Origin of the sequence: Micromonospora sp. NPDC005205 (genome assembly GCF_040608275.1) — a bacterium.
Classification (GTDB): Bacteria; Actinomycetota; Actinomycetes; order Mycobacteriales; family Micromonosporaceae; genus Micromonospora.
In genome coordinates, this window is sequence record NZ_JBEXHV010000007.1 from 1 (window position 1) to 228,644 (window position 228,644).

A 228,644-nucleotide genomic window follows, 5' to 3' on the forward strand; every position below is an offset into this window, starting at 1 on the left:
TGTGGCGCGACTCGTCGCTCTGCGGATCGGATACGACACCGGTATCCGGACGCAACCGCGCCTTGCCGGATCGCCGCCCGGACTCCGCCTCGGCTCGACCGCCCTTTTGAAACAGGCCTCAGGGCCTGTTTGCTTTCTTGAGGACGCGGCGACCAGTCCCGGCGATCGGTGCTTGTGGATGGGGCGGTGAGGACGGTAGAACCGTCCTCACCGCGCCAGGGTCCCCCGTGGAGAAGGTACGGTGGGGCCGGTACAACCGCCGCACAACTAACGCATAGATCATTTACTCGCCCGCGTTGTCCGGGTGTTGTTCGCGTTGCGGTACACGGCTGTGCCCACATGTGAGGTGCCTGGTTGCGTTTCGAACTCCTTGGCCCGTTCCGGGTGTACCGCGACGACCGATCGGTTCCACTGGGCTCGGTGAAGCAGCGTCTCCTGCTGGCGACCCTGCTGCTGCGCCCGAATGAGGTCGTCGGCACCAACGAGTTGGCCGCGATGCTGTGGGGCGACGACGAGCCGGCGTCGGCCGCCGCGAATCTGCGTACCTATGTGCGCGGGTTGCGGCGGTCGCTGGGTGATGGAGCGAACTGGGATGGGATAACCGCTGCGGCAGGCGGCTACCTGCTGCGTGTGGGCCCAGGCGAACGGGACCTGGACCTGTTCGACGATGCGGCGGCGCGGGGCCGCGAGGCGCTCGCCGCGTCCGATCTGGACCGGGCTGAGGCCGAACTCTCGGCCGCAATGCGCCTGTGGCGTGGTGTTCCGCTGTCCGACCTGCCGCTGCGCTCGGCGCTGGCTCGGCGGGTGGCGCAGTTGGAGGAGCGTCGGCTGCTCGTCGAGGAGGACTACGCCGAGGCCATGCTGGCCCGCGGCGCGTCGGCCGACGTCGTGCACCGGTTGCGCGGCCTGCTCGACCGGCATCCGTTGCGGCAGCGGGCATGGGGTCAGCTGATGGTGGGCCTGTACCGCAGCGGAGACGTAGCCGGCGCACTTGATGCTTTCCGGCAGGCAAGACAGAGGCTCGCGGAGGAGACCGGCCTCGACCCCGCGCCCGAGCTCGTCAGGCTGTACGACGACATCCTGCATCACCGCCCGAGCCTGACGGCGCAACCGCAAACGGGGCCGGACCGGCCGGCGCCGGAGACGACAGGGGGGCCGCTCATTCAGCGCCCCGAGCAACTGCCGCGTGCGGTGCCGGAGTTCGTCGGACGCAGCGTCGAGTTGGCGGGCCTCGACGGGCTTCTGCACGGCGGGGCTGAGGGGCCGACGAGCGTGGCCATCTCCGTGGTGTCCGGCATGGCCGGAGTCGGCAAGACGGCCCTGGCGTTGCACTGGGCGCACCGGGTTGCCGACCGCTTTCCGGACGGTCAGCTCTATGTGAACCTTCGCGGCTACGACGAAGCCGGCGCGGTGTCCCCATCCGACGCTCTGTCCGGCTTCCTCGAAGCGCTCGGCGTGCAGCCCGCCCGGATACCTTCCGACATGGAGGCTCGGACCGGTCTCTACCGCAGCCTTCTGGCTTCGCGTCGGATGCTCCTGGTGCTGGACAACGCTCGCGACTCCGCCCAGGTGCACGCCCTGCTGCCCGGTGCGGGCAGCTGTATGGTCGTGGTCACCAGCCGTGATCGTCTCGGCGGCCTGATCGCCGCCGAGTGTGCCACGCCGTTGACACTGGACGTGCTCACGGCGGAGGAGTCGAGGAGCCTGCTCGCCAGACGTCTCGGGGTCAGCCGGCTCGCCTCCGAGTCGGTGGCGGTGGCCGACATCATCGAGGCCGCGGGCCGGCTTCCGCTGGCACTGTCGATCGTGGCGGCGCGTGTCGCGACCCATCCCACGTTCCCGCTCGGTGCGATCGCCGCCGAACTGCACTCGGCCGAGGCGACGCTTGACGCGTTGGCCGACGGTGACGTCCGGCGCGTCTTCTCGTGGTCGTTCCTGGCCCTGGGGGCGGACGCGGCGCGGCTGTTCACCCTGCTGGGGCTGCATCCGGGCCCGGACCTGACCACCGCCGCGGCCTCGGCGCTCGCCGGTGTTTCGGCTGCTGCGATCACACCGATCCTGCGGGAACTGACCCGGCTCCATCTGCTGGCTGAGCACGCGCCCGGCCGGTTCGCCTTCCATGATCTTCTGCGCGCCTATGCGGCCGAGCTCGCACAGTCGTCGGAGCGCGGGGACGAACACGTCGCGGCCCGACAGCGCCTGTACGACCACTACCTGCACGCCGCCTATCCAGCCGCCCTGCTGCTCCAGCCGCAGTGGCCCCCGATCCAGCCGGTGGCACCGCTGCCGGTACCCGCCCGGCAGCCGGTGACCGACCACGACGGCGCTCTCGCCTGGTTCACGGCGGAGCATCGGGTGCTGCTCCGCGTGGTCCGGCAGGCCGCCGAGAACGGCTTCGAGGCGTACGCCTGGCAGATCGCCTGGGCGCTGACCACCTTCGCGGCGCCGCGCGGCCTCTGGCAGGACCAACTCGACAGCCAGAGTGTCGCCCTGAGGGCCGCCGAGAAGATCGACGACCTCGCCGGTCAGGCCGTCGCCAACCGGCTGCTCTCCCGCGCGCTGACCCGACTGGGCGACCGCACCATGGCCGAGTACCGGCTCAAGCGTGCGCTCGACCTGCACGAACGTCTCGGCGACCCGATCGGCCAGGCCCAGACGCTGCACAACTACTGCGAACTCTGCTACCTGGACGGCCGGCTCGACGAGGCGCTCGCACACGGTCGCGAGGCGCTGCGGCTCTACCGGCTGGTCGGCAATCACGCGGGCGAAGCCCGGACGCTCAACGCGCTCGGTTGGCTGCTCGCCAGCACAGGCGATTACGTCCAGGCCATCGCCAGCTGCACCGAGGCCCTCGACCAGCAACGACGGACCGACGACCGCAATGGTCAGGCTGCGACGCTCGACAGCCTCGGCTTCGCCTACGACCGCCTGGGTGAACGCGACCGCGCGGCCAACTGCTACGAGCAGGCGATCGAACTCTTTCGCGACTCCGCGGACCGGTATCACGAGGCGGAGACCCTCATCCGGCTCGGCGACACCCGCGAAGGGATGGGCGATCGCGACGCCGCCGCTGCCGCTTGGCGGCTGGCCGCGCGGATCTACGAGGACGTGGGCGACCCCGCAGCCGAGGAGGTCCGCAGCCGTCTTGAACGTCTGGTTCCGTCCTTGAGGCCTGTTTCATAAGAACTGGCCGGCCTCGGCTCGACCGCCCTTATGAAACAGGCCTTAGTGCGCTCCGAGGTCAGGCGACGTTGTGGGGGCGGAACTGGACGCTCACCCGGGGGCCCACCGGGCGGGTGGTTTTGGGGATGGCGTGTTCCCAGGTGCGTTGGCAGGAGCCACCCATGACGATCAGGTCGCCGTGGCCCACCGGGAAGCGCAGGCTCTCGCCGCCGCCGCGTGGGCGTAAGAGCAGCGGTCGGGGTGATCCGAAGGAGACGATCGCGACGACGGTGTCGGTATGCGCCGAGCGACCGATGGTGTCGCCGTGCCAGGCCACGCTGTCGCGCCCGGACCGGTAGAGGCACATGCCGGCGGTGACGAAGGGCTCGCCCAGCTCGGGCGCGTAGTGCTCGGTGAGTGCGGCCCGTGCGGAGGTGAGGACGCGGTGGGGGAGCTGCCTCGCACCGTCGTACCAGCAGAGCAGGCGGGGCACGTCGACCTCGGCGTCATACATGGTGCGCCGTTCGGCACGCCAGGGCACCTCGGTGAGCAGGGTGTCGAGGACGGTGTCGGAGCCGCGCACCCAACCGGGGAGGTGGTCGACCCAGGCACCCCGGCTGAGCTGGTGCCGACGGATCTGGCCGGGCAGTGGCCCCAGGGCCGGCCCGGCGTCGGCCAGGTCGAGCATCGACGGCTGGTAGGCGGCCTGCGTCATACGGCCACCCTAGCAGCACTTTCGTACACCCGTGCTAGTAGCGTCTGGCGTCGACGCGTACGGCGTCGAACACCGCGTCCACCACCCGCGCCCGGCCCTGGCCGTCGACGGTGGACCAGGCGCGCGCGGCGAGCGTCGCGCGCCGCTGCGGCGAGCTGAGCAGCCCGTGCAGGGTCCGCGCCGCCGTCGCGCGAGCGGCTCGTCCGGCGACGCCACTCGCGGTCAGTTCCGGCAGCTCGCCGAGGCCGGCGGCCAGGCCGTGACGGACCACCCGGGTGTACGACTCACGTTGGTTGTCGACCACGCAGACCAGTGCGCTGGGTGCGCCGAGGCAGCAGAGTTCCCAGGTGGACGTGCCGGCGGCGCTCACCACCAGGTCGGCTTCGGTGATCAGTGCCGGCAGCGAGGTGGTGGGCGGGACCGCTCGGATGGTCTGCCCCCGGCCGGGGGCGACATCGTCGACCTCCGCCTCGATCTCGGGTCGGCCGACGATGACAGTGAGGTCCATCGGGTGACCGGTGGCCGCCAGCACCCGGGTCAGGACCGGTGCCGCGCCGACCGCGTCGGTGCCGCCGAAGAAGGCCAGCACCCGGGGGCGGCTGACCGCCCTGGCGGGCGGGGCGACCGGCGGCCGGGCGCTGATCACGGTGTCCCGCAGCAGGGCGTATCCGCTCCCGGCGAGCAGCCGGCCGGGCAGCGCCGCGGTGGACCCCAGCACGGGCAGCTCCGCCCCGGAACTCAAGCGGGGCAGCTCCGCCCCGAAGTTCTGGTCGAGGTAGAGGTCCGCGACCTGGCCCCGGCTGTCGCCGTCGATGATGGCGAGGGTGTGGACGCCGGCGGCGCGCACGGCGCCGGCTCCGGCCGGGTCCAGTTCGTAGGAGTCGAGGACCAGCACGTCCAGGTGGTGTCGGCGGGCCGCCTCGACCAGGTCGGCCGCCGACTCCGGGCCGGGGAGTAGCGGGATGCCCCGCGCGGCCAGCTCCGCGGTTGCCCAGTCGAGCCGTTCGACGGTGCCGAACACGCTGACGTCGGCGCCCCGGGCGAGGAACTCCTCGGCGAGCGCCAGGCAGCGGACGAGGTGGCCGACGCCGCGTCGTGGCCCGGCGTCGCAGCGCAACCCGACCCTCAGGGTGCTCAGGATTCCTCCAGGTGCTTCTGTCGTACGTCGGCGTTGAGCGCGCGCAGCCGGGGCTGGCCGTCGAGCCAGTCGGCGAGCTTGGCCAGCGGCACGCTGACGTCACCGAAGTGGTCGATGATCGCGCTGACCAGCGTCCAGTCCTGCTCGGTGTCGAGGGTGAGCCGCAGCGCGGAGCGGTCCGGGGTGAGCGTCACCCCGAGCACCCGGAACAGCTCCGGATGGGTGTACGCGTACGAGGTGACGTGCACCCGGTGGTGGTCGGTGGCGAGCCGGCCCAGGGTGCGCAGCGTCTCCGCTCGGATGATCTCGACGTCGAGCCCTCGGGGCAGGGTCCGGGCGATGGACGTGCTGGCGTAGTCCAGCCCGGGGACCGCCCGGTACACCGATGCGACCAGGGTGATGATCTCCGGGTCGAGCAGGGGGCAGTCGGCGGTGAACCGCATGACGGCGTCTCCCGGGTGCGCCGCGAGGGCGCCCACGAAGCGGTCGAGCACGTCGTCGACCGGCCCGCGGTGGCACGGCACGTCGAGCCGCGCGCACTCGGCGGCCACCGCGTCGTCGACCGCGTCGGTGCTGGTGGCAACGACCAGGTCGGCCAGGACGCCGCTGTCGGAGGCGGCGCGTACGACCCGGCCCAGCACTGAGCGTCCGGCGAGCGGGCGGAGCACCTTGCCGGGCAGCCGGGACGAACCCATCCGAGCCTGCACGATGCCGACGATCCGCAGCCCCGCGTCGTCCGTGGAGGCCTCGGGCACCGGTACGCCGGTCACTGCTGCTCCTCCTGCTTGGGGGCGAGCACCGCGGTGGCCCGGCGTTTGGCGGCGCGGGCACCCCGTTTGGCCAGCCGGGCCGGGGTGATGGCGAGCCGGCCCACCCGGTAGCTGATCGACCCGCTGAGCAGGCTGATCGTCGTCTCGGCCCGGCGCAGCGCCCGTTCCCGCGAGGTGAGCAACTCCTCGGTCCACGCGGCCAGCGCCGCCAACCGGGTGAGTTCCTCGCGCTGGCGCAGCCACGCCTCGCGTAGCTGCTGGTAGCTGTGCCCGCCGACCGGCGCGTCGGTCGGCGTGACGGCGTGCAGTTCGGTGGCGAGGCCGACAGTGCCGTCGGCGTCCAGCCCGTGCAGCGCGGCGGCGATGGCCGCCTCGGCGTCGATCGCCTCGCTGACTGTCGCGCGGTCGAGGTCGTGGCCGGCGAGTCCGCCGAGCACCACGGTCAGGCCCGCGACGTCGAGAGTGGACGACCATGGGTGGGCGTACCCGCCGGTGAGCAGGCCCGCGGCGAAGCGCCACAGCCCGCGGGCGAGCACCACGTCGGCGGGCAACGCGGCGGTGGCCCGCCAGCTGGGGTCGAGCACCGCGTACCGCTCGCCGTCGACCACCACGTTGTCGGTGCCGGCCAGCGCCGCCGCTCCGGCGATCCGGCCGTCGGCGTCGGCCTGGCCGGCGAGCCAGCCCGCGTACCCGTGCAGCAGCGTGCGCAGGGTGGCCAGGTCGCGGCGCAGCGAGGCGTCGAGCAGCAGGGTACGCAGCAGCCGGCCGGACGGCACCGGTCCGGACAACGCGTCGGCGTCGCGGTAGGCGGCCTCGCGGCTGGCGAACGGCGCGGCGGCCGGCGTCGTCGCGTCGGTGGCCGGGATGAGCCCCCAGCGCCAACCGGACGGGCCGTGCAGCACCTCCAGCACGCCGATGCCGGGGCGACCGGTCTGCACGAGAGCCACCGGCAGGTCCGCCTCGACGACCGGCGTGGCCGGGTCCGTGGGTTCGGCGGGCCGGTGGGCGAGGGTCAGCCAGCCCGGTGCGAGGTCGGCGGCACGCCCGGCGTGCAGGGCGTCCACCGCGAGCCGGGCCGGGTCCTGCAGCACTGTGGCGCTGGTGAAACCGCCGGCGCAGGCGCCGTGCAGCACCGCGTCGAACAGGCCGGAGCCCGCGTCCCGGTCGAGGTGGTCGGCGTCCAGCAGCGCCGTCGGGGTGCTGACATCGGGGTACGCGGCCCAGCACGCGGCCGGCCGCAGCCCCGCCGCGCCCAGCCGCTCGCGCAGTTGGTCCCGGTTGGCCGGGTGGGCGCGGTCCAGCACGCCGCCGATGGTCCAGGCGGAGTCGTCGCGGCGGGCGTACCAGGGGCTGGTGTCGACCAGCCGGTGCAGGCCCAGCGGGTTGTCCAGGCGCAGCAGCAACGCGCCGCCCGGCCGGATCGCGGCGACGAGTCGTGCCAGCACGGCGTCCCAGCCGAGGCGGGTGCCCTCCACCGACTCCACCGGGTCCAGCCCGGCAGCCGCGATCACCACGTCGTACGTCTCGTCGTCGGGTAGCCCGGCCGGGCCACCCACCACCACGCGGGCGGCCCGGTCCGCCAGCGCCACCGCGTCCGGGTGGCTGCGCAGCAGGCAGGTGACCTCGGCGTGGGTGAGCTGGTCGAGCAGTGCCGGGTCGTGTGGACCGGCCACCAGGACCCGGGCGCCGGGCGGCACCAGCAGTGCGGCCAGCGCGGCGAGCGGCCCACCGTTGGCCAACCGTTCCTGCGGCAGGTCCGACCAGGCCAGCATCTCGCCGCCCGGCAGGGTGATCCGGTCCGCGGGTGCCGTCTCAGTCGTCACTGTCTTCCTCTTCCTCCTGGAGGTTCGCCCAACCGAGCAGCTCGCGAAGCTCGGCGGGGGTGCAGCGGTGGTCGGTGCCCAGCTCGGCGCGGGCGATCTCGACGGCGGTGGGGAGGTCGAGAGTGGTGCCGTGCAGCTGCGGCCACTGCCGTCGGATCCGAGCGGTGCCGCCGAAGGTGGGGTCCTCGTTGGACAGGATCATCGGGTCGCCGTAGACCGCCGGCTCGCATCCGGCCGCGATGCCGTAGAAGATCGCGCTGGTCAGCCGATTGGATGCGACCCGTCGGTGACGGCGCAGTTCGGTGAGCTGTCGGTCGAGGAACTCCGGATCGGTGTCCTTCCACCAGTGTCCCCGGTAGCCGTGGCAGATCACCCGGAACCCGGCACGCTCGTAGAGCCGGCGTACGTTGCGCATCCGGTACTCGTGCCAGTACAGGCAGACCGTGACCGGGCCGGGCTCGGTGTCCTGGATGAGGGCGATCAGTTTGCGGTGGTCGCCCTTGACGTGTTGACCCTCCCAGCCGTGGAACGGGTACCAGATGGTGCCCCGTCGCTCCTCGGCCGGTGGTTCCTCGGGTCGCATGGCCAACAGGTAGCTGAACGGCGCGCCGATGACCACCACGTTGCGTCGCCCCACCGACCAGGCCCGGCGGCGGGTCTGCTCCGACCAGAGCAGGCTGGGGGTGCCTTCGGCGTACGGGTGGCCGGGGGCCAGGCCGTCACCGATGTTCCAGCCGTGCTGCACGTACCCGTTGATCCGGGGTGGGTGCCGGTCGCCGAGACCGGCGTAGCGGGCGAGCACGTGCGCGTGGCCGTAGAAGTGGTTGGCGTGGTGCATCAGGTTCCCATCAGACGGCGAGACGCACCGGGCCGCCGCGCACCGCGGCGGTCAGCGCGTCGACGACGCGGTCCTGGTCGGCGTCGCTGAGCCCCGGGTACAGCGGCAGCGACAGCTGCTGGGAGTAGAACGACTCGGCCACCGGGCAGGATCCGCGCCGGTAACCCAGGTCGGCGAAGGCCGGGTGCAAGTGCACCGGGATGTAGTTGACCTGGACGCCGATGCCGGCGGCGCGCATCCGGTCGTACACCTCGCGGCGACGTCCGTCGAGCACCCGGATCGGGTAGAGGTGCCAGGCCGGCTCGGCCCACGACCGGCGGCTTGGCAGCAGCACGCCGTCCAGGTCGGCCAGCGCCTCGTCGTAGCGGGCGACCAGGGCGCTGCGGCGGGCCGTGAACTCGCCGAGCCGACGCAGTTGGCTGCGGCCCAGGGCGCAGAGCACGTCCGGCAGCCGGTAGTTCAGCCCGAACTCGTGCACCTCCTGGTGCCAGCCGCCCTCGTCCGGGAACCGCAGGTCGTCGCGGTCGCGGACCACGCCGACACCACGGAACCGGCGGGCCCGCTTCAGGATCTCCGGGTCCAGCGCCGCGACGGCGCCACCCTCGGCGGTGGTCAGGTTCTTCGTGGGAAAGAACGAGAACGTGGTGAGGTCGGCGAGCGAACCGACCGGCCGACCGTGGTACGTCCCGCCGATGGAGTGCGCCGCGTCGGCGAGCAGCAGCGCGTCGCTGCCCACGATCGACGTGCGCAGCGCGTCGTAGTCGGCGGGGTGGCCGGCGTAGTCGACGGCGGCGACGACCTTCGTGTGCGAGGTGACCGCGGCGGCGGCCGCCGCCGGGTCGAGGCAGAACGTCTCGTCGTCGACGTCGGCGAACACGATCTTCGCGCCGAGGGCGACCGCGCTGCTGGCGGTCGCCACGAACGTCATCGGCGGGACGACCACCTCGTCGCCCGGCCCCACCCCGGCCGCCGCGTACGCCACGTGCAGCGCCGCGGTGCCGTTGGAGACGGCGGCGACACCGACTCCGCCGGTCCACCGGGCGAGGTCGGCCTCGAAGGCGTCGACCTGCGGACCGGTGGTGAGCCAGTCGCCGCGCAGCACGTCGGCGACGGCTGCGACGTCGTCCTCGCTGATCGACTGCCGGCCGTACGGGAGCATCCCCGTCATCCGTTGATGCCGAGCATGTCGCGCAACTGCTCGACGGTGAGCCACTCGTCGTTGGTGTCCGACTGGTAGGCGAAGCCGTCCGGCACCGGGTCGCAGTCGATCGGCGCCTGGTAGCCCCACGTGGCGATGGTCGGTTGGACGATGAACCGGCCGTCGGCGCGCAGCGTCCGCCGGCTGTCGTCGGGCGCGATCATCTCCTCGTGCAGCTTCTCGCCCGGCCGGATCCCGATCTCGTGGGTGGTGGCGTCCGGAGCCACGGCCTCGACCAGGTCGAGGATGCGCATGCTCGGGATGCGCGGTACGAACAGCTCGCCGCCCTGCATCTGGTCGAACGAGTCCATGACGAACTGCACGGCCTGGTCCAGGGTGATCCAGAAGCGGGTCATCCGCTTGTCGGTGATCGGCAGGCTCTTGCCCTCGGCGGCCAGCCGGCGGAACAGCGGGACCACCGAGCCGCGGCTGCCCACCACGTTGCCGTAGCGCACAACCGAGAACCGGGTGGGGTGCTGGGCGGCGTAGTGGTTGGCCGAGACGAACAGCTTGTCGCCGACCAGCTTCGTCGCGCCGTACAGGTTGATCGGGCTGGACGCCTTGTCGGTGGAGAGCGCGATGACCTTCCTGACGCCGGCCTCGATCGCCGCGTCGACGACGTGCTGCGAGCCGGTGATGTTGGTGGCGATGTACTCCGAGGGGTTGTACTCCGCGGTGTCCACCTGCTTCAGCGCGGCGGCGTGCACCACGTGGTCGACGCCGTGCATGGCCCGGGTGAGGCGGTGCCGGTCCCGGATGTCGCCGATGAACCAGCGCAGCCGCGGGTCGTCGCCGAGCTGCTGGCGCAGCTCGTACTGCTTGAGCTCGTCGCGGGAGAACACCACCACGCGGGCGGGGTCGGCCTCGTTGAGGATGTGCCGGAGGAACGTCCTGCCGAAGGAACCAGTTCCCCCGGTGATCAGAATGGACGATCCATTCAACTCACTCAATGTGGTGCTCCCGTGTTCGTGGATGAACGAGCGGCCCTGGGCCGGCCGACCGGGGTGACACGCTAGCCATGGCGGGTTAACTCCCCGGCGCTCGCGGATGAACCGCAACCTCTGCTCCCGTGAATGCCGAACACCGCGCAGGCGAACACTTTCGACCGCCCGGAATGCGGGCTGACCTGGCCGGACCGGGCCGTTACAGTGACCGCGCGAACGACCCGGCGGCCCGGCGCGCAGCCGGGTCAGGCGTTCACCCGACATCCACACCGGCTCGGTGCGAGCGGGCCACCCCGATCGTCTCCGACGCCGGGCGGTGGGCCCGTCGAATCCGCGCGGGCCCGGTACGGCCGGCAATTCTGGAGGCGTCCATGGCACCCGGTAGTGACGTGATCGAAAGGCCGGTGGTGGCGGCCGGGACACCGAGCGGCCTGCCCGCCCGACGGTGGCTGGTGCCGCTGCTGCTGGTCGTCGGTTGGGTGCTCAGCGTGGCCTGGCGCATGTGGTGGTCCCGGCACACGGTGCTGCCCATCGCGCACACCGACGAGGACAGCTACCTGAACACCGCCCGCGCGTTGGCCGGCGGTCCGGGGGGCTTCAGCAGCGAGAACGACCTGCTGCGCCGGGTCGGCTACCCGATGCTGATCTCGCCGGCGTTCCTCGGGGACCGGGACTTCACCGACAGCTACCGGATCGTCCAGCTGATCAATGCGATGGTGAACTCGACGCTGCTGCCGCTGGCGTACCTGTTCGGTCGTCGTCTGTTTCAGCTGCGCCGCTCGTACGCGCTGCTCGGCGCGGTCGCGGCGGCGACCCTGCCGGCCACCGCCTTCTACGCGGGCGTCGCCATGATCGACGCGGTGATGGCGCCGCTCGTGGTCGCCTGGCTGCTCGCCGTGCACCGCTGGATCACCCGGCCCGGCCCGCTCGCCGCTGCCACAGTGGGCCTGCTCGTCGGCGGGTTCCACCTGCTGCACTCCCGCGGCCTGGTGATCGTGGCCGTGCACGCCGGGCTGGTCCTGCTGCTGTTCGTCCGTCGCCGGATCAGCCCGCCCGTCGTGCTCGCGGCGCTGCTGCCGGTGCTCGCCATGGCGCTCGTCAACGAGGCCGCCATCCGCTACCTCGGCGGCAAGGTCTACCTGCTCGGCAGCACTCCCGGCGGCAGCACGCTCGACGCGATCGCCTCCGCCCAGGGCGTGGTCCGGGTGAGCGCCGCGGTCACCACCCAGCTCTGGTACCTCGTGGTGATCACGTTCGGACTGGCCGGGGTGGCCTGGGCCGGGGCAGTCCGCGAGCTGTGGCGTCCGCGGCACGGCGACGCGGCCCGCTGGACGATGGGCGTGGCACTGGTGGTGACCGTCGGGGTGGCCGGCGGCGCGTCGGTGATCCTGTCCGGCATCACCGGCAAGCCGCTGGACGCGATCTACGGCCGGTACGTGCAGATGCTCGCGCCGTTCTGGCTGCTGGTCGGCGTGGGGGTGCTGTTCACCGCCGGCTGGCGGGTGGTGCTGCGCCGGGTCGCGGTCGCGGTGGCGCTGCTGGTTGGTGGCGGCGCGCTGATCGCGGCCCGACTCGCGTACGTGGCCAGCCAGGGCCACCAGCTGCGCTACGGCGGTTTCAGCGCGCCGGACCTGGTGGCGTTGACCGGGGGCTGGCGAGAGTTGCGACCGGTGGTCGGGTCGCTGGTCGGCATCGCCGGCTGTGTGCTGCTCGTCGCCGCGGCCCGGGTGCCCCGCCTGCGGCTGCCGATCCTCGGCGCCCTCGTGGTGGCCAACCTCGTCACGATGCAGGTGATCGACCAACGGATCGTCCGACCGGCCGCCGAGAGCACCGCCCCGACACCCCTGGTGGCCGACGTCGGCGTACGCCCCGGCGAGCGCGTGTGGGCCTCGACCGGTGTGCACTACGTCCTGCGGTTCAACCTCAGCCACCAGGTGACCTGGACCGACGTCCGGTGGTTCGGCGACAAGCAGCCGCCGGCGGCGGCGCAGGTCGTGTTCGCCCGCTGGGCACCCGGGCAGGCCGACGACTGGGACGGGGCGGCCTACGGCTTCGTTCGACTCGGCGGTAACCCGGCGCAGCACTGGGCCGCCTGGCGGCGCGTCTGACCCACCGCGCCCGGTGGAAACCGCTATTCGTGAACGGCGGATGTCCACCGGGAGCACTGTCGGTTAATGGTTCCCATCCATTTCGGAAAATGGTCCGCCAATCAGCGCTGGCGGCGGTCGGCCCGAGCGAGGGAAATCGGGACGACGGTGATTTCCCGGCCGTCGGACAATTCCTGTCGCGGCGTGCCCTCGACGAATCGAAAACGTCGGTTCATCTGCCGTACGACGGTATTGTGGCCGAGCACCTCGCCGTCGAGTCGATCCAGGTGCAGCCCGTCGAAGGCGTACTCGACGGCCTCCCGCATGACCCCCAGCCAGGCCGGCAGGGTCTCGCCCCTGGCGTCCAGGCCGTCGGCGTCGAGATAGAAGCCCCACGCGCCGGTCCGAGGGCCGTCCAACCGCAGGTCGAAGAAGGTGACCACACCGCAGGGCCGGTCGTCGCGGACGTACACCAGCACCCGCCGGGACGGGTCGTCGCGGACCGCCGACCACCAGCGGGCGTGCTCCGCGGCGGTGATCTCGTGGCTGGTCTTGCTGACCTGTCGATTGGTTTCCTGATTACGCCAGGACAACATCAGATGAACGTCGTCCGCCGTCGCTTCGCGCAGCACGTGCGTCTCGCTTTCCTAGCCGTTCACTTCGGGTCCCGGCACCTTACCCGGGCCTACCGGGAAATCAGATATGCATTCGTTGGGTTGTAGACTGCGGCGCATGAACGAATTGAGTCGCGCGCAGATCCGCGACCTCATGGCTCAGGTGCTGAAGAATCAGGACAAGGAGCTGCCCGCTGACGACGCGGCGCAGTTGCGGGAGATCGGCTTCCGGTCGCTCGACTTCTCCGAGCTGGCCCTGCGGGTGGAGGACGAGACGGGGGAGGAGCTCAACTTCGACGCCCCCGGGCTGCGTCGCATCGCCACCGTCGGGGATGTCCTCGACTTCCTCGTCGAGCTTCAACACCAGTGACCGTCGCGACGTCGCGCCACCCGACCCCCGCCAGCCCGGAGCCAGCCGGTGCCGACAACCGGCTCGTCGTCGGTGGCGCCACGCTGGCCTGGCGTTCGCTGCCGACGCCCACACTGCCCGACCCGGCGGCGGTGCTCGCCCGCTCGGCCGTGCACGCGCTCACCGCGGCGCGGCAGCACGCCGTGCACGGCACCGAGTTGCTGCTCAGCACCGCGAGTCGGGTCGACGCGGTGATGCGCACCGAGCTGCTGGAGGCCGGGTTCACCGTCGGCGTCCTCGACGACGACGGCGTGCACCCGAGCGCACCGGCCCGGCCGCGAGTCGCCGAGCCGGGCCGACTCTGGCTGCTCACCTCGGGCTCCACCGGGCGTCCGAAGCGGGTCGGGCACACCCTCGACACGTTGACCACAGTGCGTGCCGACCAGCCCGACCGGACCTGGCTCTGCCCGTACGCCCCGGGCACGTACGCCTGGTGGCAGGTCGTCACCCTGTCGCTGACCCAGCCCGGCCAGCACCTGGTGGTGGTCGAGCCCGACGAGTTGGACGACTGGCCCACCGTCGCGGCCACCCACGGGGTGGACGCGGCCTCCGGCACCCCGACCTTCTGGCGGCGCACCCTCTACCGCGACGCCGAGGCCCTCGCCCGGGTTCCGCTGCGCCAGATCACCCTCGGCGGGGAACCGGTGGACCAGGCGATCCTGGACCAGCTGCGGGAGGTCTTCCCGACGGCCCGGATCTCCTGGATCTACGCGTCCTCCGAGGTGGGGGCGTCCATTGTGGTGCACGACGGGCGGGCCGGGTTCCCGGTCGACTGGCTGGGCCGGGACATCCCGGGCCGGCCGACGCTCTCCGTCCACGACGACGAGCTCGTGGTCACCTCCCCGTACCACGGGGCCGGTCTCGCCGGCCCGATCCGCACCGGGGACCGCGTGCAGGTGCTCGACGGCCGGGTGCTGATCACCGGCCGACTCGACTCCGACGAGATCAACGTCGGTGGTAGCAAGGTCTCCGCCGGTGTGGTCCGCGGTGTGCTCGCCGATCATCCGGCGGTGGCCTGGGCCCGGGTGACCGGCCGCCGCGCCCCGGTGCTCGGGCGGATGGTGGTCGCCGAGGTGGTCCTCGGTCCGTCCTTCGTGGACACAGACGAGACCGCGCTGGTCCGCTGGTGCGCCGACCGGCTCCCCGAGCACGCGGTGCCGCGCCGCATCCGCGTCCTGACCGACATTCCCGTCAAGGAGACCCTGAAGAGCGATGTCTGAGCCAGCCGACAACCAGCTCGTCCCGCCCAGCTCCGTGGTCCTCGTCTCCGGCGGTTCCCGTGGCCTGGGCCTGGCCATCGTCACCGACCTGCTCGACGCGGGCGTACGCGTGGCCGCGTTCGCCCGCACCATCACCCCGGAGTTGGAGAAGCTCGCCGCCGAGCACCCCGACCGGGTGCACGTGGGCTCGGTGGACGTCACCGACCTGCGCGCCGCGCAGAGCTTCGTCCGCGAGGTGGAGCAGCACCTCGGCCCGATCGACGGCATCGTCAACAACGCCGCCATGGGACAGGACTCGCTGCACGCGCACACCGCCACCGACGACATCGCCCGGATCATCGAGACCAACCTGACGGCCCCGCTGCAGCTGACCCGACTGGTGATCCGCCGGATGCTCGCCAAGGGGTTGCGCGGGCGGATCGTCAACATCACCTCGATCTGCGGGCAGCGCGGTTTCCCGGGTCTCGTCGCGTACTCGGCCACCAAGGGCGGCATGGACGCCGCCACCCGCTCGCTCGCCCGCGAACTCGGCGGCCGGATGCTGGTCAACTCGGTCGCGCCCGGGTTCTTCGCCTCGGAGATGTCCGCCGTGCTCGGTCCGACCCAGCTCGACCAGATCGTGCGCCGCACCCCGACCGGTCACCTCACCGAGCCGGTCGAGGTCACCCCGGTCGTGCGGATGCTGCTCCGGGAGCACACCAACATCAACGGCCAGGTCATCGTGGTGGACGGTGCCGCCGCCATCTGACCTGCGGTCGGTTCCCCTGCCGGTGCAACCGGCGCGGCGGATCGGCCGTACCGGGCCGGCCCAGTCGTCGGGGACGGGCGGCGGGGCCACGCCGCGTCCGGTGCCCGGGCTGCTCGCCGCCGCCGAGCAGCATCTGCGCATCGGCGCCCCCGCCGACCTGGCCGACGCGGTGACCCGTAGCCACCTCGACGACGGCCGTTGCGTCGGCTGGTACGGCCCGCCGACGCCCGGTTGGCGGGTGGCCATCGACGCGGAGCGCACCGACGCCCCGGTGCCGCCGGCGCTGGCCCGCCGGTTCGGCGCCGGTGACTTCTGGGCCCGGTGGACCCGCGCCGAGTGCTGCTGCAAGCTGGCCGACGTGCCGGTGGCGGTCTGGTGGCGGCGTCACGGCCTGGGTGCGCCGGCCGACGGCTCGGCGGTCTGGCGGACCCTCCGGCTGGCCGACCTGGTGGTCACCGTCGGCTTCGCCTCCAACGGCCGAGGTGCCGCCACCAACAGCCCACCCCGGTAACCCAACCCGCCGCACCCCACCCCACCCCACCGCCCGCACCCCATCCCACCCCACCCCACCCCACCCCACCCCACCCCACCGCCCCACCCCACCCCACCCCACCCCGTCGATCATGGAGTTGTGGTGCCTCACAAAGCAGGCACCGGGGGTCTTACCGACCACCACAAGTCCATGATCGACACGGCCAGGCCAGGCCAGGCCGGGCCGGGCCGCGTACGGGTGCGGTGGGGTTGGGGGTTAGATCTGGTTCCAGCTCAGGGGGGTGCCGCGGGGGACGTCGGTGGTGAAGGTGCGGCCCAGGACCCTGTCGATCTCCACGGGGGCCAGTCCACCGGCCGGCCGGATCGAGCGGACGTTGTGCGCGGTCACCGGATCGCCGGCCCGGACATCCTCGACCACGAAGAGCGACCGGCGGAACCGGAGCCCCTCCCGCTCTGCGGGGGTCGGTCCGATCGCGGTGCCACCCAACGCCTCGAACGCGCGGCCGGACTCGGCGACCAGGGCCGTGAGCTCCGCCGGGTTCAGGGAGAAGTCCGAGTCCACACCGCCGTCGGCCCGGTCCAGCGTCACGTGCTTCTCGATGAAGCAGGCACCGAGCGCCACCGAGGCGACCGCCACTCCGATGCCGGGGGTGTGGTCGGAGAGCCCGACCGGCACGTCGAACGCGCCGGCCAGAACCGGCAATCGGCGCAGGTTGCTGTCGGCCGGCGGGGCCGGGTAGGACGCGGTGCAGGCCAGCAGGACGATGCCCGCCGCGCCGCCGGCCCGGGCGGTGCGCACGGCGGCGTCGATCTCGGCGACCGTCGCCATTCCGGTGGAGATCACCATCGGTTTGCCGGTGCTGGCCACCAGCCGGATCAGCGGCAGGTCGACAAGCTCCGACGAGGCGATCTTGTACGCGGGCGCGTCCAGCGACTCCAACAGCTCCACGGCGGTCGCGTCGAACGGCGACGAGAAGACGGTCAGGCCACGCTCGCGGGCCCTTTCGAAGATCGGGGCGTGCCACTCGTACGGGGTATGCGCGCGTTCGTAGAGGCGGTACAGCTTCTCCCCGCCCCACAGCTCGTGCCCGCTGGAGATTCGAAAGGCCGGGGTGTCGACGTCGATGGTGATGGTGTCCGGCCGGTACGTCTGGAGCTTGAGCGCGTGCGCCCCGCTCGCTGCCACCGCGTCGACGATGGCCAGCGCCCGGTTCAGATCGCCGTTGTGGTTGCCGGACATCTCGGCGACCACGAACGGTCGCTCCCCGGCACCGACCGCGTGCGGTCCGATCTTGATTGTCGCTGTCATTCCGACCTCTGCTCAGGTACGCCCGCACCGGGGTGCGGTGGTGCTGTCGTCGTCCACCCGGCGGGTGGACGACCTGGAAAATCAGGACGCCGGGAGTAACCCCGGCTCCCGGCGTGCTCAGCGGTGGGGGCGATCACGGCGGCCGGCCGCCGGCCAGCGCGTCGCGCCGCTCCGGCGTGAGCCCACCGTCGCGCGTCGACCCCGCGCTCGCCCCTCGCCCCGGGTCCTCGTCGGCGGCGAGCGAACCGCCCTCGGCGCCGCCCACCGGGCCGGATCGACGCAGGCGACAAGCGACCCGGTGGGCCTGGCGCAGCGCCGAGTACGCCACCCAGTCACCCCGCCCGACGAGGCGGTGCTTGAGCCCGTTCGCGCCCGGGGGCAGCGGATAGCCGCCGGTGGGCAGGTAGCGACGATAGTGCGCGGCGGCCCGGTGGAAGAAGCCGCGCCGCAGGTGTGGGTGCAGCCGGCCATCGTTGCCCACCACCACCAGGTAGTGGCTGATCATCAGCTCGAACAGCTCGGCCTGCAACCGCTCGTCCGGGTGCTTCCGGGCGACCCAGTCCATCAGTCGCTCGTACTGGGCGAAGGCGTCGAAGTGCCGGCCGCTGCGGGTGGAGGTGATCGCGCCCTGGCGGCCCTGGCGGTACAGGTAGCAGACCCGGTCCAGCACGGAGATCTTCTCGGCCCCGATCAGCAGGGGGTGGCTGAACGGGATGTCCTCGTACCAGCCGGGGAAGAACCGCAGCTCCAGCTCGTCCATGAAGTCCCGGCGGACCACCTTGTTCCAGGCGGTGTGCTGCACCCGCAGCAGTTGCGGCTGGTCGGCCAACCGGGTCACGCCGGTGATCCCGCGCAGCATCGGGCTGCTCGCGTCGACCTCCCGTCGGCCGTCCTCGTGCACCCGCAGGTGGTCGAGCATCAGCACGTCGGGCTGGTGCTGGCGCAGCCGGTCCAGCACCGCGGCGATCGTGCCCGGTGGCAACCAGTCGTCGCTGTCGACGAACCAGACGTACCGGCCGTTGGCCACGTCGAGCCCGGCGTTGCGGGCCAGCCCCAGACCCACGTTGCTGCTCAGGTGCACGACGCGCACGCCGTCGCGGCTGACCGCGTACGAGCGGAGCATGTCGCCGCAGCCGTCCGGGGAGGCGTCGTCGACGGCGATCAGCTCGACCGCGTCCGACTCGCTCGCCGGGATGTCGGCCCGAATCGACTCGAGGCACTGGTACAGGTACGCCTCGACGCCGTACACGGGCACGACGATGCTCAGCAGCGGTGCGTGCGTCGGCTCATTGACCACGTCCGCCACCTTCGACGACCCGGGTGGCCGGCCCCGGAACCCGACGTTGCCGCCGATGGTGGACTCTCTGAACTCCCGCCCAGCGGGAGGTTAACGCCGAGCCGGTGGGCGGTTTCCGGCCCGGGGAGCGCGGGCTCGTGGGGCGGGTGGGATGCGTCCGGTTCACCCGGGAGTGACCCGGTAGGGTGCCTCGGTGCGGCCCTGCCGGGTCGTCGTGGGCGTCGCCGTCGCGCCGTCCGACGCCGCGCCGAGGAGGCTACGACAGTGCTGGTGACCCTGCCGAGCGCCGGGATCCCGGCATGACGAGCGTCGCCGCGACGTCGGCCGCCCGGCCCGCACCGGCCCCGCCCCGGCTGCCCTCGCTGACCGGGCTGCGGTGGATCGCCGCTCTGCTGGTCTTCGGCTTCCACGCCGGCACCATGCGGATCATCGCCGAGCCGGACTACAAGGCAGTCATCGACGCGCTGTTCACCCTCGGTCTCTCCGGGGTGCAGTTCTTCTTCATCCTCAGCGGTTTCGTGCTGGTCTGGTCGGCCCGCGAGGGCGACTCGCGGCGTACGTTCTGGCGGCGACGGATCGCCAAGATCTACCCGAACCACCTGGTGCTGTTCGTGGCGACGCTGGTGGTCGCCTGGTGGTTCGCCGACCCGGTCCTGCCGGCGGCGGCGTTGGAGAACCTGCTGCTGTTGCAGGCGTGGGATCCCCGGCCGGGCTGGTTCTACAGCATCAACACCGTCAGCTGGTCGCTGTCCTGCGAGTTCTTCTTCTACCTCTGCCTGCCGCTGGCGCTGCCGCTGCTGCGCCGGGCCCGGCCGAAGCTGCTCTGGGCGCTGATCGTCGCGCTGCCCCTGCTGATCCTCGCGCTCTGGCCGGCGCAGGAGTTGGTGCCGGAGGTGAGCCGTTGGTGGTTCACCCAGATCTTCCCGCCGGTGCGGTCGCTGGAGTTCTGGTTGGGCGCGGTGGCGGCCGAGTTGATGCGCCGGGGGCTCTGGCGCGGTCCCAGACTGACAGTGGCCAGCGGAATCTTCCTGGTCACCTGGGTGGTGGCCGCGCAGTGGATCCGCGCCGAGCTGTGGACCACGCTGCTCGCGGTCGCGTACCTGTTGGTGATCACCGCTGCCGCGGACGCGGACGTGCGGGGTCGGCGCTCGCCGTGGCGCTCCCGGCCGTTGGTCTGGCTCGGTGAGGTCTCGTTCGCCTTCTACCTGGTGCACGTGCTGGTGATGACGAGCGTGCTGCGGTGGAGCGGAACCTGGGGGATCGGCTTCGGAGGCTGGCGTGGCCCGGCCGTGGTGCTCGGTTTCCTGGCGGTGAACCTGATCCTCGCCGGGTTGCTGCACCGCTTCGTCGAAACTCCGATGATGCGCCGGCTCGCGCCGCGCCGCGCGGCCCGTCCAGCGCCCGTCCCGCGACAACGCCCGGCCGGCGACGACGACGCGCGAGACCCCGCGAGCACCGCCCGCGGCGAGGTCGACGGACCCGCCGACGAGGCCGGTCAGGCTGGCGGTCGATCAGCCTACGTCGACCTGCGCTGACGGCGTCCACCCTGGTCAAAGGGGGTCGGCGCGGCGTGATCCGACACGCCCGTGGTCGATGCGCACGGGTTGGCGCGACGGTAGCGTGGGGACGTGCTTCCGGTCGCGTTCACCTGTCCGCTGTGGTGGGTGGCGCGCTGGGCGACTCGGGTGCTGACCAGCCTCGCCGTCGTCGCGGCCCTGGCGCTCGGCGCAGGCCCGGCCACGGCCGCCACGTCGACGCCTGGCACGGGGCCCACGTCGAGCGTGGTGCCGACCACTGTCGCCGGCTCGCTGGCGGCCTCCTGCCGACACGCCGCGCCAACGGAGTCAACCGTCATCTACGCCGGCCGTGCGCCGGGCGACGCTGGTGCCGACGCCACCGGCTCGGGGGCACTTGGCGCGGCCCGTCCGGCCGCAGCGAAGGCCACCGAGGAGTCGGTCCCGACCTGGTCGGTCGACGCGCCGGTGGCGCTCCCCGGCGATCAGGGCACCATCGCGGCCGGCGTGCTGCCGGCCAGGGCGGCCGAATCTGACCGGCTGCCCCTCGTCGCCAGTGCGAGCGGTCGGGCTTCCCGGGCCCCACCCGGGCGCTGAGCCACCGGGACGACCGTCCCGCCGCCGCGCCCTGTCGACCCACCCGCTCCCTGACCCGCCGACCCGTGGCCCGCCGTGGCCCGCTGGTCGGCGCGGCTTTCCATCGCACTGCTCTCTCCCCGAGGTGCCGACCATGGAGACCGTCGTCTTCTACCAGTTCGTGACCGAGGTGCCGCGGGCCGCCGCCATCTGGTCGACGCTGTTCCTGCTGACGCTGGGCCTGCTCACCGTGCTGGCCGCCCGCCCCGAACGGGCCCGGCCGACCGGCGATCCGGTCCCGGCCGGGCTCACCGCTCAGGAGCTGGCCGACGCCGAGGCCGTCGACAGGCGCCGCTACGCCGAGGAGGTGGCCGTTGCCGCGGCCCGCGCGGCCACCACCGCCCAGCGGCGGCGTGCCGCCTGGCTGGCCGCTCAGGAACAGCTGGAGCAGGCCTGGATCGGGTACGACGAGGCGGACGCCGCCGCGCGTCGCTTCGCTGGCGCGGGGGCACTGCCCACCCCGCAGACCCCACACACCCCCGCCGAGTACGCCGCCCGGGAACGCTATCTGCACCGGGCGGCGATGGCGGCGTACTGGCGGGGCGACCTGACCATGGCGCAGCTCGGCGACGTGTTCGGGCACCGGCGCGGTTGGGATCCCCGGCGACACCCGGTCGAGCAGGAGGTGCTGATCAGCCGGGTGATCCGGGATGCGCGGTCGACCGACTACCAGGTGGCCGCCGACCGTGAGCGGGTCGCCTGGCGCGACGCGGAGTTGGCCGCCGAGTCGGCTCGTGCCCTCGCCGAGGAGGCGTACGCGGCGGCGGCCCGGCTCCGCCCGAGCGTGGTCCCCGCGCGCCGCACGGTCGCCGGGACGTTGCGTCCCGCCGTCGTGGCACTGTGGCGCCCGGCCCGGGTGGGTTGAGCCCAATCCGTTATGTGAGGCCGGTCACCCATTCGGGAAATCGGACGTCCGACGCGATCGACGGGATTGTTCCCGCGATTGTGGCCGCGTTCTTTACGGCCTGTCCGGTTGTCGCCCCTAGGCGTCGCCGTAACTGGTTGTCCCATCGAGTCACATCATCGGCATTACGCGCAGAAATTGTGGCGCCAATTGGGGTTTACGCAGGTGAACCTGGCTTGGCAGGGCGTTGAGACGCCAGTAGTGTCGTCCCGTCCGGTGCGGTAACCGATCGCAAGACGCGACGCCGCATCGACCCGCTTAATCGTGATCTACGAACCGGGGACCCACCAGTAAGTCCGGGGTGAATCCGCGAGCCACGGCCCGCGGTAGGGCGTCTTCCCGCCCGAATCCGTCAGCTAACCCGGTAGGCGGTGTCGGAAGGAGTCCCATCCTCGTGCAGCACCTTTCCACCCCTCGGTTGTTCCCTCGCCTCCACGGCGCGGCGGTGCACCCGCTCAATCGTCGCGTGACGGTGAGCTGACCCCCCGGGTCATCGCCTTTCCCGCCCGGCCGATCCGGGCGTTCCCCTGAGCGGTTCACACCCGCGGACCACGGTCCGCGCGCTGGCGCCTGCCCGGATGCCGGTCCGGCCCCGGTGTGCCGCTCTCCCCCCGATCCGTGGAGGACCCCGTGAAGCACACCCTGCAGCGTCAGCTCCGTCGCCTCGCCACCGAGCGCCCGTACCAGATCGTCGCCGCCTCCGCCGCAGCCCTCGCTATCGCCACCACCACCGGCGCCCTGCTCACCACTGCTGACGACGCCCCGGCCGGCCAGCGCACCGCGACCACCGTCGCCGAGATGCGCAGCGACGTCGCCGCCTCCCGCAGTGAGGCCCGGGACGCGTCCCCCTCTGCCAGCGCCGCGCCGACCACGGCCGCCCCGGCCACCAGCGCCGCGTCGCCCGCTGCCAAGGCCAAGAGCAACCCCGACCTCACCCGTAAGCCGACGCCGCCGAAGCCTCCCGCGACGAAGGTGCTCGACTACGACTACGAGGCGCAGAACACCTACTACAACTGCGGCCCGGCGGCCACCCGGAACGCGCTCAGCGCCGCGGGCATCGACCGCACGCAGGAGGAGCTCGGCGCCGAACTGGGCACCACCGAGATGGGCACCAACTCGGCCGAGGACACCACCCGGGTGCTCAACGCCGAGGTGAAGGGCTCCCCGTACCGGACCCGGATGTTCCCCGGCACGCCCAGCCCGGCCCAGATGGACCGGCTCCAGGCTGACGTGGTGAAGGCCGTCACCGACGGCCGGGGCGTGGTGGCCAACGTCGTCGGGGACGCCGTCGACACCGACGGCGGGTGGCACTCCTACGGCGGTGGGCACTACATCGCCGTGGTGGGCTACAAGGACAACGGTCGCACCGTGCGGATCGCCGACTCGGCGAACCCGGCCGACCCGTCGTACTGGATCACCACGATCGACCTGGCCAACTGGATCACCAGCCGGGGCTACTCCGCCTGACCCGGGCACCCTGACCGCCGCGGGCGCCGTCTCCCACAAGGAGCCGGCGTCCGCGGCGTTTGTCCGCCCGGCCCGCCATCGACGGCCCTCGTACCCGACCGTGAACCGTGGGAGACTGCGGCCGTGGTGGATGAAACGGGTGGTCACACCGGCCGCGGGCCGGTCCTGCTGCTGCTGCACGGGATGGGAACGACCGGGGACGTGTGGTTGCCCTGGGCCCCGTACCTTGAGCAGCACTGGCCCGGGCGGTGGCTGGCACCGGACCTCGCCGGCCACGGCTGGGCGTCGCCGCTGCCGTCGTACTCCTTCGCGGGCTTCGCTCAGCAGATCGCGCGGGCCCTCGTCCCCGACGACCGGCTGGTCGTGCTCGGGCACTCGCTGGGTGGGGTGGTCGGCCTGGCGCTGGCCGCCCGCGACGCCGGAACGCCGGTGGATGCCGTGGTCGGGCTGGGCATCAAGGCACTCTGGTCACCCGCCGAGCTGAGCCGCGCCGCCGAGCTCGCCGCCCGACCGGTGAGCTGGTTCGCCACCCGCACCGAGGCGGCTCGCCGCTACCTGCGGGTCGCCGGGCTCACCGGTCTGGTCCCGCCGGACCACCCGGTGGTGGAAGCCGGGCTGCGCCAGGTCGACGGCCGGTGGCGCCTCGCCATGGACCCCGCGGCCTTCGCCGTCGGCGAGCCCGATCTGGCCGCGCTGCTGGCGGCGACCGACGTGCCGGTGGTGCTGGCGCGCGGGGAGAGCGACCCGATGGTCACCGACGAACAGCTCAAGGAGTACGGCGTACCGGTCGCCACGCTGCCCGGTCTCGGACACAACGCGCACGTGGAGGACCCGGCGGCGGTACTGGCGCTGCTGGACCCGTACCGCTGAGGTGCGGTGAATACCGGTCGTGTGACAGCACCCTGCGACGTACGCTTCCGCGTCGATGCCTATCACTGAATCGACACTGCTCGTCAGCGTGAGCCTCAACGTCGTCGACACCCGCCTCGACGACGCGGTGCGTCGCTGCCAACCACTCGCCGCGACGCTCGACGCGCACAACCTTGAGGTGGCTCGGACCGACCCCGACGGTGCCCGCACGGGGGTGAACGTGGAGCTGACGCTCCTACCGCCCCCGCCCCCGCCCGCCGCCGCCGACGGCCAGAAGGCTGCGCACCAACTGGCTGCGCCCCTGCTGAGCCGCTTCGGGTGGGTGAACGTCGATCTGGAGGTGGGGGAGTCGGGGCGCGGCCATCCGACGCTCTTCGCGTCCGGTTCGGAGCGGACCAGGGACGGAATGACGCCGCTCAGCGTGTCCGTCCTCGCCGTGGCCGACAACGCCGACGACGCTCTGGGCCTGCCGGGAGGTGCGCCCGCCGCAGAGGCCACCGCTGCTGTCCGGCGGCTGCCCGTGGTGGCCGCCGAGGACGATGTCGTGGTGCGGGTGCGCGCCTGCCTGGAGGCCCCGAATCTCGATGCGGCGCTGACCAGCTGCCTTCCGCTGCTCGGACGGCCCGACGTGTGGTCCGCCGTCGTCCAGCCGCGGGCGGCCGAGATCGACGGGGTTTGGGAGCTGACCCTGCTCCTCGTGCTGCGGCCGGTCGGTGTGTCGCCGCGCGCACCTTTCGGACGGGCGGTGGCCGCTCTGGCGACGGAGTTCGGGCTGTCGGCGACGGAGTTGCGCATGCACCCGGTCAGGTCGTGGTCGATGGGCGTGCTGGAGGCGAGCCGCCCGCCCACGGCAGCGCCGACGGTCCAGGCTCTGTATCTGCGCGCGGGCGCTGACCCGTGCGACCCGCTCCCGGTGGACCACCCGGTGGAGACCCGGGAGATGGTGCTCCGGGGCCAGGACGGGAACGAAGTGGACGCTGTCGAGTTGTTGAACGCGATCGAGGAAGCATTGCGAGACGAGGTGCAGCTCGGGCTGGTGGTCGACGTCGTCGGTCCGGTTACGGACGCCGCAGCCGTCGTGCAGCGGCTGTTCTGGCTTGACGGCGAGGACATCGATTCGATCACAAGCGAAGTCCTCGCCGACGGACGACAGCGGATCGTGGCGAGCCTCGGGTCGACGTTCACCGCTGCGGAGGAAGCGGTGCGGGTCACCGTCGCGTCAACGGAGCTGCACCCGTGGGAGCGATCGGTGCCCGGGTCGCTCGACGGTCCCGCGACAGCCGAGTGGAAAGCGCCGGCTGGCACGTCCGGAGTCGTACGGGTGGAGGTGACCGCCGGGCGCCGGTCGGGCTGAGCTGGCCTCCTGCCTGACCCGACAGCCCGGCTCAGGCGAGGGGGGAGAGCTGTGGCGTGTGCTCGGCCGCCGGGTCGTCCGTCGCCGCCAGCTCCCGGCGGGCGGCGGCCAGGAACGCCTCGGCGTACGACTCGGCCGGGAAGTCACCCAGGTAGCGGCGGCGGGTGGCCCAGCGGGCCTCGGCCAGCGGGTCGGTGTCCAGCAGGGCGGTCAGCACGTCGTCCACGTTGGACATGTCCCGACGTAGCACGTAACCCGACCCGGCCAGCGGGAACCGCTCCACGAACCGGTCGCCCTCGTCGCCCATGTCGGTGACCGCGTACGGCTTGCCGGAGTAGAGGAAGTCCGAGATCACTCCGGACACGTCGGAGACCAGCGCGTCGGCGGAGTTGACGCACTCGGTCAGGCTCAGCTCCCGAGCCGCCGCGCCGACCACGTGCTGGCGGCCGGTGCGGGCCCGGTCGGCGACGAGCAGCTCGGTCAGGCGGCCCAGTTGCCGGGCCGAGGCCGGGTTCTGCGTGGTGTACGGGTGGGCTCGCAGGATCACCGTCGCGCCGCGTTCCAACAGTCGGCGCAGCAGGCTTTCGGCCACCGGTAGCGAGCAGTAGTCGGCGTCGGCGTGGTGCCCGGTCCAGGTCGGCGTGTAGAGCACCGTCGGGTGCGCCAATCCTCTTGCGGGCTCCGGGCGTACCTCGATCGACTCGACCTGTGGACGACCCACCACCACGAACTTGTCGGCCGGGATCTGCACTCCGGCGCGGGCGTACCTGTCGATCGCCGCCTGCCCGGCCACGAAGATCCGGTCGAAGATCCCCGACACCGGGTTGGCGCTCGGCGCCTTGTCGCTGTCGCCGTGGTGCAGCTGAATGTGGGTGAGCTGGGTGAAGCGGACGCAGTGGCTGTTCTTCGCACCGTGGTTGACGTAGAACGCCGCCCGCAGGCTCGGCACCAATGCCTGGTCCATCGCCCCCAGGGTGGGGCAGTAGACCACCGGCGCGTCGGTGGCCGCCGCGATCGGGGCCAGGAACTCCGGCTCACGCAGCACGACCAGGAACGGTCGGCCGATCCGTTCCAGGTACGGCAGCCACATGGTGACCTGGTATTCCGAGCCCGGAGGCGCGGAGAAGTAGAGCAGGAACTCCGGCTGGTGCCGGCGCAGCGCGGCGGCCACCGACCCGCCACCGGCGCGTGGCCTGAACCGTCGCCGGGCCAGGTCCAGCGCGACCGCACCGGCGCCCGCTCCGACCAGCAGGCTGGCGGCCAGTGCCACACCGGCCGGCAGGGCGAGCGCGGCGGCGAGCGCCAGGGCGGCGAGCAGCCCGAGCAGGGCCGTGCCGAGCCGATCGGCGATCAGCGCCGTCCAGGCGCGTACCGGCAGGTTGGCCGTCCGGATCTCCAGACCGCCGGCGGTGCGCAGCGGCCCCACCAGCAGCACCAGACCCAGCAGTACCAGCCCGGTGGCGACCAGCGCGAGGTCGAGCCCGTCGTCCAGCCGCCGGGAGTAACCGACCAGGATCGCCGCGGCGATCAACGCCGTCTCCGCCACCAGGTCGGCGCCGGGCCGGATCCGCTGCTCGGCGGCCGAGGCGGCCAGCGCGGCGACTGCCAACGCCAGCCCCCAGCCGGTGGCGCCGGTCAAAGCCAGCACGACGAAGGCCAGCACGGCCAACCCGGTGGTCAGGCACCGGGCGGCCAGCTTTCGGACCAGGTCGCCGCGCATGTCGCTCCGTTCGTGGTTCCGCAGCCGTCGGCGTCAGTTGGCGGACGTCGCGCCGGCCGGTGCCTCGACCCGACCCGGCCCGGACTGCGCCGGCACGCTCGGCGTGGGCCCGTCACCGGGTGCCCGGCGTACGTCGATCACCTGACCGGTCAGGTCGGAGATCAGCACGTCCAGCGACGACTGGGCGACGGCCTCAGCGGCGAGCAGGGTGTGCTCCGGCTCCTCGCCGAAGGCCCGCGTCCGCATCGGGGTGGCGGTGCGCTCCGGGTTGATGCAGTTGACGCGGACGCCCACGTCGGCCCACTCGTCGGCGAGCGCCTGGGTGAGGTTGACCAGGGCGGCCTTGGTGGCCGAGTAGAGCGCGTAGCGGGCCCGGCCTCGGGTGTAGGAGCTGGAGGTGTAGAGCAGCAACTGGCCCTTGGTCTGCTGGAGGTACGGGAGGGCCTGGCGCGCGATGGTCACCGGGCCGACGAAGTTGACCTGGAGCAGCCTGTCCATGGTCTCCTCGTCCATCTCGGCGAGGGCGCCCTTCTCCAGGATGCCGGCGGTGACCACCACGTGGTCGATCCGGCCGGTGGCCTGGAAGGCGGTCGTCAGCGCGGCCTCGACGTCCTCGGCCCGCTCCACGTGGGTGCCCGTGCTGGAACGGCTGAACGGGAAGACCTGGGCGCCATAGCGACGGGCCAGCTCGGTCAACTCGTGACCGATGCCGTAACTGCCGCCGAACACCACGATGGTCCGGCCGGTCAGCTCCTCGCTGTAGCTGCGGTGGTCGGTCAGCCGGGGGGCCTGCGCGGCGGCGAGCTGGAAGAGCTTGTCCGCCAGGTGCACGTCGACCGGGTGGGTGACCTTGATGTTCTCGTCCGAACCGTCGATCACCTTGATCGGGGTGCCGGGAAGGTAGCGCAGCACCACGCCGCAGTCGTCGGTGGCGGCGAAGTCCCTGTCGTCCTCGGCGAGCTGGTACGCCGCCCGGATCGTGGGGGAGCGGAACGCCTGCGGGGTCTGACCACGGCGCAGCCGGGAGCGCACCGGGATGTCGGTGATGCAGTCGTTCTCGTCGACCTGGATGATCGTGTCTGCGGAGGGGATGGCCACGTCCACGGCGTCGTAGCTCCAGAGCGCGTTGACGCACTCGCGCACGATCCGGCCGCTGAGCAGCGGGCGTACCGCGTCGTGGAAGAGGATGTTGCAGTCTTCCGGGCCGACCGCGTCCAGGGCGATCCGGGTGGTGGCGTTGCGGGTGTCACCGCCCTCGATCACCTTGGTGACCTTGCGCAGGCCGGCCTTCTCGACGATCTGCTGGGCGTCCTCGACGTGGCCGGTGGCCATCAGCACGATGATCTCGTCGATCTCCGGTGCCGCCTCGAAGACCGTCAGGGTGTGCTCGATGATCGGCTTACCGGCGATCTTCAGCAGCTGCTTCGGGATGCCGAGGCCCAGCCGGGTCCCGGTGCCGCCGGCCAGAACCACCGCCACTGTCCGCGAGGGCCGCCACGGCGTCGGGGTTCCCGCTTCGGCGTCCGGGCCAGGGGTCTGGTCCTGCGTCATTGCCGGATCCTCACTCTCAGGGATGCGTTAAGGGAAGGTTCCGCCCGAGCGGCGACGGAATGAACCTTAACGCGCGGACCGCGTCGCCCCAACGCGGGCGACGCGGTCCTCAGGTGCCGTGTCGATGCCGGACGTTCGCCGGAACTCTACTTGCTGTTCGCGTACGCCTCGTACGCCCGGATGACCTCGTCGGTGGGGCCGTCCATCCGGATGACACCCGATTCCAGCCAGATCGTCCGTTCGCAGGTGTCCCGGACGGAGGAGAGCTGGTGGCTGACCAGGAACACCGTCCCTGCGCCCTCCCGCAGCTCCCGCACCCGCTGCTCGCTGCGCCTGCGGAAGCCCTTGTCGCCGGTGGCGAGCGCCTCGTCGATGAGCAGCACGTCGTGCTTCTTGGCGGCGGCGATGGAGAACCGCAGCCGGGCCGCCATGCCCGACGAGTACGTCCGCATCGGCAGGCTGGCGAAGTCACCCCGCTCGTTGATCCCGGAGAAGTCGATGATCCCCGCGGCCTGCTTGGCCACGTCGTCGGGGTGCATGCCCATGGCCAGGCACCCGAGGACGACGTTGCGCTCCCCGGAGAGGTCGTTGAGCAGGGCGGCGTTGACGCCCAGCAGCGACGGCTGACCCTGGGTGTGGATGGCGCCCCGGTTCACCGGCAGCAGACCGGCGATGGCCCGCAGGATGGTGGACTTGCCGGAGCCGTTGCTGCCGATCAGCCCGATCGCCTCACCCCGGTACGCGGTGAACGAGATGCCCTTGACCGCGTGCACCTCCCGGACGTTCGGCGCATGGGTGCGCTTGACCAGCCGGCGCAGCGCGGCAACCGGCGTGGTGCCACCGGCGGCCCCCTGGTGCACCCGGTAGATGATGTGCGCGTCGTCCACGACCACTGTCGGGATGCGCTCCTGGGTCCGGGTCATCGTCGCGCTCGCCTCGATGGGGGCGTCGAAGTGCTCAACCACGGCCGTACTCCTGTTCGCCGCGCCAGAAGTAGATGAAACCGCCGATGCCGGCCACCAGCGCCCAACCGGCGCCGACCAGCCAGAGCTGGGTCAGCGACTCGTTGAGCAGCGGTGCCTCCTCGAGCAGCGCGTAGCGCGCCAGCTCGATGTAGACGAGCAGCGGGTTGTACTGCACGAGGGTCGTCGCCCAGCCGGGCAGCCGGTCGAAGAGGGTGACGCTGTAGAGGACGCCGGAGCCGTACATCCAGGTCCGCATGATGAACGGCATGACCTGCTTCAGGTCGCTCGACTTGGAGCCCAGCCGGGCCACCAGCAGCACGACGCCGGCGTTGAACACCGCCTGCAGCAGCAGGGCCGGCACCAGCAGCAACCATTCCCAGGTGAGCGGTTCGCCGGTGGCGAGCACGATGCCGACCAGGACCACCATCGAGGCCAGCAGTTGCTGGAACTGGGTGATCGTCGTGGACAGCGGCAGGCTCGCCCGGGGGAAGTGCAGCGCCCGGATCAGCCCCAGGTTGCTGCTGATCGACTGGGTGCCGGCCAGGACCGCGCTCTGGGTGAAGTTGAAGATGAACAACCCGGTGGTCAGGTAGGCGATGAAGTTCGGGATGCTGTTCTGTGCGAGCACCACCCCGAAGATCAGGTAGTAGACCGCCGCGTTGGTCAGCGGGGTGAGCACCTGCCAGAGCTGACCCAGCTTGGCGTTGCTGTACGAGGCGACGAGCTTGGCATTGGCGTACGCGGCGATGAAGTGCCGGTAGGCCCAGAGTCGGCGGCTGTACTCGACGAGGCTGGGACGCTCACCGGCGACCCGTAGCCCGTGCCGAGCGGCCAGCTGCGCCTGGGTCAGGCCCGTGTCGGGGTCGACCAGCGCGGTGGTGGCCATGGAAATGGCGCTCCGATCTTTCGTGCAGACGGGGGTTGCTCGCGACGATCGAATCCTAGTGGGAAATTTGCGCGGGGCGCCGCCTCGTCGCTGCGTGGACAGTAGTCCGAAACACGTCGGGACGCAACCGTACCGTCGTTGCGCTACGCTGTCCGGCGTGACCTGCGATAAGAGCCCTCGATGACCACCGAGAAGAGGCGGGCGCCGGCCGGCGCGGCGGTGCTGCGCGACGAGATCACCACGGCGATCCGGCGGGCGCTGATGCAGGAGCTCGCCGCGGTCGGCTACGGCCGGCTCTCCATCGAGGCGGTGGCCCGGCGGGCCGGCGTCAGCAAGACGGCAATCTACCGACGGTGGAGCTCGAAGCTCGACCTGGTGCTGGAGGTCGTCGCCGCCGCGGCGCGTGGCAAGCTCCCCGCGCTCGACACCGGCACGCTGCGCGGTGACCTCGCGCTGCTGTTCCAGGCGGTGGCGCACGCGCTGCGCCACCCACTGGCGTCGCAGATCATTCCGGATCTCCTGGCGGAGGCCGCCCGCAACCCCAGCATCGACGCGACCCTGCGTCAGGTGCTGCACGCCCGGCAGCAGGAGATAGGCGGTCAGCTGGTCACCCGTGCCGTGCAGCGTGGCGAGCTGCCGGCCGACACCGAGTTGGACGCCGCGATCGACCTCATCGTCGGGCCGCTCTACTGGCGGCTCGCCATCGCCCGACTCCCACTCACCGACGACTACCTCGACAACCTCGTCGAATCCGTGGCGGCCGGGCTCGGCGCCGACAGCGTGCTGCCCCGTCCCCGAGCGGCCCCGATGGCGGGTTGACCGCCCTCCGACACCCGGTCGCCGGCAGCACCGGTCTCCCTGCCCGATTCCGCTACGCTGCCCCCTTGACACCCGGCCGTCACCGTGCCGATGCCCCTCATCCGCCTGACGAGTAAGGACGCCCGTGGCCAACGTCGACAGCATCGCCGTAGCGCCCGCCGAACCGGATCCGACGCCGCGGCCCGGGCAGGCATCCCGGCCCGCCGACGCCCAAGGCGGGCTGTCCCGGGTACGCGCGCTGGTGGCCGTCGCCCCGGCGGTGCTCACCGACGGCGCGGTGATCGCGTTCGCGCTCTTCACCGTGCTTTATCACCTGGCCTTCCTGGGTGACCTGCGTCCGTCGGTCACCTTCCGGATCTGGCTGGTGGCCTGTGTGGTGCTCGCGGTCGTGGCCGTGCTGCGCGCCCGCCGCCGTGCCCCGGCCGGCAGCACCCCGGCCGACAGCGCGCCGGAGGCACAGGAAGAGCCCGTCAGCGCGCGGCCCGCCGCCGACCGTCGCCTGCTCGTCGGTGTGCTGGTCGCCGCCGCCGTGGCCGCCGTCTCCGCTGGTCTGGCCAACACCAGCGTCAACGTGTCCTGGTGGATCCCGGCCGTGTCCGGCCTGCTCGCGGCCGTCGGCGGGCTGCTGCTGGTGCGCCAGGCCTGGCTGAGCGGCCCGACGCCCACCCCGGCCGCCCCGGCACCCACCCCGGCGCAGTCGGCGTACGCGCTGGTCGTCTCGGTCCTGGTCGGCATCTCGTCGTTCTTCTTGGCTCGCAACACCCCGGACGACGTCTACTACGTCGGCAAGTCGGTGTGGATCGCCGAGCGTGACCTGATCCCGCTCAACGACTTCCTGTTCTCCGAGAACGTGCTGCCGTCGATGGGCTCGCAGCCGCCCATCCCGTCGATCGAGGTGTTCGACGGCGCGTTCGCCAACGTCTTCGGCATCCACGCCAGCTCGGCTCTCTGGTTCGTCCTGCTGCCGATCATGGCGGTGCTCGCGGTGCTGGCGCTGTGGCGGCTGACGCACCGGTGGGCCCCGCGCCGTCCGGTGCTCGCCTTCACCGTGGCGATCGCGTACCTCTACCTCGTCGCGGGCGGGGACGCCGCACTGGGCACGTTCCACCTTCCCCGGCTGCACGAGGGCAAGGGCATGTTCGTCTCGGCGGTCATCCCGCTGATGTGGCTCTACCTGACCGAGTGGTTCGACAACCGGTCGCGGCGCAGCCTCCTGCTCATCGTGGCGCTCTCGATCACCGCGATCGGGCTCACCAACACCGCGGCGATCATCCTGCCGATGCTGGTCGGCGCCGCCGGGTTCGCCATGCTGCTGGTCGGCCGGTGGAAGGCGGCCGTGGTCGCGGCGGTCGCCGCCCTCGCGTACCCGATCGGCTCGCTGGTGGTCTCCCGCCTGGTGCTCGGCGGGATGAGCGCGACCGGCGCGGACGACGCCTTCTTCGACGCGGCGTACACCTACCGGCGAACCCTGCTGTTCGGCGTGGTCGGGGTCATCAGCGGTCTGGCGCTGTGGTGCGGCGCGTTGCTCGCCCGTCGACGTACGCCGGCCCTGCTCGCCGCCGGCGCCGCCCTCGCGCTGAGCGTGTTGTTCGTGCCCGGCGTGCTGGAGTTGCTGAGCGCGTTGAGCGGCATCTCGGTGGTGCTCTGGCGCGTGCCGTGGCTGCTCGCCCTGCCGACACTGATCGGTCTGCTCTGCACCGTGCGCGTGCCGGCACCGACTCCGGCGCTGCGCCGGGCGGCGTCCGGGGGGATCGCGGTGCTGCTGGTCGCCTCGTTCGCGTTGTTCGCCACCCCGATGTGGTCGCCGAAGAGTTGGGTCGACGTGCACGACCGCCCCACCTGGAAGCTTCCGCAGCAGCGTCAGGCGATCGCATTCTGGATCAAGGGCCTGGACCGTCCGCAGGGCCTGCTGCTCGCCCCGAAGACGATCATGCGCACCACGCCGATCGTCACCAGCGAGGTCCGGGTTGTCCTGCCCCGTGACTTCTACCTCGTCGAGTACGACCTCAACTCCCAGTTCGCGAAGGACCGACTGCTGCTCGCCGGCTTCGCGGACGGCGCCGAGAGCCCGACGCCGGCCGAGTTGACGCCGGCACTGGACCGCCTCGACGTGGGCACCATCTGCGTCTACAACGGCAACCGGTACGCCCGCGAAACCGCGCCGCAGCTGGGCTACCAGGAGTTCGCCAAGCGCAAGGCGCCCGGTGCGATGACCTGCTTCCGGCGGATCGGCTGAGCGCTTCACCCGCGCCGAGCGCCCGACCCCGTGAGGGGGTCGGGCGCGCCCCGGTGCGGAACTTTGCCCGAAATGGTGCCGGATACCCGAGCGACACCGAGCTGTCCCCTCGCGTTAAGGTCGCAGTCACGCGCAGCCGGCCGCGACTGAGCCGCTGCGCGACGGGGGAGTGACGTCGGTCCATCACGGGCACCGCCCGCAACGAAATCTCGTAGGGAGCGAACTCGTTTGTTCGGCACGTTGACAGCACGCCTCGGGGTGGCCGCCCAGAGTGCGCTACTGGTACTGGCCTACCTGGTCATGCTCGTCGGTGGCGTATTCGGTTGGATCGGCCTGTTCGCCGTCGCCGGGTTGGCCGCCATCATCGGCGAGTTCGCCGTCGCCCGCTGGTCACCGCCGTCGCAACTGCTGCTGGAGAAGGTGGGCCTGCACTGGTCGTACCGGCAGCTGACCCGCGACCTCGCCGCCGTGTTGCTGGTCGTCGCCGAGGTGCGGCTCAGCGGCGGCGAGCTGACCCTCCTGCTGGTGCTGCCGGCCGCGGTGTGGGTCGTGTCGGTCTTCGCGGGCGCGCTCTCCACCATGATCGAGCGGCGTAACCCGCTCTCCGCCATGGTGCGCAACATCGAGCTGGGTCCACTGTCCAGCGCCCCCCAGCCGCCCGCCTGGGCGGCGGCGGTCGCCGGTGACCGGATGCCTTTGCTCAACCTGCTGCTGGTGCCGGCCGGCGTGGCCGCCGCGGTGCAGCACGATCCCACGCCGTTCTTCGTGGCCGGCGCGGTGGCGGTCGTGGCGACGGGTCTGGTGGGCGCCATCATCGCGCTGACCTGGCTGCGCGGTCGGGGCAGCGGGCAGGGTCCGTTGCTGCCGGCTGTCCAGCGCTGGATGGACAACTACAAGCCGGAGGTGGCGCTCTACTTCGCCGGCCCCGCCAAGGACGTGTACCAGGCGAACATGTGGCTCGCCCCGACCGAGGCGCTCCAGCAGCGCGCGGTGGTGCTGATGCGCAGCCGGGAAGCGTTCCTCGAGCTGGCCGACACCCGGCTGCCGGTGATCTGCGTACCGGCCGGCGTCGACTTCATGAACCTCGACCTCGGCGGCGTCCGCGCGGCGCTCTACGCCGCGAACGTCGGAGCGAACATCCACATGCTCCGCGAGCCGGGTACGAAGCACGTCTTCGTCGGGCACGGTGACAGCGACAAGCAGGCCAGCGTCAACCCCTACAGCAAGGTGTACGACGAGGTCTGGGTCGCCGGCCTGGCCGGCCGGGAGCGCTACGCGCGGGCCGGCGTGGGAGTGCTCGACTCGGACATCGTCGAGATCGGCCGGCCGCAGCTCGCCGGGGTGCACACCTTCGGCGCCGAGTCGGTGGACCGGCCGTTCACAGTGCTCTACGCGCCCACCTGGGAGGGGTGGCTCGACGACGACCCGTACCACACCTCACTGGTGCTGATGGGTGAGCGGATCGTCAAGGGGCTGCTCGCCACGATCCCCCGGGTGCGCCTGATCTACAAGCCGCACCCGCTCACCGGGTCGCGGTCCAAGGCGGCGAAGGCCGTGCACGAGCGGATCGTCACGGCGATCCGCACGGCCGGCGGCAACCCGGACGCGTCCTCCCTGGACGGCACCGAGCACCTCGTGGTCACCGGCCGCACGCCGGCGTTGTTCGACTGCTTCAACCAGACCGACCTGCTGATCAGCGACGTGTCCAGTGTGGTGTCCGACTTCGTGCAGAGCCAGCGGCCGTACGTGGTGGCCAACCCGGCCGGCCTGTCCGAGGACGACTTCCGCCGTGAGTACCCGACGGCGCGGGCCGCGTACCTGCTCTCCAAGGACTGCGGCGAGCTGGAGAAGATCGTGTCGGTCACCCGGGCCGGTGACGACCCGATGACCGAGGCCCGCCGGGAGCTGAAGACCTACCTGCTCGGCCCGGCCGAGGCGAACCCGATGGACCGCTTCCAGCAGGAGATCGAGCGGCTCTGCCGCTGAGCCCCGCCGCTACGGCATCGCGCCCGGCCCGACACTGTCGGGTCGGGCGCGTCCGTGTCGGCCGGTGGGACGGCCACCGGGTCGGCCGCGTCCGTGTCGGCCGGTGGGGCGGGCCACCGGGTCAGCGCAACAGGGCGGCCACCGCGTCGGCGACCGGAACGTCCGCCGGCAACGCCCGCGCCGCCACCACCGCCGCGACCGGCAGCGGGCCGTACACGTGTGGGAAGAGCTGCCCGCCGCGCGACGGCTCCCACCGCAGCGCGTCGCCCAGTCGCTCCTCCTCGACGCTGAGCATTGTCAACCCGGTCGCCCCGGTGAAGTACCGTCGCGCGGTCTCGACCACCTGCTCGGCGCCGGAGAGATGAATGAACCCGTCCTGCCGGTCCACCGCGGAGCCGGTGAAGGCGCCGGCGGCGAGGGCGTCGTCCCACTCGGCGCTCGACAGCAGTTTGTAGATCACCACAGCAGCGTACGGGGCGGTGGTCGGCGCGCCCGCCCGGTTTTCGCCGGTACCGCCGCGCCCGTCGCCTCCCGCCGGGCATGCTCAGGTCAAGGGCCGCGGAGGGATGGGCGATGCAGAGCTACGACGACGACTGGACCGACAGCCAGCGCGCGCTGTACGACGAGTGCTACCGGGCCGGCGGTGAGTGGGCCGAGGACCCGGACACCCCGTCCGAGGACGTGCAGTACGTGATCAACCTGGCGGAGGCGGACGACGACGCCTTCCAGGACGCCGAGATCGACTACCCGCCCCTGGTCGACGCGGTCACCCAGGCCGGCGGGGTCAGCGTCACCAGCGTGCCGGCCAGCCACGAGGATCCGGGTTTCCGCGGCTTCACCGACGGCGTCCGGGACGCCACCGCCGACGACACCTTCGGCCTGTAGCGGCCGGTGGCCCGCCCGGCGCGGGTGGGCGGCCTCCCGGTTCGCGCGCACTTCTGCCACCATTCGCAGAACAGCGCTGCGAGGGACGGGGGCACGGGTGCGGATCCTGCTGGTGGAGGACGACCGCCGGGTGGCCGCCGCGCTGTCGTCCGCCCTCACCCGCCGGGGATACGAGGTCGAGCACGCGGCCACCGTCGCCGCCGCGCTCTCCGCCGCGCCCTGTGACCTGGTGCTGCTCGACCTGACCCTGCCCGACGGGGACGGCACGGACCTGTGCCGGGAGCTGCGTCGGCGCAGCAGCCAGCTGGGCATCATCGCGGTGACCGCCCGGGGCGAGGAACGTGACCGGGTGCTGGGTCTGCGCCTGGGCGCTGACGACTACGTGGTCAAGCCGTTCTCGATGGTGGAGTTGCAGGCCCGGATCGAGGCGGTGTTGCGCCGCGCTGCGAACGCCGCCCCCGAGCGGCACCTCATCGAGGCCGGACCGGTCCGGATCGACGTGGCCGCGCGGACGGTGACCGTCGACGGGCGTGCCGTCACGTTGACCCGCAAGGAGTTCGACGTGCTGCTCTCGCTGGCCCGCCAGCCCGGGGTGGCGGTGCCGCGCGATCGGATCCTGCTCGACGCCTGGGGCACCACCTGGGCCGACCGGCACACCGTCGAGGTGCATGTCGGGTCGCTGCGCGGCAAGCTCGGCGACGCCCGCCTGGTGGAGACCGTACGCGGCGTCGGCTACCGGCTGCGCGACTCGTGAGGAGCTGACGTGCGCCGTCGCCTGGTGATCAGCTATCTGCTGCTGATGGTCCTCGTCCTCATCGCGTTGGAGACACCACTGGCCGCCACCATGGCCAGCCGCGAGACCGAACGGGTCCGCGCCGACCGGCTCGCCGACGCGACCCGGTTCGCCTCGCTGGCCGGACCGGCGTTGCGTGATGGCGGGCCCGGCCCGATCGAGTCGGAGCTGACCAGCTACGACGACCTGTACGCGATCAGCGCCGCGATCGTCGACCGGGACCGGAACATCCCGGTCTCGTCGCCCGGTTGGCAGGCCAGCCCGGGGACCGCGACGGTGCTGGACGTCGCCCTGTCCGGGCAGCAGACCAGCGCCCCCGAGTCGGTCTGGCCCTGGACGACCGACCCCGTGGTGGTGGCGGTGCCGATCAACGACGGCGGTGAGGTGCTCGGGGCGGTGGTGATCGTGACCCCGGCCGGCTCGATCCGCCGAGCCGTCGTCTCGTGGTGGCTGCTGCTCGCCCTGGCCGGTCTGCTCGCCGTGCTGGCCTGCGTGCTCACCGCGTTCGGGCTGGCCGGTTGGGTGCTGCGCCCGGTCACCGAACTGGACGCGGTCACCCACGAGATCGCCGAGGGAGACCGGGGCGCCCGGGTGCAGCACCGGCTGGGCCCGCCGGAGCTGCGCCGCCTGGCGGCCAGCTTCAACCACATGGCCGACGTGGTCTCCGACGTGATGGACCGGCAGCGTGCCTTCGTCGCCCACGCCAGCCACCAGCTGCGCAACCCGCTCACCGCGCTGCGGCTGCGGGTGGAGGAGTTGGGGCCCAGTCTCACCGACCCCGACGGTCGGTCCGAGCACCGGCTGGCCCTGGAGGAGACCGACCGCCTCGCGCTGGTGCTCGACGCGTTGCTGACCCTCGCTCGGGCCGAACGGGAGGAGAACGAGCGCGTCACGGTGGACGCGGCCGCGGTGGCCGCCTCCCGGGTGGCCGCGTGGGCGCCGCTGGCCCGGCACCGGTCGGTCGCGCTGCGGCTGGCCACTACCGACGCCCCGGCGTACGCGCAGACCGTGCCGACCGCCGTCGACCAGGCGCTGGACGCCCTCATCGACAACGCGGTGAAGTTCAGCGGGGCGGGCGGGGCGGTGACGGTGACGGTGGCCCGTCGCGACGGCGGGGTGGCGCTGGAGGTCCGCGATTCCGGCCCCGGCATGACCGAGAGTCAGCTCGGCCAGGCGACCGAGCGGTTCTGGCGGGCCCCGGACGCGCAGAATGTGGACGGCGCGGGGCTCGGTCTGACCATCGCCGCCGTGCTGGTGGACGCCTCGGACGGGCGGCTCACCATGCGCCCGGGGGAGTCGCGGGGGCTGATCGCCGCCCTGTGGTTCCCGACGCCGGCCCTTCCGGTGGAGCCGGCGGTGGAGGAACCGGCCGCCGACCTGCGACCCTCGCCGGCGCGCTGAGGCGCGGCCGTCACGGTTTGGTGGCGCGGTACCAGGATGCGGCGCCGGGGTGCAGCGACAGCGGCGCGGTGACGATCGCCGAGCGGGGGCTCATCCGTCCCGCCGCCGGATGGGCGGCGGCCAGCTCGGCCCGGCGTTCCATCAGCAGCCGGGTCACCTCACGGACCAACGGCTCCGGCAGGTCGGCCCGGACGATCAGGTAGTTCGGGTCGGCCACGGTGGTCACCGCATCCACCCCGTACACCGAGCGGGGGATGTCCCGGGAGACGTAGACCTGGCCGTACCGTGAGCGCAGCGGCTCGGTCCACTCGCTGAGGTCCACGATCCGGATGGCGCTGGCCTCGGCCAACTCCTCGATTCCCCGGACCGGCAACCCACCGGAGAAGAAGAACGCGTCGATCCGCCCGGAGCGCAGCGCCGCCACCGAGTCGTCCAGTCCGAGCCGTTCCCGGCGCACCTCGTCACCACCGAGGCGGGCCACCTCCAGCAGCCGGGTCGCGGTGATCTCCGTGCCCGAGCCGGCCGCGCCGACGGAGACTCGCCGGCCGCGCAGGTCGGCGACGGTGCGGACCGGGCCGCCGCTCGTGGTGACCAGGTGCAGTTGGTCGTCGTACACCCGGGCGACGGCGTCGACAGCGGGGCTTCCCGCCGTGCTGGTGGGCAGCACATCGGCCTGGGTGAAGCCCAGCTCGGCCCCGCCGGAGCCGACGAGTTGGACGTTCTCCGCCGAGGCGGCGGTGATCACCACGCTGGCCCGTACGTCGGGGAGTTCCCGGTTGAGGATGGCTGCCAGGGACCGCCCGAACGCGTAGTAGACAGCGGTGGGGCTGCCGGTGGCGATCCGGATCGACGTCGGCTCGGGCGGGGCGTCCCGGCAGCTGGCGATGGCCAGGTTCGCGATCAGCAGCACCGTCGACAGGGCGGCCAAACCGGCGCGGCGGGACGAGGTACGACTCACGCGGTGCACTGTGCGCCGTCGGGCGGGTGCGCGCAAGCCCGGGTTGGCGATGCGCCGGACGGTCGGGACCCGATCAGCAGGCCGCGCGACCTGCCGGCGCCACGCCCACGCCCCGTGTCGACGCCGGGGTCATCCCGCGCGCCGTCGCCGTCCCGGGTTCCGCCATCGGGCCGCGCGCGGGCTCCAACGCCGCGCTGCGCAGGATCCGCTGCCGGTCCGGGCCGTCGGCCACGCTGACCAGGAAGCAACCGGTGCCGGGCCGGAGCCGGGCCGGTACGTCGAGCACGGCCGCTCCCCGGATCAGCACCGCGGCCAGCTCCCGGTCGGTGAGCCGGACACCGAGGATGTGCCGTCGGACGTGCCGCCCGGCGGCCAGCAACGCCGAGCGCCAGGCTGCCTCCGCCAGGCGGGTCACCAACCGTCGGCGGGCCGGTGAGGCGCCGGGCAGCGGCCCGCCGAGCAGCTCGCGTCGCCCCTGCCACCAGCCCGCGTCCAACATCCGGGTGTACGCGCCCTGGTGCTCCCGGGGCACCCACAGCCGGTGCAGCTCGTAGCGGCGACGCAGGCCGCCGACGGCCACCTCGTGGGTGACCGGGATGTCCAGCCGGTTGAGCAGTTGCCGCATCCGCTGCGCGGCGTCCTCTCGGTTGAACTCCACCCCGGCGGTGTGCTCGGCCCGGACCGCGCTGGGCCGGGTGGCGGTCGGTGGTGGTGTGCAGCGCAGCAGGCAGGCAGCCTCGAACGCGTCGCCCAGGGTCAGCCAGCCCAACGGGGATGGGGTGGTCGGGGTGTGCGGCCGGTCGAGCAGGGCGGGTTCGTGGGTCAACGAAGGCTCCCTTGTCGGAGTCTGGGTTGCCCTACCGTGGCCCCTGCCACGCCGTTACGGAACTCCTCCGGCCCAGCCTTGAGCAAATCTTGCGGCTGCGGTGCTCGCTAGAGGTCGGTGACCACCAGATCCACCTGCCGCATCCGTCCGGGAGCGGCGGACTGCTCCACCACTGTGTGCTTCAGCTCCCGCAGCGCGCCGACCAGCTCCGCGGCGGTGCGCGGCCGGGCGCCGGCGACGAGCAGGTCCCGGACCAGCCGCCCCTTGGTCGCCTTGTTGAAGTGGCTGACCACCGAGCGGATCGGCACGCCGTCGACCTCCCGCTCGTGCAGCACCCGCACTGTGACAGTGCGCTCGGCCAGCTCACCGCGCGGCGTCCAGGTGGCCGCGTACGCGCCGGAGCGTAGGTCCAGCACCGGGCCGCGCCCGGCGGCGCCGTCCACCGTCGGCGTCAGCTCCCTGCGCCAGTACGTCGACAGCGCCCCGACGTCGGGCAGGCGGGCGCCGATCGGGCAGCGGTACGGCGGAATCCGGTCGGCCAGTCGGACCGCGCCCCACAGCCCGGAGCTGATCAGGATCGACCGGCGGGCCGCCCGCTGCGCCGTGGCAGGCAACGAGGCCAGGTCCAACGCCTCGTAGAGCACCCCGGTGTAGAGTCGCTCGGCCGGCGCGGTGGCCGCCTCCCGCAGCCTTGCGTTGCGCCGCAGTTCGCCCCGCTGGCCCTCGCTGAGGCCGAGCGCCGCCCGCGCGGCCTCCTCGTCCGGCCCGGCGCTCAGCGCCACCAGGGCGTCCAGCACCCGCTCGCGGGCCGGGTTCAGCTCGGGCAGCGAGAGCCGGTCCGGGGCCCAACGCCGCCCGGTGCCGGCGTCAGCCTTTCCCTCCGAGGGCGGCAACAGGATGAGCATGGGTCTCCTCGACGGGCGAAACGGCGGCGCCCCACGCGCCGGCCCGGCCAGCGTACGACCAGCCCCTACCGCCAGGGCCGCACCGGGGTGTCGGGGTGGTACACGCGATAGCCGCCGACCTCCCGCACCGGCGCGGCGTCGGCTCGGTCGGCGAGCAGCCTCCGCAACCGCCGGTCCATCGGTGAGTCGATCTCCACCACGTAGCCCGGCCGCTCGGCCCGCCCCACCTGCCGCCAGTACGGTCGGTAGCGGTTCTGCCCCGGTGACAGGTTCCCGTCGAGCACCCCGCAGACCACGGACTCATCCGTGTTGAAGATCAACCGGTTGCAGGTCCAGTAGTCCCCGTACACCTCATGGGGTCCGTCGGCGCGCAGCGCGGCGGCCAGCTCCCGGGCCTGGCGTTCCTCGGTCCGCGACGCCGCGGTGCCGGTGGCCGCGAACAGCACGGTGATCACCAGGGTGGTCACTGTCAGCGCGGCCAGCACGGCGGCGGACAGCGCGCCGGTGAATCGCCCCAGCACGCTGCTGGTGCCCCGCCAGGCGGTCAACGCCGCCACCCAGAGCGGCCAGAGCACCGCCGGCAACGACAGTTGCAGCACCGACAGGTATCGGGCGTTGTCCAGCGGGCTGGTCGCGGCGAGCGGACTGCGCACGTACGACAGCAGTGTCAACGCCGCGCCGGCGACCAGCGCGAGCTGCACGACCGGCCCGACCCGCTCCCCACGTAGCCCGCCGGCCCCGCGTCCGACCCGCTCCGCACGCGGTGCCCCGGCGGCGCGCCGGTACGCGAGCACAGCGAGTGCCGCGCCGGCCAGCAGCAGCACCGGGTACAACACACCGAACCACTGCTGCCAGCGTCCGCAACCGTCCACCGGGCAGAGCCCGTGCGCCAGCGGCACGCCCTCCAGCAGGCCGCCCCGGATCCGGTCGGACCACGGCGGCTGCGGGCCGACCTTCGTGCTGACCTGCCGGAACACCGACAGCGAGTCATCACCGGGCCCGGCCCGCAGGTTGTCGACGATCATCGGGGCGACGCCGACGGCCACCCCCGCCGCCAGCAGCAGACCGGACCAGCCGAGCAGCTCCCGCCGTACCGCCCAGACCAGGGCCAACCCGGCGACAGCGAGGTACGGCAGGATCAGCCAGTCCGACCAGACGGCCAGCCCGACGAGCAGCCCGAACAGGCCGACCGCCAACCGTCGGCGGTGGACCGTGCCGGCGGCCAGCCCCACGGTGATCAGCAGCATCAGCAGCACCGCCGGCTTCACCTCCGGACGCCCGCCGACGACGGTGAGCTGGTCGCGCACCACCCGCTCCGGCCCGAGCGCGAGCAGACCCACCACGAAGGCGGCGAACCACGGGGTGCAGAGGCGGCGGGTCAACCGGTGGATCAGGTAGAGGAAGACCGCGTACAGCGCGAGCATCGGCAGGCGCAGCACCGGCCAGCTCGGCCCGGCCACCGCCACCAGGGGAGCGGCCAGGTATGACTCCAACATCCCCATGTAGTGCTGGCCGTAGAGGAAGACCGGGCGTTCCCGGCCCTGCCCGATGTGCAGCGCGGCGAGACCGAACGTCGCCTCGTCGCTGTTCGACACGGGCACGGTGAACAGCGTCAGGACCAGCCGGTAGACGACGCCGGCGAGCCCGAACAGCAGCGCGGCGAGCGCCGGTCGATCGAGTCGTGGGCGCCATCGCCCACGGTGCTGCTCTGGATGCGACACGACCAACGCCCCCGTCGTCGTCCCGACCGGAGTGTTTCACGTTCGGTCGGGCCGCCGAGGCCGATCGGCGCAGCCCGGTGGGGCCTGGGTCGACCACACGGCCGCCGGCCCGGATCGGCGCGGCCGGGGTCGGCTCGCGTGGCCGTGGCTGTCGACGTGTGGCAGGGTTGGCGCGTGCCACCCACTCCCGCCGGCCAACTGGCCGTTCCGAACCTGCACCGGGCCGCGCGGATCGAGGACGCCGTGCACCAGCTCGTCGAGCGCCGGCTGCGCCGCACCGGCTGGCGGGTCAACATCGTCGCGTACACCGGCTATGGCGCGCCGGGTTGGGTGCGGGTGATGTGTCGGGTGCTGCTGGGCCGTCCGGACACCCGTCAGCGGGGTCGGCTCGACAAGGTTCGCGGCTGGCGCAGCTTCACGACGTTGCCGAACAAGCACGTCACGGTGACCATCGAGGCCGGCGGGGTGCGACACGAGACGCGGGCCGACCGCAGCGGCTTCGTCGACACGCTGGTCGAGGCGGACCTGCCGCCCGGTTGGGGTACGGTCCGGCTCAGCGTCCCGGACGCCGAGCCGGTCGACGCCCCGGTGCGCATCCTCGACCCGGAGGTCAAGTTCGGCATCATCTCCGACATCGACGACACGGTGATGGTGACCGCGCTGCCCCGGCCGCTGCTCGCCGCATGGAACACGTTCGTGCTCGACGAGCACGCCCGCAACGCGGTGCCCGGCATGGCGGTGCTCTACGAGCGGCTGGTCACCGCGCACCCCGGCGCACCGGTCTTCTACCTCTCCACCGGCGCCTGGAACGTGGCCCCGACCCTGACCCGCTTCCTGTCCCGCCACCTCTACCCGGCCGGGCCGCTGCTGCTCACCGACTGGGGCCCGACCGCCGACCGCTGGTTCCGCAGCGGGATGGAACACAAGCGGTCCACCCTGGCCCGGCTGGCCAACGAGTTCCCCGACGTGCGCTGGCTGCTCGTCGGCGACGACGGCCAGCACGACCAGGAGATCTACCGGGAGTTCGCCGCCGCCCACCCGGAGAACGTCGCCGGGGTGGCGATCCGCCGTCTCTCCCCGACCCAGTCGGTGCTGGCCGGCACCCTGCCCGCCCCCGCCGGCCGCCCGTCGTCGGGGCCGGTGGGGCAGAAGTGGCTCTCCGCCCCGGACGGCGCCGGCCTGTGGCAACTGCTTCGCGACGCCAACCTGGTCTGATCCGCTGACGCCGACGGTGCCTCGCGCCAAGACCGGCCCGTGGGCGTCCCGTCCTGAACGGTCAGCGGCCGACTTCGCAGAGTGAAAACTGTGAAGAATACTTGCGTGGCAGTCCCGCAGCACTGAACATACTTTCGTGCGTGTCGACTTTCATCGATCCCTTCCCGGGCTGGCGCTGGTAGCGGCGCTGACGCTCGGCGCGGCCCTCCCCACGGCCGTACCTCCCTCCCCAACCACGCCGCCGGGCACCGTGCCGGTGGCCGCCCAGGCAGCCTGCGTGACAGATCCGGCCACCCCGAAACGGCAGTTCCGGGGGATGTGGATCGCCAGCGTGGCCAACATCGACTGGCCCAGCCGCACCGGCCTCACCGCCGCCGCCCAACAGGCGGAGTACCGGGGTTGGCTCGACCTGGCCAAGCAGCGTCGGATGAACGCCGTCGTCGTGCAGGTCCGTCCCGCCGCCGACGCCTTCTGGCCGTCGACGTACGAGCCGTGGTCGCAGTGGCTCACCGGAACCCAGGGAGGCAATCCCGGCTACGACCCGATGGCCTTCATGGTGGCCGAGGCGCACGCCCGCAACCTGGAGTTCCACGCCTGGTTCAACCCGTACCGGGTCGCGACCCACACCGACCTGACCAAGCTGGCCGCCAGCCACCCGGCCCGCAAGAACCCGGGCTGGGCGGTCGCCTACAACGGCCAGCTCTACTACAACCCCGGCATCCCCGCCGTCCGGGCCTTCGTGCAGACCGCGATGATGGACGCCGTCAGCCGCTACGACATCGACGCGGTGCACTGGGACGACTACTTCTACCCGTACCCGGGCAGCGGTGGGGGCTTCCCCGACCAGGCCACGTACGCCCAGTACGGCGCCGGCTTCAGCACCGTCGCCGACTGGCGGCGCAACAACGTCAACCTGCTGGTGCAGGAGATGAGTGCCAAGATCCGGGCGGCGAAGCCGTGGGTGAAGCTCGGCGTGAGCCCGTTCGGCATCTGGCGCAACGCCGGCACCGACCCGCTCGGCTCGCGCACCACCGGCCTCCAGTCGTACGACGCGATCTACGCCGACACCCGACGGTGGGTGAAGCAGGGGTGGATCGACTACATCGCCCCGCAGATCTACTGGCAGATCGGCCACCCCGCGGCCGACTACGCGGAATTGGTCCGCTGGTGGTCGGAGACCGTCAACGGCACCACAGTGCAGTTGCTCGTCGGGCAGGCCACCTACCGCGCCGGGGCCTCCGGGCAGGATGCCGCCTGGCAGGACCCGGCCGAACTCACCGACCACCTGACCCTCAACCGCGCCTACCCCCGGATCCTCGGCGACATCCACTTCAGCGCCAAGGACGTACGCGCCGACCGCATCGGTGCCGTCTCCCGGCTGACGACCGACCACTACCGCCGGCCCGCCCTGGCACCGGCCGGGGTGGGCGGTGCCGCGCCCGCCGCGCCGAACCTCACCTCGGCGGTACGCGGCACCGGCGGCGTGACGCTGAACTGGCAGCGTGGCACCGCCGGCAGTACGGCCTCGTACGCCGTGTACCGACTGCCCGGCGACGGCCCGGTCGACCCCTGCGCCCTGGCCGATGCCCGCAACCTGCTCGGCACGGTGCGTGCCTCAGGCAGCACCGGGACGTTCACCGACGCCACCGCCGCGGCCGGCTCGACCTACCGGTACCTGGTGACTGCCCTGGACCGGCTGCACCACGAGAGCCCGGCCAGCAACGCGCGGGTGGTCACCGGCACCGGCGGCACGTTCAGCGTGATCGTGGACAACACCACCACTGGTGGCTTCACCGCCGCGGCCACCTGGGGCACCTCGTCGTACCTCACCACGCGGTACGGCACGAACTACCGCTTCGCCGAGCCGCAGGCGGTCAGTGACCCGGCCTGGTTCAGCGCGACGCTGCCCGCCGCCGGCTCGTACCGGGTCGAGGTCTGGTACCCGGCCGATCCCGGCTACAACAGCGCCACGCCGCACCTGGTGGCCACCGCGAACGGGACCGTGACGGCCTCCGTCGACCAGCGCAGCGGCGGCGGCCAGTGGCGGGTGTTGGGCACCTACGACTTCGCCGCGGGGACGCGCCAGGTCGTCGGGGTCAGCCGGTGGACCAGCACGACGGGGTACGTCGTCGCCGACGCCGTCCGGATCACCCGGCTCTGAGCCCGCGCCGTTCCCCCGAGGCGTCTCGACGTCCCGGGGGAACGGTCCCGCTCACCCGTCAGTCGCGGCGGAGCCAGACGGCACCCAGCGGCGGGACCTGGAGGGCGGCCGAGGCGACCATCCCGTGCCACGGCACGTCCTCGGCCCGTACCTCGCCCAGGTTGCCCACCCCCGACCCGCCGTAGTGGTGCGCGTCGGTGTTGAGCACCTCGGTCCACGTCCCGCCGGCCGGCAGGCCGACCCGGTAGTCGTGCAGCGGCTGGGCGGAGAAGTTCGCCACGCACACCAGCGTCGAGCCGTCCGGGGCGATCCGGACGAACGACACGGTGTTGTTGGCGACGTCGTCACCGGCGATCCAGCGGAAGCCCGCCGGCTCGGTGTCCTGTGCCCAGAGCGCCGGAGTCTCCCGGTAGACCCGGTTGAGGTCACCGACGAGTCGTTGTACGCCGGCGCGGGCCGGGTCGTGGAGCAGGTACCAGTCGAGCCCGCGCTCCTCGCTCCACTCCCGGTCGTCGGCCATCTCGGAGCCCATGAAGAGTAGCTGCTTGCCGGGGTGCGCCCACATGTACGCCAGCAGCGCCCGCACGTTCGCCAGCCGCTGCCAGGTGTCGCCGGGCATCTTGCCGGCCAGTGAGCCCTTGCCGTGCACCACCTCGTCGTGGCTGATCGGCAGCACGTAGTTCTCGCTCCAGGCGTACGCCAGGGAGAAGGTGAGCTGGTGGTGGTGGTGCTGGCGGTAGATCGGGTCCTTCGAGGTGTAGAGCAGGGTGTCGTGCATCCAGCCCATGTTCCACTTGAACCCGAAGCCCAGCCCGCCCTCGGCGGTGGGGCGGGTGACCCCCGGCCAGGCGGTGGACTCTTCGGCGATCATGACGACGCCGGCGTGGTGCTTGTAGACGGTCGCGTTCACCTCCTGCATGAACGCGATGGCCTCCAGGTTCTCCCGGCCGCCGTACTTGTTGGGGGCCCACTCGCCGTGGTTGCGGGAGTAGTCCAGGTAGAGCATGGAGGCGACCGCGTCGACCCGCAGCCCGTCGACGTGGAACTGGTCGCACCAGTAGAGCGCGTTGGCGACCAGGAAGTTGCGGACCTCGTTGCGGCCGAAGTCGAAGACGTACGTGCCCCAGTCGGGGTGCTCGCCGCGCCGCGGGTCGGGGTGCTCGTAGAGAGGGGTGCCGTCGAACCGCGCGAGGGCCCACTCGTCCTTCGGGAAGTGCGCGGGCACCCAGTCCAGGAGTACGCCGATGCCGGCCTCGTGCAGCCGGTCCACCAGGTACCGGAACTCGTCCGGGTCGCCGAACCGGGAGGTCGGCGCGTAGTAGCCGGTCACCTGGTAGCCCCAGGAGCCGCCGAACGGGTGCTCCATCACGGGCAGGAACTCGACGTGCGTGAAGCCCAGCTCGGTGACGTACGCGGTGAGCTGCTCGGCCAACTCGCGGTAGCTAAGGCCGGGCCGCCACGAGCCGAGGTGCACCTCGTAGACGCTCATCGGTTCCTGGTGCGGCTGCCGTTCGGCCCGCCGGGCCAGCCAGTCCGCGTCGTTCCACCGGTAGGTCGAGTGGTGCACCACCGAGGCGGTGGCCGGCGGCACCTCGGCGTACGCCGCGAGCGGGTCGGCCTTGTCCCGCCACTGCCCGTCGGCGCCCAGCACCCGATACTTGTAGCGGGCCCCGACCCGGGCGTTGGGGACGAACAGCTCCCACACCCCGCTGGAGCCGAGCGACCGCATCGGCCAGCCGTCGTCGGGGCCCCAGCCGGTGAAGTCGCCGATCACCCGCACCCCATGGGCGTTGGGTGCCCAGACGCTGAACGCCACGCCCTCGTCGAAGACCCGGGCGCCGAGCGCCTCCCACAGTCGCTCGTGCCGGCCCTCGCGGATCAGGTGCAGGTCCAGCTCACCGAGGGTCGGCGGGTAGCGGTACGGGTCGTCGTGGGCGGTCCCGTCGACCTCCACCCGGTAGTCGAGCACCGTGCCGTCGACCTGTGCCTCGAAGACGCCCACGTCGTGCACCCGCTTCATCGGGTGCCGCTCGTCGCCGACGAGCAGCGCGACGTCGCCGGCGCCCCGGCGCATCGTGCGGATCGTCGTCGAGCCGTCGGCGGGGTGCGCGCCGAGCAGCGCGTGCGGGTCGTGCGTCGCGCCGGAGATCAGCTGGTCCATCGGTCGTCCTTCGGGGCGGCGTCGGTCGGTGCGGAGGCGGGCGGGCGGGCGGGCGACCGGCGCGGAGGGGTCGGAACAGGGCCTGACCGGCGGGGCGGAGTCGGCACGGGTGCGGTCGGCGCGGTGCCGCCGGACAGCTCCGCCGGGACGTCGGCGACGGTGAGATCCGCCGGTTCGACGCCGGCGGGATCCGGCGCGGCGGGTGCGACCGGGCGACGCACTGTCAACACGTGTGCGGGTTGCAGGTACGGGTCGAGGCGTACCGCGTTGCGCTGACCCCAGTCGTAACTCGTGCCGGTCAGCTCGTCGTGCACGGTGAACCGCTCGTGCCAGTCGAAGCCGAGCGCGGGCATGTCGAGCGTCGTGTTGCCCCACTGCACGGCGCGCGGGTCGAACGAGCAGATCACGATGACCGTGTTGCCGGTCTCCGGGTCGTGCTTCGACCAGCAGAGCAGCGCCGGGTTGTCGATCTCGTGGAAGCGCAGGTTGCGGAGCTGGTGCAGGGCCGGGTTGTCCCGGCGTACCCGGTTGAGGGTGGTCAGGAACGGTGCCAGCGAACGGCCCTGCGCCTCCGCTGCGGCCCAGTCCCGGGGCCGCAGCTCGTACTTCTCGTTGTCCAGGTACTCCTCGGCACCCGGCCGGGCCACGTGCTCGAACAGTTCGTAGCCCGCGTACAGGCCCCAGGACGGGGAGAGCAGCGCGGCCAGCACCGCCCGGATCTTGAACATCGGCGGGCCGCCGTGCTGCAACGACTCGTTCAGGATGTCCGGGGTGTTCGGCCAGAAGTTCGGCCGCATGTAGTCGGCCGCCTCGATCAACTCCTCGCAGTACGCCCGCATCTCGGCGGCCGTCGTGCGCCAGGTGAAATAGGTGTACGACTGAGTGAAGCCGACCTTGCCGAGGCCGTGCATGATCGCCGGCCGGGTGAACGCCTCGGCCAGGAACAGCACGTCCTCATCGACCGCCTTCACCTCGGCGATCAGCCAGTGCCAGAAGTCGAACGGCTTGGTGTGCGGGTTGTCCACCCGGAAGATCCGGATGCCCTCGCCGACCCAGTGCAGCACCACCCGCAGCACCTCGGCCCGGATGCCCTCCGGGTCGTTGTCGAAGTTGACCGGGTAGATGTCCTGGTACTTCTTCGGCGGGTTCTCCGCGTAGGCGATGCTGCCGTCGGCGCGGGTGGTGAACCACTCCGGGTGTTCGGTGACCCACGGGTGGTCCGGCGCGCACTGCAACGCCAGGTCCATCGCCACTTCCAGGCCCTGTGCCGCCGCCGCCTGGATGAAGGCCCGGAAGTCCGCCGGCGTACCCAGGTCGGGGTGGATCGTGTCGTGGCCGCCCTCGGCGGCGCCGATCGCCCACGGTGAGCCCACGTCGTTCGGCCCGGCGGTGAGCGCGTTGTTCGGGCCCTTGCGGTTGACCCGGCCGATCGGGTGGATCGGCGGCAGGTAGAGCACGTCGAAGCCCATCGCGGCCACCCCTGGCAGCCGCTCGGTGGCGGTCGCGAAGGTGCCGGACCGGCCGCCCACCGCTCCTTCGGAGCGGGGGAAGAACTCGTACCAGGCCGAGTAGAGCGCCCGCTTGCGGTCAACCCAGATCGAGTACGTGTCACCGGCGGTGACCAGCTCCCGCACCGGGTGCTCCCAGAGCAGGTCGGCCAGGGCCAGCGCCGGGCCGACCCGCTGGGCCAGCGGCAGGTCGGTGTCGACCAGCGCGGTGAGCGCATCGGCGACCCGGGGCCGGTCGGCGGCCGGCACGAGGCCCCGGGCGGCGGCGAGGACCCGAGCGCCCTCGGCCAGGTCGTTGGCCAGGTCCTCCGGCCCCTGCCCGGCGGCGATCTTCTTGGTCACCGCGTTCTGCCAGGTCAGGTACGGGTCCTGGAACGCCTCGACGGAGAAGGTCCACGAGCCGACGGCGTCCGGTGCGATGGTGGCGTGCCAGCGGTCCTGGCCGGGCTCGCCGGGGCGCATCCGGGTGAACGGCCTCGCCACGCCGTCCGGGCCCTGCCAGACCACGTTGCAGCCGAGCGCGTCGTGCCCCTCCCGGTAGGCGCGGGCCGACACCGGAACCGGTTCGTCGACCACCGCCTTGGCCGGGTACCGCCCGCACGAGACGACGGGGGAGACGTCTTCGATCGGGAACCGTCCAGTCACCCCGCCAACCTACTGCGCGAGATCCGTTCGCGCGCGGCCAAGCCTGCCGGTCCGCCCCACACCTGGGGGCGCACGGCAAGATCCGCGCACTTCCGGTGAAGTTGCTGCCTCAATGCCCCGTCCATGCAGCACATGCCCCGAAGTTGCGGATCTTCGCGGTTCCGGCGCGGTGCGATCAGGCGGGCTGCCCCCGGTCGGAGGAGAGCCCGGCGCCCCGGCCGGTGTTCGTCGCCCGCCAGGACGGCCAACCGTGCGGCCATGTGTCGGGCCAGTTGTCGATTCGGCCGACCGGCACGATCCCGGTGGGGCTGAGCGTGTCTCGGGCGACCCGGTCGGCGACCTCGCCGATCTCCACCGCGGTCAACGGTGCCCACCAGCCGAACCGCTCGAGCGCTCCGTCGACCACAATCTGCGCCTGATCCGGCGGTATGCCGGCGGCGGTGAGGAACCACCGCAGCGTGCGCTCGCAGTTCCCCTGCCAGCCGTCGTCGTCGACGACGGGGGTGGCGGCGAACGCCATCAGCTGTGCGACGGCGGCCTCCCAGGCGGCGACGACATCCGCCGCGTCAGCGGCCCGCGTCGGATCGAGCGACGGCAGAATGTGGTCGAAACGCTCAGCCAGGCTCTCCAACCAGTGCCGCCAGGCCAGCAGCGACTCGGCGACGAACGCCGGCGCATCAGCCGGCGTAGGGATGCGGTCGGTCACGAAGCCCACATGCTCCCGCTCCCAGGGCCCCCAGTGCCAGCGGTAGGCCCACGGACCGTACCTGTCGGACAGGATCACGCTGACGGACTCGACCCAGGCGGCGGCGTCTGAATACCCGGCCCACCCATCGTCGCCGGTCGGCTGGGGAGGCGGCGGAGGCACCAACGTCCGAGCCACCACTGACATCTCAACCGGGTCGAACGGGTACCGCGCCGGGTCGACGTCCGCCCATGTCTCGAGAAGATGCCTCAACCCGTCCGCCGCCATGGCTCAGCATCGTGGCAGCCGGCCATCCCAGCGTCGAGCGAATACCCGCGAGTCAGCCGGGCGGCGGACGCTGCTCGACGCGGAACGGGCCGCCCCCAGCGAGGTGCACGACCGCCCGCCGGTACGAAAGCGGGTCACGCCTGACCTCTGTCAACAGTCTCCGCGCCGTGGCCGAGTACGGAGCCGACAAGTGCGTCCAGTCCCGCGTGCCACCGAGCTTCGGGCCAGTCGCGCAGGTGCTCGACCAGGTCGCTGCGGACGGCGGCGAGCAGGGCATGAGCCAGGTAGTCCGCCGACTGCGGGCCGCGTGCCTCCGCGACGAGGTCGGCGAGCAGGGCGTGCCAGTGGTCGTACGCCTCATTGCGGTACGGACTGCCGCCCCCGGCACTCTCCAGCGCCAGCGTGAGCACCCGGTTGTCGAGCTTGAAGCGCAGCATGGCCCGTAGCAGCTCGACGGCCTGCTCCGCTGCCGGACGGGTGGGTGACACCGCGAGCGACTCCTGCAACCGCAGCCCCCGTTGCTCGTAGAGGGCGCGGATGAGCCCGATGCGGTCGCCGAAGCGTCGGAACAGGGTGCCCTTGCCGACGCCGGCTGCGGTGGCGATGTCGTCCATCGACACCTGATCGGGGTCGGCTGCCGCGTCGAAGAGACGCCCGGCGGCGGCCAGCACCGACTCCCTGTTGCGTAGCGCATCGGCCCGCACGGGCCCCCCTCTCGCCAAGCGGACTAGCGGTCCGTATAGTCGAAACGGACCGGCGGTCCGAATCTTATCGTGGCCGTCCCGGACGACGAAAGGATCGATCATGTCGGACACCCCCACCGCAGTGTTCCATCGCGGGATGGAGCTGCTGCTCGCCAGAGACATGGCCGGGTTCATCGCGCTGTTCGCCGAGGATGCGGTGCTGGAGCTCCCGTTCGCGCCGCCGGGCCAGCCGCGCCGGGTAGCCGGACGCGCCGAGCTGCACGACTACCTGATCAACTATCCCGACCTGCTCGACGTCCGCGAGATCCGCGACCGAACCGTGCACGAGACCACGAATCCAGAGGTCATCGTGGTCGAGTTCGTCGCCACCGGTCTTGTCGTCGCCACCGGTCGGCCGTACGAGGTGCGCTACATCGCCGTGCTGACCATCCGCGACGGGCAGCTGGTGCACTATCGCGACTACTGGGATCCGATCGCCGCACAGGAACTGCTCGGTGGCGGCCTGGTGCGCTCATGATTCTGGTCATCGGTGGCACCGGAACCACCGGCCGTATCGTCGCCGCCACGCTCGCCGAGCGTGGTCACCCCACCCGGATCGCCAGCCGACGCCCCTCCCCGGGAGGGTTCCGCTTCGACTGGTACGACCCGACCACCCACCCGGACGCTCTGAGTGGTGTGCGCGCGATCTACGCCATCCCACCGGTCGGCGAGGTCGACCCGGCACCGATCATGCTTCCCTTCCTTGACCGGGCACGCAGCGCCGGTGTCCGCCGGGTGGTTCTGCTCAGCTCCTCGGCCATCGGGCCCGCCGAACACGGACTGGGCCTGGTGCACGCACGGTTGGGTGAGCTGTTCCCGGAATGGGCGGTTCTGCGGCCGTCCTGGTTCATGGAGAACTTCGTCAGTGAGCAGCCGCACGCCGTGAGCGCCCGCGATCATGGCGAGATCGTCAGCGCCACCGGTGCCGGCAGGGTCGGCTTCGTCGACCCGGCCGACATCGCCGAGGTGGCGGTGCGGGCTCTCACGGACCCGACGCCGCACAACACCGACCACATCATCACCGGACCAGCGGCGCTGAGCTACGACGAGATCGCCGCCGTCCTCACCGAGGTCGGTGGTCGGCCGGTGCGACACCGGGCGGTCGACGCGGCGGAACTGGCCGGACGCCACAGCGTGAACGGCATACCGCCGGACTTCGCCCGCTTCCTCGCCAGCCTGGACACGGCGATCGCGGCCGGCGCGGAGGACCGGACGACGTCGACCGTCGCGGACGTGACGGGTCGCACGCCACGATCCTTCCGGGACTTCTGCCGGGACCGCCTACGCGGCGGCGGGTCGAGCTCTGGGGACGGACGTTGCGGTGAGCGTGATGACACAGGGGCATCATGATGACTCAGGGACATCACGCTCACCGGAGTGTTTCCTCGCGCGGAGGTCACTCTCCGTTGCGCACCGGCGCGACGCGCTGAGGTGACGTAGCCTCCCGCCATGATCGAACGGGTGCGGGTCGCGGTTGTCGGGGTCGGTAACAACACGTCGGCACTGGTGCAGGGGCTGGCTCTCTACCGTCAGACCGGCAGCCTGGTCGGAATCCGCAGACCGACCATCGACGGGCTCGGGGTGGAGGACATCGACATCGTCGCGGCCTTCGCCACCTCCGAGGAGAAGGTCGGTCGGGACCTGACCGAGGCGATCTTCCTGGCACCCAACAACTTCCCCCGGCTGGACTGCGACCTGCCCACAGCGGGCGTACCGGTCACGAAGGGCCTCGTCGACGCGACCGAGGTGCCGCGAGTGGCGGCGGCACTGGCGGGCGCGGAGGTGCTGCTCTACTCGGCGCCCAGCGGCCGGCCGGAGACCGCTCAGGCGTACGCCGAGGCGGCTCACACGGCGGGCGTCGCATTCATCAACACCACCGCCGACCCGGTCGCCCGCGATCCACGCCGGATGGAGAGGTTCGAGGCCGCCGGTCTGCCGCTGCTCGGCGATGACCTGGCCAGCCAGTTCGGCACCTCGGTGCTGCACAAGGCGCTGCTGCGGCTACTTGAGGAACGCGGCCTCACCCTGGTCAGCTCCTACCAGGTCAACCTGGGCGGCACCGAGGACTTCCGCAACCTGGTCGAGAACCCCGACACCAAGATGCGGTCCAAGCTCAACGCCCTGCCGAAAGGCCGGGCCGCCGACAGCGTCGAGGTCGCCCCGCTCGGCTACCTGCCGCACCTGCGCTCGCAGAAGGTGGCTCACCTCAACCTGGAGGCGCAGGGTTGGGGTGGGACAGCGGTGAGCCTCGACGTGAAGCTGAAGGTGCACGATCCGAGCGGTGCCGCCGGAGTCAACATCGACCTGATCCGCATCGCCGCGAGCGCGCTACGGGACGGACGTGGTGGTCATTGCGACGAGGCGACCTCGTTGTTCAAGTCGCCGCCCGGAACGGCGATCTGACGTCCGTCTCCCTCAGGCCGCGCCGACGGAGCGGTAGACCTCCAGGGTCTGCCGGGCGATGGCGTCCCAGGAGAAGTGCTCCACGGCACGCCGCCGGCCGGCCAGGCCGAACCGTTCGGTACGGGCCGGGTCGGCGAGCAGCGTGTTGATCGCCGCAGCGAGGTCGGCCACGAACGTCCCCGGCTTCAGCGGTGTCCCGGACCCGTCGGTGGCCTGCTCGATCGGCACCAGCAGGCCGGTCTCGTCGTCGGCCACGACCTCGGGGATACCACCGGTCGCGGTCGCCACCACGGCCGTCTCGCAGGCCATCGCCTCCAGGTTGACGATGCCCATCGGTTCGTAGACCGACGGGCAGACGAACACGGTGGCGTGCGTCAGCACCTGGATCACCTCGGGCTTCGGCAGCATCTCGGCCACCCAGACCACGCCGGAACGGTTGGCCCGCAGCTCGGCGACCAACTCCTCCACCTCGGCGGCGATCTCGGCGGTGTCCGGCGCGCCCGCGAGCAGGACGAGCTGGGTGTCCGCCGGCAACTCCCGGGCGGCCCGCAGCAGGTACGGCAGCCCCTTCTGCCGGGTGATCCTGCCCACATAGACCACGCTGGGGCGGGACGGGTCGACACCGAGCCGGTCGAGCACGTCGGTGCCCTGATCCGGGGCGTACTGAACTGTGTCGATGCCGTTGTAGACCACCCGGACCCGGTCGGGGTCGATCTGCGGGTACGCGGTGAGCACGTCGTTGCGCATCCCGCCACTGACCGCGATCACCGCGTCGGCGGCCTGCATCGCGGTGCGCTCGATCCAGGAGGAGAGCGCGTAACCGCCGCCGAGCTGCTCAGCCTTCCACGGCCGCAGCGGCTCCAGGCTGTGCGCGGTCACCACGTGCGGCACCCCGTGCAGCAGCTTCGCGGTGTGGCCGGCCAGGTTCGCGTACCACGTGTGGCTGTGCACCACGTCGGTGCCGGCCGCGCCGGCGGCCATCTCCAGGTCCACGCCCATCGTGCGCAGCGCGGCGTTCGCGCCGGTCAGGCCCGGCGGTTCGGCGTACGCGGTGACGCCCGGCTCGGTACGCGGCAGGCCGAAGCAGTGCACCCGTACGTCGGCGAGGCTGCGCAACTCCCGAGCCAGGTACTCGACGTGCACGCCCGCGCCGCCGTAGACCTCCGGCGGGTACTCGCGGGTGAGCAGATCGACGCGCAGCGGGGTGGGTTCGTTCATGACCCCGCACCCTAGTGCAGAAGACTCCCCGTACGAGTGGTGAAGTGGGACGCGGGTGGATAGCGTCGTGGCATGGCTGCCAAGGTGCTCGCGATCGTCCTGGCGGGTGGGGAGGGCAAGCGCCTGATGCCACTCACCACGGATCGGGCCAAGCCGGCCGTCCCGTTCGGCGGGATGTACCGCATGGTCGATTTCGTCCTCTCCAACCTGGCCAACGCCGGCTATCTCAAGATCGTCGTGCTGACCCAGTACAAGTCCCACTCTCTCGACCGACACATCACCAAGACCTGGCGGATGTCCACGCTGCTCGGCAACTACGTCACCCCGGTGCCCGCGCAGCAGCGTCGTGGCCCGTGGTGGTTCGCCGGCTCGGCCGACGCCATCTACCAGAGCTTCAACCTCATCAACGACGAGCAGCCCGACTACGTGATCGTCTTCGGCGCCGACCACATCTACCGGATGGACCCGCGGCAGATGGTGGAGGACCACATCGCGTCCGGCGCGGCGGTGACCGTCGCCGGCATCCGCCAGCCGCTGTCGATGGCCGACCAGTTCGGCGTCATCGAGGTCGGCGAGGACGGCAAGCGGATCCGGGCGTTCCGTGAGAAGCCCACCGACGCTGTCGGCCTGCCCGACGCGCCGGACGAGATCTACGCCTCGATGGGCAACTACGTCTTCACCACCCGGGCGCTCTGTGAGGCGGTCGAGCGCGACGCCGAAGACAAGTCCAGCAAGCACGACATGGGCGGCAGCATCATCCCGATGCTCGTGGAGCGCGGCGAGGCCAACGTCTACGACTTCCGCGACAACGAGGTGCCCGGCAGCACCGACCGCGATCGCGGCTACTGGCGGGACGTGGGGACGCTCGACTCGTTCTACGACGCGCACATGGATCTGATCAACGTGCACCCCGTCTTCAACATGTACAACTTCGACTGGCCGATCTACACCGAGCAGCCGCCGTGGCCGCCGGCGAAGTTCGTCCACCAGTGGGGTGAGCGGGTCGGCCGCGCGGTCGGCTCGATGGTTTCCCCGGGCGTGGTGATCTCCGGCTCGTTGGTGGAGAACTCGATCGTCTCGCCGAAGGTGCGGGTGCATTCCTGGGCGCACGTCGAGGGCTCGGTGCTGATGGAGGGTGTGGAGATCGGCCGGCACGCGGTGGTCCGGCGGGCCATCCTGGACAAGAACGTGTTCGTCCCGGAGGGCGTCGAGATCGGCGTCGACCTGGAGAAGGACCGGCAGCGTTACACCGTTTCCGACAACGGCATCGTGGTGATCGGCAAGGGCCAGAAGGTCGAGCCGTGACCGACAGGCACTCCCCGAGGAGGATCTCGCAGTGACCCACCCCCGTGCCGGCCAGCCCGCCGAGCCCGCCGACCTGGTCGACGTGCCGCGCCTGGTGACCGCCTACTACGCCGAGCATCCGGATCCCGCGGACCCGGCCCAGCAGGTCTCCTTCGGCACCTCCGGCCACCGCGGCTCCAGCCTGCGTAACGCGTTCAACTCCGACCACATCCTGGCGGTCACCCAGGCGCTCTGCGACTACCGGCGCGAGCAGGGGCTCGACGGGCCGCTCTTCCTCGCCCGGGACACCCACGCGCTCTCCGCGCCGGCCGCGGTGGACGCCCTGGAGGTGCTCGCCGCTAACGGGGTCACCGTGCTGGTGGACAGCCGCGACGGTTACACCCCGACCCCGGCGTTGTCGCACGCGATCCTCACGCACAACCGTGGGCGGACCAGCGGGCTCGCCGACGGCATCGTCATCACCCCGTCGCACAACCCGCCCGACGACGGCGGTTTCAAGTACAACCCCACAAACGGTGGGCCGGCCGACACCGACGTGACCAGGTGGATCCAGGACCGGGCCAACGCCATCCTGGCCGCCGGGCTCAAGGAGGTCCGCCGGATCACCTACGCGCGGGCGCGGGCCGCCGACACCACCGGGGAGTACGACTTCCTCGCCACCTACGTCGACGACCTGCCGGCGGCGATCGACATCGACGCGATCCGCGATGCGGGGATCCGCATCGGCGCGGACCCGTTGGGCGGGGCGAGCGTGGCGTACTGGGGTGAGATCGCCGAGCGGCACCGCCTGGACCTGACAGTGGTCAACCCGACTGTCGACCCGACCTGGCGGTTCATGACCCTGGACGGCGACGGCAAGATCCGGATGGACTGCTCCTCGCCGAATGCGATGGCGTCGCTGATCGCCGCGCGGGCCGACTACCAGATCTCCACGGGCAACGACGCCGACGCCGACCGGCACGGCATCGTCACCCCGGACGCCGGGCTGATGAACCCCAACCACTACCTGGCGGTGGCGATCGGTCACCTGTTCCGCACCCGCACCGAGTGGGGGCCGAACGCCGCGGTGGGCAAGACCCTGGTCTCCTCGTCGATGATCGACCGGGTCGCCGCCGACCTGGGTCGGCCGCTGCTGGAGGTGCCGGTCGGCTTCAAGTGGTTCGTGCCCGGCCTGCTCGACGGCGCTGTCGGTTTCGGTGGCGAGGAGAGCGCCGGGGCGTCGTTCCTGCGGCGTGACGGCTCGACCTGGACCACCGACAAGGACGGCCTGCTGCTCTGCCTGCTCGCTGCCGAGATCCAGGCCACCACCGGCCGCAGCCCGAGCGAGCACTGGGCGGAGTTGGCCGAGCGTTTCGGCGCGCCCTCGTACGCCCGGATCGACGCTCCGGCCACCCGGGAGCAGAAGGCGGTGCTCGGCAAGCTCTCCCCGGAGCAGGTCACCGCCACCGAGCTCGCCGGTGAGCCGATCACCGCGACGCTGACCACCGCCCCCGGTAACGGCGCGGCGATCGGCGGCCTCAAGGTCAGCACCGAGTCCGGCTGGTTCGCCGCCCGTCCGTCCGGCACCGAGGACGTCTACAAGATCTACGCCGAGTCCTTCCAGGGCCCCGACCACCTCAAGCAGATCCAGGAAGAAGCCAAGAACCTGGTAGACCAAGCCCTGACCCAGTCCTGACCCCACCCTCTCCCGCCCCGTCGCAGTTGATCATGAAGTTATTGCCATCCGGCACGGCGTGTCATGGCAATAACTTCATGATCAACGAGGTCGAAGGTGGGGGTGGGGTGGGTCAGCAGGGTGGGGGGTCGGCGGGTGGGGGTAGGTCCTGGCCGCGTCGGCGTAGCTCTTCGGGGAGCAGTTCGCGGAGCTGCTCGGGGAGGAACGGCAGGTCGAGCAGCGTCATCTTCAACTGGTTGCGCTCCTGGTAGCGCAGCGGGTCGAAGCGGACCACCAGACCGGCGTCGCGCCGGTACGAGATGTCCACCGTGCCGTCCGTCGCGGCGTCGCGGAACACCAACCCGTCCATCTCCACGACGACCGGCGACGAGTTGGGCTGCAACTCCAACCGGATCTTCTCGTCCGGGGAGAGCACCACCGCCCGGGAGATGCCGGCCATCGGCGCCGCTGGCGTGATCACCACCGAGTCCGCCGCCGGGGAGATCAGTGGACCGCCGGCCGCGTAGCTGTACGCCGTCGAGCCGGTCGGAGTGGCGACCACAACGGCGTCGCTGCGGTAGTAGCCGTACTGCTGGCCGTCGATGGCGAGCGTGACGCTGACGAAACCGGCGCCCGGCTGACGGACCAACGCGATGTCGTTGAACGCCACGACGTCGTCGCCGCACACGTCACAGGCGAGGCAGGCGTGCGACTCGATCGTGAAGTCCTTCGACAGCAGCCGGCTCAGCGCCTCGGGCAGTTCCGGCGGTTCGATCTCGACGAGAAACCCCAACCGACCCAGGTGTACGCCGAGCACCGGTTTCGGGTCGAGGACGGCGGATCGCAGCGCACCCAGCATGGTGCCGTCGCCGCCGATGCTGATCAGGGCGTCGGCACGGGACGCCACCTGGTCCGCCGGCACCGGTTCGACAGAGGACGGGACGCGGTGCTGGTCTTCCTCGCGCACGTACAACGTCTTGCGGTGACGCGTCGCCCACCGTTCGATGATCCCGACCACCTCGGTGACATCCCGGGTGGGGTGCAGCACAAGTCCCAGCCCCGACACCCGTACAGCTCACCACATCGGCGGCGACCGTACCCGGCGTACACCGAAGGTGCGCCGACGGCCCGCGGACCGTCGGCGCACCTCGCCGCCGTCAGGGGCGGGGCTGCCCGGTGAGGTGGGTCAGTGAGCGGGCGACCAGGTCGTCGCGGGCCGCCGGGGGGAGGCCCTCCAACCCGAAGCCCAGATAGACGGTGTCCCCGGTGACCACCACCGAACCCTCCTCGAACGCCTGCTGACTGCGCGACCAGTCGTTGGCGTTACCACCGGAGCCGGCCGGTGGCCCGGCCACCGTCCAGCCTCCCAGGTCGGCGGACTCGAACGAGGTCTCCGCCACCGTCGACCCGTCGACCACCACCCGGGCGTCGTCCAGGAAGACGCCAAGACCCTGGGTGCCCCAGTCCGAGGCGTACGTGATCGACACCTCGACCTGTTTGCCGGCGTACGCGGTCAGGTCGACGACGAACTCCTTCCAGCCGCTCGACGTCCCGGTCGCCGCGTTCCAGCTTCCGGTGCTGCCGGTGGGGGAGCAGCCCGCGCCCTGGTAGTGGGCGAGGAACGGGTGCAGTTGGCCCCAACCCGAGGCGCAGCTCTCCCCGGTGACCGTGCTGGTCTTGCCGTTGACGTCCGGCAGTGTCGTCCACTCGTCGCTGCCCACCTCGTGCGCCTCGACGAAGAGGAAGTCCCAGTCCTGCTCGATCTCGTACGAGGTGAAGAAGCGCAGTTCTCCGCTGCTCGCCCCGCTGAGGTCCACGGTGCGGGTGAGCCGCTTGTACGACTCGTCGGCCTGCCCGCTGTGCAGGTACCACTCACCCGTACGCGGGTCGAAGGGCGCACCACCCGGTCGGGTCCAGCCCACCGGCGCTGAGCTGGCGAACTGCGGGAACTCGTCCGGCGGCAGGAAACTCGACGTGGTCAGGAACGCCGCGGTGTGTCCCTGGTTCTCCGCCGACCCGGAGCCGTTGAGCTGGCCGGTGAAACCGGTGAACGCGCCGTCGCTTCCGGCGACCGGGAACGCCTCCCCCTCCGGAGAGGTACCGCCGTCGCTGACGTAGGTGTGCGCCCCCAACCAGTACTGCTGGAAGTCGTTCAGCAGCGGCAGGCAGACGGGATCGTCGGCGTTCGTGCACTCCGGCGGTGCGTCCGGGTGGTAGACGTACGAACCGTTGGCGCCTTGGGCGAACAACGCGTACTGGCCGCTGACGAGGAGCTTCCCGCCCTCGTTCAGGTAGTCCCGAACGGCCAGTTCGGTGTCCAGCGCAGCCCTGGCCGTGGTGCCGGCGACCTGGCCGGGGGAGCGCATGATCACGTCGTCACCGGTCTCCCACACCACGGCCTTGTAGTGCGACAGCACCCCGAGCGGGTGCGGCGCCTTACGGCCCATCACGTCGAAGTCGTACACGTCGCTGGTGCGCCCGGCGGCGCTCAGCGACGCAGCGACCTCGTCGGCGTACTTCGCTGTGGTGCCGGTCTGCGCCGGGCTGAGGCCGGTGACGTCCTCCGCGGCGAGGACCAGCACGTCCCCTCCGATGTCGGTGTGCACCCGGTAGGTGAAGTGAACGCTTGCGACCACCCCGGACCGGGGTTTGTTGCCGGTGAACCAGACCTCCACCCGGTCGCCCGGCTTCGTGCCGCCGACAGTGCCGCGAAGCTCGGCGTAGTAGTCGTCGTGCGTGTCGCCGTACCGCTCACCGCCGCGCCACTCGCGGACCGCGACTGTCTTCGGCCGCCCGCCGTTGACCGTGTAGTGCATCTTCACGTTCTTCAGCGCCCGCCGGGTGATCGCGGCGACCTGCTGGGTGCGCCCGTACGAGGTGTCGAAGGCGTCCACGACGAAGTCCGGGGTGCTCCGTCCGACGACCGAGACCGGCTCGTCCGGGTCCGCCGCCGACTTGGCCACGGCCAGCGCGAAGGGCAGGTTCTTGCTCACCTCCCCAGCGATCAACTCCTCGTCGTCGGGGAAGATGAAGCCGCTGACGCAGTCCTCCGGGCGCCACTCGTCGTCGGGGTCGACCGCCGAGGCGGCCTCACACGTGGACATCTCCGGGGTGAAGCCCAGCGTGCCGTACCGAACGGTGGCGTGGCTGTCGGTGTCACCGTTCGTGGTGTAAAGCTCGGCGGAGATGTCCGGGTCGTAGCCGGGCACCGCCGGGTGCGCGTCGTCACCGGCCATCGCCTTGTAGATCTCGTCGTCCGGGGTGGGAGTGCTCACCTGCCAACCGAGGCCGTAGAGCAGCAGTTCGGCCGCCGAGTGGTAGTTGACGAAGAACTCGAACCCGACCCGCTTGAAGAGGCGGTCCAGTGCCTTGGTCTCCGGCTCCGAGTTGGCACCCGGACCCCGGTAGGTCTCGCTGCTCGGCTCCGGCGACGAACCCTCGTTGTCGTACCCCCACTTGTAGCTGAAGTTGCGGTTGAGGTCGACGCCGTCGCCGGAGCCGACCTGCCCGTCGCCGTTGTTGTCCCGCAGGTTCTTGCGCCACAGGCGGTTGCCGGAGGTGAAGGTGTGGTCGTAGCCGTCCGGGTTGGCGACCGGTAGGAACCACAGCTCGGTCGTGTCCAGCAGTCGGGTGATCTCCCGGTCGGTGCCGTAGCTGTCCAGGACGTGGTGCATCAGTCGGCGGGTCATCTCCGGCGTGATCCACTCGCGGGCGTGCTGCGCGCCCGCGTAGAGCACGGCGGGCCGCTTCCCGTCCTCGACGGTCCGCGCGTTCTTGGTGACCTTCACGGCGACGATCGGCTGGCCCTGCTGCGTGCGGCCGATCGTCTCCACCTTGGTCAGCTTGGGATATCGAGCCGCTGTGGCGTTCAGCTCGTCCCGCAGGCCGCCCGGCTCCCCATAGGGTCGGAACGCCGTCCAACCCGCCGCCGCCTGCTCCCGCAGCGCCTGCGACGCGTCCTTGCCGCGCACCTTCTTCACCGCCAACGGGACGCCCTGGTCGGTCAACCGTTTCGCCTGCCGGCGGCTGAGCACCGTCTCGACAGTCGTGTTGCCGGTCGAGTCCGTCTTCGCGTCGTGGCCGAGGTCGACCCCCGCCGCGCGTAGCTGATCCCGCTGTTTCGCGTCGACAGTGCCGACGTACACCTCCAGGCCGTCGCGGACGCCCGGGTCGGACGGCGGCCGCGCGCTGGCCGGTGGGGTCAGTGCCAGTGCGCCGAGCAGGGTGACCACGCCGGCGATCGCCAGTCGTCTCGGTCTCATCGCGCCTCCTTGGGTGAAGGACCTGTAGGCGCGAGCCTTCGGTGTGGACTGATCTCTGTCAATCGGTCGATGGGCGGGTCGTTGCTGCCCGTGTCGATGCCGGAGCCGGCTGTGACAGGTGGCGGGTCGTATGGGGAGGCTCCGTCAGCTCGCGCCGGGGCCGACGCGGGGAGTGCGCCGGCCCCGGTTGCGGCGGCGTCAGCGTGCCAGCGGAATCCCGGCGCGTCGGTCGGGAAGCGGTCCGGGCAGGATGCCGCAGAGTCGGGCGAGCTGGTCGGTGACCTTGTCGGGTTCGTCGAACGGGTCCAGTCCACTCACCTCGAAGGGGTCCAGGACCGGTACCGTCACGTGCGAGATCAGCGGGTGCAGCGGTCGGTGGTCGGCCTCGCCCTGACCGAGCAGGTCCTCGTGCAGCTTCTCCCCGGGGCGGAGCCCGGTGTAGACGATCGGGACCGGGCTGGCCGCCTGCTCGACCATGCGGCGGGCCAGGTCGTCGATCCGGACCGGCTCGCCCATGTCGAGCACCAGTGCCTCTCCGTCGCGGCCGATGGCGGCTGCCTGGAGGACCAGGTGCACCGCCTCCTGCACCGTCATCAGGTAGCGGGTGACGTTGGGGTCGGTGACGGTCAGCGGCTGCCTTGCCTCGATCTGCCGTTGGAAGGCGGTCACCACCGATCCACGACTGCTCAGGACGTTGCCGAACCGGACGCTCAGGAAGGTGCCCGGGTAGGTCGCCGCTGCGTGCGCGGTAAGCATCTCGGTGATGCGCTTCGAGTAGCCGAGGACGCTGATCGGGTCGGCGGCCTTGTCGGTGGAGATGTTGACGAAACGGGCGACGTCCCGGCACGCGTCCAGCACTGTGAGCGTTCCCCAGACGTTCGTCTTGACCGCCTCGCCCGGGTGCCGTTCCAGCAGGGTCAGGTGCTTGAGCGCGGCGGCGTGGAAGACGATCTCGGGGCGGCGTTCCCGCATGATGCGCCGGACACCCTCATCGTCCCGCAGGTCGGCGAGGATGAGTTCGGGTCCGTCCAGCAGCGCCCGCCCGGTGAGTGACATCTGAAGGCTGTGCAGGGCCGACTCGTCCCGGTCCAGCATCATCAGCTCACCGGGGTTGGCGCGCATGATCTGCCGGCACAGCTCCGAGCCGATCGAGCCCCCGGCGCCGGTGACCAGAACGCGTCGACCGGTGAGCCCGTTGTCGTCCAGGGTCAGGTCGCCGACCACCTGGCGTCGGCCGAGCAGGTCACTGATCTGTACGTCCCGCACGTCGCTGACCGTGATCCGGTGATCCACCAGCTCCCGGACCGGTGGCAGGACCTTGAACGCCGTGCCGGTGCGCAGGGTCGCCTCCCGCACCTCGCGGATCAGCGTGGCGTCGGCGTTGGCCACCGCGAAGATCACCGTGGTGGCGCCGGTGCGGCGGATCACGTCGACGAGGTGCTGCCGGCCGCCCAGCACCGGGACACCGGCGATGCGCAGGTCGTGTTTGCCCGGGTCATCGTCGAGCGCGCCGACGGGTAGGTAGCGGCCCTTCGGGTCGCTGAGCATCGCGCGTACCAGCCCCTGCCCGGCCTCGCCGAAACCGAAGAGGAGCACCGGGGTCGCCGAGCGGGCGTCCGGTCGCATCGCACGGTCGCGCCGGTGGCGGTGCAGGAGACGGCAGCTGAGCATCAACAGCAGCGCCAGCGCGGCACCGATCACGGGGGTGCTGGCCGGCACCGGACGTTCGCCCAGCGCGAGAAGGGCGACGAGGACGATAGCCGCCGTGGTGGCGGTGGTGCCGGCGAGCCCCCGAACCTCCTCGACGGTGCCGAGGGGCTGACGACCGGACCGAATGCGACGCAGTGCGCTGACGCCGACGTGCAGCACGGCGGCTCCGCCGCCGAGCAGTATCGCGTTGACCGCCTGATCGATGGTGAGAGCGAGCTCGTACCTCGCCCAGCCTGCGACCGTGAACCCGCCGACCCAGCCGAGGGCGTCGGCGGCGAGGAAGATGGCGGTCCGACGACTGACCCTGGCCCGGCCGGTGGCTGTCGACGCCGTTGGCTCAACCCGTTGTATCTCCGGCGGCATCTACGACTCCCTGTCCTGTCCGTGGCCGAAGATGACCCAGGGCAGGTCAGGGGCCACGAACGTCCCCTAACTGCTTAGCGGAATATGCGCCGCCAAATCCGGTTTTCACATTTCTATGACCGGTTGTCTGATTCGACGTCGGGAATCCCGGGGTCGCCGACGGCCATCGGCAGCGCGCCCAGCATCGTGCCGTCACCCCCGATGGCGATCAACATGTGCGGCGCGTACGCGGGGGCGTTTCGCTCGGTCGGTTGGCTCGTTGGGTCAGGAGCGACCATCCACATCCCAAAGGGGGCCCGCGCGCAATGACCTGGCCCGGGGCTGCCCTCGACCCCGGCGGGGCGACCGGTGCGACCGAGGCGCGGATGGATCAGCCAACCGGAGACCAGGCGTCTGGCGGCCGGCGGGATCTCGTCGGTCGGGTGCTCCGCTGCTATCCGGTGACCGTCGTCGTGCTCGCCCCGTACGCGCTACTCATCCTGCCTATGGCGGCCTTCTACCGGAATCCGGAGACCGGTTTCATCGTCTCCCTGGTCGGGCTCGCGTTGCTGGGCAGCGTCGCCGTGGAGACGATCGGCTGGCTGTCCGCACGCCCCGGCCCGCGCTGGCGAGAGGGCTTCCGACGCGCCCACGCCCGCTATCCGTGGCTCTATCCGGTCGCTGTCGTGGTCACGCTGACCAGCGTCACCGCGAACGTGCTCGGGGCCCACCTTGGTCGGGGAACCATCGTCAACCAGGTCTCCGGCGACCTGTCCGGCGGGCCGCTCGCCATGGTGAGCACGCTCTTCTCGGGGTGGACGGCCCTGGGCTTCGCGTTGCTGGTGGCCAGCCACCTGAGTGGTCGGCTGTCACGGGCGAAGCTGTACGGCTGGCTGGCCGTCCTCGTCGGCGCGGAGGCCTACATCGCCGTGTTGACAGCCAGATCGGCACCGCTGGTCGCGCTGCTGTTCTTCGTGGCCTCCACCGGGGCGCTCTGTGGCGTCTTCCGGCTGCGCCACCTGGTGTTCTGTGCGGTGGTGCTCTTCCTCGCGTGGCCGGCTGTGTTCGAGCATCGCAACGCCATCCGGGAGGATCGCGGCGTCGCGGTGGACACCAAGGTCACCGCCACCGACCGACTGCGGCTGGACAGCCAGCTCAGCGTGGTGGCGGGCTTCGACGTCCCGGTCGACCTGGGCCAACCCGGGGTCAACGACTACCTGCGGTACGGGTTGGTGCCCCGGGTGCTGGATGCGGACCGGCCGCCGATCTCCACCGGGCAGCGGATCAACCAGTACATCGGCGGCGGGCCGACATCGGCCTACACCTTCCTGCTGCTGGGGAACATCTGGTTCTTCGACGGCGCGGTCGGCGTGGTCGCCGTGCATGCCTTCTGGGCCGCCGTGGCGGCGGTGCTACTGCGCTGGCGGGGGCCGCCCGGCCCGATCCGGCTGAGCCTCTTCTGCCTGGTGCTCTTCGATCCGCTGCTCTGGTCCAACACCTATCCGGACTCCACCATCGGCTTCCTGCAACACGTGGTGGCGGCGACGCCGGTCTTCGTCCTGCTGGGGCTCAGCCGCCGATCCCTGCACGGGGGCCGCAAACCGGACCATGGTCGGTTGCCCACGGTCCCGGGCGCGCCCCGGTGACCGTACGGGTAGGCCGGCACGCGGTCGGCCGGGCCGACGCGCCAGCCGGTCGACGCACCGGTCGCCGGGCGCTGCTCGCGTTGGTCGTCGGCGGGCTCTCCAGCGGCGGCAACCTGCTGCTGGCGATCACCGTGACCCGACTGGAGTCGGTCGGCGGGCTGGGTCAGTTCGCCCTCGCCTTCTCGTTCTACATCGTCGGCTCCGGGTTGGTGCGGAGCACCGTCACCGACACCGTGCTGGCCACCGGGGACGGGGTCGCGTCGGCCGCCCGGCGGGCGATCCTGCTCGGCCTCGTCGGTGGCACCCCGGTCTGCGCCGCCGGCGCGGCGTACGGCTCGCCCTACCTGCTGTTCGCGGGCCTCGCCCTGCCCGGGTTGGTCCTCTACGACTACACCAAGGCGGTCGCCGTCGGCATCGGCGCTCCCTCGGCGGCGATGGCCCAGGAGATCGCCTGGGCGGCGCTCACCGGGTGTGCCGCGCTGGCCGGCCTGCTCCGGGTGATCGACACGCCGCACGTCTTCGCGATGTGGGCCGTCGGCGGCGCCCTGATCGGCGTGGTCGTCGCGGCCCGGCGCCGGTACGCGCTGGTGCCCGGCTGGCGGGTCAGCCGGGCCGAGACCCGCGTCGCGGCGGGGTTCGGTGCGCAGTTCCTGCTGACCACCGGGTCGGCGCAGCTGGCGCTGACCGCTGTGGCGCTGGTCGCCGGCACGGCGGTGGTCGGCGCGTTGAGCGCCGGGCGCACGCTGCTGGGGCCGGTCAACCTGGTGCTGTCGACGGCGGCCACGCTGATCCTGCCGCAGTTGGCCCGCACCCGTGCCGAGTCCCGCGCGGTGCGGACGCGGGCGGCTGTCCGGCTGGCACTACTGGTGGCCGCCGCCGTCCTGCCGTTGACCGTCGCGGTCGCTTTGCTGCCGGACGCGGTCGGCAAGGAACTGCTCGGCGCCAACTGGACCGTCGCCCGGAGCCTGCTGGTGCTGCTCGCGCTGGAGAGCCTGCTCGCCGTGCCGGCCGCGATCGGCTTCGCCGGACTGCGGGTCGAGCGGGCGAGCCGGCGGGCGATCGTGCTCGGCATCCTGCTCGGCGGGCTCCGCGTACCGGCGGTCGTCGCCGGGGCGGTCCTGTTCGGCGCGCCTGGCGCGGCGGGTGCGCTGGTCCTGCTGGCCCTGTTCAGCGCGGTCGCCTGGGGCGGCAGCTACCTCCTGCTGCTGCGAGACCGCGCGGCGGACTGCGCACCAGCGGTCCAACCAGTCTGACCGCCTCCCAGGGGTCCAACCAGTCTGACCGCCGGACCCGCGCCGACACCGTCGACGCGGGTCCGGCGGCGGGTCAGGCGATGGTCGCCAGGGCGGCGCGGACCCGCTCCACCACGGCCTTGACCGCCGGTTCGGCCAGATCGGCGTACGTGGGCAGGTTGATGCCACGCCGACTCAGGTCCTCGGTCACCGGGCAGTCCGCGCCGGGATCACGATGCGCGGGTAGGTCCGGGATCGGCACGAAGAACGGGCGGGTCTCCACGCCGAGCCGGGCGAGCGCACGGGCCAGCGCGTCCCGGGACGTCGCGTCCCCCTCGGCCCCGACCAGGAAGGCCGCCATCCACGGCGCGCGGCGAACTCCGGCGGCCACCGGCTGCGCCGACAACGCCGGCTCGTCGGCCAACTGCTCCTCGTAACCGGCGATCACCCGGTCCCGCAGGGCGATGATCTCGTCCGCTCGTTCCAGTTGGGCGCAGAGCACAGCCGCGCAGAGGTTCGTCATCCGGTAGTTGTAGCCCAGCACCGGGAAGTAGTACCGCCGTTGCGGGTCCATGCCCTGGTTACGCAGCAGACGCATCCGATCGGCCAGGGCCGCGTCGGAGGTGGTCACGCAGCCGCCCTCGCCGGAGGTGAGCACCTTGTTGCCGAAGAACGAGAAGGTGGTGACGTCGGCGAGCGAGCCGGTGGGTCGCCCGTCGAGTGTGGCGCCGAACGACTCCGCCGCGTCGGCGACCAAGAGCAGACCGTGCCGGTCGCAGAGGTGGCGCAGGGCGGTGTAGTCGGCCGGGTGCCCGTACAGGTCGACGGCGATGACCGCCCGGGTACGCGGGCCGATCGCGGCGCGTACCGCTGCCGGGTCGACACACCAACTCTCCGGCAGGACGTCCACGCAGACGGCACGCGCGCCGCAGTACGCGACAGCGTTGGCCGTCGCCACGTAGGTCAACGCCGGGACGACCACCTCGTCCCCCGGCCCGATGCCGGCCGCAGCGAGGACCAGGTGCAGCGCGACGGTGCCGTTGCTGGTCGTCAGGGCGGCGTCCGCGGCGCAACGCCTGGCGAAACGGTCCTCGAAGTCACGCAGGTACGGGCCCTGTGAGGAGATCCACCCGCTGCGCAGCGCGTCGACCACGTACCGCTCCTCCAAGGTGGAGAGGCTCGGTCTCGCCACCGGATAGCTGTCGTCCGCGATGCTCATGTTCCGTCTCCTCCGCCGGCCACGGTGTCGTTCGCGGCGGCCGTGACGAAGGGAGACCGTGGCACCGGGCCCGATCCGCCCCGCGCCGCCCAGCCCAGGACGTCCAGGTAGTCGCGGCCGGTGGCCGCCCAGGTGCGACCGGCCAGTCGGTCGTTCGCCCGCCTGGAGGCGGCGGCGTAGCGCTCCCGCTCGTCGAGCAGGTGCCGCACCGCGTCGGCGAGGGACCGCGGATCCCGCGCCCGGAAGACCGCCGCCTCGGCGCGGTTGAACACCAACTGGTCGCGCAACGGCTCGACGTCGGCGCAGGCGACCGGGAGACCCCAGGTGAACGCTTCCAGCATCGCGCCGCTGGCCGCCTCCCAGAGCGAGGGTACGACCACCGCGTCCGCTCGGGCGTAGATGGCGTTCAGCTCGTCCAGGCTGACGAAGCCGGGGAAGGAGATCCGGCCGCGTAGGTCAGGTTGCGCGGCGCGGGCCAGCAGCCGGCTCGCCTCGGGCTCGACCAGCGGCCCCGGGCAGATGAGGCGGCAGTCCGGCAGCAGCGCCATCGCCTCCAGCAGGGTCGCGTGGTTCTTGTGTTCCGCTGTGGACGACGGGTAGACCAGCAGCCCCGGTTCGGGCCGCGCGTGCGCGCGCTCCGGCGCGGGTTGGAACGCCGGAGTCGGGATGAGCACGGTCCGCTCCGCGGCCTCCGGGAAGAGGCGCAGGGTCTCCCGGTACGGATGCGGCCAGGTGACCACGATCGCCGCCGCGCGGGCGACGTTCTCCCGGACCACCGCCGCGAAGCCGGGGGCGTGGAACTCGCCACCCAGGTGGCGCGTGTCGTGCAGGACGACGACCGAGGTGCCCGATCCGATCGGAGCGGAGTGGAACGGGGACAGGGTGACGTCGGTGTCGGCGTGCCGTACGACGGACCGTTGCCGGACCGCGTTGACGGCGGTGCGAACCGTGCGGGAGTTGCGCATCACCCTCGGCGTCCACCGGCGCAGCAGTTGGCCGGTGGGGTTGTCGGAGCGGAGCGGCTGCGCCACCTCGGTCCAGCCGATCCGCGCGTCGGGCACCTGCTGCCGCCACTGGGGCAGCGTGCCCCGCAGGACGTTCACCCGCAGCTCGCAGGAGTCGTCGGCGGCCATGCCGGTCAACAGGCCGTAGGTGAAGGCTTCGAGCCCTGCGGCGTGACCGGGACGGATGGGTGCGGCGTCGACCGCGACCCTCACCGGTCCACCCGGATCAGTCGACCCATCCGCTCGTCCTCGAGGAGCTGCCGGTCGGCGTCGACCATGACCCGGACCAGGTCGCTGAAGAGCGTCTTCGGCGCCCACCCCAGGGTGCGTCGGGCCTTCGAGTAGTCGCCGATGAGGGCGTCGACCTCCGCCGGGCGGAAGTAGGCCGGGTCCAGCTCCACGTACTGCTGCCACTCCAACCCGACCCGGTCGAACGCGGCTTCGACGAACTCGCGCACGGTGTGACCCTCGCCGGTGGCGATCACGTAGTCGTCCGGGGTGTCCTGTTGGAGGGCGAGCCACATCGCCTCGACGTACTCCGGCGCGTAGCCCCAGTCCCGAACGGCGTCAAGGTTGCCCAGGTAGAGCTTGTCCTGGATGCCGGCCTCGATCCTGGCCACCGCGCGGGTGATCTTGCGGGTCACGAAGTTCTCACCCCGGCGCGGGCTCTCGTGGTTGAACAGGATGCCGTTGGCGCAGAACATGTTCCAGGACTCGCGGTAGTTCACCGCCGACCAGAAGGCGTACACCTTGGCGCACGCGTACGGGCTGCGCGGGTGGAACGGGGTCTCCTCGCGTTGCGGGGGTGGGGTCGAGCCGAACATCTCCGACGAGGACGCCTGGTAGAACCGGCAGCCGACGTCGGCGGACCGGGCCGCCTCCATCATGCGCAGCGCCCCGAGCCCGGTGACGTCCGCCGTGTACCCGGGGATGTCGAAGGACACCCGGACGTGGCTCTGCGCGCCCAGGTTGTAGATCTCGTGGGGGCGGATGTCCCGAATCAGCGCGGTCAGTGAGGCCGGGTCGGACAGGTCGCTGTAGTGGAGGAAGAGGCGGGCGTCACCGCTGCGCGGATGGACGTCGACGTGGTCGATCCGCTCGGTGTTGAAAGAGGACGACCGCCGTTTGATGCCGTGCACCGTGTATCCCTTGTCGAGCAGGAACTCCGACAGGTAACTGCCGTCCTGACCGGTGATGCCGGATATGAGTGCCGTTCGTGACATGAAGTCCCTCTCCGCTGGGCCAATTTTCCCCGCGGTTCCTTATATCGCTCTCGGGCACGCCGCTTCTGAGGTTTCATGAATCTGGTGGAATTTATTCTGCGCCGTCCATTTGAGACGGTGACTCAGTCACGGATCGAGCATCCACTCGTTGAGTCAATCGATCCCGTGGCACGATCGAGGAGCGAGGATGGCCGGCGAACCCACCCCCGCGGCGGACACCCGAGAAACACTGGCGACTGTCGACAAGAACAAATTCCACGTCCTTGTCACGGCCGGCTATTTCTCTCCGGGTTGGCGTGCCGGAGGGCCTGTCCGGTCCATTTCCGAAGTGCTCGCCCTGGCCAGTGACGACATTGAGACGTCCATGCTGACCCGCGATCGTGATCTCGGATGCCGCGACCCCTATCCAGGACTCTCCGGCCGCTGGGCCCGGGTCGGCCGGACCAACGTCTTCTATCTCGGTGTACGTCGGCCGGGGCAGTGGCGGTCGCTCTGGCGCTCGCTGCGCGCCGGCCGTTTCGATCTGCTGTACGTCAACAGCGTCTGGTCGACGTTCTCCATCCTGCCCATGGCCGCGGCCCGACTCGGTCTGCTGCGGGTGGGCCGAATCCTGGTCGCGCCCAGGGGTGAGTTCGGCGAGGCCGCCCTTCGGGTGCACCGATTCCGTAAGCGGATCTTCCTGACCGCCTGGCGCTGGATGCTGCTCGACCGTCGGGTGCTGTGGCACGCCACCACACCTGTCGAGGCAGACGACATCCGGCGGGTGCTGCCGCGGGCGCGGATCGGCGTCGTCGCGGTCAGCCGGGGTCCCGAACCGCAGGAGACGCCGGTCGAGATACCCGCTACCCACCACGCGCGGCTGGTCTTCATCGGGCGGATCTCGCCCATGAAGAACCTCGACCTGGTGCTGGCCGCGCTCGCCTTCGTGCCGGTGCCGGTGCGGCTGGACATCTACGGCCCGGTCGAGGACCAGGCGTACTGGCGACGCTGCCGGGAGCGCCTGGCCGAGCTGCCCGACTCGGTCGCCGTCAGCTACCGGGGTGAACTGCTGCCCGAGCAGGTCCGGGCGACTTTCTCCCGCTACGACGCCTTCGTCATGCCGACACGGGGGGAGAACTACGGCAACGCCATCGCCGAGAGCCTCTCCGCGTGCTGCCCGGTGCTCTGCTCTGACCGGACACCGTGGACGGCGGTGCTGCGCGACGGCGGTGGGCTGGTCCTCACCGAGCTGACTGCGGCGGCACTGGGCGCCCTCGTCACTCAGGTGGCGACCAGCACCCCCAAACAGCGGCACGCGGCGCGGGTCGAGGCGGGAGCCGCGTACCGCCGTTGGCGGGCGAGCAGGGCTCCGATCAGCGTCCTCGACCAGGCGTGGCGGGTGATTCGCGATCCCGCGTACCGGGAGCCCTGCCAACTTCCCGCCCAGCGGGCCGAATCCGTACAACTGCCACCAGGAGGCGTCAAGTGACCCGCGTGATGACCGTCGTCGGGACCCGGCCGGAGATCATCCGGTTGGCCCGGGTGATCGACGCACTGGATCGGACCGTGGAGCACACGTTGGTGCACACGGGGCAGAACTGGGACCCCTCGCTCTCCGATGTCTTCTTCAGGGAGTTGGGGGTCCGCGCTCCGGATCTCTTTCTGCGGGCCGACACCCGGTCGCTCGGCAGCCTCCTCGGCGCCGTGCTGGTCGGTACGGAGAGGGCGATCACCGAGTTGCGCCCGGACGCGCTGCTGGTGCTCGGTGACACGAACAGCGCGATCTCGGCACTGATGGCCCGTCGGATGAACGTGCCGGTCTACCACATGGAGGCCGGCAACCGCTGCTTCGACCTGAACGTGCCGGAGGAGACGAACCGCTGCATGGTCGACCACATCGCCGACTTCAACCTGGTCTATTCGGAGCACGCCCGGCGCAACCTGCTCGCCGAGGGGCTACACCCGCGCCGCATCCTGCACACCGGCTCACCGATGCGCGAGGTGCTCGATCACTACCGGCGGCAGGTCGACGGTTCCACCGTGCTGGCCCAGCTCGAACTCGAACCGGGCGGCTACTTCGTCGTCAGCGCGCACCGGCAGGAGAACGTCGACCACCCCGACCGGCTCCGTCGGCTGCTGGACTGCCTGCGGGCGGTCCGCGACGAGTGGCGGCTACCGCTGCTGGTCTCCACGCATCCGCGTACCCGCAAGCGGTTGGAGGCGCTCGCGGGCGACGGCCTGCACCTCGACGGCGTGGCCTTCCACGAGCCGTTCGGCTTCTTCGACTACGTGACGCTGCAACGGCATGCGAGGTGCACCCTCTCCGACAGCGGCACCGTCAGCGAGGAGGCCGCGATTCTCGGGTTCCCGGCGGTGACCCTGCGCGAATCCATCGAGCGTCCCGAGGCGCTGGACAGCGGGGCGATCGTGATGACCGGCCTGGAACCCGACGGGGTCGTCGAGGCCATCCGGGTGGTGATCGCGCAGGTGGCCGACGGCTCGGTCGCCTGCCCGCTCGACTACCAGGTTCCCGACACGTCACGCCGGGTCGTCGACTTCATCCTGTCGACCGTGCGCCGCCATCACGACTGGGCGGGCATTCGCCGGTGACCGGTCCATGGGCCGGGCCGGCACACCCGTGACCACGACTTCCGGGGCGACATCGCGCGTCACGCAGGCACCTGCGCCCACAGTGGCGTCCCGGCCAACGGTCAGCTTCGGCAGGATCGCGGCCGTGGTGCCCACCAGGACGCCGTCCCCCAGCCGGCAGTACCCGGAAACCGCGGCAAGCGGATTGACCGAGACATAATCCCCGAGCACGGTGTCGTGCCCCACCGTGCAGTTCTGGTTGAGGTGCACGTGGCGCCCCAACAGCACGTTCGTCGTCACCCGGGCGCCGCCGGCGGCGAACAGTCCCTGCTGGTAGACGCAGTCAGGGCCGATCTCGGCGGCCGGGTGCAGCACCGTGGCCGCCGGTAGGCCGTACCCGGCGATGGCCTGGTCGGTCTCGCGGCGCAACCTCGGATGCCCGACGCCGAGCGCCACATGGGTGCTTGCCGGTTGGGCTGCCAGCCATCGGGTCGGGCCGAGGAAGGCAACGCCGAGACGGTGGACCGACTCGACGTGGAGTTCGGTGGGGTAGTCGTCGACGAAGCCCAGAACCCGCCAGGGTGGCGCATTGTCCGAAATGGTGTTCAACAGCCGAATGACCCCATAAACCTCACGGCCCATCCCACCCGCGCCTACGATCACTACGTCGGTCGTCAACCGCGGCTCCCTCGGCTACGGAGAACGCTGGCCGCTCTCCGTCATCTGAACCGGTTACCGGTGCCGATGGTGACGGGTGAGTGCGGGTGCCGACGCCGGGTCAGCAGTCTGGAAGGTGAGCCGAAGGTGAACGAGCTGGCAAGGACGCGTCTGCCCGGCAGCGCCGGGATAGCCAGGGGGGCGACGCGATCCGCGACCACGGCGGCTTACCGGGTGCTCGCCACCGCTCGCGTTTTCGAGCCGGGCTTTCGTGGCGGCGGCCCGATCCGCTCCCTGCGGTTCATCCTGGACACCCTGCCGGATGACCTCGACGTCACCCTGGTCACCGGAGACCGGGACCTCTGCTCGCCCAAACCCTACCCGGGCCTGTCCGGGCGGCTGGTGCGGCGCGACGAGCGCTGCGCCGTTTTCTACCTCGGCCCGTTCGCGCTGCGGCACTGGGTCCGACTGGCTCGGCACATCCGGTCCCGCCCGGTCGACCTGATCTATGTCAACAGCCTCTGGTCCCTCTTCTCGGTGCTGCCGATTCTGGCGGTGGCGCTGCGACTGGTGCGCGTCCGCGCGATCATGCTGGCCCCGCGCGGCGAGCTCTCGCCCGGCGCGCTCGCCATCAAGGCGCGCAAGAAGCGGCTCTTCCTGGCGGTCTGGGCCCCGCTGCTGCGTCAGCTCGACGTGCGCTGGCAGGCGTGCAGTGGGCTGGAGGAGAAGCAGATCCGCGCCGTCATGCCGTGGGCGCAGGTCATGGTGAACGGCAACGAGTGCCCGATCCCGGAACAACCGGCACCCCCGGCCGTCGCTCACGACGGGCCGTTGCGGTTGGTGTTCGTCGGCCGGATCTCCCCGATGAAGAACCTCACCAGGGCGTTGGAGGCGGTCGCCGGCGCGACCCGCCCGCTGGAGTTCGACATCTACGGTCCGCGGGAGGACGAGCAGTACTGGGCGGGCTGCCAACGCCTCATCGACGCGATGCCCGACCGCGTCCGGGTCCGCTACCTCGGGGAACTCAAGGCGGACGAGGTGATGGCGACGTTCAGCCGATACGACGCCTTCCTCTTCCCGACGCTTGGCGAGAACTACGGACACGTCATCCTGGAAAGTCTCGCGTCCGGTTGCCCGGTGGTCTGCTCGGACGCGACGCCATTCAGCGACCTGATCGCCACCGGTGGGGGAGCGGTGGTCCGACCCGCCACCGCTGCCGCGCTGAGTGAGACCCTCGACCGGCTGGCCAACCGGTCGGCCCGGGAGCGCGCCGAGGCGAAGGAGAGCGCCGGCCGGCGCTACCGACTCTGGCGACAACAGGTCCGGGAACTCAACGTGCTGGACCACGCCCGGCAGTTCTGCGCCTGATCCGGCTGGGCGCGACCGCGTCACTCGGGCTGGAGTTGCGTCGTTGCAATGGCTGGGCCCACGTTGGAGGGTCCGTCGCCCGCCACCCCGGTAGGCTCCGATGAGCGAGGACAGCACGTGCCCAAGCGCGTTCGTACGATGGTCCGACGAGTCCAGGACCACCTGGCCGCCACCCGTGACCCCGAGGCGTTCGCGCGGTCCCTGGGGGTGAACCTGACCGGGCGGGTCAGGTTCTACGGCATCAGCCGGGCGATGTTCGGCTCGGAGCCGTGGCTGATCACCATCGGAAACAACGTCTACATCACCTCCGAGGTTCAGTTCGTCACGCACGACGGCGGCACCCTGATCCTCCGCAAAGACCATCCCGACCTGGACTGGACCGCCCCGATCACGATCGGCGACGACGTCTACATCGGGATGCGGTCGATGATCCTGGCCGGTGTCACCATCGGAAACCGGTGTGTCATCGGGGCGGGCTCGATCGTCACGCGCGACATCCCGGACAACACGGTGGCGGCCGGTGTCCCGGCCCGACCGCTGCGGACCACCGACGAGTACCTCGAACGGTTGCAGGCCAGGTCGCTGGGCATCGGGCACCTTCCCGTCCCGGAGAAGCACGCGGCGATGAAGAAGATCTACGGCGTGACCACCGTCTGACCCGAGCGCCGGGTCAGGCCCTCCGGTATGCGACCCGTGGTGGCGGCAGCTGGTGGACACCGGCGATGGTGATCGCCCCCAACGCGCCGGTCGTGCCGGTCACCTCGTAACCGAACCGGTCCCCGGTCATCGCCGCCGAACTGGTGCCGAGGTTGAGGGTGGTGCCGGTGCCGGCGCTGCTGGCCCGCAGCGTGGGCGGGGTGACGCCGCTCGTCTGCCACACGTGCCCGTACCAGTGCCAGCCGGCGGGCAGCACCACGTAGCCACTCAACACCGACTCCTGGACTCCGGTGGACGTGATTCCGACGCTGCCGAAGTCGGCGATCGGGCCGAGACCGGCGGGCCGGCCAGTGGCCGGATCGTGGGCGTACACGCCGTGCCGTAGCACCCCGGAGCCCTCGGCGGTCACCTCGACGCACACCCGGTCGACCGGGGTCGGCTCCGCCAGGTACACCGGATGCAGCAGCAGCAACTGGTAGGTGCCGGCGTAGGTGACCTGCTGGGTCGGGCCGGCGAGGGCCAGGAACCAACTGCCACGCGGGCACGTCGCGCCGGGCAGCGGCCCCACCCGCGCCGGGCCGGGTTCCGCGCGCCACATCCCGTAACCGGTGGGGACGGCCATGCTGTACGAGATCCCGCCGACGGCGACCCGGTCCGGCACGGTGAGGTTCGTCGGGCCGGCCGGGACCAGCAGCCGGTGGAACAGCTGCGGCGCCGCCATCTGGGCCTGGGCGACCGCTTCGACCCGCTCGATCATCACGAAGTCGCCTGTGGAGTCCGACACGACGATCTGGGTGGCCGCCGAGGGCGGTGCCAGGTAGCGCCGGTAGGCGGTTCCGGTCACTGATTCGCCGGCCTCCAGGGTGCGGCCCCACACCAACTGCGGGTAGTTCTTCTTCAGGCTGGAGGTGATGAACCAGCCCTTGGCCGTGGTGTGCCGGGCCCGGATCTCGGGCACGCCGTCGGCGGCCGGCAGCAGCCCCACGGCGATGCCCCACTGCTGGATCTGGCCGCTGTTGAGCACCCACTGGGTCATGCTGCTCGCCGGCATCAGCCGGTTCGTCAGGGTCGCCGGGGTGAAGTCGGTGAGGGCCGCGAGCGTGTCGATGTTGGCCCACACCGACCAGTTCAGGCCGCCGGCCGCGCCCACGTTCGGCATGAACTGCCGGCGGGTGCCGCCGGCAACCGGGGTCAACGGACCGCACTGGGTCACCCCGGCGTTCAGCGTGAACCGCTCCAACGCGGCCACCGTCTGTCCGACCAGCAGGCCGCCCTGCGACCAGCGGTAGACGTTCGAGATGCGGCACAGGGACGGGATCCGCGACATGATCGTGGCGATGGGTGTGCCGATGTTCGCCCGTGCGGTGTCGATCATCCCTTGGTAGGACGGGATCAGATACGACTCGCGGATCGTCAGCTCCTGCCCCGTGAACCGGCCGTCCGGCACCGGTCGCCCGTCGAGTTCGACAGTCACCGTGTGGGAGTGGGTGGCCGGGCGGATCTGCACGTCGGGCGTCAGACCCGTGATCGGCACTGTCGCAGTGTGGGTCGCCCCCGAGAGGTGGGTGAGCGGCGCGCCCGGCTTGACCCGGGCACCCTGCGCGATGCCGTCGACGATCGTGTACGGGTTGCCGAACAGCAGGCTGTCCGCGTTGGTGATGGCCAGCAGGGTGAAGGTGCGCGTCCCGTCGGTCCACTGCGAGCCCACGTCGACGGACGTCTTGCCGTGGTTGGCGACGACGATCTGGTTGCCGATGTTGTAGCCGTGGTTGCCGCCGACGTACGACCAGCCGGTGTTGATCGGGCAGTTGTCGTCGGAAGTGTCGTGGATCTTCGTCCCGACGGCGGACATGACTGGCCACACCTGCGCGTCGGTAGCGGTGGAGGGCACCAGGGTGACCTGGGTGAGACCGGAGTGCCACATACCGACCATCGCCTCGGCGTACGCGAGGTTTGCCGGCATGACGAGGTCCCGGGTGCTGTCGAAGCGCGACCTCACGGACATCAGGGCGTTGGACCGGTAGACGATCAGCTCGGGCATGGTCGGAACCTCCACCTCGATTGCAGTGACGACGAAACCTCACTGTGCGCCGTCGGGGCGAAGCTGGTCGTTCTCGGTCAGCACCCGGACAGGGTGAAATTCCTGCTGTCGCCGTCACGCGGGCCGGGTTCACTCGATGAACAGGTGTTCTGCGTTCACGGGGGGTTTCATGCGCATTCTGATCACCGGCGGAGCCGGTTTCATCGGGTCCAATCTGGCCCGCGCGGCGATGGTCGAGCCCACAATCGGTGGGGTCACCGTCCTCGACGACTTCTCGGTCGGGCTGCGGGCCAACCTCGACGGTCTGGACGTCGAGCTGATCGAGGGCTCAATCCTGGACCCGGCCGCCCTCGACGAGGCGATGGCGGGCCGCGAGGCGGTGGTCCATCTGGCCGCGCTGCCCAGCGTCCCGCGCTCGCTGAGCGATCCGTTGGCCTCCCACCACGCCAACGCGACAGGCACCCTCATGGTGTTGGAGGCGGCGCGACGACAGGGCGTCGCGCACGTCCTCGTCGCGTCCTCCTCGTCGGTGTACGGCATGAATCCGGCCCTGCCCAAGGCCGAGCTGACCTGGACCCGCCCGATGAGCCCGTACGCGGCCAGCAAGCTCGCCACCGAGGCGTACGCCCTGGCCCACCAGGCGTCGTTCGGGCTGCCGACGATGGCCTTCCGCTTCTTCAACGTGTTCGGCCCGGGGCAGCGACACGACCACGCGTACGCGGCTGTCATCCCCCGCTTCGTGCACGCCGCCCTGCGCGACGAACCCGTGGTGGTGCACGGCGATGGGACACAGTCGCGCGACTTCACCTACGTCGGCACGGTCTGCGACGTCATCCTCGACGCACTCCGCCGCCGGGTACATCACCCCCATCCGGTGAACCTGGCCTTCGGCGCCCGGGCCAGCCTGCTGCGGGTCCTCGACGAGCTCGAGGGGTTGTGCGGCAGACCGATCGCCCGCGAGTACGCGCCTCCGCGTACCGGCGACGTCGCGCACTCCCTGGCCGACAACGCCACGCTGCGGCACCTGTTCCCGGACGTCGCGCCCGTCGCCCGTGCGGAGGGCCTACGCGCGACAGTCGAGTGGATGGCCGGTCGCTTGGACGCCGAGCGCGCCGTAGTCGCCGCACCTCGGTGACCCGGGCAGCGAGTCGGCCCGCACCGGAGCCGCTGGCTCCGGTGGCGGCGGTGCCAGCCGCCGCCACCACCGTCGCGCCCGCCGCGCCGACTTCGGCGGCGTCGAAGGACCGGGACCGCACGGTCACGGTGGGCATCGCCGCCGCGATGGTGGCGAAGGGTATCGGCCTGGCCGCCCCCCTGGTCATCACCCCGGCGTGCTTCCGGTTCCTCGGCGACCAACGGTACGGCCTGTGGATGGCGATCACCGCCCTCACCGGGATGGCGTGGTTCGCCGATCTGGGGCTGGGAAACGGGCTGCTCACCCGGCTCAGTCACCTGGCCGACGACCCCCGACAGCAGGCCCGGGAGATCTCCAGCGCAGTCGCCACCCTCGGTGTGGTCGCGGTCGCGCTGCTGGCGGGTCTCGTGCTCGTCGTACCCGTGGTGCCCTGGAACGCACTGTTCAACGTCAGCGACCCGGGTGTCGCCGCAGAGGCGTCCGCCCTGATCCTGCTCTGCTTCGGCGCCTTCGTGGTCAACATTCCGCTCTCGCTGATCCAGCGGATCCAGTACGCCCGTGGCCAGGTGGTGCAGAGCAACATCTGGCAGTCGGCCGGGGCTCTGGCGGCCATGGCTGCCGTGCTCGCCGCCATCGCCGCCGGGTGGCGACCACTGGCGGTCATCGCCTGCGCGGTGCTGGCCGTGCCGGTGACCAACCTGCTGAACTGCGTGACGTACTTCTGGTTGCAGGATCGCGGACCGCGACCGGGCCCGAAGCTCGTGCACCGGGCCACCGCTGTCGGTCTGCTCCGGTTGGGTCTGCGGTTCTTCGCGCTCACCACGATGTCGGCGATCGCGCTGAACGTCGACAGCCCGCTGGTCGCGAACGTCCTCGGGCCCACCGCGGCCGCGCACTACGCGGTGGTGGGGAAGCTGTTCGGCGTCCTCTCGATCTTCGTCGGTCTGGTCGGTATGACGGTCTGGCCGGTGAACGGCGCCGCTCTGGCGCGGGGCGAGGTGGCCTGGGTGCGTCGCAACACGCGGCGGATGGTGCTGCTCTACGGGGTGATCGTGGGGGCGGTCGGGATGGTGCTGGTCGGCTACGGCCACCGGCTGATCGACCTGTGGGTGGGCGGCATCGATCGCACCGAGATTCCGGTCACCGTGCTGATCGGGTTGGCGATCTGGTCCCTGCTGATCGCGGTCACCTCCCCGCTGATCCTGGTACAGAACAGCATCGGGCTGCTCCGGCCGCAGTTCGTCGGCTGGGCCACGTTCCTGCTACTGGCCACCGCACTCAAGATCTGGGCGCTGCGGGAGTTCGGGCTCGCCGGCCTGCCGGCGGCGGCCTGCGTCGCGTACGTGCTCACCATGGGGCCGGCCGCGCTGGTGGGATACCGCCGGGCGCTGAGCGGGGTAGAGCCGACGTGACCGGACAGTGCCGGGTGCTGCGGGTGGTCGGCGAGCTGAACTTCGGCGGCACCGAGATGCGGACCGCCGAGCTGCTACCTCGTCTCTCCGCGGCCGGCGTCGAGGTGCACCTGGTGACGCTCAGTGACCGGATCGGTCCCGGCCCGCTGGCCGGTGTGGTCAGCCGGCACGGCGGCACCGTCACCCCGATCCCGCTGGACCTGCGCTTCGTCACCCGCTTCCTGGGCCTGCTGCGTCGACTGCGACCGGACGTGGTGCACGTCGACTGCGCCAACTTCTCCGGGGTGTTGCTCGCGCTCGCCGCCCTGTGCGGTGCGCCCGTCCGCGTCGCCCACTTCCGGGGCGACGACAACCAGCACCGCAACCTGCGCCGACGCGTCTACCGCTGGATCTGTAAACGGCTGTTGCGGATCTCCGCCACCGACATTCTCGGCGTCTCGCCCAGCTCGCTCACCTTCGCCTACGATCCGCTCTGGCGCGACGACCCCCGGTGCCAGGTGGTCCTCAACGGACTCGACCTGGACCGGCTGCGCCACCCCAGCCGCGACGACCTACGCGAGTTGATCGGGGCAGGCCCGGCCGAACTGGTCTGCGTCAGCGTCGGCAGGGCTTCGCCGGAGAAGCGGCGCTGGCTCCTGCCGCCGATCCTCGCCGAGCTGCGGGCCCGGGGCGTGGAGGCCCACGCCGTCCTCATCGGGCCGGGCGACGACGCCGACGACGAGCGCGTCCGGGTGGCGGCGGTCGCCGCCGGTCTCGCCGACCGGGTGCACCTGCTGGGCCCGCGCGACGACGTGGGCGGGCTGCTGAGCCAGGCCGACGTCGTCATCCACCCGTCCTGCCTGGAAGGGCTGCCCGGGGGCGTGCTGGAGCCCATCGCGTTGGGCATCGGCACGGTGGCCGCCGACCTGCCCGGGGTGCGCTTCATCGACGAGCACCTGCCCGGCGTGACCATCGTCGACACCGACGCCCCGCCGGGGCGGTGGGCGAGCGCGGTGTGCGCGGCGGCGTCGTACACCGGGCAGACCTCGGCCTCGGCGGCGTCGGAGCGGTTCGGGGGCAGCGTCTTCGCCATCGACACGGCGGCCGCCACCCACCTGACGATCTACCGACGGTGGGCGTCGGGCCGCCCGCACCACCCGGCGCCACCCCGGCCGCCGGCCCTCTCGACACGGGGAGAGAAATGAACGATCAGACAACTGTGATCGGCCGGCAACCGCGCCGGGAGGTGGGTTCGACCGGGCGGGCCAACCGGCCCCGTCCGCTGCTGGTGGGCGCGTACGCCTTTCCGCACGGGGACGCCACCTCCAACCGCCTGTTGCAGCTCGCCCGTTCCGCCGCGCCCGACGGCGCGCACACGCTGGTGGTCAACGACTGGCCCTGCGAGGTGGCCTTCCCGGCCGGGCAGCCAAGGGTGGCCGGCATCGACCTGGTCACCATGCGGATCCACGGTCGGCACCACCTCACCCGCGCGTCGGCCCGGCTGGCCCGACCGCTGCGCGTGCTGCGGGCCGTGCGCCGGGTCGGCGTGGGTCGCGGCGACGTGAGTGTCGTGTTGTTGCCGATGGCCCTGCTGACCCTCGGTAACTGGGCGACGCTGCGCCTCGTGCTGCGGTGCCCGGTCGTGGTGGACGCCAGCGAACGCCACGACCGACGGCAGTTCCGCCGCGGCTGGCTCACCCCGTACTTCCTCCGGCATCGCTGGTCGACGTTCCTGGCCACCCGGCTCGTCGGCCGGGCCACGGCGGTCTCCACCACGCTGGCCGACTACCTGACCGGCCATGGCCTGGACGTGCTCGTGGTGCCGCCGCAGGTGGACTGCGACGAGTTCCGGGCGCCCCAACCACCCCCGATCAGTGACGGTCTGCGCCTGCTCTACGCCGGCACTCCCGGGCGCAAGGACATGCTCGACGTGATCCTCCGAGGGCTCAGCCGGCTCGCTCCGGAGCACCAGCGGCGGGTCAGCCTCACCATTGCCGGGGTCAGCGCGCAGGACGCCGCCGCCCATTCGGATCTGGACGTCGGGGTGCTGGACGCCGTCTCGGCGGACGTGCGGTTCCTCGGGCGCGTTCCGCGTGAGACCGTGCTGACCCTGCTGTCGGAGTCGCACTTCTCGATGCTGGTCCGCCCCACCGGGGGGTACGCGGCCAACGGGTTTCCGTCCAAGGTGCCGGAGAGTCTCGCCGCTGGGTGCCCGGTGCTGCTCAACCACACCAGTGACCTCGCCGCCTACGTCCACGACGGGGTCGAGGGGTTGGTGCTCGACGGCAACGGGCCGGACGATGTCCGGTCGGCGGTCGAGCGGGCGCTGCGGCTGCGCGACGAGGAGTGGACGGCGATGAGCGGGGCGGCCCGGTTGCGGGCCCGCGAGTCGTTCGACCACCGGGCCTGGCGGGACCGGGTGAGCGCCTTCATGACGGCGGGCCGGGGCAACTGAGCCCGACACCCACCGGCCGGGGTCGCGCAGTGCGTGGGCGCTAGCGCAGCAGGGCTGTGGGTCGGCGTGGCACGCCCTCGTCGAACACGCCGGCCCGCTGATGGCGTGCCTCGGCGTGGGGCAGGTTGGCGCGGGCCGTGGCCTCCCGGTCGGCGGGGTCCGGCTTCTTCGGCAGGTGCAGCAGCGCGGCGGCGACCACGGTCCAGAACACGTACGGGTAGGTCTGGCCCGTGCCGAACATGGCCGACTCGGTGACCTGGATCAGTAGTCCGGTGACGACGAGCCAGACCAGACCCGCGCCGGCCCGGCGCACCGGTGCCCGCAGGACGACCCGCCCCGCGGCCAGGAGCAGTAGCAGCAGCGGTATCACGGCGGCGAGCCCCAGCTCCAACAGCAGTTGCAGGTAGCTGTTGTGCACCACGCTGACGCCGGCGGTGCCGAAGAACTCGTCGGCGCCGGCTAGTTCGAACAGGTGGTTGCGCGACGCGTACCCGAAGCCCAGCGTGGGGCGGTTCTGCCACCACAGGTCGACGGTCGTCTGCCACATCTGGGTCCGCCCGTTGGACAGGTCGCCGCCGGTGGGGTCGGTGAAGCGCAGGACGAACTGGCGCATCCAGGGTGCGGCGAGGACGGTGGGCAGCATGTTGAACAGGTGTGCCACCAGCAGCAGGGCGGTCACCCCCGCGGCCAGCCGCACCATCCGGCCGAGCCCGTAGCGCAGCACCAGCCAGAGCGCACCGACGAGCACGGCGATCAGCGCGGTACGCGACTGGGACAGCAGCAGGCTGGCGGCGGCCGGCACCATGCCGAGCAGCACGACCTGCCGCCGGGACTGCCGGTAGACCGCCCAGCCCAACGGGATCGTCAGGGCGCAGACGATGCCGAGCATGTTCGGGTTGTTGTAGAGGCCCTGGAACCGCGTGACACTGGAGGTCGCCGCGACGAGCGTGCCGTCGGCGAACCCGATGCCGAGACTGACCACGATGGACGCGGTGAGGACCAGGTAGACCACGCGCAGATCGGCCATCATGACCGCAGCATCGGGCCACCTACGCCGGACGAGCACGTGCACCAAGGCGGCCAGCAGCAGCAGCGCGACGCCCCGCTGGAGGGTCTCCATCGGGACCACCGACCAGGCGGAACTCAGCGTGGCGAGGCCGCCCATCGTCCAGAGCGCGGCGACGAACACGCGGGTCCAGACATCGGTGCGCGCCGGCGTGCGGCCGGGTAGGCAGAGCCCCCAGAGGACCAGGCCCGCGACCGCCGCGTACCGGGGATAGAAGCTGGCCTCGACCACCGCCGGCACATTCGACGAGGCGCACACCAGAAGGCCGATGGTCAGGGCCAGCATCCACCGCCAGCCGTCCACCCGCCGACTGAAGGCGAGCAGCAGCACCAGCGCCACCAACCCGGTGGCGACCAGCGGGGCGGTGATGGCCGCGATGGTGGTGACCACCACGAGACACGTCGCGCCGACGAGCAGGCCCAGTTGGCCCATTCGGTTTCCCACGTGAAGTCCTTTGAAGTCCGGCCGCAGGCGTTGCCGGCGGTCGTCGGGTGGACCGCTCTCAGCGAGGCACGTCCTGTAGACCCGGTTGGGCCGGTTCGACAGCCCAGCGGGCCCTGGCGGCGTGCATCGCCCGGATCATGTCCGGCCAGTTCGGTGGCCGGTAGCCGGTGGCCTGGGCGAGGGCGTCCGCGTTCATCGACCTGTCGCAGGTGAACTCGTCGTCCGGCAGGATGTCGCCGGGCCACCCGTACACCTCGGCGATCAGGCGGAGCAGGTCGTACTTGGAGATCGGCTCGGCGGCCACGTGATAGAGCCCGGTCAGCCCCGCCTGGGGCAGGATCACCGTACGGAGCAGTCGGGCGAACTCGACTGTCGTCACGCCGCTGTAGATGGCCCGGGTGAAGCCGCGTACCTGCCCCCGCTGGGAGAGGAACCAGTCCACCAGCGAGCGGTTCGTGACCAGCTCGTGCCCGATGATCGACGTACGGAGGGTGAGCGCGGACACCCCGCGCGCCTCACCCAGCAGCTTGGACCGCCCGTACAGGTCGGGTGGGTCCGGCAGGTCGTCCTCGACGTAGCCGCCCCGCCGACCGGAGAAGACGCAGTCGGTGCTGACGTGGATCAGGCGGCTGCCGAGCTGCCCGCAGGCGTCGGCGAGCAGGTGGGGAAAGAGCGCGTTGAGGGTGACTGTCTGCACCGCGTCCTGCACGTCCGGTCGTTGTTTGATCACACCCACACAGTTGACCACGACGTCGGGTCGCAGGTCGTCGATGAGCTGCCTGACCTGGCCGAAGCGGGTCGCGTCGACGGCCGTGGTGATCCGGTCGAGCAGGCGCCGGGGGAACCACCCCGCGCGGTCCTCGATGCTCCGGGCGACACCGTGCACGTCGAGGTCCGGATCGTCACCGAGCTCGCGGATGACCGCGTGACCGAGCATGCCGGTGACGCCGACGACGAGAACCCGTCGCGCCGGGCGCGGTTCCTCCGCGCCGGGGCCGCCGCGGCGGCGGGGGACCAGTTCCGGTCGCCGGCCACCGGTATGGGTGCTCATGCCGTTACGACCGCCGCCGCCGCGGCCTCGACCTGTGCCCGCACCTCGGGCAGCGTCAGCAGCAGCGCCTCGATCTCCGGTACGGACAGTCGCCGGGCGTTGTGCGAGTGGAAGTCGGCCATGTTGCCGCTCTCGACGTCGCCCTCCTCGAAGTAGAGGGAGTAGTTGAGGTCACGGCTGTCCACCGGCACCCGGAGGAACTCGCCGAGATCCTCGACGTGGGCGAGCTCCTCGCGGCTGGCCAGGGTCTCGTACAGCTTCTCCCCGTGCCGGATGCCGAGCACGTTGAACTTCGCCGGGACCCGGAACAGGTTGCACAGCGCGGTGGCCAGATCGCCGATGGTGCAGGCGTCGGCCTTGCGAATGAAGACGTCACCCGGCTGGCCGTGCCGGAAGGCGTGCTCGACCAGGTCGACCGACTGGGGCAGGGACATCAGGAAGCGGGTCATCGATGGCTCGGTGACCGTCGGCAGCCCGCCCCGCAGGATCTGCTCGATGAACAGCGGGATCACCGATCCGCGCGAGTACATGACGTTGCCGTAGCGCACGCAGCAGACCCGGGTACGAGCTTCGGGATTGTTGCGGGAATGCGCCTGTGCGACCTTCTCCATGAGGGCCTTGGTCATGCCCATCGCGTTGACCGGATAGACGGCCTTGTCAGTGCTCAGCAGCACCAGCGCCTCGACGCCGACCCGCTCACAGGCGTCCACCACGTTCGCGCTGCCGAGCACATTGGTCCGCACGGCCTCCAGTGGAAAGAACTCGCACGAGGGGACCTGCTTGAGAGCCGCGGCGTGAAAGACGAACTCCATTCCCCGCGCGGCCTTGAGCACACTGTCGTAGTCCCGGACGTCACCGACGTAGTAGCGGACCCGGTCGTCGCCGAGGCGGTGCCGCATCGCGTCCTGTTTCGACTCGTCACGGCTGAGTACGCGCACCTCTGCCGCCCCGGCGTCGAGCAGTCGGGAGACCATCGTCTGGCCGAAGGACCCGGTGCCACCGGTGATCAGGAATCGCCGGTCCGAAAGCGAGGAAACCACATCTTCTCCTGCCTGTTTCCCGGGAGGCCATCCACGGGAATCGGATTCTCGTCGAACGCGACCCTACGCGCGGATAAGTGGCACCGTGACCTCTTCCGCTAAACGGAATTGGAGTCGCGTTCGACTGTCCATGGCGGTCGTCGGCAAATAAGCGAACAAGGCTCGGCGTTGCCGAAATAGCCGTTCGGCCCCGCGTTGTCGGCGCGACGAAGTCGTTAGCGCTGAAGACGGAGTTGGCCTTCTGGAAAGGTGGTATGCGTACTCCATGCCAAAAGTTGCTCTCCACGCGGCGCACCCGCGCCCCGGTGCTTCCGACCTGACGACCGGTCGGGAAACACGTCGGGAAGGCACTGCGACACGGCGACCCTATGATCGTTGGAAGCGGCTTCTCGACGTCCTCGGCGCTCTTCTCGTTCTGGTGCTCGGCGCTCCCGTGCTGGCGCTGGTAGCACTGGTCGTGCTGGTGACGCACGGGCGTCCGGTGCTGTTCCGGCACACCCGCCCCGGGCTGCACGGCAAGCTGTTCGAGGTGGTCAAGTTCCGGACGATGCGCCATCCCGACCCGGACCGGGGGCTGGTGAGCGACGCGGATCGCCTGACCCGGGTGGGCCGCTGGTTGCGGGCCAGCAGCCTCGACGAGCTGCCGGAGTTCTGGAACGTGCTGCGGGGCGAGATGAGCGTGGTCGGTCCCCGCCCGCACCTCGTCCGCTACCTCAGCCTCTACAACCCGGAACAGGCCCGCCGGCACGACGTGCGGCCGGGCATCACCGGGCTCGCCCAGGTGCGTGGCCGCAACGCGCTGGACTGGGACGCGAAGTTCACCTACGACGTCGAGTACGTCGACCGCCGCTCGTTCCTGCTGGACCTGCGGATCGTCCTGGCCACCATATGGGTGGTGCTCAGCCGCCAGGGAATCTCCGCGCCGGGCGCGGCCACCTGGCACGAGTTCACCGGCAACGCGCCCTCGCAGGCGACCGCCGAACACGACTCCGCCCACCGGCGATGAACCGGGTCCTGCTCCTGGGCGCCGGTGGATTCCTCGGCCGACACATCCGGACGGCGCTGGCCGCCCACACCACCGTCCGGTCGATCACCCGCGCGGAGTGTGACCTGGTCCGGGTCGAGCTGCGGGACCTGACCGCGCTGGTCGGCCGGGAACGACCGGACGTGGTGGTGACGGCGGCCGGGCGGATCGTCGGCTCCGGGTACGACTTCGTGCAGGCGCACGTCGTCGCGACCGCGAAACTGATCGAGGCGGTGGCCGCCGCCGCCCCCGGAGCCCGCCTGATCCGGATCGGCTCGGCCGCCGAGTACGGCACCGTGCCGCACGGTCTCGCCGTCGACGAGGACTACCCGGGCACACCCGTCAGCGAGTACGGGCTCAGCCACCTGGCCGCCACCCGGCTGGCGGAACTGGCCGGTGGGGCCGGCCGCCTCGACACGATGGTGTTGCGGATCTTCAACCCGGTCGGGCCGGGAATGCCGCCGGGGAACGTGCTCACTCGGGTGACCGCGATGGTGAGGTCGGCGGTCGCCACCGGAATGGAGGAGATCGCCGTGGGCCTGCACGACACGTACCGGGACTTCGTCGACGTGCGGGACGTCGCCACGGCGGTCCTCGCGGCGGCACGCTCCCGGCCGGGGCCCGCGCGGGTCTTCAACGTGGGCAGCGGAAAGGCGGTGGCGACCCGCGAGGTCGTCCAGCTGCTGGCCGAGGTGTCCGGCTTCACCGGCGAGATCCGCGACGGCAGCTTCGCGCCGGACGCCAGCCGCTCAGCCGCGGTGCCCTGGATGTGCGCCGACATCGAGCGCGCGAACCGGGTGCTCGGGTGGGCGCCCGCGTACGACCTCGGTGAGTCGCTGACCACGCTGTGGCAGGCCGATGGCGAGCAGTCCGCGCGCCCTGTCGCCGGCTCAGCGGCGAGGTGAGGCCGATGCGGATCGGTCTGCTCACCCAGTGGTTCGACCCGGAGCCGGGCGCCGCCGCGCTCCCCGGGATGCTCGCCCGGGCCCTCGCCCGCCGAGGGCACGAGGTCCAGGTCCTCACCGGCTTCCCCAACTACCCGACCGGCGAGTTGGCGCCCGGCTACCGGGTGACCCGCCGACTCGACGAGGTCGACGGCACGACCCGGATCCGCCGGGTGGCCCTCTATCCCAGCCATGACCGATCCGCGCTGCGACGGATGGCGAACTACGGCTCCTTCGCCGCCTCCGCGCTGCTCTCCGGCACGCCGGCGCTGCGCGGCCTGGACGCCCTCTGGGTCGGCAACTCACCGATCAGCGTCGCCCTGCCGATGTGGTTCACCCGGTACGTGCAGCGGGTGCCGGTGCTCCTGCACGTCCTGGACCTGTGGCCCGACAGCGCGGTGGCCAGCGGCTTCATCGGCACCGACCGGGTCTCGCGGATGATCGAGCGGGGAATGGCCAGCTGGTGCGGTGGGATGTACCGCAGCGCCGGCCGGGTCGCGTACGTCTCGCCCGGCGCCGCCGACCTGCTCGCCAGCCGAGGCGTGCCCCGGGAGAAGCTCGTCCACATTCCGGTGTGGGCCGACGAGACACCGCGTACCGGCGTCGCGGACCTACGCGCCGAGCTCGGGCTCCGTGAGGACCAGGTGGTGCTGGTGTACGCCGGCACGCTCGGCGAGGCGCAGGGGCTCGACTCGCTCATCGACGCCTGCGTCCGGATCCGCGACCCGCGGCTGGTCTGCCTGATCGCCGGCTCCGGCACCACGGAGGAGCGGCTACGCCGCCGGGCCGAGGAGGCGAACGCGACACACGTGCGTTTCCTCGGGCGGGTGCCCCGGGAGCGGATGCCCGCCCTCATGGCCACCGGCGACGCGCACTACGTGAGCCTGCGACCGGGCGGCATGTCCGCGTACACGATGCCGAGCAAGGTGCAGGCCACCCTCGCCGCCGGTCGGGCCCTGCTGGTCGCCGCGGAGGGGGACGCCGCCGCTGTCGCGCGGGACAGCGGTGCGGGTATCACCGCCCGACCGGGTGACCCCGACTCCATCGCCGACGCCCTGCGGGAACTCTGCGACCTGGGCCGGGAGAAGCTTGAGCTGCTCGGCCAGGCCGGACAGGCGCACTACGACCGGGTCTTCTCCGTCGCCGCCGGTGCCGAGCGGGTCGAGCGGGCGCTTTGCGAGGCGGTGGAGAGCCACCGGCGGCGCTGACCCCGGTGCAGCACGTTCCAGAGCGTGGGCAGCTCGTCCAGACTGGTGGCGCGTAGCCAGCGCCCGAGCGGGGTGAGTCGATCGCGATCTTCGACCAGGCCGAGGCTCACGTTGCGAACTCGGCCTCGTGCAGTTCCTGGCCTCGACGGGGCGAGCTGTAGAGTCGCGACGGCCGGTCGGCGAGGGAAGAACGGCCGGACCTGCGAGGGGATGGCGCGTGCTGCACCTGAGGGTGATCGCCCCGGAAAGCAGGTCGACGGAGGTCGTCGACCTGCTTTCCGCAGAGGCGGGGGTAACTCACCTCGCCGTGCTGCCTGGTGCCGCCCGGCAACCGCAGGGTGATCTCATCCTCTGCGACGTGGTGCGGGAGAGCGCTGACCGCGTACTGCGGCAGTTGCAGCGGATCGGCGTGGACACCGACGGCGGCATCGCGGCCGAGGACGTCGAGTTGACCATTTCCGCGGCGGCCGACCGGGCGGCGGACCGGGCACCGGGCAGTGGCGCGGACGCTGTGGTCTGGGACGAGATCGCCGCGAAGACCGGCGAGCAGACGGAACTGTCCGGCACGTACCTCGTGCTTATCGTGGTGGCCACCATGATCGCCGGCATCGGCGTGCTGCTGGACCAGCCGATCCTCATCGTCGGGGCGATGGTGGTCGGCCCGGAGTTCGGCCCTCTCGCCGCGCTGTGTGTGGCGCTGCTGCGCCGCCAACTCGGGGTGGTCGGCCGCTCCGTGCAGGCTCTCGCGGTCGGCTTCCTGGCGGCCATGGTGGCGACCGTGCTGAGCACCTGGGCGCTGACCGCCGTCGGTCTGGTCAGTCGGGAGATGCTGCTGGCCGACCGTCCGCTCACCGATTTCATCTGGCGGCCGGACGCGCTGTCCTGGGTGGTCGGTCTACTCGCCGGTGTCGCCGGCATGCTCTCGCTGACGTCGAAGAAGTCCGGCAGCCTGGTCGGCGTGCTCATCTCGGTCACCACGGTTCCGGCGGCGGCGAACGTGGCGGTAGCGGCCGCCTACGGAGTGTGGGACGAAGCGGGCGGCTCGGCGCTCCAACTGGTGATCAACCTGAGCGCGATCGTCCTTGCCGGCCTGCTCACCCTTGTGGTGCAGCAGGCCTGGTGGTGGAACCTGGCCCGGCGGGCCCGTCGTCCAGCAGCCGGGTGAGCAGCGTCCGCAGCGGGATCGACTCACCGTCGCGGCCACCGGCCCCGACCACCAACGGCGCCGGGCTCGGCTCCGGGTCAGCGCCGAACAGCCGGGCCCGCAGACCGCCCGGCACGGTCAGCAGGTGGAACCGACCGGCCACGTCCACCGCCCGGGTCTCGGCCCGGTCGACGTACCAGCCGGTCAGCCTGGTCCGGTAGCGCCCACGCCCGTCGTACCCCCGGGCGACCAGCCGGGTGGTGCGCAGCCCGCGCCGGGTCGCCTCGGCCACGAACCAGGCCACCAGCTTCGCTGCCTCGGCCTGCTCGGCGGCCCGCCGCCGCGCGTCCGCGTCGGCGTGCGCCCGCACCGCCTGCCGCTGCTGATCCCGCCACTCCCGGGCGTCTCGCTGACTCACGACGCCGACGGTACGCGAGCCGACTCGGTCGAGCACGGCGCGCAGCGTCTGCCGGGCGATGCCGACCATCACCGTGTTGGTCTCGACGTAGTACGGCAGCGCGTTGATCGCCTGCTCCAGGGCCCAGCCGCGCCCCCGCTGCCAGGTCGAGTCGTCCACGCCCAACGCCCGCCGGTACGTCTCCCGGGAACCCGCGGCGAGCATGTTCCACGCCGGCATCAGGTCCACCGCGGGGTCGCCCACGCCGACCGAGCCCGCCGCCCGCCGCCCGCGCCCGCCGCCCGCCGCCCGCGCCGATCTTGCGTTTTCGGTCGTCGATACACAGGGAATGACCGCTTATGTCGGGACAGTAAGTGCAAGATCGACGGAGCAGATCACCTCGGCTTCGTCGATCATGGAGTTGTGGTGCCTGGGTTGGCGCTGTGCGGGTGATTTGTCACCCACCACAACTCCATGATCGACGGGACGGCGCGGGGTTGACGTGCTGAGGGTCAGGCCAGTCCGGCGCGGCGCAGGGCCTCCGCCATCGCGTCATTGGCCGGCGCCGGTGCGCCCTGCCGCTGCCCGCCGCGACCGCCCTGTGAGCCGCCGCGACCGTCCTGTCCGCCGCGACCACCCTGCCCGCCACGACCGCCCTGTGAGCCGCCGCGACCGTCCTGTCCGCCGCGACCGTCCTGTCCGCCACGACCGCCCTGTCCGCCACGACCGCCCTGCTGTCCGGTGCCGCGGCCACCCTGCGGGCCAGCGGATGCGCCCTGCCCACCGCGGCCACCCTGCGGCGCGCGCTGCGCCGGCCCCCCACGCCCCTCTTGGCCCGCCCGACCACCACCGCCGCCACCACCGGCGGCGGGTTCGTCGTCCAGGCGCAGGGTCAGCGAGATCCGCTTGCGGGGTACGTCCACGTCGAGCACCCGGACCTTGACCACGTCGCCGGACTTCACCACCTCGCGGGGGTCCTTCACGAAGGTCCGGGACATCGCCGAGACGTGCACCAGACCGTCCTGGTGAACTCCGACGTCGACGAACGCGCCGAACGCGGCCACGTTGGTGACCACGCCTTCCAGCACCATCCCCGTCGTCAGGTCGCTGATCTTCTCCACCCCCTCGACGAAGGTGGCGGTGCGGAACTCCGGGCGGGGATCCCGGCCCGGCTTCTCCAACTCGGCGAGGATGTCGGTGACGGTGGGGAGGCCGAACCGGTCGTCGACGAAGTCGGTGGCCCGCAGCCCGCGCAGGATGCCGCTCTTGCCGATCACCGAGCGCAGGTCCTGGCCGGTGGTGGAGAGGATGCGGCGCACCACCGGGTACGCCTCGGGGTGCACGCTGGAGGAGTCCAACGGGTCGTCGCCACCGGGGATGCGCAGGAAGCCGGCGCACTGTTCGAACGCCTTCGGCCCGAGCCGGGCCACCTTCTTCAACTCGGTACGCGTACGGAACGGCCCGTTGGCGTCCCGGTGCAGCACGATGTTCTCGGCCAGCCCGGCGCCGATCCCGGAGACCCGGGTCAGCAGCGGCGCGGAGGCGGTGTTGACGTCCACCCCGACCGCGTTCACGCAGTCCTCCACTACCGCGTCCAGCGACCGGGACAGCTTCACCTCGGACAGGTCGTGCTGGTACTGGCCGACGCCGATCGAGCGCGGGTCGATCTTGACCAGCTCCGCGAGAGGGTCCTGGAGGCGGCGGGCGATGGAGACCGCGCCGCGCAGCGACACGTCCATCCCGGGCAGCTCCTGGGAGGCGTACGCGGAGGCGGAGTAGACCGACGCGCCGGCCTCGGAGACCATCACCTTGGTCAGGTTGAGCTGCGGGTGCCGGGCGATCAGATCACCGGCGAGCTTGTCGGTCTCGCGGGAGGCCGTGCCGTTGCCGATCGCGATGAGCTCCACCCCGTGCGCCCCGGCCAGCCGGGCGAGGGTCTCCACCGACGCGTCCCACTGCCGGCGAGGCTCGTGCGGATAGATCGTGTCGGTGGCGACCACCTTGCCGGTGGCATCCACGACGGCCACCTTCACGCCGGTCCGTAGGCCCGGGTCCAGGCCCATCGTGGGCCGGGTGCCGGCTGGCGCGGCGAGCAGCAGGTCCCGCAGGTTGGTGGCGAAGACCCGGACGGCCTCCTCCTCGGCCGCCTGCCACAGCCGCATCCGCAGGTCCGCGCCGAGGTGGATGAGGATCCGGGTACGCCACGCCCAGCGGACCGTGTCGGTCAGCCAACGGTCGGCCGGGCGGCCCGCGTCGGACACCCCGAACCGGCCGGCGATGGCCGCCTCGTACCGGGTCGGGCCGGCCGGTACGGCGTCCGCCTCGCCCGCCTGCTCCGACTCCATGGTCAGGTCGAGCACGCCCTCCTTCTCGCCCCGGAACATCGCCAGGATCCGGTGCGAGGGCAGCTTCGGGTACGGCTCGGAGAAGTCGAAGTAGTCGGCGAACTTGGCGCCGGCCGTCTCCTGACCCTCGCGTACCCGGGAAACCAGCCGGCCCCGCGACCACATCTGCTCGCGCAGCGTGCCGATCAGGTCGGCGTCCTCCGCGAAGGTCTCGATGAGGATGGCCCGGGCGCCCTCCAGCGCGGCGGCGGCGTCGGCGACGCCCTTGTCCGCGTCGACGAACCCGGCGGCGGTGGCCTTCGGGTCCTGACCCGGGTCGGCCAGCAGCGTCTCGGCCAACGGGGCCAACCCGGCCTCGCGGGCGATCTGCGCCCGGGTCCGCCGCTTCGGCTTGTACGGGAGGTAGATGTCCTCCAGCCGGGACTTCGAGTCGGCGGCCATGATCTGCGCTTCCAGGGCCTCGTCGAGCTTGCCCTGGGTGCGGATCGACTCCAGCACCGCGGCCCGCCGCTCGTCCAGCTCGCGCAGGTAGCGCAGCCGCTCCTCCAGGGTGCGCAGCTGGGTGTCGTCGAGCAGGCCGGTGGCCTCCTTGCGGTAGCGGGCGATGAACGGCACTGTCGAGCCGCCGTCGAGCAGCTCCACGGCCGCCCGTACCTGACGCTCGGCCACGCCGAGCTCGTCGGCGATCCGCTGATGAACAGACTGGGTCACGATCTCGATCCGCCTTCGGGAGTGGGTACCGGTTGCATTCTGCCGGGCGGCCCCGGTCGCTGTCGCCGCGCCCGGCCGGGGCGGCAGACCGAACCGCATCGCCCGGCCGGGGTGACCGGCGGCGGTCCCGTCGGGCCTGCGCTAGCGTTGCGATCATGGAATCTGCTGCGGAGCCGCGCGCCCGGCGGCTCTTCGGCGGCAGCGCCCGGGCCCTCGGCGACCTCACGGCCAACCCGTTCCGTGCCGACCGGGACCGGATCGTCGGCTCGCCGTTCTTCGCCCGCCTCGGTGGTGTCACCCAGGTGATCAGCCCCGTCGGCTCCGGGCTGCTGGTGCACAACCGGCTCACCCACAGCCTCAAGGTCGCTCAGGTGGCCCGGGCGGTCGCCGAGCGGTTGGGCGCCGACGAACGGTGGCGTGACCTGCTGGACAAGCTCGGCGGCTGCGACCCCGACGTGGTGGAGGCGGCGGCGCTCGCCCACGACCTCGGCCACCCACCGTTCGGGCACCTGGGGGAGCGGGTGCTCGACCGGCTGGCCCGCCAGCGCCTCGGCCTCTCCGACGGTTTCGAGGGCAACGCGCAGTCGTACCGCATCGTCACCAGCACCGAGATCCGTGGCGCGGCCACCACCGGGTTGGACCTGACCGCGGCGGTCCGCGCGGCGATGCTGAAGTACCCGTGGACCCGGCTGGACCACCCCGACCCGCACCCGCGCACGATGGACCCGCCGCCGCGGGGCGCCACCCCGCCGCCGGACGACCCGGAGAGCGGGTCGTCGAAGTTCGGCGCGTACCGGACCGAGCTGGACGACCTGCGGCAGGCCCGGGCCCCGTTCGCCGGCCGCATCCCGGACTGGCAGCAGACCGTCGAGGCGTCCGTGATGGACACCGCCGACGACATCGCGTACGCCATCCACGACGTGGAGGACTTCTACCGGGTCGGGGTGCTCCAGCAGGGTTCGGTCTCCGCGGAGTTGATGGCCTGGCAGCGCGAGAGTGGGCAGCTGCGGGCCATCACCGACGCGGCGCTGGCCACGGCTGCCCGGCGACCCGGGGCGGCGATCGAGCGGCTACGCCGGCAGCTGCACCGCAAGGACGCCTGGATCGCCGACGACGACGCGTTCGCGGCCGCCGTCGAGCACGTCCGCGAGGAGTTGGTGGACGGGCTGCTCGCGATGCCGTTCGACGGCTCGATCGAGGCCGAGCAGTACGTGGCCCGGTTCTCCGCGCGCTGGTCAACCCGCTTCGTCGAGGCGATCACGGTCACCGAACAGCCGTCGGTGCGCTCCGGGCACGTGCTGCTGGGCTGCGCCCAGTGGCACGAGGTGCAGGTGCTCAAGTTCGTCCACCACCGCTTCGTGCTGGCCCGCCCGGACCTCGCCCTGCACCAGCGCGGCCAGGCCCGGCTGCTGGGCACCCTGGTCGAGGCGCTGTGGGAGTGGCTGCTCGACCCGGAGGAGGAGTCCCGGCTGCCCCGCCGGTTGCACGACCTGGTCGAGCTGGCCGAGGCGGAGCTGCACCCGCGTACCACGGACCGGATCGGTCGCGCCCGGGGCCGGGCCATCGTCGACTTCGTCGCGCAGCTCACCGATGGTCAGGCGGTGGCCATGCTCGACGCGCTCTCCGGCCGGTCCGGCGCGCTCTGGACCGACGCGTTCGTGCTCTGACGACCCGACGGCCGCCTCAGGCGATGCCTGCGACGGCCGCCTCAGGCGATGCCTGCCGCGGATTCCCTCAGGGGACGGCCTGCTGTGGCCTGCCTCAGGCGACGGCCTGCCACCACCCGTCGACGGCGGGCGGCTCGTCGACGACGACCCGCTCGCCGGGGCGGGGCACGGCGAGGCGCACGTCGCGGGCCTTCGCCTCGGCCCACAGCCGGTCGACGGGCTCGGACCAGTCGTGCAGGGCCAGGTTGAACGTCGCCCAGTGCACCGGCACGAACAGCCCGCCGCGCAGGTCGAGGTGGGCGCTGACCGCCTCCTCCGGGAACATGTGGATCGTCGGCCAGGCCCGGTCGTACGCGCCGATCTGCATCAGCGTCACGTCGAACGGCCCGTGCTCGGCGCCGATCTCGGCGTACCCGTCGAAGTAACCGGAGTCGCCGGTGTAGAAGACCTTGCGGCGCGCCCCGGCCACCACCCACGAGCTCCACAGGGTGCCGTCGCGGCGCAGCCCGCGTCCGGAGAAGTGCTGGGCGGCGGTGGCGGTGATCTCCAGGCCGGCCACCCGGTGCGACTCGGACCAGTCCAGCTCGATGATCCGTTCGGCGGGTACGCCCCAGCGGTCCAGGTGCGCGCCCACTCCGAGCGGCACCAGGAACGGCGCGGACTGCCCGGCGAGCAGCGCCCGCACCGTGGCCATGTCGAGGTGGTCGTAGTGGTCGTGCGAGATCAGGATGGCGTCCAGCGGGGGCAGCTCGTCGATGCCCACCGGCGGCTCGTGCAGCCGGCGTGGGCCGACCAGACCCGAGGGGGAGCACCGCTCGCTCCAGACCGGGTCGAGCAGCACCCGCCGGCCCTCGATCTCGATCAGCGTCGAGGCGTGGCCGTACCAGACGATGTTGAGCTCGTCGGCGGCCTCCGGCCCGTCGGCGCTGGGGCGCAGCAGCGGGACTGCGGCGGTCGGACGCCGCTTCTGCTTGCCGAAGATCAGCTCGCGGACCAGGTTGCGCCCCGGCTCGGCGACCATCGTGCGGGTGCCGGCCCGGTTGTGGAAGGTGCCCTCGCGGAACTGCGGCGAGCGGGCCGCCCGTTCGGCCCGTGCCCCGCTGAGCCGGCCACCCAGGGCCGCCGGCACATCCCGGGCGACCCAGGCCAGGCCGGCCAGCGCGGCCAGGCCGGCGGCGCCTCGCATCCGCCGCCCGAGCGACCGTTCGACGTCCGTGTTCTGCGCTCGTGCCATTGCCGTCCCTCCGACGTGTCCGCCCTACACGGTAGTCACCCGGACCGAACCGTGCCTCGGTGGTCGCCACGCCGGGTCGGCCACCGGCAGCGGCGACCGACCCGGGACGAGGTTCAGAGCGTGCTCAGCCGCCGTTGCTGGGGCGCCGGGCGGTGATCCGGAACGTCTTGCCCACGCCCGCGATCCGGTCCACCGCCGCCAGGAACTTCGGGCCCATGGCGGCGCGGGCCTGCACCGCCGGGTGGGTCGCGCCGAAGTCCTCCGGGTTGGCCTGCCCGTCGGCGAAGAGGGCGTAGGTGAGCACCGCCGCGCCGGAGCGGTCGAAGATCACACCGGCCTCGTGCCGGGCGTCGGCGTACCAGCCGGCCTTGGTGGCGATCCGGGCCCGCTCGTCGGAGGACATGGTGCGCCGGATGCCGTCGGTGAACGCCACCGGGGAACGCAGGAGACCCAACAGGTACGTCGTGGAGGCGGGGGAGAGCAGCGTGCCGGCGACCAGGGCGCGCAGCAGGTCGTGCGTCTCCCGGGGGGTGCTGGTGCCGAGGAAGAACCGGTTCGGGTTGGCCACCGGCTGGACCTGGGTGTTCGGGAAGCCCTTGGCGACCAGGATGGAGTTGATCTCGGCGGCCGGGGCGACCAGCCCGCACAGCCGCACCGCCGTGTCGTCCGAGACGGTCAGCAGGTTGGCCAGCACGTGCCCGATGGTGACCAGGCTCGGGTACGCGCCGTCCAGGCTGAAGATGCCGTCGCCGCCCGGTACGACGATCGTCGAGCTCACCTCGACCTGCTGGTCCAGGGTGAGCAGCCCCCGGTCGACCTTGTCGAGCACCGCCGTGGCGACGGCGATCTTGTTGACGCTGTACGCCTCGATCCGCCGGTCCGCGTCAGCCTCGACCGCTACCACCGGCGCACCGGCCGGGTCGGCGACGCTGACGTACGCCTGCCAGTTGCCGCCGGCCTCGGCGCTGTGCTTGGCGAAGACGGAGGCGACCCGACGGGCGGCCCGAGCGGGGGTGGTCGGCGACGCCTCGGTGGTCTCGGCTGCGCTCGCCGGGGCGGCGGCGCCCAGCACGGTGCCGGCGGTGGCCACAGTGCCCAGTCCGAGTGCCGTTCTGCGGTTCAGTCGCATGGTGAATCGTCTCCCCGATCGTGGTGTGCCTGAGCGCTTGCTGGCCCACCACCCTAGGCGAGTTGATCGATGCACGACGCCCCCGAATGTGTCCCGAACAGTCCCGAACAGGTCAGCCGAACCGTCGGCGCAGCGCGGCGCCCACCGCGCCCACCGGCCCGGACACGAGTTGCCGCAGGTCGGGCAGGTGACCACCGCGTACCGCCTCGCCGGCCGGGTTCGCGGTGAAGACCGAGCCGTCGTGCGGGGCGACCGACCGTCCACTCAGGCCGGCCGCGCGCATCAACGGACCGACGAGGACGTCGTAGACCCCCGGCAGCACGGTGAAACCGGCCCGCAGCACCACGTTGAGCCTGCCCACCGACACCTCCCGGCGGGGCCGGTCCACAGAGTGCACGATGGCCCGGGCCACCCGCTGCGGCCCGGCCACCGGTGGCGGAGGTCGCCCGATGCGGCCCAGGTAGTTGGCCGCCTGTTGGTAAACCGGTGTGTCCACACTGCCCGGGTTGACCAGGCACAGCCGGATCTCCGGGCTGTCGCGCAACTCCTGCTGCACCGTCCGGGCCAGACCCTGCAACCCCCACTTGCTCGCCACGTACGCGCTCATGTACGGCGCGGTGATGTGTCCGAGCACCGAACCGGTGAGGATCACCGTGCCGGCCCCGACGGCCCGGAAGTGCCGCAGCGCCACCCGCACCGAGCCGGCAGCGCCGAGCAGATCGGTCCGTACCACCTGGTCGAAGACCCGTTGTGGCAACTCGTCGAAGCGACCGTAGGCCATCACCGCCGCCGTGTGCACCCACACGTCGACACGGCCGAAGCGGTCGATCGCGGCCTCCGCGAGCGCGTCCAGCGCGTCCGGCTCGGTCACGTCGGTCGGCACGGTCAGCACGTCGACGTCGGCGCACTCAGCGCGTACCTCGGCTAGGGTCGTGGTGGCGCGGGCGGCGAGGACCAGGCGGTCGCCGCGCTCGGCGAACGCCCGGGCCGTCGCCCGGCCTATGCCGCTGGTCGCGCCGACGATCACGACCACCCGGCTCACGGCACTCTCGCACTCATGGTTCGAGCACGACCTTGATGCAGCCGTCTTCCTTCTTCTGGAACATCTCGTACGCCTGCGGCGCCCGGGCCAGCGGCATCCGGTGGGTACGCAGGTCCTCCACGCCCAGTGGGTCGTCGTCGCCGGAGAGCAGCGGCAGGATCTCGTCGGTCCACCGGCGCACGTGACACTGCCCCATCCGCAGCTGGACACCCCGGTCGAACATCTCCATCAGCGGCATCGGGTCCGCCTCGCCGCCGTACACCCCGGAGACCGACACGGTGCCGCCGCGGCGAACTCCCTTGAGCGCGGCGTGCAGGACGGACAGCCGGTCCACGCCGGCCCGGTCGGTCATCGTCTGGGCCAGCTTGTCCGGCAGCAGGCCGACGGCGGTGTGGGCAAGCTTGCCCACCGGCGACCCGTGCGCCTCCATCCCGACCGCGTCGATCACGGCGTCCGGGCCCCGGCCGTCGACCAGGTCGATCAACGCGCCCGGCACGTCGGACAGTTGGCTCACGTCGATCACCTCGATGCCGTGCCGGCGGGCCAGCTCCAGCCGCTCCGGCACGAGGTCCAGCCCGATCACCCGGCCCGCGCCGAGGTGACGGCCGATCCGCGCGCAGAACTGCCCGACCGGACCCAGACCGAAGACGGCCAGGGTGCCGCCCGGCGGGGTGTCGGCGTACTTCACCGCCTGCCAGGCGGTGGGCAGGATGTCGGACAGGTAGAGGTAGCGCTCGTCGGCGCCGGTCTCCGGGATCTTGATCGGCCCGAAGTGGGCCTGCGGGACACGCAGGTACTCGGCCTGCCCGCCCGGCACCGAACCGTAGAGCGAGGTGTAGCCGAACAGGGACGCGCCCTTGCCCTCGCTGGTGACCTGGGTCGTCTCGCACTGCGCGTAGAGCTGGCGCGAGCACATCCAGCACCTGCCGCAGGCGATGTTGAACGGCACCACCACCCGATCGCCCGGCTTGAGCCCGGTCACCTCCGACCCGACCTCCTCGACGATGCCCATCGGCTCGTGGCCCAGGACGTCACCCGGCTTCAGGTACGGCCCGAGCACCTCGTACAGGTGCAGGTCGGAACCGCAGATCGCGGTCGAGGTGATCTTCACGATCGCGTCGGTCGGTTCCTCGATCCGGGGGTCCGGGACCTCCTCGACCCGTACGTCCCGCTTGCCCTGCCAGGTGAGCGCCTTCATGTCCCTCATCCCCTTCACGCTGCCGTCTCGAGAGACTGCTACCCGCGCTCGGGCACTTGAACCGGCTGCCTGTCCCCGGCGGGCTTTGTCGGTGGCGGGGTTGATCCACTCGGGTTCCTTGAAGTCGCGGCATCCGAGGCCCGCCAACAGGCCGATTTTCTGAAGCCCGAGTGGATCCTCCCGGAGCCGCGAGAAAGCAAGACCGCCGTACCCCCGAGGAAAGCGGGGTACGGCGGTCTGGTGTCGTGCGGCGGACCCTCAGGAGCCGGGGGTGTTGTTCGCGCCCTTGGCGGTGGCCGCGAGGTAGTCGCGGTTGAGCCGGCCGATCGTGTTCAGCGGGATGCCCTTCGGGCAGGCCGGGGTGCATTCGCCGGCGTTGGTGCAGCCGCCGAAGCCGGCCTCGTCGTGCGCGTCGACCATGCCGATCACCCGGGTGTAGCGCTCGGGCTGGCCCTGCGGCAGCAGGGAGAGCTGGGTGAGCTTGGCGGCGGTGAAGAGCATGCCGGAGCCGTTCGGGCAGGCTGCCACGCAGGCGCCGCAGCCGATGCAGGCCGCCGACTCGAAGGCGGCGTCGGCGTTGGCCTTGGCGACCGGGGTGGAGTGGGCCTCGGGCGCGCTGCCGGTCGGCGCGGTGACGTAGCCACCAGCCGCGATGATCGTGTCGAAGGCACTCCGGTTGACGACCAGGTCCTTGACCACCGGGAAGGCGCTGGCCCGCCACGGCTCGATGTCGATCGTCTCGCCGTCCTTGAACTGCCGCATGTGCAGCTGGCACGCGGTGGTGCCGCGCTGCGGCCCGTGCGCGTCGCCGTTGATCATCAGGCCGCACATGCCGCAGATGCCCTCGCGGCAGTCGTGGTCGAACGCCACCGGGTCATCGCCCGCGAGGATCAGCCGCTCGTTGAGCACGTCGAGCATCTCCAGGAACGACATGTCCGGGGACACGTCGTCGACCGGGTAGGTCACCATCCGACCCTTGTCCTCAGGGCCCTTCTGGCGCCAGATGCGCAGGGTCAGGTTCACTTGTAGCTCCGCTGCGTGGGGTGGACGTATTCGAACTTGAGGTCTTCCTTGTGCAGCACCGAGGGCTCGCCGTCGGCGGTGAACTCCCAGGCCGCCACGTACGCGAACCGGTCGTCGTCGCGCTGCGCCTCACCGTCGGGGGTCTGGTGCTCGGCCCGGAAGTGGCCGCCGCAGGACTCCTCGCGGTGCAGGGCGTCGATGCACATCAGCTCAGCCAGCTCGAAGAAGTCGGCCACCCGGCCGGCCTTCTCCAGCGACTGGTTGAGTTCCTCGCCGGTGCCGGACACCTTGACCCGCTGCCAGAACTGCTCGCGCAGGGCACGGATCTCGTCGATCGCCTTGCGCAGCCCGGCCTCGCTGCGCTCCATGCCGCAGTGTTCCCACATGATCTGGCCCAGCTCCCGGTGGAACGAGTCCACGGTCCGGTCGCCGTCGACAGCGAGTAGCCGCCGAATGCGGTCCTCGACGTCGGTGCGCGCCTCGATCGCCGCCGGGTGGGTGGCGTCGACAGTGTCCAGCCCGCCGGAGGCCAGGTAGTTGGCGATGGTGGTGGGCAGCACGAAGTAGCCGTCGGCGAGGCCCTGCATCAGCGCCGAGGCGCCGAGCCGGTTCGCGCCGTGGTCGGAGAAGTTCGCCTCGCCGATCACGAACAGGCCGGGGATGTTCGACTGGAGGTCGTAGTCGACCCACAGGCCGCCCATCGTGTAGTGCACGGCGGGGTAGATGCGCATCGGCACCTCGTACGGGTCCTCGCCGGTGATCCGCTCGTACATCTCGAAGAGGTTGCCGTACTTGGCCTCGATGGCCTTGCGGCCCAGCCGGCCGATCGCGTCGGCGAAGTCGAGGTAGACGCCGAGCTTGGTCGGCCCGACGCCCCGCCCCTCGTCGCACACGTTCTTCGCGGCGCGGGAGGCGATGTCGCGGGGGACCAGGTTTCCGAAGGAGGGGTAGATCCGCTCCAGGTAGTAGTCCCGCTCGTCCTCCGGAATGTCCTTCGGGCTGCGGTCGTCACCCTTGGTCTTCGGCACCCAGACCCGGCCGTCGTTGCGCAGCGACTCGCTCATCAGGGTCAGCTTCGACTGGTGGTCGCCGGAGACCGGGATACAGGTCGGGTGGATCTGCGTGTAGCACGGGTTGGCGAAGTACGCGCCCTTGCGGTGCGCGCGCCAGGTGGCGGTGACGTTGCAGCCCTTGGCGTTCGTGGAGAGGTAGAAGACGTTGCCGTAGCCGCCGGAGCCGAGCACCACGGCGTCGGCCATCTCGGTGCTGATCTCGCCGGTGACCATGTCCCGGACGACGATGCCGCGGGCCTTGCCGTCGACGAGGACCAGCTCCAGCATCTCGTGCCGGGTGTTCATCTCGACGTTGCCCAGGCCGATCTGCCGTTCGAGGGCCTGGTACGCGCCGAGCAGCAACTGCTGGCCTGTCTGGCCCCGGGCGTAGAAGGTGCGCTGCACCTGGGCGCCACCGAAGGAGCGGGTGTCCAGCAGGCCGCCGTACTCGCGGGCGAACGGCACCCCCTGGGCGACGCACTGGTCGATGATGTTGACCGACACCTCGGCGAGCCGGTGCACGTTCGACTCCCGGGAGCGGAAGTCGCCGCCCTTGACGGTGTCGTAGAAGAGCCGGTGGACGGAGTCGCCGTCGTTGCGGTAGTTCTTCGCCGCGTTGATGCCGCCCTGTGCCGCGATGGAGTGCGCCCGGCGCGGGCTGTCCTGGTAGCAGTAGGACTTGACGTGGTAGCCCTGCTCGGCCAGGGTCGCGGCGGCGGAGCCGCCGGCCAGGCCGGTGCCGACCACGATCACCGTCATCTTGCGGCGGTTGGCGGGGTTGACCAGCTTGGCCTCGAAGCGCCGGGTCTCCCAACGCTTCTCGACCGGGCCGGTGGGAGCCTTGGTGTCGGCGATCGGGTCGCCCTCGGTGAAGAGTTCCATGTCAGGACACCAATCCGGTGAGTACGGCGAACGGGACCACCAGGTACCCGGCGCAGAGCAGCACGGCGAAGACCAGAGCCGCGGTACGCGCCCTGCGCTCACCGCGTGGCGTCTGCTGGCCGAGGCTGCGGAACGCGCTGAACGCGCCGTGGCGCAGGTGGAAGCCGACCGCGAGGATGGCGAGGGTGTAGAAGAGCGTGACGTACCAGCGCTCGGGCGCGAAGTCGGCGACGACGTTGCCGTACGGCTTGCTCTCGTTGCCGACCGGGTTCAGCGTGCCGGTGGTCAGGTCCAGCAGGTGGTAGATCACGAAGAGCAGGATGATCACTCCACCCCAGCGCATCGTGCGGGCCGCGTAACTGCCGTTGACCTTCTTGCGGTGGGCGTACTTGACCGGGCGGGCGGCGCGGGCGCGCCGGGCCAGCACGGTGGCGGCCACGATGTGGGCGACGACCGCCACGACCAGCACGGTGCGCAGGATCCACAGGAACCAGACGCCGGGCAGCAGTGGCTTGCCGATGTCGCGCAGCCAGTGCGCGTAGTGGTCGAACGAGGTCTCCCCCGTGAACACCTTCAGGTTGCCGAGCATGTGGGCGATGAGGAACAGCGCCAGCAGGATGCCCGTCACCGCCATGACGGCCTTGAGGCCGACGTTCGAGCGGATGGGCGACCGAGTTTTCGTCATTACCACGCAACCGACGCTAGGAGCACTTCGATCAGTCGTCCAATGCATCAAACTCGCAGTGTTGATAGCCGTAGGCTATGTAGATGCAGCTCCATCAGCTCCGGTACTTCGTCGCGGTGGCCGAAGTACGACATTTCACCCAAGCGGCCGACCTCGTAGGCATCACTCAGCCTTCTCTCAGTAAGCAAATTCACGCTCTGGAGGCCGACCTCGGGGCACCCCTGTTCGAGCGGGTAAGGGGCAACATCACCCTCACCGCAGCCGGCGAGGTGCTGCTGCCGTTGGCCACCCGGATCCTCGCCGACGTGGAGACCGCGACCCGGGAGGTCCAGGAGTTGGTCGGGCTGCGCCGGGGCCGGGTCCGGCTCGGGGCCACCCCCAGTCTGGCGACCTCGCTCGCCCCGCCGGTGCTGCGCCGCTTCCGCGACGCGCACCCCACCGTCGACCTCAAGGTCGAGGAGGGTGGCTCCCAGGACCTGGTCCGCGACCTGCTCCGCGGTGACCTCGACCTGGCCCTCATCATCATGCCGGCGCAGGGGGCCGACCCCGGGCTGCGGGTCGACCCGATCCTGCGCGAGAGCCTGGTGGTGGCCTCGGTGGGGGAGGTGGCGACCGCGTCGCTGACCGGGGAGCTGCGGATCACCGACCTGCGGGACCAGCCGATGGTGATGTTCCGGGAGGGGTACGACCTGCGCGACGCGACCATCCAGGCGTGTCGGGAGGCGGGCTTCGAGCCCACCTTCGCGGTGGACGGCGGCGAGATGGACGCGGTGCTCAGCTTCGTCGAGGCGGGACTCGGCATCGCTCTCGTCCCCGGCATCGTGTTGGCCCGCCGACCGGGCGTGCGGATCACCCCGCTCGCCCCGCCCGGGGTGCGGAGGACCATCGCGGTGGCCCGTCGGCGCGACGTCGTACCCACCCACGCCGGTCGGGAGCTTCGGCGCATCCTGCTCGACTACATCCAGTCGGCGATCAACCTCGGCGAACTGCCCCCCGGCGTCGAGCCACTGACCTGAGCCGGGGACCGCCGCCGCGAGGAAGCCGGACGGGGCCGCCGCCGCGACCAGGTCGGCGGCGGCCCTGCGGTCCGGCTCAGCGGCCCTCGGCGTCGTCCATCGCCCGGTAGATCCGCTGCTCGGAGACGGGGTACGGGGTGCCCAGCGCCTGAGCGAAGACGTTCACCCGCAACTCCTCGATCATCCACCGGATCTGCCGGACGGCCGACTCCTGGCGGCGGGCCGGTGACAGGTTGGCGAGCAGGTCGGCGTACTCCTTCTGCACCACAGCGATCCGGTCCTGCTGCTGGCGGTCCCGCTGCGGGTTGCCGCCCAGCCGCTCCAGCCGACGCTCGATGGCGGTGAGGTAGCGCAGCAGGTCGGGCAGGCGCGCGTACCCGGTCTCGGTGATGAAACCGGCGTGCACCAGCCCGGCGAGCTGGTTGCGGATGTCGGCCAGCGCCGCCACCACGGCGAGGTTGCGGGTCGCGCCGAGCCGCTGCTCGACGGCGTACGCGGCGGCGAGGACCTTGCGGACCCGGTCCATCACCTCGACCACTGTGTCGACCAGGTCGGCGCGGACCTTCTCGCGCAGGGCCGCGAAACCGTCGGCGTCCCACGCCGGCCCACCGGCCACACCGATCAGCCGGTCGATGGCGGCGCCCGCCGCGTCCTCGATCAACTCCTGCACGCCGCCGTGCGGGTTGCGACTCAACGCCAGCTTGGCCTCGTTGTCCAGCCGCCCCTGTAGGAACCGCGCCGGGGACGGCACGGTGAGCCGCAGCAGCCGGCGGGTGCCGGCCCAGTGCGCCGCCTCCGCCTCGGCGGGGGAGTCGAACACCCTCACCCCGACCGTGGCGCCCTCGTCGACCAGCGCCGGGTACGCGGTGACCGCGTAACCCGCGCGGACCTGCTCGATGGTCCGGGGCAGTGTGCCGATGCTCCACTCGCGCAGCCCGGTGCGGGCCACCTCCGGCGCAGCGGCCGCCACCACCTGGCGTACCTCCTGGCGGAGTTGGCGTTGCAGGGCCGGCAGGTCCTTGCCCTCGGCGACCGGCTTCTCGTCGTCGCCGAGGACCCGGAACGTCACCCGCAGGTGCGCCGGGAGCTTGCCCGGCTCCCACGCGTCGCGGGGCACTGTCACTCCGGTCATCCGGCGCAGTTGCCGGGTGAGCGCGTCCAGCAGCGACTCCTCGCCGGGAGTGATCGCCGCCAGGGCCGCCCGTGCGTAGTCCGGCACCGGGACGAAGTTGCGGCGGATCGCCTTGGGCAGCGACCGCATCAGCGCGATCACCGTCTCCTCGCGCAGCCCCGGCACCTGCCAGTCGAAGGTCTCCGCCGGCACCTGGTTGAGCAGCGGCAGCGGGATGTCCACTGTGACGCCGTCGTCCGGCGTCCCGGGCTCGAACCGGTAGGTCAGTGGCAGGCTCACCCCGTCGGCCTGCCACTCGTCCGGGTAGTCGTCCTCGTCCACCCCCGGTCGGCCGTCGTTGATCAGCAGGTCGCGGGTGAAGGTGAGCAGGTCGGGTTGCTCGCGGCGGGTCTTCTTCCACCAGCTGTCAAAGTGCCGGCCGGAGGACACGTCGGCCGGGATCCGCTGGTCGTAGAAGCCGAAGATGGTCTCGTCGTCGACCAGGATGTCCCGGCGTCGGGCCCGGCTCTCCAACTCCTCGATCTCGGCGAGCAGCCGCTTGTTGTCCGCCCAGAACTGGTGGTGGGTCTGCCAGTCGCCCTCGACGAGGGCGTGCCTGATGAACAGTTCCCGGCTCAGCGTCGGGTCGATCCGCCCAAAGTTGACCTTGCGGGAGCTGACCAGCGGGACGCCGTACAGGGTGACCTTCTCGTAGGCCATCACCGCGGCCTGCTTCTTCTCCCAGTGCGGTTCGCTGTAGCTGCGCTTGACCAGGTGTTGCGCCAGCGGCTCGACCCACTCCGGCTCGACCCGGCCGGCGATGCGCCCCCACAGCCGGGAGGTTTCCACCAACTCCGCGGCCATCACCCAGCGCGGCGGCTTCTTGAACAACGCCGACCCGGGGAAGATCCCGAACTTCGCGCCTCGCGCCCCCAGGTACTCGTGTTTCTGGGCGTCCTTCAAGCCGATGTGCGACAACAGGCCGGGCAGCAGCGACTGGTGCACCTTCGGGGTGTCGATCTCCTCCGGCAGGTCCGCGCCGCCCCGGCGGCCCCGGCCGGCGTCCGCGTCGTCCGAGCTGTCGCGCGCCGGCCGCCCACCACGCCGGTCGCCGTCGGACGGGGTACGCAGCACCTGGCGCAGTTGGCTGACGATGTCCTGCCACTCGCGGATGCGCAGGTAGTTCAGGTACTCCGCCTTGCACATCCGGCGGAAGGCGCTGGAGGACAGCTCCCGCTGCTGCTCACGCAGGTAGCGCCACAGGTTGAGGTACGCGACGAAGTCCGACTCCTTGTCGGCGAACCGGGCGTGCGCCTGGTCCGCCTGGGCCTGCTTCTCCGCCGGCCGCTCCCGCGGGTCCTGGATGGAGAGCGCCGCGGCGATCACCAGCACCTCGGTGGCGCAGCCGTTGCGTTCGCCCTCGACCACCATCCGGGCCAGGCGCGGGTCGACAGGCAACTGGGCCAGCCGCCGGCCGAGCGCGGTGAGCCGCTTCTCCGGGTCGGCCTCGGTCGGGTTCAACGCGCCCAGCTCGTGCAGCAGGTTGACGCCGTCGGTGATGTTGCGCTTGTCCGGTGGGTCGATGAACGGGAACGCGGCGAGGTCGCCGAGCCCGATCGCGGTCATCTGGAGGATGACCGACGCCAGATTGGTCCGCAGGATCTCCGGGTCGGTGAACTCGGGCCGGGAGAGGAAGTCCTGCTCGTCGTAGAGGCGGATGCAGATGCCGTCCGAGGTACGGCCGCACCGGCCCTTGCGCTGGTTGGCCGACGCCTGGGAGACCGGCTCGATCGGCAGCCGCTGCACCTTGAGCCGACTGGAGTAGCGGGAGATGCGGGCGGTGCCCGGGTCCACCACGTACTTGATGCCGGGCACTGTCAGCGAGGTCTCCGCGACGTTGGTGGCGAGCACCACCCGGCGTGAGGAGTGCGCGGCGAAGACCCGGTGCTGCTCGGCGCTGGACAGCCGCGCGTACAACGGCAGGATCTCGGTGCCGAGGAGCGAGCGCTTCGTCTGCACCAGCTTGCCCAGCGCGTCGGCGGTGTCCCGGATCTCCCGCTCACCGCTGAGGAAGACCAGGATGTCGCCGGGGCCCTCGGCGGCCAACTCCTCGACGGCATCGCCGATCGCCTGAATCTGGTCGCGGACGGTCTCCTCGTCGCCGTCGCCGTCCTCCTCGCCCTCGGCGAGCTCGACGAGGGGCCGGTAGCGCACCTCCACCGGGTAGGTACGCCCCGAGACCTCGACCACCGGGGCGGGCACGCCGTCGGGCTCGTCGGCAGTGGGTGGCCCGGCGAAGTGCCGGGCGAACCGGTCGGTCTCGATGGTCGCCGAGGTGATGATCACCTTGAGGTCGGGTCGTCGGGGCAACAGCTCCCGCAGGTACCCGAGGATGAAGTCGATGTTGAGGCTGCGCTCGTGTGCCTCGTCGATGATCAGCGTGTCGTACTGGCGCAGCATCCGGTCGGTCTGCAACTCGGCCAGCAGGATGCCGTCTGTCATCAGCTTCACCAGGCTGCGCTCGCTGACCTGGTCGGTGAAGCGCACCTTGTAGCCGACCACGTCGCCCAACTCGGTGCCCAGCTCGTCGGCGATCCGGTCGGCCACCGTCCGGGCGGCCAACCGCCGGGGCTGGGTGTGCCCGATCAGGCCGTGCACCCCGCGCCCCAACTCCAGGCAGATCTTCGGAATCTGGGTGGTCTTGCCGGAGCCGGTCTCGCCCGCCACGATCACCACCTGGTGATCGCGGATCGCAGCGGCGATGTCGTCCTTGCGCTCACTGACCGGCAGACCCACCGGGTACGTGATCACGGGCACCGCCGCCTGCCGGGCGGCGAGCCGCTGCTCGGCCCGGACCAGGTCGGCGGTGATCTCGGTCAGCGCCGCCTCCCGACGCTGCGGGTCGCGCAGCTTGCGGGCACCGTCCAGTCGCCGCTGGAGCCGGCGCTGGTCGCGGAACATCAGAGGTGTGAGGCGGCGGTGCAGCTCGCGAACGGGGTCGGACGCGACGGAGGCGGTTGGATTCTGCATGTCGTGCCCAAGGATAGGCAGCCCGGCGGCGCAGCGCCCCTGGGTTACCGAGCGGCCGGCTCTCCGACGGCCACCTCCGGTCCCTTGACGGTCACGAGCGGGCCCTAGAGTTGGCGGCCGACGTCGAGCGCTGGGGGAGCCGGATGGAGATGCGCGACACCGACCGCGCGTTGGTGCAGGCCGCCACTGCGGTCTCCAAGCTGCGCTGCCGCAGCCCGCACCACACTGTCGCGTCGGCGGCCCGGACCGCGGACGGGCGGGTCTTCACCGGCGTGAACGTGCAGCACGCCACCGGAGGGGTCTGCGCCGAACTCGTCGTGATCGGCACGGCCGCCACGCAGGGCGTCACCGCGCTGGAGACGATGGTCACTGTCGCCGACCGTGGCCGCGAGGTCGTCGCGCCCTGTGACCGGTGTCGGCAGGTGCTGCGGGACCACTTCCCGGACCTGCGGGTGGTCGTCGGCCCGCTGGACGCCCCGCGGGTGGTCCCGATCGGGGAGTTGCCCGCGCAGGCCGGCAGCGGCTCGGCCGGCTGACCGGGCCCGGGTCAGTCCCCGGAGGCCGCCTCCAGCATCGACTGCGGCACCGGCACGCTCTCGAACCGCAGGGTGCCCTCCGGAAGCAGCCACGACGTGACCCGCGCGACCAGGCGACCGGCCCGCACGGCGGGGTCGTTGGCGAACAGCGCGCGTGCCTCGTCCGGGGCGATGGACAGCACCACGAAGCCCCGCAGCTGTTCGTCGTCGGGATGCAGGAACGGCCCGGCCGCGAGGACGAGGCCCTGCTGCACGAGGCCCGCCTGGTGGGCCAGGTGGGCGTCCCGCAACCTGTCGATCGCGTCCTGCGGCAGCTCCGGCGGATCCGACGGTCGGGTCAGCAGGACGACCGTGTGCTGGTCGAATCGCATGTCCACACCCTATGACGTGAATGTCCCTCTTATGGGTGTCATCTGCCATCTGTCCGCCCTGTGGTCGTCCGCGAATCTCATTCTCATATCGAGGTTCGAAGCGACTGGGAGGTGCGGCATGGTCACCAGACGTCGGCTGCTCGCGGCCGGTGCCACCGGCGGCGCGGCGGCGCTGATCCCAGCGGGCTGGGCGGCCTCGGGCCGGGCCCTCGCCGCGGTCGCGCCGCTGGACGTCCGGGACATCCCGAAGTACGTCACGCCGCTGCGGATCCCCCCGGCCATGCCGACGGTGGTCACCGATCCGGAGCGCGACACGTACGAGATCGCGGTGCGACAGTTCCGCCAGCAGATCCTGCCGCCGTCCTGGCCGCGCACCACGGTGTGGGGTTACGGCTCCACCGCCCACCCCGGCAGCTTCGGCTACCCGGCGCCCACCATCATGGCGCGGGTCGGCCGCCCGGTACGGGTGACCTGGGTCAACCAACTCGTCGACGACCGGGGCGACTACCTGCCGCACCTGCTGCCGGTGGACCCCACCCTGCACTGGGCGAACCCGGCCGGTGGCATCGAGCACCGGGACCACCACGGGCAGTGGGACGGCAGCCCGCGGGGCTATCGCGGCCCGGTGCCCCAGGTGGTGCATCTGCACGGCGGGCACAGCACGCAGGAGAGCGACGGACACTCCGAGGCGTGGTACCTGCCGGTGGCCCGTGACCTGCCGCCCGACTTCGCCGTGTCCGGCAGCGCGTACCGGGAGTTCCGGTCCCGGTTCGCCGAGCGGTCCGGCCTGCGCTGGGCGCCGGGCTCGGCCACCTTCGAGTACGCGAACGACCAGCGGTCGTGCACCCTCTGGTACCACGATCACGCGCTCGGGCTCACCCGGGAGAACGTCTACGCCGGGCCGGCCGGGTTCTACCTGCTCGGTGGTGGGGACGAGTTGCCGGAGGGAGTGCTGCCCGGCCCGGCGCCGACCCGCGACGATCCGCCGAACGCCTCCTACCACGACATTCCGCTGATGATCCAGGACCGCAGCTTCACCGCCGACGGTGAGCTGCGCTATCCGTCGAGGTACTCCGGCGGCGGCGACGGGCCACCGACCTGGGTGCCCGGGTTCTCCGGCTCCACGATCGTCGTCAACGGCCGCACCTGGCCCTCGTTGACGGTCCAGCGTCGGCGCTACCGTTTCCGGCTGCTCAACGGCTGCAACAGCCGGTTCCTGCTGCTCAGCGTTGCCGCCCACGCCACGGCGCGGCCGGCCCGGCCGGTGCTGCCGGTCTGGCAGATCGGCAGCGACGGCGGTCTCCTGCCCGAGCCGGTGCCGCACGAGCGGGTGATCCTCGGCCCGGCCCAGCGTGTCGACGCGATCGTCGACTTCACCGACGTGCCGGCCGGCACCGAGCTGTACCTGGTCAACGAGGGGCCGGACGGGATGTACGGCGGCGGTCGGCCCGGGGTGGACTTCGACCCCGCCGACCCGCACACCACCGGGCAGGTGCTGCGCTTCGTGGTCACCGAGGCGGCCGGCGCGGATTCGAGCGTGCCACCGGAGCAGTTACGGCTGCCGTCACACCCGCGCCTCGGCCAGGCCCAGCGGGTACGCCGACTGTCGCTCAACGAGCGGATGTCCGGCGGGTCGATGATCATGCTGCTCGGCGTCCTCGACGAGCGCGGCCGAGGGCTGCCGTTGCGCTGGAGCGACCCGGTGACCGAGCAGCCGTCGCTCGGCGACACCGAGGTGTGGGAGGTGCGCAACTTCACCCGGCACGTGCACCCGGTCCACCTGCACCAGGTCCAGTTCGAGCTGCTCGGCCGGGGACACTCGGGGCGGTCGCTGCCGGGCCCGGGGGACCGGGGGTGGTTGGACACGGTGCTCGCGTACCCGTGGGAGGTGACCCGCATCAAGGCGCGCTTCGACCTGCCGGGTCGCTTCGCCTGGCACTGCCACCTGCTGGAGCACGAGGACAACGAGATGATGCGGCCACTCAACGTCCTGCCGCGCGGCGGCGCGGCGACCGGGGACGGCGGCTCGCCTGACGTGCCGGAGTCGCCACGGGGCGTGCCGGAGGTGCCGGTTACGGCATCGACCGACGCCGGTTAGGCGCGTTTTCGCAGGTCGGCTAAGGTTAGGCGAACCTAAGCCCGATCGTGCAGGAGATTCGTGACCGCCCTCGCCAGCCGGCCGACCCGTAGTCGGGCCAGCACCCGCACCGGGCGTCGGGTGACAGTCACCGTCGGGGCCGCGCTGGTGCTGCTGCTCACCGTGCTGGCCAGCTTCGCGCTCGGCAGCCGACAACTCGGCGTCGACCAGGTCTGGCACGCGCTCGTCGCTCCGGACGGCAGCGATGCCAGCACCATCGTCCGGGAGCTGCGGATGCCCCGGACCGCGCTCGGTCTCGCTGTCGGGCTCGCGCTCGCCGTGGCCGGGGTGCTGTTCCAGGCGCTCACCCGCAACCCCCTCGCGGAGCCGCGCATCCTCGGCATCAGCGCGGGCGCGTCGTTCGGGGTGGTGCTCGCGATCTCCGTCTTCGGCGTCGGCACGCTCGCCGGGTACGTCTGGTTCGGTATCGCCGGGGCCCTGATCGCCGGGCTGCTGGTCTTCGCCATCGCCACCCGCGCCCGCGAGGGCGCCAGCCCGGTCACCCTCGCGCTGGTCGGCGCGGCGCTCGACGCCAGCCTGGCCTCCGGGGTGTACGCGCTGCTCAGCATCGACGCCCGCACCTTCGAGGAGTACCGCTTCTGGGTGGTCGGCGGGCTGGCCGGACGGGACCTGTCGGTCGCCGCGCAGGTGCTGCCGTTCGTCCTCGTCGGGTTGGTGCTCGCCGCCCTGGTGGCGCGGGGCCTGGACGCGCTGGCCCTCGGCGACGACGTGGCCCGTGGCCTCGGCCACCGGATCGGCCTGGTCCGCCTCGGTGGTGGCCTCGCCGCCGTGCTGCTGACCGGTGCCGCGGTGGCCGCCGCCGGACCTGTCGCGTTCGTCGGGCTGGCCGTGCCGCACCTGGCCCGCGCCCTGGTCGGCGCCGACCACCGCTGGACCCTCGCCGTCTCCGCCCTGCTCGGCCCGGCGCTGCTGCTCGCCGCCGACATCGCCGGTCGGCTCGTCGCTCCGCCCGGCGAAATCCCGGCCGGGATCGTCACCGCGCTGATCGGCGCGCCACTGCTGGCCGTGCTGGTCCGCCGCGCCCGGGTGGTGACAGCGTGACCACCACCCAGCGCCCCCCGGACCCCACCGACCCGCCCCGCCCGTCAAGCCCGGTCGGGCTCGCCGAGCCGGCCGGGCAGGCCCGGCTTGCGGGGCGGTCGCTGCTGCGGATCGGCCCGGTCAGCCTGCTGATCCGCCGACGCGCGGTGCTGGTGGCCGCCGTGCTGACCGTGCTGCTCCTGCTGGCCGTCGTGCTCAGTCTCTCGCTGGGCACCCCGTACGTCGCCCCGGCCGACGTGCTGCGTGCCCTCTCCGGAGCCGGCACCCCGTACGACCTCGTGGTCTTTGACCTGCGGCTGCCTCGGGTCGTGCTGGCGGCCGTGGCCGGCGCCGCCTTCGGCGTGGCCGGCACGCTGATCCAGAGCGTGGCCCGCAACCCGCTCGCCAGCCCGGACGTCATCGGCATCACCCAGGGCGCCGGCCTCGCCGCGACAGTGGCCCTGACCACCGGAATGGCCGCGGTGCTGGTGGCGCCCACCGCGCTGGTGGGCGGGCTGCTCGCGGCGGTGCTGCTGTTCGCCCTCGGTGCCCGGCACGGGCTGGCCGCGCAGCGTTTCGTGCTCGCCGGGGTGGCTGTCGCGTTCGGCTTCCGGGCGCTCACCGAGGTGGTCATGCTCACCGCCGACCCGATCGACGGGCTGCGCGCCCAGATCTGGCTGATCGGTACCCTGGCCGGCAAGGGCTGGACCGAGGCCGCCTGGATCGCCGGCACACTGCTGGTGCTGCTGCCGGTGCTGGCCTGGGCCGGCTGGGCGCTGAACAGCACCGCCCTGGACGACGACACCGCCCGGGGAGTCGGGCTGCGTCCGGTGGCCCGCCGGGTCGGCCTCGCCGGCACCGGCGTGGTCGTCGCCGCGATGGTCACCGCCCAGGTCGGCGCCGTCGACTTCGTTGCGCTGGTCGCCCCGCAGGTGGCCCGTCGCCTGGTACGCGCCGAACGACCACCGCTGGTCTGCGCGGCGCTGCTCGGCGCCCTTCTGCTGGTGCTGGCCGACCTGGCCGGCCGGCGCCTGTTCGCACCCACCCAGCTACCCGCCGGTGTGCTGACCGCCGCGATCGGCGGCCCGTACCTGATCTTCCTGCTGCTGCGCGGCCGGCGGCGGTCGTCGTGACGCCTCAAGGAGTCGTGTGATGCTCTCCACCCGCGACCTGGTCGCCGGCTACGACGATCGGACCGTGCTCGACGGGCTCGACCTCGACCTGCCCACCGACGCCTTCACCGTGATCGTCGGACCCAACGCGTGCGGCAAGTCCACCCTGCTGCGCACGATGGCCCGGCTGCTCACCCCCCGCCGAGGCACCGTGCTGCTGGACGGCACCGCCATCCGCGAACTGTCGACCCGGGAGGTCGCCCGCCGCCTCGGCGTCCTGCCGCAGAGCCCGCTGGTGCCCGAGGGCGTCACTGTGGCGGACCTGGTCGGGCGCGGCCGACAGCCCTACCAGCGGTGGTGGCGGCAGTGGTCGTCGGAGGACGGTGCCGCGGTGGACCAGGCGATGGCCCTCGCCGACATCACCGACCTGGCCGACCGACCGGTGGACAGCCTCTCCGGCGGTCAGCGGCAACGGGTGTGGATCGCCATGACACTGGCCCAGGACACCGACGCCCTGCTGCTGGACGAGCCGACCACATTCCTCGACCTGGCGCACCAGGTGGAGGTGCTGGATCTCCTGCACCGGCTGCGCTCCGAGCGTGGCCGCACCGTGGTGGCCGTGCTGCACGACCTGAACCAGGCCGCCCGCTACGCCGACCACCTGGTCGCCATGCGCGCCGGCGCAGTGGTCGCCGCCGGCCCGCCCCGGGAGATCCTCACCGCCGACCTGGTCCGCGACGTCTTCGGGCTGGCCTGCGTGGTCGTGCCCTGCCCGGTGACGGGCGCACCCCTGGTGGTGCCCGCCTACACCGGAGGCAACGCTCTGGTCCCGGGTGACCCGGTCGACGCGTCCGCCGGCGCGAAGGACCCCGATTCGTCGACGGCATCCGTACCGGACGCCCGACCCTCCACCGGCGACGCGGCCAACCCGCTCGCCGGCTCGCACCCCTCGAAAGGACACTGATGCGTCGTCTCGTCGCAGCTCTCGCCGCGGCCGTCGCCCTCGGCGCCGGCCTCACCGCCTGCGGTGAGAGCGACCCGGTCGCCGGCTCCACCACCGGGGAGACCCGGGAGATCACCCACGCCATGGGCACCACCAAGGTCCCGGCCGAGCCCAAGCGCGTCGTCGTGCTCGACACCGACAAGATCGACACGGCGCTCTCGCTGGGCATCACGCCCGTCGGCGCGGCCACCGCCGGTGAGGCGAAGAGCTGGCCCACGTACTTCGGCGCGGACAAGCTCGCCGGCATCAAGGAGGTCGGGGTGCTCACCGAGCCCGACCTGGAGGCGATCAACGCGCTGAAGCCGGACCTCATCCTCGGCAGCAAGTTCCGCCAGGAGAAGTTCTACGACGAGCTGGCCGCCATCGCGCCGACCGTGTTCACCGACAAGGTGGGCATCACCTGGAAGGACAACCTCCTCCTCGACGGCAGGGCGCTCGGCCGCGAGCAGCAGGCAAAGGATCTGCTCGCCACCTACGAGAAGCGGGCCAAGGACTTCGGCGCGACGCTCGGCGACGCCGCCGCGCGCAAGGTCTCCATCGTGCGCTTCCTGCCCGGCAACATCCGGGTGTACGGGCCGGACTCGTTCTCCGGCATCGTCATCGGCGACACCGGCCTGGGCCGCCCCGAGCGGCAGCTGCTCGCCAACAAGGCGGACAAGCGCTTCGACCTGGTCAGCCCCGAGCGGATCAACGAGGTCGACGGTGACGTCATCTTCGTGACCGCGTACGGCGACAAGGCCGCCGCCGAGCAGACCAAGGTCTCCGGCGGGACGCTGTGGAAGGGCCTCGGCGCGGTCAAGGCCGGCAAGGCGTACCCGGTCTCCGACGAGGTCTGGATGACCGGCATCGGCGTCGGCGCCGCCAACAAGATCCTCGACGACCTGACCAAGTACCTCCCCGCCGCCTGACCCCCGCGCACCCGCACACCCGCGCGAGGCGTGCGCTCGCGGGCGCTGGCTCATGATCGTGCTCGATCCAGGATGTAGTGGCCTCCCCGTCTAGGGAGGCCACTACATCCATGTTCGAGGGCGATCATCGTCACCGGGGGGAGTTCGAGCGTGCCCGTAGGGCGGCCCGGACCTCGGCGGGGAACCCGTCAAAGTCGTCTCGGAGGCGCTTGGCGGTCAGGTGCAGCACGATCCAGTCGCCGCGGAGCAGTCCGTTGAGGCGTTGGCGGTCCCGGTGGAACTGCTCAGGATCGTCGTGCCAGAGTCCGTCGTACTCCACCGCGACCTTGAACTGCGGCCAGGCCAGGTCCAGACGGGCCACGAATCGGCCCTGCTCGGCCACGACCCACTGCGTCTCCGGCCTCGGCAGGCCGGCGAGCACCAACCCGACCCGGGTGCGGGACTCCTGAGGGGACTCCGCGCCCGCGTCGGCCAGGTCGACCGCGCGTAGCAGCGATCGCCAGCCGCGTCGACCGGCCCGGCTCAGCGCGTACTCGCGCAGGGCTGGCGTGGTCGTCAGCCGGTTGGCCAGCATGGCGTCGATGACGACCACCGCCTCGATCACATCGAGCCAACGGGCCAGGTCCCAGCAGGTACGCGCTGGGCTGGTCACCCTGACCCCGGCCCGGTCCACGGTGTCGCCGGAGTCGATCTCTCCGTGGTGGACTCGGATGCCGGCGGTCGGGCCGATCCGGGTGGCGGTGGGAACGAGGACGTCGACCGGCTCGCTCGCGCTCGGCTTCGCGCATCCGTAAAGGCCGGCCGCAGCGCGCCCTGCGATGGCCGCACCGGGCGGGACCAGCCAACGTCCGACGGCGGTGCATCTGATCGTGTGGGTGACTGCGATCTGGGCATCGGCGTAGACGTCGCGGAAGAGCGGTCGCCACGCCGAGCTGCGTAGCTCGTTGCGGGTCAGGAGGCCTCGCGAGACGGCGGTCGAGCCACGGAAGACCCGGCCCCGCAACTGCGGCGGCCGACGAGGAGCTTTCGGCATGGGGCTCAGATTGGCCGAACCTCTTCGCGTCACGCTGCCCCTGTGGATAACCACAGTCAACAGACGAGCGCCGATGCGCGTCGTTATCCCCATGATCGCGCTCGAACATGGATGTAGTGGCCTCCCGAGAAGCGGAGGCCACTACATCCTGGATCGAGCGCGATCTTGCCAGGCTGGCGCACGGAGCGCGTCGGTCTCAGGCGGACGTGGGTCGCGGGAGCGGGTGGGGTGCGTGGGTGGGACGTGGAGGTCGGGGGTGGATCAGGCGGCGGTGGACCAGATGGCGCGGAAGGCGGCGGCTTCGCCGGAGAGCCATCGTTCGATCTGGTCGGGCTTGGCGTCGGTGGGCATGCGGTGGGCCAGGCCGCGGCGGACGTCGACCAGGACCGGCTCGGCGTGCGGGAGCACCGCGTCCATGTGTCGGGCCATCAGGTGCAGGGTGGCGAGCACCGATTCCTCACTCGGTGGGGCCTCGTCGAAGTGCAGGCGGACCGCTTCGGCGCGGCCGTCGGCGTGGCGTACCCCGAAGTGGGGGTTGATCTTGACGGGCAGGTCGCCCAGCATGGCCAGGGCGTCGCGGGTCTGGGCGAGATCGACGGCGGCCGGCTCGCCGAGGGAGCGCAGCCAGGTCGTGGCGCCGGGGACGAGCGCCTGGTAGAGCGGGCGCCATCGTGGCTTGACGATGTCGGCCACCCCGGCCAGGTGGGTGCCGCCGGTGTGGAAGGCGATGTCGGCCTTGAGTGCCTTGACGAACTGGCCGTGCGGGTTGAAGCCGGACCGGCTGGCGCGCTGCTTGCGCAGCCCTCCCACGAAGGTCGCCTTGGTGGGGCCGGTGCGGTCGACGTAGCGGGTGAAACCGAGCAGTGTCGCGTAGGGGGTGAGGGGCGTGGAGGCGGGCGCGGTCACGGGCGTCCTCCCAGGTCAGGATCTTGATTAGTACATACATTCTAATCGACAGGTCTGACATTGCCCAGCAAAGTTGAGGGCATCGCCGCCTCCTGCCAACCAGGCGATTTGCCCGTATCCGGTCCAGCCGAAGGTGACCAGTCCACGGGACGTTGGCCAACGGCGTGGCAGCGATCGCCGCCCAGCCGATGACAGCCGATCGGAGCGCCACGAGTCATCCGGACGGCGGGCGGACCCTCTTGTCAGCGTCGTGATCCGCCCAGGCGAATTGCCGTCTGTGAATCACAGCATCCATCCTTGCCGCAGCCGGCACGGAAGCGGTTGGGTCAGTGGCATGGCTCGCATCGCCTACAACAGCCACGACGCGGCAGCGTTCGAGGCCACCCGTCACTTGTCCGACCAGGCACTCGCCGGCTGGCGTGAAGCGGTGACCCGCCACCTCAACCCTCAGCCCGGCACCCGCCTGCTCGACCTCGGCGCGGGCACCGGCGCGTGGGCGCAGACCTTCACCGACTGGTACGACGGCATCGACGTTGTCGCCGTCGAGCCGGCCGAGGCCATGCGAGCCCGCTGCCTGCACCCTCAGGTCCTGGCCGGAGACGCCGCCAACGTTCCGCTGGCGGCCGGAAGCGTCGACGCGGCCTGGCTGTCCACCGTCATCCACCACGTGCCGGACCTGACCGCTGCCGCACGTGAGCTGCGCCGCGTGCTGCGTCCCGGCGGGCCGGTGCTGATCCGCTCCGCCTTCGCTGGCCGCCACCACGCAATCACGCTGTTCCGCTTCTTTCCCGAGGCCATCCGCGTGTTGAACACCTACCCCAGCGTGCACGACGTCGAAGCGGCTTTCGCCGCCGCTGGCTTCACGACGATCTCACTGGAACAGGTCCCGCAGACCACGGCCCCGTCGCTTCGCGACGTCGCGGCCACCATGCGCCGGGAAGCACACACGCCCCTACAGCTGATCACCTACAACGAGTACGCCGCCGGTCTGGCTCGACTCCACCTCGCCGCTCAAACCGAATCCGGCCCCGTCATCGACGCGCTCGACCTGCTCGTTCTTCGATAGAACGCCGTCCTCAGCGGCCAATCCAAGATCCTGCCGTCCGGCGGCTTGTCTTTCGGGGAAGCTGGCTGATCGGAGGGACAGCCCGCCCGCGGCCGGCCGCTCCCGTTACTCGCGTTCGCGATGGCGCGAACTTTGTCCTAGTTGTGGCGTTATTGTGCGTTGTGGTCATCGGTGAGGCGTCCAGGGTCGTCATCCCTGGTAGGGGTACGGCGGCGCGCGCCGCCCAGTCCGCCGACCCCGCAGACGGCCGGGACCGCTACCTGGACCTGCTGCGGACGCTCGCCCTGGTCCGCGTCGTGCTCTTCCACGTCACCGGTTGGATCTGGTTGAGCCTGCTGGTGCCGGCGATGGGTCTGATGTTCGGCATCGCCGGTTCGTTGATGGCGGCGTCACTCGACCGGCACGGTCCGACGGCCGTACGCCGGCGGCTGCGCCGGCTGCTGCTGCCGTACTGGGCGTTCGGCGCGATCGCACTGGTGGTGCTCTCCGTCGGGTGGCGTCCGCTGCCCAGTGGCGTGGCCGGCTGGGCTGAACTGCTCTGGTGGGTGCTACCCCTGCGGGTGCCACCGGTGGGTGGACAGTCCTGGGCCTGGGTGTTCCACATCGGGCTCTGGTACGTCGTCACCTATCTGTGGCTGGTGCTGCTCTCGCCGGTGCTGCTGTGGCTGTTCCGCCGCTGGCCGTGGCCCAGCATCGGCGTCGCCACCGCGCTGCCGGTCGGGATGCATCTCGGCGGTGTGCACGCCGGCTACTTCGTCGCCGCCTACCTGTCCTGCTGGCTGCTGGGCTTCGCCCATCATGATCGGCTGCTGCACCGCGTCCCGTGGCGCTGGTACGGCTGCCTCGTGGCCGGCCTCGCCGGGGTGGGCGGCACCTGGGTGGTGGCCGCCATGGTGACCGGCCGGGCCGTCGACCTCAACCACATCGCGGGTGGCACCACACTGTGGTCGATGGCGCTCGTCGCCGTGCTGCTCAGAGTGCAGCCCCGGCCGGTCGGCCGGGGGCCGCTGGGTGCCGTGCTCCGGGTGGTCAACGCCCGGGCGGTCACCATCTACCTGTGGCACATCCCGGCCAGCCTCGGGATGTTCCTGCTGCTCGCGCCGGTGCTCCCGTACAACTCGGTGGCCTCCATCGCGCTGCGACTGACCGGGGTGTGCCTACTGGCCGCCGGGGCGGTACTGCTGTTCGGCTGGATCGAGGACGTGGCCGCCCGGCGTACCCCGGCGCTGTTGGGCCCTCGGCCACGCACCGCCGGACGGCACCGCGCCGATCGACACCTCAGAGCTGGCCGACGTCGGTGATCCGCACGACCGCCGCGCCGACCTCGTCCGAGGCCACCAGGTCGATCTCGGCGCTGATGCCCCAGTCGTGGTCGCCGTCCGGGTCGTCGAAGATCTGCCGTACGGTCCACCGCTCCCGGCCCTGCTCGATCATGAGCAGTGCCGGACCGCGGGCGTCCGGACCGACCCCGATCGAGTCGTACGACTCGAAGTACGGCGCCAGGGCATCGGCCCACGCGTCGTAGTCCCAGCCGTCCTCGGCGTCCAACTCGGCCAGCAGGTCCCAGCGACGTAGCGCGGCCAACTCGACGCGCCGGAACAGCGCGTTGCGCACCAGCACCCGGAACGCCCGCGCGTTGCGGGTCACCGCCGGCGGCCGATCGGTCAGGGCGGCGTGCGCCTGAGCGACCTCGGCCACGTCGGACGGGTTGCGCAGCCGTTCCCACTCGTCGATGAGGCTGGAGTCGACCTGGCGGACCAGCTCGCCCAACCACTCGATGAGGTCGATCAGCTCCTCGGTCTTGGCGTCCTCGGGCACGGTCTGGCGCAGCGTCTTGTACGCGTCGGCCAGATAGCGCAGGACGAGACCTTCCGAGCGGGTCAGCCCGTAGAACTGCACGTACTCGGTGAAGGTCATGGCCCGCTCGTACATGTCGCGGACGACGGCCTTGGGGGAGAGCTGGTGGTCGGCGACCCACGGCTGGCTCTGCCGGTACATCTCGTACGCGGCTTCCAGCAGCTCGGCGAGGGGCTTCGGGTGGGTCACCTCGTCGAGCAGTTCGAGGCGGGCCTCGTACTCGATGCCCTCTGCCTTCATCGCGGCGACCGCCTCGCCGCGTGCCTTGAACTGCTGCGCGGAGAGGATCTGCCGCGGGTCGTCGAGGATCGACTCGATGACGCTCAGCACGTCGAGCGCGTACGACGGGGACTCGGCGTCGAGCAGCTCGATGGTGGCCAGCGCGAGGGGGGAGAGCGGCTGGTTGAGGGCGAAGTCGAGCTGGAGGTCGACGGTGAGCCGGACCCGGCGGCCGGTCTCGTCCGGCTCGGGCAGCTCCTCGACCACCTCGCCAGCGCGCAGCGCGCGGTAGATGGCGATCGCCCGGCGGATGTGCCGGCGCTGGGCGGCGGGCTCCTCGTGGTTGTCGGTGAGCAGGTGCCGCATCGCGGCGAACGCGTCCCCGGGGCGGCTGATCACGTTGAGCAGCATCGAGTGGCTGACCTGGAAGCTGGAGGTCAGCGGCTCCGGCTCGGCGTCGACCAGCCGGTCGAAGGTGGGCTGGCCCCAGCCGATCGAGCCCTCCGGCGGCTTCTTGCGGACCACCTTGCGTCGCTTCTTCGGGTCGTCGCCGGCCTTGGCGAGGGCCTTCTCGTTGTCGATGACGTGCTCGGGGGCCTGCACCACGACCCGGCCGATGGTGTCGTAGCCGGCTCGCCCGGCCCGCCCGGCGATCTGGTGGAACTCCCGGTTCTTCAACAGCCGGGTACGAACCCCGTCGTACTTGGACAGGCCGGTGAACAGCACGGTGCGGATCGGCACGTTGATGCCGACGCCGAGGGTGTCGGTGCCGCAGATGACCTTCAGCAGGCCGGCCTGGGCGAGGGTCTCCACCAGGCGGCGGTACTTGGGCAGCATGCCGGCGTGGTGCACGCCGATGCCGTGCCGGACCAGCCGGGACAGCGTCTTGCCGAAGCCGGCGGTGAACCGGAAACCGCCGATCGCCTCCGCGATCATGTCCTTCTCGGCGCGGGTGCAGACGTTGACGCTGGTCAGCGCCTGGGCGCGTTCCAGCGCGGCGGCCTGGGTGAAGTGCACGACGTACACCGGGGCCTGCTTGGTCTCCAGCAGTTCCTCGAGCGTCTCGTGCAGCGGCGTCATCGCGTACGAGAAGATGAGCGGGACCGGCCGCTCCGCCGTGCGCACGACGGCGGTGGGTCGCCCGGTGCGCCGGGTCAGGTCGTCGACGAAGCGGGTGGTGTCTCCGAGCGTGGCGGACATCAGGATGAACTGGGCCTGCGGCAGTTCGATGATCGGCACCTGCCACGCCCAGCCTCGGTCGGGCTCGGCGTAGAAGTGGAACTCATCCATGATCACCTGGCCGACGTCGGCCTTGGTGCCCTCGCGCAGCGCCAGGTTCGCCAGGATCTCCGCGGTGCAGCAGATGATCGGGGCGTCCGCGTTGACACTGGCGTCGCCGGTGAGCATGCCGACGTTCTCGGCGCCGAAGACCTCGCAGAGCGCGAAGAACTTCTCCGACACCAGTGCCTTGATCGGTGCGGTGTAGAAGGTCGTCCGGCTGTCGGCGAGGGCCGCGAAGTGCGCGGCGATCGCCACCAGGCTCTTACCCGAGCCGGTGGGCGTGTTCATGATCAGGTTGGCGCCGGAGACGATCTCGATGACCGCCTCTTCCTGATGCGGGTAGAGGTCGAGGCCGCGCTCCTTCGCCCAGCCGGCGAACGCGTCGAAGAGGGTGTCGGGGTCGGCGCTTGTCGGCAGCGCGGCGGTGAGCGTCATAGCCTGTCCATGGTGCCTGGATCATGCCCCGGTACGCCAACCCGGTCCGCACGGGACCCCCGTCCGGGCATCCCGAACGCCCCGCCGCGTGCCGGTTCGGGCGTTTCGTCAGTCACCGTCGGCGGTACAACAGGTCGGCGACCGGCCGACCGGCAGTGATCGCCCGACGTTCGAACTTCGTCACCGGTCGGTGCGCCGGCCTTGGCGCGAAGCCGCCGTACGCGTCGACCAGCTCCGGGTCCGCGTCGAGGGTCACCCGCATCGCCTCGGCGTACTCGGCCCAGTCGGTCGCGCAGTGCAGCATTCCGCCGGGGCGCAGCCGGGACCGCAGCAGCGCCACGTGCGTCGGCTGGATGATCCGCCGCTTGTGGTGGCGGGACTTCGGCCACGGGTCCGGGAAGAAGACGTGCACGGCGTCCAACACACCCTCGGGCAAGCCGTTGACCAGGGACAACGCGTCGCCCTCCGCCACCCGTACGTTGCGCAGGCCACCGCGCTCCACCAGGTGCAGCAGGTTGGCGATTCCCGGCGTGTGCACCTCGACCGCCAGATAATCTCGATCCGGGTCGGCGGCAGCCATCGCAGCGGTGGTGTCGCCCATGCCCGAGCCGATCTCCAGCACCACGGGCGCCCGGCGACCGAACAGGTCGGCCAGGTCGACGGGCAGCACAGGTCCGTCCGGCACATCCAGGCCGTACGCGGGCCAGAGCCGGCTCAGCGCGTCGGTCTGCCGGTCGCTCATCCGACCCCGGCGGGGGTGGAACGTGCGGATCGTCCGGCTCGCGGGCGGGACGGCGGGGTCATGGTCGATGGCGGTCACAGCGAAACGAGCGTACGCGACGCCGCCAGCGGATCGGATGTGATGTGCGACCGGAAATGAGAGGATCCAACTGTTACGGCAGGTCGGGTGCTCCGCTGCCCGACACGGCCGCACGGCGTCGAGAGGGGGCATCGTGACAGTGACCCGCGGCGTCGTGACGCTGTCGTTGGTGACCGTGCTGGCCGGCCCCCTGCTCGCCGCCGCGCCCGCCCTCGCCGCGCCCGAGCGGGCGGTTGCCGTCGCGCCAGCGCCGCAGCCCGGAGGGCCGCCTGGCGGAGCTCCCCAACCGACTCCGGCGGTGGACATCTTCGTCGAGGTGAGCCCCAGCACGGTGCAGCCCGGTTACCTGGTCGGCATCCGGGCCAGTTGTCGGGACAACTCGGTGGGCGCCACCGTGGTCTCCGACGCCTTCGGGGCGGTAGGCGTGCAGCCGCAGCGTGGGGTGCTCACCGCCGCGCCGATGGTCCGCGAGCGCACCCGCCCCGGCAACTACCGGGTCAAGCTGGAGTGCCGCGACGGCGAGACCGCCTCGACAATGCTCCAGGTGGTCAAGAAGGTCCCCGTCCAGCCGAGTCGGGGTCCGGCGACCGGGTTCGGTGGAAGCAGCGGCGGGATCACCGGCAAGCTGCTGCTGCCCGGCGGCGCGGCACTGATCATCACCGGGCTGGTCCTCGCCGTGATGGCGCTGCGTCGTCCCCGAGCCGCCGTGCGTCGCTGAGGCTGCCATGACGATTTTCCGCCCCACGCCGCCGCCGGCCGGTTCACGCCCGCCGTCGCCTGGCCGTCCCGCCTCGCCGCCGGCCGCTGCCCGCCAGCCGTTCGCCGGCCGCCCCGCCTCGCCACCCGATGACCTCCGGCTGCCATTGGACGACGGTTGGCCGGGCTCCGACCATCCGTCAGGTCCCGAGCGCTCGTCGCGGCCCCAGCGCCCGCCAGCCCCCGACCGCCCGTCGGTGGCCCCGCGTCCGCCGACCGCCGTCGCCCCCCGGCGTAGTCGGCCGTCCGGGCGCAGCCCCTGGTCGATACCGTTGGCCGTGGTGTTGGTGTTGGCCGGCGTCTTCGCCACCGGGGCGGGGCTGGGCCGTTCGGTCGGCCCGTTCGACCTGGCCCCGACCGGCGGTGACCGACCGGCCCGCAGCGAGTCGGTCGGTTTGTCGGCCAGTCGCCCGGTGCGGCTCTCGGTGCCGGCGATCAAGGTGGCCGCGCCGGTGGCGCCCGTCGGGCAGGCGCGGGACGGCTCGATCGCCGTACCGCCGTTGGAACGGCACAACGAGACCGGCTGGTACGACCGGGGGCCCACGCCCGGTGAGCCTGGCCCTGCGGTGATCGTCGGGCACGTGGACACGAAGAGCGGCCCGTCGGTCTTCTACGACCTGGGCAAGCTCAAGCCGGGCGACCTGATCGAGGTCGCCCGTGCGGACCGGTCGACGGTGATCTTCAAGGTCGACACCGTGGAGCACTTCCCGAAGGACCAGTTGCCCGCCGAGCGCATCTACGGCCACGACGGCCCCGCCGGGCTGCGGTTGATCACCTGCGGCGGCCAGTTCATCGGTGGACGCACCGGCTACGCCGACAACGTGATCGCCTTTGCCACCCTCCAGTCCTCCCGCAAGCCCTGAGACGCCCCGGACAGGCCGGCCAGGGCCGCACGCCCGTGGGCCCAGCCGTGCCGCGCGCCCGTGGCCGCTCCTTCTTGATCGACTCGAGGTCATTGAAGTCGGGGTGTCGGACCGGCCCGGACACCCCGGTTTCGCTGAACCCGAGTGGATCAAGCCGACGGCGGAGCCCACAGACCAGGCTGGCAGGGCGACTGGTGGCCGACTACCGCTCGGTCTGCCTCGACGCTATCAACGGCGACAGCCGGTCCGGCGCGGCTTGACTTCAACCAGCATTCAGGTCCTAGCGTCGCTGACACGAGGTACGGAAGCGGATCCGAAGCACTGGACCGCGGCTGATCGGAGACATACGTGCGGGCGATCCAGGTTTCTGAGTACGGGGGTCCAGAGGTTCTGAACCTGGTGGACCTGCCCGATCCGCAAGCCGAGGAGGGAGAGGTCATCGTTCGGGCAGAGGCCGTGGACACGATCTACCTTGAGACTCAGATCCGCGGTGGCTGGGGTGAGATGTTCGGTGTCACCCCGCCGTACGTACCGGGCGGCGCAGCGGCGGGAGCGGTGGTCTCCACCGGTCCGGGCGTCTCTGCGTCCTGGCTTGGCCGCCAGGTCGTTGCGGGTGCCGGCACGCGGGGTTCATACGCTGAACTGGTTCGGGCGAGCGTCGACCGGCTGGTGCCGGTCCCCGACGGACTGAGCCTGCGGGAAGCGGCTGCTCTCGCACACGACGGCGTGACCGCCATGGGCATCATCGACGGTGTCGCCGTCAAGCCGGGCGACCGGGTCCTGATTCTGGGGGCCGCGGGCGGCATGGGAACGTTGCTCGTCCAGCTCGCACACCGTCTCGGCGCGCAGGTCGTGGGAGCGGCCCGTGGCGCGGACAAGCTCACACTGGTACGGCGGCTCGGCGCCGACGCCGTCGTCGACTACACGGGTGACGGATGGACCGACGCGGTACGCGAAGCCCTTGGCGGTCTGTCCGTCGATGTGCTGCTGGACGGTGTCGGGGGAAAACTCGGCAGCGACGCCTTTCATCTGGTGGCCGACGGCGGGCGGGTCTCGGCCCATGGGGCGGCGAGTGGCGAGTTCGCCACGATGGATCTGTCGAGTTCGCGGGCGCGCGGCATCGATCTGTACGGCATTGCTGACGTTCAGTTCGAGGCGCCGGAGATGGTGCAGCTCGCGGGCAGGGCCCTGACCGAGGCGGCGGAGGGGCGGATACGCCCGGTGATCGCACGCGAGTATCCGCTATCTTCCGCGGCTGAAGCTCACCGCGCGATCGAGGCGCGCTCGATCCCGGGCAAGGCCCTCCTCATTCCGTGAGACGTGGCCGTCACTCAGGGCTGGGGGACGTGCAGCGCCACCTCGAACTCCAGCAGGCTGGCACCGGTGGAGACCGGGGGACGGGGCTTGTCGCCGGGTGCGGCGGCGTGTGCGGCGCGCGACGGGCCGGCGGCCCACGCCTGGAACGCTTCTTCGCTCTCCCACTTCGTGTAGACGAAGTAGCGGGTCTCGCCGGCCACCGGGCGGAGGAGTTCGAAGCCGAGGAAGCCGGGGGAGTTCTCCACAGCTCCGGCTCGCGCCGCGAACCGCTTCTCCAGCTCCTCGCCGCCACCGGGCGGGACGTCGATTGCGTTGATCTTCACGACTGCCATCTGCCCACCCTAGCCAAACTCAGAACGTCTCGACCGCTGGGACCAGGTCCACGTCGACCACGATCGGGGCGTGGTCGGAGGGGCCCTTGCCCTTGCGGGCCTCCCGGTCCACGTACGCGGAGCGGACCGCTCGGGCGAACGGCGCGGACGCGTACACCAGGTCGATTCTCATGCCCTTGTTCTGGTGGAACATGCCGGCCCGGTAGTCCCAGTAGGTGTAGGGGTGCGGGCCCTTCATCGGAGTGGGCACGACGTCGCTGAGGCCCAGGTCGCGCAGCGCCGCGAGGGCTGCCCGCTCGGCCGGGGTGACGTGCGTGGAGTGGGTGAAGACCGCCGGGTCCCAGACGTCGGCGTCGGTCGGGGCGACGTTGAAGTCGCCGCAGACCGCCAGCGGCAGCCCGCCGGCCAGCTCGGCGTCCAGCGCGTCGCGTAGCGCCGCGAACCAGGCCAACTTGTACGCGTAGTGCGGGTCTTCCGGCGTCCGGCCGTTGGGCACGTACACCGACCAGACCCGCACCCCGTCGCAGGTGGCCGAGATGGCCCGGGCCTCGGGCTCGGGGAAGCCGGGCTCGTCGGCGAACCCGACCCGGACGTCGTCCAGCCCGACCCGGGACAGGATGGCCACCCCGTTCCACCGGCCGTCGCTGTGGCTGGCCACGGTGTAGCCCAGCGCGCCGACCTCGGCGACCGGGAAGGCGCCGTCGGGGCATTTCGTCTCCTGGAGGCAGACGACGTCCGGCCCGGTGTCGGCCAGCCACTCCAGCAGCCGGGGTAGGCGGGCCTTCACCGAGTTGACGTTCCAGGTCGCCAGGCGCATGCCCCCAGCCTGCCGCATTCGCCGCCGCGACGCCGGGTCAGCCGGCCGGGGTGTCGCCGGGACGGGTCTGTTCGGCCAGGAACCGTTCCAGTTCGGCGCCGAGTTCGTCGGCGGTGGGCAGTGGGCCGGCATCGGGGGCGAGCAGGCTCTTCTCGCCCCGGCCTCGGGCGAACGCGTCGTACTGCTCCTCCAGGGCCTGGACCAGGGCCGCGGCGTCCTCGGTCTGTGCGACCTGCCTGTCGATCTCCACCCGGACCACCTCGGCGGCCGAGCGCAGCCCGTCGCCGGGCAGCAGCAGCCCGGTGCTGCGCGACACGGAGGTGAGCAGCACCTCGGCGGCCGCCGGGTATTCGGTCTGCGCCACGTAGTGCGGCACGTGGGCGGCGAAGCCCAGCGCGTCGCGGCCCTGTTCGCCGAGGCGGAACTCGAGTAGGTGACCGACGCTGCCGGGCACCTGGACGCGTTGCAACCACGGCTCGTAGCCGGCGATCAGCTCGGGGCGGGTGGCGTGCGCTGTCACCCCGGTCGGCCGGGTGTGCGGGACCGCCATCGGGATCGAGTTGAGCCCCACTGTGAGCCGGACGTCCAGCCGGGCGGCGAGCCCGGCCACGGCGGCCACGAAACGCTCCCACTGGAGGTCCGGTTCGGGGCCGGTGAGCAGCAGGAACGGGGTCTCGTCGTCGTCCTGCAGCAGGTGCAGCTCCAGCTTGGGCGCGTCGACGCTCTCCCAGTGGTCCTCGACGAAGGTCATCACCGGTCGTCGCGACCGGTAGTCGAAGAGCTGGTCGACGTCGAACGTGGCGATCGGCCGACCCTCCAGCGAGGTGAGCAGCTGCTCACGCGCCAGTCGGCTGGCGTTTCCGGCGTCCACGAACCCGGTGAGGGCCTGGATGAGGACCGGCTGCCCGAGGTCGGGCAGATCGTCGGTGAGCTGGTAGAGCTCGTGTGGGTCGAGCACCGGTGCGGACCTCCCTGAAATGTGCGTGCGGGGTGCCGTCGCGACGGAGGGCACCCGTTCGGGCAACGTACCCGCCATCCTGGCGCATTCCTTCGTCGGGCGATCCGTTGGCCGGGTGGTGGGCGTGACCGGACTAATCGTCTGTTTACGCCACCAGGCCGAGCCTCGTGGCCGATCGGCCGAGGGGTGGTTCGGCCCAAAGGCCGAGTTTGTCGATCATGTCGTTCTCAGGGGTGGAATGTTCGCTCCCGTCCTGGCCCGTGCCGGTCCGCGTGCGGCGCCAGCTTCATCCGGTACGCGAGGTCCGTTCCCCGGGCGGGTCACCCCGCCCGGGTCGTCCACCAGTACCGCTCCGATCTGTGTCGAGCGCCACGTGATCACCGTGCGTGATCGGGGTTTCCACCTGCCTAGCCTCGGTTGATGCGTGACGACGGCACCCTCGACGACCCGTACGCCCCGAGCAGCCCCACTGCCGATACGGAGGATGGCACCTCAACCGAACGGACAACCGCCGCGACCCGGCTCCGGGCGTACGCCCGGGACCTGACCGGTCGACGCCGGGCACAGCTGGCGCTGGCCACCGGTGTGGTGTGCTGCCTCGGTCTGACCGCCGTCGTCCAGGTTCGTAACGAGGACGCCGACGCGGCGACGCGGAGTGGATCGCTCTCCAGCTCCGAGCTGGCGCAGCGCGCCGAGCAGCAGCGCGCCTCCCGTTCCCTCGACCGCACGGTCGCCCCGAGCGCCTCCGCCGCCGCCCAGTCCGCCGCGGCGAGCCCCGCCGATCCGGACACCAGCGCGCCGGCCCGCAAGGTTGCCCCGGCTCGTCCGACCGACCCCGCGCCCGTCGCCGGGCTGGACGAGGACCAGATGGAGAACGCCGAGGCGATCGTCCGCACCGGCCGCAAGATGGGGGTGCCGCGCCGGGGTCTGGTGATCGCGGTGGCCACCGCCATGCAGGAGAGCAACCTCTACAACGTGGCCAGTGGCGTGCTGCCCGAGTCGCAGGACTACCCGCACCAGGGCGTCGGCTGGGACCACGACTCGGTCGGGTTGTTCCAGCAGCGTTCCAGCAGCGGCTGGGGCCCGGTGGGGCAGCTGATGGACCCCGAGTTCGCCACCCGGCAGTTCCTCAGCGCGCTGGAGCAGGTGCCCGGCTGGCAGCGGATGCGGCTCACCGACGCCGCCCAGGCGGTGCAGGTCTCCGCGTACCCCGAGCACTACCAGCAGCACGAATGGCGGGCCACCCGGGTCGTTGACGCCATCGTGCCGGCGGGACGGTAACCTACCGCCCACTATGGACGGTCAGGGTTGAGGCTGTCGCATCCCGGGTACATGTGTTGCAGGTTCGAGGTACACATGACTACGGGACCATCGACAGGAGGACGCCATGTCACTGATGCAGCGGATCACCACGTTCCTGAGATCGCCGAAGGGGCAGCAGTTGGTCGAGCGAGGTCGTCGGGAGATGGCCAAGCCGGGCAACCAGCAGAAGCTGAAGGGGTTGGCGGCCCGGCTGTCCAACCGCCGCCGCTGACCGTTCCATCGGCCGCCCTGTCCACCGTTTCCACCCCTGGGGAGACCTGGTGACCGACACCCCGCCCGTCGACGGTCAGCCCGTCGTCCCTACTCCGCAGCCGTCCGTCGACCTGCCGGCCGGGCCGGTGAACGCCCCCGAGGGTCCGCCGGCCCGGCTCTGGGACCGGATGCGTGACGACCCGCAGTACGCGCCGGAGCACCTTGCCCTGGAGGCAGTGCGCCGCCTGGGGCCGGAAGCCGCGCAGTGGGCGGCCCGGGCCCGGGCCGAGCAGCCCGGCGTCTCCGCCGACGCCCTGGCCGACCAGGCGGCCCGCAAGTTCGTCAACCTGGCCCGGCTGTCCGGCGCGGTCTCCGGCGCGGCCGGGCTGCCCGGCGCCGTGATCGACGTGGGCGTGCTGGCCTGGACCCAGGCGCGGATGGCCCTGCACATCGCCGCCGCGTACGGCGTCGACCCCCTGCACAGCGACCGCGCCACCGACCTGTTGGTTCTCCAGCGGGTGCACAAGGTCGCCGCGAGCGCCAGGCTGGCGCTCGGCGTGGCCGCCGGGCGGGAGCGCGCCGACGCGCTCTTCGGCCTGGGCGGCCAGCGTCCGCTGGGTCGGGTCATGCTGCAACTCGGCGTCCGGCTGGCCCAGATGGCCGGCGTCCGGGCCGCGAAACGGATGGTCGCCAAGATCGTTCCCGGTGCGGCGATCGTGCTCGGCACCTGGGCCAACTCGTCGGCCACAAAGGATCTCGCCCAGCGGTCCCGGGCTCTCTACGGCTCCCACGGCAACGGCGTCCCGGAGCCGCGCCAACCCTGACGGGCCGTCCGGGGTCGTCAGCTGGCCAGGCCGGAGGAGCGCCAGGTCACCTCGGCGATCCGGCCCTGGCCGGTGGCGTTGGGGTGGAACCAGTCCAGCGGGTTGAGCAGGTCCAGGGTGAACCGGACCTTGTGCAATGCGCCGCCGTCGTGCCGGCACCGTGATCCGTACGCCCGGCAGGCCGCCTTCAACTCGGCGTTGTAGGCGTCGATCCGGTCCCGGACGGCGGCCCGGCGCGCCCGGTCGGCGGGCGCGGTCGAGGTCGCCTCGGCGAGCAGGGCCGGGCAGATGCCCCGCCGCCACGCGCGGGTGGCCCGTTCGTCGTCGTGCCCGACCTCCCAGAGCCGGTACAGGTCGGGGATGCTCACCACCAGCACCCGGGCCTTGGGCCGGCCGGTCCGCAGGACCCGCAGCCCTTTGTCGACGTCGGCCCGGAACTGCGCCACCGGTGTCATCGCGTCCACCCCGCCCCGACAGACGTCGTTGGCGCCGATCAGCACTGTGACGTAGTCGGCGCGGTCGCGTACCGCCGCCTGGGCCTGACCGACGAGGGCGTCCGCGCGAGCACCGGGACGGGCATGGTTGTACGTCCGGTCGCGGATCGCCGAATTCTGTTCGAGCAGCCGCCGGTAGTGGCTCTGCACCCGCAGCCCGTCCCCGGTCGACCAGGAGTTGCGCTCGCAGGAAGTGAGCACCAGGCAGGAAGCGAAACCGGTGCTGATCGAGTCGCCGAGAGCGGCGATGCCGCCGGGCCCGGTCGACGGCCTGGCGCTCGTGGTGGGGCGGGGTTCCGCGGAGTTGCCGCCCTCGCAGGCCAGTGCGACCAGCGCCGCGAGACAGGCCAGTGCGGCGACCCAGCGTCGTGGCATGACGTCTCCCGTTCCCGCAGCACAGAGCGACAGCGCGGTAACTCTATGCGCAGGATGCGGTTGGCCGGGAAGTTGCTGTCGGGTATGCGGCAGAGTGCCGACGTGGAAGCCGTAGAGGTGCTATGCGTCCCGCCACGGTGCCCGTTGACCGTGCAGCCACCAGTGCAACGCCCGGGTGATCCGAGGCAGCACCAGATAGGTCATCAGCGGGGTCAGGCAGAGCGTCATCAGCAGCACCCGGGCCGCCAGCGGCACCGCGTCGAGGAAGCGGCTCGTCAGCAGGGTGGCGGTCAGGCTCAGGGGGAAGAACGCCAGCCAGATGGTCACCGCCTGCTTCCAGCGGGGCGGCGACGGGGGCGGGGCCAACTCCACCGGGTCCACCGAGTGCTCCAGCGGCCTGTCGAACCAGCCCTCGATCCCGGTACGCCGCTCCACCCGGGTGTGCTCGACGATGCCCTGCGCCGAGCTGAGCCACCAGTGCCGCTGCGGCGACTCCTCCCACCGACGCAGCGTCTCGGCGTCGGCGAAGCGGTAGAGCATGTGCCACTCCGGCGAACCGGGCCCGCTCTGCACCCAGCCGGCGCCGAGAAACCCGGGGAACGCCTCGGCCAGCGCCGTGCCGGCCCGCATCCAGGCCACCATCTCGCTGGCCCGGCCGGGATCGACGCGGCGGGCGATGGAGACGGTCACCGGCACGGCGAGGGTCATTGACATGCGCCCATCCTGCGGTCGACGAGGGCCGCGGCGCGAACGGATGTGCCGGAGCACACCGGCCGGTGCGGGTGTGCAGGCGCGCGGTAGCAGGTTAATCCGGCCGATCGGGGGTAGCTCCCTGAGCATGACGAGATCGCAGCCCCGGCGCGCCCGCGGCACGGTCGGCCATGCCAACAGCGCATTGAACCTTCGGCTCACCCTCGCCAGCTTCGGGTTGGTGATCATGGTGCTCTTCGCGGTGCTGGCGTTCTGGGCCGGCATCGCCTGGCTCGGCGTACTCTGCGCGATCTTCGCCGTGGTCGCCGTGGTCGACCTGGTCGTGATCCAGCGCCGCCGCGCCGCCCGCCGCCGCGAGGAGCCGGGCGTACGACACTCGTTGTTCGAGTGACAGGAGGACGGAATGCCCCACATCGCCACCACCAACCCCGCCACCGGACAGGTGCTCAAGACCTATGAGGCGATGTCCACCGAGCAACTCGACGACGCCATCGAGCGCACCGACCTCGCATTCCACCAGCTGCGGGCGACGACAGTCGACCAGCGCGCCCAGTGGATGAACGCCGCGGCCGACCTGCTGGACGCCGAGCGCGACGAGATCGCCCGGATCATGACCACGGAGATGGGCAAGACGTACGTCGCGGCGCAGGCCGAGGTGACCAAGTGCGCCACCGCCGCCCGCTTCTACGCCGACAAGGCCTCCGCGTTCCTCGCCGACGAGCCCGCCGACGCCGACGCCGTGAAGGCCACCCGGGCGTTCGTCCGCTACCAGCCGATCGGCGTGGTGCTCGCGGTGATGCCGTGGAACTTCCCGCTCTGGCAGGTGATGCGCTTCGCCGCCCCGGCGCTGATGGCCGGCAACACCGGCCTGCTCAAGCACGCCTCGAACGTGCCGCAGACCGCGCTGCTGCTGGAGGACGTGTTCCGGCGAGCAGGCTTTCCCGAGGGAGCCTTCACCGCAGTGCTGGTCGACTCGGAGGCCGTCGACCACATCCTCAGCGACCCGCGGGTACGCGCCGCGACGCTCACCGGCAGCGAGCCCGCCGGCCGGTCCATCGCGCAGATCGCCGGACGGGAGCTCAAGAAGACCGTCCTCGAACTCGGCGGCAGCGACCCCTTCGTGGTGATGCCCTCGGCCGACGTGGACCGGGCCGCCGAGGTCGCCACCACCGCCCGCTGCCAGAACAACGGCCAGTCCTGCATCGCCGCGAAGCGGTTCATCGTGCACACCGACGTGTTCGACGCCTTCGCCGAGAAGTTCGCCGCCAACATGGCCGCGCTGCGCGTCGGCGACCCGATGGACCCGAACACCGACGTCGGGCCGCTGGCCAGCGAGCGTGGCCGCGACGAGGTGCACGCCCAGGTCAGCGACGCGGTCGACAACGGGGCGACGGTGCTCTGCGGCGGCGAGCGGCCGAACGGCGACGGCTGGTTCTACCCGCCGACAGTGGTCACCGACCTCACCCCACAGATGCGGATGTGGTCCGAGGAGGTCTTCGGCCCGGTCGCCGGCCTGTTCCGGGTCTCGTCGTACGAGGAGGCGATCGAGGTCGCCAACGGCACCAGCTTCGGACTCGGCTCGAACGCCTGGACCCGGGACCCGGCCGAGCAGGAGCGCTTCGCCACCGACCTGGACGCCGGCAACGTCTTCATCAACGGGATGACCACCTCCTACCCCGAGTTGCCGTTCGGCGGTGTGAAGAACTCCGGGTACGGGCGGGAGCTCTCGGCGCTGGGCATGCGGGAGTTCTGCAACACCAAGACGGTCTGGGTCGGCGAGGGCGCCGCCTCGGCCGGCGCGGGGGCACACGCGGAATAGGGCACGCATCAGGCGACGCGGACGTGGGTAGGAGGTGTGCCCATGACGTCGTTCGGCTTTCACGCCTCGCATGAGCAGATCGGTCCGCGCGCCCTCCTGGAGGCGGTGATGCACGCCGAGCGGGCGGGCTTCGACGCCGCCATGTGCTCCGACCACTTCTCCCCGTGGAGCTCCCGGCAGGGCGAGTCCGGCTTCGCCTGGTCCTGGCTGGGCTCGGCGTTGCAGGCCACCGGCATGCCGTTCGGCGTGGTCAACGCGCCCGGCCAGCGGTACCACCCGGCGATCATTGCGCAGGCCATCGGCACCCTCGGCGCGATGTACCCGGGCCGGTTCTGGGCGGCCCTGGGCACCGGCGAGGCCAGCAACGAGCACATCACCGGTGACCCGTGGCCCCGCAAGGACGTGCGCGCCGCCCGGCTGCGGGAGTGCGTCGACGTGATCCGGGCCCTGCTGGCCGGCGAGGAGGTCAGCCACGACGGCCTGGTCCGGGTGGACCGCGCCAAGCTGTGGACCCGCCCCGAGCAGCCGCCCGCGCTGGTCGGCGCCGCCGTCAGCGTGGCCACCGCCCGCTGGTGCGCCGAATGGGCGGACGGGCTGATCACCGTGAACGCCCCGGTGGAGCACCTGCGCGAGATGATCGACGCGTACCGGGACGCGGGTGGGCGGGGGCCGCTGCACCTCCAGGTGCACGTCTCCTGGGCGCCCGAGCAGGCCCAGGCCGAGGCGCTCGCGTACGACCAGTGGCGCAGCAACGTCTTCGCCCCGCCGGTCTGCTGGGACCTGGAGACCGTCGAACACTTCGACGTGGTCTCCGCCGACGTGCCGGCGCAGCGGGTCGCTGAAGTGGTGAACGTGTCGGCGGACCTGGGTCGGCACGTCGGCTGGCTGGAGGAGTACGCGCAGCTCGGCTTCGACCAGATCGCCCTGCACCACGTCGGGCAGGAGCAGCGCGGCTTCATCGACGCGTTCGGCGCGGAGGTGCTGCCGAAGTTGCGCCCGGGCGGCTGATCGAGGCCGGAACCGGCGTACCCCTAGGCTCGTACCCCATGGAAAGCCTGTTTCCGGTCGTCGTCTTCCTGGCGATCGCCACCCTGGGCGCCGCGTTGGCCCGCCGGCTCGGCCTGCTCGCGCCGATCGTGCTGGTCGTCCTCGGCCTGGCGCTCTCGTTCGTGCCGGGCTTCCCGCAGGTGCACCTCGAGCCGGAGTTGGTGCTGGTCGGCATCCTGCCGCCGCTGCTCTACGTGGCCGCGCTGGAGACCTCGGTGCCGGCGTTCAAAAACAACATCCGGCCGATCCTGCTGCTCGCGGTCGGCCTGGTGTTGTTCACCGCGTTCGTGGTCGGGTTGGTGCTGCACCTGCTGTTGCCGCAGCTGCCGCTCGCGATCTGCCTCGCCCTCGGCGCGGTGGTCGCCCCACCGGACGCCGTGGCCGCCACGGCCGTCGCCCGTCGGGTCGGGCTGCCCCGCCAGGTCGTCACCATTCTGGAGGGCGAGAGCCTGGTCAACGACGCGACAGCGCTCGTGCTGCTGCGGGTCGCGACGATGGCCACCGTCGGCTCGGCCGTCGGCGCCGACAAGATCGCCATCGAGGTGCTGCGGTCCACCGGCGGCGGCATCCTGATCGGGGCGCTCGGGGCGCTGGTGTTCGGCTTCCTGCATCGGCGGATCACCGACCCGCTGCTGGACAACGCACTGTCGTTGATCATTCCGTTCGCTGTGGTGTTCACCGCCGAACACCTGCACGCCTCCGGTGTGGTCGCCGTTGTCGTCACCGGCCTGGTGCTCGGGCACAAGCTGCCCCAGCTGCTGTCGGCGGCGTCCCGGTTGCAGATCGGCGCGTTCTGGCGGCTGGTCCGTTTCCTGCTGGAGGGCCTGGTCTTCCTCCTGGTCGGGCTGCAACTGCGGGAGGTGTTGCACGACCTCGACGAGCCGATCGGCTCGCTCATCCTGATCACCCTCGCGGTGCTCGCCACCGTCTTCCTGACCCGGTTCGTCTGGCTCTTCCCGGCCACCTACCTGGCCCGGTTGGTCCCCCGGGTGCGCCGCCGTGACGCCCGGCCGTCACCGAAGTTCCCGATCATCATCGGCTGGGCCGGCATGCGGGGCGTGGTGACCCTGGCCGCCGCGCTGGCACTGCCGCTGACCCTGGCCGACGACAAGCCGTACCCCAGGGCGTTGTTGATCTGGTTGGCCTTCGCCGTGATCGTTTTCACCCTGGTCGGCCAGGGCGCCACCCTGCCGCTGGTCGCCCGCCGGTTGAAGCTGCCACCGGACGACGCGGTGCAGGACGCGCTATCCGCGGCCGCCGTGCAGCAGCAGGCCAGCAAGGCCGCTCAGGACCGCCTCGACGAGTTGGCCGACGGCGCACCGGATGCGGTGGTGGACCGGCTACGCCGAGCGGTGGCGGACCGCACCAACATGGCGTGGGAACGACTCGGCGGCAACGAGCGGGAGACCCCGTCGCAGGCGTACGGTCGGCTGCGGCAGGAGATGATCGACGCCGAGCGGGACGTGTTCCGGGCGGCCCGCGACTCCGGTCGGATTCCTGAGGAAGTGTTGGTGCAGGCCTACCGTGACCTGGACCTGGAAGAGTCGTTGCTGCGAGAGGTTGAGAAGTGAGCTGTCAGCACCTGACCGAGGCCGGTGCCGCCGAGCCGCGTACCCCCGACGAGTGCGCGGACTGCGTCGCCATCGGCGACACCTACTGGGTGCACCTGCGCACCTGCCTGAGCTGCGGGCAGGTCGGCTGCTGTGACTCGTCGCCGAACCAGCACGCGAGCAAGCACTTCGCGTCCACCGGCCACCCGGTGATCCGCTCGGCGCAGCCGGGCGAGGCCTGGCGCTGGTGCTTCGTCGACGAGGAGATCGGCTGACCGTCGGCCGTCGGCCGACGGCCGGCACGGTGGGCGGGGGGGTCGTCGTCAGGCCGGTCGTCGTCAGGCCGGGTTCAGCGGCTGATGACGTCGACGAGACGTTCGGTGGCGAGGCACGAGACGAGGCAGCGTTCCTTCGCGTCACCGCTCAGCCGGGCGGTCCAGTCGGTGAGGCCGCCGTCGCCGAGCTCCAGGCTGCCGTTCAGGACGGTGACCCGCAGGGCGCAGCCCGTGTAGTAGCCGCGACCGCGAGACCGCTCCGGTTCGTCCACGAGCGGCACCACACCTGCGTCGAGTGCCGGTCGGACCGTGTCGGCCAGCCGCTCCCGGACGGTCTCGTTGTCGAACGTGGTGATGTGCAGTTGAGGCGCGGCGGCCGGTGCCAGCTCGGCGAGGACGGTCTGCCAGTAGGTGAGGTGCCGGACCAGCAGCCGGGCCTGCGTGTCGCCCGAGCCGGTGTCCCGGGCGCTGGACACCAGGGCGAAGAGCCGGAAGTGCGCCGACGCGGCGCTGCCGAAATCCTGCGCCCGCAACACCCGGTGGGCGGCGGCCAGGTGCACCTCGCTCTGTCGACGGCGACGTACGGCCGCCTCGATGGCGAGGGCGTTTGTGGGATCGCTCAGCACCTCGCTGGCGCGCATCGTGGTGACGATCCTGTTCTGGCTGACCGGTGCGACAGCCGAGCAGGCGCCGACCGGTACGACCGGCGACAGTTCCACCCCGGCGACGTCGGCGGGCAGCAGTTGCCACATGCGGGCCTCCACCCGCGCGAGCGCGCGCGGGTCGGCGCGGGCCGGGCGGACGAAGCGGTCCTCGCGCCACCGTCGTACCACTTCGGACGGGCGCGCTGTCGCCGCCCGGTCGCGGGCCACGCTCAACAGCAGACTGCGCAGGTCCGCGCCGGAAAGCCCGGACAATGCGCTGCGGGACCCGGGCGGCATCGCCGCCCACACCCGACGCTCCGCGCCAGTCAGATCACCACCGGCCAGATCACCACCGGCCGCTCCACCGCCAGCCAGATCGTCGTCAACCAGACCGCTGCCATCCATGGCGTCACCATGGCTCACTCGGCGGCGTCCGATCCACCGGTTTTGCCGCGTGCCGTGATTCGTCCACGTCATCAGCTCGACAGCGCCGGCCGCAGACACCCTCCCGGCGTGCCCCGAACTGTCCTGCGGAGCGCCACACCGCCACCGCTGTGCAGGCCACACATCAAGTGATCATCCAAGCCCGCCGGCTGCGCGTACCCCCGCCTATGCTTCACCGACAATGTGAGCGTCGACGGGGGACGGACATGATTGACACTGTCATCTTCGATGTCGGTGGGACGATTCTCGACGAGTCCCACGAGTTCGCTGCATGGGCCGACTGGCTCGGCGTGCCCCGGCACACCTTCTCGGCGGTCTTCGGTGCGGTGATCGCCCGGGGTCTGGACTATCAGGAGACGTTCCGGGTCTTCCGGCCCGACTTCGATCTCGCCATCGAGCTGGAGCGTCGGGCGGCGGCCGGCCAGCCGGAGTCGTTCGTCGAGGAGGACCTCTACCCGGACGCGCGGGGATGCCTGAAGTCCCTGAAGGACCAGGGCCTGTTCGTGGGCCTGGCCGGTAACCAGCCGGCTCACGCGGAGGCGACCCTGCGCGATCTCGAGCTTCCGGTGGACGTGATCGGTACGTCGCACGGGTGGGGTGTGGCGAAGCCGTCACCGGTGTTCTTCGAGCGGGTCGTCGCCGCGGGCGGTGGTGTCGCGTCGTCGATCCTGTACGTCGGCGACCGGCCCGACAACGACGTGCGCCCGGCCCTGGAGGCGGGCATGAAGACGTGCCTGATCCGACGCGGTCCGTGGGGGCACATCCTCGACGCCTCCACGGTGGCCGAGCGGTGCCTGTTCCGGATCGACTCGCTCGACGAACTCCCGAGCCTGGTGGCCGAGCACAACGCCGCCGGCCATTGACCCGCCGGCCCTGAGCACAACGCGGCCGGCGGTTGACCCGCCGGCCCTGAGCACAACGCGGCCGGCGGTTGACCCGCCGGCCGCGCGAGACGTGCGGTCCTGGTGGCCGCCCTTCCCCGGGCGGCCACCAGGACGTCGGTCAGCTCAGCGAGCAGGCTGCCCCGTTGACGGTCACCAGGCCGGGGCTTGGGTTGGCGCCCCCGGTGGTCGTCGCGTTGAAGCCGAACATCACTGAGCCACCCGGTGCGATCTTGGCGTTGTGCGACTCGTTGCGCGCGGTCACGGTCGCGCCGGACTGAGTGACCTTCGCCAGCCACGCCTCGCGTACGCGCTGGTCGCCGGTGAACGCGAAGCGCACGCTCCAGCCGTTGACGGCGGTGGTGCCCGTGTTCTGGATGGTCAGCTGCCCGGTGAACCCGGTGCCGCCCTGCCAGGCGCCGTAGTTGGTGTAGCGCGCCGTGCAGGTGGTGGCCGGCACCGCGCCGGCGTCACCCTGGTCGGCCAGGAACGAGGCGATCCAGGTCAGCGCCGAGTTCCAGTTGATCGCCACCTCGTTCGTCGAGTACGAGTTGATGTCGTCGACGTAGCAGAACATCGGCTCGCAGCCGGCCAGCAACTGTGCCACGAACGGGTCCTGCAGGGCCGCGTTCGGGCCACCGGCGAGGGAGCCGGCGGGCGGTCGGGGAAGGCTCGGGTCGAGCTGGTGGCCGAAGATCCGGCTGTGCTGGTTCTCCGCGGCGTGCTCTCCCCACCCGGTGACGTAGGAGATGTTCAGGGCGTTGCGACCGAGGATGTAGTCCATCGCCTGCACGGCCCCGTCCCGGTAGGCGACGTTGCGGGTCAGGTCGAAGGCCGTGGCCAGCACCACCGCGTTGTTGATGACGTTGCTGTTGCCGCCCCAGAAGTAGCTGTTGGCGTCTCCGGGCATCGGCAGCCCGTACGCCTGCCGGCGCAGCTCGGCGAGGTACGTGTCGGCGGCGGCGGTGACCGAGGCGCGGACCCGGGCCAGATCGGCGGCGGGCAGTCCGTTCGGCACGGTGGCCAGGTCGAGGCGGCCCAGCGCGGCCACGCTCTGCCAGCCGAAGCCCCGGGCGTCGAACACGTTACCGGTGTGGTGCGGTGAGGCGGTCAGGTCGGCCAGGTAGTTCTGCGCCCCGGTGGTCAGGTACAGCTCGGCTGCCGCCCAGTAGAACTCGTCGGTGACGTTGCTGTCGTCGTACGCGCCGCCGCCGGTGCCGTCGGTCGGGCTGGCGTACACCGCCGGGTGGGCCTTGGCCGCGGCGTAGGCGGTCTTCGCGGCAGTGCCGCAGCGGGTCGCGAACGCCGCGTCGTAGGGGGCGAAGAGTCGGGCGCACTGGGCCGCGGTGGCGGCCATGTTGAGGGTGGCCGCGGTCGACGGCGGGTGCAGCTCGCGAGGCTGCGGGTCGTCCTGCGGCGACAGCGGCAGCCCGGTCCAGTTCTGATCGTGGATCTTGTGGTGGACCATGCCGGCGAGCGGCTTGCCGGCGGGCACCTGCATGCGCAGCAGGAACTCCAGCTCCCAGCGGGCCTCGTCGAGGATGTCCGGCACGGCGTTGCCGCGCTCCGGCACCCGCAGTGTGCTGTCGGCGAGTTCGGCGCCGCCGCTGGCGGTGGCCGCCGTCTTGGTCCGCTCGAAGGTGTTCAACAACTGGTAGGTGGCGATGCCGCCGTTGACCACGTACTTGCCGTGGTCGCCGGCGTCGTACCAGCCGCCGCGCACGTCCAGGGAGTAGTCGCAGACACCCGGCTGGCAGGGCACGTTGGTGTCGCCCTGGTTGGGTGCGACGCCGAGGTGGCCGGCGGGCCGGGCGTACTCGTCGCCGATCAGGTCACCGTCGATGGCGATGCCGCTGCGCTGGGCGTAGAAGAACTGCAACGAGTCGGAGCGCAGCTGGTCGTAGAGGGCGCCGGAGATGTCGAACGGGTGGCTGGTCTCCCCGTCGACGCTGAGCGTGAGCCCGGTGCCAGGGGTGCGGTAGCTGGAGAAGTCGACAGTCTGCACGTTCTGCCCGGAGGCGGCGTCGACGCCGCGAGCGGTGGTGGTGCCACTGGCCACGACGGTTCCGGTGGCGTTGCGCAGCTGCCAGGGCAGCGCCGTGGTGGCCTCGGTGACGACAGTGGCGTTCTTCGGGCCACCGGGCAGGTAGCCGACCTGGTTGACGCGCACCCGTGGCCCGGTGTCCGGCACGTACGGCTCGGGCGGCTCGCCGCCGCGCAGCGAGACGTCGTCCAGGCAGATGGTCTGCGCCTGGGCGGCGCCACCGACCTGGAAGATCAGTTGAGCGTTGGAGTTGTCGTCCGGGACGGTGAAGGTCTGCTCGACCCGCTGGAGGGTGCCGGTGGCGGCGGCGTCCACTGCCGCGTACGTGGTGTACGGGGCGCTGCCAAGTTGCAACACGGCCTTGACCGCGGCGCCGGGAGTGGCGGAGACCGCGAAGCCGAGGGTGTATTCGGCGCCGGCGATCAGCGGCACGCCGTCCTGGCCGATGCCGGCGTCCCACGGGTTGGCCAGCCCGCCCGCGACAGTGGTGCAGAGCTGGCCGTCGGTGACTGCCAGCGCGCCGGTGCCGAAGGAGAACCAGGGGCTCACGCCCTCGCTGAAGTCGCCGTTGTCGATCTGCTCGGGGGCGTCCGGTGGTGGGTCGGCGTGGGCCGCGCCGGCGCCCGCGCCGGTGAGGGCCAGGGTGGTCGCCGCAGCCAGTAGGAGGCGGCGTCGGGATGGCGTCACGGGAGTCCTTCCGGGACGGGAAGTGGGACAGTGGTGGTAGCAAGGAGCTGGGAAGACGCTGGGAGCGCTCCCAGGTGTCTGCTCGATGTTTCCAGTGCCAGCACGCCCTGTCAATTGATCTGGTTGGATGGGTTTCAGCATCCGACGTGGGCGGCCAGCCCGAGCGGCGCCCCCGACGCGCCGCCCTCCGGACGTGAGATTGGCCGCGCCACGCGCCGTCGTCCTGATCTCCTAGAGACAACTGCGCCCTTCGCCTGGCAGGCTGCCACCCATGACCCTGAAGCTGCGTTCCGTGGGAACGAGCGACCGTGGGCTGATCCGCAGCGGAAACCAGGACGCCCTGCACGCCGGCACCTGGCTCGTCGCCGTCGCCGACGGCATGGGCGGAATGGCCGCCGGCGACCTGGCCAGCGCCCTCACCATCGACGCGGTCGCCCCGCTGGACCTCGAGACACCCGAGGACGCCCTGGTGGCTGCGCTCGAGGGCGGCATCGCGCTGGCCACCTCGCGGATCCGACAGGCGGTCGCCGAGGATCCCGAGCGCCAGGGCATGGGCACCACGCTGACCGCCCTGCTCTTCGCCCGTACCGGCAGCTGTCTGGCGCTCGCGCACGTCGGCGACTCCCGGGCCTATCTGTTCCGCGAGGGCGTGCTCAAGCAGGTCACCCGGGACGACACCTTCGTCCAGATGCTTGTGGATCAGGGTGTGATCACCGCCGACCAGGCCAGCAGCCACCCGCGCCGGGCCGTGGTCACCCAGGCGTTGCAGGGTGAGGAGGTCTCCCCGTCGTACGCGACGATGGTGCCCCGGGCCGGCGACCGGTGGCTGCTGTGCAGCGACGGCCTCTCCAACGTGGTTCGCCCGGACACCCTCACCGAGGTGCTCAGCGGCTATCCGGACCGGGACGCCTGCGCCGCCAAGCTGATCGACCTCGCCCTGCACGCCGGCGCGCCGGACAACGTCACAGTCGTGGTGGCCGACGTCGTCGAGGAGTAGACCGCCGCTCAGCGCCGACGCGGCGTGGCGTGCCGGGTGGGTGTGGCCGTTCCCGGATCCTCCGGCCACGGGTGCCGGGGATAGCGCCCGCGCAGCTCGGAGCGGACCTGCGGATAGCCGGTACGCCAGAACGACGCCAGGTCGGCGGTGACCGCCACCGGCCGGCCGGCGGGGGAGAGCAGGTGCAGCAGCACCGGCACCCGACCGTCGGCGATGCGGGGGGCCGCCGGCCAGCCGAACGTCTCCTGGAGCTTCACGGCGAGCACCGGCGCGGCGGGGTCGCCGTAGTCCAGCCGGATTCGAGAACCACTCGGCACCTCGATCCGCTCCGGAGCCAGCTCGTCGAGGCGTGCGGCCTGCGCCCAGGGCAGCAGCCGACGCAGCGCCGACGGTACGTCCACTCGCGCCAGGTCGGTCCGGCGTCGCGCGGCGGCCAGCTCCGGGCCCAGCCAGGTCGGCGCGGCGTCGAGCAACGAGTCGTCGCCAACCTCCGGCCACGGCTCGCCCAGGTGGTGCCGGAGGAACGCGAGCCGCTCGCGCAGCGCCCGAGCCGCCGGCGTCCAGGGCAACAGCCCCAGCCCGTCCTGGCGCAGGCCGGTCAGCAGCGCGGCGGCCACCTCCGCCCGGTCCGGCCGGTCCAGGCGTCGCTGGACCAGCTCGATCGCGCCCAGCCGGGTCACCTCCCGGGCCACCACGTCCCCGTCCGACCAGCCGACCTCGCGGCCGGTGCGCAGCAGCGGACCAGCCGCCTCCCGGGCCGTCGCCTCGTCCACCGGGGAGGCCCGGCGGATGCGGGCCGACGGCGCGCCGGGCGTGCGGTCCGCGACCGCCACCGCCAGCCAGTCGGACCCGGCCAGCCCCGAGCCGGCGGCCAGCTCCGCGGCGGTCCCGCCGGTCATCAGGTACGCCGAGCCGCCCGGCCGCCGCACCCGGGCCAACCGTTCCGGGTACGCCAGACCGACGAGCAGCCCGGCGGCGAGATCGTCGCTCAGTCCACCCGGGCCGGTGCGGCCGGTGGCGTCGGCGCGGCCCTTCGGCGGGGCGTCGGCAGGCAGCGCGGCCCGCAGCCGGCGTACCTCGGTGCGCCAACGGGCGGTCGCGCCCGCGTCCACGCCGGTGCGCAGCCGACGCCAACCGGCGACCAGATCGTCACCGGGGCCGGCGGCGCCCTCATCGGCGAGCAGGGCGACCACCTCGGCGGCCCGGTCGGCGCCGACCCGGCCGGCGCCGTCGAGCAGCGCCCGGGCCAGTCGTGGGTGCGCCCCGGCCGCGGCGATCGACCGCCCCCGCGTCGTGATCCGACCGTCGACGTCGACAGCGCCCAGGGTTTCCAGGGTGTCCCGGGCCACCGTCATCGCGGCGGCCGGCGGCGCGTCGGGCAACGCGAGCCCTACACCGTCCGGTCGGCCCCAGGCGGCCAGCTCCAACGCGAAGCCGGTCAGGTCGGCGGTGGCGATCTCCGGCTCGGCGCGGGCGGGCAGCCGCTCGTGGGTCGCCGCCGACCAGCAGCGGTAGACGTACCCGGGGGCCTCCCGGCCGGCCCGGCCGGCGCGCTGCGTGGCGGCGGCGCGGGAGACCGGCACGGTGACCAGCGCGCCCAGCCCACGGGCCAGGTCGATCCGGGGCACCCGGGACAGCCCGGCGTCCACCACGATCCGCACACCCGGGACGGTCAGACTGGTCTCAGCCAGCGCGGTGGCCAGCACCACCCGCCGTCGGTCCCCGCGACGCAGCGCGGCGTCCTGCTCGGCGCCGCGTTGACGGCCGTGCAGCGGCAGCAGCGCGACAGCGTCCCGCAGGTCGGCCAGCCGGCCCGTGACCGCGGCGATCTCGCCGGCCCCGGGCAGGAAGACGAGCACGTCGCCGTCGTGCTCGCGCAGCGCCCGCCGGACGGTGGCGGCCACGTGGTCGAGCAGGGCCCGGTCCACCGGCCCAGCCCCGGGCGGGGCGATCGGGCGCGCCGGGGGCACCCAGATCCGTTCAACCGGGTGCAACGCCGAGTCGGCCCGCACCACAGGTGCCGGAGTGGGCCCGCCCAGCAGCGCGGCGAACCGGTCGGTGTCCGGCGTCGCCGACATCGCCAGCAGCCACAGGTCCGGCCGGAGGGTGGCGCGCGCCTCCACTGTGAAGGCCAGCGCGAGGTCGGCGTCGAGTTGGCGTTCGTGGCACTCGTCGAGCAGCACGGCACCCGTGCCGGGCAGCTCCGGGTCGTGGTGCAGCCGGCGGACCAGCAGGCCGGTGGTGACCACCTCGATCCGGGTGGCCGGGCTGACCCGGCGCTCGCCACGTACCGCGTAGCCGACCCGCTCACCGACCCGTTCGCCGAGCAGCTCGGCCATGCGCCGGGCAGCGGCACGGGCCGCCACCCGACGGGGTTGGGCGATCACCACCCGACCGGTCACCCGGTCGGCCACGGCCAGCGGCGCGAGGGTGGTCTTGCCGGTGCCCGGTGGAGCCACGAGCACACCGGCGCCGGCCGCGTCGAGTGCCGCGACCAGCGCCGGCAGCACCGGGCGGACCGGCAGGTCAAGGGTTACGTCGGAGAGCACGGCCCAGTCTCGCACCGGGACGGGTGCGTCAGGAGCGACGGACCTCGCCGACGCCGAGCACGAAGGCCCGCCAGGCCGTCGCGCCGAAGGCGAGCACCGGGCCGGAGCGGTCCTTGCTGTCCCGGACGGCGACCTGACCCGCGACTGTCGCGACCTCCACGCAGTTGCCGTTGCCGCTGCTGCGCGTGCTGGTGCGCCAGTCCGCTCGGGTCAGGTCGTACGCCGTCATCCGCGGTACCTCTCGTCTGCGTCGGCGTGCCGCAGAAGCGGTCACGCAAAGTTACGAGAAGCATGCTCAAGACGGGTCAACGACGCCGTCGGATCGAGCGCCATCCGGCACAGCTCCTCGTGCAGAAGGCTATACCCGAGCACATGATCGGCTTCTTCCAGAGCCAGCCCCATCGTGAGGTTATCCAGGTAAACCACTGACGCGTCGGCGGCATCGGCGAAGTTGAGGATCACGTACGGGGTGCTCATCGCGGGATGCCCGCCAGCGGTGAAGGGCAGTACCTGGATTGTCACGTTGGGTAGCTGCGCGATCCGGCTCATGTGGATCAGTTGCTCGGCCATCACCGCGGTGCCGCCGACCGGGCGCAGGAGCACCGCCTCGTTGAGGATCACCGAAAGAGCGACCGGGTCCTCGCGGCGCAGCACCTCCTGCCGGCGCAGCCGGGCGGCGACCTTGCGCTCCAGACCGTCCTCGCCGGCGGTGCGCCGGAAGATCTCCCGGGCGTACGCCTCGGTCTGCAGCAGTCCGGGCACCGACTCGGCCTCGTACGTGCGCAGCGCCGCCGCCTCGGCCTCCAGCCCGACGTAGAACTCGAACCACTCGGGGAGCACGTCGCTGTAGTTCTGCCACCAGCCGCGCTGCTGTGCCCCCCGGGCGATCTCGATCAGCGCCTCGGCATCCGAACCGGTCACCTGGTACAGCGCGAGAGCGGCCCGGACGTCGCGCGGTTTGATGCCGATCTGCGCGGTCTCGATCCGGGAGAGGTTGCTCTTCGACATGTCGAGCTGACGGGCGGCCACATCGAGGGTCATGCCCGCACGTTCCCGTAGCTGGCGGAGCTCCCGGGCGATGCGGCGACGCCGCACGGTCGGGCTGGCGGCGGGTCGGACGGTGGGGGTGGCGGTCACCGTCCGAGTCTGCCACGACAAGATCCGCAGGTCGCAGATGCACGGAGTGCAACTTTCAAATCTGGGAGTTGCGTTGCAGTAGCTGTCGGTGCATCCTTTCCCGGTTGCGAACACTGTGGACACGCCTGTCGGGAGGATCGTTGCTCATCGCCGACGAGTTTTTCCTGATCGCCCACAACGACAGTCGTGGTAAGGCGAAACTGCACCCTGCGGCGACCGGGCTCGGGCTGGCCGGCGGGCTCCTCGGCGAGCTGATCCTCTACGGACACATAACAGTCGTGGCCGGCCAGGTCACCGTCATCGACAGGCGTCCGCCGGCCGACGCCCTGGCGCACACGGTGCTGGACCAGTTGATCGGCGAGTCCCAACACCGGGAGCTGCGCACCTGGCTCAGTTTCCTGGCACAGAGCGCCACGGCGTCGGTGGGAGAACGGCTCGCCCGCGCCGGGGTGCTGCGCCGCCAGGAGAGCCGCCGACTGCTGCGTACCACGGTCAGCTACCTGCCGATCGACCTCAACGCGGTGGCCTGGCCGGCCACCCGCCTCCGGGCCCTGCTGGATCGGCCGGAACCACCGGGCGTGCCGGACGCCCTGCTGCTCGGCCTGGTCGTGGCCGCCGGGCTGACCCGCGAGGTGCTGTGGAGCGCCGGCCCTCGGGCGCACCACCGGCTGAACGTCCTCATCCCCGCGCTGCCGGCCCCGCTCAAGGAACTCGTCGGGCACACCGAGGCCGCCGTCGGCGCCGCCGTGCTGCGCGGCATCCCCTGATCCCCCTCCGGTAACCCCCAACCCTCCCCTCGACGATCGGAGTAGTCGTATGCCCCCGACATCGACAGTCGAACGACCCAGCAACGTCTCCGAAGCCCTGGCCCGAGGTCGCCTCGGCATCCCGTCGGTCATCTTCTTCGTCCTCTCCGCCGCCGCGCCGTTGACAGTGGTGGCAGGCGTCGTCACCACCGGCTACGGCGTCATCGGGGTGACCGGAATCCCGCTGGCCTTCCTGTTGATCGCCGCGGTCCTCGCCCTCTTCTCGGTGGGCTACGTGGCGATGTCCCGCCGGGTGGAGAACGCGGGCGCCTTCTACGCCTACATCTCCCGGGGGCTCGGCCGACCGGCCGGCGTCGGCGCGGCCTGGGTCGCGCTGATCGCGTACAACGCGCTCCAGGTCGGGCTGTACGGCACCATCGGTGCGGCGGCCGAGCCGGTGCTCGACCGGCTCTTCGGCGGGCACCCGCACTGGGCCGTCGTGGCCCTGGTGGCGTGGGCGTTGGTCGGCGTACTGGGCCTGCTCCGGGTCGACCTCAACGGCAAGGTCCTGGCCGCGTTGCTGGTCGCCGAGGTCGTGGTCGTCCTCGTCTTCGACCTGGGGCAGCTGGGCAACCCGGCCGACGGTCAGGTCAGCTTCGCCTCGTTCTCGCCGGACAACCTCTTCGTGTCGGGCCTCGGCGCGGTGCTGGTGCTGGCCGTCCTCGGCTTCGTCGGCTTCGAGTCGGCGGTGGTCTTCAGCGAGGAGAGCAAGGACCCGAAGCGGACGGTGCCGCTGGCCACCTACCTCTCGGTGGCGATCATCGCCGGGCTGTACGCGCTGTCCTCCTGGACCATGACGGTCGCCGTCGGGCAGGACAAGATCGTGGCCGAGGCCGGCGCGCAGGGCGTCGAGCTGATCTTCAACCTGGCCGGCGCGCAGCTCGGCGACACGATGGTCACCATCGGGCAGGTGCTCTTCCTGACCTCGGTGCTCGCCGCGATGATCTCGTTCCACAACACCACGGCCCGGTACACCTTCGCGCTCGGTCGGGAGCGGGTGCTGCCGGCGGTGTTCGGGAAGACCTCGGCCCGTACCGGGGCGCCGCGGGCAGCCTCGGTGGCGCAGAGCGTCCTCGGGCTGCTCGTCATCGCGCTGTACGCGGTCAACGGCTGGGAGCCGGTGGTGAAGCTGTTCTTCTGGGTCGGCACCACCGGTGGCTTCGGCGTCCTGCTGCTGATCGCCACCACCTCGGTGGCGGTGATCGCCTACTTCGCCCGCTCCGCCAGCGGCGAGAACCTCTGGCGACGGGCCATCGCCCCCGGCCTGGCCACCATCGCGCTCTTCGTGATCATCTGGTTGGCCGTGTCGAACTTCGCCAACCTGCTCGGCGTCGCGCCGGACTCGACGCTGCGCTGGGCGCTGCCGGCCGCGTACCCGGTGGCCGCTCTGCTGGGCGTCGGCTGGGCCCTGCTGCTGCGCAGCAGCCGCCCGGACACGTACGCCCGGATCGGCCTGGGCGCGGCGAGCGCCGCGGCCGCCGTCAAGCCAGAGGCTCCGGCCGTGGAGGTGACCCGATGAGCGTGGTCATCGAGCAACTCGGGCCGGAGGAGACCACCCTCGTGGCTGCTCGGATCGCCGAGGCGTTCACCGTCCTGGAGGTGACGTACTGGCTGGTCCCCGACGCGAGCAAGCGGGAGGCCGTGCTGGCCGGGGACTTCGAGATCCTGGTCGAGCACGCGATGCGGCACGGCATGGTCCACGCCACCGAGGACCGGGCCTCGGTGGCGGTCTGGTTTCCGTCCGTCGGTGAGCCGGCGCCGCCGCCGGCGGAGTACGACGCCCGACTGGCCGCCGCCTGCGGCGAGTGGACCGACCGGTTCCAGCACCTCGACGAGCTGTTCGCGGCGCACCACCCACACCCGGACCACCACCACCTCGCCTTCCTGGCGACCCGGCCCGACCGGCAGGGGCAGGGGTTGGGGAGCGCGCTGATGCGCCACCACCACGCCTGGCTGGACGCCAACGGGATGCCGGCGTACCTGGAAGCGAGCAGCCCGCGCGGCCGGGACCTGTACGCGAAGCACGGCTATCTGGCGGGCGAGCCGTTCCGGGTGCCCGACGGCACGCCGTTCTGGCCGATGTGGCGGGAGCCGGTCGGGCACTGAGCCGGTCGGGCACCGAGTTGGTCAGGTCGACTGACCAGCACGTCCTGTGGTCGCGCTGTCACGCTCACGTGACAGCGCGGACAGAGCGGAGGGCCGGGTCCTTGGGACCCGGCCCTCCACTCGTCAAAGGGTCAGTAGGTGCCGTCGAGCTGGCCGCGCAGCTTGGTCAGCGCCCGGGTCAGCAGCCGCGAGACGTGCATCTGCGAGACACCGATCTGGTCGGCGATCTGCGACTGGGTCAGGTTGCCGTAGAAGCGCAGCGTGAGGATCTTCTGCTCGCGCTCGTCGAGGGTGGCCAGCGCCGGGCCGAGGGCGACCCGCAGCTCCGCCAGCTCGAACTCGGTGTCCTCGCCGCCGAGCATGTCGCCAAGCTCGGTGGCGCGCTCGCCGTCACCGGTCGGGGTGGACAGCGACACCGCGTTGTACGCGCGGGCGCCTTCCAGGCCTTCCAGCACCTCTTCCTCGGTGAGCTTGAGGTGCGCGGCGATGTCGGCGACCGTCGGCGAGCGGCCGAGGGTCTGCAGGAGCGAGCTGTTGGCGTCGGAGATGGCCAGCCGCAGCTCCTGGAGCCGGCGGGGCACCCGGATGTCCCAGGTGCGGTCCCGGAAGTGCCGCTTGAGCTCGCCGATGATGGTGGGGATCGCGTAACCGGCGAAGTCGACACCGCGCTCGGGGTCGAACTTGTCGATGGCCTTGATCAGGCCGATCGCGGCGGTCTGCGCCAGGTCGTCGTTCGGCTCGCCGCGCCCGCTGTAGCGGTGGGCCAGGTGGTTGGCGAGCGGCAGCCAGGCCTCGATCGCCCGGTCCCGCAGGGCGGCGCGCGACGGGTGGTTGGCGGGCAGCGCCGCCATCGCGTTGAGCAGGTCGGCAGCGCTGTCGGTGAGAGCGCGCGGGTCGAGCTTGGTGGTGGTCTTGACGGCGGCGCTCGGCTGCTCGGTGATCGTTGGCGCGGTCATGGGTGGTCCTCCCTGCACCTCGTCCGCGGACAAAAAGGTGTGACGCTTTGGTTTAACTTCCAATAGGCCGTTCGGGAGTCACCTTAACCTGATCGGCTCCCGGAAATCTAGCCGAAAGGTTGATGTACTTAAGGTGTGTCCAGTGACAAAACGGGCAAACAGTGCGGAAGTTAGAGTGCTTGTGAGGATCCTTACCCGTTGTTCCGGCTGTGGACCGTTGACCGGTCGGTCGATCGGTCCGGCCGATCGGCCCACGGGTCGCGTCGGCTGGTCAACAGGAAACCCGACAAGTCGCCGGGAGTGTCGGCTATCCGTCCTTGTCCCGCTGGTGGGACCGGCCGTAGCGTCGCGTGTACACACCCGGTTCGGAGGCACCGTGCTCGATCCAGCCGCTCCCCAGCTTGTCGTGAACAGTCGCACCCTCTACTTCAGCTGGCTGCCGGCCGATCCTGACGCGGTCGCCGCGCTGGTCCCTCCGGGGCTCTGCCCCCGCCCCGACCGGCAGGTCTTCCTCAACCAGTACGTCGTCGACGACGAGACGCAGACCTCCGGCTTCGGCGCCTACTCGCTGACCTACCTCGGCGTCTCGCTGCTGGGCGTCGACGCGCCCGGCGGCCTCAACGCCGGCGGCTGGTGGACCCACTACGTGGCCTCCAGCCGGAGGGTCCGTGAGTACGCCGTCGCTCGCGGCGCCCCGGTGCTCGCCGGGCGCACCCACATCGACGTGACCGGCGAGGAACTGCTCTCCGAGACGGAGATCGACGGCACGCCGTTGATCCGGGCCCGGTGTCGGGTGGGGGAGACCGGGCACGCGATCAGCAGTGGGCACCACCGCTACTTCACCCGGCGCAACGGTCAGCTGGTCAGCTCGGCCTACCCGTTCGTCGCCGAGCCGGTCGCCCCGTTCGAGATCGAGTCGGTGGAGTTCCTCCAGCCCGGCCACCCGATGTACGCGCTGCGCCCGGACAACCCACTGACCATCGGCTTCGGCTACTACTCACCACGCTCGTCGTTCGCCTACCCGGGCGGGCTGCACGTGCACGCGGTGGCCGCGCCGGAGCCGGCCCGACCGTTTCACCAGGTGCCGGCCAGCCTCGCCCGCAGTGGCCTGCCGTCCGGGTCGTAGACCAGCCGGTACACCGGCAGCGCCCAGGCCCGCGTGTACCACGGCAGCCGCTCGGGGCGGTGCGGGCGCAGCCGCCCTGGTGGGCGTTCGCCGACCTGGCCGTCGTCGTACCACCCTTGTAGCGCGTCGGCGGCGGCCGTGACGGCCGCGACGGCGTCCGCCGGGTCGAGCAGGTCGGCGTCGTCCGCGCCGTCCGGGTCACGGTCCAGGTGCTCGCGCCACAACCGCAGTCGCAGGTCCCGGGCGAAGCTGCGCGCGCCGTCACCCCGCCCGGCCGGGTCGGTGGGCTCCCGCTGGTCCGGTGTCTCGTCGAGCACCGCGCAGGACAACTCGCTGTCGTGCGTCCAGGACCGCCGGTTGAAATTGTCGCTGCCCACGCTGGCCCAGACGTCGTCGATCACGCAGACCTTGGCGTGCACGTAGACCGGGTCACCGGCGTGGTTCTCCACGTCGAACACGTGCACCCGGTCCGGTGCGGCCCGCTCACACAGTGACAGCGCCTGCTCGCGCCCCACCATGTTCGGCGGCAACGCCAGCTTGCCGTCCACGTCCGGGTGGCGGGGGACGACGGCGACCAGGTGCAGGTCCGGATTGTCCCGCAGCGCGTGCGCGAACAGGTCCGCGACCTCGGCCGACCAGAGGTACTGATCCTCCAGGTAGATCAGCCGGCGGGCCCGGCGTACCGCCTTGGTGTAACCCCGGGCCACGGTCCGCTCCCCGTCCGGTGCGAACGAGTAGCGCGGACGGACGGCGGGGTAGGTGCGCAGCACCTGGATCTGGTGCGGACCACAGGCCGGCGGATCGGCCGGTTGCTCGGGCAGCGGGTCGGGGCGCAGATCCGAGCCGCGCAGCCGGTCCCGCAGGTAGGCCATCGGGTTCTCCGAGTCCAGCGGCATCGGGTCGGTCCAGCGTTCCCGGAACAGGGTGTCCAACGCGCCGACCACCGGACCGCGCACCGCGAGCTGTACGTCGTGCCAGGGCGGATTGGGTCCGTACCGGGGGGACATCTGCACCGGCTGCGGATCGCCGTGGTGCGCGGCGTCGTCGCGGCGGCTGTGGCACAGGTCGATCCCGCCGGCGAAGGCGACGTCCCGCTCGGGTGCGTCCAGGTGCCGCAGCACCACGAGCTTCTGGTGGTGCGAGCCGCCGCGCCGGACCCGTTGGTCCAGAAGTACCTCGCCACCGGCGGCCGAGATCGTCTCGCTGAGGTCGCGGTTCTCCGCCTCGCTGTACGCCAGCACGTCGAGGTGCGAGCGCCAGATCAACCCCTTGACCACCACACCGCGCTGCGCGGCCTGCGCGAAGAGCTGGGCCACTGTCGGACCGTCCGGTCGCAGCCGCTGGTCCGGGTCACCCCGCCAGTCGGTGAAGAACAGGTGGTCGCCGGCGCCCAGGGCCTCGACCTCGTCGACCAGTCGGTCGAAGTACGCCGCACCGTGAATCAACGGCTCGGCGAGGTTTCCCGTGGTCCACACGGGTATGCCAGACACCGGGTTGGCGCGTTCCTCAGCAGTGAGGAACCAGTCCTGCAACGGCACCGTCCAGCCCCCCTGGAGGTCGGCAACGTCCTCACCGTAGGACCCCCGACGCGGGTCCGCACGTCAGGCCGCCGTAGCGGTGACCTGGCCAACGCCATCGACAGCGACGCGACAACAGCCGAGGAGGCCACACCATGCCCCGCGACACGACGAATCCCGTGACCGAGAACCGCGAGCCGGCGGTGGAGAGCGAGCGGGGCGCGCTGGTAGCGGTGTTGGTGATGGTGATTCTGGGCGTTGCCGGGATATTTGCGGTCTCCTGAGGTGGCGCCGACGCCGCCGGGCTGAACCGGAGGCGTCGGCGCCGACCTCAGCGGTCGACGGTGGTCAGGGCCGGGTGCCCTGGCCGCCGGTGTGCGGGAGCCGCTCGGTGGGGATGACGCCGAGGCGGCCGGCCTGGAAGTCCTCGAACGCCTTTAGCAGTTCGTCCCGGGTGTTCATCACGAACGGGCCGTACTGTGCCACCGGCTCCCGGATCGGCTGACCACCCATGATGTAGAGGTCCAGTGCCGGCGTGTTGCTGTCCTGCGAGGTGTCGGCGCTGAACCGCAGCGCGTCACCCGGGCCGTGCACAGCGAGCTGGCCGGTACGCACCGGCCGCCGGTCGGTGCCGACCGTGCCGCGACCGCCCAGCACGTACACCAGGGCGTTGAAGTCGGGCCGCCAGGGCAGGTCGACCTGCGCGCCCGGCTGCACTGTGACGTGCGTGATGGTGATCGGGGTGAAGGTCGAACCCGGGCCGCGGTGCCCGGCGACCTCGCCGGCGATGACCCGGATCAGCGCGCCGCCGTCGGGCGTGGTGAGCAGCGCTGACTCTCGACCCCGGATGTCCTGGTAGCGGGGCGGGTTCATCTTGGCCGAGCGGGGCAGGTTGACCCACAGTTGGGTGCCGTGGAAGAGCCCGCCGCTCACCACCAGGTGCTCCGGCGGTGCCTCGATGTGCAGCAGGCCGCTGCCCGCCGTCATCCACTGGGTGTCGCCGTCGGTGATGGTGCCGCCACCGCCGTTGGAGTCCTGGTGGTCGAAGACGCCGTCGATGATGTACGTGACGGTCTCGAAGCCGCGGTGCGGGTGCCACGGGGTGCCCTTGGGCTCGCCCGGCGCGTAGTCGACCTCGCCCATCTGGTCGAGGTGGATGAACGGGTCCAGGTCGGTGGTCGACACCCCGGCGAAGGCGCGACGGACCGGGAAGCCCTCACCCTCGAAGCCGCTGGGCGCCGTGGTCACCGTGCGGACCGGACGGATCGTGGTGGCCTCGTCGAGCTGGGGCAGGCGGGGAAGGACGAGAACGTTGTCGACGGTGATCGCGGGCATGTCGAGGCTCCTAGCGTGAGGCGGGGGTGGTCGAGCTGGCCCGCGATGCCCGCAGGCGCTCGCCGAGCCGGTCGAAGACCCGGGTGAGGCAGGCGACCTCGGCATCGTCGAGGTCGTCCATGAGATGGGTACGCACCGACGCCAGATGGTGGGGTGCGGCTTCTCGCAGGGCGAGCAGCCCGGCGGCGGTGAGGACCGCCTCGCTGCCGCGCCGGTCGTCCGGGCAGGGCTCCTTGCTGACCAGGCCACGACGCTGCATGGAGGAGACCTGATAGGTGAGGCGGCTGGGCGAGAAGATCAGCCGGCTGGCCAGCTCGCCCATCCGTAGCCGCTGCCCGGGTGCCTCGGAGAGCAGGACCAGCACGTGGTAGTCGGCGAAGCTGAGATCGCTGGCGACCCGCAGATCCTCTTCCAACTGCGTGTAGAGACGCTGGCTGGCCTCGATGTAGGCGCGCCAGGCGGCCTCTCGGGTGCTGTCCAGGCTCTCGGTCATGCCCATGACGGTAGCACTCTTTCAAATTTGAATAACATCGTTTGAGCGTTACTTGGCTCACTTCCACGGGTGCTGACCGTCAGTTCATGCAGCTTTGAAATAAAGCCGCGTGAAACGAGCGGCGCCCAGGCCGTCGGTTGTGCCAGACTCCGGCCTCGTGGAACACGTGGAACTCTCCGCCGCCGACCTGTTGCTGCGCCCATGGCGGGACGAGGACGCCCCGGCGGTTCGCGACGCCCTCCGGGACCCGGCGATCGCCCAGTGGAACCCGCAGGCTGGCGGCCCGATCGACGACGAGGTCGCACTGCTCTGGGTGCGTCGCCGGGCCGACTGGTCCACCGGCGGCCACGCCTCGATGGCGGTCACCGCGGCGGCCGACGGCGAACTGCTCGGCTCGGTGTCGCTTCATCACATCCAGCACGACGAAGCGTCCATCGGCTACTGGACGGTGCCCGCGGCGCGGGGGCGTGGGGTGGCGGTGCGCGCCGTCGTCCGGCTCACCGAGTGGGCGTTCGCGGATCTCGGGCTGCACCGGGTGGAGTTGTGTCACGCGGCGGCCAATCCGGCGTCCTGCCGGGTCGCCGAGCGTGCCGGCTACCCGCCCGAGGGCACCCTGCGCGAGTCGTACCGCTACGGCGACGGCCGCCGCTACGACGAGCACCTGCACGCCCGCCTGGCCACCGACCGCTGACCGCAGGCGGGCCGGGTCCGAACTCGCTTCAGCCCCGGCCGCGCCGTTCGCCTCGACCCGTCACTCGGTGACCTTGCGGAGGAACGTCGCGAGGGCGCTCCTGACGCGGTCGATCCTCTCCGGCAGGGGCAGCGGCTCGGGCGCGGGAGGCCCGGCGTGCTTCCTGCCCCGCAGGTACAGCGAGCAGGCCAGGTCGGAGCAGAGGTAGGTGCCCACGGAGTCGCCCTGCCGCCCGCTCGGGCCGGCCTTGGGGGCGGTCATCAACGAGACGCTTCCGCCCAGGTGTGTGGTCAGGCAGAACGAGCACATGCTGTGCCGCACGCGCCCCGTCTGGTGCGTCGCGGCCCGCAGCACCACCCCGGCCAGCTTGCCGTCAATCTCGGCGACCAGGTAGGCCCGCTGCGGCGCGGACGGGTCCCGCCAGCCGAGGAAGTCGAGGTCGTCCCACGGACGCATTTCAAGATCGTTAGGTACGGTCAGCCGCTTCGCCTCGCCTCGACTGCAATTGACGAAGGACGCGCGGATGACGGATTCGGTCAGGACCAACATAGGTAGTAGCCTAGCTCTCCTAGGCAAGTGATTATTGGGGATAGGTTGGGAGTGCTGCATGGCACGTGCCGGGGTGACCGCCGAACGTCTGACGCTGGCCGCGGCCGAGCTGGCCGACGAGGTGGGCCTGGAGAACGTCACAGTCGCCGCCCTCGCACGCCACTTCGGGGTGAAGGACGCCAGCCTGTACTTCCACCTCAAGAACGCGCACGAACTACGGGTGAGAATGGCCCTGCTGGCGCTGGCGGAGCTGGCCGACCGGGTCGCCGCCGCGCTCGCCGGCCGGGCCAGCAAGGACGCGCTCGTCGCGTTCGCCAACGCGTACCGCGACTACGCGCGAGAGCACCCGGGCCGATACGCGGCCATGCAGATCGACCTCGACCCGGAGACGGCCGCCACGAGCGCGGGCGTCCGGCACGCCGAGATGACCCGGGCGATCCTGCGCGGCTACCAGCTCTCCGAGCCGGACCAGACCGACGCGGTGCGGATGATGCACAGCACGTTCCACGGGTTCGTCAGCCTGGAGAAGACCGGCGGCTTCCGGCACACCCCGCGCCCCACCGACGACTCCTGGTCGCGCACCCTGGACGCCCTCGACGCCGTCCTCACCAACTGGCCGTCGCGCTGACGGCCGAGCGGGCGGGCGGGTGCGTGACCCGGGCGGTCACCGCCCCGCGTCGGGGGTGACCGGGCGGCGCTGCGCGGTCCGCTGCCGGAGCAGGACGAATCCGAGGCCGGCCAGGAACCAGGTGGCGAGGATGGCGAGGGGTGCCACGGTGTGGGCGCCGTCGAAGTAGCCGAAGTTGTTGACGGCCCGTACGGCCGCGCCCGGTGGGAGCTTCGCCGAGATCGCCTGCGCCCAGTCCGGCAGCAGGTCGACCCCGATCGTCGCTCCGCTCGTCGCGTTGCCGATTGTCGTGAGAGTGAGGACGGCCAGGGCGATTCCGGCCGGGCCGAGCCAGGCGCCCAGGGCCTTCGTCGTGAAGGCGCTGGCGGCGGAGAGAAGGATGAGCGAGAGCGCGAGCAGCGGGAACGGGGCCGTGAGTGACCCGTAGATCGGGCCGGCGACGGTTGCCGCGATCACACCGATCGCGACGGCGAAGCCGCCCATCGCGTAGAGCCGGTGGCGCAGCCGCACCTTCGCGGTCGCCGCGGTGAGCCCCTGCGCGAGGACGAACGACGAGAGGGTGACGCCGAACACCACGTAGAAGGCGGACAGCCCGCGACTGTCGTAGGTCGCCAGCGGCACGATGTCGTTCTCCTGGACGGTCGCCCCAGCCTCGCTGGCGAGACCGGCCGCGAGCTGACGCGCGGCGCCGCTCTCGCTGAACCCGCTCGCGCCGGCGTAGTCGAGTGTCAGCGTGGTGGGGGAGGTCGCGCCGAGTACGGCGACCGCGTCGCCGTGTCGTACCAGGGCCTCGCCGTCCGCGACGCTCCCGACCTCGGTGACGGCCACGGAGTCGCCGAATCCGGCCTGTGCGGTGTTCGCCAGTTGCTGGCTGACCACGGCGATCGGCAGGTGGCTCGGCTGCGGGCTTCGTTGCAGTCCGACATAGACCGCGATGAACGCCGTGCCGATGATCAGCCCGGTGATCACGAGCGTTGTCCAGGCCCGGCGCTGGGCGACGACGGGTGGTGCCCCGTCGGTACGTGGTTCGGATGGCGATGTCATGGGCGCTTCCTCGGGTAGTGTGGTTTGAATGTCCAACCAAACGAACCGTAGCACCGACGGTTTGAAAACCAAACCAGAGCGGGACTCTCTCGCTGTGGCGCTCGACGCAGTCAACGACAGGTGGTCGCTGCACATCGTGCGGGCGCTCGCATTCGGCGCTTCCCGGTATACCGAGATCCTCCGGGCCGTCGGTGCACCACGGGACGTCCTCGCCGCCCGACTGCGCAAACTGACCGAGACCGGCATCCTTCGGGCTCGTGACGCCGAGAGCGGCAAGGTGGCGGGCTACGAACTCACCCAGAAGGGCAAGGACCTCGGGCAGGTGATCCTCGTGCTCAAGCGCTGGGGCGACACCTACAGCGAGGACGACGTGCCCAGGGTCGACTTCATCCACGACGTCTGCGGCCAGGTCTTCGTCGCTGACGTGCGCTGCCAGGCGTGTGGCAAACCCGCCCGGTCCGGCGAGTTCTCATTCGATCAGGAGTCCCCGGGATGCTGAGCGATCTGGAGTTGGCCGACTGGCGGGAGCGGGTGGCCCGGCTGTACCTGTCCGACGTCGACCTGGCCGGCTTCCGGGCCGGCCGCGACGCACTCTTCGCCAACCACCCGCAGAGCCCGATCCCGGTGGCGGAGCGACCCGACTTCGCCGGGGTGCGCTACTTCCCGCCCAACCCCGAGGCCGTTGTCGAAGCGCCCCTGCGCTCGGCCAGCGGTGAGCTGCGCATCGACACCGGGGGCCCGGACGGGGTGGTCGCGTACCGGCGGGTCGCGGTGGCCGAGACGCCGTGGGGGCCGCTGACCCTGTGGTGGATCGAGGCGTACGGGGGCGGGCTGTTCGTTCCGCTGCGCGACGGCACCTGCGGGCGGGACAGCTACGGGGGAGGGCGGTACCTCACCGACACGGTGAAGGGCACCTTCGGCCGGGGCGTCGAGTTGCTGCCCGGTGACCGGGTCCGGCTGGACGCCAACTACCTCTACAACCCGAGCTGCGCGTACGACGACCACTGGGCCTGCCCCCTCGCGCCGCCGGAGAACCGGGTCGACGTGCCGCTGCGGGCCGGCGAGCTGGCGTACCACGACTGAACGACGAAGCGGCCGTCCCGGTGTGTGCCGGGACGGCCGATCGAACGTCGCTCAACGGGCGTTCGTCGCCGAGTTGGGCATCTGCATCCGACCGAGGAGCTGTCGCGCCTGGTCGGCGAGCTGCGCGTCGACGGTCACGGCGTACTGCCCGGCGCGCAGCGAGCTGGCCGAGGTGAAGTCGCGCTGCCCGCCCGTCATGGCGTGCGCCACCGCGCCGAAGACGGCACCCCAGATCGCGCCGATGACCAGCCCGACCAGGATCACCGCCAGCCAGTTGCCGACCGTGAAGATGCCGAACAACAGGCCGATGAAGAGCCCGAACCAGGCCCCGGTTCCGGCGCCGAGCAGCCCGGCTCGACCGGTGGTCATTCGCCCGAGCACCGTCTCCACCAGGGTGAGGTTGGTGCCGACGATGGCGCTGTGCTCCACCGGAAAGCGGTTGTCGGCCAGGTAGTCGACGACCCGCTGCGCGGTCGGATAGTCCGGGTACGAGCCGATCGTCACGGTCGGCGGCCCGCCCTCGGGCCCGTTGCCGTTCCCGCTCGGTGTCGACAGCCGGCCGGCCGGTCCGGATGGAAGCAGGTCGCCACCCTGTGTGCCGGGCCGCCAGTTGCCGGTCGGCCCCGAAGCTGACGTCATGAGCATCCCCCCTCGTCAGCTCCCCGGGTTCCCGCCCAGGCCGACCGGTAACGCGGTGTCCATCGCCGGCAGGAGGGGAATGGGCGGCGACTGCCCGGGTAGCCAGCCAGGTGGAGAGCGGACAGATCAGCGACTACGGTTTCCTCGCCGACGGCCGCAGCGCGGCGCTGGTGGACGCCTCGGGCTCGGTCAACTGGTGGTGCCCGGGCCGCTTCGACGCCCCGTCGGTGTTCGGGCGGCTGCTCGACGACAACGCCGGGCACTGGTCCATCCAGCCCGAGGGCGACTACCGGGTCGAGCGCTCCTACCTTGAGGACACCCTGGTGCTGCGGACGGTCTTCCACACCGCGCACGGGGAGGTCGCGCTGACCGACGCGCTCGCCTTCGAGCCCGGCTCACGCGGTCACGACATCGGTCTGCACTCGCCGCAGGTGCTGGTCCGTTCGGTGGAGGGCCTGTCCGGTTCGGTGCCGATGCGCGTGCACTACCGGCCGCGTTTCGAGTACGGCCGCACCATCGCGTACCTGATCGAGCGGAAGGACATGCTGGAGGCCATCGCCGGAGCCGCCCGACTCACCCTGCGCTGCAGCGAGCGGTTGACCGCCCTGGACGGCGAGGCCGCCGGGACGTTCACCGTCCGAGCCGGCACGAGACACAACTTCACCCTCGGGTACGCCCCGACCTACGACGCCCCGCTGCCCGAGGTGCCGGACGCCGATCGGACCATCGCCGACACCGTCGCGGGTTGGCGTTCCTGGTCGACCGGACACCCCTACGACGGGCTCTACCCCGAGGAGGTGCGACGCAGCCGGCTGGTGGTGCAGGGCATGACGTACCGGCCCAGCGGAGCGGTGGTGGCCTCGGTGACCACCTCACTACCGGAGAAACTCGGCGGGGACCGCAACTACGACTACCGCTACGTCTGGGTGCGCGACTTCAGCCTGACCCTGCGGGCGCTGTGGCGGACGGCGTGCCTGGACGAGGTGCAGCGGCAGTTCGCCTGGTTGGGCCGGGCGATGGGCCGCATCGACGACAGGCCGGTGCCCATCATGTACGGGGTGCTGGGGGAGCGGGACCTCACCGAGCACCGCCTGGAACAGCTCGCCGGCTACCGCGACAGCCCACCCGTGGTGATCGGCAACGACGCGTGGCAGCAGCGGCAGACCGACATCTTCGGCGAGGCGATGGATGCCGCCTGGTTGATGCGCGACAAGCTGGAGCCGCTGGACCCGGAGGTGCAGCACGTGCTCCGCGTGCTCGCCGACCAGGCCGAGCGGGACTGGGAGTTGCCCGATGCGGGCATGTGGGAGGAGCGCGGCGTCCAGCACCACCACGTGTCCTCGAAGGTGCAGTGCTGGGTCGCCCTGGATCGGGCGGTCCGCTTCGGTGACAGGCTCGGCGAGCCGCAGGACGTGGCCCGCTGGGCGGCCGCCCGCGACGCGGTGCGCGCGGAGGTGTTCGAGCGGGGCTGGAACGAGCGGCTCCAGTCGTACACCGGAAGTTTCGAATCCGACGGCCTGGACGCCTCGGTGCTGGTGATGCCGCTGGTCGGGTTCCTGCGGGCCGACGACCCGCGAATGCGCTCGACGATCCGGGCGGTGGAGCAGCGGCTCTCCCACGACGGCCTGCTGCGGCGCTGGGACGGTGACCCGGCGGGTTTTGTGATCTGCTCGTTCTGGCTGGTGTGCTGCCTGGCGTTGGCCGGTGAGCGGGACCGGGCGCACGAGTTGTTCCGAGGGCTGGCGGAGCGGGTCAACGACCTCGGCCTGTTCGCCGAGCAGATCGACCCGCTGACCGGGGAGCAGTTGGGCAACTTCCCGCAGGCGTTCTCCCACATCGGCCTGATCAACGCCGCCGGTGTGCTGACCGACGTCGAGCGGGACCCGACGCTGCGTCAGTGCGGGATGCCCCCGGCGTACTTCTCTCCGGTGGACCGCTGAGCCGGACTTTCGCGGAGATCGTGACAACTTTCTATCTGGCGACGCGAAGTTCTATCGCTTTCCAGTGAAAGACGTTAATGTCCGGGACACCCTGCGGTGCTCCTCCAGTCGGCGGGAGCGGCACCGAGATCCCCCGGACAGCTGGAGGTCTCGTGTCCCGCACACCGCGCCGACGTCTCGTCAGCGCCACCACACTGCTCACCGTCCTGGTCACCCTCTGTCTCGTCCCGCAGGCAAGCGTTCTGCCGGCCGCCGCGTCCCCGGCCCAGGCCGCCGCCCTCGCTCCGCCCGCCACCGCCGGTTTCGAGAAGGTCGCCCTGGATGGCGGCCTGTCCATGGGCGAACCGATCGAACTGGCCGTGGCACCCGACGGCAAGGTCTTCTACATCAACCGGGGCACCAGCAGCGCCGGTGGTCAGGTCCGCCTCTACAACCCGGCGACCAGGTCCACCACAGTGGCCCTCACCCTGGCGCTGGACGCCCGCTTCGAGGACGGCCTGATCGGCATCACCCTGCACCCGAGCTTCGCGAGCAACCGCTGGGTCTACCTCTTCTACTCGCCGAAGGTCACCCCACTGGTCAACCGGATCAGCCGGTTCACCTTCAACCCGTCCACGCTGCTGCTCGATCCGAGCAGCGAGGACATGCTGATCGAGTGGCCCACCGAACGCGATCTCTGCTGCCACTCGGCCGGCTCGATGAGCTGGGACACCGCCGGCAACCTGTACTTCGCCGTCGGAGACAACACCAACTCCGGAGGCGACTCGGCCGGGATGGCCCCGATCGACGAGCGGACGAACCGCAACGCCCAGTACGACGCCCAGCGCACCTCCGGCAACACGAACGACCTGCGCGGCAAGATCAACCGGATCCACCCGGAGAACGACGGCAGCTACACCATTCCCGCCGGCAACCTCTTCGCCGCCGGCACCGCCCTGACGCGCCCCGAGATCTACGTGATGGGTGTGCGCAACCCGTACCGGATCTGGGTGGACCGCAAGGCGAACAACACCCTCTACTGGGGTGAGGTCGGCCCCGACGCCGGCACCGACCTCGCCAACCGTGGCCCGGCGGCCTACGACGAGTTCAACCGGGCCAACGGGCCCGGCAACTACGGCTGGCCGTACTGTGGCGGCCCCAACGTCGCCTACAACGACTGGGACTTCGCCACCGCCACACCGCGTGGTTGGTTCCCCTGCGGCGGCTCGACCGGACCAGTGAACAACTCACCCCGCAACACGGGCGTCCAGCAGCTACCGCCGACGAGACCGGCACTCGTCTGGGAGCAGCACGGCGGCAGTGAGGACTGGCCGGCGCTGGACAACCCGGGCGGATGCGGATCGCCCAACCACGTCGAGGTCTACCACTACGACCCGAACCTCGTCTCGGACGTCAAGTGGCCGGCCTACTACGACAACAAGTGGCTGATCTCCGAGTACTGCCGCAACTGGATCAAGGAGGTCCAGTTCGACAACGGCAACCCGTCCACCGGGGCACCGACAGTCATCGAGCCAGTGCTCGCCGGCATGCAACTCGTCCACCCCATCGACTGGCAGTTCGGCCCGGACGGCTCGCTCTACCTGCTGGAATACGGCAGCGGCTACTTCTCCGGCGCGGTCGACGCCGGTCTCTACAAAATCAACTACGTCCAGGGTGGCCGGTCGCCGGTGGCCAAGGCCACCGTCAACCGGGACAACGGCCTGGCACCCCTCGCGGTGACCTTCTCCAGCGCCGGCAGCTCGGACCCGGACGGCGACCCGCTGACGTACGCGTGGGACTTCACGAACAACGGCAGCACCGACTCGACCGCGGCGAACCCGTCCTTCACGTACTCCGCGAACGGCAGCTACAGCGCCCGGCTCACCGTCAACGACGGCACCGGCCGCAGCGCCACGACGGTGGTGTCGGTGGTGGTCGGCAACAACCGGCCTGTTGTCACGTTGACCGGACTGCCCGCCGGCGGACTCTTCGACTGGGAGCAGGACCTGACGGTGGGCGCCACGGCCAGTGACCCGCAGGACGGCACGCCGGCCTGCTCGGCGGTGGTCGTCCGGGCGGCGCTGGGCCACCAGGAGCACGCCCACGAGGAGGGGGAGGGGACCGGCTGCGGCGCGACCTTCAACACCGGCCCGGTGCACGCCGGCCCCGACTCCGTGCTGTTCTTCGTCCTGCGGGGCAGCTACACCGATCGCGGCGCGACCGGTTCGGTCGCACTCACCGGTGAGCAGGAGATCAGCCTCTACCCGAAACAGTGGCAGGCCGAGCACTTCGTCCAGCTCAACGGACCCAAGGTGATCGACCAGGCGGCGGCCGAGGGTGGCAAGCGGCTGGGTGACGTCCAGAGCGGCGAGAGCGTCCGGCACCACGCGGTGAGCCTCAAGGGGATCACCGGCGTCCGGGCCCGGGTCTCCTCCGGCGGCCCCGGCGGCACCCTCTCCTTCCGGTACGACTCACCGACCGGCACCGAGGTCGCCCGGATCGCGGTGCCGAACACCGGCGGCTGGGACAACTACACCGAACTGAGCGCCACCGTGACCAAACCGGACGACGGCACCCACGACCTGTACCTGGTCGTCACCGGCGGCAGCGGGGCGTTGCTGGACGTGGACAGCTACACCTTCACCGGCCCGGGCGTCGGCACCGGCGGGGCGCGCACCGGTGAGGTCAAGGCCCTCGGCAAGTGCGCGGACATCGCCTCCAGCCAGACCGCGAACGGCACCAAGGTGCAGACCTGGACCTGCAACGGCACCGCCGCCCAGCGCTGGACCCTGCCCGGCGACGGCACGGTGCGGGGGCTCGCCAAGTGCCTGGACGTGAAGGCAAGCGGCACCACCGACGGCACCCTCGTGCAGCTCTACGACTGCAACGGCACCGGGGCCCAGCAGTGGGCCACCCAGTCGGACGGCAGCCTGCGCAACCCCCAGTCCGGGCGTTGCCTGGACATCCCCAACTCGGATCTCACCGACGGACGGCAACTGCGGATCTGGACCTGCAACGGCACCGGGGCGCAACGCTGGACCCTGCCCTGACCGCCCCCTGACCGGCTCGGCACCCGTACCCGAGCGTCGATGACGCACGGGGCCGGGCGGCGGAGGCGGAGCCCGGCCGTCCACCCACGTCCCCCGGGTGGGCGGCCGGGACTCGGGGGACAATGCCGGTTATGCGGCTGGTGCTGACGGCGGACACCCACCTACCCAAGCGGGCCCGGGACCTACCCGGACCCCTCTGGGCGGCCATCGACGCGGCCGACGTGGTGGTGCACGCCGGCGACTGGGTGGACGAGGCCCTGCTCGACGCCATGACGGCGCGATCGCGCCGACTGATCGGGGTGTACGGCAACAACGACGGCCCGGCGCTGCGCGTCCGGCTGCCGGAGGTGGCCCGGGTCGAACTCGACGGCCTGCGGATCGCGGTGGTGCACGAGACGGGCCCCCGGACCGGCCGGGAGAAGCGGTGCGCGGCTCGCTTTCCCGACGTCGACCTGCTGGTGTTCGGGCATTCGCACATCCCCTGGGACACCGAGGCGCCCGGTGGGCTACGCCTGCTCAACCCCGGCTCACCCACCGACCGCCGCTCCCAACCCCACGCCACGTACCTCACCGCCGAGGTGCGCGAGGGCAGCCTGACCGAGGTGAAGCTGCACCCCCTGCCCCGCCCCTGACCGCCACCCCACCCTCGCGCCCGTCTCCCGCGCCTGCCCCGCCCCTGCTCCCTGCTCCCTGCTCCCGCGATCTTGCACTTGTTGTCGTTGTTCTGCGCCTTGCGCGCCTTTTGTCGCGACAGCAAGTGCAAGATCGCGTGGCGGGGTGCGAGCAACGCCGTTGCGGTTGGCGGGACGGGCAGTCCGGTCCGCCGATCATTGAGTTGTGGTGCCTGACTTAGGCGTTTTGCGGGCGGTTTGTCACCCACCACAACTCCATGATCGGCGAGGCAGTGCCGGCTGACGGGCGAGGTGCGGGGTTACTGGCCTCGGCCCGTTTTGGCCTGGAGTTCGTCGATTCGCTTGGACGCCTCGGCCTTGGTCAGGTCGTCCGGGAGGTCGGCGTGGGCCTCCCGGGCCAGCGTGCTCAGGTAGGACTCCTGGGCGGCGGTCGGCGGCTCGTCCCCCGTGACCCACTCGTCCGGGTCCTTGATCGCGGCGTTCTGGTCGGCCTGCTGGTCGGCCTGCTCGGTGCGGCGGTCCGTCATCATCATCACCCTTCCTTTCGAACAGGTGTGCCAGTACCCCGATCGTCGGTGGTTCATGCCCGAACGCCGCCACCTACGATCATCGGATGACGAAGGACCGGTCGAGCGTGGTGGTGGTCGGGGCGGGCATAGCCGGGGTGGCCTGTGCGGTCGAGCTGACCCGGGCCGGGGTGCCGGTGCAGGTCCGGGAGCGGGGGCACGTCTGCGGTGGCCGGATGGCCAGCAAACGCTTCCAGGGCCGCCCCGCGGACATCGGCGCCGCCTACTTCACCGCCACCGACCCGGACTTCGCCGCGCTGGTCGAGCAGTGGCGCGCCGCCGGGCTGGTCCACGAATGGACCGACACCTTCCAGGCGTACGACCGCAGTGGAGACCACGAGGTGGCCGGGCCGATGCGTTACGCCGCTCCCCGTGGGCTTCGCTCGTTGGTCGAGCACCTGGCCGGCGCGGTACCGGTGACCGTCGACCGGCTGGTGCTCACAGTGGAACCCGGCCCGGTCGTCGACGGGCAGTCGTGCGCGGCGGTCGCCCTGGCCATGCCGGGTCCGCAGGCCGCCCTGCTGCTCGACCCGGCCCTGACCGAGGCCACCCGGGTCGTACAGGAGCAACGCTGGTCGCCGTCGCTGGCCGCGGTGCTGCGCTTCCCGACCCGGCGGTGGCCGGACTTCCGGGGCGCGTTCGTCAACGAGCACCCGGTGCTCAACCTCGTCTGCGACGACGGCGACCGGCGCGGTGACGGCGCGCCGGTGCTGGTCGCGCACACCGTGCCGGAGTTCGCGGCCGGGCACCTGGCTCAACCCACCGGGGCCGGCCCGGCGATCGAACAGGCCGTCCGGGACCTGCTCGGGCTGCCCGAGCCGGCCGTCGACGTGCACGTGCACCGTTGGACGTACGCCAAGCCGACCAGCGACGCCGGCGGCGCCACCCACCACCTCGACGCCGACGGGATCGGCCTGGCCGGCGATGCGTTCGGCAAGCCCCGGGTGCAGAGCGCCTGGCGCTCCGGCCGGGACCTGGGCCGTGCGCTGGCCGCCCGCCTCGCCTGAGTCACCCCCTCAGGCGTGCCCGCTCGGCCTGAGTCACACCCTCGGGCGTGTCCGCTCGGCCCGGGTCGCCCGCTCAGGCGTGCCCGGCTGCCGCGACGGGGCGAGCGTCGGCGTCCCGCTCGGCCGGGTCGGAGGTTCGCTCTCCCTCCCGGTCCAGCAGTTGCATGACCGGGGTCGCCGTGATGCCGTGCACCACGACGGAGACGAGCACCACCAGCCCGACGGTCGCCCAGAGCAGTTCGGCCTGCGGGAAGTCGGCCTTGGTGGTGGCGTACGCGAGGTAGTAGAACGAGCCGACGCCGCGGATGCCGAACAACGAGATGACCCAGTGCTCGGCCGGGCGTCCGGGAGCGCCGCGCAACGACAGCCAGCCGATCAGCGGCCGCACCAGGAACACCAGCGCCAGCCCGACGGCGGCTGCCGGCCAGGTCAGCGGGCTCAGCAGACCACCCACTATCGCGCCGCCGAGCAGCAGCAACAGCACCAGGGTGAGCAGCCGTTCGACCTGCTCGGCGAAGTCGTGCAGCACCGAGTGGAACTCGTGGGTCCGTTCGGCGGCCCGAATGGCCCGGGCGGCCACGAACACCGCCAGGAAGCCGTACCCGCCGACCACCTCCACCAGCCCGTACGCCAGGAACGTGGCGGCCAGCGCCAGGAAGCCCTCGGCGTGCCGGGCCAGCCGCAGCTCGCTGGGTGCGCGGAAGAACAGCTTGCCGAGCAACCAGCCGATGAGCAGGCCACCGCCGACGCCGACGCTGATCTTCCACAGCACGTCCACTGTGAACCACTCGGCCAACCAGTCGCTCGGGGCGAGGCTGGTCGAGGCGATGGCGATGGCCGCGTAGACGAACGGGAACGCCAGCCCGTCGTTCAGGCCGGCTTCGGAGGTCAACGCGAAGCGGACCTCGTCCTCGGAATCCTCCACGTCGGTCGGCTCGCCGACCTGCACGTCGGCGGCGAGCACCGGGTCGGTGGGCGCCAGCGCGGCGCCCAACAGCAGCGCGGCGGCCGGCACCAGCCCCGCCCACCACCAGCCGAGCAGGGCCACCGCCGCGATGCACAGGGGCATCGCGATCGCCAGCAGCCGCCAGGTGGACGACCACCGCCGCCAACTCAACGGCCGGTCGATCTTCAGCCCGGCGCCCATCAGCGCGACGATCACCCCGATCTCGGTGAGGTGGGTGGCCAGCTCCGGGTGGGCCAGGGGGTCCGGCGACGGCAGCCCGACCGGCAGCAGGAACACCAGCATGCCGAGGGCGAGGAAGGCGATCGGCATGGACAGCGGGCGGCGATCCAGCACCCTCGGCAGGATGCCCGCGAGCAGGGCTCCCAGGCCCACCAGTGCGAACGCCACATCTACCGGCTCCACGGCACCACCTTTCCGCCCGCACCCGCAAGGTGCGGGCAGGTGGTGACAGTCCTTGCCCCGCAAGGGCTCCGGCTATGCGCGTCGGTGCCGGTGGACCCGAGTGATCCTCACCGGGGTCGGGTGAGCGGCGAGTCAGCCAACTCGTGCAGCAGCGCGGCCGGGTCGTCGTACACCGCCACGGCACCCGCGCCGGCGAGCTCGCCGCGGCTGGTGCCACCGCAGGTCAGGCCCACACACGGAATGCTCAACTTGCCGGCCGCGACGACGTCCCACACCGAGTCGCCGACGAAGACCACCCGCTCGGCGGTCAACCCGGACTGCTCCAACGCGGCGACCAGGATGTCCGGTGCCGGCTTGCTCTGCTCGGCGTCCGCGGAGGAGGTGATCGTGTCGATCACGTCTTCGGCGCCCAGCGCCCGACGAAGCGCGCCCACCTCGGGTTCCGAGGCGGAGGTGGCCAGCACGACACGCAAACCCCGCTCGGCGCAGGCGCGCAACAGGTCGGCCGCCCGGGGTAGCGGCGTGAGTCGTTCCCAGTACTCGGCGTAGAGGGTGTCGTGCGCGTCGCGCAGCTTGGAGTCGGCGTCGCGGTCCCGCTCCGGGCCGAGGAGATGGTCCAGGAGTTTGTCCGATCCCATCCCGATCGAGCGGTGCACCAACGCCATCGGCACCGGCTGATCGGTCTGGCGTAACGCCTCCCACCAGCTCACCGTGTGCAGGTAGGTGGTGTCGACCAGGGTGCCGTCGACATCGAAGAGGACCCCGGCGGGCCGGTTGGTGGCCATTGGCGTCCTCCTGCCATCGGGCGGCTCAGGGCTGCGCGGCCGGCGGCGTGAGGATCTCGAACCAGACCGTGGAGCCCCGGACCGACGGGTCGGTGCCCCAGGCGTCGCTGAGCTCCTCGATCAGGCCGAGGCCGCGCCCGCGACTGCTCAACGTGTCGGTACGGGCCCGGGTCACGGTCCCCCGGGTGCCGGAATCCGCTACCGAGACGAGCAGCCGCTCGGCGCTGAGGTCGATCTCCACCCGGGCAGCCGTGCCGGCGTGCAGCAACGCGTTGGTGGTCAGCTCGCTGGTGCAGAGCACCGCCGCTCCGATCACCGACTCGGGCACCTGCCACTCGGTGAGCTGGCCGGTCAGCCAGTGTCGGACCCGGCTGGGCGCGGTCGGCTCGGCGGGCACCTCCATGCTCGCCGAACGACTCGGCCTGAGCGCGTGCTCGACCGCCAGCACGGCCACGTCGTCCTCCGTGCCGCCCGGGACCGCCGCGGTGGCCACCGCGCAGAGCGCGCGGGGGTCGCCGCTGCCGGCCTTGGCAATGGCGTCGCTCAGGGTGGCCAGCCCGGCGCTCAGGCTCTGCCGGCGACGCTCCACCACCCCGTCGCTGAACAGCAGCAGGGTGTCACCGGGGCGGAACGGAACGGTCGTGGTGCCCGGCCGGCCGCCCAACCCCAGCGGCGGCCCGGCCGGGACGTCGACGTACTCGGCGTGGAACCGACCATCCGGGTCACCGCGGCGGATCAACGGCGCGGGGTGACCGGCGCTGGCCAGGGTCAGCTCCCGCCGCTCCGCGTCGATCACCCCGAACGCGACGGTGACGAACAGCTCGTGGGTGCTGGCCTCCGCGCCGAGGCTGGTCACCAGCCGATCCAGGCCGGCCAGAACAGCGTCGGGCGCCGGGTCGGCCAGGGCCAGAGCGCGCAGCGCGGCCCGGACCTGCCCCATCCGCGCGGCGGCCTGCACGTCGTGCCCGGCGACGTCGCCCAGCACCACGCCGAGCGAGCCGTCGGGCAGCAGGAACGCATCGTAGAAGTCACCGCCGGCCGCGTTGCCGTCCACGCCCGGGTCGTAGCGGGCCGCGATCCGCAACCGGGGAAGATCCGGCAGGTGCTCCGGCAACATGCTGCGCTGCAACAGTTGGGCAGTGCCGTGCTGGGTCTCGAAACGGCGGGCCCGCTCGGCGGCCTGGCCGATCAGCTCGGCGGAGGCGGCCAGCAGCGCTCGTTCGGCGGGGGACCAGGTGTGCGGAACCTGGTAGCCGACCGCCAGCCCGCCGCGGACCACCGAGGTGCCCAGCGGCAGGGCCGCCATCGCGCGGATCTTCTGGTCGTGGCGGTCCACGGCGGTGTCCCGCAGCGGCTGCCCGTCGCGCGTGAACGACGGGGCGCCGGAGCGGGCCGCCTGCACCACCGGGGCCGACCAGTCTGCCGGCGCGCGCCTCCAGAGCGGGGGGAGCCGCTCGTCGGCCTCGTCCAACAACTCGCCACGGACCCGACGCACCATGCGCCAGCCGCCGCCGCCCTCGTCGACGGCGAACGAGGCCTGGTCGGGGTCGAACGTGGTGATCGCGTACCGCAGCGCCACCCGGGCCACGTCGTCGAGGGTGAGGGTGCCGGCGAGCGCCGCGGCCACGGCGCTGAGGCTCTGCAACTGCTCGGTGACGTGGGTGGTCTCGGCCGCGACAGCCAACACGCCGACGATCTGCCCGGCGCTGTCGCGCACCGGTGAGTAGCCCCGGGTGAAGACCGCCTGCTCCACCGTCGCGGAGTGCCCACGGACCAGCGGGAGGGTGGACTCCTTCTCCAGGAAGGGTTCGCCCTGCCGGTAGCAGCGTTCGATCACCGCACCGACGCCGGGCAGCGCCCAGATCTCCGCGAACACCTCGGCGGCCGGACGACCGAGGGCGCTCGGGTGTTTGGTGCCCAGCAGTTCGGCGTAGCCGGCGTTGTAGAGCAGGACGAGGTCGTCGCCGTACGCCAGGGCCATCGGCATCGGCGAGGCGAGGACCAGCTCCACCACCGCCTGCAGGGCGACGTCCCAGTCGTCGGCCGGGCCCAGCGGGGTGTTGGCCCAGTCGTGGGCGAGCACGCCGACGGCCGGGCCGGACCCGGTGCGTCCGCCCGGACCCGGAGTTGCTGGCGTGGGGACCCGCCCGACCGTTCCTGGCATGGTCGCAGCCTAGTCGGCCGACCGGGAAAGGCGTCCGACCACGGCGGCGGGCCGTCGCCGAGTCCGTCGCGGTGGCCATTTGGGCAGTTCAGGGCCCCTGCCCGGAGGTCTGTCGGAAAAAACGCCGCGCGCTGCGCGGAGTGCCGGACCGGTTGCCGGGTATGCGCCCGGCGCAGTCCATGCGACAGGAGGGACATCATGCTGAAAACCCTCGCGGTCCGGCAGGCCGACATCGGCGATGCCATCGCCGACACCTGGAGGTCGGTGCTGCTCTTCATCCCGAAGGCAGTGGCCTTCATCGTCATCCTCGTGGTCGGCTGGCTCATCGCCAGAGCCGTCCTCAAGATCGTGGATACGGTGCTGGAACGGGTGCGCTTCGACCAGGCGGTCGAACGCGGTGGCATCAAACGGGCCCTGGAGAGAACGAAGTACGACGCCAGCGACATTCTGGCCCGACTGGCGTACTACGCCGTACTGCTGTTCACGCTGCAGTTCGCCTTCGGAGTCTGGGGGCCCAACGCGATCAGTGACCTGATCAGCGGCGTGGTGGCCTGGCTGCCGCGCGCGTTCATCGCGATCGTCATCGTGGTGGTGGCGGCCGCGATCGCCAACGCCGTCCGGGATCTGGTCACCGGGGCGTTGGGAGGGCTTTCGTACGGCAAGGTGCTGGCCGACCTGACGGCGATCTTCATCATCGCGCTGGGTGTGATCGCCGCCCTGAACCAGGTGGGTATCGCCACCACGGTGACCACTCCGGTGCTGATCGCGGTACTCGCCACGGTGGCCGGCATCCTGATCGTCGGCGTCGGTGGTGGTCTCGTGAAGCCGATGCAGAACCGCTGGGACGGCTGGCTGGACCGGGCGGCCCGGGAGGCCCGGGCGGTGCAGCAGCAGCGTCAGGCCAACGCGGCCGGGCGTAGCGACGTGGAGCGGCAGATGGCCGACCGCGGGGGTGACCGCACCCAGGCAATGCCTCGGGTGGACGAAGCCCAGCAGTACCGCTCGTAGCGGGCGGAACGGCACGACGGGTGGGAGGGTGTTCCGCGTACGCGCGGGGTGCCCTCTCCTCGCGTGTCAGTGCTGGTCGAGTGCGCGAGCCAGCGCGCAGACCGCGACCAGCCGGGTGAGCAGCCACTCCGGCTCGCTCCAGTCCACCGCCCCGCTGGGCGGCGTCCACCCGTGCTCCAGCGCGGCGGCGCGCACCCCCTTGGCGTAGCCGGCGAGCGCCGCGGAGGTCAGCGGCGTGCGGTCGCCGTCGAGGCTGTCCCGGACGGCCGCCGCATGCTGGTCGACGAGGGCCAGCAGCCCCGGGCGCGCGGCGGCGGCGGCGAGCCCGACAGTGCCCACGGAGACGGTGAGGGCGGCCAGGGTGGACCGCGCCGAGTCGACGGCGGTACGGGAGGCGACCCGGTTGAACGGCACACGCATGGTGACCGAGGCTAACCGACCAGTGACCGCGTCGACCTCGTCCGCTCGGCGGATGTCGGCTGCACCACTGGGGCGCTCGCCGCTGACCTGGGGGATTGATCCGGCACAGACGGGGCAGCAGGAGAACGCCCAGCTTTGACCGCACCCCCCACGGAGGCACGGATGGGACAGCAGGCGGACGGACCCGACGAGCGGCACCGGCGGCCGGACGGCGTCAGCGACGCGACGGTGGCCGCGCTCGGCAAGCTCAGCGAGGCGCTGGAGTGTGTGGAGCGGGCCCGGGGGCATCTCTACTCGATGCACCAGTTGATCGGTCATGCCGACCTGATGCTCGACGACGCTGTGGAACAGTTCCAGGCCGCCGGGCATCCGCGCCTCGCCGACCGGATCGCCACCGAGTTGCGCGGCCGCAACGTCATCGCCGGACGGTGGACGTTTCAGATCGTCGAGGACTTCGACGACGGCTACCACGCGCTGTTCCGGGAGTTGGACCAGCAGGCCCGCGACGAGTTGGTGGGTGGGCGGCGCCATCTCTACGAGGCGGAGATGAAGGAACACCGCAGTAGCCGGGGCCGGCCAGGCCACGAGGCCCGGCCGGATGGCGGAGGCTAGTCGCTTGTCGCGTTGGCCGGGCGACGCCGTGCCGCGTCGTCGGCGATGATCACGGTGGCCACCATCAGCGCGACGCACAGGCTGAACAGCCACGACTCGTCGGCGACGACCCAGGCGGAAACGGGTGCCTGAAGCGCGGCCAGCAGGAAGCCGAGCCAGGCGAGTTTGCGCTGACGCGTGGAGAGGATTCCGGAGCCTTGATGCATTCCGAAATTCTTACGCGAACCGGCCGCCTTGCCGTCCTCCGATCGGCCGATTCTGGATGAGCTGTCCATTTTCTCGACCGTACGGGCACGACTTCTTTGCGCCGCGAGCGATCGGGTGCCGGCGGCGCTAGGGTGCCCCTGCGGCAGGATGGTTTCTCGTGTCCACCACGCCCGCGCGTCCCCGCGCCGCACTGCTCCTGCTGTCCTACCTGGCGTTCGTCAGTCTCGGCCTGCCCGACGGCCTGCTCGGCGTCGCCTGGCCCTCGATCCGAGGCGACTTCGACGTGCCGACCGAGGCCGTCGGGTGGGTGCTCACTGCCGGCACCGTCGGTTATCTCACCTCCAGCGTGCTGGCCGGCTTCACGCTGGCCCGGGTCGGCGTGGGCGCCCTGCTCGCCGGTAGCACCCTGCTGGCCAGCCTGGCGTTGACCGGCTACTCGGTGAGCCCCGGGCTGGCGGCGCTGGTGGGCTGTGCGCTGCTGCTGGGGCTGGGCTCCGGCGCTGTCGACTCGGGGCTCAACGCGTACGCCGCCGGGGCCTTCGGGCCCCGCCACATGAACTGGTTGCACGCCTTCTTCGGTCTCGGCGTGGCCATCGGTCCACTGATCATGACCGCGGTGCTGAGCGCCGGGCTCGCCTGGCGCTGGGGGTACGGCATCGTGGCCGCCGCCCAACTCGTCCTCGCCGCCGCGTTCGCGTTCACCGTGCGGGCCTGGCGGCGTGGCGGTCCAGCCAGCGCCGAGGCGGGTGACGCCATCCAGGGCGTGCCCGCCGCCGCGGATTCCGGGCCGGCGTCCACCGTCCAGGTCCCGGTGAGGGACACGCTGCGGCTGCCGGCGGTCTGGTCGGGGACGCTCGCCTTCGTGCTGTACGTGGCGATCGAGGTGTCCGCGGGGCTGTGGGCGTTCCTGCTGCTGACCGAGGGGCGTGGGCTCAGCGCGGCGGTGGCCGGCGGCTGCGTCTCCGCGTACTGGGGCAGTCTCTTCGTGGGCCGGGTCGTGCAGGGTCTGGTGGCCGAGCGCCTGGGGGCGGGGCTGGTGTTGCGCGTCAGCCTGGCCGGGATGGCCGTCGGCACGGCGCTGATCGCCGTTCCCGGGCCGGCGGTCCTTGCGGTGCTCGGCCTGGTCGTCGTCGGTTTCGCCGCCGCACCGGTGTTTCCGCTGCTCACCCTCACCACCGCCGAACGGGTCGGCGCGGCGCACGCGGACCGCGCCATCGGCCTCCAGATCGGCGCCGCTGGCATTGGTGCGGCGCTCGTCCCGGCCGGGCTGGGCGTGCTGATCGGCAAAACCTCGGTGGAGGTGCTGGGATCGGCCCTGCTGGTGCTCGCGTTGGCGCTGATCGCGCTCTACGAGTGGGGCGCGCGCCGGCCGGCTGCGGGACGTCCCGTGCCGGTGGTGCCCGCCCAGCCCGGAAGCGATCCTCAGACGTCGGGCCCGGTACGGCCGGTCGTGGACGGGCGGTAGGCGCGCTGCGGGTCGGTGGCCTCGCGGCTGTTGCCCTGGGCCTGTCCGTCGTGGTCCGACGCGGCCGGCCCGTGCCCGAACGCGGCCTCCTCGCCGGCGTCGTTTCCCGTCACGTCGTCGGCCTGCCCGTCGAGGCTGGAGCCCGACACGGCGCGCTCCAACTCCTCCAACGGAAGCCGCTCCTCGTCCCGCCACACCCTGATGTTGTCGTCGGTCATACCTTCAGCCGTACCCGGGCACGATGATCGCAAACGGTGCCCGCCGAGCAGGCTCGGACACGGCGATGGCCGCCGGGATACCGGCGGCCACCTCAGGTCACTGCTGCCCGGGGTCACGGCTGCGGACGGTCCACCTGCCCGCGCCACGCGCCGGTCTCCTGACCACGCCGCTCGATGTAGGTCTTGAACCGCTCCAGGTCGCCCTTGGCCCGTCGGTCGACGATGCCGAGCTTGTCGCCGGCCTGCTCGACCACGCCGTGCGGCTCGAACTCGAGCTGCAGGGTGACCCTGGTCTTGTCCTGGTCCAGTCGGTGGAAGGTCACCACGCCGGCCTGCTGCGTGCCGTCGGTCGAGCGCCAGGCGACCCGCTCGTCGGGGAGCTGTTCGGTGATCTCCGCGTCGAACTCGCGCTTCACCCCGGCGATGTCCACGGTCCAGTGGGTCATCGTGTCGGAGAGCTGCCGGACCTCCTGCACACCCTCCATGAACTGGGGGAACTCCTCGAACTGCGTCCACTGGTCGTACGCGGTGCGTACGGGTACGGACACGTCCACGTGTTCGGTAACGCCACTCATCGGGGAACCTCCTTCAGTCGCCGGTGGATTGCCGGATCGGGGGCGATCCTGGTCACCAGCGAGTTGTCTCGTTCTTGTTGCCCAGCGCCGCCCACACCTCGGAGACCGTCTGGTAGACGGTGCCCTCGGGCAGCCGTTCCAGGGCCGCCACGATGTCGTCCGGCGCCTCGTTCTCACGGGCGCTGGCAATGAGCACCAGACGGTCGCCCGGCAGCGCGCTCATCGAGATGAACCGGCCGAGCCGGCTGCGCTGCTCGACGTCCGTAGAGCTCATGCCCTGCGGGGTGCCGGTGCGCAGGTCGCCGGCCGGGGCGGTGGTCGTCTCCGGCTGGTCCTCGCCAGCCGGTTCCGGCACCCGCGACTCGTCGACTCGAGAGCCACCGGTCCCCGGCCCCTGTACGAGGCCGCTGACCTCCTGACTCATCTGTTCGTCGATCCTCGGTCCGTGCTTGCTGTTGCCACGCTCCATGCCTTCTGCGCTACCCGGCACCCCACCCGATAAACCGGCACCGGGCCACGAACCGGCCCTCGGCCCGACGGCGAAACGGACACCGGGCCGGACGGGGGCTCACTCGTCGGCGGGTTTGCGGGGCGGCAGCACCGGCTCGTCCGGGTTCGGGTCGCCGGCCTGCAACTGCCGCCCGCGCTGCACCTCGGAGTTGATCTGCACGCCCAGCATCAGTGCCGAGTTGGACAGGTAGAGCCAGACCAGGAACGCGATGGCCGCCCCGAGGCTGCCGTAGGTGGTGTTGTACGAGCCGAAGTTGGCCACGTAGAGGCCGAAGCCGAAGGAGGCCGCCGCCCAGGAGATCAGGGCCACGGCGCCGCCCGGGGTGAGCCAGCGGAACCGGGGCTGGCGCACGTTCGGCGCGATCCAGAACAGCAGGGACAGCAGCGCCATCATGATCATGGCGAGGACCGGCCACTTCGCCACGCTCCACGTCGTGCGGGCCAGGCCGCCGGCGTTGACCAGGTCGCCGACCGCATCGGTGACCGGCCCACTGACGATCAGGGCGAGGGCGACCACAGCGAGCAGCACCAACGTGATCGCCGCCAGGCCGATCTGCAGCGGCCGGAGCTTCCAGACCGGGCGGCCCTCGGTCACCCCGTAGACGGCATTGGAGGCGCGGGTGAACGCGCCGATGAAGCCCGACGCGGACCACAGCGCGCCGAGCAGACCGAAGCTGAGCAGAAGCTTCGGGTTGCTCTGCTCCAGCACCACGGAACGGATCACCTTCAGCACGCCGCCCTCGTCGTCGCTGAGCACCGCCCCGGCACCGACCTGGTTGGCCAGGTCGACCACGGTGTCCAGGGTCCGCTCGCCGTCGGAGACCAGGCCGACCAGCGCCACCACCACGATGGCGGACGGGAAGAGCGCCAGGACGCCGTAGTAGGTCAGCGCGGCGGCCCAGTCGGAGCAGTTGTCGTTGACGAAGTTCTGCACGCTGCGGACCAGCACTCCGCGCCAGGTACGCCAGCTCAGCTGCCGCATCCGTCGGGGCACCCGGGTGTGCTGTGTGCCGTCGAGCGTCGTACCCGGCTCCGTGGTCGTCATGCCCGCTCCCTGCGCCCCGGCCGCCGGATGACCGGTCGTCCGGTCTGGCCTGGCCCGCCGGTACCCGGTTGGTGAAATCGACAAACCCGCCCGGTGCCCGACCGCCGCCGCTATGGTTTGCCGCCCGGTCACCGGGGAACGGTCACAGTGACCCTGTCGACACGGAGGAGGACGAGATGCCCGGGCGCGAAGACCTGCCCAGCACGCTGCGACGCTCCCCGGAGAAGGCGCAGCGCACCTGGGAGAAGACGCACGACTCGGCGGTGGAGACCTACGGCGAGGGGGAGCGGTCGCACCGCACCGCCTTCGCCGCGGTGAAGCATCAGTTCGAGAAGGTGGGCGACCACTGGGAGCCGAAGGGCCGCAAGGGCCCCAGCGACCAGCAGGCCGCCGGTGGCGGGCCGGAACGACGGGCCCCCACCGCTGGTGGCGTCGACGCCAACGCCACCAAGGACCACCTGATGTCGGTGGCCCGCAAACTCGACGTGCCCGGGCGGTCCAGCATGACCAAACCGGAGCTGGTCACGGCCATCGAGAAGGCCAACGACCGCGCCACCCGCAAGGCCCGCGGCGACTGATCGCCGCCGCACCCGAGCACACAACCGACGCGGTACGGGCGGACGCTCCACCCCTGCGTCCGCCCGTGCTGTTCTCACCAGTGCCCGCCCCCCGGCGCCTCGATGTGCACCGCCTTCGTCGCGGTGAACTCGTCCAGCAGTTCCGGGCCGTACCCGAAGCCCTGCCCGCTGGCGCGGCGCGGATGCGCGGCACCCCCCGGCGCACCCCCGAACACCGCGTTGACCTTGACCGTGCCCACCGGCAGCTCCCGCCACGCCCGCTGCGCGTGACTCATCGACGGGGTCAACACAGTGGCGGCCAGCCCGTACGGGGAGTCCGCGGCGCAGCGCAGCGCCTCGTCGAACGAGTCGACCACCACCACCGGTGCGACCGGCCCGAAGGTCTCCTCCCGGACCAGCGGCATGTCGTGGCGACAGTCGGTGACGACGGTGGCCGGGTAGAACGCCCCCGGTCCGTCCGGCACCTCGCCGCCCACCCGCACGCGTGCGCCGTCCGCCAGCGCGGCAGCCACCTGGCCGTGCACGTGGTCCCGGTGCCGTCGGTCGACCAGCGGCCCCAGCTCGGTGCCCGGGTCCCGGCCCGGCCCGGCCCGCAGCGCTGCGGCGAGTCGGACCAGCGCGGCCACGAAATCGTCGGCCACCTCCCGGTGCACGTAGAGCCGCTCCACCGCCACGCAGATCTGCCCGGCGTTGGCGAACGCGCCGAGCGCGGCCTGCTCCGCCGCCCACTCGGGGTCGACGCCCGCGTCCACGATCAGCGGGTCACTGCCGCCGTTCTCCAGGAGCACCTTCGCCCCGGTACGGGCCGCCGCGGCGGCGATCGCCCGCCCGGTCGCTGTGGAACCCACGTGGGCGACCACGTCGACGTCCTGCGCCGCCAGCGCCGCACCCACCTCCGGGCCGCCGGTGAGCAGCGACAACACCCCGGCCGGCAGTGCCTCGTCCAGTGCTCGGGCCAGCAGCCAACCCGTCGCCGGTGTGCGCTCGCTCGGCTTGTAGAGCACCACGTTCCCGGTCACCAGGGCCGCTCCGAGCAGTCCACAGGAGACCGCCACCGGGTCGTTCCAGGGGGTGATCGCCGCGACCACCCCGCGTGGCTGCGGGGTCAGGAAGTCCAGCGCGGCCGTCTCGCCGTTCAGCGTGCGCCCGCCGCGCAGCGGCGCCAGTTCCGCATACTGTCGCAGGGTGCCGATCCCCGCCTCGACGCCTCCGCGGGCGTCCGCCAACGGCTTGCCCATCTCCGCGGTGACCGCCGCCGCCAACTCATCGATGACCGCCTCCACCGCGTCCGCGGCCCGGTGCAGCGCCGCCGCCCGTTCCGCCGGGGCGGTCGCCGCCCACTGGGTCGCCGCGTTGCGGGCCGCCTGGGTCGCCTTGCCCACCTCGTCGGAGGTGGCCACCGGCACCGTGCTCACCGGCGTGTCGTCCGCCGGATCACGCACCACCAGTTCGCCGCCGTCGCCGCCCGCACCCCACACCCCGCCCACCAGCTGCGCAACCGTGTACATGCGGCGCTGGATGCCCCGGCCTCGACGAGGCAAACGCGTTTCGCCCGGTTGCGCGCCGGGTAGGCGGATCCGATGACAACCACCACCGCGCCGAGCGCGGACGCCGTCATCGTCGGGGCCGGGCACAACGGCCTGGTGGCGGCCAACCTGCTGGCCGACGCCGGCTGGGACGTGGTGGTGCTGGAGGCGACCGCGGTGCCCGGCGGCGCGGTCCGCTCCGCCGAGGTCACCGCGCCCGGCTACCTGAGCGACCTCTACAGCTCGTTCTACCCCCTCGGGTACGCCTCGCCGGTGCTGGGTGGCCTGGACCTGGGTAGACACGGGCTGTCCTGGCGGCATTCGCCGGACGTGCTGGCGCACCTGCTGCCCGACGGTCGAGCCGCGGTGATCAATCGGGATCCGGACGTCACCGCCGCGTCGCTGGAGCAGTTCGCCCCCGGGGACGGTAAGCGCTGGCTCAACGCGTACACCGACTGGCTCGACGTGGCCGAGCCGATGCTGGAGGCGATCACCTCGCCGTTCCCGCCGGTACGCGGCGGGCTGGGCCTCCTGCGTCGGCTGCGCGTCGCCGGCGCGCTGCGACTCGCGCGCCGGCTCGTCGTACCGGTCCGCAAACTTGGCGACGAACTCTTCGACGGTCCCGGCGGGCCGGCCCTGCTGGCCGGCTGTGCCCTGCACACCGACCTGTCCCCGGAGGAGGCCGGCTCCGGGGTGTACGGCTGGCTGCTGGCCATGCTCGGCCAGCAGATTGGCTGGCCGGTGCCCGACGGCGGCGCGCAGCAGATCACCAACGCACTGGTGGATCGGCTACAGGCGCGCGGCGGGACGATCCTCTACGGCGCTCCGGTCGACCGGGTGCTCACCGCCCGAGGCCGGGCGATGGGGGTCCGCACCGTCGGCGGCGCGCTGTGGCGGGCCCGGCGGGCCGTGCTCGCCGACGTGCCGGCGCCGGCGCTCTACCTCGACCTGGTCGGCGCCGCGGCACTGCCGTCCCGGCTGGTGGAGGACCTGGCGCACTTCCGGTGGGACGGCTCCACGCTGAAGGTGGACTGGGCGCTCTCCGCGCCGGTGCCCTGGACGAACCAGCAGGTGGCCGGCGCCGGCACCGTTCACCTCGGCGCGGACCTGAACGGGCTCACCCACTACGCCAGCGAGTTGGCCCGTGGCGAGCTGCCCCGCGACCCGTTCCTGCTGGTCGGGCAGATGTCGGTGGCGGACCCGAGCCACTCCCCGCCGGGCACCGAGTCGCTGTGGTCGTACACCCACCTGCCGTTCCGGCGGAACTGGCGGGCCGAGGAGGTCGCCGGGCACGTGCAGCGGATGGAGGACGTGCTGGAGGCGGCGGCCCCGGGTTTCCGCAGCCTGATCGTGGGCCGACACGTGGCCGGGCCGGCCGATCTGGAGAAGGGCAACCCGAGCCTGGTCGGTGGCACGCTCGGCGGCGGGACCGCCGCCGCGTACCAGCAGCTCTTCCTGCGCCCGATCCCTGGCCTGGGCCGGGCGGACACCCCGGTGGACCGGCTCTTCCTGGCCAGCGCGTCGGCGCACCCCGGCGGCGGTGTGCACGGCGCGCCCGGCGCGAACGCCGCCCGGGCGGCCCTGGCCCGCGACCGAGCGCTCACCGGCCGCGCGTACGCCGCAGCCATCACCACCGCCCACCGCGCCATCTACCCCACCTAAACCACCGCCACCCGGAACCCCCGGAACCGCCCGCCGCCGTCGATCATGGAGTTGTGGTGGGTGACAAAGCACCTGCCCGGGTTCTAAACGGGCACCACAACTCCATGATCGACCGGGGCCGGGGCCGGGGCCGGGGCTGGGGCTGGGGCGGGGGCGGGCTTTTAGCGGGTTATGTTGCGGTGTTTGCTGCGGAGGCGGAAGGGCATCAGGGCGCTCTCCACCTTGGTCGCGGTGGTCATCTTGGAGACGCCGTCGCGCCGCTCCTCGAAGCGGATCGGCACCTCCAGGATGGTGTGCCCCAGCTTGGTGGCGAGGTAGTGCATCTCCACCTGGAAGCTGTAGCCGTTGGACTGCACCCGCTCCAGGTCGATGTCGCGCAGGGCTTCGGCCCGCCAGATCTTGAACCCGGCCGTGAGGTCCCGGATGCGTACCCGCAGCAGGGTGTGCACGTAGAGGTTGGCCCAGCCGCTGAGCGCCCTGCGGTAGAGCGGCCAGTTCTCGTCCAGCTCGCCGCCGGGCACGTAGCGGGAACCGATCACCACGCTGGCCTGGGTGGAGAGCAGCGCGCCGAGCATCCCCGGCAGCGCCTCGGGCGGGTGCGAGAGGTCGGCGTCCATCTGCGCCACGTACTCGGCGCCGCCCTCGATCGCGCGGGTCATCCCGTCCACGTACGCCCGGCCGAGGCCCTCCTTGCCGGCGCGGTGCACGACCTCGATCCGGTCGGGGTTCTCGATGGCCAACTTGTCGGCCACCTCCCCGGTGCCGTCGGGGGAGTTGTCGTCGGCGACGAGGATGCGCAGCCCTGGCAGCGGCAGCGCGAGCAGTCGCTCGACCAGCGTCGGAAGGTTGCCCGCCTCGTTGTAGGTGGGCACGACGACGGTCAGGCGTGCGTCCCGCCACGGCGACGGCAACTGCACCGGCTTGATCATGTCGGTCATCCTCGGTTTGCGGACAAGGGTCATGGAAAGGGTATCTAGTTCCCGCATTCGGTCGGAGGGAGGCACCCCTTCCGGGTGTTGCGGGCCCTCGCCACCCACTCTGCGTGGGCGTCTAACCCCTGGTCAGAGGCTTGTGGTGGTCAGCGCCGACGGCGAGCGACAGCGCTGAGTGTGAGCGCCGCGACGGCGAGCGCCACACCGGAGAGCGCCGGTTTGTGCGTGCCGACCCAGAGCGCCGCGGAGCGGTCTCGCGCCTGTTCGCGGAAAACGCCCGCCGTGCCCCGGTCCGTGTCCGCATCGCCCGGGTAATCCAGATTGTCCCGCCAGGTCGTCGGATCGACCTTCTCACCGGTCTGCTGGCTGTCGTAGCCGTCGCGGGCCAGCTTCCGGTCCAGCAGGCCGGGGAACAGTGCGTCGGCCACCCGCGCCTGCCAGGTCGGGCCACCCACGTTCAGCTCCCTGGTGCCGCGGTCGGCGGCCCAGACGATGGCCCGGGCGGCCAGCTCCGGAGTGAAGATCGGCGGCACCGGCTGCGGATGGCGGGGCAGCCGGGTGCGGACCCAGGAGAACTGCGGGGTGTTGACAGCGGGCAGCTGCACCATCGACAACTTCACCCCCGGGCAGTCGTGCAGCAGCTCGGCGCGCAGCGAGTCGTTGAACCCCTGGACGGCGTGCTTGCTGGCGCAGTACGCCGACTGCAGCGGGATCCCCCGGTAGGCCAACGCCGATCCCACCTGGACGATGGTGCCCCGCCCGTGCGCCCGCATGTGCCGCAGCGCGGCGAGGGTGCCGTGCACGGTGCCCAGGTAGGTGACCTCGGTGACCCGACGGAACTCGCGCGCCGGAATCTCCCAGGCCGGCGCGAACACCGACGCCATCGCGTTGTTGATCCACACGTCGATTCCGCCCCAGTGGTGCACCACGTCGTCGGCGGCCTGCTGCACCGCGCCCGCGTCGGCCACGTCGACCCGGTACACGCGCACGTCTGTCGCGCCGCGCAGTCGGCACTCCCGCTCGGCGGCGACCAGACCCGCCTCGCCCCGAGCCAGCAGCGCCAGCCGGGCGCCGCGTGCCGCGTACGCGTGGGCCACGGCCCGGCCAACGCCGGCGCTCGCGCCGGTCACCACCACGGTCCGTGTCACTGTCACCCCTTCTGTCGGGTGGCGATGTCGGAGAGTCGGGCCAGGGTCTCCCGGTTACGCCGGTGCAGGACGAGATCGTTGATCTTGTTGTGGACCCAGCGGAGCGGTCCGGCCGCGAAATCCTCGCCGAGACGCACCCGGGTGGCGCCGTCGCCGACCGGTTCCAGGGTGAAGGCCACGATCGCCTCGCCCGCCGGCCAGAGACCGGCCTTGAGCACGAGCCGGTGCGGCGGTTCGCAGACCAGCACCGTCGACGCGTCCTGCAACGAGACCGGCCATGGTCCGGCCCGGTGATGCAGTTGGCTGCCCACCCGAGGCCAGGCGTCGTCCACGTCCCGCATGTGTGCGGTGCCCACCACCCAGTCGCTGTACGTCCACCCGTCGGCGAGCACGTCGAACACCTGCTGCGGGGGAGCGTCGATCACTTTCTCCACAATCGCCACTGGGCTTTCATACCCACGCCACGTGCTGGCTAACGACCGGCGGGGTTAGCTTCTCGGGGGCGGCGGGTAAGGCCTTCCCGGGGCATCGCCGGCGGCGCTGGCCCACCCCCTCGACGGCGACGTTTACTCCTCGGGGCGCAGGGAACCCGCCGGCTGTGCGACAGGACCAGGGGGATCCGTATCAGCGCAGGTCAGCACAGGTGTATCCCGCCGCTGACCGCGCCGGTTCCGGATCTGTCGCAAGCCCCCGAGCGGTGCTCTACGACGCGGTGCTGCTGGACCGCGACGGCACCCTGATCGAGGACGTGCCGTACAACGGCGACCCGGAGAAGGTACGGCCGGTGCCGGGCGCGCGGGCGGCGCTGGACCGGCTGCGCGCGTCCGGGCTGCGGCTGGCGGTCGTCACCAACCAGTCGGGCCTGGCCCGGGGCTACTTCACCGCCGAGCAGATGCGGGCGGTGCACGCCCGCGTCGAGGAGCTGCTGGGCCGGTTCGACGCGTGGTTGGTCTGCCCACACGACGACGCCGACGGCTGTGACTGCCGCAAGCCGGCGCCGGGCCTGGTGTACGCCGCCGCCCGCGAGCTGGGCACGACGCCGTCCCGCTGCGTACTCGTGGGCGACATCGGCCGGGACGTCGGCGCCGCCATGGCCGCCGGGGCGGCTGGGGTGCTGGTGCCGACCCCGGTGACCCGGCCGGAGGAGGTCGCCGCCGCCGGGTGGGTGGCCAACGACCTGCCTGCTGCGGTGGCGGAGATCCTGCGCCGCCAACAGGCCGTGCAGCCCGCGACTCCGCCCACCGAACCGGTACGGACGGCGCTGGTGGTCCGCTCGGACTCGGCTGGTGACGTGCTGGTCACCGGCCCGGCGATCCGCGCCGTCGCGGCCGGAGCGCAGCGGGTGGTCCTGCTGTGCGGTCCGCGCGGTCGGGCCGCCGCCAACCTTCTGCCCGGCGTCGACGAGATCATCGAACATCCGCTGCCGTGGATCGACCCCACGCCGGGGCATGTCGACCCGGAGGCCATGCGGAGCCTGACCGCGCGGTTGGGCGCGGTCGGCGCGGACCAGGCGGTGGTGTTCACCTCGTTCCACCAGTCCGCCCTGCCGCTGGCGCTGCTGTTGCGGATGGCGGGGATCAACCGGATCGCGGCGATCAGCGACGACTATCCGGGCTCGCTGCTGGACATCCGGCACCGGGTGCCGGTGGGCGTCCCCGAACCCGAACGTGCCCTTTCCCTGGCGGCCGCCGCCGGCCATCGGCTGCCTGACGGCGACGAACCGGTCCTGCGGCTGCGCCGGGACGCCGTTCCACCACGCCCGGCCGACCTGGGCGATCCGGGGTACGTGGTGCTGCACCCTGGATCGGCCGCGTCGAGCCGGGCCTGCCCGCCCGACGTGGCCACCAGGATCGCCGGGGCGCTGGTCGACGCCGGGCACCGGGTGCTGGTCACCGGCGGCCCGGACGAGCGGGCGGTCACCGCCCAGGTCGCCGCGGCCGGCGGGACCGACCTGGGCGGCCGCACCGACCTGGCCGGGTTGGCAGCGATCGTCGCGGACGCCAGCGCGGTCGTGGTCGGAAACACCGGGCCCGCGCACCTGGCAGCGGCCGCCGGTGTGCCGGTGGTGAGTCTCTTCGCGCCGACCGTCCCGTTCGGTCAGTGGGGGCCCTACCGGGTGCCCACCGTCCGGCTCGGCGACGCCGCCGCGCCCTGCCGGGACACCCGGGCGGCCAGTTGCCCGGTCCCCGGGCACCCCTGCCTCAGCGGCGTCGACCCGGGCGACGTGGTCGACGCGCTCCGGACCCTCACCGCCAGCGGTGGTGGCGGCCGATGAACATCCTGCTCTGGCACGTGCACGGCTCCTGGACCACGTCGTTCGTGCACGGCAGCCACCGCTACCTGATTCCCACCACACCCGACCGCGGCCCGTACGGCCTCGGCCGGGCCCGCACCTACCCGTGGCCGGACAGCGCGGTCGAGGTCAGCCCGGAGGAGCTGCCGAGCGCTGACGTCGACCTGGTCATCCTGCAACGCCCCGAGGAGATCGACCGGGCCGAGCAGTGGCTCCGTCGCCGCCCCGGCCGCGACCTTCCGGCGATCTACGTCGAGCACAACACCCCCAAGGGCGACGTGCCGAACACCCGTCACCCGATGGCCGACCGCGACGACCTGCTCATCGCCCACGTCACCGGGTTCAACCAGATCTTCTGGGACACCGGCGCCACCCGCACCACAGTGGTCGACCACGGCATCGTCGCCCCCTCCGCGTCCTACACCGGGGAGCTGGACCGGCTCGCCGTGGTGATCAACGAGCCGGTGCGGCGAGGTCGGGTCACCGGCACCGACCTGCTGCCCCAGTTCGCCGAGATCGCGCCGTTGGACGTGTTCGGCATGGGCGTCGCCGGCCTGGCCGACCACCTCGGGCTGCCCGCGGACCGGCTGACCAGCCACGACGACGTGCCCCAGGAGCGGATGCACACCGAACTGGCCCGGCGGCGGGCGTACCTGCACCTGTGCCGGTGGACCTCCCTCGGGCTCAGCCTCATCGAGGCGATGTCGATCGGCATGCCGGTCGTCGCGCTCGCCACCACCGAGGCGGTGATGGCGGTGCCCCCGGAGGCGGGGGCGCTCGCCACCCGGACCGACGCCCTGCTCGACGCCGCCCGCCGGTTCATCGCCGAACCGGACACCGCGCGGCAGGCCGGAGCGGCGGCGCGAACCGCCGCGCGCGACAGATACGGCCTCGACCGTTTCCTCGCTGACTGGGACCGGCTGCTGGAGGAGGAAGTATGCGGATCGCGATGATCTCGGAGCACGCCAGCCCGCTCGCCGTCCTCGGAGGGGAGGATGCCGGCGGCCAGAACACGCACGTCGCGGAGCTGTCCGCCGCGCTCGCCGCCGCCGGGCACGAGGTGCGGGTCTACACCCGCCGCGACGCACCCGACCTGCCGGTGACCGTCCGCAGCCCGGACGGGTACGACGTGGTGCACGTGCCGGCCGGCCCGGCCGAGCCGGTGGCCAAGGACGCGCTGCTGCCGCACATGCGGGAGTTCAGCCGCTGGCTGATCGAGCGGTGGCGCGGCGGCGACTGGGTGCCCGAGGTGATCCACGCGCACTTCTGGATGAGTGGCCTGGCGGCGCTGACCGCCGGCCGGCAGACCGGGGTGCCGGTGGTGCAGACGTACCACGCGTTGGGCACCGTGAAGCGCCGCTACCAGGGAGTGCAGGACACCAGCCCGGCCCGCCGGATCTCCTACGAGCGGGAGCTGGGCCGCTCGGTGGACCGGATCGTCGCGCAGTGCCGTGACGAGGTGGGCGAGCTCGTCCGGATGGGTGTGCCCCGGTCCCGGATGACGGTGGTGCCCTCCGGGGTCAACCTCGCCACCTTCGCCCCACTCGGGCCGGCCGCCGACCGGGAACCGGGACGGGCCCGCATCCTCACAGTTGGTCGGCTGGTCGAGCGCAAGGGCTTCCAGACCGTGGTCCGCGCGATGGAGCTGGTGCCGGACGCCGAGTGCGTGGTCGTCGGCGGCCCACCCGAGGGGCTGTTGGAGACCGACCCGTACGCCCGCCGGCTGCGGGCACTCGCGGAGTCGTGCGGGGTGGCCGACCGGGTGCACCTGGTCGGCGCGGTGCCCCGCGAGGAGATGGGCCGCTGGTACCGCTCGGCGGACCTGCTGGTCGCTGCGCCCTGGTACGAGCCGTTCGGGTTGACCCCGCTGGAGGCGATGGCCTGTGGGGTGCCGGTCGTCGGCACGGCCGTGGGCGGCATCCGGGACACCGTTGTCGACGGGACGACGGGTGACCTCGTGCCGGCCCGGGACCCGCACGCGCTGGCTGCCGCGATACAGGGATTGCTCGACGACCGGATCAGGCGCTTCGCGTACGCGACGGCGGCGCGTGAGCGGGCCCGGGAACGGTACTCGTGGGCGGCCACCGCCGAGCGGCTGGTCGAGGTCTACAGCGAGGTGGCCGCCGTTCGTCGGCCGACCCGGGTGGTGGCCTGATGCCGACGGGCAGCCTGCTCGACACGCATCTGACGAACCTCGCCGCGGCACTGGTGCCGTACCGACGGTGTGAGCGACAGTTGGCGCGCTGGGGCGCGGACCTGGCCCACCGGCTGGTCGCCGGGGGTCGTCTGCTGGTGGCCGGCAACGGCGGCAGTGCCGCCGAAGCCCAGCACCTCACCGCCGAGTTGGTCGGCAAGCTGCACGACGACCGTCAGCCGCTGTCCGCGATCGCGCTGCACGCCGAGACGAGCGCGCTCACCGCCATCGCCAACGACTACGGCTACACCGAGGTGTACGCCCGCCAGGTGCGCGCCCACGGCCGCCCGGGGGACATCCTGCTGTTGCTGAGCACCAGCGGGACCAGCCCCAACCTGGTCGCCGCAGCGCGGGCGGCCCGCGAGGTCGGGGTGACCACCTGGGCGCTCACCGGCGCCGCCCCCAATCCGCTCGCCGAGGCCTGCGACGACGTGCTGGCCGTCGCGTCCCCGGACACCCAGGTCGTCCAGGAGCTGCACCTGGTGACCAGTCATCTGCTCTGCGAGTACCTCGAACAGGAGTTGCCCGCCGCGCTGGCGGCAGCCGCCGATCCGGCGTTCGTCCACCCCGTGCCCGGGGAGCCCGCACCGGCCGGTCGGCTGCCTGCCGCGCCGGTACGCACCGGGGTCGAGGTGGTGCTCGACGGCGGGCCCGGACGGCAGGTCGACGCGTGAGCCGGACAGCGGGTCGACGCGCGAGGATGAGGAGGCAAGCGTGAGGGGACCGGTGGTGGTGCTCGGGGACACCCTGCTCGACCGGGACGTGGAAGGTGTGGTGAACCGGCTCTGCCCGGACTCCCCGGTGCCGGTGCTCGACGAGACGGTGGCCACCGACCGACCGGGGGGCGCCGGGTTGGCGGCGGTGTTCGCCGCCGCGCAGGGCGCCGAGGTGGTGCTGGTGACGGCGCTCGCCGACGACGCCGGCGGGGCCCGACTGAGCGCGCTGCTCGCCGCCGCCGGCGTGCAGGTGTACCCACTGGCCCTTTCCGGCGCGACGCCGGAGAAGATCCGGCTGCGGGCCCGGGGGCGGGTGCTGTTGCGCCACGACCGGGGCGGCGTGTCCGGGGAGCCGGGTCAGCCCTCCGACGAGGTGCTCCGGGTGATCGCCGAGGCGTCTGCGGTGCTGGTCAGCGACTACGGCCGGGGGGTGGCGCGGGAGCCCGCGCTGCGTGCCGCGTTGGCCGCCACCCGCGCGCCGGTGGTGTGGGACCCGCATCCACGCGGCCCGGCGGCCGTGCCCGGCGTACACCTGGCCACGCCGAACGAGTCCGAGGTGCGTGAGCTGGTCCCCGCGCTGCCCGGCGCGTCCCGGCTGGCCACCGCGTCGCGGGGTGCCCAGGGACTACGGCGGCGGTGGCGGGCCGGCGCGGTAGCGGTGACGCTGGGCGGCGACGGCGCGCTGCTCTGCCACGCCGGGTCTACGCCGCTGGTGGTGCCGACGCCCGGTAGCGCGGAGGGGGACACCTGCGGTGCCGGCGACCGGTTCGCGGCGGCGGCCAGCGTCGCACTGGCCCAGGGCGCGCTGGTCTCCGAGGCGGTGCAGGTGGCGGTCGCCGAGGCGTCCGCGTACGTGGCCGGTGGGGGAGTGGCCACGGCGCTGCCTCCGTCGACGCCCGCGGTGCGGGGCCGGAGCGCGCCGGAGCCGCGCGCCTTCCAGCCGGGACCACGCGGTGGTGCGATGGCCGACCGGGTGGGAGTGGCCGCTGTCGCCAGGCTCCTGGGTGAGGTACGCGCCGCGGGTGGCACTGTGGTGGCGACCGGCGGTTGCTTCGACCTGCTGCACGCCGGGCACGTGGCCACCCTGGAGGCGGCCCGGCAGCTCGGCGACTGTCTGATCGTCTGCCTGAACTCCGACGCCAGCGTGGCCGGGTTGAAGGGGCCGGACCGGCCGGTGCAGTCCGAAGACGACCGCAGCCGACTGCTGGCCGCGTTGAGCTGCGTCGACGCGGTCCTCGTCTTCGACGAGCCGACCCCGCAGGCGGCGCTGTCCTGGGTACGCCCCGACGTCTGGGTCAAGGGCGGCGACTACGCCACCGGCGGTGGGGACTCCAGCGCCGCACTGCCGGAGGCGGAGGTCCTGCGCCGCTGGGGTGGGAACACAGTGGTGGTGCCCTATCTGGACGGTCGTTCCACCACCGACCTGATCGTCCGCACGCTCGCGGAGCGGACCCGATGACCGCCACGCGGCCCGGTGCCGGGCCCACCGTCCTGGTCACCGGGGGCGCCAGCGGCCTCGGCGCCGCTGTGGTCGCCGCGGTGGCCGCCTCCGGTGGCCGTCCGGTCGTGCTGGACCGGCAGCCGCCGGCAGACGGGGTGTCCTGGACCGAGTGCGACCTGGCCGACACGCGAGCCGCCGAGGTGGCCACCCGGCACCTCGCCGAGCAGGCCGGTGGCCTGGACGCCGTGGTGACCGCCGCCGGCACCGACGTGCCGGGCCGACTCGCCGACCTGCCGGGGGAGACCTGGGACCGGATCGTCGCCGTCGACCTGCTGGCCACCGCGGCGGTGATCCGGGCCGCGCTGCCGTTCCTGCTGACCTCCCGGGGCCGCATCGTCACCGTCGCCTCGACCCTGGGCGTCAAGGCGGTCAGCGACGCCACCGCGTACTGCGCGGCGAAGTTCGGCGTGGTGGGGTTCACCCGAGCCCTCGCCGCCGAGCTGGCCGGTCAGGTCGGCGTCACCCTGCTCATCCCGGGTGGGATGCGCACCGCGTTCTTCGACGAACGTGACCCGCAGTACAAGCCGGGGCCGGACGCGAACCTCAACGAGCCCGCCGACACCGCCGCCGCGATCATGTTCGCGCTCAATCAGCCGCCCGGTTGCGCGGTGCGCGAGATGGTGGTCTGCGCCGAGCAGGAGACGTCGTACCCGTGATCCTCGTGCTGCGCGCCCTCGGCGTCGGCGACCTGGTGACCGCTGTGCCCGCGCTGCGGGCGCTGCGGGCCGCGTACCCGTCGCGGGAGCTGGCGCTCGCCGCGCCCGGCTGGCTTGCCCCGCTGGTCGACCTGGTCGGTGGCGTCGACCGGCTGGTGGACACCGCGGGGCTGGATCGCCCTCTCCGGGCGGGGTCGGCCCCGTGGATCGTTGTCAATCTGCACGGGCGCGGCCCGCAGTCGCACCGGCTGCTCGCGGCGACCCGACCTGGTCGGATGTTCGCCTACGCCAGCCCGGACGCCGGCTTCGCCGACGGCCCGCGCTGGGCCGCCGACGAGCACGAGGTGGACCGGTGGTGCCGGCTGCTCTCCTGGTACGACATCCCGGCCGACCGCGCCGACCTGACCCTGCGTCGGCCCGCTGCGGCGGGGCTGCCCAGCGGTGTCACGGTGCTGCATCCGGGCAGCAAGATCCCGGCCAAGCGGTGGCCCGCCGAGCGGTTCGCCGGTCTGGCCCGGGCACTGACCGACCAGGGGCACCGGGTGCTGCTCACCGGCTCGGCCGACGAACGGGCGCTGGCGGCCCGGGTGGCCGAGGCGGCGGGCCTGAGCTCGGACGCCGTGCTGGCCGGCCGGACCGACCTCGGCGTGCTCGCCGCGCTGGTCGCCGACGCCCGGCTGGTCGTCAGCGGGGACACCGGCGTCGCTCACCTGGCCACCGGGTACGGCACCCCGTCGGTCGTCCTCTTCGGGCCGGTGCCACCGGCGCACTGGGGGCCTCCACCGGACCGGCCACGGCACCGGGTGCTCTGGGCCGGCGAAGGAGACTGGCCCAGGTGGGATGGGGTAGGAAGCCACCCGACGATGGCGGCTCTGCGCCTCGACGAGGTGCTGGCCGCCGTGGCCGAGGTGGAGAGGGTGGTGCGGGTCTCCGGTGCGGTTGCGGCGTAGCGACCCGGGTCGACCGGGGTACGGACGGCGTCGGCGCGGTCGGGGCTGGCTCTTCGTCGACCCGTCCGGTGCGCCGGTGCGGGATCCGGACGTCCTGGCCCGGCTGCGGGAGTTGGTCATCCCGCCGGCCTGGCAGGACGTGTGGATCGCGCCGCACCCGAACGGGCACATCCAGGCGATCGGGATCGACGCAGCCGGACGCAAGCAGTACATCTACCACCCGCGGTGGCGGGAGAAGCAGGACGAGGCGAAGTTCGACCGCGTGCTGGAGGTGGCCCGGCGGCTGCCGGCGCTGCGTGAGCGGGTGGGGCGCGACCTGGACGGGCCCGGACTGGGCCGGGACCGGGTGCTGGCCACCGTGGCCCGACTGTTGGACATGGGGATGTTCCGGGTCGGCAGCGACCAGTACGCCGCTGGCGACGACCCGACCTACGGGGTCGCCACCCTGCGTCCCGAGCATGCCCGGTCCCGAGGCGGCTGCGTGGTGCTCGTGTTTCCCGCGAAGGGGGGCATCGAGCAGGTACGCCGGATCGAGGACCCGGAGCTGTGCCAGGTGCTGTCCAATCTGCGCCGTCGTCGACGACGGGCGGAGCGGCTGTTCGGCTACTGGGACGGCAGGGAGTGGCGCGACGTGCGCAGCGACGAGGTCAACGGCTACCTGCGCGACGCCAGCGGTGGGGAGATGACCGCGAAGGACTTCCGCACCTGGCACGCCACTGTGCTCGCGGCCACCGAGTTGGCCACCGCCGGTCCGGCCCGCTCGGTGACCGCCCGGCGCAAGGCGGTGGTCGCTGTGATGCGTGCGGTGGCGGAGCTGCTGGGCAACACGCCGACGGTGGCTCGTGCGTCCTACGTGGATCCCCGGGTGGTCGACCTCTACCACGACGGAGTGGTGGCGTCGGTGGATCCGCAGGCGCCTCGCGAAGAGGCTGAGCAGGTGGTCCTGAAGCTGCTGGACGAGGCCTGACCGGCCCCGTCGGCGATTCTGGGGGGAAGCGCGACGGAGCCGGAGCCTCGGGCCTCAGCGGGGTGCCACCGGGCGGCCGCCCGCCGCTCGCGCGGCGGGCGCCTCGCCACGGCCCCCGTTGGCGGCCCACCAGGTGATGGCCGGCCGCGTTGGTGTCAGTCTGCCGGCAGCGAGTTGACCGTGGACGCCCGACGGTTGACGATCCGCGCCAGATCCGAGCCGCTGTCGCGGTGTTCCTGCGGGGTGGTGCCGTACGCGGCGCGGAAGGCCCGGCTGAAGTGGGCCTTGTCGGAAAAGCCCCACCGGGCCGCGACGGTCTGCACCGGCTGGTTGCGCAGCGCCGGGTCGGCCAGGTCGCGCCGGCACCGGGCCAGCCGCAGTTCCCGGATGTACGACGCCACTGTGGTGTCCTCGGCCTCGAACAACCGGTGCAGGGACCGCACCGAGATGTGGTGGGCGTCGGCGACCACCTGCGGGCCGAGGGTCGCGTCGCCGAGGTGGCGGTGGATGTACGACTGCACCTGGGTGAGCAGCGCCCGGCGGCGGACCTCGGTCGGCACGGCGTCCTCGGCGACGAGGTGCCGGCCGAGCATGGTGGTGGCCAGGTCGAGCCCCACCGCGCCGAGCCGGCTGGCGTCGGCGGCATGGTACTGCTCGGGGTGGCCGGTCACCTGGATCAGGAACTGCGCGAGCAACGCCCCGATCCCCTCGCTGCCGGACATCCGGCCGCCGTAGAGCGCCGCCATCCGCTGCGGCGGCAGGGGCAGCGCGGCGTGCGGGATCAGCGTGATGATCGAGGTGGCCTGGTCCCGTTCGGGCTCGATGGCGTGATGGCAGACGTCGTGTGGCCGGGACCCGTCGTAGAAGGTGAACTCGCCGGCCAGGATCTCGCTGCGGCGACCGTCCTGGCTGGACGTGCCGACGCCGCCGGTGGTGAGGGCGAGGATGTAGAGCTCCGGGTCGGACTGACGGACCAGTTTCCGGCTCCGGGTGGCGTCCAGGGACGGGTATGCGTACTGCACCAGCTGGATCGGGCCGAGCTCGACGAAGTCGGCGCGGGCGGCGAAGTCGTCGCTGTGCGCGGACCGGATGCGCAGCGGCGCCGAGGTGCGCGCCACCAGGTCCAGCCACATGCCGAACCGTTCGCCCGGCGGCAGGACCGTGGTGTCGATGGTGTTTCTCGGCAGCATGGGGCTCCCTCAGCCCGCTCGGCGCTGGATCAGGGCCTCGACGCCGTCGAGGATCCGGTCCAGGCCGAAGACGAACTCGTCGTCGGGGTCGTCGTCCTGGTTGAGCACACCGGCGCTGAGCACCCGGTGCAGCGCGGGGAAACGGGCCGGGTCGATGAGTCGGGCCACCAGCCGACCGTACGCCGGCATCATCTCGCTGGGCTCGACGCCTGCCGCCCGGCTGCCCTCGGCGATCTGCGAGGCGAGGGTGGCCTCGTTGCGGACGTACCCGGTGATCAGCAGGAGCACCGACATCTTCTCGGCCTCGCCGAGCGTGGTGCCGTCGAGGCAGCGCAGCCCGTCCTCCAGCCAGCCGAGCTGCTGGGGGGTGATGGGTGGGCCACTGATCGGCACGTGCAGCAGCCAGGACCGTTGCCGCAGCACCTCGTGCTCGGCCCAGGCCCACCGGGTGAGGCCGGCGCGCCAGTCGTCTTCCGGTGCGGGTGGGCCGGGCGACGGGCCGTACCCGGTGTCCACCATGAGCATGAGCAGCTCGTCCTTCGAGCCGACGTACCGGTAGAGGGCCATTGTCGCGGCGCCCAACTCCTTGGCCACCCGGCTCATCGAGACGGCCGCCAGGCCGTCGGCGTCGGCCACGCGTACGGCGGCGTCCACGATGGTGGGCACGCTCATTCCCGGCCGGGGGCCCTTGGGTGGCCGCTCCCGTAGCCCCCACGCGCTCTCGATGGCCGGCGGGAGTACAGGCCCGCCGTCGTCTGTCTTCGCCGCCACATTTCCTCCTTGCCCCGCCATCCTAGTTCTGCGTATGGTCTACGCATAACAGCGTACGTCATACGCAGAAGGAGAACTGATCATGGCGATCACCACCACACCGGCACCGCGAGCGGGCCGACGGGAGTGGATCGGGCTCACCGTGCTGATGCTGCCGCTGCTCCTGGTCTCGATGGACGTGTCGGTGCTCTACTTCGCCGTCCCGTTCATCAGCGCGGAGTTGCGTCCCACCGCCACCGAGCAGCTCTGGATCTTCGACATCTACGGCTTCGTGCTGGCCGGGCTGCTCATCACCATGGGCGCTCTGGGGGACCGGATCGGCCGACGCCGGCTCCTGTTGATCGGCGCGGCCGCGTTCGGCGCGGCGTCGCTGCTGGCCGCGTACGCCGACAGCACCGCGACGCTCATCGCCGCGCGTGCCGTGCTCGGCGTCGGTGGGGCCACCCTGATGCCCTCGACGCTCGCGCTGGTGCGCAACATGTTCCACGACGCCAAGCAGCGCGGCACCGCCATCGCCGTCTGGACCGCCACTCTCACCGGCGGCATCGCGATCGGGCCGGTGCTCAGCGGCATCCTGCTGGAGCACTTCTGGTGGGGCTCGATCTTTTTGATCAACATCCCGGCGATGCTGATGTTGCTACTGCTCGTGCCGCTCCTGGTGCCCGAGTCTCGCAACCCGGCGACCGGGCGGTTCGACCTGGTCAGCGCGGCACTGTCGCTCGGGGCGCTGCTGCCGGTGATCTACGGCATCAAGGAGATGGCCCGGGACGGCCTCAGCCCGGCGCGCGTCCTCGCCATCGTCGGCGGTCTGCTGGTGGGGGCGCTCTTCCTGCACCGGCAGCGGACCCAGGCGTACCCGATGGTCGACCTCGCCCTGTTCCGCCGCCGCGGCTTCGCCGGATCGCTCGCTGTCAACCTGCTGGCGATGTTCGCCATCGTCGGCTTCGCCATCTTCACCACCCAGCACCTTCAGCTGGTGCTCGGCCTGAGCCCGCTGCGGGCGGCACTGTGGAGCCTCGTGCCGTCCCTCGCCGTGGGCGGAGTCGCGCCGGCTGCCGCCGCCCTCGCCCAGCGCGTCGAACGGGCGTACCTGATCGGTACGGGGTTCGGAATCGCCGTGGTCGGTTTCGTGGTGTTGACCCGGGTCACCCCGGAGACGCCGCTGTGGCTGCTGCTCGCCGGCGCCAGTGTCTACGCCGCCGGCCTGGTGATGGTGATGTCTCTCGTCACCGAGCTGGTCATCGGCGCGGCGCCGCCCGAGCAGGCAGGTGTCGCCTCGGCGCTGACCGAGTCCAGCAGCGAGCTGGGCGGTGCGCTGGGGATGGCGATCCTGGGCAGCGTGGGCGCGGCGGTCTACCGCCGCGAGATCGTCGACGGCCTTCCGGCCGGGCTGCCCGCCGACGCCGGAGCGGCGGCCCAGGAGACCCTGGGCGGTGCGCTCGCGGTCGCCCAGGGGTTGCCGGCGGAGCTGGCCGACGCGGTGCGGCACGCCGCCGGTGTGGCGTTCACCGACGGGCTGCACCTGGCCGCGTACGCCGCCATGGCGGTGATGCTGCTGGGCGCGCTCACCGCGCTCGTCGCGCTGCGTGGCGTCCGGCCGGCCGACCCTGCGGCGCTGGCCGCCGAGCCGACCGGTCCGGCCGACACGTCGTTGTCGTCGGTCAGTCGATGAGCACGTGCGCGAGCCGGTCGCGGAAACGCCGCTCGGAGTCGCTGACCGACTCGCCGCCGATGCCCAGCAGCCCACCGCTGGAAGCGGCGCCCACCACCTGCTCGGCGATCTTCACGAGCCAGTGCTTGTACGCGCCGGCCTCACCCTCGTCGACCCGCGCGGCCAGCAACGTGCCGGCCTCGCCGGCCCGCAGCAGCACGTCGTCGATGTACGCCCCCGGGTCGGCGGGCGCGATGACCGGCAGCTCCTCGCCGGCCTCCGGGTCACCGACCCGGGTGACGATCTCGCCGGCCACGGCGACCACCAGCGGGCTGGCGGACTCCCGGCCGGCGGCGATGGTCTCCAGTCCGGCCGCGTTCTCCGCCATGGTCCGGCGGGTGCCGTCGGACTCGGCGGCGCTCGCCGCGGTCAACACCGACTGTGGCAGGCCGACCAGCAGCCCCCACTCCTCGTCGGAGAAACCGAACCCGGTGTACGCCGGCTGCTCGATCACGACAACGCCCCTTCCGCCCTGCTCTTCTTGGTCAATCGGTGCTCTGCTTTGTCGATCCACCGGGGCCGCAACCGGCGCCCGGGTCAGGCTAGTCCAGTGTCAGCAGGCCCTGTTCGGACACCACGCGCACCGACAACGTCTTGTACCCGACCTCCTCGAAGAGGACGGTCATCTTGTCCTCCTCGTACGAGAGCACCATGCCCGGCCCCCACTCCGGGTGACGCACCTGACTGTGCACCGGGAACGGCCCGACCGCACCCTGGTCGGCCACGCTGGTGCCGTTGTGGCAGTTGTCGCAGTGCCCGCAGACGTCGCTCATCTGCTCGCCGAAGTAGGCCAGCAGGGTCTGCCCCCGGCAGGCCCTGGTCTCGGCGAAGGCCCGCATCATGTCGGTCCGGGACCGGGTCACCGTCTGCTGACGTTCCGCCTCGGCGAGGGCCGCCGCGGCGGCGTCCACCGCGGCGGGGGAGTAGCGCGGGGCGCCGATGCGCTGCCGGGCGCGCGGCTCGGCCGCGCCGACCTGCTCCAGCAGGGACAGGTACTGGCCCAGCTTGCGTGGCCCCAGGCCGGTGGTCTCGCGCAGTTCGGTCTTGGTGGCTGCCTTCTTGCGCAGCAGAGCGGCCAGGTCGCGCAGCTCGTTCTCGTCGGGCAGGCCGCCGCTGAAGAACCGCTGCAGGCCCACGTCCTCAGCCCGCCACAGCAGCAGGACCCGGGCGGGTTGCCCGTCGCGCCCGGCCCGGCCGATCTCCTGGAAGTAGCTGTCCGGCGAGTCGGGCAGCGCCATGTGCACCACCCAGGCGATGTTCGGCTTGTCGATGCCCATGCCGAACGCCGAGGTCGCCACCATGATCGGGACCTGGTCGGCGAGGAACGCCTCGTGCAGCTCCGCGCGGGCACCCATCGGCATCCCACCGTGGTAGAACTGCGCCGGGAAGTCGGCGTCGGTCAACCGGGTGGCCAGCTCCTCGGCGGCGCGGCGGGTCGGCACGTAGATGATCCCCGGCCGGCCCTCGTCGCGCAGCAGCGTCATCAGCCGTCGCCAGCGGTAGTCCTCGTCCGGGCAGTGGGCCACCTCGAGGAAGAGGTTGGGCCGGTCCAGCCCGGAGACCACCACGTCCGGATCGCGCAGCCGCAGCCGGGCGATGATGTCGTCGCGTACCGGCGGGGAGGCGGTGGCGGTGAGCGCCACCACCGGCGGCCTTCCGATGCCCTCGATGAGGTGCCCGAGCGCCAGGTAGTCGGGGCGGAAGTCGTGCCCCCAGGCCGAGATGCAGTGCGCCTCGTCGATCGCCACCAGCGCCGGCTTCAGCGCGGCGACCTCGGCCATCCGGTCCGGGTTGCTGAGCTGCTCCGGGGTGATGAAGAGGAACTCCGCCCGGCCCTCGCGGACGTCGGCGAGGGCCTCGGCCTGCTGGCTGGCGGACTCGTTCGAGCTGATCCGCACCGCCCGCAGCTCCGGGCGTTGCCGCTCGTTGAGGGAGGCGATCTGGTCCTGCTGAAGGGCGAGGAGCGGAGAGATCACCACGGTGGGACCGGGGATCAGACTGGCCGGGATCTGGTAGATCGCCGACTTGCCGGCACCGGTGGGCAGCACCACCAGGGCGTCGCGTCGCTTCATGACCGCGCGCATGGCGGCCAACTGGTTGGGCCGCAGCGCGTTCCAGCCGAACAGGCTGCGGGCGGCGCGGCGCAACGTCATCGAATGCGTGGACAGTTTCATCGAGGGCCGGAGGTACCCGAGCCCGGGACAACCGAAACGCATTCGGAAGATCATGGGCTCGGGTGCCAGGGGCTCAGCGCAGGCCGGGCAGGACCTCGCGCTGGTACAGGTCGAACAGACCCTGGTGGTGCGGGCCGGTGTTGGCCACGTAGACCTCGTCGAAGCCGGCCTTGGCGTACTTGTCGATCATCTCCAGGTGCGCGTCGGCGCTGTTGCCACAGACGAACGCCTTCTTGAGCATCTCCGGCTCGACCAGCTCGGAGGCCTGCTCGAAGTGCCGTGGCGAGGGGAGCACCTGGGACAGCTCACCCGGCACCCCCGCGTTGGGCCAGCGCTCGTACGCGATCCGCAACCCCTCGTCCTCGCTGTCCGCGTACGCCGCCTTGAATCCGGCCTGGCACGGCTTGTCGCCGCCGCCGTTCTCGCGGAAGCGGCGGACCATCTCGCCGTCGGGCATGGTGCTCACGTAGCCGTCGCCGATCCGGGCGGCCAGGTCGATGGCCTTCGGTCCGAAGCCGGAGACGTAGATCGGCGGGGGAGTGTCGGGCAGCGTGTAGATCCGGGCGTGCTCCACCGTGTAGTGCTTTCCGTGGTGGTTGACGAAACCGCCCTTCCACAGCTCCCGCAGCACCTCGACGGCCTCCTCCAGCATCTCCAGCCGGACGTCCGCCTGCGGCCACGCGTCGCCGAAGATGTGCTCGTTGAGGGCCTCGCCGGTGCCGACGCCGAGCACGAACCGTCCACCGTGCAGCACCGCGCTGGTCGCCGCCGCCTGGGCGATGACGGCCGGGTGGATCCGTACTGTCGGGCAGGTCACCGCCGTGGTGACAGGCAGCGAGCAGACCTGGCTGAGCGCGCCGATCATCGACCAGACGAACGGGCTCTGGCCCTGGGCGTCCACCCACGGGTGGTAGTGGTCGGAGATCCACAGAGCTTCGAAGCCGGCCTCTTCGGCACCGCGCGCCTGCGCCAGCAACTCGGCGGGCGTGTACTCCTCACTGGACAGAAAATATCCGATCTTCATGGCTTACCCCTTCGGCACGCGGACCTGCTGATGGGGAGAGCCCTACCCCGGCGGCGCCCGGTCACACCGGTTCTCGCCGCGGGCGGGTCAGCGTCGCCCGAACATCGCCCGGATCGCGGCGAGGAGCAGCAGGGCACCGACCACCAGGCCGAGCAGGCGTACGCCGGGGATGTCGGCCGGGCTCGTCGCGTCGGCCAGCAGGACGGGATCCATCCCCGCACTCTCCCCGGGGAACGGGCCGCCAGGCAACTGTAAGGTTTATTGACTATTGAATCGCTCAGTGTGACCATGGCAGAACCGCCTGCCGGTGGCGGTGCGCCGAGGGCGCGCGAGAGATGGGGTACGGGGGCCGCATGAGCGAGCGCAACCAGCGGATCGACGGGGGCGCACCGTCGCCGGTGATCGATCTCGATCACTGCGAGGGAGTGGCGTGACCACTTCCAACGGGCACCTCTCGGCGCTCGCCGCCTCCGTCCTGCAACCCGGCTTCGTCGGCACCACCCCACCGCCATGGGTGTGCCGCTGGCTCGGCGAGGGTCTCGGCTCGGTGGTGCTCTTCGCCCGCAACGTCGTCGACACCGAGCAGGTGACCGCCCTCACCGCGACGCTGCGCGCGGAACGGCCGGACGTCATCGTGGCGATCGACGAGGAGGCCGGCGACGTCACCCGGCTGGAGTCGGTGCACGGCAGCTCCCGGCCCGGCAACTTCGCCCTCGGGGCGGTCGACGACCCGGGGCTGACCGAGGCCGTCGCCCGGGACCTCGGCGCCGAGCTGGCCGCGGCGGGGATCACCCTCAACTACGCCCCGGACGCCGACGTCAACTCCAACCCGGCGAACCCGGTGATCGGCGTCCGTTCCTTCGGCGCCGACCCGGTGCTCGTCGCGCGGCACACCGCCGCCTGGGTCCGCGGGCTCCAGGCCGGCGGCGTCGCGGCCTGCGCCAAACACTTCCCCGGCCACGGCGACACCCGGGTCGACTCACACCACGACCTGCCCCGGATCACCGCCGACCGGGACCGGCTGGACGCCTGCGAACTGGCCCCGTTCCGCGCCGCCGTGGCCGCCGGGGTGCAGGCGGTGATGACCGGTCACCTGCTGGTGCCCGCCCTCGACCCGCACCTGCCGGCGACGTTGAGTCAGCGCATCCTGGGTGGGTTGCTCCGCGACGAACTGGGCTTCTCCGGTGTGGTGGTCACCGACGCGATGGAGATGCGCGCGGTCGCCGACCGGTACGGCTTCGCCGGGGCCACGGTCCGCGCCCTCGCCGCCGGGGCCGACGCCATCTGCATCGGCGGTGAACGGGCTGACGAGCAGGCCGCCCGCGAGCTGCGCGACGCCATCGTGGCCGCCGTCGTCTCCGGTGAGCTGCCCGAGGAGCGTCTTGCCGAGGCCGCCAAGCGCGTCGGTCAACTCGCCGCCTGGACGGTGGCCGCCCGCAACTCCGGCTTGGCCGGAGCGCGCGCCGCCGCCGACGTCGGGCTGGTCGCCGCCCGCCGGGCCGTCCGGGTCACCACCGCCCCGGGTACGACGGTCGCGCTGCCCCTGACCCGCGCGGCACACGTCGTCGAGTTCGAGCCGCCGCGCAACATCGCCATCGGCGCCGAAACCCCGTGGGGCATCGGCGGACCACTGACCGAGCTGCTGCCCGGCACCAGCACGGTCCGTTACGCCGAACCCGACGTGCCGGCGGACCCGGGCGCCGGGGCAGGCAGCCGCCCCCTGGTCCTGGTCGTCCGTGACCAGCACCGGCACGACTGGATGCGCGCCGCCGTGCACCGCGCGTTGGCCGCCCGCCCGGACGCCGTCGTGGTCGAGTTGGGCGTGCCCGAGCTGGTCACCGGGGCGGTGCACCTGGCCACCCACGGCGCCACCCGGGCCAGTGGACGGGCCGCCGCCGAGGTGCTCACCGGCGCCCTCTGACCGCCCGCGCTACGGGAGGTCGGCGACCAGGTCGGCGTACTCGGGGTGCTTGTCGATGAACGCGGCCATGAAGGGGCACTGCGGCACCACTGTCGTGCCGCGTGCCCGGAGCTGGTCCAGGGTGCCGCGGATCAGCGTGCCGCCCACCCCCTTGCCCTGAAAGCCCCGGTCCACCTCGGTGTGGGTGAAGACCAGCACCTCCCCGCGCGGCAGGTACGCGGTGAAGCCGGCCAGCGCGTCGTCGACAAGGATCTCGAAGCGGTGCTTCGCCGGGTTGTCCTCGACCAGGGTGCTCATCCGGCCATTCTCCCCGCCTGGTCGGCCAGCGCGTCGAGTTCGCCGAGCAAACGGTCCACCTCCTCGGCGGTGTTGTAGTGGTAGATGCTGGCCCGCACCGCGCCGCCGCTGTCGCGCAGACCCATCAGCTGGAAGTACTCGTAGGCGTAGTAGTCGCCGACGGAGAGGCAGAACCCGGCGGCACCCAACGCCTCCTGGGTGGCGGCCGGGGACATCCCGGCGACCCGGAACGAGATCGTCGGGCAGCGCCGCGCCGGCGAGCCGTAGACGGTGATCGCCGGCCGCTGCGCCAGCCCGGCGAGCAGCCGGTCCAGTAGCGCCTCCTCGTGCGCCTGGGCGGCAGCCAGCCCGGCCCGCAGCCGGTCCCGCCGGTCCCCGACCGCGTCCGGGTCCAGCCCCGCCAGGTGATCCACCGCCGCGGCCACGCCGGCCAGCAGCGGGAAGCTCGGCGTGCCGTACTCGAACCGGTCCGGCACCGCGTCGGAGGACGGCACCAGCTTCGCCGGGCGCAACGCCTCCCACCGGGCCGGGTCCGCCACCATCGCCGCCAGGTGCGGGCCGGACCACTTGTACGCGCTGGTGACCAGCACGTCGGCGCCGAGCGAGGCCAGGTCGGTCGGCCCGTGCGGCACCGAGTGCACCCCGTCGACGTGGACCAGCGCGCCGACCGCGTGCGCGGTCTTGGCGATCGCCGACACGTCCGGCATGGTGCCGATGGCGTTGCTGCCGGCGGTCACCGCGACCAACCGGGTCCGCTCACCCACCAGGTCCGCGTACTGGGCCGCGGGCAGCTCACCGGTGTGCCGGTCGACCTCGGCCCAGCGCACCGTCGCGCCGGCCGCCTCGGCGGCCTGCACCCACGGCCGCACGTTCGCGTCGTGGTCGAGCCGGGACACCACCACCTCGTCGCCCGGGCGCCAGGTCGCTCCGAGCGTGCGGGCCAGGGTGTACGTCAGCGCGGTCGCGCTCGGGCCGAGCACCACCCCGGCCGGGTCGGCGCCGAGCAGATCGGCCACCGCCGAGCGGGCTTCGGCCACCAGCTCCAACGACCGGCGGCCCGGGACGAAGGCGGCGCTGCGGTTGCCGACCGCCGACCTCATGGCATCGGTGACCGCGTCGATCACACCGGCTGCGGTCTGGGTGCCGCCGGCACCATCGAAGTGGACGAAGCCCTCGGTCAGGGCGGGGTACGCGGCCCGGGTGCGGGCGATGTCGAACGGCATGTCCCGGACCCTAGCCGGTGCTCCTCGTACGCTGGTCGGCCGCCAGGTGATCACCGTTGGGCGGTGTCGTCGCGGATGTCTCGTACTCTTGGCGGGGTGACGAACCGACCCGCCACCATGCCCATTCCCGCCGTCCGCCGCGCCGCCGGTCTCTTCGCCGGTCTGGCGCTCGGCCTCGCCGTGCTCGCCGGGTGCAGCTCCCAGGGCGCCTCCACCGACTGTGCGCTGGACGCCTGCACGGTCACCTTCGAGCGGGGTGTCGACGCGAGGACCACCATCCTGGGCGTCGAGGCCAAGCTGGTCGGCGCCGAGGGTGACCAGGTGACCGTCGAGGTCGCTGGTGAGCAGCTCACCCTCACCACCGGCCAGCAGGCCGCCGAGGCCGGGGGCTTCGCTGTCACCCTGGACAGCGTGACCGACCAGCAGGTCAAGATCCGCGTAGCGCGCAACCCGGGCAGCTGATCCGGGCGGGCGGCGGTGGCCGACGTTTGGGAATCTTCAGAATCGGAGATTGTGACGCCATGTCACTCACCCGTAGCGCCGAAGCCACCGCCTCCCGAACGGCGGACAGCCGGTGGCTGGAACTCCTCGCCCGGGCCGGCTTCATCGGCTACGGCATCGTCCATCTCCTCTTCGCCTGGTTGGCGTTGCAGATCGCGTTCGGTACGTCGTCCGACGACGGCGACCAGTCCGGCGCGCTGCGTACCCTCTCCGCTCAGCCCCTCGGCAAGTTCCTGGTCATCGCCGTCGCGGTCGGCCTGCTCGCGATGGCGATCTGGCAGGCGCTGGAGGCGGCGGTCGGGCACCGCGCCGAGCGCGGCAAGGAGCGGGTCATGGAGCGGGTCGCCTCGGCCGGCCGGACCATCGTCTACCTCTACTTCGCCTGGACCGCCTTCAAGGTCTTCTCCGACGCCTCGTCGAACAGCGCCGACCAGCAGGAGGCGTTGACCGGCAAGCTGATGACCTCCAGCGGTGGCCGCTGGCTTGTCGGCCTGGCCGGGCTGGTCGTCGCCGCGATCGGCATCGGCCTGGCGATCTACGGCGCCCGGAAGAAGTTCGAGAAGCACCTCAAGACCGGCGAGATGAGCCCGAAGACCCGCCAGCTCGCCCGCCGGCTGGGCATGGCCGGATACATCGCCAAGGGCGTCGCCTACGGCATCGCCGGTCTGCTGGTCATCGTGGCGGCGGTGAACTACGACCCGGAGAAGGCCCGTGGTCTGGACGCCGCGCTGCACACCCTGCAAGAGCAGTCGTACGGCACGTTCCTGCTGGCCCTGGTCGCCCTCGGCATCGCCGCCTTCGGCGTCTACTGCTTCCTCCAGTCCCGGTACCGCAAGGTCTGAGCTGGTCGATTCTGAGGATGACGGGCACTCTTGGGCTTTTGCCCGGAGTGCCCGTCGTTTGATCGAAGGGAAGCAACCGAAGCCGTGCAGAACTATCTCGAAACGGCCGTCGCCGCGCTCATCGCGGCGGCGGTCGCCCTGTTCCTGGTCGAGGTCGTCCACCGGTTGACCCGGCGGTTCGGCCGCCGGTCACTGCTGTTGACCGAGTTGACCGACCACGCCCACCGCCCGTTCCAGGTCGCCGCGACGGTCCTGGCCGTGCAGTTCGCCGTCCGCTTCAGCACCGGGTACGCGGTCGGCGAGAGCTGGCGGCGGCTCCTGCTGCACCTGCTCATCCTCGGCGTCATCGCCACAGTGGCCTGGCTGGTCGCCTGCCTGCTGGTCGTCGTGGAGGACACCGCGCTGGCCCGGTTCCGGGTCGACGTACCGGACAACCGGCACGCCCGACGGGTACGGACCCAGGTGGTGATGCTGCGCCGACTGACCATCGCGGTGATCGTCATCCTGGCCGTCGGCGTGATGCTGATGACGTTCCCCAGCGTGCGGGGCATCGGCGCCGGTGTGCTGACCTCGGCCGGTGTGGTCGGTGTGGTGGCCGCGCTCGCCGCACAGAGCCTGCTCGGCAACGTCTTCGCCGGCGTCCAGCTCGCCTTCAGCGATGCCGTCCGGCTCGACGACGTCGTCGTTGTCGAGGGGGAGTGGGGCCGCATCGAGGAGCTGACCCTCAGCTACGTCGTCGTGCAGATCTGGGACGACCGTCGGTTGATCCTGCCCACCTCGTACTTCACCAGCAAGCCGTTCCAGAACTGGACCCGGACGGAGGCGGCAGTGCTCGGCACCGCCGAGTTCGACGTCGACTGGGCGGTGCCCGTGCAGACCATGCGCGAGGAGCTGCGCCGCCTCGTCGAGGGCACCGAACTGTGGGACGGACGGGTCTGCGTCCTGCAGGTCACCGACGCCACCGGCGGGACGGTCCGGCTGCGCGCGCTGGTCAGCGCCGCCGACGCCGGCAGCCTGTGGGACCTGCGCTGTCTCGTCCGGGAACACCTGGTCGCCTGGATCCGGGACAACCGCCCGACGGCGATGCCGCGGCTCCGCACCGAGCTGGGCGACTCCAACAGCAACCTGTCCTGGCAGTGGGTGCAGCCGAGGCGGCCGGCCCGCCGCCTGTCCGACACCGAGGCGCCCGACGACGCCCGTGTCTTCGGTGGCAGCGACGACGGCGACGCCCGAAGCGAAGCCTTCGTAGGCCCCGAAGAAACCCGCCCCTGACACCCCGCCCACCCCGCCCTCGCGCCCCGCCCCACCTAGCGCCTGCCCCACCTCGCGCCCCGCCCTGCCCTGCCCCGCAAGATCGTGCAACTTCCTGGTTGTAGTGGCCTCCATCCCCGTCGAGGCCACTACAACCAGGATCGAGCGCGATCTTGCGCGACAGACCTCGACGATCATGGAGTTGACGGGTGGGTACGCCTGGTTTGTCCCCGCCAACCTCATGATCACCGCTGCGAGAGGGGTGGGGTGGGGTGGGGAGCGGGGGAGGGGAGCGGGAGTGGGTGGTTGGTTGGTTTCGGAGGTTTGGTTGGGCTTGGGCGGGGGATGTGCTGCCTGACGTCTCTGGTGTGATCGTGGCGACTGGCGGCGGATCAGCGGCGCGGCGTCCGGACAAGCGGGACGGTGAGCTGGCTGGCGCGCTTTAGGATTGACGAGCGACGACTTCGGGCATACAGCGCGGTGATGAGGAAAGGAGGACAGCATGGCTGACGTGGCGAAAGCCCGCACATCCCAGAATGGGAGCGAGCCCTCCACCGCCGAGTTGGTGCAGCGGGCCACCGAGCAGATTTCCCGCCTCGTACGGGACGAACTGACGCTGGCCCGAGCGGAGTTGACCCAGAAGGGTAAGCACGCGGGCATCGGGATCGGCCTGTTCGGCGGCGGTGGCGCGCTCGCCTTCTTCGGTCTGGGTGCGCTGGTCGCCACGGCGATCCTGTTGCTCGACCTGGTGTTGCCCGCCTGGGCGGCGGCGCTGATCGTGGCGGTGGCGTGTTTCCTGGTGGCCGGCGTCCTCGCCCTGGTGGGCAAGAAGCAGGTCAGCCGTGCTGTCCCGCCGGTTCCGGCGGCCACGGTCCGTAGCCTCCGGGCAGACATGGACACCGTCACTGCCGCGGTGAAGGACAGGGGGCGGCAATGACCGGTAACGGGACCGGCGACACGGAGGCCCTCCGCGAGGAGATCCGTCGCACCCGGGTCGAGTTGGGCGAGACGATGGAGGCGTTGGCCGCCAAGGCCGACGTCAAGGCGCGTCTCAAGGAGTCCGCCGAGCAGGCCAAGGAGCGGATGCGGGAGCAGGCGGCGCAGACCGTCGCTCGGGTCCGCGGACAGGCCGCGCGTGGCGCCGGAATGGCGCGGGCGCAGGCATACGAAAAGGGCGAGTTGGTACGCGCACAGGCGTACGACAAGAGCGAGTTGGTGCGCCGCAACCCGGTGCCGTGGGCGGCCATCGCGGCCGGCGCGGTGGCCACCGTGGTGGTGCTGATGATCGTGCGGGGGAGGCGTAGGTGAGCAGGAGCATCGGCAGGGTCGCGTACCGGCCGGTCGGCGTGTTGTTGGGTATCGCCGCGGGCACGGTGGCCGGGGCGATCTTCCGGCAGGTCTGGAAGGCCACCGCGGGCGACGGTGAGGCGCCCAACGCGACCGACGAGGATCGCGGCTGGGGCGAGATCCTGGCCGCCGCGGCGTTGCAGGGGGCCATCTTCGCTGTCGTCCGGGCCGCCGTGGACCGGGGTGGCGCGGTCGGCGTACGCCGGATGACCGGCAGTTGGCCGGACTGACCAGCAGCGACTTCAGCCCCCTTCCCGCATCGATGGGAAGGGGGCTTTCGCATGGCATCGCACGCCGCCCAGCGCGCCTGAGGCATCCGTCAGGTCACATGTCGGAGAAATTCGTCGGAGAGGTCGTGACAGACTTTTTACCTCCGTGATTTGCTGGTCCCCGCTGTTGCGAGATGGCGTGGGTTGAGAGAAGTCTCCGTCGTGGGGCTGCCTCAGGCACCGCTGCTCAAAAACGGCCAATCGGCCGGACGGCGTGCACGGCCGCCAGTTTTTCGAGGGAGATACACATGGCTCAGGGAACCGTGAAGTGGTTCAACGCTGACAAGGGCTTCGGCTTCATCACCGTCGATGGTGGGGGTGCTGACGTGTTCGTCCACTTCTCGGCCATCCAGACCAGCGGCTACCGCTCGCTGGAGGAGAACCAGCGGGTGGAGTTCGAGATTGCTCAGGGTCAGAAGGGCCCGCAGGCTGAGCAGGTCCGTCCCATCTGAGTAGGACGGCCGGCCCCCGCCGGCCAGTGGGACGATCCGGCTCACGGGTCACGGTAAAGCCCCGCATCCCGGTTGGGATGCGGGGCTTTCGCCTGTTCAGGCTCGCCGCTGCGGCGAGCGGTCAGCGTCGACGCGAGCGCAGGCCGAGCCAGAGCACGATCAGCCCGACCACCGTCACGATCGGGCCGATCACGGCCCAGATCTTCTCGTCGGTCATCACGCTGCCACTGACGTAGCCGAGGCCCTGGACCGTCCACACCGCACCGATCACCACGGCCAGCAGGCCGAGGGTGAGCGGAAGCCAACCTCTCATCGCGTCCCCTCTCTGCCACCCGGGGCGGCGCGCCGCCGTCCAGCATCGCCGGCCGGGTGGCGTGACACGAGCACCCCGGGCGCGCGGGTCACCACCGGTCGTGCACCTGCGGGCGGATCAGCTCGTCGTAGGTGTCGCGGACGGCTGCCAACTGCTCGTCGGTGAGCGGGGACAGGTCCGCCGCGGCGGCGTTGCGTCGGGCCTGGTCGGCGTCGCGGGCACCGGGGATGACCACTGTGACGCCCGCCTGGTCCAGCACCCAGCGCAGGGCGAACTGCGCCATCGTGCGGTCCGCGTCGACGAGCGGGGCCAGCCGGCGTACGGCGGCCAGACCTCGATCGAAGTCGACCCCGGAGAACGTCTCGCCGACGTCGAAGGCGGCGCCCTGCCGGTTGAAGTTGCGGTGGTCGTCGGCGGGGAACTCGGTGTGCTCGTCGTAGCGGCCGGAGAGCAGGCCACTGGCGAGCGGCACGCGGGCGATGATGCCGACGCCGGCTGCCGCCGCGGCCGGCAGCACCTGCTCCAGGGGCTTGTGGCGGACCGCGTTGAGGATGATCTGGACGCTCGCCACCCCCGGTCGGGCGATCGCGGTGAGGGCCTGGTCGCAGGTCTCGACGCTGACTCCGTACCCGGCGACGGCCTTCTCGGCGACGAGGGTGTCCAGACCGTCGAAGACCTCGTCTGAGGCGAAGACCTCGGTGGGCGGGCAGTGCAACTGGACCAGGTCCAGGGTGTCCATGCCCAGGTTGGCCCGGGAGCGGTCGGTCCACTGCCGGAAGTTGGCCAGGGTGTACGCCTCCGGCCGCTGCTCGACGCGGCGGCCCATCTTGGTGGCGACGGTCAGCCCGGCGTCGGGTCGGGTGCGCAGGAAGCGGCCGATCAGCTGCTCGCTGCGGCCGTCGCCGTACACGTCGGCGGTGTCGAGGAAGGTGACCCCGGCGTCCACGGCGGCGGCGAGCACCGCCATCGCGTCGTCCTCGCTGACGGTGCCCCAGTCGGCGCCGAGTTGCCACGCGCCCAGGCCGACCGCGCCAACGGTCCGGCCGAGCCGGTTGAAGCTGCGCTGTTCCATGCCCCGAGCCTAGTGACCGGGTTGCGACCCTGCCACGCGAGCCGTACGGTCAGCAGTACGGACGTACGGTTTGGGAGGCGACCATGTGGAACCCGACGACCTACCTACGCTTCGGCGACGAGCGATCCCGGCCGTTTCACGACCTTCTCGCCCGGATCCCGGCCGAGCGCCCCCGGGCGGTGGTCGACCTCGGCTGCGGCCCCGGCCAGCTCACCGCCATCCTCGCCGAGCGCTGGCCGACCAGCCGGGTGCGCGGCCTCGACTCCTCAGCCGAGATGATCGAGCGGGCCGAGACCCTCGGCGCGCCTGTCGACTTCGCGGTCGCCGATCTGAGCGACTGGCGTCCGACCGGCGACGACGACGTGGTGGTCAGCAACGCAGCCCTGCAGTGGGTTCCCGGCCACCAGGAGCTGCTGCGCCGCTGGGCCACCGATCTGCCCGCCGGCGCCTGGCTCGCCATGCAGGTCCCCGGCAACTTCGCAGCCGACTCACACCGCGCCCTGCGCGAGGTGGCCGACCGGCCGACCTGGCGCGCCGAGGTCGCCCCGCTGCTGCGCGCGGACCCGGTCGACGACCCGGCCGACTACGCGGCGCTACTGACCGCCGTCGGCTGCGCGGTGGACGCCTGGGAGACTACCTACGTGCACCTGCTGCCGGCTCGACCCGCCGCCGAGCACCCGGTGCTGGCCTGGATGGAGGGCACCGCGCTGCGCCCGGTCCGGGCCGCACTGGACGCAGCCGGCTGGTCCGCCTTCCGGGCCGAGCTGGGGGTACGGCTCACCGCGGCGTACCCGGTGCGGCAGGGTCAGGTGTACTTCCCGTTCCGCCGCGTCTTCGTCGTCGCCCGCACCGGCGACCATGCCCAGGAGAATCCGTGACCGACCTGTCCACCTTCATCGCCGGCCTGCCCAAGGTGGAGCTGCACGTGCACCACGTCGGCTCCGCCCTGCCCCGGACCGTCGCCGAGTTGGCGGCGCGCCACGAGGGGCGCACTCCCGTGCCGGCCGACCCGGACGCGCTCGCCAGCTACTTCGAGTTCCGCGACTTCGCGCACTTCGTCGAGGTCTACCTGAGCGTCGTGGATCTCATCCGCGACCCGGAGGACGTCTGGATCCTCACCCACGAGGTGGCCCGCGAACTGGCCCGCCAACAGGTCCGGTATGCGGAGCTGACCATCACCCCGTACTCGCACGTCCGACGGGGCATTCCCGCGCCGGCGTTCTGCGAGGCCATCGAGGACGCCCGCAGGCGCGCCCTGACCGACTTCGGCATCGAGCTGCGCTGGTGCTTCGACATCCCCGGCGAGGCCGGGCTGCCGGCAGCCGAGGAGACGCTGCGCATCGCGCTGGACGAGCGTCCGGACGGGCTGGTCAGTTTCGGTCTGGGCGGCCCGGAGATCGGCGTGCCCCGACCGCAGTTCCGGCCCTACTTCGACCAGGCCCGCGCCGCCGGGCTGCGCTCGGTGCCGCACGCCGGGGAGACCACCGGGCCGCAGACCGTCTGGGACGCGCTGAACGAGTTGGGTGCCGAGCGGATCGGGCACGGCATCTCCGCCGCGCAGGACCCGCAGCTGCTCGCGTACCTGGCCGAGCGGCAGATCGGGATGGAGGTCTGCCCGACGTCCAACGTGCGGACCCGGGCGGTCGCCACCCTCGACGAGCACCCGCTGCGTCAGCTCGTCGACGCCGGGCTGCTGGTCACCATCAACTCCGACGACCCGCCGATGTTCGGCACCACCCTCAACGACGAGTACGCGGTGGCCGCCCGACTGCTCGGTGTCGGTGCCGAGGGACTGGCCGGGCTGGCCCGCAACGCGGTGACCGCGTCCTTCCTGGACGCCGCCGGCCAGCAGCGGACCCTCGCCGAGATCGACGCGTACCTCGCCACCGCCGGCTGAGCTGGACTGCCGCTCGGGTGCCGGCCGGGCCGGTTGGTTGAGCAGGGCGCGCGGCGGGAGCGTGGGTGTGGGGGGACCTGTGACTCCCGCCGCGCGCGCGGCTCCACCGGCCGTGGGTGCGTGGTGCGCTCGGCCGGTGGAACTGGTGGGTTCGTGCCCTGAATCCTGTCAGCCCACGGCCGATCCGACGCGGTCGTTAACCGCGATCTAAGGAAGACTTGCGCCGGCGCACAGCCCCGGGCCCGGCCGGGTCAGTCGTCGGTGGGGCGCTGGCGGGGCCAGCGACGTGCGGTGGCCTTCGTGTCCCGGGCGTCGCGGGCCATCCGACCGACCAGACCGAAGCGGCTGACCTGCCGGGGTGTTGCCTCCGGGTCGGCGAGCAGCATCACCACACTGGCCCCGCCCAGCCGGGCGCGGTCGATGCTCACCGAGCCGTTGGCCTGCAACGCGACCCGCTTGGCGATGTCCAGCCCGAGCCCGGTCGAGCCCTGGTCACTGGCACCGCGGCGCAGCGCGCGGTCCGGGTTGGCGATGCCGGGGCCGGCGTCGTCGATCCGGATCGCCACGTAACCGTCGCGCCGGGACACCGCCACCTCGAACGCGGTGCCCTGCGGGGTGTAGCGGAAGACGTTGCCGATGACCGCGTCGAGGGCGGCGGCCAGTTCGGCCCGCGGCACCGGCGCCGGGATGCGCAGCTGGGCGCCGTTGACCCGGTGCGGCCGGTTCTGGTCGCCGGCCAACGCCGCCCAGAACACCATCCGGTCCCGGACCACCTCGCTGACGTCGCACATCGCCGGCCCGGCCTCGAGCGCCACCGTCTTGCGGGTGGTCTTGATCAGCACGTCGATCTCACCTTCCAGGGTGACGATCGCCTGCCGGATCCGCCGGATCCCCCGCAGCCGGTCCAACTCAGCCGGGCTGAACGAACCCACGCTGGTGTCGTCGGACTCCAACGCCTCCGCGTCCAACCGCAGCACCGTCAACGGGGTACGCAGACGATGCGACAGGTCGGCCACCAACTCCCGCTCGTCGGTGCGGGCGGCGTCCAGGCGGTCCGCCATCCGGTTGAAGGCGTACCCGGCCTCGGCCAGCTCGCGCGGACCGGTCGGCTCGACGCGTACGCCGAGGTCGCCGTCGCCGATGGAGAGCGCGGCCTTGACCAGACCGCGGGTGGAGTCCACCGCGCGGGCAGCGACCCGGTCGACCACCAGCACCGCCGCGCCGGCCATCGCCGCGCCGACAGCGAACAGCAGCAACCAGGTGCCGCCGGCGCCCTCGCCCAGCGTCGACTCCGGAAGGAACACCTCGACCACGGCCGTCCGGTCACCGAGCACCACCGGGTCGAGCCGGGCCACACCCCCGTCGACGTCGACGACGAGCGACTGGCGCTCGGAGCGGGCCCGGTCCAGGTCGCTGCCGCTGGCCCGACCAGCGGATTCGTCCAACCCCAACCCGTGCACCACGGGCCGGGTGGGTGCGCCCTCGGCGCTGGCCACCATGGCGCGCTCGACGACCGCCGGGTCGGTGCTGACCGCCAGCGCGCCGGTCACCAGCGCGCTGCGCCGGGCCGCGTCGGCGATCGCCTCGTCCCGGCTCTGCTCCCGCAGGCTGAGCCCGAGCGGGATCAGGAACGCGAGCGCGACGAGACTGCACATGCCGGCCGTGAGCAGGGCCAGCGCCGTCCTCAGTCCGGTGCCACCAGCCGGAATCCGACCCCCCGCACGGTGCGCAGGTAGCGCGGCTTCGCCGCGGACTCGCCCATCTTTCTGCGGAGCCAGTACAGGTGAACGTCGATTGTCTGATCCTCGCCGACCGATGGCTGCCGCCATACCTCCTCCAAAAGTTCCCGGCGGGACACTACCCGCCCAGGTCGTGCGGCGAGATACGCCAACAGGTCGAATTCCTTGCGGGTCAGCGCCAGCGGCTCCCCGTCGAGCTGGGCGCTGCGCTCGCCCACGTCCACCCGCAGCCCGCCAACACTGTGCACGGCGGGCTGCACGGACCGACTGGCCCGGCCGGCCCGGCGCAGCACTGTGGTGATCCGCGCATCCAGGTGTGCGCCGGTGAACGGCTTGACCATGTAGTCGTCGGCGCCGGCCCGCAGCAGCTTGACCACCGACTGCTCGTCGTCGCGGGCGGTGGCGATGATGATCGGAACGTCGGTGATGCCGCGCAACATCCGCAGCGCGTCCGAGCCGTCCAGGTCGGGTAGGCCGAGGTCGAGCACCACCAGGTCGGGTGTCTCCGCGGCCACCCGACGCAGGGCGTCCAACGCCGTACCCACGGCGTGCACGGCATGCCCCCGGTCGGTGAGGGACCGCAGCATCGCGCCGCGTACGACGTGATCGTCTTCGACCAGGAGCACGGAGGCCACGACAAGACCGTACTTGGCCTGGCAAGTTGATCGCGTTGCGGCGTGCCTGGCGACCGGGCAAGCTGGTACGACGATGCCGTTCACCCTGTTCGCCGATGCCCGCCTGGCGCTCGCCCGGGACAGCCTCGCCGGTCTCTCCACCGGTGACGCGCTCGGCGCGCAGTACTTCCTACCGGTGTCGGCGCCGGTGGATCTCGCCGCCGACGCGCTGCCGCTGTCGCCCTGGGAATGGACCGACGACACCGAGATGGCCTGTTCGGTCTTCGCCCAGTTGGCCGACTCCGCCGGCATCGACCGGGACCGGCTGGCCCTCTCCTTCGCGCAGCGGTGCACCGAGCGACGGGGCTACGGTTCGGGCGCGATGCTCATCCTGGGGCTGATTCGAGCCGGCACCCCGTGGCCGCTGGCCGCCGCCTCCGCCTTCGACGGGCAGGGTTCCTGCGGCAACGGTGCGGCGATGCGGGTCGGCCCGCTGGGCGCGTACTTCGCCGACTCGACAGCGCGCGCCGCAGCGCAGGCGCGCGCGTCCGCCGAGGTGACGCACGCGCACCCGGAGGGGATCGCCGGGGCGGTCGCTGTCGCCGTCGCCGCCGCGCTGGCCGCCCGGGCCCGCCTCGACGGACACCGGCCGGCCCCGGAGCGGCTCCTCGCCGGGATCGCCGCCGCGCTCGACCCGGGCACCGAGGTGCATCGGGGCGTACACCGGGCGGCCGGGCTGCTCGGCCGGCCGTTGCCCCGGGTGGTGGCGGAGCTCGGCAACGGCTCCCGGGTGACCGCCCAGGACACCGTCGGGTTCACCCTCTGGGTGGCCGTCACTCACCTCGACGACTATCCGGCGGCCATCGAGACGTGCGTACGGGCCGGTGGTGACGTGGACACCACGGCGGCCATCGCCGGAGCGGTGGTGGCGGCGCACACCGGCGTCGGCACCCCCGGCGGGGTGCCCGCGCAGTGGCTGGCCGCCCGCGAACCGTTACCTACCTGGCTGCCCTGAGCACCCGGGGCTGCCCTGGCCGGCCGGGGGTTGCCCCTGTGCGGGCTGCCCTGCGCTGGCGCCGCCCTGGGCCTGGGCGGCCCGCGATCAACTCGGTTTCCTGCAAATTGGGCCGTCCGGGCGGCGGGGATGCCGCGGTTTCCTGGAGGCCGAGTGGATCACCGCGATGTCGCGGAGACAGCGGGCTGCGGGTCGGCGGGCTGCGGGTCGGTCGGCGGCCGCTCGGCGGACTGTGCGGTCTCGTCCGCGTGGCCAGTTGTCTCGGTGAGCGTCGTGGCGTTGCTCGCGCGGCCACCCGCCGTGGAGGGCTGTGCGGTCTTGTCCGCGCGGCCGGTTATCTCGGCCAGGGTCGCGGCCGTGTCGGGCGTCGCGGCCTCGTCCGGGTCGCCGGTCACCTCGGCGAGCGCGGTGACCTCTCCCGGGTCGCGTCGGCGCCACCGGCTGAGCAACCAGCCGATCGCCGCGCCGCCGCCCAGGCCGGCGAGCAGGCCGGCGGCCAGCAACCCGTCGGCACTGCCCTCGTCCGCACCGCCCGATCGGGCCGGCGGTGCCGCGTCCGCACCGTTGTCCAGGGCATCAGGCACACCGGCAGCATCGGGCACGCCGGCCGCCGGGCCGCCGTGGCCGCCGCCGTGCGCGCCCGGACCCGCCGCGCCGGGCGCCGCCGGCAGCAGGGTCAGCGCCGGGGCCCGGTGCGGACCGGTGGCGTCCGCCCACCGGACCACAGTGCCATCGGCGTACGTCTGGACGACCTCGAAGGTGAGCCGCTCGGCCTGCGGCATCGGCCCCATGGAGAGCGCCAACCGAGCCGGCCCCGGGTCGCTCGCACCGACCCGGACCCAGGTCACCGCGGTCGTCACAGTGCTCACCCCGGAGGAGTGGATGCCGGGCAGCGGCTTGTCCAGGGTGCGGGAGCTGAGCCGGGGCGCCCAGCCGTCCACCGACATGGGGTAGACCTCGGCGATCGGCGCGTCGGCCGGCAGCCGTACCTCGATCTGCTTGGTCTTCGTGCCGGCCCGCTCCTCCGGGACGCTGAACTCCAGCCGTACCGCCTCGCCCTGCCGGGCCTCGGTCGGGGTGGTCGTCACGTCTGCCGCGTACGCCGTGCCAGGCCAGAGCAGCAGCCCAGCGGCGGTCACCGCGGTCGCCGCCACGATCCGCCGCCGACGGCCACCGCCGTACGTGCTCGCCATGTCGTGCCCCCATCCGTGTCGGCGTGGCCGGTACCGGTTTCCGGCCACACCTTCTAGTTCGGCTGCGAGGCGCGAAAGGTTCAACGTCGGCGGTAAGCAGGTGCCCTTCCCGGTCGGGGGCGGGGCGACCGATAGCATCGGCAGGAGCCGAGGATCGGCACCGTTTCGTACCACTTGGAGGAGTCACCGTGTCCGCACCCCGTACCCCCGCAGTGGCCGACCCCGTCGTCGTCGCCGCCGGGACCACGGCGGCCGACGCGGTGGCCGCGGCCGGACTGCCCGCGAACGGTCCCAAGGCGATCGTCGTGGTCCGCGACCCGCAGGGCCAGCTGCGCGACCTGGACTGGGCGCCGGCCGAGGAGACCGTCGTCGAGCCGGTCACCCTGGATTCGCCCGACGGGCTCAACGTGCTGCGCCACTCCACCGCGCACGTCCTCGCCCAGGCCGTGCAGGACATCTTCCCCGAGGCCAAGCTCGGCATCGGCCCGCCCATCGAGAACGGCTTCTACTACGACTTCGACGTCGACAAGCCGTTCCAGCCCGACGACCTCAGCAAGCTCGAGAAGCGCATGCAGGAGATCATCAAGTCCGGGCAGCGGTTCCGTCGCCGCCGCTTCGGCAGCCTGGACGAGGCGCGCTCCGAGCTGGCCGACGAGCCGTTCAAGCTGGAGTTGATCGAGGTCAAGGGCGAGGGCCTGGACACCGACGAGGTGATGGAGGTGGGCGGCGGCGAGCTGACCATCTACGACAACCTCGACGCCAAGGAGGACAAGGTCTGCTGGTCGGACCTGTGCCGGGGCCCGCACCTGCCGACCACCCGACTGATCGGCGCGTTCAAGCTGATGCGCTCCGCCGCCGCGTACTGGCGGGGGTCGGAGAAGAACCCCCAACTGCAGCGGGTGTACGGCACCGCGTGGCCGACCCGCGACGAGCTCAAGGCGTACCTCAAGCTGTTGGAGGAGGCCGCCCGGCGCGACCACCGCAAGCTCGGCGCGGACCTCGACCTGTTCAGCTTCCCCGACGAGATCGGCTCCGGCCTGGCGGTCTTCCACCCCAAGGGCGGCATCATCCGTCGCGAGATGGAGCACTACTCGCGGCGGCGGCACGAGGAGGCGGGGTACGAGTTCGTCAACACCCCGCACATCACCAAGGCGCAGCTGTTCCAGACCTCCGGTCACCTGCCGTACTACGCGGACACCATGTTCCCGCCCATGCAGCTGGAGGGCGCGGACTACTACCTCAAGGCGATGAACTGCCCGATGCACAACCTGATCTTCAGGTCGCGCGGGCGGTCGTACCGGGAGCTGCCGCTGCGGATGTTCGAGTTCGGCACCGTCTACCGGTACGAGAAGTCCGGTGTCGTGCACGGCCTCACCCGGGTCCGCGGCCTGACCCAGGACGACTCGCACATCTACTGCACCCGTGAGCAGATGGCCGGCGAGCTGTCCACGCTGCTCAGCTTCGTGCTCGACCTGCTACGCGACTACGGCCTGGACGACTTCTACCTGGAGCTGTCGACCCGGGACGACTCGCCCAAGTTCATCGGGGCCGACGAGGACTGGGCCGAGGCCACCGAGGCGCTGCGGACCGCCGCCGCGACCTCCGGCCTGGACCTGGTTCCCGACCCGGGCGGCGCGGCGTTCTACGGGCCGAAGATCTCCGTGCAGGCCCGTGACGCCATCGGCCGGACCTGGCAGATGTCCACCATCCAGGTCGACTTCAACCAGCCGGAGCGGTTCGCGTTGGAGTACCAGGCCGCCGACGGTAGCCGGCAGCGGCCCGTGATGATCCACCGTGCGCTGTTCGGGTCGATCGAGCGGTTCTTCGGGGTGCTCACCGAGCACTACGCTGGCGCGTTCCCGGCCTGGCTCGCGCCGGTGCAGGTGGTGGGCATTCCGATCCGCGAGGACCACACCGACTACCTGCACGGCTTTGTCGCGGCGCTGCGTGCCGAGGGCATCCGGGCTCAGGTGGACGCGGGTGACGACCGGATGCAGAAGAAGATCCGGACGGCGCAGCAGCAGAAGATCCCGTTCATGGTGATCGCCGGTGACGACGACGTGGCCGCCGGCACGGTCTCCTTCCGCTACCGCGACGGCTCCCAGCGCAACGGGGTGCCGGTCGCTGAGGCGGTGACCCACGTGCTGGACGTTGTCAGCTCACGGACCAACATCGGCCCGTCCGCCGCGGCGGAGTAACGGGACCACCGCACGGCGCGGTCCGTCCGCACGGCGCGGTCCGTCCGCACGGCGCGGTCCGTCCGCGTGGTGCGGTCCGTTCGCGTGGTGCGGTCCGTTCGCGTGGTGCGGTCCGTTCGCGTGGTGCGGTCCGTTCGCGTGGTGCGGTCCGTTCGCGTGGTGCGGTCCGTCCGCGCGGTCTGCGTGGTGCGGCCCGCCCGCCCGCCGCATGATCGTGCTCGATCCAGGAAGTAGTGGCCTCCCCGGTATGGGAGGCCACTACTTCCATGTTCGGGCGCGATCTTCGCCGGGAGGTCGGCGCGGGAGGTCGGCGCGGGAGGTCGGCGCGGGTGGGACCGACGCCGGGAGGTCGGCGCGGGTGGGACCGACGCCGGGAGGTTGGCGCGGGTGGGACCGACGCCGGGAGGCCGGCGTGGGGTGTCAGATGCCGCAGTTCGGCGCTGACCAGCCTCCGACCGCCGCCACGTGGGTGTGGTCGTTGTGATCGGGGTAGCCGGGGCCGAGGATCTGCCCGAAGCCGTGGTTGCGGGCCTGCTGCGCCAATCGGCAGAACGACGGGGAGCCGACCAGGTCCACCCCGTCGCCGTACAGGTGTCGGCTGTTCGAGGCTCCGCCGACGGCGCTGTTGCAGGCGTAGCTGCGGAAGCTGCTGCTGATCGCGATGCCCACGTCGCCGAGGGCGTGTCGCATGGCCTGGAGCTTCCACATCGAGACGAGCGCGTTGAACCGGGCGGTGCTCGCCGAGACCGCACCGCCGGACCAGTCGCTGTTGCACTTGTTCAGCTCGGCGTAGCTGAAGTTGGCCGGGGTGCAGTCGTCGTCCTGAAGGGCGTAGAGCCGGTTGAACGTCTGGGGGCCGGCGATGCCGTCGGCGGGCAGCCCGTACGCCTGCTGGAAGCGGATCACCGCCGATCGGGTGGCCGGGCCGTACGCGCCGTCGAGGGTGAGCACCGCGCCGTAGCCGGGGTAGCCGGCGACCCGGATCTGGAGTTGCCGGACATCCTCGCCGGACGCCCCCTGGGACAGGGTGCGTCCCCAGGTGTAGCAGCCGTCCGCCTGGGCCGCGCCGGCAGTGAGGGTGACGCCGGCCACTGTGGTGGCGGCGGTCATCGCCAGTGCCGCGAGGAACCTGCCGAGCCGTCGGTACATGTAGCCCTCCATCAATGCATGGAAGTGCGTGGATGGATGGAAGTTTCATGCCTCTGCCTTGATCCGTCAAGAACTTGCAATGCCGGGTTTCCCGACGGCGGGTGTCGCGGCATGCCCGCGGGGCTCCGTAGGATCGGCTCGTGACAGGGGTGGAACGGCACACGGACAGTGACGGCATGGCGGACGGTCTGGAGCGGCTCTGGACGCCGCACCGCATGACCTACATCTCTGGCGAGGACCGCCCGGCCGAGGGCTACGAGAAGCCCACCGGCTGTCCCTTCTGTCGGGGGCCGAAGCTGCCTCCGGAGGAGAGCCTGGTGGTGGCCCGGGGTGAGCACGTGTTCGTGGTGCTCAACCTCTACCCGTACAACCCGGGGCACCTGCTGGTCTGCCCCTACCGTCACGTCGCCGACTACACGGACCTGGACGTGCCGGAGACCACCGAGCTGGCGTCGTGCACCCAGACCGCGATGCGGGTGATCCGCAAAGTCAGCAACGCCCACGGCTTCAACCTGGGCATGAACCAGGGCGGGGTGGCCGGCGCCGGCATCGCCGCTCACCTCCACCAGCACGTGGTGCCGCGCTGGGGCGGCGACGCGAACTTCATGCCGGTGATCGGCCGCACCAAGGTCCTGCCGCAGCTGCTCGGCGACACCCGGGACCTGTTCGCCCGCGCCTGGCCGTCCTGACCGCCGCCGGCCACGCCGCGCCGGCCGCGCGACCTCTGCGCCGGTCCGGCTAGTCGGCGCGCAGCAGCGGGGTCGGCGCCGACCAGCTCTCCACCCGGTGTCGAACGCCGGGCCGAACGCCCCGACGACGGCCGGGGTACGCAGGCGGTGCGCGTCGAAGAACGAGGTGTCCGCATCGTCGGCGGCCGGCTCGATGACCGTTCCGCCGATGTCGACCCCGAGCCGTCGTGCAGCGTTGATCATGCCGCACCGTGACCGTCCCGTGCGCCCGCGTGTCCGCCCGCCGGTCTGCTACGCCGCGGCCCGCCGAAGGTGGCACGATCGGCCGATGGCAGTCACGACACGGGTGTTGGGGCGCAGCGGCATCGAGGTCAGCGCCCTCGGCATGGGGTGCTGGGCGATCGGCGGGCCCTGGGCGGAGGGCACCCAGCCACTGGGCTGGGGCGCTGTCGACGACGACGAGTCGGTGCGGGCGGTACGCCGGGCACTCGATCTGGGCATCACCCTCTTCGACACCGCCGACACGTACGGGGCCGGGCACGGTGAGCGGGTGCTCGGCCGCGCGCTCGCCGGTCGCCGCGACGACGCCGTGATCGCCACCAAGTGGGGTTACACCTTCGACGAGGCCGGTCGGCAGGCCACCGGCGAGGACGCGTCGCCCGGATACCTGCGCAGTGCCGTGACCGCCTCACTGCGCCGGTTGGGCACCGACCGGATCGACCTCTATCAGCTGCACCTGGCCGATCTGTCGGTGCCGAGGGCGCAGGCGCTGATCGGGACCTGCGAGGACCTGGTGGCCGAGGGCCTGATCCGCGCGTACGGGTGGAGCACCGACCGCACCGACCGGGCTGCCGCGTTCGGGCACGCCGCCGCCGGTGCCACCGCGGTGCAACACGCCCTGTCGGTGCTGCGCGACGCTCCCGAGCTGCTCGCCGTCTGCGACAAGTACGACCTGGCCAGCGTCAACCGGGGCCCGCTCGGGATGGGGCTGCTCACCGGCAAGTACACGGCCGCGTCGACGCTGCCCCGCGACGACGTACGCGGACTGGCTCCGAGCTGGTTGGAGTGGTTCCGGGGTGGCCGGCCGGCACCGGAGTGGCTGCGGCGGGTCGGCGCGGTCCGTGCCGCGCTCACCGCCGACGGACGCACCCTCGCCCAGGGCGCGTTGGGCTGGATCTGGGCGCGCAGCGGCCGCACCATCCCGATCCCGGGCTGCCGTACGGTCGCCCAGGTCGAGGAGAACGCCGCCGCGCTGCACCGGGGCCCACTGCCGGCGGACCAGTTCGTCGAGGTGGAGCGTCAGCTTGCCGCCGTCCGCACCGCAGCCCTGCGCGACGCCGACCGCCCCCATTGGCCCCGCCCGACCCACCCCACAGTCCACCCGTAACCAGGTCCCCCAGAAGCCCACCCACGGCGCAGGGCGTACTGCCTAGCGCCGTGCCGCCTAGCGCCGTGCCGCCTAGCGCCGTGCGGCCCCGCCCCGCCGCGCCTCCGCTCAGTCCCGCCCCGCGCCGCCTGCCCGCGTCGATCAAGGAGTTGTGGTGCCTCACAAAACGGGCACCAAGTAACCTTTCGCCCACCACAACTGCATGATCGACCCGATGGCCGTTGCACCTTCCGCCGATCTTGCACTTACTGCGGGTACTTATGCCGCAGTAGCGACATATCGGCAACCGGAAGTGCAAGATCGCTGGGGCAGGGCAGGGCAGGGCAGGGCAGGGCGGCGGGGTTAGGGGAGTTGTTCCTTGCGGGTCTGGTCGGCCAGGTGGGCGGGCATGGGGTCGTGGCGGACGAAGTGGCGGCGGAAGGTGCCGGTGCCGGCCGTCATGGAGCGCAGCTCGACGGCGTACCGAAGCAGCTCGGTGGCTGGCACTTCGGCGCGGACGAGGGTGCGGCCCTCGGTGTCCGGGTCCGGTTCGGTGCCGAGCACCCGGCCGCGTCGGCCGGACAGGTCGCCCATCACACTGCCCACCGAGCCGTCCGGAACCCGGATGGTGACCTCGTCGATCGGCTCCAGCAGGGCCGGCTGGCCACGCTCGGCGGCGTCGCGCAGCGCCAGCGCGCCGGCGGTCTGGAAGGCCGCGTCGGAGGAGTCGACGCTGTGCGACTTGCCGTCGACCAGTGTCACCCGCAGGTCCACCACGGGGTGGCCGGCGACCAGCCCGCGCTCCAGTTGGGCGCGGACGCCCTTCTCCACGGATGGGATGTAGTTGTGCGGCACCGCCCCGCCGACCACCCGGTCGACGAACTCGAAGCCACTGCCGCGGGGCAGCGGCTCGACCTCGATGTCGCAGACCGCGTACTGGCCGTGGCCGCCGGACTGCTTGACGTGGCGACCGTGCCCCGTCGTGGGCACTGTCAGCGTCTCGCGCAGCGACACCTTGACCGGCTCGGTGTCCAGCTCGACGCCACCGGCGCGCAGCCGGTCGAGCACCACCTCCGCGTGTGCCTCGCCCATGCACCAGAGCACCAGTTGGTGGGTCTCCGGGTTGCGCTCCAGCCGCAGCGTGGGGTCGCCGGCGACCAGGCGGGCGAGGTTGCGGGCCAGGGCGTCCTCGTCGGCACGGCTGCGGGCGGCGATCGCCACTGGCAGCAGCGGCTCTGGCATCTCCCACGGGGCGATCAGTAGCGGGTTGTCCCTGGTCGAGATGGTGTCGCCGGTCTCGGCGCTGCCCGACTTGGTGATCGCGCAGATGTCACCGGCCACGCAGAGCGACACCTCCCGCAATGTGGCGCCCAGCGGGGTGTAGATGTGCCCGACCCGCTCGTCGGCGTCGTGGTCGGGGTGCCCGCGTTCGGCCATGCCGTGCCCGGAGACGTGCACGGTCTGGTCGGGGCGCAGGGTGCCGGAGAAGACCCGGACCAGCGAGACCCGACCGACGTGGCGGTCGATGGTGGTCTTGACGACCTCGGCGACCAGCGGCCCGGCCGGGTCGCAGCTCAGCGGCGGACGCGGCGAGCCATCCACGCCGGTCACCGCTGGCAGTTCGTGCTCCAGCGGCGACGGGAACGCGGCGGTCAGCACCTCCAGCAGCACGTCGAGCCCGACGCCGGTGTGGGCGCAGACCGGCACCACCGGGTAGAAGTGACCCCGGGCGACGGCCTTCTCCAGGTCGTCGATGAGCACCTCGTCGCCGATCTCCTCGCCGTCGAGGTAGCGGTCCATCAGGGTCTCGTCCTCGCTCTCGGCGATGATCCCCTCGATCAGCTCGTCACGGGACTCGTCGATGGCCCGCTGGTGCTCCGGGTCCGGGTCGCGGACGTCGGCGGGCAGCCCGGCACTGTAGTCGAAGACCCGACGGGTGATCAGGCCGAGCAGGCCTTCGGTGGACACCCCGTCGTCGCCGAGCATCGGCAGGTAGAGCGGCATCACGTTGTCACCGAAGAGGCGCTGGCAGAGCGCCACCGTCTCGTCGACGTCGGCGCGGGGTTGGTCCAGTCGGGCCACCGCGACAGCGCGGGGCATGTCGACGGCGGCGCACTCCTCCCACAGGGCGACGGTGGCCGCGTCCATGCCGCCCGCGGCGGAGACCACGAAGAGCGCGGCGTCGGCGGCCCGCAGCCCGGCGCGCAGCTCACCGACGAAGTCGGCGTACCCGGGGGTGTCCAGCAGGTTGACCTTGATGCCGTTGTGCAGCAGCGGCGCGCAGGACAGGCTGACCGAGCGCTGCTGGCGTACGGCGGCGGGGTCGTGGTCGCCGACGGTGGTGCCGTCGACCACGGTGCCGGCGCGGCCGATCGTGCCGGTCGCCGCGAGCAGGGCCTCGACCAGTGTGGTCTTGCCCGCCCCGGAGTGCCCGACGAGCACCACGTTGCGAACCCGCTCGGGCTCGGTAACCACCGGCGTGCCGCCGGTGGGACCTTTGTCGTGACTCTTCTGCGCCATGGGGCGCACCTCCCTCAGCCGGTGGTGGTGGCGACCGCCGCGCGACGGGTAGCGGCCCGGGGCGAGTGCGCGGCGTCATCCTCCGGTGGTCTGCTGCACAGCGGGAACGGGACGGGCGGACGGGTGAGCTGGCTCACCTCCCGGCTCGATCTCACACCCGTTGCCGGATAGGCACAAGCCTCCCCCGGGCGGGTCGGCGGTACCGTCCGTATCGCCGGAGCTGGGCGGACCGTTATCGTGGGGACCGCCATGGCGAAGATCTTCCAAGTGTCGGCCCGCGCGGGGATGACCCGCGTCGTAGAGCCGATTGCCCGCGCCCTGCTGCGCGCGGGCGTCACCCCCAATGCCGTCACCGTCGCGGGCACCGTTGGTGTGCTCGTCGGCGCGCTCGGCTTCGGTGCTCGCGGCCACCTGGTCGCGGGCGCGTTGATCGTCACCCTGTTCGCGCTCACCGACCTGCTCGACGGGACGATGGCCCGGATGAGCGGCGGCTCCACCAGGTTCGGCGCCTTCCTCGACTCAAGCATGGACCGGGTCGCCGACAGCGCCGTCTTCGGCGCTGTCGCGTACTGGCTGGCCACGCAGGGCAACTACTCCGGGGTCGCCGCCGCGCTGGTCTGCCTGGCCGCCGGCAGCCTCGTCTCCTACGTGAAGGCTCGCGCCGAAGGGCTCGGCATGACCTGCAACGTGGGCATCGCCGAGCGCACCGAGCGGCTGCTGATCGTCGGGGTCGGCGGGATCCTCACCGGTGTCGGTGTCGATCCGGCCCTGGAGATCGCGCTCTGGCTGCTCGCCGCCGTGTCGATCTTCACGGTGGGGCAGCGGATGACGCACGTCTACCGCCAGGCCCAGCAGCTCCAGCCGGACGGCCAGGCGTGAGTGGCGTGCCGACGACCGGGCGTCGGACGACCGGCGGCAGAGCCGCGTGAACCTCACCGAGCTGGGCTACATCGCCGGGTGGCGGGTGGTTCGCGCGCTACCCCGGCCGTTGGTGGCGGCGGCGTTCCAGGCGGGCGCGGACCGCGCCCACCGCGCCGGCGGCGGGGGTACGGCCCGACTGCGCGCGAACCTGCGCCGGGTGGTCGGCCCGGAGCTGCCCGACGCCGAGTTGGACGATCTCGTCAAGCGCGGTTTGCGCTCGTACGCCAGGTACTGGATGGAGGCGTTCCGGCTGCCCGGGTTGAGCCGGTCGCAGATCCTGTCCAATTTCCGGCTCGACGGCGCCGAGCTGCTCGCCGCTGACGTGGCCGCCGGCCGGGGCGCGGTGGTGGCCCTGCCGCACGCCGGCAACTGGGATGCCGCGGGCGCCTGGGTGGCGGCCACCGGTTGGCCGATCACCACTGTCATGGAACGGCTCAAGCCGGAGGGCGTGTACCGGCGTTTCATGGCCTTCCGCGCTGAGCTGGGCATGGAGATCCTGCCGACCCACGGTGGGCCGCGTCCGGCGTTCGACGTGCTGCTGGACCGGCTCCGGGCCGGCGCGGTGGTGCCGTTGCTGGCCGACCGTGATCTCTCCGCCCGGGGGGTGGAGGTGGACTTCTTCGGCGCGAAGACCCGGATGCCCGCCGGGCCGGCGCTGCTCGCGTTGCACACCGGCGCGCCGCTCTACGTGGCCTCGATGTGGTACGAACCGGACGCCGCCTGTGCGTCGCTGGCTGGCCCGCTGCCGGTGCCCGGCCCCGAGGCGGGGCCACTGGACCAGCGGGTCCGGTCGCTCACCCAGCTGATCGCCGACGGTCTGGCGGCGGGTATCGCCCGGCATCCGGAAGACTGGCACATGTTGCAGCGGATGTGGCTGGACCAGTCGAGGTCGGGGGAGGGCGCGGCGCTGCCCTCGTCGGCCTCCGGCCCGGCCTGAGGAGGTGGGCTGACGGATGCGGATCGGCATCGTGTGCCCGTACTCCTTCGATGTGCCCGGTGGGGTGCAGAACCACGTCATGGACCTGGCCGAGGCGCTGATCGCGCTGGGCCACGAGGTCAGCGTGCTCGCACCGGCCGACGAGGATTCGCCGCTGCCGGAGTACGTGGTGTCGGCCGGGCGGGCCGTTCCGCTGCCGTACAACGGTTCGGTGGCTCGGATCGCGTTCGGCCCGGTGTCGACCGCCCGGGTGCGGCGGTGGATCACCAACGGTGACTTCGACGTGCTGCACGTGCACGAGCCGCTCACGCTGAGTTTGTCGCTGCTGGCCGTGCTCTCCGCCCGTGGCCCGGTGGTGGCCACGTTCCACACCGCGATGACCCGTTCGCGGGTCCTCGCCGCCGCGCAGGGTGTGCTCCAGATCGTGTTGGAGCGGATCACGGCCCGCATCGCGGTGAGCGCGCTGGCCCGCAAGGTGCAGGTCGAGCACATGGACGGCGGGGCGGTGGAGATCCCCAACGGGGTGGCGGTGGCCAAGTTCGCCGACGCCGAGCCGTTGCCGGGTTGGCCGGGGGAGTGCGCGGCCGGCACCGGCGGCACGCTCGGCTTCCTGGGCCGGTTCACCGAGGCGCGCAAGGGCTTCCCGGTGCTGCGCGACGCGTTCGTGGCGCTGGCCGCCACCCGGCCCGGTCTGCGGTTGCTGGTCGCCGGCCCGGGTGACCCCGACGACCTGTACGACCAGTTCCCGGCCGAACTGCACGAGCAGATCACGTTCCTCGGCCTGGTCAGCGAAGCGGACAAGGCGCGCATGTTGCGCAGTGTGCACCTCTACGTCGCACCGAACACCGGCGGTGAGTCGTTCGGCATGATCCTCACCGAGGCGCTGGCGGCGGGTACGACGGTCATCGCCAGCGATCTGGACGCGTTCCGGCGGGTGCTCGACGGTGGGCGGGCCGGCCGGCTCTTCCCCACCGGAGACTCGGTGGGGCTGCGTGGCGTGCTGACCGAGCTGCTGGACGACCCGGGCGCGCGGGCCACGCTGACTGCCTGTGGCGATCAGGTGGTGGCGAATTTCGACTGGCCGGTGGTTGCTCGCCGCGTTCTGGAGGTATACGCAGCGGCGATCGAGGCAACCGACGGGCGGGTCATCGACCAGGAGTGGGTGGGGCTGAGCTGAGCCGGTGTGACGGATGGTGCGGTGGTGACCGGCGGGACCGGTCCGGACGCGCCCAATCGGACGAAACGGAGCAGCACTACGATGCCGCACATGTGGTGGGTGGTGGCCGCGAGCGTGGTCGTGGGGCTGGTCGCGGCGTACCTCATCTGGACCGCCGGCCGGGTGGAGCGGCTACAGGGCCGCGCGGAGCTGGCGGCCCGGGCTCTCGACGCCCACCTGCTGCGCCGCGCGGCGGCAGCCGCGGTCCTGGCTGAGCGGCGTTTCGGCGTCGAGCTGTACGCGGCGGCCCGCATCGCCCTGGACGCCGGTCCGGACGAGCGGGAGGCGGCGGAGAACGACCTGACCCGGCAGTTGCGCGGCGTCCAGTTGGACCCGGGCGACCCGGACTGCGCTGCGGTCGTCGCCGCTAGTCGTCGGCTCGCGTTGTCCCGGCAGGTGCACACCGACCTGGTCCGGGACGCCCGTTCGGCGCGCAGCCGGCCGCTGGTGCGCCTGTTGCGAATGGGGCGGGGCCGGGAGTGGCCGCGTTACTTCGACATCGACGACCCGACCCTCGTCGTGCCGGCGGACGTCCCCGCCGCCTGATCTTCGACGGTTGCCGCCCGCTCCCGGACGGGTACGGCGGGCCGGTGACCACTGCCACAGTGCAGGCCACCGGGGGTCTGATTGGCTGTCGGTGCGGCGTTGCACCGCGCGTAGCATTTCCGCCGCCACCCCCGGAGCATGTCCAAGGAGCGATGACCCGTGCCCGAAAACACCGCCTCGAACACCGGTAACGCCCCCGTCGTCGGCACCGCCCGCGTGAAGCGTGGCATGGCCGAGATGCTCAAGGGCGGCGTGATCATGGATGTCGTCAACGCCGAGCAGGCCAAGATCGCCGAGGACGCCGGCGCCGTCGCGGTGATGGCCCTGGAGCGGGTGCCCGCCGACATCCGCGCGCAGGGTGGGGTGTCCCGGATGAG

Annotated in this window: 203 protein-coding genes, 1 pseudogene and 1 riboswitch (1 of these 205 running past the window's edge); of the genes and pseudogenes, 107 read left to right on the forward strand and 97 right to left on the reverse strand. The window is 71.8% G+C overall.

What is annotated here, in order from left to right; translation table 11 throughout:
* Positions 1 to 420: 420 nt before the first annotated feature.
* Positions 421 to 3,183 (forward strand): BTAD domain-containing putative transcriptional regulator, encoded by a 2,763-nt coding sequence (locus ABZU43_RS15005; RefSeq protein ID WP_355007089.1) that lies wholly within the window; start codon positions 421 to 423, stop codon positions 3,181 to 3,183.
* A 58-nt stretch (positions 3,184 to 3,241) separates the two neighbouring features.
* Here ABZU43_RS15005 and ABZU43_RS15010 read toward each other — a convergent pair whose 3' ends face one another.
* Genes ABZU43_RS15010 through pseB form a run of 7 tightly spaced genes read right to left on the reverse strand, consistent with a single transcriptional unit; the run spans position 3,242 to position 10,594 of the window.
* Entirely contained in the window at positions 3,242 to 3,877 is a 636-nt protein-coding gene (locus tag ABZU43_RS15010; RefSeq protein ID WP_355007090.1) for an alpha-ketoglutarate-dependent dioxygenase AlkB, read from the reverse strand.
* Positions 3,878 to 3,911: 34 nt separating this feature from the next.
* Positions 3,912 to 5,015, reverse strand: a complete 1,104-nt coding sequence (locus ABZU43_RS15015) for a spore coat protein (protein ID WP_355007317.1) — start codon at positions 5,013 to 5,015, stop codon at positions 3,912 to 3,914.
* Positions 5,012 to 5,740 (reverse strand): glycosyltransferase family protein, encoded by a 729-nt coding sequence (locus tag ABZU43_RS15020; protein ID WP_355007318.1) that lies wholly within the window; start codon positions 5,738 to 5,740, stop codon positions 5,012 to 5,014. The genes ABZU43_RS15015 and ABZU43_RS15020 overlap by 4 nt, the downstream gene beginning before the upstream one ends.
* A 41-nt stretch (positions 5,741 to 5,781) precedes the next feature.
* Positions 5,782 to 7,608 carry a class I SAM-dependent methyltransferase gene (locus tag ABZU43_RS15025; RefSeq protein WP_355007091.1) on the reverse strand — a complete coding sequence of 609 codons (1,827 nt, stop codon included), beginning with the start codon at positions 7,606 to 7,608 and terminating at the stop codon, positions 5,782 to 5,784.
* Positions 7,598 to 8,446, reverse strand: coding sequence for a hypothetical protein (locus ABZU43_RS15030; protein WP_355007092.1), 849 nt, complete (start codon positions 8,444 to 8,446; stop codon positions 7,598 to 7,600). The genes ABZU43_RS15025 and ABZU43_RS15030 overlap by 11 nt, the downstream gene beginning before the upstream one ends.
* Before the next feature lie 10 nt (positions 8,447 to 8,456).
* Entirely contained in the window at positions 8,457 to 9,614 is a 1,158-nt protein-coding gene (locus ABZU43_RS15035; RefSeq protein ID WP_355007093.1) for an aminotransferase class I/II-fold pyridoxal phosphate-dependent enzyme, read from the reverse strand.
* Positions 9,611 to 10,594: a UDP-N-acetylglucosamine 4,6-dehydratase (inverting) gene (gene pseB, locus ABZU43_RS15040; protein WP_355007094.1), complete on the reverse strand. Its 984-nt coding sequence runs from the start codon at positions 10,592 to 10,594 to the stop codon at positions 9,611 to 9,613. The genes ABZU43_RS15035 and pseB overlap by 4 nt, the downstream gene beginning before the upstream one ends.
* 365 nt (positions 10,595 to 10,959) lie before the next feature.
* On the opposite strand from pseB, the gene ABZU43_RS15045 reads away from it, so the two are divergent.
* Positions 10,960 to 12,696, forward strand: a complete 1,737-nt coding sequence (locus ABZU43_RS15045) for a hypothetical protein (protein ID WP_355007095.1) — start codon at positions 10,960 to 10,962, stop codon at positions 12,694 to 12,696.
* Between the two features lie 101 nt (positions 12,697 to 12,797).
* On the opposite strand, the gene ABZU43_RS15050 is transcribed toward ABZU43_RS15045, so the two are convergent.
* Positions 12,798 to 13,307 carry a GNAT family N-acetyltransferase gene (locus ABZU43_RS15050; protein WP_355007096.1) on the reverse strand — a complete coding sequence of 170 codons (510 nt, stop codon included), beginning with the start codon at positions 13,305 to 13,307 and terminating at the stop codon, positions 12,798 to 12,800.
* 100 nt (positions 13,308 to 13,407) lie between these two features.
* Here ABZU43_RS15050 and ABZU43_RS15055 point away from each other — a divergent pair, with 100 nt between their 5' ends.
* From ABZU43_RS15055 to ABZU43_RS15070, 4 genes are read left to right on the forward strand one after another with little or no spacing between them, the layout of a single operon-like run.
* A complete protein-coding gene (locus tag ABZU43_RS15055) occupies positions 13,408 to 13,659 on the forward strand; it encodes an acyl carrier protein (RefSeq protein ID WP_091401397.1) in 252 nt (83 codons plus the stop codon).
* The gene (locus ABZU43_RS15060) at positions 13,656 to 14,918 is read left to right on the forward strand and encodes an AMP-binding protein (RefSeq protein ID WP_355007097.1); all 1,263 of its coding nucleotides are present in this window, start codon (positions 13,656 to 13,658) and stop codon (positions 14,916 to 14,918) included. The genes ABZU43_RS15055 and ABZU43_RS15060 overlap by 4 nt, the downstream gene beginning before the upstream one ends.
* A complete protein-coding gene (locus ABZU43_RS15065; RefSeq protein ID WP_355007098.1) occupies positions 14,911 to 15,666 on the forward strand; it encodes an SDR family NAD(P)-dependent oxidoreductase in 756 nt (251 codons plus the stop codon). Before ABZU43_RS15060 ends, ABZU43_RS15065 begins: the two co-directional genes overlap by 8 nt.
* Positions 15,650 to 16,177, forward strand: a complete 528-nt coding sequence (locus ABZU43_RS15070) for a hypothetical protein (protein WP_355007099.1) — start codon at positions 15,650 to 15,652, stop codon at positions 16,175 to 16,177. Before ABZU43_RS15065 ends, ABZU43_RS15070 begins: the two co-directional genes overlap by 17 nt.
* 237 nt (positions 16,178 to 16,414) lie before the next feature.
* On the opposite strand, the gene pseI is transcribed toward ABZU43_RS15070, so the two are convergent.
* Together pseI and ABZU43_RS15080 are read right to left on the reverse strand one after the other, a co-directional pair.
* Positions 16,415 to 17,467: a pseudaminic acid synthase gene (gene pseI, locus ABZU43_RS15075; RefSeq protein WP_355007100.1), complete on the reverse strand. Its 1,053-nt coding sequence runs from the start codon at positions 17,465 to 17,467 to the stop codon at positions 16,415 to 16,417.
* 133 nt (positions 17,468 to 17,600) lie between these two features.
* Positions 17,601 to 18,764, reverse strand: coding sequence for a glycosyltransferase (locus ABZU43_RS15080; RefSeq protein ID WP_355007101.1), 1,164 nt, complete (start codon positions 18,762 to 18,764; stop codon positions 17,601 to 17,603).
* Positions 18,765 to 19,063: 299 nt separating this feature from the next.
* On the opposite strand from ABZU43_RS15080, the gene ABZU43_RS15085 reads away from it, so the two are divergent.
* From ABZU43_RS15085 to ABZU43_RS15110, 6 genes are all read left to right on the forward strand, one after another.
* Positions 19,064 to 20,299, forward strand: coding sequence for an acyltransferase (locus ABZU43_RS15085; protein WP_355007102.1), 1,236 nt, complete (start codon positions 19,064 to 19,066; stop codon positions 20,297 to 20,299).
* 93 nt (positions 20,300 to 20,392) lie between these two features.
* Complete coding sequence (locus ABZU43_RS15090; RefSeq protein ID WP_355007103.1) at positions 20,393 to 20,875, forward strand: hypothetical protein; 483 nt, start codon at positions 20,393 to 20,395, stop codon at positions 20,873 to 20,875.
* A gap of 133 nt (positions 20,876 to 21,008) precedes the next feature.
* Entirely contained in the window at positions 21,009 to 21,779 is a 771-nt protein-coding gene (locus ABZU43_RS15095) for a hypothetical protein (protein WP_355007104.1), read from the forward strand.
* A gap of 284 nt (positions 21,780 to 22,063) precedes the next feature.
* A riboswitch (cyclic di-AMP (ydaO/yuaA leader) is annotated at positions 22,064 to 22,204 on the forward strand.
* Between the two features lie 232 nt (positions 22,205 to 22,436).
* Positions 22,437 to 23,285, forward strand: coding sequence for a C39 family peptidase (locus tag ABZU43_RS15100; RefSeq protein WP_355007105.1), 849 nt, complete (start codon positions 22,437 to 22,439; stop codon positions 23,283 to 23,285).
* A 123-nt stretch (positions 23,286 to 23,408) separates the two neighbouring features.
* Positions 23,409 to 24,155: an alpha/beta fold hydrolase gene (locus ABZU43_RS15105; protein ID WP_355007106.1), complete on the forward strand. Its 747-nt coding sequence runs from the start codon at positions 23,409 to 23,411 to the stop codon at positions 24,153 to 24,155.
* 55 nt (positions 24,156 to 24,210) lie between these two features.
* The gene (locus ABZU43_RS15110; protein ID WP_355007107.1) at positions 24,211 to 25,509 is read left to right on the forward strand and encodes a hypothetical protein; all 1,299 of its coding nucleotides are present in this window, start codon (positions 24,211 to 24,213) and stop codon (positions 25,507 to 25,509) included.
* A gap of 31 nt (positions 25,510 to 25,540) precedes the next feature.
* Here the strand turns inward: ABZU43_RS15110 and ABZU43_RS15115 are convergent, their stop codons facing one another.
* The 4 genes from ABZU43_RS15115 to ABZU43_RS15130 all read right to left on the reverse strand — a co-directional run bounded on the left by ABZU43_RS15115 (position 25,541) and on the right by ABZU43_RS15130 (position 30,631).
* A complete protein-coding gene (locus tag ABZU43_RS15115; protein ID WP_355007108.1) occupies positions 25,541 to 27,229 on the reverse strand; it encodes a CDP-glycerol glycerophosphotransferase family protein in 1,689 nt (562 codons plus the stop codon).
* 33 nt (positions 27,230 to 27,262) lie between these two features.
* Entirely contained in the window at positions 27,263 to 28,780 is a 1,518-nt protein-coding gene (locus tag ABZU43_RS15120; protein ID WP_355007109.1) for a bifunctional cytidylyltransferase/SDR family oxidoreductase, read from the reverse strand.
* A 146-nt stretch (positions 28,781 to 28,926) separates the two neighbouring features.
* Entirely contained in the window at positions 28,927 to 29,703 is a 777-nt protein-coding gene (locus tag ABZU43_RS15125; protein WP_112585647.1) for an ABC transporter ATP-binding protein, read from the reverse strand.
* A gap of 34 nt (positions 29,704 to 29,737) precedes the next feature.
* Positions 29,738 to 30,631 carry an ABC transporter permease gene (locus ABZU43_RS15130; RefSeq protein WP_355007110.1) on the reverse strand — a complete coding sequence of 298 codons (894 nt, stop codon included), beginning with the start codon at positions 30,629 to 30,631 and terminating at the stop codon, positions 29,738 to 29,740.
* Between the two features lie 180 nt (positions 30,632 to 30,811).
* Here ABZU43_RS15130 and ABZU43_RS15135 point away from each other — a divergent pair, with 180 nt between their 5' ends.
* The 3 genes from ABZU43_RS15135 (at position 30,812) to ABZU43_RS15145 (ending at position 35,672) form a co-directional block, all read left to right on the forward strand.
* Entirely contained in the window at positions 30,812 to 31,450 is a 639-nt protein-coding gene (locus ABZU43_RS15135; protein ID WP_355007111.1) for a TetR/AcrR family transcriptional regulator, read from the forward strand.
* A gap of 124 nt (positions 31,451 to 31,574) precedes the next feature.
* Positions 31,575 to 33,686 (forward strand): DUF6077 domain-containing protein, encoded by a 2,112-nt coding sequence (locus ABZU43_RS15140; RefSeq protein WP_355007112.1) that lies wholly within the window; start codon positions 31,575 to 31,577, stop codon positions 33,684 to 33,686.
* Between the two features lie 228 nt (positions 33,687 to 33,914).
* Complete coding sequence (locus ABZU43_RS15145) at positions 33,915 to 35,672, forward strand: CDP-glycerol glycerophosphotransferase family protein (protein ID WP_355007113.1); 1,758 nt, start codon at positions 33,915 to 33,917, stop codon at positions 35,670 to 35,672.
* 121 nt (positions 35,673 to 35,793) lie between these two features.
* Here ABZU43_RS15145 and ABZU43_RS15150 read toward each other — a convergent pair whose 3' ends face one another.
* Positions 35,794 to 36,132, reverse strand: coding sequence for a DUF952 domain-containing protein (locus tag ABZU43_RS15150; protein ID WP_355007114.1), 339 nt, complete (start codon positions 36,130 to 36,132; stop codon positions 35,794 to 35,796).
* A gap of 113 nt (positions 36,133 to 36,245) precedes the next feature.
* On the opposite strand from ABZU43_RS15150, the gene ABZU43_RS15155 reads away from it, so the two are divergent.
* From ABZU43_RS15155 to ABZU43_RS15165, 3 genes are all read left to right on the forward strand, one after another.
* A complete protein-coding gene (locus ABZU43_RS15155) occupies positions 36,246 to 36,557 on the forward strand; it encodes a hypothetical protein (protein WP_355007115.1) in 312 nt (103 codons plus the stop codon).
* A 97-nt stretch (positions 36,558 to 36,654) separates the two neighbouring features.
* A complete protein-coding gene (locus ABZU43_RS15160) occupies positions 36,655 to 37,311 on the forward strand; it encodes a response regulator transcription factor (RefSeq protein ID WP_355007116.1) in 657 nt (218 codons plus the stop codon).
* A gap of 9 nt (positions 37,312 to 37,320) precedes the next feature.
* The gene (locus ABZU43_RS15165; RefSeq protein ID WP_355007117.1) at positions 37,321 to 38,751 is read left to right on the forward strand and encodes a HAMP domain-containing sensor histidine kinase; all 1,431 of its coding nucleotides are present in this window, start codon (positions 37,321 to 37,323) and stop codon (positions 38,749 to 38,751) included.
* A 10-nt stretch (positions 38,752 to 38,761) separates the two neighbouring features.
* Here the strand turns inward: ABZU43_RS15165 and ABZU43_RS15170 are convergent, their stop codons facing one another.
* The 4 genes from ABZU43_RS15170 to ABZU43_RS15185 form a co-directional block, all read right to left on the reverse strand.
* Entirely contained in the window at positions 38,762 to 39,718 is a 957-nt protein-coding gene (locus ABZU43_RS15170; RefSeq protein WP_355007118.1) for a TAXI family TRAP transporter solute-binding subunit, read from the reverse strand.
* 64 nt (positions 39,719 to 39,782) lie between these two features.
* Positions 39,783 to 40,535 (reverse strand): hypothetical protein, encoded by a 753-nt coding sequence (locus tag ABZU43_RS15175; RefSeq protein WP_355007119.1) that lies wholly within the window; start codon positions 40,533 to 40,535, stop codon positions 39,783 to 39,785.
* Between the two features lie 107 nt (positions 40,536 to 40,642).
* Positions 40,643 to 41,440, reverse strand: coding sequence for a peroxide stress protein YaaA (yaaA, locus tag ABZU43_RS15180; RefSeq protein WP_355007120.1), 798 nt, complete (start codon positions 41,438 to 41,440; stop codon positions 40,643 to 40,645).
* 65 nt (positions 41,441 to 41,505) lie between these two features.
* Positions 41,506 to 43,161 carry a hypothetical protein gene (locus tag ABZU43_RS15185; protein ID WP_355007121.1) on the reverse strand — a complete coding sequence of 552 codons (1,656 nt, stop codon included), beginning with the start codon at positions 43,159 to 43,161 and terminating at the stop codon, positions 41,506 to 41,508.
* A 174-nt stretch (positions 43,162 to 43,335) separates the two neighbouring features.
* Between ABZU43_RS15185 and ABZU43_RS15190 the strand changes: the two genes are divergently transcribed.
* Both ABZU43_RS15190 and ABZU43_RS15195 read left to right on the forward strand, forming a co-directional pair.
* Positions 43,336 to 44,376, forward strand: coding sequence for a phosphatase domain-containing protein (locus ABZU43_RS15190; RefSeq protein WP_355007122.1), 1,041 nt, complete (start codon positions 43,336 to 43,338; stop codon positions 44,374 to 44,376).
* Positions 44,377 to 44,512: 136 nt separating this feature from the next.
* The gene (locus tag ABZU43_RS15195) at positions 44,513 to 46,537 is read left to right on the forward strand and encodes a family 10 glycosylhydrolase (RefSeq protein WP_355007123.1); all 2,025 of its coding nucleotides are present in this window, start codon (positions 44,513 to 44,515) and stop codon (positions 46,535 to 46,537) included.
* Between the two features lie 58 nt (positions 46,538 to 46,595).
* Here the strand turns inward: ABZU43_RS15195 and glgB are convergent, their stop codons facing one another.
* From glgB to ABZU43_RS15215, 4 genes are all read right to left on the reverse strand, one after another.
* Positions 46,596 to 48,698 (reverse strand): 1,4-alpha-glucan branching protein GlgB, encoded by a 2,103-nt coding sequence (glgB, locus tag ABZU43_RS15200; protein ID WP_355007124.1) that lies wholly within the window; start codon positions 48,696 to 48,698, stop codon positions 46,596 to 46,598.
* Positions 48,686 to 50,851: a maltotransferase domain-containing protein gene (locus ABZU43_RS15205; protein WP_355007125.1), complete on the reverse strand. Its 2,166-nt coding sequence runs from the start codon at positions 50,849 to 50,851 to the stop codon at positions 48,686 to 48,688. Before ABZU43_RS15205 ends, glgB begins: the two co-directional genes overlap by 13 nt.
* Before the next feature lie 175 nt (positions 50,852 to 51,026).
* Positions 51,027 to 51,743: a hypothetical protein gene (locus ABZU43_RS15210; protein ID WP_355007319.1), complete on the reverse strand. Its 717-nt coding sequence runs from the start codon at positions 51,741 to 51,743 to the stop codon at positions 51,027 to 51,029.
* Positions 51,744 to 51,958: 215 nt separating this feature from the next.
* Positions 51,959 to 52,528 carry a helix-turn-helix domain-containing protein gene (locus tag ABZU43_RS15215; RefSeq protein ID WP_355007126.1) on the reverse strand — a complete coding sequence of 190 codons (570 nt, stop codon included), beginning with the start codon at positions 52,526 to 52,528 and terminating at the stop codon, positions 51,959 to 51,961.
* Positions 52,529 to 52,628: 100 nt separating this feature from the next.
* Between ABZU43_RS15215 and ABZU43_RS15220 the strand changes: the two genes are divergently transcribed.
* From ABZU43_RS15220 to ABZU43_RS15230, 3 genes are all read left to right on the forward strand, one after another.
* Positions 52,629 to 53,045: a nuclear transport factor 2 family protein gene (locus ABZU43_RS15220; protein ID WP_355007127.1), complete on the forward strand. Its 417-nt coding sequence runs from the start codon at positions 52,629 to 52,631 to the stop codon at positions 53,043 to 53,045.
* Entirely contained in the window at positions 53,042 to 53,917 is an 876-nt protein-coding gene (locus tag ABZU43_RS15225) for an ergot alkaloid biosynthesis protein (protein ID WP_355007128.1), read from the forward strand. The genes ABZU43_RS15220 and ABZU43_RS15225 overlap by 4 nt, the downstream gene beginning before the upstream one ends.
* Positions 53,918 to 54,016: 99 nt before the next feature.
* Complete coding sequence (locus ABZU43_RS15230) at positions 54,017 to 54,970, forward strand: inositol-3-phosphate synthase (protein WP_355007129.1); 954 nt, start codon at positions 54,017 to 54,019, stop codon at positions 54,968 to 54,970.
* 12 nt (positions 54,971 to 54,982) lie between these two features.
* Here ABZU43_RS15230 and glgA read toward each other — a convergent pair whose 3' ends face one another.
* Complete coding sequence (glgA, locus tag ABZU43_RS15235; protein ID WP_355007130.1) at positions 54,983 to 56,188, reverse strand: glycogen synthase; 1,206 nt, start codon at positions 56,186 to 56,188, stop codon at positions 54,983 to 54,985.
* 72 nt (positions 56,189 to 56,260) lie between these two features.
* Here glgA and glgC point away from each other — a divergent pair, with 72 nt between their 5' ends.
* Together glgC and pgm are read left to right on the forward strand one after the other, a co-directional pair.
* A complete protein-coding gene (gene glgC, locus ABZU43_RS15240; protein ID WP_355007131.1) occupies positions 56,261 to 57,493 on the forward strand; it encodes a glucose-1-phosphate adenylyltransferase in 1,233 nt (410 codons plus the stop codon).
* 31 nt (positions 57,494 to 57,524) lie between these two features.
* On the forward strand, positions 57,525 to 59,168 hold the full coding sequence (gene pgm, locus ABZU43_RS15245) for a phosphoglucomutase (alpha-D-glucose-1,6-bisphosphate-dependent) (RefSeq protein ID WP_355007132.1): 1,644 nt from the start codon (positions 57,525 to 57,527) through the stop codon (positions 59,166 to 59,168).
* A gap of 112 nt (positions 59,169 to 59,280) precedes the next feature.
* Here pgm and ABZU43_RS15250 read toward each other — a convergent pair whose 3' ends face one another.
* From ABZU43_RS15250 to ABZU43_RS15260, 3 genes are all read right to left on the reverse strand, one after another.
* Positions 59,281 to 60,213 (reverse strand): NAD(+)/NADH kinase, encoded by a 933-nt coding sequence (locus ABZU43_RS15250; protein WP_355007133.1) that lies wholly within the window; start codon positions 60,211 to 60,213, stop codon positions 59,281 to 59,283.
* Between the two features lie 91 nt (positions 60,214 to 60,304).
* Positions 60,305 to 63,409, reverse strand: a complete 3,105-nt coding sequence (locus ABZU43_RS15255) for a M14 family zinc carboxypeptidase (protein ID WP_355007134.1) — start codon at positions 63,407 to 63,409, stop codon at positions 60,305 to 60,307.
* Between the two features lie 198 nt (positions 63,410 to 63,607).
* Positions 63,608 to 65,482 carry a nucleoside-diphosphate sugar epimerase/dehydratase gene (locus ABZU43_RS15260; protein ID WP_355007135.1) on the reverse strand — a complete coding sequence of 625 codons (1,875 nt, stop codon included), beginning with the start codon at positions 65,480 to 65,482 and terminating at the stop codon, positions 63,608 to 63,610.
* 305 nt (positions 65,483 to 65,787) lie between these two features.
* Between ABZU43_RS15260 and ABZU43_RS15265 the strand changes: the two genes are divergently transcribed.
* Together ABZU43_RS15265 and ABZU43_RS15270 are read left to right on the forward strand one after the other, a co-directional pair.
* Positions 65,788 to 67,107 carry a hypothetical protein gene (locus tag ABZU43_RS15265; RefSeq protein WP_355007136.1) on the forward strand — a complete coding sequence of 440 codons (1,320 nt, stop codon included), beginning with the start codon at positions 65,788 to 65,790 and terminating at the stop codon, positions 67,105 to 67,107.
* On the forward strand, positions 67,104 to 68,360 hold the full coding sequence (locus tag ABZU43_RS15270; RefSeq protein ID WP_355007137.1) for a hypothetical protein: 1,257 nt from the start codon (positions 67,104 to 67,106) through the stop codon (positions 68,358 to 68,360). Before ABZU43_RS15265 ends, ABZU43_RS15270 begins: the two co-directional genes overlap by 4 nt.
* A gap of 73 nt (positions 68,361 to 68,433) precedes the next feature.
* Here ABZU43_RS15270 and ABZU43_RS15275 read toward each other — a convergent pair whose 3' ends face one another.
* From ABZU43_RS15275 to gmd, 3 genes are read right to left on the reverse strand one after another with little or no spacing between them, the layout of a single operon-like run.
* Positions 68,434 to 69,558 carry a DegT/DnrJ/EryC1/StrS family aminotransferase gene (locus ABZU43_RS15275; RefSeq protein ID WP_355007138.1) on the reverse strand — a complete coding sequence of 375 codons (1,125 nt, stop codon included), beginning with the start codon at positions 69,556 to 69,558 and terminating at the stop codon, positions 68,434 to 68,436.
* Entirely contained in the window at positions 69,555 to 70,775 is a 1,221-nt protein-coding gene (locus tag ABZU43_RS15280; protein ID WP_355007139.1) for a glycosyltransferase, read from the reverse strand. The genes ABZU43_RS15275 and ABZU43_RS15280 overlap by 4 nt, the downstream gene beginning before the upstream one ends.
* A complete protein-coding gene (gene gmd, locus ABZU43_RS15285; RefSeq protein ID WP_355007140.1) occupies positions 70,772 to 71,785 on the reverse strand; it encodes a GDP-mannose 4,6-dehydratase in 1,014 nt (337 codons plus the stop codon). Before gmd ends, ABZU43_RS15280 begins: the two co-directional genes overlap by 4 nt.
* Positions 71,786 to 72,149: 364 nt before the next feature.
* Here gmd and ABZU43_RS15290 point away from each other — a divergent pair, with 364 nt between their 5' ends.
* Both ABZU43_RS15290 and wecB read left to right on the forward strand, forming a co-directional pair.
* Positions 72,150 to 73,253 carry a glycosyltransferase family 4 protein gene (locus ABZU43_RS15290; RefSeq protein WP_355007141.1) on the forward strand — a complete coding sequence of 368 codons (1,104 nt, stop codon included), beginning with the start codon at positions 72,150 to 72,152 and terminating at the stop codon, positions 73,251 to 73,253.
* On the forward strand, positions 73,250 to 74,374 hold the full coding sequence (wecB, locus tag ABZU43_RS15295) for a UDP-N-acetylglucosamine 2-epimerase (non-hydrolyzing) (RefSeq protein WP_355007142.1): 1,125 nt from the start codon (positions 73,250 to 73,252) through the stop codon (positions 74,372 to 74,374). The genes ABZU43_RS15290 and wecB overlap by 4 nt, the downstream gene beginning before the upstream one ends.
* On the opposite strand, the gene ABZU43_RS15300 is transcribed toward wecB, so the two are convergent.
* On the reverse strand, positions 74,303 to 75,016 hold the full coding sequence (locus ABZU43_RS15300; protein WP_355007320.1) for a NeuD/PglB/VioB family sugar acetyltransferase: 714 nt from the start codon (positions 75,014 to 75,016) through the stop codon (positions 74,303 to 74,305). The two genes, wecB and ABZU43_RS15300, sit on opposite strands and share 72 nt — an antisense overlap.
* A 141-nt stretch (positions 75,017 to 75,157) precedes the next feature.
* Between ABZU43_RS15300 and ABZU43_RS15305 the strand changes: the two genes are divergently transcribed.
* Together ABZU43_RS15305 and ABZU43_RS15310 are read left to right on the forward strand one after the other, a co-directional pair.
* Complete coding sequence (locus ABZU43_RS15305) at positions 75,158 to 76,378, forward strand: glycosyltransferase family 4 protein (RefSeq protein ID WP_355007143.1); 1,221 nt, start codon at positions 75,158 to 75,160, stop codon at positions 76,376 to 76,378.
* A 117-nt stretch (positions 76,379 to 76,495) separates the two neighbouring features.
* On the forward strand, positions 76,496 to 77,035 hold the full coding sequence (locus ABZU43_RS15310; protein WP_355007144.1) for an acyltransferase: 540 nt from the start codon (positions 76,496 to 76,498) through the stop codon (positions 77,033 to 77,035).
* 13 nt (positions 77,036 to 77,048) lie between these two features.
* Here ABZU43_RS15310 and ABZU43_RS15315 read toward each other — a convergent pair whose 3' ends face one another.
* Complete coding sequence (locus ABZU43_RS15315) at positions 77,049 to 79,076, reverse strand: hypothetical protein (RefSeq protein ID WP_355007145.1); 2,028 nt, start codon at positions 79,074 to 79,076, stop codon at positions 77,049 to 77,051.
* Positions 79,077 to 79,245: 169 nt separating this feature from the next.
* Here ABZU43_RS15315 and ABZU43_RS15320 point away from each other — a divergent pair, with 169 nt between their 5' ends.
* The 4 genes from ABZU43_RS15320 to ABZU43_RS15335 are packed head-to-tail and all read left to right on the forward strand — an operon-like array spanning position 79,246 to position 84,057.
* Positions 79,246 to 80,211 (forward strand): NAD-dependent epimerase/dehydratase family protein, encoded by a 966-nt coding sequence (locus tag ABZU43_RS15320; protein ID WP_355007146.1) that lies wholly within the window; start codon positions 79,246 to 79,248, stop codon positions 80,209 to 80,211.
* Positions 80,208 to 81,623 carry an oligosaccharide flippase family protein gene (locus tag ABZU43_RS15325; RefSeq protein ID WP_355007147.1) on the forward strand — a complete coding sequence of 472 codons (1,416 nt, stop codon included), beginning with the start codon at positions 80,208 to 80,210 and terminating at the stop codon, positions 81,621 to 81,623. Before ABZU43_RS15320 ends, ABZU43_RS15325 begins: the two co-directional genes overlap by 4 nt.
* Positions 81,620 to 82,807 carry a glycosyltransferase family 4 protein gene (locus ABZU43_RS15330; protein WP_355007148.1) on the forward strand — a complete coding sequence of 396 codons (1,188 nt, stop codon included), beginning with the start codon at positions 81,620 to 81,622 and terminating at the stop codon, positions 82,805 to 82,807. The genes ABZU43_RS15325 and ABZU43_RS15330 overlap by 4 nt, the downstream gene beginning before the upstream one ends.
* Entirely contained in the window at positions 82,804 to 84,057 is a 1,254-nt protein-coding gene (locus tag ABZU43_RS15335; RefSeq protein ID WP_355007149.1) for a glycosyltransferase, read from the forward strand. The genes ABZU43_RS15330 and ABZU43_RS15335 overlap by 4 nt, the downstream gene beginning before the upstream one ends.
* A 40-nt stretch (positions 84,058 to 84,097) precedes the next feature.
* Here the strand turns inward: ABZU43_RS15335 and ABZU43_RS15340 are convergent, their stop codons facing one another.
* The 3 genes from ABZU43_RS15340 to ABZU43_RS15350 are packed head-to-tail and all read right to left on the reverse strand — an operon-like array spanning position 84,098 to position 87,658.
* Positions 84,098 to 85,567: an O-antigen ligase family protein gene (locus ABZU43_RS15340; protein WP_355007150.1), complete on the reverse strand. Its 1,470-nt coding sequence runs from the start codon at positions 85,565 to 85,567 to the stop codon at positions 84,098 to 84,100.
* Positions 85,568 to 85,625: 58 nt separating this feature from the next.
* Complete coding sequence (locus ABZU43_RS15345; RefSeq protein ID WP_355007151.1) at positions 85,626 to 86,618, reverse strand: SDR family oxidoreductase; 993 nt, start codon at positions 86,616 to 86,618, stop codon at positions 85,626 to 85,628.
* Positions 86,615 to 87,658, reverse strand: coding sequence for a polysaccharide biosynthesis protein (locus ABZU43_RS15350; RefSeq protein ID WP_355007152.1), 1,044 nt, complete (start codon positions 87,656 to 87,658; stop codon positions 86,615 to 86,617). The genes ABZU43_RS15345 and ABZU43_RS15350 overlap by 4 nt, the downstream gene beginning before the upstream one ends.
* Before the next feature lie 418 nt (positions 87,659 to 88,076).
* On the opposite strand from ABZU43_RS15350, the gene ABZU43_RS15355 reads away from it, so the two are divergent.
* From ABZU43_RS15355 to ABZU43_RS15365, 3 genes are read left to right on the forward strand one after another with little or no spacing between them, the layout of a single operon-like run.
* Positions 88,077 to 88,664 carry a sugar transferase gene (locus ABZU43_RS15355; protein WP_355007153.1) on the forward strand — a complete coding sequence of 196 codons (588 nt, stop codon included), beginning with the start codon at positions 88,077 to 88,079 and terminating at the stop codon, positions 88,662 to 88,664.
* Positions 88,661 to 89,587 (forward strand): NAD(P)-dependent oxidoreductase, encoded by a 927-nt coding sequence (locus ABZU43_RS15360; protein ID WP_355007154.1) that lies wholly within the window; start codon positions 88,661 to 88,663, stop codon positions 89,585 to 89,587. The genes ABZU43_RS15355 and ABZU43_RS15360 overlap by 4 nt, the downstream gene beginning before the upstream one ends.
* 5 nt (positions 89,588 to 89,592) lie before the next feature.
* Positions 89,593 to 90,834, forward strand: coding sequence for a glycosyltransferase family 4 protein (locus ABZU43_RS15365; RefSeq protein WP_355007155.1), 1,242 nt, complete (start codon positions 89,593 to 89,595; stop codon positions 90,832 to 90,834).
* A gap of 8 nt (positions 90,835 to 90,842) precedes the next feature.
* Here ABZU43_RS15365 and ABZU43_RS15370 read toward each other — a convergent pair.
* Positions 90,843 to 90,926 (reverse strand): annotated as a pseudogene (locus tag ABZU43_RS15370) (sugar transferase); the annotation flags it as partial.
* 125 nt (positions 90,927 to 91,051) lie between these two features.
* Between ABZU43_RS15370 and ABZU43_RS15375 the strand changes: the two are divergent.
* Positions 91,052 to 91,999: a DUF389 domain-containing protein gene (locus ABZU43_RS15375; RefSeq protein ID WP_355007156.1), complete on the forward strand. Its 948-nt coding sequence runs from the start codon at positions 91,052 to 91,054 to the stop codon at positions 91,997 to 91,999.
* On the opposite strand, the gene ABZU43_RS15380 is transcribed toward ABZU43_RS15375, so the two are convergent.
* Both ABZU43_RS15380 and ABZU43_RS15385 read right to left on the reverse strand, forming a co-directional pair.
* Positions 91,929 to 92,396, reverse strand: coding sequence for a hypothetical protein (locus ABZU43_RS15380; protein ID WP_355007321.1), 468 nt, complete (start codon positions 92,394 to 92,396; stop codon positions 91,929 to 91,931). The two genes, ABZU43_RS15375 and ABZU43_RS15380, sit on opposite strands and share 71 nt — an antisense overlap.
* Before the next feature lie 491 nt (positions 92,397 to 92,887).
* Positions 92,888 to 95,431 (reverse strand): Tex family protein, encoded by a 2,544-nt coding sequence (locus tag ABZU43_RS15385; RefSeq protein ID WP_355007157.1) that lies wholly within the window; start codon positions 95,429 to 95,431, stop codon positions 92,888 to 92,890.
* 155 nt (positions 95,432 to 95,586) lie between these two features.
* On the opposite strand from ABZU43_RS15385, the gene dgt reads away from it, so the two are divergent.
* Entirely contained in the window at positions 95,587 to 97,098 is a 1,512-nt protein-coding gene (dgt, locus tag ABZU43_RS15390; RefSeq protein WP_355007158.1) for a dGTP triphosphohydrolase, read from the forward strand.
* Positions 97,099 to 97,192: 94 nt separating this feature from the next.
* On the opposite strand, the gene ABZU43_RS15395 is transcribed toward dgt, so the two are convergent.
* The 7 genes from ABZU43_RS15395 to ABZU43_RS15425 form a co-directional block, all read right to left on the reverse strand.
* A complete protein-coding gene (locus tag ABZU43_RS15395) occupies positions 97,193 to 98,332 on the reverse strand; it encodes an MBL fold metallo-hydrolase (RefSeq protein ID WP_355007159.1) in 1,140 nt (379 codons plus the stop codon).
* Positions 98,333 to 98,456: 124 nt separating this feature from the next.
* Positions 98,457 to 99,461 (reverse strand): serine hydrolase, encoded by a 1,005-nt coding sequence (locus tag ABZU43_RS15400; protein WP_355007160.1) that lies wholly within the window; start codon positions 99,459 to 99,461, stop codon positions 98,457 to 98,459.
* Between the two features lie 112 nt (positions 99,462 to 99,573).
* Positions 99,574 to 100,503 carry an SDR family NAD(P)-dependent oxidoreductase gene (locus ABZU43_RS15405; protein ID WP_355007161.1) on the reverse strand — a complete coding sequence of 310 codons (930 nt, stop codon included), beginning with the start codon at positions 100,501 to 100,503 and terminating at the stop codon, positions 99,574 to 99,576.
* 13 nt (positions 100,504 to 100,516) lie between these two features.
* Positions 100,517 to 101,701 (reverse strand): zinc-dependent alcohol dehydrogenase, encoded by a 1,185-nt coding sequence (locus tag ABZU43_RS15410; RefSeq protein WP_355007322.1) that lies wholly within the window; start codon positions 101,699 to 101,701, stop codon positions 100,517 to 100,519.
* 258 nt (positions 101,702 to 101,959) lie between these two features.
* Positions 101,960 to 102,724 (reverse strand): succinate dehydrogenase/fumarate reductase iron-sulfur subunit, encoded by a 765-nt coding sequence (locus tag ABZU43_RS15415; protein WP_355007162.1) that lies wholly within the window; start codon positions 102,722 to 102,724, stop codon positions 101,960 to 101,962.
* Positions 102,721 to 104,658, reverse strand: a complete 1,938-nt coding sequence (locus ABZU43_RS15420; protein WP_355007163.1) for a fumarate reductase/succinate dehydrogenase flavoprotein subunit — start codon at positions 104,656 to 104,658, stop codon at positions 102,721 to 102,723. Before ABZU43_RS15420 ends, ABZU43_RS15415 begins: the two co-directional genes overlap by 4 nt.
* Position 104,659: 1 nt before the next feature.
* Positions 104,660 to 105,343, reverse strand: a complete 684-nt coding sequence (locus ABZU43_RS15425; protein ID WP_355007164.1) for a succinate dehydrogenase cytochrome b subunit — start codon at positions 105,341 to 105,343, stop codon at positions 104,660 to 104,662.
* 83 nt (positions 105,344 to 105,426) lie between these two features.
* On the opposite strand from ABZU43_RS15425, the gene ABZU43_RS15430 reads away from it, so the two are divergent.
* Complete coding sequence (locus ABZU43_RS15430) at positions 105,427 to 106,359, forward strand: LysR family transcriptional regulator (RefSeq protein WP_355007165.1); 933 nt, start codon at positions 105,427 to 105,429, stop codon at positions 106,357 to 106,359.
* 76 nt (positions 106,360 to 106,435) lie between these two features.
* Here the strand turns inward: ABZU43_RS15430 and hrpA are convergent, their stop codons facing one another.
* A complete protein-coding gene (gene hrpA / locus ABZU43_RS15435; protein WP_355007166.1) occupies positions 106,436 to 110,500 on the reverse strand; it encodes an ATP-dependent RNA helicase HrpA in 4,065 nt (1,354 codons plus the stop codon).
* Positions 110,501 to 110,643: 143 nt separating this feature from the next.
* Between hrpA and ABZU43_RS15440 the strand changes: the two genes are divergently transcribed.
* Positions 110,644 to 111,036: a cytidine deaminase gene (locus ABZU43_RS15440; protein WP_355007167.1), complete on the forward strand. Its 393-nt coding sequence runs from the start codon at positions 110,644 to 110,646 to the stop codon at positions 111,034 to 111,036.
* A gap of 11 nt (positions 111,037 to 111,047) precedes the next feature.
* Here ABZU43_RS15440 and ABZU43_RS15445 read toward each other — a convergent pair whose 3' ends face one another.
* Positions 111,048 to 111,407 (reverse strand): YciI family protein, encoded by a 360-nt coding sequence (locus ABZU43_RS15445; protein WP_091402189.1) that lies wholly within the window; start codon positions 111,405 to 111,407, stop codon positions 111,048 to 111,050.
* A gap of 118 nt (positions 111,408 to 111,525) precedes the next feature.
* Between ABZU43_RS15445 and ABZU43_RS15450 the strand changes: the two genes are divergently transcribed.
* Genes ABZU43_RS15450 through ABZU43_RS15470 form a run of 5 tightly spaced genes read left to right on the forward strand, consistent with a single transcriptional unit; the run spans position 111,526 to position 117,608 of the window.
* Positions 111,526 to 113,505: a multicopper oxidase domain-containing protein gene (locus ABZU43_RS15450; protein ID WP_355007168.1), complete on the forward strand. Its 1,980-nt coding sequence runs from the start codon at positions 111,526 to 111,528 to the stop codon at positions 113,503 to 113,505.
* Between the two features lie 60 nt (positions 113,506 to 113,565).
* Positions 113,566 to 114,606: an iron ABC transporter permease gene (locus ABZU43_RS15455; protein WP_355007169.1), complete on the forward strand. Its 1,041-nt coding sequence runs from the start codon at positions 113,566 to 113,568 to the stop codon at positions 114,604 to 114,606.
* Positions 114,603 to 115,718, forward strand: a complete 1,116-nt coding sequence (locus ABZU43_RS15460; protein WP_355007170.1) for an iron ABC transporter permease — start codon at positions 114,603 to 114,605, stop codon at positions 115,716 to 115,718. The genes ABZU43_RS15455 and ABZU43_RS15460 overlap by 4 nt, the downstream gene beginning before the upstream one ends.
* Before the next feature lie 19 nt (positions 115,719 to 115,737).
* Positions 115,738 to 116,661: an ABC transporter ATP-binding protein gene (locus tag ABZU43_RS15465; RefSeq protein WP_355007171.1), complete on the forward strand. Its 924-nt coding sequence runs from the start codon at positions 115,738 to 115,740 to the stop codon at positions 116,659 to 116,661.
* Entirely contained in the window at positions 116,661 to 117,608 is a 948-nt protein-coding gene (locus ABZU43_RS15470; RefSeq protein ID WP_355007172.1) for an iron-siderophore ABC transporter substrate-binding protein, read from the forward strand. The genes ABZU43_RS15465 and ABZU43_RS15470 overlap by 1 nt, the downstream gene beginning before the upstream one ends.
* Positions 117,609 to 117,738: 130 nt before the next feature.
* Here the strand turns inward: ABZU43_RS15470 and ABZU43_RS15475 are convergent, their stop codons facing one another.
* Positions 117,739 to 118,641, reverse strand: a complete 903-nt coding sequence (locus ABZU43_RS15475) for a hypothetical protein (protein ID WP_355007173.1) — start codon at positions 118,639 to 118,641, stop codon at positions 117,739 to 117,741.
* Between the two features lie 261 nt (positions 118,642 to 118,902).
* Positions 118,903 to 119,547 (reverse strand): hypothetical protein, encoded by a 645-nt coding sequence (locus ABZU43_RS15480; RefSeq protein WP_355007174.1) that lies wholly within the window; start codon positions 119,545 to 119,547, stop codon positions 118,903 to 118,905.
* A gap of 334 nt (positions 119,548 to 119,881) precedes the next feature.
* Here ABZU43_RS15480 and ABZU43_RS15485 point away from each other — a divergent pair, with 334 nt between their 5' ends.
* Positions 119,882 to 120,613, forward strand: coding sequence for a class I SAM-dependent methyltransferase (locus tag ABZU43_RS15485; RefSeq protein ID WP_355007175.1), 732 nt, complete (start codon positions 119,882 to 119,884; stop codon positions 120,611 to 120,613).
* A 161-nt stretch (positions 120,614 to 120,774) separates the two neighbouring features.
* Complete coding sequence (locus tag ABZU43_RS15490) at positions 120,775 to 121,914, forward strand: acyltransferase (protein ID WP_355007176.1); 1,140 nt, start codon at positions 120,775 to 120,777, stop codon at positions 121,912 to 121,914.
* On the opposite strand, the gene ABZU43_RS15495 is transcribed toward ABZU43_RS15490, so the two are convergent.
* Together ABZU43_RS15495 and trmB are read right to left on the reverse strand one after the other, a co-directional pair.
* Positions 121,892 to 124,405 (reverse strand): DUF3516 domain-containing protein, encoded by a 2,514-nt coding sequence (locus tag ABZU43_RS15495; RefSeq protein WP_355007177.1) that lies wholly within the window; start codon positions 124,403 to 124,405, stop codon positions 121,892 to 121,894. The genes ABZU43_RS15490 and ABZU43_RS15495 overlap by 23 nt on opposite strands.
* A gap of 112 nt (positions 124,406 to 124,517) precedes the next feature.
* Positions 124,518 to 125,147, reverse strand: coding sequence for a tRNA (guanosine(46)-N7)-methyltransferase TrmB (gene trmB / locus ABZU43_RS15500; RefSeq protein ID WP_355007323.1), 630 nt, complete (start codon positions 125,145 to 125,147; stop codon positions 124,518 to 124,520).
* 208 nt (positions 125,148 to 125,355) lie between these two features.
* On the opposite strand from trmB, the gene ABZU43_RS15505 reads away from it, so the two are divergent.
* The 3 genes from ABZU43_RS15505 to ABZU43_RS15515 all read left to right on the forward strand — a co-directional run bounded on the left by ABZU43_RS15505 (position 125,356) and on the right by ABZU43_RS15515 (position 128,161).
* Positions 125,356 to 125,943 (forward strand): hypothetical protein, encoded by a 588-nt coding sequence (locus ABZU43_RS15505; RefSeq protein WP_355007324.1) that lies wholly within the window; start codon positions 125,356 to 125,358, stop codon positions 125,941 to 125,943.
* Between the two features lie 235 nt (positions 125,944 to 126,178).
* Positions 126,179 to 126,844, forward strand: a complete 666-nt coding sequence (locus ABZU43_RS15510; RefSeq protein ID WP_355007178.1) for a class F sortase — start codon at positions 126,179 to 126,181, stop codon at positions 126,842 to 126,844.
* Positions 126,845 to 127,192: 348 nt separating this feature from the next.
* A complete protein-coding gene (locus ABZU43_RS15515; protein ID WP_355007179.1) occupies positions 127,193 to 128,161 on the forward strand; it encodes a zinc-binding dehydrogenase in 969 nt (322 codons plus the stop codon).
* 14 nt (positions 128,162 to 128,175) lie between these two features.
* Here the strand turns inward: ABZU43_RS15515 and ABZU43_RS15520 are convergent, their stop codons facing one another.
* The 3 genes from ABZU43_RS15520 to ABZU43_RS15530 are packed head-to-tail and all read right to left on the reverse strand — an operon-like array spanning position 128,176 to position 130,268.
* Positions 128,176 to 128,493, reverse strand: coding sequence for an antibiotic biosynthesis monooxygenase (locus ABZU43_RS15520; RefSeq protein ID WP_355007180.1), 318 nt, complete (start codon positions 128,491 to 128,493; stop codon positions 128,176 to 128,178).
* A gap of 19 nt (positions 128,494 to 128,512) precedes the next feature.
* Positions 128,513 to 129,310 (reverse strand): exodeoxyribonuclease III, encoded by a 798-nt coding sequence (locus ABZU43_RS15525; RefSeq protein ID WP_355007181.1) that lies wholly within the window; start codon positions 129,308 to 129,310, stop codon positions 128,513 to 128,515.
* Positions 129,311 to 129,347: 37 nt separating this feature from the next.
* Positions 129,348 to 130,268, reverse strand: a complete 921-nt coding sequence (locus tag ABZU43_RS15530) for a PAC2 family protein (protein WP_355007182.1) — start codon at positions 130,266 to 130,268, stop codon at positions 129,348 to 129,350.
* Positions 130,269 to 130,688: 420 nt separating this feature from the next.
* Between ABZU43_RS15530 and ABZU43_RS15535 the strand changes: the two genes are divergently transcribed.
* The 3 genes from ABZU43_RS15535 to ABZU43_RS15545 all read left to right on the forward strand — a co-directional run bounded on the left by ABZU43_RS15535 (position 130,689) and on the right by ABZU43_RS15545 (position 132,607).
* Positions 130,689 to 131,549, forward strand: coding sequence for a peptidase M23 (locus tag ABZU43_RS15535; protein WP_355007183.1), 861 nt, complete (start codon positions 130,689 to 130,691; stop codon positions 131,547 to 131,549).
* A gap of 106 nt (positions 131,550 to 131,655) precedes the next feature.
* Positions 131,656 to 131,802 (forward strand): hypothetical protein, encoded by a 147-nt coding sequence (locus ABZU43_RS15540; protein WP_167457721.1) that lies wholly within the window; start codon positions 131,656 to 131,658, stop codon positions 131,800 to 131,802.
* Between the two features lie 49 nt (positions 131,803 to 131,851).
* Complete coding sequence (locus ABZU43_RS15545) at positions 131,852 to 132,607, forward strand: EcsC family protein (protein WP_355007184.1); 756 nt, start codon at positions 131,852 to 131,854, stop codon at positions 132,605 to 132,607.
* A 17-nt stretch (positions 132,608 to 132,624) separates the two neighbouring features.
* Here the strand turns inward: ABZU43_RS15545 and ABZU43_RS15550 are convergent, their stop codons facing one another.
* Positions 132,625 to 133,476 (reverse strand): GDSL-type esterase/lipase family protein, encoded by an 852-nt coding sequence (locus tag ABZU43_RS15550; protein ID WP_355007185.1) that lies wholly within the window; start codon positions 133,474 to 133,476, stop codon positions 132,625 to 132,627.
* Between the two features lie 120 nt (positions 133,477 to 133,596).
* A complete protein-coding gene (locus ABZU43_RS15555) occupies positions 133,597 to 134,190 on the reverse strand; it encodes an antibiotic biosynthesis monooxygenase (protein ID WP_355007186.1) in 594 nt (197 codons plus the stop codon).
* A gap of 124 nt (positions 134,191 to 134,314) precedes the next feature.
* Between ABZU43_RS15555 and ABZU43_RS15560 the strand changes: the two genes are divergently transcribed.
* The 5 genes from ABZU43_RS15560 to ABZU43_RS15580 are packed head-to-tail and all read left to right on the forward strand — an operon-like array spanning position 134,315 to position 138,878.
* The gene (locus tag ABZU43_RS15560) at positions 134,315 to 134,578 is read left to right on the forward strand and encodes a DUF6343 family protein (protein ID WP_091401582.1); all 264 of its coding nucleotides are present in this window, start codon (positions 134,315 to 134,317) and stop codon (positions 134,576 to 134,578) included.
* Between the two features lie 12 nt (positions 134,579 to 134,590).
* The gene (locus ABZU43_RS15565; RefSeq protein ID WP_355007187.1) at positions 134,591 to 136,006 is read left to right on the forward strand and encodes an NADP-dependent succinic semialdehyde dehydrogenase; all 1,416 of its coding nucleotides are present in this window, start codon (positions 134,591 to 134,593) and stop codon (positions 136,004 to 136,006) included.
* A 42-nt stretch (positions 136,007 to 136,048) separates the two neighbouring features.
* Positions 136,049 to 137,014, forward strand: a complete 966-nt coding sequence (locus tag ABZU43_RS15570; RefSeq protein ID WP_355007188.1) for a TIGR03885 family FMN-dependent LLM class oxidoreductase — start codon at positions 136,049 to 136,051, stop codon at positions 137,012 to 137,014.
* A 38-nt stretch (positions 137,015 to 137,052) separates the two neighbouring features.
* A complete protein-coding gene (locus ABZU43_RS15575; protein ID WP_355007189.1) occupies positions 137,053 to 138,624 on the forward strand; it encodes a Na+/H+ antiporter in 1,572 nt (523 codons plus the stop codon).
* Positions 138,621 to 138,878: a UBP-type zinc finger domain-containing protein gene (locus tag ABZU43_RS15580; RefSeq protein ID WP_091401591.1), complete on the forward strand. Its 258-nt coding sequence runs from the start codon at positions 138,621 to 138,623 to the stop codon at positions 138,876 to 138,878. Before ABZU43_RS15575 ends, ABZU43_RS15580 begins: the two co-directional genes overlap by 4 nt.
* A 74-nt stretch (positions 138,879 to 138,952) precedes the next feature.
* Here ABZU43_RS15580 and ABZU43_RS15585 read toward each other — a convergent pair whose 3' ends face one another.
* Positions 138,953 to 139,927, reverse strand: coding sequence for a hypothetical protein (locus ABZU43_RS15585; RefSeq protein ID WP_355007190.1), 975 nt, complete (start codon positions 139,925 to 139,927; stop codon positions 138,953 to 138,955).
* Positions 139,928 to 140,172: 245 nt separating this feature from the next.
* On the opposite strand from ABZU43_RS15585, the gene ABZU43_RS15590 reads away from it, so the two are divergent.
* Positions 140,173 to 140,829: an HAD family hydrolase gene (locus ABZU43_RS15590; RefSeq protein ID WP_355007191.1), complete on the forward strand. Its 657-nt coding sequence runs from the start codon at positions 140,173 to 140,175 to the stop codon at positions 140,827 to 140,829.
* Positions 140,830 to 140,968: 139 nt separating this feature from the next.
* On the opposite strand, the gene ABZU43_RS15595 is transcribed toward ABZU43_RS15590, so the two are convergent.
* Positions 140,969 to 143,578 (reverse strand): glycoside hydrolase family 9 protein, encoded by a 2,610-nt coding sequence (locus tag ABZU43_RS15595; protein ID WP_355007192.1) that lies wholly within the window; start codon positions 143,576 to 143,578, stop codon positions 140,969 to 140,971.
* A gap of 271 nt (positions 143,579 to 143,849) precedes the next feature.
* On the opposite strand from ABZU43_RS15595, the gene ABZU43_RS15600 reads away from it, so the two are divergent.
* The gene (locus ABZU43_RS15600) at positions 143,850 to 144,575 is read left to right on the forward strand and encodes a protein phosphatase 2C domain-containing protein (RefSeq protein WP_355007193.1); all 726 of its coding nucleotides are present in this window, start codon (positions 143,850 to 143,852) and stop codon (positions 144,573 to 144,575) included.
* Positions 144,576 to 144,583: 8 nt separating this feature from the next.
* On the opposite strand, the gene hrpB is transcribed toward ABZU43_RS15600, so the two are convergent.
* From hrpB to ABZU43_RS15615, 3 genes are read right to left on the reverse strand one after another with little or no spacing between them, the layout of a single operon-like run.
* Positions 144,584 to 147,124: an ATP-dependent helicase HrpB gene (hrpB, locus tag ABZU43_RS15605; protein WP_355007194.1), complete on the reverse strand. Its 2,541-nt coding sequence runs from the start codon at positions 147,122 to 147,124 to the stop codon at positions 144,584 to 144,586.
* Positions 147,125 to 147,152: 28 nt separating this feature from the next.
* Positions 147,153 to 147,353 carry a DUF397 domain-containing protein gene (locus ABZU43_RS15610; protein ID WP_355007195.1) on the reverse strand — a complete coding sequence of 67 codons (201 nt, stop codon included), beginning with the start codon at positions 147,351 to 147,353 and terminating at the stop codon, positions 147,153 to 147,155.
* A 41-nt stretch (positions 147,354 to 147,394) separates the two neighbouring features.
* Positions 147,395 to 148,219, reverse strand: coding sequence for a helix-turn-helix transcriptional regulator (locus ABZU43_RS15615; protein WP_355007325.1), 825 nt, complete (start codon positions 148,217 to 148,219; stop codon positions 147,395 to 147,397).
* 182 nt (positions 148,220 to 148,401) lie between these two features.
* Between ABZU43_RS15615 and ABZU43_RS15620 the strand changes: the two genes are divergently transcribed.
* From ABZU43_RS15620 to ABZU43_RS15630, 3 genes are read left to right on the forward strand one after another with little or no spacing between them, the layout of a single operon-like run.
* Positions 148,402 to 149,028, forward strand: coding sequence for a GPP34 family phosphoprotein (locus ABZU43_RS15620; protein WP_355007196.1), 627 nt, complete (start codon positions 148,402 to 148,404; stop codon positions 149,026 to 149,028).
* A 49-nt stretch (positions 149,029 to 149,077) separates the two neighbouring features.
* Positions 149,078 to 150,586 (forward strand): APC family permease, encoded by a 1,509-nt coding sequence (locus ABZU43_RS15625; RefSeq protein WP_355007197.1) that lies wholly within the window; start codon positions 149,078 to 149,080, stop codon positions 150,584 to 150,586.
* A complete protein-coding gene (locus tag ABZU43_RS15630) occupies positions 150,583 to 151,173 on the forward strand; it encodes a GNAT family N-acetyltransferase (protein WP_355007198.1) in 591 nt (196 codons plus the stop codon). The genes ABZU43_RS15625 and ABZU43_RS15630 overlap by 4 nt, the downstream gene beginning before the upstream one ends.
* 131 nt (positions 151,174 to 151,304) lie before the next feature.
* Here ABZU43_RS15630 and ABZU43_RS15635 read toward each other — a convergent pair whose 3' ends face one another.
* On the reverse strand, positions 151,305 to 152,129 hold the full coding sequence (locus tag ABZU43_RS15635; RefSeq protein WP_355007199.1) for a SigB/SigF/SigG family RNA polymerase sigma factor: 825 nt from the start codon (positions 152,127 to 152,129) through the stop codon (positions 151,305 to 151,307).
* 376 nt (positions 152,130 to 152,505) lie between these two features.
* On the opposite strand from ABZU43_RS15635, the gene ABZU43_RS15640 reads away from it, so the two are divergent.
* Entirely contained in the window at positions 152,506 to 153,255 is a 750-nt protein-coding gene (locus ABZU43_RS15640) for a hypothetical protein (protein ID WP_355007200.1), read from the forward strand.
* Here the strand turns inward: ABZU43_RS15640 and ABZU43_RS15645 are convergent.
* The 3 genes from ABZU43_RS15645 to ABZU43_RS15655 all read right to left on the reverse strand — a co-directional run bounded on the left by ABZU43_RS15645 (position 153,204) and on the right by ABZU43_RS15655 (position 156,600).
* The gene (locus tag ABZU43_RS15645; protein ID WP_355007201.1) at positions 153,204 to 154,793 is read right to left on the reverse strand and encodes a phospholipase D-like domain-containing protein; all 1,590 of its coding nucleotides are present in this window, start codon (positions 154,791 to 154,793) and stop codon (positions 153,204 to 153,206) included. The two genes, ABZU43_RS15640 and ABZU43_RS15645, sit on opposite strands and share 52 nt — an antisense overlap.
* Positions 154,794 to 155,120: 327 nt before the next feature.
* The gene (locus ABZU43_RS15650) at positions 155,121 to 156,107 is read right to left on the reverse strand and encodes a pirin family protein (protein WP_355007202.1); all 987 of its coding nucleotides are present in this window, start codon (positions 156,105 to 156,107) and stop codon (positions 155,121 to 155,123) included.
* Positions 156,108 to 156,117: 10 nt separating this feature from the next.
* A complete protein-coding gene (locus ABZU43_RS15655; protein WP_355007203.1) occupies positions 156,118 to 156,600 on the reverse strand; it encodes a MarR family transcriptional regulator in 483 nt (160 codons plus the stop codon).
* A gap of 157 nt (positions 156,601 to 156,757) precedes the next feature.
* Here ABZU43_RS15655 and ABZU43_RS15660 point away from each other — a divergent pair, with 157 nt between their 5' ends.
* A complete protein-coding gene (locus ABZU43_RS15660) occupies positions 156,758 to 157,291 on the forward strand; it encodes a GNAT family protein (RefSeq protein WP_355007204.1) in 534 nt (177 codons plus the stop codon).
* A 60-nt stretch (positions 157,292 to 157,351) separates the two neighbouring features.
* On the opposite strand, the gene ABZU43_RS15665 is transcribed toward ABZU43_RS15660, so the two are convergent.
* The gene (locus ABZU43_RS15665; protein WP_355007205.1) at positions 157,352 to 157,900 is read right to left on the reverse strand and encodes an FBP domain-containing protein; all 549 of its coding nucleotides are present in this window, start codon (positions 157,898 to 157,900) and stop codon (positions 157,352 to 157,354) included.
* On the opposite strand from ABZU43_RS15665, the gene ABZU43_RS15670 reads away from it, so the two are divergent.
* Complete coding sequence (locus ABZU43_RS15670) at positions 157,899 to 158,468, forward strand: WHG domain-containing protein (protein WP_355007206.1); 570 nt, start codon at positions 157,899 to 157,901, stop codon at positions 158,466 to 158,468. The two genes, ABZU43_RS15665 and ABZU43_RS15670, sit on opposite strands and share 2 nt — an antisense overlap.
* Positions 158,469 to 158,504: 36 nt before the next feature.
* Here the strand turns inward: ABZU43_RS15670 and ABZU43_RS15675 are convergent, their stop codons facing one another.
* The gene (locus tag ABZU43_RS15675) at positions 158,505 to 159,512 is read right to left on the reverse strand and encodes a hypothetical protein (protein WP_355007207.1); all 1,008 of its coding nucleotides are present in this window, start codon (positions 159,510 to 159,512) and stop codon (positions 158,505 to 158,507) included.
* Between the two features lie 94 nt (positions 159,513 to 159,606).
* Between ABZU43_RS15675 and ABZU43_RS15680 the strand changes: the two genes are divergently transcribed.
* Together ABZU43_RS15680 and ABZU43_RS15685 are read left to right on the forward strand one after the other, a co-directional pair.
* A complete protein-coding gene (locus tag ABZU43_RS15680) occupies positions 159,607 to 160,011 on the forward strand; it encodes a helix-turn-helix domain-containing protein (RefSeq protein ID WP_355007208.1) in 405 nt (134 codons plus the stop codon).
* Complete coding sequence (locus ABZU43_RS15685) at positions 160,008 to 160,595, forward strand: DUF1684 domain-containing protein (RefSeq protein WP_355007326.1); 588 nt, start codon at positions 160,008 to 160,010, stop codon at positions 160,593 to 160,595. Before ABZU43_RS15680 ends, ABZU43_RS15685 begins: the two co-directional genes overlap by 4 nt.
* Before the next feature lie 51 nt (positions 160,596 to 160,646).
* On the opposite strand, the gene ABZU43_RS15690 is transcribed toward ABZU43_RS15685, so the two are convergent.
* The gene (locus ABZU43_RS15690; protein ID WP_355007209.1) at positions 160,647 to 161,234 is read right to left on the reverse strand and encodes a general stress protein; all 588 of its coding nucleotides are present in this window, start codon (positions 161,232 to 161,234) and stop codon (positions 160,647 to 160,649) included.
* A gap of 110 nt (positions 161,235 to 161,344) precedes the next feature.
* Between ABZU43_RS15690 and ABZU43_RS15695 the strand changes: the two genes are divergently transcribed.
* From ABZU43_RS15695 to ABZU43_RS15705, 3 genes are all read left to right on the forward strand, one after another.
* Positions 161,345 to 163,174 (forward strand): glycoside hydrolase family 15 protein, encoded by a 1,830-nt coding sequence (locus ABZU43_RS15695; protein ID WP_355007210.1) that lies wholly within the window; start codon positions 161,345 to 161,347, stop codon positions 163,172 to 163,174.
* Positions 163,175 to 163,326: 152 nt separating this feature from the next.
* On the forward strand, positions 163,327 to 166,203 hold the full coding sequence (locus ABZU43_RS15700; protein ID WP_355007211.1) for a ricin-type beta-trefoil lectin domain protein: 2,877 nt from the start codon (positions 163,327 to 163,329) through the stop codon (positions 166,201 to 166,203).
* A gap of 131 nt (positions 166,204 to 166,334) precedes the next feature.
* Positions 166,335 to 166,835 carry a metallophosphoesterase gene (locus ABZU43_RS15705; RefSeq protein ID WP_355007212.1) on the forward strand — a complete coding sequence of 167 codons (501 nt, stop codon included), beginning with the start codon at positions 166,335 to 166,337 and terminating at the stop codon, positions 166,833 to 166,835.
* A 299-nt stretch (positions 166,836 to 167,134) separates the two neighbouring features.
* Here ABZU43_RS15705 and ABZU43_RS15710 read toward each other — a convergent pair whose 3' ends face one another.
* On the reverse strand, positions 167,135 to 167,365 hold the full coding sequence (locus ABZU43_RS15710; protein WP_355007327.1) for a DUF3072 domain-containing protein: 231 nt from the start codon (positions 167,363 to 167,365) through the stop codon (positions 167,135 to 167,137).
* A 104-nt stretch (positions 167,366 to 167,469) separates the two neighbouring features.
* Here ABZU43_RS15710 and ABZU43_RS15715 point away from each other — a divergent pair, with 104 nt between their 5' ends.
* Positions 167,470 to 168,408, forward strand: coding sequence for an FAD-dependent oxidoreductase (locus ABZU43_RS15715; RefSeq protein ID WP_355007328.1), 939 nt, complete (start codon positions 167,470 to 167,472; stop codon positions 168,406 to 168,408).
* 73 nt (positions 168,409 to 168,481) lie between these two features.
* On the opposite strand, the gene ABZU43_RS15720 is transcribed toward ABZU43_RS15715, so the two are convergent.
* The 3 genes from ABZU43_RS15720 to ABZU43_RS15730 form a co-directional block, all read right to left on the reverse strand.
* Positions 168,482 to 169,777, reverse strand: a complete 1,296-nt coding sequence (locus ABZU43_RS15720; protein ID WP_355007213.1) for a cation:proton antiporter — start codon at positions 169,775 to 169,777, stop codon at positions 168,482 to 168,484.
* A gap of 107 nt (positions 169,778 to 169,884) precedes the next feature.
* Positions 169,885 to 170,562: an HAD family hydrolase gene (locus ABZU43_RS15725; RefSeq protein ID WP_355007214.1), complete on the reverse strand. Its 678-nt coding sequence runs from the start codon at positions 170,560 to 170,562 to the stop codon at positions 169,885 to 169,887.
* Positions 170,563 to 170,587: 25 nt separating this feature from the next.
* Positions 170,588 to 172,726, reverse strand: coding sequence for a SpoIIE family protein phosphatase (locus ABZU43_RS15730; protein ID WP_355007215.1), 2,139 nt, complete (start codon positions 172,724 to 172,726; stop codon positions 170,588 to 170,590).
* Between the two features lie 198 nt (positions 172,727 to 172,924).
* On the opposite strand from ABZU43_RS15730, the gene ABZU43_RS15735 reads away from it, so the two are divergent.
* Positions 172,925 to 173,734 (forward strand): hypothetical protein, encoded by an 810-nt coding sequence (locus ABZU43_RS15735; RefSeq protein WP_355007216.1) that lies wholly within the window; start codon positions 172,925 to 172,927, stop codon positions 173,732 to 173,734.
* Between the two features lie 66 nt (positions 173,735 to 173,800).
* Here the strand turns inward: ABZU43_RS15735 and ABZU43_RS15740 are convergent, their stop codons facing one another.
* A complete protein-coding gene (locus ABZU43_RS15740) occupies positions 173,801 to 174,154 on the reverse strand; it encodes a DUF6401 family natural product biosynthesis protein (protein ID WP_355007217.1) in 354 nt (117 codons plus the stop codon).
* A gap of 162 nt (positions 174,155 to 174,316) precedes the next feature.
* Here ABZU43_RS15740 and ABZU43_RS15745 point away from each other — a divergent pair, with 162 nt between their 5' ends.
* Positions 174,317 to 174,766, forward strand: a complete 450-nt coding sequence (locus ABZU43_RS15745; protein ID WP_355007218.1) for a hypothetical protein — start codon at positions 174,317 to 174,319, stop codon at positions 174,764 to 174,766.
* Here the strand turns inward: ABZU43_RS15745 and ABZU43_RS15750 are convergent.
* The gene (locus ABZU43_RS15750; protein ID WP_355007219.1) at positions 174,763 to 175,041 is read right to left on the reverse strand and encodes a hypothetical protein; all 279 of its coding nucleotides are present in this window, start codon (positions 175,039 to 175,041) and stop codon (positions 174,763 to 174,765) included. The genes ABZU43_RS15745 and ABZU43_RS15750 overlap by 4 nt on opposite strands.
* An 89-nt stretch (positions 175,042 to 175,130) precedes the next feature.
* Between ABZU43_RS15750 and ABZU43_RS15755 the strand changes: the two genes are divergently transcribed.
* On the forward strand, positions 175,131 to 176,438 hold the full coding sequence (locus tag ABZU43_RS15755) for an MFS transporter (RefSeq protein ID WP_355007220.1): 1,308 nt from the start codon (positions 175,131 to 175,133) through the stop codon (positions 176,436 to 176,438).
* Here the strand turns inward: ABZU43_RS15755 and ABZU43_RS15760 are convergent.
* From ABZU43_RS15760 to ABZU43_RS15775, 4 genes are all read right to left on the reverse strand, one after another.
* A complete protein-coding gene (locus ABZU43_RS15760; protein WP_355007221.1) occupies positions 176,396 to 176,656 on the reverse strand; it encodes a hypothetical protein in 261 nt (86 codons plus the stop codon). The genes ABZU43_RS15755 and ABZU43_RS15760 overlap by 43 nt on opposite strands.
* A gap of 113 nt (positions 176,657 to 176,769) precedes the next feature.
* The gene (locus tag ABZU43_RS15765; protein ID WP_091401658.1) at positions 176,770 to 177,231 is read right to left on the reverse strand and encodes an SRPBCC family protein; all 462 of its coding nucleotides are present in this window, start codon (positions 177,229 to 177,231) and stop codon (positions 176,770 to 176,772) included.
* Between the two features lie 52 nt (positions 177,232 to 177,283).
* Entirely contained in the window at positions 177,284 to 177,700 is a 417-nt protein-coding gene (locus ABZU43_RS15770) for a DUF2795 domain-containing protein (RefSeq protein ID WP_088947320.1), read from the reverse strand.
* A gap of 99 nt (positions 177,701 to 177,799) precedes the next feature.
* Entirely contained in the window at positions 177,800 to 178,786 is a 987-nt protein-coding gene (locus ABZU43_RS15775) for a YihY/virulence factor BrkB family protein (protein ID WP_355007222.1), read from the reverse strand.
* A gap of 176 nt (positions 178,787 to 178,962) precedes the next feature.
* Between ABZU43_RS15775 and ABZU43_RS15780 the strand changes: the two genes are divergently transcribed.
* The gene (locus ABZU43_RS15780; RefSeq protein WP_210785235.1) at positions 178,963 to 179,364 is read left to right on the forward strand and encodes a ChaB family protein; all 402 of its coding nucleotides are present in this window, start codon (positions 178,963 to 178,965) and stop codon (positions 179,362 to 179,364) included.
* Positions 179,365 to 179,438: 74 nt separating this feature from the next.
* On the opposite strand, the gene ABZU43_RS15785 is transcribed toward ABZU43_RS15780, so the two are convergent.
* Positions 179,439 to 180,872, reverse strand: coding sequence for an aldehyde dehydrogenase family protein (locus ABZU43_RS15785; protein ID WP_355007223.1), 1,434 nt, complete (start codon positions 180,870 to 180,872; stop codon positions 179,439 to 179,441).
* A 72-nt stretch (positions 180,873 to 180,944) separates the two neighbouring features.
* Here ABZU43_RS15785 and ABZU43_RS15790 point away from each other — a divergent pair, with 72 nt between their 5' ends.
* Positions 180,945 to 182,552 (forward strand): NAD(P)/FAD-dependent oxidoreductase, encoded by a 1,608-nt coding sequence (locus ABZU43_RS15790; protein WP_355007224.1) that lies wholly within the window; start codon positions 180,945 to 180,947, stop codon positions 182,550 to 182,552.
* Between the two features lie 161 nt (positions 182,553 to 182,713).
* Here ABZU43_RS15790 and ABZU43_RS15795 read toward each other — a convergent pair whose 3' ends face one another.
* From ABZU43_RS15795 to ABZU43_RS15805, 3 genes are all read right to left on the reverse strand, one after another.
* Positions 182,714 to 183,481, reverse strand: coding sequence for a polyprenol monophosphomannose synthase (locus ABZU43_RS15795; protein WP_355007225.1), 768 nt, complete (start codon positions 183,479 to 183,481; stop codon positions 182,714 to 182,716).
* A gap of 149 nt (positions 183,482 to 183,630) precedes the next feature.
* Positions 183,631 to 184,632: an SDR family oxidoreductase gene (locus ABZU43_RS15800; RefSeq protein WP_355007226.1), complete on the reverse strand. Its 1,002-nt coding sequence runs from the start codon at positions 184,630 to 184,632 to the stop codon at positions 183,631 to 183,633.
* A gap of 2 nt (positions 184,633 to 184,634) precedes the next feature.
* Positions 184,635 to 185,075: an SRPBCC family protein gene (locus tag ABZU43_RS15805; protein WP_355007227.1), complete on the reverse strand. Its 441-nt coding sequence runs from the start codon at positions 185,073 to 185,075 to the stop codon at positions 184,635 to 184,637.
* A gap of 155 nt (positions 185,076 to 185,230) precedes the next feature.
* Between ABZU43_RS15805 and ABZU43_RS15810 the strand changes: the two genes are divergently transcribed.
* The 8 genes from ABZU43_RS15810 to ABZU43_RS15845 are packed head-to-tail and all read left to right on the forward strand — an operon-like array spanning position 185,231 to position 193,909.
* Entirely contained in the window at positions 185,231 to 186,907 is a 1,677-nt protein-coding gene (locus tag ABZU43_RS15810; RefSeq protein WP_355007228.1) for an HAD-IIIA family hydrolase, read from the forward strand.
* Positions 186,904 to 187,878, forward strand: coding sequence for a glycosyltransferase (locus ABZU43_RS15815; protein WP_355007229.1), 975 nt, complete (start codon positions 186,904 to 186,906; stop codon positions 187,876 to 187,878). The genes ABZU43_RS15810 and ABZU43_RS15815 overlap by 4 nt, the downstream gene beginning before the upstream one ends.
* Positions 187,863 to 189,080, forward strand: coding sequence for a glycosyltransferase (locus ABZU43_RS15820; RefSeq protein WP_355007230.1), 1,218 nt, complete (start codon positions 187,863 to 187,865; stop codon positions 189,078 to 189,080). Before ABZU43_RS15815 ends, ABZU43_RS15820 begins: the two co-directional genes overlap by 16 nt.
* Positions 189,077 to 189,793: an SIS domain-containing protein gene (locus tag ABZU43_RS15825; protein WP_355007329.1), complete on the forward strand. Its 717-nt coding sequence runs from the start codon at positions 189,077 to 189,079 to the stop codon at positions 189,791 to 189,793. Before ABZU43_RS15820 ends, ABZU43_RS15825 begins: the two co-directional genes overlap by 4 nt.
* A 40-nt stretch (positions 189,794 to 189,833) precedes the next feature.
* Positions 189,834 to 191,294, forward strand: a complete 1,461-nt coding sequence (locus tag ABZU43_RS15830; protein WP_355007231.1) for a PfkB family carbohydrate kinase — start codon at positions 189,834 to 189,836, stop codon at positions 191,292 to 191,294.
* Entirely contained in the window at positions 191,291 to 191,992 is a 702-nt protein-coding gene (locus tag ABZU43_RS15835) for an SDR family oxidoreductase (RefSeq protein ID WP_355007232.1), read from the forward strand. Before ABZU43_RS15830 ends, ABZU43_RS15835 begins: the two co-directional genes overlap by 4 nt.
* Positions 191,989 to 192,942: a glycosyltransferase family 9 protein gene (locus ABZU43_RS15840; RefSeq protein WP_355007233.1), complete on the forward strand. Its 954-nt coding sequence runs from the start codon at positions 191,989 to 191,991 to the stop codon at positions 192,940 to 192,942. Before ABZU43_RS15835 ends, ABZU43_RS15840 begins: the two co-directional genes overlap by 4 nt.
* A complete protein-coding gene (locus tag ABZU43_RS15845) occupies positions 192,926 to 193,909 on the forward strand; it encodes a DNA topoisomerase IB (RefSeq protein ID WP_355007234.1) in 984 nt (327 codons plus the stop codon). Before ABZU43_RS15840 ends, ABZU43_RS15845 begins: the two co-directional genes overlap by 17 nt.
* Before the next feature lie 155 nt (positions 193,910 to 194,064).
* Here ABZU43_RS15845 and ABZU43_RS15850 read toward each other — a convergent pair whose 3' ends face one another.
* Both ABZU43_RS15850 and ABZU43_RS15855 read right to left on the reverse strand, forming a co-directional pair.
* On the reverse strand, positions 194,065 to 195,099 hold the full coding sequence (locus tag ABZU43_RS15850) for a helix-turn-helix domain-containing protein (RefSeq protein ID WP_355007235.1): 1,035 nt from the start codon (positions 195,097 to 195,099) through the stop codon (positions 194,065 to 194,067).
* 9 nt (positions 195,100 to 195,108) lie between these two features.
* Positions 195,109 to 195,870, reverse strand: coding sequence for a TetR/AcrR family transcriptional regulator (locus ABZU43_RS15855; protein ID WP_355007236.1), 762 nt, complete (start codon positions 195,868 to 195,870; stop codon positions 195,109 to 195,111).
* A gap of 82 nt (positions 195,871 to 195,952) precedes the next feature.
* On the opposite strand from ABZU43_RS15855, the gene ABZU43_RS15860 reads away from it, so the two are divergent.
* Positions 195,953 to 197,542: an MFS transporter gene (locus ABZU43_RS15860; protein ID WP_355007237.1), complete on the forward strand. Its 1,590-nt coding sequence runs from the start codon at positions 195,953 to 195,955 to the stop codon at positions 197,540 to 197,542.
* On the opposite strand, the gene ABZU43_RS15865 is transcribed toward ABZU43_RS15860, so the two are convergent.
* From ABZU43_RS15865 to ABZU43_RS15880, 4 genes are all read right to left on the reverse strand, one after another.
* On the reverse strand, positions 197,532 to 198,035 hold the full coding sequence (locus ABZU43_RS15865) for a hypothetical protein (RefSeq protein WP_355007238.1): 504 nt from the start codon (positions 198,033 to 198,035) through the stop codon (positions 197,532 to 197,534). The two genes, ABZU43_RS15860 and ABZU43_RS15865, sit on opposite strands and share 11 nt — an antisense overlap.
* Before the next feature lie 88 nt (positions 198,036 to 198,123).
* Positions 198,124 to 199,755 (reverse strand): RecQ family ATP-dependent DNA helicase, encoded by a 1,632-nt coding sequence (locus ABZU43_RS15870; protein ID WP_355007239.1) that lies wholly within the window; start codon positions 199,753 to 199,755, stop codon positions 198,124 to 198,126.
* 73 nt (positions 199,756 to 199,828) lie between these two features.
* Complete coding sequence (locus tag ABZU43_RS15875; RefSeq protein WP_355007240.1) at positions 199,829 to 200,779, reverse strand: TIGR03557 family F420-dependent LLM class oxidoreductase; 951 nt, start codon at positions 200,777 to 200,779, stop codon at positions 199,829 to 199,831.
* 87 nt (positions 200,780 to 200,866) lie between these two features.
* The gene (locus ABZU43_RS15880) at positions 200,867 to 200,992 is read right to left on the reverse strand and encodes a hypothetical protein (RefSeq protein WP_255750123.1); all 126 of its coding nucleotides are present in this window, start codon (positions 200,990 to 200,992) and stop codon (positions 200,867 to 200,869) included.
* A gap of 217 nt (positions 200,993 to 201,209) precedes the next feature.
* Here ABZU43_RS15880 and ABZU43_RS15885 point away from each other — a divergent pair, with 217 nt between their 5' ends.
* Positions 201,210 to 202,700 (forward strand): glycoside hydrolase family 3 N-terminal domain-containing protein, encoded by a 1,491-nt coding sequence (locus tag ABZU43_RS15885; protein ID WP_355007241.1) that lies wholly within the window; start codon positions 201,210 to 201,212, stop codon positions 202,698 to 202,700.
* 9 nt (positions 202,701 to 202,709) lie between these two features.
* Here the strand turns inward: ABZU43_RS15885 and ABZU43_RS15890 are convergent, their stop codons facing one another.
* Positions 202,710 to 202,997, reverse strand: a complete 288-nt coding sequence (locus tag ABZU43_RS15890) for a GNAT family N-acetyltransferase (protein WP_210785216.1) — start codon at positions 202,995 to 202,997, stop codon at positions 202,710 to 202,712.
* Positions 202,994 to 204,220, reverse strand: coding sequence for a cysteine desulfurase-like protein (locus ABZU43_RS15895; protein WP_355007242.1), 1,227 nt, complete (start codon positions 204,218 to 204,220; stop codon positions 202,994 to 202,996). Before ABZU43_RS15895 ends, ABZU43_RS15890 begins: the two co-directional genes overlap by 4 nt.
* 96 nt (positions 204,221 to 204,316) lie before the next feature.
* Here ABZU43_RS15895 and ABZU43_RS15900 point away from each other — a divergent pair, with 96 nt between their 5' ends.
* From ABZU43_RS15900 to ABZU43_RS15930, 7 genes are all read left to right on the forward strand, one after another.
* Positions 204,317 to 204,682, forward strand: a complete 366-nt coding sequence (locus tag ABZU43_RS15900) for a hypothetical protein (RefSeq protein ID WP_355007243.1) — start codon at positions 204,317 to 204,319, stop codon at positions 204,680 to 204,682.
* A gap of 59 nt (positions 204,683 to 204,741) precedes the next feature.
* A complete protein-coding gene (locus ABZU43_RS15905) occupies positions 204,742 to 205,563 on the forward strand; it encodes a DUF1206 domain-containing protein (protein ID WP_355007244.1) in 822 nt (273 codons plus the stop codon).
* An 84-nt stretch (positions 205,564 to 205,647) separates the two neighbouring features.
* A complete protein-coding gene (locus ABZU43_RS15910; protein ID WP_355007245.1) occupies positions 205,648 to 206,835 on the forward strand; it encodes a mechanosensitive ion channel domain-containing protein in 1,188 nt (395 codons plus the stop codon).
* A gap of 481 nt (positions 206,836 to 207,316) precedes the next feature.
* A complete protein-coding gene (locus tag ABZU43_RS15915) occupies positions 207,317 to 207,751 on the forward strand; it encodes a phage holin family protein (RefSeq protein WP_355007246.1) in 435 nt (144 codons plus the stop codon).
* Entirely contained in the window at positions 207,748 to 208,122 is a 375-nt protein-coding gene (locus tag ABZU43_RS15920) for a DUF3618 domain-containing protein (protein ID WP_355007247.1), read from the forward strand. The genes ABZU43_RS15915 and ABZU43_RS15920 overlap by 4 nt, the downstream gene beginning before the upstream one ends.
* Positions 208,119 to 208,391, forward strand: a complete 273-nt coding sequence (locus ABZU43_RS15925; protein WP_355007248.1) for a DUF4235 domain-containing protein — start codon at positions 208,119 to 208,121, stop codon at positions 208,389 to 208,391. The genes ABZU43_RS15920 and ABZU43_RS15925 overlap by 4 nt, the downstream gene beginning before the upstream one ends.
* Positions 208,392 to 208,678: 287 nt before the next feature.
* Positions 208,679 to 208,882, forward strand: coding sequence for a cold-shock protein (locus ABZU43_RS15930; RefSeq protein WP_030338233.1), 204 nt, complete (start codon positions 208,679 to 208,681; stop codon positions 208,880 to 208,882).
* A gap of 121 nt (positions 208,883 to 209,003) precedes the next feature.
* On the opposite strand, the gene ABZU43_RS15935 is transcribed toward ABZU43_RS15930, so the two are convergent.
* Both ABZU43_RS15935 and ABZU43_RS15940 read right to left on the reverse strand, forming a co-directional pair.
* The gene (locus ABZU43_RS15935) at positions 209,004 to 209,195 is read right to left on the reverse strand and encodes a hypothetical protein (protein ID WP_355007249.1); all 192 of its coding nucleotides are present in this window, start codon (positions 209,193 to 209,195) and stop codon (positions 209,004 to 209,006) included.
* 88 nt (positions 209,196 to 209,283) lie between these two features.
* The gene (locus tag ABZU43_RS15940) at positions 209,284 to 210,267 is read right to left on the reverse strand and encodes an aldo/keto reductase (RefSeq protein ID WP_355007250.1); all 984 of its coding nucleotides are present in this window, start codon (positions 210,265 to 210,267) and stop codon (positions 209,284 to 209,286) included.
* Positions 210,268 to 210,350: 83 nt separating this feature from the next.
* On the opposite strand from ABZU43_RS15940, the gene ABZU43_RS15945 reads away from it, so the two are divergent.
* Complete coding sequence (locus ABZU43_RS15945; RefSeq protein WP_355007251.1) at positions 210,351 to 211,145, forward strand: trans-aconitate 2-methyltransferase; 795 nt, start codon at positions 210,351 to 210,353, stop codon at positions 211,143 to 211,145.
* Positions 211,142 to 212,164 carry an adenosine deaminase gene (locus ABZU43_RS15950; protein WP_355007252.1) on the forward strand — a complete coding sequence of 341 codons (1,023 nt, stop codon included), beginning with the start codon at positions 211,142 to 211,144 and terminating at the stop codon, positions 212,162 to 212,164. The genes ABZU43_RS15945 and ABZU43_RS15950 overlap by 4 nt, the downstream gene beginning before the upstream one ends.
* A 251-nt stretch (positions 212,165 to 212,415) precedes the next feature.
* Here ABZU43_RS15950 and ABZU43_RS15955 read toward each other — a convergent pair whose 3' ends face one another.
* A complete protein-coding gene (locus ABZU43_RS15955) occupies positions 212,416 to 213,819 on the reverse strand; it encodes a HAMP domain-containing sensor histidine kinase (protein ID WP_355007253.1) in 1,404 nt (467 codons plus the stop codon).
* Positions 213,820 to 213,848: 29 nt separating this feature from the next.
* Positions 213,849 to 214,538, reverse strand: coding sequence for a response regulator transcription factor (locus tag ABZU43_RS15960; RefSeq protein WP_091401712.1), 690 nt, complete (start codon positions 214,536 to 214,538; stop codon positions 213,849 to 213,851).
* Between the two features lie 73 nt (positions 214,539 to 214,611).
* Here ABZU43_RS15960 and ABZU43_RS15965 point away from each other — a divergent pair, with 73 nt between their 5' ends.
* Positions 214,612 to 215,532: an ADP-ribosylglycohydrolase family protein gene (locus ABZU43_RS15965; protein WP_355007254.1), complete on the forward strand. Its 921-nt coding sequence runs from the start codon at positions 214,612 to 214,614 to the stop codon at positions 215,530 to 215,532.
* A 158-nt stretch (positions 215,533 to 215,690) separates the two neighbouring features.
* Here the strand turns inward: ABZU43_RS15965 and ABZU43_RS15970 are convergent, their stop codons facing one another.
* Positions 215,691 to 216,725 carry a DUF1775 domain-containing protein gene (locus ABZU43_RS15970; RefSeq protein ID WP_355007255.1) on the reverse strand — a complete coding sequence of 345 codons (1,035 nt, stop codon included), beginning with the start codon at positions 216,723 to 216,725 and terminating at the stop codon, positions 215,691 to 215,693.
* Positions 216,726 to 216,913: 188 nt separating this feature from the next.
* Here ABZU43_RS15970 and thrS point away from each other — a divergent pair, with 188 nt between their 5' ends.
* On the forward strand, positions 216,914 to 218,923 hold the full coding sequence (gene thrS / locus ABZU43_RS15975; protein ID WP_355007256.1) for a threonine--tRNA ligase: 2,010 nt from the start codon (positions 216,914 to 216,916) through the stop codon (positions 218,921 to 218,923).
* 420 nt (positions 218,924 to 219,343) lie between these two features.
* On the opposite strand, the gene ABZU43_RS15980 is transcribed toward thrS, so the two are convergent.
* Positions 219,344 to 220,084, reverse strand: coding sequence for a D-Ala-D-Ala carboxypeptidase family metallohydrolase (locus ABZU43_RS15980; RefSeq protein ID WP_355007257.1), 741 nt, complete (start codon positions 220,082 to 220,084; stop codon positions 219,344 to 219,346).
* 164 nt (positions 220,085 to 220,248) lie between these two features.
* On the opposite strand from ABZU43_RS15980, the gene ABZU43_RS15985 reads away from it, so the two are divergent.
* Positions 220,249 to 220,761, forward strand: a complete 513-nt coding sequence (locus ABZU43_RS15985; RefSeq protein ID WP_355007330.1) for an HIT domain-containing protein — start codon at positions 220,249 to 220,251, stop codon at positions 220,759 to 220,761.
* A 328-nt stretch (positions 220,762 to 221,089) separates the two neighbouring features.
* Positions 221,090 to 222,148: an aldo/keto reductase gene (locus tag ABZU43_RS15990; protein WP_355007258.1), complete on the forward strand. Its 1,059-nt coding sequence runs from the start codon at positions 221,090 to 221,092 to the stop codon at positions 222,146 to 222,148.
* A gap of 342 nt (positions 222,149 to 222,490) precedes the next feature.
* Here ABZU43_RS15990 and ABZU43_RS15995 read toward each other — a convergent pair whose 3' ends face one another.
* Positions 222,491 to 224,647, reverse strand: a complete 2,157-nt coding sequence (locus tag ABZU43_RS15995; RefSeq protein ID WP_355007259.1) for an elongation factor G-like protein EF-G2 — start codon at positions 224,645 to 224,647, stop codon at positions 222,491 to 222,493.
* Positions 224,648 to 224,896: 249 nt separating this feature from the next.
* Here ABZU43_RS15995 and pgsA point away from each other — a divergent pair, with 249 nt between their 5' ends.
* From pgsA to pdxS, 5 genes are all read left to right on the forward strand, one after another.
* A complete protein-coding gene (gene pgsA, locus ABZU43_RS16000) occupies positions 224,897 to 225,526 on the forward strand; it encodes a phosphatidylinositol phosphate synthase (RefSeq protein WP_355007260.1) in 630 nt (209 codons plus the stop codon).
* Positions 225,527 to 225,572: 46 nt separating this feature from the next.
* On the forward strand, positions 225,573 to 226,505 hold the full coding sequence (locus ABZU43_RS16005) for a phosphatidylinositol mannoside acyltransferase (protein ID WP_355007261.1): 933 nt from the start codon (positions 225,573 to 225,575) through the stop codon (positions 226,503 to 226,505).
* A 16-nt stretch (positions 226,506 to 226,521) separates the two neighbouring features.
* Positions 226,522 to 227,682 carry a glycosyltransferase family 4 protein gene (locus ABZU43_RS16010; RefSeq protein WP_355007262.1) on the forward strand — a complete coding sequence of 387 codons (1,161 nt, stop codon included), beginning with the start codon at positions 226,522 to 226,524 and terminating at the stop codon, positions 227,680 to 227,682.
* Positions 227,683 to 227,763: 81 nt separating this feature from the next.
* Positions 227,764 to 228,267, forward strand: a complete 504-nt coding sequence (locus ABZU43_RS16015; RefSeq protein WP_355007263.1) for a hypothetical protein — start codon at positions 227,764 to 227,766, stop codon at positions 228,265 to 228,267.
* A 159-nt stretch (positions 228,268 to 228,426) separates the two neighbouring features.
* A protein-coding gene (pdxS, locus tag ABZU43_RS16020) for a pyridoxal 5'-phosphate synthase lyase subunit PdxS (RefSeq protein ID WP_355007264.1) crosses the window boundary here: on the forward strand, positions 228,427 to 228,644 show its start. 700 nt of this gene lie beyond the right edge of the window; the window shows 218 of its 918 coding nt (coding positions 1-218); it begins with the start codon at positions 228,427 to 228,429; its stop codon lies beyond the right edge, outside the window.

Coding starts and splice junctions, on each gene's coding strand:
- ABZU43_RS15010 (WP_355007090.1), bottom strand. CDS start 3,877: ATGACGCAGGCCGCCTACCAGCCGTCGATGCTCGACCTGGCCGACGCC.
- ABZU43_RS15030 (WP_355007092.1), bottom strand. CDS start 8,446: ATGCACCACGCCAACCACTTCTACGGCCACGCGCACGTGCTCGCCCGC.
- ABZU43_RS15035 (WP_355007093.1), bottom strand. CDS start 9,614: ATGACGGGGATGCTCCCGTACGGCCGGCAGTCGATCAGCGAGGACGAC.
- ABZU43_RS15045 (WP_355007095.1), top strand. CDS start 10,960: ATGGCACCCGGTAGTGACGTGATCGAAAGGCCGGTGGTGGCGGCCGGG.
- ABZU43_RS15055 (WP_091401397.1), top strand. CDS start 13,408: ATGAACGAATTGAGTCGCGCGCAGATCCGCGACCTCATGGCTCAGGTG.
- ABZU43_RS15065 (WP_355007098.1), top strand. CDS start 14,911: ATGTCTGAGCCAGCCGACAACCAGCTCGTCCCGCCCAGCTCCGTGGTC.
- pseI (WP_355007100.1), bottom strand. CDS start 17,467: ATGACAGCGACAATCAAGATCGGACCGCACGCGGTCGGTGCCGGGGAG.
- ABZU43_RS15085 (WP_355007102.1), top strand. CDS start 19,064: ATGACGAGCGTCGCCGCGACGTCGGCCGCCCGGCCCGCACCGGCCCCG.
- ABZU43_RS15095 (WP_355007104.1), top strand. CDS start 21,009: ATGGAGACCGTCGTCTTCTACCAGTTCGTGACCGAGGTGCCGCGGGCC.
- ABZU43_RS15110 (WP_355007107.1), top strand. CDS start 24,211: ATGCCTATCACTGAATCGACACTGCTCGTCAGCGTGAGCCTCAACGTC.
- ABZU43_RS15115 (WP_355007108.1), bottom strand. CDS start 27,229: ATGCGCGGCGACCTGGTCCGAAAGCTGGCCGCCCGGTGCCTGACCACC.
- ABZU43_RS15120 (WP_355007109.1), bottom strand. CDS start 28,780: ATGACGCAGGACCAGACCCCTGGCCCGGACGCCGAAGCGGGAACCCCG.
- ABZU43_RS15125 (WP_112585647.1), bottom strand. CDS start 29,703: ATGACCCGGACCCAGGAGCGCATCCCGACAGTGGTCGTGGACGACGCG.
- ABZU43_RS15130 (WP_355007110.1), bottom strand. CDS start 30,631: ATGGCCACCACCGCGCTGGTCGACCCCGACACGGGCCTGACCCAGGCG.
- ABZU43_RS15135 (WP_355007111.1), top strand. CDS start 30,812: ATGACCACCGAGAAGAGGCGGGCGCCGGCCGGCGCGGCGGTGCTGCGC.
- ABZU43_RS15155 (WP_355007115.1), top strand. CDS start 36,246: ATGCAGAGCTACGACGACGACTGGACCGACAGCCAGCGCGCGCTGTAC.
- yaaA (WP_355007120.1), bottom strand. CDS start 41,440: ATGCTCATCCTGTTGCCGCCCTCGGAGGGAAAGGCTGACGCCGGCACC.
- glgB (WP_355007124.1), bottom strand. CDS start 48,698: ATGGACCAGCTGATCTCCGGCGCGACGCACGACCCGCACGCGCTGCTC.
- ABZU43_RS15210 (WP_355007319.1), bottom strand. CDS start 51,743: ATGTCAGTGGTGGCTCGGACGTTGGTGCCTCCGCCGCCTCCCCAGCCG.
- ABZU43_RS15220 (WP_355007127.1), top strand. CDS start 52,629: ATGTCGGACACCCCCACCGCAGTGTTCCATCGCGGGATGGAGCTGCTG.
- ABZU43_RS15225 (WP_355007128.1), top strand. CDS start 53,042: ATGATTCTGGTCATCGGTGGCACCGGAACCACCGGCCGTATCGTCGCC.
- ABZU43_RS15230 (WP_355007129.1), top strand. CDS start 54,017: ATGATCGAACGGGTGCGGGTCGCGGTTGTCGGGGTCGGTAACAACACG.
- glgA (WP_355007130.1), bottom strand. CDS start 56,188: ATGAACGAACCCACCCCGCTGCGCGTCGATCTGCTCACCCGCGAGTAC.
- glgC (WP_355007131.1), top strand. CDS start 56,261: ATGGCTGCCAAGGTGCTCGCGATCGTCCTGGCGGGTGGGGAGGGCAAG.
- ABZU43_RS15255 (WP_355007134.1), bottom strand. CDS start 63,409: ATGAGACCGAGACGACTGGCGATCGCCGGCGTGGTCACCCTGCTCGGC.
- ABZU43_RS15260 (WP_355007135.1), bottom strand. CDS start 65,482: ATGCCGCCGGAGATACAACGGGTTGAGCCAACGGCGTCGACAGCCACC.
- ABZU43_RS15265 (WP_355007136.1), top strand. CDS start 65,788: ATGACCTGGCCCGGGGCTGCCCTCGACCCCGGCGGGGCGACCGGTGCG.
- ABZU43_RS15275 (WP_355007138.1), bottom strand. CDS start 69,558: ATGAGCATCGCGGACGACAGCTATCCGGTGGCGAGACCGAGCCTCTCC.
- gmd (WP_355007140.1), bottom strand. CDS start 71,785: ATGTCACGAACGGCACTCATATCCGGCATCACCGGTCAGGACGGCAGT.
- ABZU43_RS15290 (WP_355007141.1), top strand. CDS start 72,150: ATGCTGACCCGCGATCGTGATCTCGGATGCCGCGACCCCTATCCAGGA.
- ABZU43_RS15315 (WP_355007145.1), bottom strand. CDS start 79,076: ATGCCCGAGCTGATCGTCTACCGGTCCAACGCCCTGATGTCCGTGAGG.
- ABZU43_RS15320 (WP_355007146.1), top strand. CDS start 79,246: ATGCGCATTCTGATCACCGGCGGAGCCGGTTTCATCGGGTCCAATCTG.
- ABZU43_RS15335 (WP_355007149.1), top strand. CDS start 82,804: ATGAACGATCAGACAACTGTGATCGGCCGGCAACCGCGCCGGGAGGTG.
- ABZU43_RS15345 (WP_355007151.1), bottom strand. CDS start 86,618: ATGAGCACCCATACCGGTGGCCGGCGACCGGAACTGGTCCCCCGCCGC.
- ABZU43_RS15360 (WP_355007154.1), top strand. CDS start 88,661: ATGAACCGGGTCCTGCTCCTGGGCGCCGGTGGATTCCTCGGCCGACAC.
- ABZU43_RS15365 (WP_355007155.1), top strand. CDS start 89,593: ATGCGGATCGGTCTGCTCACCCAGTGGTTCGACCCGGAGCCGGGCGCC.
- dgt (WP_355007158.1), top strand. CDS start 95,587: ATGGAATCTGCTGCGGAGCCGCGCGCCCGGCGGCTCTTCGGCGGCAGC.
- ABZU43_RS15395 (WP_355007159.1), bottom strand. CDS start 98,332: ATGGCACGAGCGCAGAACACGGACGTCGAACGGTCGCTCGGGCGGCGG.
- ABZU43_RS15400 (WP_355007160.1), bottom strand. CDS start 99,461: ATGCGACTGAACCGCAGAACGGCACTCGGACTGGGCACTGTGGCCACC.
- ABZU43_RS15410 (WP_355007322.1), bottom strand. CDS start 101,701: ATGAAGGCGCTCACCTGGCAGGGCAAGCGGGACGTACGGGTCGAGGAG.
- ABZU43_RS15420 (WP_355007163.1), bottom strand. CDS start 104,658: ATGGAACTCTTCACCGAGGGCGACCCGATCGCCGACACCAAGGCTCCC.
- ABZU43_RS15425 (WP_355007164.1), bottom strand. CDS start 105,343: ATGACGAAAACTCGGTCGCCCATCCGCTCGAACGTCGGCCTCAAGGCC.
- ABZU43_RS15430 (WP_355007165.1), top strand. CDS start 105,427: ATGCAGCTCCATCAGCTCCGGTACTTCGTCGCGGTGGCCGAAGTACGA.
- hrpA (WP_355007166.1), bottom strand. CDS start 110,500: ATGCAGAATCCAACCGCCTCCGTCGCGTCCGACCCCGTTCGCGAGCTG.
- ABZU43_RS15440 (WP_355007167.1), top strand. CDS start 110,644: ATGGAGATGCGCGACACCGACCGCGCGTTGGTGCAGGCCGCCACTGCG.
- ABZU43_RS15445 (WP_091402189.1), bottom strand. CDS start 111,407: ATGCGATTCGACCAGCACACGGTCGTCCTGCTGACCCGACCGTCGGAT.
- ABZU43_RS15450 (WP_355007168.1), top strand. CDS start 111,526: ATGGTCACCAGACGTCGGCTGCTCGCGGCCGGTGCCACCGGCGGCGCG.
- ABZU43_RS15465 (WP_355007171.1), top strand. CDS start 115,738: ATGCTCTCCACCCGCGACCTGGTCGCCGGCTACGACGATCGGACCGTG.
- ABZU43_RS15470 (WP_355007172.1), top strand. CDS start 116,661: ATGCGTCGTCTCGTCGCAGCTCTCGCCGCGGCCGTCGCCCTCGGCGCC.
- ABZU43_RS15475 (WP_355007173.1), bottom strand. CDS start 118,641: ATGCCGAAAGCTCCTCGTCGGCCGCCGCAGTTGCGGGGCCGGGTCTTC.
- ABZU43_RS15485 (WP_355007175.1), top strand. CDS start 119,882: ATGGCTCGCATCGCCTACAACAGCCACGACGCGGCAGCGTTCGAGGCC.
- ABZU43_RS15495 (WP_355007177.1), bottom strand. CDS start 124,405: ATGACGCTCACCGCCGCGCTGCCGACAAGCGCCGACCCCGACACCCTC.
- trmB (WP_355007323.1), bottom strand. CDS start 125,147: ATGAGCGACCGGCAGACCGACGCGCTGAGCCGGCTCTGGCCCGCGTAC.
- ABZU43_RS15520 (WP_355007180.1), bottom strand. CDS start 128,493: ATGGCAGTCGTGAAGATCAACGCAATCGACGTCCCGCCCGGTGGCGGC.
- ABZU43_RS15525 (WP_355007181.1), bottom strand. CDS start 129,310: ATGCGCCTGGCGACCTGGAACGTCAACTCGGTGAAGGCCCGCCTACCC.
- ABZU43_RS15535 (WP_355007183.1), top strand. CDS start 130,689: ATGCGTGACGACGGCACCCTCGACGACCCGTACGCCCCGAGCAGCCCC.
- ABZU43_RS15540 (WP_167457721.1), top strand. CDS start 131,656: ATGTCACTGATGCAGCGGATCACCACGTTCCTGAGATCGCCGAAGGGG.
- ABZU43_RS15550 (WP_355007185.1), bottom strand. CDS start 133,476: ATGCCACGACGCTGGGTCGCCGCACTGGCCTGTCTCGCGGCGCTGGTC.
- ABZU43_RS15555 (WP_355007186.1), bottom strand. CDS start 134,190: ATGTCAATGACCCTCGCCGTGCCGGTGACCGTCTCCATCGCCCGCCGC.
- ABZU43_RS15560 (WP_091401582.1), top strand. CDS start 134,315: ATGACGAGATCGCAGCCCCGGCGCGCCCGCGGCACGGTCGGCCATGCC.
- ABZU43_RS15565 (WP_355007187.1), top strand. CDS start 134,591: ATGCCCCACATCGCCACCACCAACCCCGCCACCGGACAGGTGCTCAAG.
- ABZU43_RS15570 (WP_355007188.1), top strand. CDS start 136,049: ATGACGTCGTTCGGCTTTCACGCCTCGCATGAGCAGATCGGTCCGCGC.
- ABZU43_RS15575 (WP_355007189.1), top strand. CDS start 137,053: ATGGAAAGCCTGTTTCCGGTCGTCGTCTTCCTGGCGATCGCCACCCTG.
- ABZU43_RS15585 (WP_355007190.1), bottom strand. CDS start 139,927: ATGGATGGCAGCGGTCTGGTTGACGACGATCTGGCTGGCGGTGGAGCG.
- ABZU43_RS15590 (WP_355007191.1), top strand. CDS start 140,173: ATGATTGACACTGTCATCTTCGATGTCGGTGGGACGATTCTCGACGAG.
- ABZU43_RS15600 (WP_355007193.1), top strand. CDS start 143,850: ATGACCCTGAAGCTGCGTTCCGTGGGAACGAGCGACCGTGGGCTGATC.
- ABZU43_RS15610 (WP_355007195.1), bottom strand. CDS start 147,353: ATGACGGCGTACGACCTGACCCGAGCGGACTGGCGCACCAGCACGCGC.
- ABZU43_RS15625 (WP_355007197.1), top strand. CDS start 149,078: ATGCCCCCGACATCGACAGTCGAACGACCCAGCAACGTCTCCGAAGCC.
- ABZU43_RS15630 (WP_355007198.1), top strand. CDS start 150,583: ATGAGCGTGGTCATCGAGCAACTCGGGCCGGAGGAGACCACCCTCGTG.
- ABZU43_RS15635 (WP_355007199.1), bottom strand. CDS start 152,129: ATGACCGCGCCAACGATCACCGAGCAGCCGAGCGCCGCCGTCAAGACC.
- ABZU43_RS15650 (WP_355007202.1), bottom strand. CDS start 156,107: ATGCCCGCGATCACCGTCGACAACGTTCTCGTCCTTCCCCGCCTGCCC.
- ABZU43_RS15655 (WP_355007203.1), bottom strand. CDS start 156,600: ATGACCGAGAGCCTGGACAGCACCCGAGAGGCCGCCTGGCGCGCCTAC.
- ABZU43_RS15670 (WP_355007206.1), top strand. CDS start 157,899: ATGGCACGTGCCGGGGTGACCGCCGAACGTCTGACGCTGGCCGCGGCC.
- ABZU43_RS15665 (WP_355007205.1), bottom strand. CDS start 157,900: ATGCAGCACTCCCAACCTATCCCCAATAATCACTTGCCTAGGAGAGCT.
- ABZU43_RS15675 (WP_355007207.1), bottom strand. CDS start 159,512: ATGACATCGCCATCCGAACCACGTACCGACGGGGCACCACCCGTCGTC.
- ABZU43_RS15690 (WP_355007209.1), bottom strand. CDS start 161,234: ATGACGTCAGCTTCGGGGCCGACCGGCAACTGGCGGCCCGGCACACAG.
- ABZU43_RS15705 (WP_355007212.1), top strand. CDS start 166,335: ATGCGGCTGGTGCTGACGGCGGACACCCACCTACCCAAGCGGGCCCGG.
- ABZU43_RS15710 (WP_355007327.1), bottom strand. CDS start 167,365: ATGATGACGGACCGCCGCACCGAGCAGGCCGACCAGCAGGCCGACCAG.
- ABZU43_RS15725 (WP_355007214.1), bottom strand. CDS start 170,562: ATGGCCACCAACCGGCCCGCCGGGGTCCTCTTCGATGTCGACGGCACC.
- ABZU43_RS15730 (WP_355007215.1), bottom strand. CDS start 172,726: ATGCCAGGAACGGTCGGGCGGGTCCCCACGCCAGCAACTCCGGGTCCG.
- ABZU43_RS15735 (WP_355007216.1), top strand. CDS start 172,925: ATGCTGAAAACCCTCGCGGTCCGGCAGGCCGACATCGGCGATGCCATC.
- ABZU43_RS15740 (WP_355007217.1), bottom strand. CDS start 174,154: ATGCGTGTGCCGTTCAACCGGGTCGCCTCCCGTACCGCCGTCGACTCG.
- ABZU43_RS15745 (WP_355007218.1), top strand. CDS start 174,317: ATGGGACAGCAGGCGGACGGACCCGACGAGCGGCACCGGCGGCCGGAC.
- ABZU43_RS15750 (WP_355007219.1), bottom strand. CDS start 175,041: ATGGACAGCTCATCCAGAATCGGCCGATCGGAGGACGGCAAGGCGGCC.
- ABZU43_RS15760 (WP_355007221.1), bottom strand. CDS start 176,656: ATGACCGACGACAACATCAGGGTGTGGCGGGACGAGGAGCGGCTTCCG.
- ABZU43_RS15765 (WP_091401658.1), bottom strand. CDS start 177,231: ATGAGTGGCGTTACCGAACACGTGGACGTGTCCGTACCCGTACGCACC.
- ABZU43_RS15770 (WP_088947320.1), bottom strand. CDS start 177,700: ATGGAGCGTGGCAACAGCAAGCACGGACCGAGGATCGACGAACAGATG.
- ABZU43_RS15775 (WP_355007222.1), bottom strand. CDS start 178,786: ATGACGACCACGGAGCCGGGTACGACGCTCGACGGCACACAGCACACC.
- ABZU43_RS15780 (WP_210785235.1), top strand. CDS start 178,963: ATGCCCGGGCGCGAAGACCTGCCCAGCACGCTGCGACGCTCCCCGGAG.
- ABZU43_RS15785 (WP_355007223.1), bottom strand. CDS start 180,872: ATGTACACGGTTGCGCAGCTGGTGGGCGGGGTGTGGGGTGCGGGCGGC.
- ABZU43_RS15790 (WP_355007224.1), top strand. CDS start 180,945: ATGACAACCACCACCGCGCCGAGCGCGGACGCCGTCATCGTCGGGGCC.
- ABZU43_RS15795 (WP_355007225.1), bottom strand. CDS start 183,481: ATGATCAAGCCGGTGCAGTTGCCGTCGCCGTGGCGGGACGCACGCCTG.
- ABZU43_RS15815 (WP_355007229.1), top strand. CDS start 186,904: ATGAACATCCTGCTCTGGCACGTGCACGGCTCCTGGACCACGTCGTTC.
- ABZU43_RS15820 (WP_355007230.1), top strand. CDS start 187,863: ATGCGGATCGCGATGATCTCGGAGCACGCCAGCCCGCTCGCCGTCCTC.
- ABZU43_RS15835 (WP_355007232.1), top strand. CDS start 191,291: ATGACCGCCACGCGGCCCGGTGCCGGGCCCACCGTCCTGGTCACCGGG.
- ABZU43_RS15850 (WP_355007235.1), bottom strand. CDS start 195,099: ATGCTGCCGAGAAACACCATCGACACCACGGTCCTGCCGCCGGGCGAA.
- ABZU43_RS15860 (WP_355007237.1), top strand. CDS start 195,953: ATGGCGATCACCACCACACCGGCACCGCGAGCGGGCCGACGGGAGTGG.
- ABZU43_RS15870 (WP_355007239.1), bottom strand. CDS start 199,755: ATGAAACTGTCCACGCATTCGATGACGTTGCGCCGCGCCGCCCGCAGC.
- ABZU43_RS15875 (WP_355007240.1), bottom strand. CDS start 200,779: ATGAAGATCGGATATTTTCTGTCCAGTGAGGAGTACACGCCCGCCGAG.
- ABZU43_RS15880 (WP_255750123.1), bottom strand. CDS start 200,992: ATGGATCCCGTCCTGCTGGCCGACGCGACGAGCCCGGCCGACATCCCC.
- ABZU43_RS15890 (WP_210785216.1), bottom strand. CDS start 202,997: ATGAGCACCCTGGTCGAGGACAACCCGGCGAAGCACCGCTTCGAGATC.
- ABZU43_RS15895 (WP_355007242.1), bottom strand. CDS start 204,220: ATGCCGTTCGACATCGCCCGCACCCGGGCCGCGTACCCCGCCCTGACC.
- ABZU43_RS15905 (WP_355007244.1), top strand. CDS start 204,742: ATGTCACTCACCCGTAGCGCCGAAGCCACCGCCTCCCGAACGGCGGAC.
- ABZU43_RS15915 (WP_355007246.1), top strand. CDS start 207,317: ATGGCTGACGTGGCGAAAGCCCGCACATCCCAGAATGGGAGCGAGCCC.
- ABZU43_RS15920 (WP_355007247.1), top strand. CDS start 207,748: ATGACCGGTAACGGGACCGGCGACACGGAGGCCCTCCGCGAGGAGATC.
- ABZU43_RS15930 (WP_030338233.1), top strand. CDS start 208,679: ATGGCTCAGGGAACCGTGAAGTGGTTCAACGCTGACAAGGGCTTCGGC.
- ABZU43_RS15935 (WP_355007249.1), bottom strand. CDS start 209,195: ATGAGAGGTTGGCTTCCGCTCACCCTCGGCCTGCTGGCCGTGGTGATC.
- ABZU43_RS15940 (WP_355007250.1), bottom strand. CDS start 210,267: ATGGAACAGCGCAGCTTCAACCGGCTCGGCCGGACCGTTGGCGCGGTC.
- ABZU43_RS15945 (WP_355007251.1), top strand. CDS start 210,351: ATGTGGAACCCGACGACCTACCTACGCTTCGGCGACGAGCGATCCCGG.
- ABZU43_RS15955 (WP_355007253.1), bottom strand. CDS start 213,819: ATGTGCAGTCTCGTCGCGCTCGCGTTCCTGATCCCGCTCGGGCTCAGC.
- ABZU43_RS15965 (WP_355007254.1), top strand. CDS start 214,612: ATGCCGTTCACCCTGTTCGCCGATGCCCGCCTGGCGCTCGCCCGGGAC.
- ABZU43_RS15970 (WP_355007255.1), bottom strand. CDS start 216,725: ATGGCGAGCACGTACGGCGGTGGCCGTCGGCGGCGGATCGTGGCGGCG.
- ABZU43_RS15980 (WP_355007257.1), bottom strand. CDS start 220,084: ATGGAGGGCTACATGTACCGACGGCTCGGCAGGTTCCTCGCGGCACTG.
- ABZU43_RS15985 (WP_355007330.1), top strand. CDS start 220,249: ATGGCGGACGGTCTGGAGCGGCTCTGGACGCCGCACCGCATGACCTAC.
- ABZU43_RS15990 (WP_355007258.1), top strand. CDS start 221,090: ATGGCAGTCACGACACGGGTGTTGGGGCGCAGCGGCATCGAGGTCAGC.
- ABZU43_RS15995 (WP_355007259.1), bottom strand. CDS start 224,647: ATGGCGCAGAAGAGTCACGACAAAGGTCCCACCGGCGGCACGCCGGTG.
- pgsA (WP_355007260.1), top strand. CDS start 224,897: ATGGCGAAGATCTTCCAAGTGTCGGCCCGCGCGGGGATGACCCGCGTC.
- ABZU43_RS16010 (WP_355007262.1), top strand. CDS start 226,522: ATGCGGATCGGCATCGTGTGCCCGTACTCCTTCGATGTGCCCGGTGGG.
- ABZU43_RS16015 (WP_355007263.1), top strand. CDS start 227,764: ATGCCGCACATGTGGTGGGTGGTGGCCGCGAGCGTGGTCGTGGGGCTG.